Origin of the sequence: Catenulispora subtropica (assembly GCF_039531675.1) — a bacterium.
Taxonomy (GTDB): domain Bacteria; phylum Actinomycetota; class Actinomycetes; order Streptomycetales; family Catenulisporaceae; genus Catenulispora; species Catenulispora subtropica.
Genome location: NZ_BAAAQM010000010.1, coordinates 1 through 185,419, shown reverse-complemented (window position 1 = coordinate 185,419; position 185,419 = coordinate 1). Strand labels below are relative to the sequence as shown.

Sequence of the window (185,419 nt, the reverse complement as noted above, 5' to 3'; positions counted from 1 at the left end):
AAACCCCCAGGTCGCGAATCGATTTCCCTTCCCGCCCCAGGTCTGGCTAATATAGGCAACGCCCGCCGGGGAGATCAGGAAGATCGATCAGAAGATCTCACCGGGGGACCAGATGGGGCTTTAGCTCAGTTGGTAGAGCATTTGTCTGGCAGACAAAAGGTCAGGGGTTCAAGTCCCCTAAGCTCCACATAGTGGAAAGAGGCGCCCTCCAGTGGAGGGCGCCTCTTCGCTGCTCAGGGCTTTGCGCCGCAGGTCGCGATGGTTTTCCGCCTGCACGACAACGAAGACTTTTGTCTCACCGCAGATCTCTTTCGATCATGGATTATCGAAGATCGCTCCCCATACGCTCCCCGGTCCAGGCCGCCCTCGGGTCGCCCTGGCCGTCCGATCACCGCCGTCATCACCGGTTCGGGTGAAGCTTCAGATGTGCTGAGTGACACACGTGTACGCCGTAGCAGCGAGCCTCAGCCGTCCGCGGCGCCGGCCTCAGGCGTGGCCCGCCTGTTGGGTTCTGCGGTCAGCGCCTCATCAATCCGGCGCAGGTCGCGTTCCTCCTGACCGTCGATGCACTTGGCATAAACGGACAGCAGTACATCGACACTGTGGCCGGCCCACTCAGCTACCTGTGGAGCGCTGACGCCAGCGTTGAGCCAGGTGGACACTGCGGCGTGGCGTAGGTCATAGGGACGCTTGCCCAGCGGCGAATCGATCTGCTCTGGCGAGAGCACGGCCTCGCGCGCTTTGGACCAGAGGCTGGCGAAGGTGGCATAGCGAATGTCCCGGCCGTTGGCGCGTACGAACAACCGACCATCGGGTGCGGTGCCGAACGTCTCGATGTGGGCCCGCAGATAAGCCACGAGTTCGGGGTGCACGGGAACGCTTCGGCTTTCGTGTTTCGCACGATGCTTGAGGGCTTTGCGCGGGCTGTCGTCACCTGTAGTACTCCTGAAACTCGGCCACTGGTTGTGACCTGTGCGTTTATGCTGCGGTGTGGTACTCGTTGATCAGCCCGCCAAGTACCGATGTGCGGTGGATGCGGCTTGCCGGGGCCGGGAAGGGGATCACGTTCCTGTCGTCGCTGGGCGCCCGCAACTGCATCCCGTCGCCTTGATGGCTGCGGCCGTTGTTGTAGTGATCGATGTATCGCTGAAGGACAGACCAGAGGTGGTGTTCGCCGACGATGAGCATCCGGTCGGTGCACTCGGCGCGGATGGTCCGCACGAACCGCTCCGCGATGGCGTTCATCCGCGGTGCCTGAGGCGCGGTAAGTACTGTGTCGATGCCGATGGAGGCGAACGCGGCGTCGAAGGCATCGGTGAACTTCGCATCCCGATCACGGATCAGGTACTTGAACCGGCGGCCGGCCTGTTCGAGGTCCTGACCGGGGCAGCAAATGATGCGCTGCACCCTTGGCATCAGCATAGGGTGCACGTGCGGCCACGTAACGTAACCTGGCGTAGACGCTAGGGCTCGCCATGCTCGGCGACGACCGACGGTTAGGAGAACCCGAGAGAGCGAAGAACACTGCGATGGAACCCTCCAGCCCAAAATTCACACATGTCGTCTCCGGTGTCGACCACCTGCGCGATCAGCCCAGGCGCGACGAACAGGCTGCTCGGATCGGCCGGCCACCGCCATGGGCGCAACGGAACAGGCGTCAACGAGCTCGTCAGCTCCCGAGCCCGCGCGACTTCCATCTGCTGGCCGAACGCTGTGTGGGGCGCGTTCATCATGGTCTCGAACAGCGCGAACTGCAGCAGGAAAGCGCTCAGCGGCTCGCGCTCAGGCACCATGTCCCAGCTGTGACCGAAGTCGTCGATCCATACCGTCGGATCAGCCTCCGACGGATCCATCAACCACAGGTGGCAGCCCTGGTTCTCGTGGGCGAACCCCACCATCCCGACGTCCCGTCCGGCAGCCCACTTCACCACGGGAAGCAGTCGATTCTGCACGCCCATCAAAGCCGGCCGTGCTTGAGCCAACCGGTAGTACTCGACCAGCGCCGCTGGCACGTCATCGTGTTCGGATGCTTCGGCAGAACTGCCGTCCTCAGGAATCCAAGCGGTGACGAACGACTCCAATGCCTGCATCGGCGCATCCGAGACCAGGCCAAGCCACTCCAGCCCCGGCAACTCACCGGGCTCTGTCGGCGGCAGCGCCCGGTCCAACACCTCAAGGGTCAGCTCAGGCGTGATCCTCAAATCGGCAGTGTGGAGCGCATGCTCATCGAAGCCGCCATGAAACGGCTTGCCGACCCCCAGATAAAGGCAGCCCTCAAGCAGGCGCGTGAACAGGTGAAACGGGCGAACGTCACGGCGCTGCGCCCAGCTCCAGTGCGGCGAGGTCGGTGGATGTCCGAAGAACCGGACGCCCACGTCGTATGGGAACGGACCGTGAAGACGAAAGTCCCTTCGGCTCCGCATCCCACTTGCTTCCAGACCATCCTGCGGATCCGCCACGATCACCACGGCGTCGTCGCCGAGCACGACCACCACTCCCGGCCCGTGATGGGCGGCCGCATTAGCGCCGGCAAGGCGTATCGCCTCGTCTTCATCGACCAGATCGAGCGGCTTCACGAACACACCGCGGAGTCTATGGCGTGCCCCATGGCACCGGACGTCCTTCCCCTGTGTTCGATGGTGCGTGAGAATCTGACCGCATGACCGATGACGTGGGGCCGCCGCTCACTCCCGAAGAGGGCCGGATGCTCATAAAACTGTTGGCACGCTATTGCACGCACAATGTGGATCAATTCGACACCTGGCGCCTATCCCTGCCTGCTGGGAACTTCTTCATTGCCATCGAGGACAGTGGGACGCCCGGCGGCTTGCCCGTCGAGTTCTTCCGCGAGGTCTGGCCTCCACGGCCCACCCCATCCTCAGCCAGTTCAGCATCAGGCGATTCGACTACTGCTTGAGCGGCATCGCCCTCGTCCTCCTTACCGAGGCTCAACACACAGCGGCAAAACCCCCGTGAGTCCACACGGCGTGCTGACGTACCCTGCCGTGCATGTCCCCGACCGCTCATCCGCTCACAGTTCCGATGCAGGCCGACTCGGTGCTGCCCCCGCGGCTGGCCTTCGGTCATCTGCCGCTGTTCCCCGGCGACGAGGACTACCCGCCGAACGCCATCTACTTCCCTCTGCCCCCTGACGAAGGCGGCCTGGGACGGGTGACGTTCGAAGGGCTCGATGCCGTCAGCGGATCACGTGGGGAGCACCTGCCGTATCCGCGGTCCGTTCCGCTCACCGCGCCGACAAAGATCAGAGACTGGGTCTTCGAAGTCTCTGACTCGCCGTGGCTCGCCGAACGCCATAACTACGAGAACCACCACTACCAGACGCCGCTGATGGATACCCACCAGCACTACCTGTTCAGCTTCCACGACCAGTTCGTCGAAGCCATCGCCCAGGGAGTGTGGTTCGACAAACCGGACCCCGACGAGCCACTCGTCCCACCGCCGGCCCACCCACTGGCGTCGTTCAGCCAGGCCGACCCCGCCGAAGCGCACCGATCACCCTCGGGCATCCCGTGGGAGCTACGACGCTGCCGCAAGGACCAGGCGACTTTGATCCGGGACTCCCGCCTATGCTCCCAACGCCTGTACCAGTTCAACCTGGTACTCGACGGCGAAAGCCGTGAAGCAGCAAGCGTGTGGCTTCGCACGTCACGTGGACACACCTACTCGCGGATGACGCGAAACTGGGTCGGCGAGCTGGCTTGCAGCGACGGGCTGGCGGCGCCTGACGACTTCCTTGGCGAGTGGGAGCGCTATGTCCACGAGGTCGCCGATCGCCGACGGTCTATGGGGAAGCCGCTTGGGTAGCGGCTAAGGGCTCCTAACAGAATGAGGCTTCCCTGTGCGTGCCGATGGTCTCAGGCTTTGGGGGCTACGCCCGGACGGTTCAGCGAGTAAACCGTCACTGGTTTGCCGAGTAGCACGTCATCACGGAGTGGGGAGAAGCCCAGCCTTTCGGCGACTCGGATCGACGGGACGTTGGCCGGGTGGATCATCGATGTGAAATACTCCGCATCGAGGGTCGCGAAGCCCCACTCGAGACAGGCGCGTGCCGCCTCGGTGGCGTAGCCATGGCCCCAGGCTTCTGCTTTGAGGGTCCAACCGAGTTCGGTTTCTTCAAACGGCTCCCAGTAGTTCAGGCCGCAGCGGCCGATGAACTCGCCGCTGTCTTTGAGGTGGACAGCGCACAGGCCGTGGCCGCGCTCGGTCCACTGCTGCTCGATCGTGCGTAGGCGTTCCAGCGCTTGCTCGCGGGAGTAGAACCCCACGAAGCGGTTGATGCGTTCGTCCGCGTGTAGGGTGACGAAAGCCTCGACGTCTTCAACACCAAGGGGACGCAGCGAGAGCCGCACGGTCTCGATCATGGATCGAGGTTATCAGTGGGCTGCCTGCTCGCCCTCAGGTCTGCCAGCACTGCACCTTGCGAAGTCGCCGCCAGCAGATCACGACGCAGCCAAGGGTCACGAATGCGTTGTGGATGTCGTCGCGGATCTCCCAACGGATGCGCAGGCGGCGGAACCAGTGCAACAGTGCCAGCGCTCCTTCCACGACCCAGCGGTGCACGCCCAGGCCGGAACCGTGTTCGGTGCCGCGTCGGGCGATGTGCGGGGTGATCTGGAACCTGCGGACCTGGTCACGGTGGATCTCGTGGTCGTAGCCGCGGTCGGCGTACAGGTGCCGCGGGCGCTGCAGCGGCTGGCCTCGCTTGCCGCGAATCGGCGGGACGGCCTGGATCAAGGGGATCAGCTGGGTAACGTCGTTGCGGTTGCCACCGGTGGTGATCGTGGCCAGCGGGATGCCGTGGGCCTCGACGATGATGTGGTGCTTGCTGCCGCTCTTGCCCCGGTCCACCGGGGACGGGCCGGTGGCTGGCCCGCCCTTCATCGCCCGAATGTGGCTGGAGTCGACTGCGGCGCGGGAGAAGTCCAGCAGGCCCGCGCCGCGCAGCTCGGCCAACAGCAGCTCATGCAGCCGCTGCCACACTCCGGCGGCGTTCCAGTCACGCAACCTGCGCCAGCAGGTCATTCCCGAGCCGTAACCCAGCTCCTGCGGAAGGAACTCCCAGCGGATCCCGGTGTACAACACGAACAGGATGCCGTTGAGGGCCTTGCGGTCATCCAGTCGTGGACGGCCGGGATACCTCGGGTTGCGCTTGACCTGCGGCAATAGCGGCTCGATCCGCTCCCACAGGCCGTTGTCGACCTCCCAGGGCCGACGCGGGTTCTTCTTCGTCTCGGCTGTCTTCCACCTCCGGCAGCATCAACGAAGCCTGATACACGCACATTCCTGCAGCTCAAGCACACCAATTCTGTTACGAGTCCTAAGACGGTCTCGCCCTCAGCCGACGACCGGTCGGCGATCCGCAAGCAGTTCCTTGCCGCGTGTGGTCACGTTCAGTCCGATGGGGAACAAGTTCTCGGCAGCCCATGCGGCGACGATGACTTCGTCTTCCGCAGCGACGAAGTAAACCATTGGCCGCGCTGCATCCGCAGCGGCGTAGACCATGACCCGCGGCGAGCCCTGCCACCCGCCGTGCGCCCACGAGGGGGTTCCGAAGGATTCGATGACATCTGACTGACTGCGGACCTCGCTGACCCACAGCTCCAGGGCTTCGACCAGATCCGCATGCTCCGCAGACGTCAGCAATTTGTCAGGCCGGAACCAACCGCGCTGGTGAAGCCGTGGCAGGAACAGCGAGTGATAGATGTCGGAGCGGGGGTCTGGCAGCCGTTCGTCCACGAAACGCTCCGGCGTTCGTGCGTTGCTGTCGACGACGCTGATACGGCCTTCGTCCACGCCGTCGACGTACTCCAGCATGTCGATCACGGTGTGAGCAGCCAGCCAGCCGCCGTACATGCCCGGACGCTTAAACATGCTGTTCAACGTCACGATCAGATGTTCGCGTATGTCTTCAGCAGTCCGCATACGTCATTCTATCGATCTGCCGCTCACCAGCGCGGTCCTCATACAGCCGGGTCACTAGCGATCAAGAGGGAGATGTCTTCCCTGGTGGGGGCGATCTTCAAGAAGACCCCGTTGATCCAGCTCAACCCCACTCACGAACACCCCACATAGTGGAAAGAGGGGCCCTCCAGTGGAGGGCCCCCCTTCGCTGCTCAGAGCGTTGCGCCGCAGGTCGCGATGGTTTTCCTTCGTCGACTCGCTGAGAACCCTGTGGGTGCCGAATATTCCATCCACGCAGTTCAGGCCGCGTGCTCGTACTCGTGCAGGATGCCGCCGAGTCGGTCGCGTCTTCGCACGTGCAGGTCGACGATGTCGGCGCTACCGATGATCGGTTCGGGCACGGCATGCAGTGGAGCGCCCTGACCCAGCGACCGGTGAAGCCGATGAAGGTTGTAGTGGATCTCGTTTTCGCGTAGCGCATGCAGCAGGTGGGCCTGATTCCAGACCAGCATCCGGTCCAGCAGCTCACGCCGACAGGTGCCTGTCCAGCGCTCCATGACCGCGTTCATCCGCAGCATTCGAACCCCAGTGAGCACAACCTGAACACCCGCCTCGGCCAGCACTTCGTCGAAGGCGGCACAGAACTTTCCGTCACGATCACGGATCAGATACCTGATCGAACTGCCGGCGTCCTTCAGGTCCATGACCAGGTTCCGGGCGGCCTGTGCGACCCACGAAGCCGTAGGGTGCGCCGTAGCGCCCAGGACGCGAATCCTGCGCGTGGCATGTTCAATGACGGCCAGAACGTGCTGCCGCTGACCCGACAGCGTCACCGTCTCCAGGAAATCGCACGCCACAATCGCCTCGGCCTGGCCGCGCAGGAACGCCGCCCAACTGGTCGCGGTCCGATCCGGCGACGGATCGACGCCGGCGTCCTTGAGGATCTCCCACACGGTGGACGCCGCGACCGTGACGCCCAGCAACGCCAACTCGCCGTGGATACGCCGGTAACCCCATGTGCCGTTCTCGCGCGCCAGGCGCAGCACCAGCCGCCGAATCGAGGCCACAGTCCGCGGACGCCCAGGGCGCTTCGGTCTGCTGCGAGCGGCATGGCGCCGGTTGAGCAGATCACGGTGCCAGCGCAGGACGGTGTCCGGACTCATGACCAGCTGAAGCCGACGCAGCGTCCCGCGCGGCAGCGCACCCAGCAACGCCGCCAAGAGCGCCCGATCCGCAGGCTCGAAGCGGACCCGTTGACCGCCCAACTGCCGCTGCAAGGTCCGGACCTGATGACGCAGCGCCAAAATCTCCGCATCCTTCTCCCGCCCGCTCATCGGAAGCAGATGCAGAACAGCGAACGTATTCGACACGGCCAAATACGCGAAACGGACCAGCACAACCAGCCATCATCGCCGCCCCACGTCGACGACACGCCGAGAACCGCCCAACCGCGCCACCACGAGGTGACCGACCAAACCCTCCCCCACCTGGGCGGATGACATTCTCGGAACCCGCAGGGCGCCGCCCGCACAAGCATCGTGCGGACGGCGCCGGCGACTCCATCAACTAGCTGATCGATGGCCTACCTGCTCGGACAACAGAATCGACCGGACAGGTAGACCGACTACCTCAGTGCTTCCCAGCACGCCGCTGTCGGCTACCCCAAGCGATCGCACCGCCGGCGCTGACCAGCAGCATGCTGATCAGCGTCAGCTCCGGCAGCCAGTCGGACACGCCGGTGTGCGCCAGGCCGCCCGAGCTCGACGACGTCGTCGTCGAAGGCGGAGTGGTCGACGTGGTCGGCGGCTTGCTCGTCGGGGGTGTCGAGGTGGGCGGCGGGCTCGAGCTCGGCGGGGGTGTCGGTGCCGGGATGTAGACCCCTGCGTCGATCGTGTGGTCGACGCCGCCGGGTTCGGCCGGGGCGGTGACCGGTGCGTAGCCGTTGCAGAGCTCGCCGGTGATGGGCGGGACGACGTTGGAGTCGTGGACGCGGTCGGTGCCCGCCAGCGGGAGCGTGAAGCGCAGTGCGCTCGCCGGCGGTTGGCCCGGGACGTTGTCGGTCTTGGCGGTACACACGTTGAACTGCACCGTGTACTTCGCGCCGCGGGTCAGCTGGTACTTTGCGCCGACTCCGCCGAAGTAGTACTCGCCTGCGGCGTCGGTCGTGGTGGTGGCGACCTGCTTGCCGTTGGCGTCCAGGAGGTTCACGGTGGCGCCGGCGAGGGGGACCTCGTTGGTGCTGTGTGCGTCCTGGATGCCGTCGTGGTCGCCGTCGAACCAGACGTAGTTGCCGATCTGGATCGGGGCGTTGGCCGCGGTGTAGGCGATGTCGCCGAGGCCGCCTGCCTTGCCGAAGGAGTTTTCCGGGCCGATGATCTGATAGCCGTTTGCGGGGTCGTTCTGACCGGGGCCGATGCCAGTGGTCACGTCGTAGTAACCGAGGCCGTCCGAGCTGACGTGCGTGGCCGGGTCGAGTTCGGTGCTGACGACCCACTGCTGTTGCGGTACGTAGGCCACCGAGCCCTGGGACGCGTCCTGGTGCGCTCCCGTACCCGAGTGGTTCGGGTCGAAGAAGTCTCCGGGGAAGTACTGCACGACACCTGCGGGCTTGTTGCCGTCGGTGGCGGGGGTGGCGTGGTTGGGGCAGTCGCCGGTGCCCTCCCAGTCGTAGCCGTCCGGCGCCGAGCAAGCCATGTCGATGGCACCGCCGGACATGCCCTGTTCCGGAGTGTTGTTCAGCGGACGCGGGTCGAGCCCGCCGGCGCCGATGACGTCCATGAACCGGTCGCGGAACCCGAGGATCATCGAGCTGTCGCGGGTGAAGGACAGGCTGGCCAGTTCCGGCTGCGGATCGGCGTACGTGGCTCCGGAGAGGCTGCGCGAGTCCCAGTTCAGCAGACTGGTGTCCCACGGGTTCCAGTGGGAGGTCTTATCCGTGGGGATTCCTGTCAGGACATATCCACGCAGGTAGTCGAGCGTATGCGTCAGCACTGGCGTGAACTTGCTGCCGTCGTACACGGAGACGACCGTCTTGAGGTCGCTGCGCTGCTGAGTGCTCTCCGCGTCGCACACGCCGCCCACATACAGCTTGGCGTCATGCGCCGCGACGGCGAACGGCCGCCAGTCGGTCGGGGAGGCGCACCCCGGGTCCGGGATCGGCACGGTCGTCGACGGCTGCGGGGCCGTCTTACCGGTCGCATCGAAGCTCACGAGGGAACGCGTCAGTAGGTTCACCGCGTACAGCGTCTTGCCGTCCTCGGACAGCGCGATACCACCGACGCTCTCTTTGCCCGGCGCGTTCGTGAACCCCGGGTCTTTGAGCATGTCGGCAGAGTCGTGTGGGGTCACCGTGGCACCGGGCACTGTCGCGAACAGCCTCGGCACTGAGGATCCGTCGGTCGGCGTCGTGTAGATCGCGCCGCCGCCGTCAGGTCCGTAGTTGGTGTAGCGCTTTGCGAAAGCGCTTTGGAAGATGCGGTTCTGGTACTTGTCGTAGGCCAGGCCCCACGTGGTGCCGACCTCAGACTGCGTGTTGAGCACCGTGGGGCAGTTCGTCGGCGGTGTACAGGTGTCGCGCGCCGCCGGGTCGACCGCCACGAGTGCCTGGCCGTTGGGGTCGCCGGGAGTGTTGTCCGTCTTGACGGCGGGGCTTTGCACCGGGACGTAGTACTTGTGGTCCGGCAGTGTGTAGTCCGCCGGGTTCCACACGCCGGTGACCACCGAGGCCTTCTTGCCGCCGGTAAGGTCGACGTACGATGTGAAGCTGTCGAAGTGGTTCGCCTTCGTCGATGCCGGCGCGGCCCGCAGGTAGCCGTCGTACGGCGCCGGGATGGTCACGTCGACGCGGTATCGGCCGCCGGTGAGGATCGTCGACGAGGTCATGACGAACTTGCCGGTCGCGTCGGTCACCCCCTGGACTTCGTGGCCCGCGGCGTCCGTGACGTCGACGTCCATGCCTCGTTGGGGGGTGTCCATGGTGGCGTTGATGATGCCGGTGCCGAAGAAATCCCTGAGCACCTGGACGGTCAGCGTTCCGTCGCCGCCCGCCGCGGACGCCGCCGGCGCCCCGCCCACCATCGCCCCGGTGGCGCCACCGGCCGCCAGGAGAGTCGCCATTCCCACCCGGGCCAGCCGCCCGACTCCGCTGTCGGCCGGCCGTACCCGTCTTCTGCTGGCTTCGTTCATGCCCGAATGTCCTTTTGTCGGGGAACAGACACGACGGTTCAAGGGCGCCCGCAGCCATGACACAGGAGGGCCCTGGCGGAGGGCAGGGTGACACTGAACCGCCGAGTTAATCAGAGCATTGTATCCCTCGAGATACCGAAAAAGCGCTGTGAACAGGTGTTTCATGGCGAATCGGGCGTACGCCAGGGCTGCGGTGCCCGTAAGGTACGAGCCATGCCGAAAGCTCGCTGGATCGTCGCAGGGTCCTGTGTCGCCGCCCTCGCGGTGGCCGGCGTCGTGGTGGCCGCCGCGAGCGGATCCGGAGGCGGCGGCCAACGGGCTCTGAGCTCCGAGGAAGCGAACCGGTTGGCGATCACGCGGTTCCGCAACTACGAGGCCGGCGGCCGGGCGGTGACGATCAGCGTGCCCGGCCCCGCCGGCAACCTGATCGTCACCGGCTCGGTCGACTACCGCGCGAAGCTCGGCTACGGCGTCGTGCACGGCACAGGGCGGGACACGTCCAGTGACGGACTGATCGAGTGGACCGCTACATCAGTACGCGTCGATCCGGTGACGGACGCCCCCGCGACCGCGCCGGCGATCCCGCCGACGACGGGTTGGTACAGCCGTCCGCTCCAGCAGACGGGCAGTTCACTGGACAGCTCTTTGCTCATCGCGCTCAGCCTGGGCAGCGACCGGCCGGACAACGCGCAGCTGCTGCCGCAGAACGGCGCCGGCTGGGCTGGTCACGACCAGGTGGCCGGCCGGCAGGTCGACATCATGACCGGGCCGGCGGCCAACGGCTCGGCCGGAACCGCCGGAACGGTGCGCTACTGGATCGGTTCGGACGGGACCATGTATCGCGTCCAGGCTGCTCTAGCCTCCGAGACGCAGCCTGCCGTCATCGACTTCGACACGCAGAAATACACGCCAATGCCATCAGCACCCGCAACCGCTCCGAGCCGGTAGCCGCTACGGATATCGTCCCGAGCCTCAGGACGTCTGCACCAGCGCCGTAGCGGCGAGCAAGGACGCGGTCGGAACCTGAACCCTCGCGGTATCCGGCACCACCGGCGCGGCCGGCACGACGGTGGCCGGCGAACCGGCGGCATTCGGGAACTGCGGCTGCACCGGCGGCGCGGCGACATCCGTGAACGGGATCCCGTTCGGCGGCTTCGGAGCCGTCCACGTGCCGGACGGCGACGCGGTCTGCGGGCCGATCGGGCACGCCGCCGATGTGCCGAGCCCGGAGGGAACCGTGTGCAGGCCTTCGCCGCGCAGGCAGTTCCCTTGGCCCTTGGTCGCGTTCGGGAAGGTGAAGCCGACGTCGATCCCGTTGCCCGCGAACGTGTCGTCCAGGATCTGGTTGCCGTTCGGCGGGATGTCCTGCGTCGCGGTGATCACCACGCCGGCGTCGCTGTTGCCGGTGATCCGGTTGTGCAGGAACTGGTTGGCGCTTCCGCCGTCGATGCCGATGCCGATGCCCCAGCCGCCGTCGGCCTGCTCCGGTGTCGCCGGCTGCTGGTTGGCCGCGACCAGGTTGCCCGCGACGACGGTGTCCTGCTGCGGGAGCAGCTTCTCCTGGTGGTCGGAGTCCGTGGTCAGGCCGACGCGGTTGCCGACCAGGCGGTTGCCGACGACGTACATGTCACTGCTGGCGTTGGTGCCCTCGTAGCCGACCGCGTTGAGCTCGGCGATGTTGTTCTGCACGACGATGTGGCACGGCTTGCACTGCCCCACATAGATCCCGGAGTCCGCGCCGCCGGAGGCATATGAGTGCTCGATGACGCCGTTCTGCGCTGAGAACGCGTAGATGCCGTAGAGGCCGTTGCGGGTCGCGGTGACGTAGGAGATCAGGAAGGAGTCGAGGAAGGTGACTGGTTCGCTGCCCGTGTCGTAGTCACCGCCCGGCCCGGTCTGTCCGGCCGCGGCCTTCGCCGAACCGGTGACCAGCACACCGTTCTGCGTGTTGTTCTCCACCGTCAGGTTCTCCACGGCCGCGCCAGGCGCGGTGACCACGACCCCGTCCGGTTGTTGCAGCTGCCCGTCGATGACCACTTTGTCGCGGGACTCGCCGCGGAGCGTGATCCGCGGCGTCTGGATCTTCACCATCTCGTGGTAGGTGCCGGGCGCCACCAGAACCAGGTCACCTGACTTGGCCAAGGCCACCGCGTCCGAGATCGTCGGGGCGTCCGCCGGCACGTGGATCGTCACATGGCTTCCGGCAGGACGATGGCCCTGGCTGGGTGGATGGCTTGCGCCACTACCGCACGCGGCCGACGACACCATCAGGACGCTCAACATCGCGCAGCCGCGAGAACCCAAATGTGGCATTGAGCCAGTCTGGCACCGGCGGCTGATTCAGAACCCGGATTCACTCAAACGCCACACTTTGTGACACCCTCTACGATGTGCGCCGAGCCGACTCGCAACCGTCCCGCCGTGGATTCCTCGCAACGGCCGGCGCCGTGGTGGCCGTCGGTGGCGCCGCGGGGTGCGATTCGCACTCCCCATCCGCCTCTGCGCTCCAGCCGAGCAGCGCCGCCGCCGATACGCCGGTGCCGCCGACGGGGCGATACCAGGCGGGCGTCGTGATTCCCCAGCCGGCACAGCCCAACCTGCTGGCCGTCGTCGCAGACCTCGATGACAAGACCGCGCCCGGCTCGCTGCTCGCCGAACTCGGCCACACGGTGCTCGCGCTCACTGCGGGAACCGAGCCGCGGCTCCTGGGCCTGGTGCCGGGCGATCTCACCATCACGATCGGGATCGGGCCCCGGGTGCTGCGAAAGGCGCCTGGTGCCCAAGCGGCCGGTGCCGACCTGCCCGGAACGGCCGACCTCCCGCAGTTCTCCCGCGAACAGATCACCCCGCAGTCCCGCGGCGGCGATCTGCTGATCCAGCTGTGCGCCAGCGACGCCCTGGTCCTGCCGGTCGCCGCCGCCGCTCTGCTGGACCAGGCCGGAGCACGCGTCACCGAACGCTGGCGCCAGTCCGCGCGCCGCGGCCCGAACACCTCCGTGGCGCCAGGACGGACCGCACCGCGTAACCTGCTCGGCTTCCTCGACGGCATCGTCGGACCGGCCACGACCGCCGAGCAGCAAAGCGACCTCTGGCTCGCCGGCCCGGCCCCGGTCGCCGGTGGCACGATCGCGGTCGTCCGCCGCATGGAGCTGGATCTACCGCGTTTTGCCGCGATGTCCGTCCCCCAGCAGGAAGCGGTCTTCGGCCGGCGCCGGGAGACCGGCGCCCCGCTGTCCGGCGGCACCATCGCCACGAACCCGGACCTCGGTGCCAAGACTCCCGACGGCCGCTACCTCATCCCCGCCGACGCCCACGCCCGCCGCGCGCACGCCAACGTGGTCGGCGTCGGCCTGATGCAGCGGCGTTCCTACAGCATCGACGACCCCCGCCCCGGGCTGTTGTTCATCAGCTTCCAGAACGACCTGCGCACCTTCACCGCCACGCTCACGCACATGGACGACTCCGACGCGCTGCTCGCGTTCACCACGACCACGGCGAGCGCCACGTTTCTGATTCTGCCCGGCTTCGATCAGCAGCATCCGCTGGGATCGACGCTGTTCGGCTGAACCCCACATCTCAGGTCTCCCGCTCCCAGGCACCAGAACAGCCCGGCCGGCGATCCTGCGCCTGCCGATAATGTCGTCCAGGCAGGTCAGGCTGCGTGTTGGTACTCGTGGATGACGCCGCCGAGTCGGTCGTGTCGGCGGATGTCGAGGTCGGTGATGCGCTGTTGGTCGGTGATGCGCTGTTGGTCGGTGATGCGCTGTTGGTCGGTGATCGGTGTCGGCACTGCACGTAGCGGCGCGGTCTGCTGCATCGCTTGGTGAGCGCGATAGCGGTTGTAGTGCGTCTCGTACTCGTGGAGGGCGTGCAGCCGCCGCCGGATCGAGGCGACCGTACGCGGGCGTCCGGTTCGCCCGGGTCGGCAGGTGTTGGCATGGCGCCGACGCATCAGATCGCGGTGCCATCGCAGAACCGTGTCCGGGCTGACGATCAGATGCAACCGACGGAGTGAGTCACGGGGTAGCGGCTTGAGCAGCGCCGCGAGGAACGCCCGGTCCCCGGGGCCGAACCTGGCCCTGTTCGGACCCAGCTGTCGTTGTAGAACCGTGAGCTGATGACGCAGGGCCAAGATCTCCGCGTCCTTGTCACGGTCGCTCATCGGCAGCGACCGCAACACAGCGAAGGCGTTGGTCACGGCCAGATAGGTCAGACGCACAGCACAACCGGCCATCATGCCCGAGACTTAGCCGAGACCACAGCACGAGAATCGATGCCAGGTCGACAGCCTCCATACCGAGCCTGCATATGCGGGTGACCTGCACGGACGAGGTATTCGGCAGGCGCAGACCCGGCGGCCACCTCCGGGCGGCGCACTGCCAAGACCACCTCGGCGCCGGCCGAGGCCAGGGCCCGCGCGGTCTCGACGCCTATTCCGGAGCCGGCGCCGGTGACCAGGCGCGCTTGCCGTGGAGGTCCACGCCGCCGAGGACCTCCGCCGCGGTGGAGGCGAAGCCGAATGGCGTACGGATTAGGTCGGACATGACATGACCTTTCAGAGTGGATCTGGTTCAACGCGGACCCGGGCGGCAGCTGCATCAGAGGCGGCGCACGTCGGGAGGACGCTGCCGCCTCTGTGTGGGTCTATTCGGCCAGGAAGTCGAGCAGCGCCCTGTTGACCTCGGCGGCGTGGGTCCACAGCATGCCGTGCGGCGCTCCGTCGATCTCGACGTAGTCGGCGGTGGGGAGGGCTTTGTGGAAGGGGCGTGCTGTGGAGTCGATGGGCAGGATGCGGTCGGCTGTGCCGTGGACGATCAGGGCCGGGACATCGATTTTGGGGATGTCGGCGCGGAAGTCGGTGGGCCAGGCCAGCGGAGATGCTGCGGCGGCGTGCGAACCGCCCGCGGTGGCGACGTTCCAGCTGTTGCGTACGGCCTCCTCGCCGATACGGGTGCCGAGGTTGTCGTCGAGGTTGTAGAAGTCCTCGTAGAACGCCGTGTAGTAGGCGTAGCGGTCGGCCTTCACGGTGTCGGAGATGCCCTGGAAGAACTCCATGGGCGCCGCACCGGTGGGGTTGTCGTCGGTCTTCAGCAGGTACGGCTCCAGGGAGGCGAGGAAGGCGACTTTGGCGAGGCGGGAGGAGCCGTAGGTGCTGACGTAGCGGGCGACTTCGCCGGTTCCCATTGAGAAGCCGACCATGACGACGTCATGCAGGTCGAGGGTCTCCATGAGGGTGTTGAGGTCGGCGGCGAAAGTGTCGTAGTCGTAGCCGTAGGCGGCGTGGCTGGACTGACCGAAGCCGCGCCGGTCGTAGGTGATCACGCGGTAGCCGGCGTCGAGCAGGGCCGCGCTCTGCTTCTCCCAGGAATGGCCGTCCAGGGGGAAGCCGTGGATGAGGACTACGGGCTGGCCGCTTCCGTGGTCCTCGTAGTAGAGCTCGATGTTGGTGGAGTTCTCTTGACCGACGGTGATGTACGACATGTTCTTCCCTTTCACTGGCTGTGGTGCGGAAACGTGTTGGTGGTGCCAGCGCGGTTCAGTCACCGATGTTGACGACGACCTTGCCTTTGCCCTTGCCCGCTGCCACCAGGGCGTGGGCCTGGTCGACGTCGTCGAGCCCGAACACGCGGTCGTCCAGCAGCGGGGTCAGCGCTCCGGCGTCGACCAGGGCCGCGACCTCGCGCAGGATCTGTCCGTGATGCTCGCGCCCCTGGCCGGTGAGCATCGGCAGCAGGGTGAAGATCCCGGAATAGGAGGCGCCGCGGAAAGAAAGCGGTGCCAAGCTGTGCGTCCCCCAGCCCAGCGCGCTGACGACGTGGCCGGTGTAGGTGCGCACGGCGGCGAACGAGTCGTCGAGCGTCGTCCCGCCGATGGTGTCGAAGACGACGTCGAAGCCGTCCCCCGCGGTGTACCGATCCACGTAGTCCTCGACTGTCGTGCTCCGATAGTCGATAGGGGTGGCGCCCAGGCCGCGGATCGTCTCGAGGCTTTCGGTGCCACCGGTGGCGAAGACCTCAGCGCCACGGGCGCGCGAGATCTGGACGGCCACGTGGCCGATGCCTCCCGCTCCGCCGTGGATCAGGACCTTCTGGCCGGCGGCCACCGCCGCCCGGTCGACCAGGCCCTCCCACGCTGTGATGGCGACCAGCGGCAGGGCCGCCGCCTCGCGCATGCTCAGCGACTTCGGCTTGCGGGCCAGCAGGCGGGCGTCGACGGCCGCGTATTCGGCCAGCGAGCCCTGGAGCTCGCCCACCCCGCCGGTCAGACCGTAGACCTCGTCGCCGGTCTGGAAGCCGCCGACGCCCGGGCCGACCTGTTCGACCACCCCGGCCAGGTCCAGGCCCAGCACGGCCGGCAGGCGGTTGCGGGCGTGGGCCGCCTTCCCGGCGCGGATCTTGGTGTCCAGCGGGTTCACGCCGCTGGCCTCGACGCGTACCAGCACCTGCCCGGAGGCGGCCTGGGGCGTGTCGACGTGGTCCAGGACCAGTGATCCACCGAACTCTTCCAATACCACCGCACGCATCATGGCCTCGTGTCTGCTTTGTGACGTCTCGATCGTGAGCGTGTGGCTCTCGTGATCGAGTGGCCTGGTGGTCAGCCCCGCCGACGGCGGAAACACAAGCCATGCCGCGAGTCTCGCCTCCGGACCGTTCCCTGGCATCCGTCAGGTCCCCAGCGGTGCTCAAGACCGGTCAGGCGGCACGTGCTCTCGATGACGCCGCTGCCGAGCGCGGCAGCGCCGAGTCAGGCCGGCGCACTCGGGGATGCGAGGCGGGGTTCGGCTGGTCGGCCCGGGCGCTTGACCGCGTGCCCGATGATCACGGTCTCGGCGCCTTGGACACCCAGACCGCCGAGGTCCTGGGTGAGGAAGCGGTACAGATGGGCCAGGTCGCGCACCCAGACCGCGATATGCAGATTGTTCGCGCCCGTCGTGGCGAACAGCCCGTGCACCGCGGGATGGCCGGCCAGCGCTGTCCCGACGGCGTCGAGCCGGCCCGGCGCGACCCGCACCATCACGTTCGCGTCGATGGCCAGTCCGAGCCGTTTCGGATCGACCACCACGTGGGTCAGGAGCCGGCCGGTATCTGCCAGGAGGGCGATACGGCGGCGCACGGTGGACTCCGGATAGCCGGTGCGTGCGGCCACGGTAGCCGCCGCAATCCGCGCATCGTCCTGCAAGGCGGCGATGATCGCCCGGTCGGCATCATCCGATTCTTTGTGTTCGGGCGATCGGACCGGGGTCAGGGCGGCGCGCTCGCCGTCGGTCAACACGGCGTGGCGCCAGTCCGTGGCTTCGGCGAAGACGTGCAGGATCGTGTCCGCGGTGAAGGAGGTGACCGCGCGCGTCGCGGGTAGTTCCCTGAAGACCAGTTGGTCACGCGTACCCGGGCGGGTCCAGGAGACCGCCAGGATCTCGTCACCGGACGTCGACACGTCGATGAACGGGATGTCCGGGCGGGCGGCGAGCGCAGCCGTGAGCGCGTCGAGTTTGCCGCCGAGCACCCGGATCCGCAGCAGCAGCGCCCCGATCGCGTCGGAACGTTCGGGCAGCGTGATCACCCGGCACACGCCGTCGGCCATGAGCGCCTGCCAGCCCCGGTGCACGGTGCGCGCGCTCAGGCCGAGCACCTCGCCGGCCCGCTCGGCGGTGAGCCGCCCGTCGCACTGGAGCGCGGCGATCAACCGCTGATCACGCTCACCGAGTACCGGATCGGCAATTTTGGAGGCCATGTTTGGCAGTATCGCTCACCAATGGCGCGGGGAGCGCGAGGTGGCGCCTCGGCCCATCGAGGATCGTGACACCGAACGATCCACCATTGAGGGAGCTGACCGTGTCACACGAGGTCGATGGCGAACCTGCGGGAGTCCTTTCCGCCATGGCGACCGCTGCGCAGGAGGTCGGCCGGCTGCTGGTAGCCGGCCCGCGCCCTGGCCCGATCGTCGCGCTCGACGAGTTCGTCGAGGTCTACGCCGCCTTGGAGGCACAGATGGTCGCTGCCATACGGCCGCATCTGGAGGCGCTGCGGCCGGGCGTTCCATGGCTGGAGGAACTGGACAGCCACGCCGTCGTGCCGCAAGACGGGGAGTTGTGGGTCGTGGACGTCGTGGACGGTGCGGTGCAGTACTTGCAGGACCTGCCGCAGTTCTGCGTCAGCCTGGCCCTGGTCCGGGACGCCGAGCCGGTGGCCGCCGTGCTCCACGCGCCGCTGCTCGGCCAGACCTACATGGCCGCCCGCGGCCACGGTGCCACTCGCGACGGGCGCCCGATCGCCCCTTCGGCGAAAATCGATCCGGCCGCCGCCCTGGTGGCCACCAGCCAACCGCCCTTCATCGCCCGGCAACCCGACGCCGCGGCGCAGGCGGGGCGCTCACTGGCCGCACTCCTGCCGCACGTCGGTGCCGTCCGCAATCTCGGCCCCACCTCGTGGCAGATCGCCGACACCGCCGCCGGGCGGATCGATGCCTTCTGGGAGTTCGGCCGTGACGAGGCCAATCTGCTGCCCGGCATGCTCGTCGCCCGCGAAGCCGGCGTCGTGGTCACCGACGTGGACGGGCAGCCGTGGCGAGCCGGTGCGGACAGCTTCCTGGCAGCCTCGCCGGCGTTGCACGAGCGGTTGCTCGAAATCTTGGCGCGCTGCAGGTAAGAGCCGCAAAGTCGCCTTCTGGCGACGGTTGTCGACTACTCCGAACCGACAGGCACCGCCCTTTTGGCGGGCGTTAAAGTTGTTGCCACACGGGCTGCTGGACTGGAGGCACCATGGGAGCAGCTCCCCGTTCCGGCCTGCTGGGCCGGCACCGCGAGTGCGGGACCTTCGACCGGCTGGTCGAAGCGATCCGCGCGGGCGAGAGCCGGTCGCTGGTGGTCCTCGGAGAGGCTGGGGTGGGCAAGTCGGCGCTACTGGAGTACCTGGTTCAGCGGGCGGCGGACTGCCGTGTCGTGTCCGCCACGGGTGTCCAGTCGGAGATGGAGCTGCCGTTCGCGGCGCTGCATCAGCTGTGCGTGCCGCTGCTGGGATCCCTGGACCGGGTACCGGAACTGCAGCGTGATGCCTTGAGCACGGCGTTCGGGCTTCGCACGGGTCCCGCGCCGGACCGGTTCCTGGTCGGCCTGGCGGTGCTGGGCCTGCTCGCCGCCGGAGCCGAGGAACGCCCGCTGATCTGCCTGATCGACGACGCCCAGTGGCTCGATCAGGAGTCGACGCGGGTGCTCGCCTTCGTATCGCGGCGGCTGCTCGCCGAATCGGTGGCCTGTGTGTTCGCCGCCAGGACCAGTGAGGTCGCCGAACAGCTGACCGAGCTACCGAAGATGGAGATCGGCGGCTTGCGCGATGAGGACGCACGGGCGCTTCTGCGTTCCGCAGTGCAAGGCCGGCTGGATGAAAGGGTGTGCCAACAGATCGTGGCGGAGGCGCGGGGCAATCCGCTGGCCCTGGTGGAGCTGCCGAGAAGCTTGCCTCACGAGGAACTGGCCGGCGGCTTCGGATTCCCCGGAACACGGCCGCTGACCGGACGGATCGAGGACGGCTTCCAGCGTCGTCTGGAGGCGCTGCCGCCTGATGCACGACGGCTGGTGCTGGTGGCCGCCGCCGATCCGCTCGGCGATCCGGTGCTGGTGTGGCGCGCGGCGGACCGGCTCGGGATCGGCGGATCGGCCGCGGCCGCCGCCGAAGCGGCGGACTTGGTCGAGTTCGGAACGAGGATCCGATTCCGCCACCCGTTGGTACGGTCGGCGGTCTACCGCGCCGCATTGCCCGCGGAGCGGATGCGGGCGCACGCGGCGTTGGCTGAGGCGACCGACGCTGAGGCCGACCCGGACCGCCGCGCCTGGCATCGCGCGCAGTCGATCGTCGAACCCGACGAGGATGTCGCTGCGGAGCTGGAATTGTCGGCCGGCCGTGCGCAAGCCCGGGGCGGCCTGGCCGCAGCAGCCGCCTTCCTCCAGCGCGCCGTCGCGCTTACCCCGGACGCCGAACACAGGGCGAAGCGGGCATTGGCAGCCGCGTGGGCCCACCACGAGGCGGGCGCACCCGAGGCCGCCCAGCAGTTGCTGGCGACCGCCCTGAACGGCCCCCTGGATGAAGCAGAACGGGCCCGCTCCTTTCTCCTGCAAGCCGAGATCGCTTTTTCCACCGACCACGGCAGCCTCGCCCCGCTGATGCTTCTGGACGCCGCCAAACTGCTCGAACCGCTGGACGCAGCCTTGTCGCGGGAGACCTATCTGCAGGCGGTGTCTGCGGCGTTGTTCGCCGGAACGCTCGCCCCAGGCGCCGGGCCTGTGGACATCGCCGCGACCGCTCGGGAGGCGATGCCGTCCTCAGACCTGTCACGGGCCGCCGATCTCCTGCTAGACGCTGTCACCCGGCTGCTCACAGAAGACACTGGCGCCGCAACGCCCGCGCTGCGGCGGGCCGTGCGTGTGTTCACTGAGGACGGAGTCAGCGCTGAGGAGGAGCTGCGCTGGCTGTGGCTCGCGTTCATCACCGCCGTGGCCCGATGGGACGAGCAAGCCTGCGTCAAACTCGCTGACAGACACCTTCGTCTGGCCCGTAGCACCGGCGCCTTGGCGGTGCTGCCGCTGGCATTGCTGTCGCGGATCACGATGCATCTGTTCGAAGGCGAACTGGCCGAGGCCGAGTCACTGGCCGACGAGGTCTCCACGATCACCGCGGCCACCGGAGCACAGATCACCAACTACGGGGCTCTGCAACTGGCCGCATGGCGCGGGCAGGAAGCCGAGATCACCAGACTCACGCTGGCGAGCGCCGACGGGGCTGCGACGCGAGGAGAGGGAGTCCGGCAGACTGTCGTCGACTGGACCACGGCGTTGCTCTACAACGGTCTCGGCCGCTACGACGACGCCCTGGAAGCGGCGCAACGGGCAAGCTCATCCCCGCCCGCACCAGGCGCCGCGCCTCAGTGGGCACCGACAGAGCTGGTCGAGGCGGCAACTCACGCCGGGCGGATCCGGCTCGCCCGGCAGGCGCTCGAACAGCTCACGAAGTCAACCCAAGCGTGCGAGTCCGACTGGGCGGCCGGGATCCAGGCGCGCTCGCGCGCCCTGCTCAGCGACGGCGAGGAAGCCGAACGGCTCTTCGGCGAGGCGATCGACCGGCTCGGCCGCAGCCGGCTGCGGCCGGATCTCGCTCGCACCCATCTGCTCTACGGCGAATGGCTGCGCCGCGAGCGGCGGCGACTGGACGCCCGCGCTCATCTGCGGACCGCGTACGAGGAGTTCGTCGCGATGGGCATCGAGGGCTTCGCCGAGCGAGCCGCCCGTGAACTGCGTGCCACAGGAGAGACCGCCCGAAAGCGTACGGTCGAGACCGGCAGCGATCTCACTCCGCGCGAGGCGCAGATCGCTCACCTGGCCAGTGAGGGGCTCACCAACCCGGAGATCGGCAGCCGTCTGTTCATCAGCCCTCGAACGGTGGAGTACCACCTGCGCAAGGTATTCGCCAAGACGGGCGTCACCTCACGTGCCGCGCTCGGTACCGCGTTGTTCGGCCGTCGCCCCTGATCGCCGGCCGCGATGAAGCAGGTGCTACTCGACGTGCTGGAGCACCGTGGTGAACTGCCAGTCAACGGTGCTGTGGTCGATCGCTTCGTGGACCGGTGAATCGCCCATCTCGCCGGTGATTCCGGCTGCTCCGGAACGAGCGTGCTCGATGTTGTCGTAGGCGACGATGTCGAGGATCGTACCGTCGTCGCGAACGGCGATGCGGCGCCAGCGGAAGCCGGGCTGCCGCTTCAGGTACTCGTTGATGTCGGTGTTCGCCGCGACGAAGTCCTCCGGTGTGAGGCCGGGCGCGGGCCGCAGGGTGGTCACTTCCAGGATCTCGGTCATGACAAGCCTTTCCGATGGCGGGTGATCGCGACCAACCAGAGGCCCGGGTCGGCGCGATCCCCAGTCTGCGGTGTGGATCGGCGAGCTGGAAGGCAGCGACTTCCTGGGTGTGCGACACCCCCCCGGACGCAGCCGTGGACCGGGCGGAGCCGTCAGGCTGTGACTTGGATCAGAAAATGGCGCGGTCTACTCGGCGGTATCTGGCGTCATCGTTGGGACAGCTGATCTCCGGTGTCCGTAGCCGACCAGCGCGCCGGACAGTGGAACGGGGGCGAGGAGATCCACGGGGGCGGCAGCAATGTCCATGTCGTCCATCCTGTCTGAAAAACCCTGCGACGGGTTCCCGGACACGGAAGATTTCCGGACGGGTTTTCTGGACGACGGGCACCGCCGGAGCCCTCTGATTCGATCTTGTCCGGAAACCGGTCGATTCCCAGACAGGTAGCCGTCGCCCGTAGAGCCCGAGGTCAGTGGGCGGCGAGCAGTTCGACCAGACGGATCCCAGCGAGGTCGGACAGGTGCAGGTTGCTGACGCCGTTGACCTCCGAGCCTCCCGAAACGTGGACCCCGGCGTCCTTGAGACCCATCGACAGCGGCGACCGGACGTCCAGCCTCCGGCCGAGGTCGTCGGCCTGGTCTCGGCGCAAGGTCAGTTCGATGTCCCCGTGCCGCGACCTGACCACGGTGACGGTGTCGTAGCGCGGGCTCAGCAACTCCAGTAGCGCGGCGATCACATTACCGAACGCGCCGACGTGTGGAGGGCCCGGCGCCTAGGGCGAGTCCCGCGCCGGGCTCTTTCAGTCCTGCGAGGCCGGTTTAGAGCTTGCTCAGCGCCGCCTTGATGAGGTCCGCCGTGCGGCGCGGCTGGGCAATGAAGGCCACATGGGAGCCGTCGACCTCCTCGGTGCTCGCGCCCATCCGCTCAGCCATGAAGCGCTGCGCCTGAGGGGAGAGAGCGTTGTCGTGCCGGGCGATCTGGTACCAGGACGGGATGGACTTCCAACCGGCCCCCGTGGCCTGCTCACCGAATGCCGCTGCCGCCATCGGCCGTTGGGTGAGACTCATGGCCAGGGCCAGCTCGGCGGGAAGGTCGGCACACATCGACTCGTGGAAGCCGTCTGCGTCGATGTACATGTCCGGGCCGCCCGCGGCGCCGTGCGCCTCATAGGAGGTCATCCGTATGGTCTCGGCCAGCATCGAGGGCGGGAAGGGGGCAATGAGGTCGGCGCAGCTTTCGCTCTCGTCGAGGCCGAACGCGGCGAGGTAGACCAGACCCGCCACGTTGTCGAGGCCGGCGGAGGCCTGCGTGATCACGGCACCGCCGTAAGAGTGCCCCACCAGCAGGACGGGGCCGTGGATGTCACCGGCGACCGCGCGGACCACGGCCGCGTCACCGGCCAGACCCCGCAAGGGGTTCGGCGCCGCGACGACGCGGTGCCCGGCACCCGTCAGCTCGCGGATCACCCCCGTGAACCCGGAGGCGTCGGCAAAGGCTCCGTGAACCAGGACGACCACGGGCGCGCCCGACTCGGTCGACTGGACGGGTTCGGACATGATTGGACTCCTTAGTGTGAATAGCCGAATTAATTTCGCTACTGGTGTGAATGGGATGGTCGTCTGTCACATCGAGCGGAACGCCGAACGCGTCGGCGCCGGCTGCGCGCAGCTTGTCCACCGCGGTGTCGCGGCGCTGTTGATCCCGCGCGCCCACGCCGATTCGCCAGCCGAAGGCGCCCGGGCCCGCCGCGATCTCGTATCAGATTCCTTTGTTCGCACCGGCCACCAACGCGATCTTCTGTTTGCTCACGCCATCGATCTTGGTGCGGACTCGGGTGGGGCGTCCAAGACCGACTGGGTGGGCGGCGATACCGCACGGGTATCGGTCGTGGTCGGCGCCGGATACGATGACGCGGTGGAGACGCGGGAGCTGCGCTATTTCGTCGCCGTCGCGGAGGAGTTGCACTTCGGGCGGGCGGCGCAGCGGCTCGCCATGGCGCAACCACCGCTGTCACGGGCGATCCAGCAGCTCGAACGGCGGCTCGGAGTGGTTCTGCTGTACCGCACTGCTCGCGAAGTCGCCTTGACCGACGCCGGGTCGGTGCTTCTGCGGGAGGCCCGGACGGCACTGGACGCGGTCGAAGCCGCCGAGCGCCGCACCCGCCGCGCAGCTGCCGACCGGCCCGGTGTGGTGCTGGCCACGAAAGCCGGAGCGGCCGGCGAACTGTTGTCGAAGCTGCTGGACGCCTACGCCGCCGAGCCTGGCGCGGTCGCCGTCGAGGTGATGCTGTGCGGGCCCGGCGAGCAGGAAAGGCTGCTGCGTGACGGGCGCGCCGACGTTGCTCTGCTCCAGCGGCCCTTCGACACGACGGCCGGACTGGACACCGAGGACCTGCACACCGAACCGCAGGTGGTGGTCCTGCCCGCGGGGCACCCCTTGGCCAACCGACCCCATATGTCGATGGCTGAGGTCAGCGCCCTGACGGACCTGCCCCTGCCGCGCTGGCCCCGACCGGACGGTGGCTACCCGGACGAACCTGGCCCGCAGGTGCGCGACCACACCCAGCTGTTCCAGCTGATCGCGCTCGGACGGGCCTGCGCGGTCGTGCCCGAGTCCCTCCGAGCCCACCTGCGCGACGATCATGCGACGGTGCCGGTGCCGGACGCACCGGCTGTCACGACCGTCATCGCTTGGCCGCCACACAGCAGATCCAAAGCAGTCGCCGACCTCGTCCGCACCGCCACACGCCTCTAGTAGGAGGCGGCTCGGGTGCCGAAACAGGTAGAAATCCACTTCTAGGGCCTGGCGCGTTGCAAATGTCGAAGACACGATGAAGGCATGAGTTCCGCCCCCGCCCCGTTACCGGAATCCGGCGCCGCGGCTCTGCGGCCGCCCGAGGCGGTGTCGCAGGTGGTGCTGGAGCGCTATCGGACGCTGGCCCCGCACCTGTACGGCGGGGTGTCGCTAAGGGCGGCCGCGGCAGCAGCCGGGGCGCCGTATCGGACTGCGCAACGGTGGCTGGCCGCCTGGCGCGCCGGCGGACTGCCGGGTCTGGCCCGCGCGCAGCGCTCGGACAAGGGCAGCCGGAAGATCCCGCCGGAGCTGGTGGAGTTCATCGAGGGTCTGGCCCTGTCCAAGCCCCGGCCCGGGGTCACGGTGATCCACCGGCGGGCGGTCAGCGTCGCGGCGCAGCATGGCTGGCCCGAGCCGGGATACTGGACGGTCCATGAGATCGTTTCCGCTCTCGATCCGGCGCTGCTGCTCTTGGCGCACGAGGGAGTGAAGCGGTACCGGGAGGTGTACGAGTTGGTGTACCGGCGCGAGGCTGCGGCCCCGAACGAGTTCTGGCAGGCCGACCACACCCAGCTGGACCTGTGGGTCCTGGACGACAGGGGCCGGCCGGCACGTGCGTGGCTGACCGCGATCGAGGACGACCACTCCCGGGCCGTAGCCGGCTACGCGGTGAACCTGGACACCCCTTCGGCGATCACCACCGCGCTGGCGTTATCAAACCGCCGAGCTCAGTAACGCGCATGAAGCACGGCTGGTGGGCCGTTCCGCACAGGTACCGTCGCCACCGTGCCGTCAGGCCTGGCGCGTCGGCAGGACGATGATCTGCCGGAGGTTGACGTGCCGCGGGCGGCTGGCGGCATACGCGACGACGTCGGCGATCTCGTCCGCGCTCAGCGGTCCGATGGCCTTGAAGAACTCACCGAGTTGTCCGCCGTGGCCGAGGGTGGGGTTGTCGATGTGATCGCCGAGCTCTGTGTCGGTGAGTCCGGGCTCGATGTTGGTGACGCGGACGTCGCGCGGGCCGAACTCGGTGCGCAGCGACGCGGACAGGTGGGTCAACGCAGCTTTGGTGGCGCTGTAGACGGCATAGTTCGGGAAGGTCACGTGCGCGCCTATCGAGGAGATGTTCAGCAGGTCGGATGTGCCGCCGTCGGCCGCCGCCTCGATCAGGTCCGCGGTGAAGGCGGCGATGACCCGCAGCGCACCGCTGAGGTTGGTATCGATCATGCGCTGCCACTCGTCGGCCCGGCCTGCGTCGATCGGGTTGGGCAGCATGACGCCGGCCGCGTTGACAACCAGGTCGGCACGGCCGAACCCGGCGTGGACCCGGTTGGCGGCCGCGGTGATCGAGGCCTGATCGGTGACGTCGACCCGGACCGCCACAGCCTGTCCGCCGGTCGATGTGATGGCCTCGGCGAGGGATTCGATGCGGTCGGCGCGCCGGGCCAGCAGCGCGACACGCGCGCCGGAGGCCGCCAGCAGGCGGGCGGTCGCGGCGCCCATACCGCTCGCGGCACCCGTCACGACAGCGGTGCGTCCGGCTAGCTGAGAGTAGGGCATGTTCTTCGATCTCCTGTAATGCGCATGAAGCGGGCAGGGTTCATCACCGCGTGACCGCTGCTGACGATCGTGCTCCCAGCCTCATCGCCGAGAGGGCGGGTTCGAAGTGTCCTGTGAATGATTCATGCATGCAGATTGCATAGCTGAATTCGTTCCCAGGACACTGCTATCCGATCGTGATCGGTAGCAAGCTGGGCGAGCTCGCCGCCGTGAAACTCGAACGGACGAGCCCTGGCACCGTTCCACGAACCGAGGAGAATGTCCTGTGGCTACCGAACAGCTCCCAGCCACCGCAGTCATCCGCATATCGCAGGCTGTCTTCGACCATGCCCAGTTCCCGGACGTCCGGGAGATGAGCCTGACGACCAGCGACTTCCTGATCCCGGCCGTCAAGGAGTTGCCCGGCCTGATCAGCTTCTACGCAGGCGTGTCTCCCGAAGGCTCGGTGGTCAACGTCAGCATTTGGGACTCCGAAGAACACGCGAAGCAGTTGGACACGCTCACGGCGATGGTCGTCGACGCCCGGCAAGCAGCCGAGAAGGCCGGCGCCACCTTCGTGCGGCCCATCATCAACTACCCCATCGACTGGACCATCTGACTGGCCCGTTGGATTCAGGGTCTCTCCGGCTTGGGATGGCTTGGGATGGCTCGAGCCGGCCCGAGCCATCCCGTAGCTCGTCCTCGCCGGGGACCCCGAGCCGATCGACCGTGATCGCGCGAAGCGATACTGAAGCCACCGAAATACCCTTCTTGCCTACTGCGCACTTCCCCGCCGACTGGACCTATTAGAGACCATGGGCATTGAAACGACAGTCGGGCCCATCGCACCGACACGAAACAAGTTCCTGCCGAACAGGTACGCGTTCTGGGCACTGGCCGCGATGCTGTGCTTCCTGAACTTCGCCAACGCCGCGCCTTCGCCGCTGTACGGGCTGTATCAGCATTCATGGAAGTTCTCACCGATCGTCCTGACGGCTGTGTTCGCGTCCAGCGCGCTGTCGCTGCTGATCACTCTGCTGTTCGTCGGTTCGCTCTCTGACCACATCGGCCGTCGGCCGGTGCTGTTGGCCGCCGTGGCGGTCGAACTGGTCGCGATGGTCGCGTTCGACCGGGCCGACGGCGTCGCCTGGCTGTTCGCCGCGCGCGCTCTGCAGGGAATCGCCGTCGGCGCCGCCGCCGGGGCGATCAGCGCGATGATGCTGGATGTGCAGGAGCCCGGCTCCCAGCTCGCCCCGCTGATGACGAACAGCGCGTCGGCCGGCGGATCAGCGCTCGGCGCCCTGGTCACCGGCTTACTGGTGCAGTTCGCGCCGTCCCCGACCAAGCTCGTCTTCCAGATCCTGATCGTCGTCTTCCTCGCCGTCTTCCTCATCATCTGCGTGCTGCCGGAGACGGTGGTCAGGGACAGCGCGTGGCGCGCCTCTCTGCCGCCCAAGGTCTCGGTACCGCCTGCCGTCCGCGGCTCGTTCGCCGCTTTGGTCCCGTGCATCGTCGCCACCTGGGCGCTCGGCGGGCTCTACCTGTCTCTGGGCCCGTCGATCGTCGCAGCGCTCGACCCTCACGCGAACCACCTGGTCGGCGCGCTGGTGATCCTGACTGTCAACGGAGCCGCTGCCGCCACTGCGGTCCTCGTCCGCGGATGGACTCCCGAGCAGAGCTTCTTTCGGGGGTCCTACGCACTCCTCGCCGGCATGGGGCTGGCCATCCTCGCCGTGCACCAGCGAGAGATCGTGACATTCTTCGTCGCCTCGGCGGTGGCCGGTACGGGATTCGGCCCGTCGTTCGCCGGGGCGCTCAGGACCCTGACGGGTCTGACACCCACACGATCCCGCGCGGAGGTCGTAACGGCGATCTACATCGTCGCGTACCTCGGCTTGAGCCTGCCCGCGGTCATCGCCGGGATCGCCATCACCCACGTCGGTCTTTTCCCCACGGCGTACGGCTACGGGATCGGTGTCATGGTACTGACCGCTCTCGCCGTCGCCGCCACCCTGCGCAGCCGCCACCGCATCGCGGCCCAGCGAGCCCGGAACGCGCAGCTGTGCGGGCACCACGATCTGCCGCCCTGCCCGGGCACGGTCCCGCCGACGCTCAGACCCACCGCTGCGGCGGCACCCTGAGACACCTTCTGACCTGATCCGATGCGGCAACCGCGCCGTTACAGCGCCGACTCTGCCATGTATCTTGCTTGCGGACATCGACCGCAGCACAAGGGTGGATCATGGCTGAGCCGGTACGCGATGACACCGGGGATCTCCGGCTCGGGGCGGTGCGGGCCACGATGTGGCTCACGCTGGCGAGTGCGATGATGCACTGGATCTCGACCGCCTGGGTCAGGCACTTCACCTGGCCCGTCATGATCGCCGAGATGCTGCCGGTGCTGCCGCTCGTGCTCCTGCTGGCTGATCCGGCGCGCCGACCGCGGCCATTCGGACTGGCCGCTTTGCTGCTCGCCTGGATGTTTCCCTTCGCGCTGTTCGGGACGGACTGGGACTGGGCGCCGTGGCCGCTGGCAGTCGCGGCGCTGTGCGTGTTTCGAGGACGGACGGCGTGGTCGCTGTTCGGTCTGGTGATCGGCGGAACCGCCGCGGTCATCGTGACGTTCGACGTTCCGTTCACCCGATTCCCGGACCCCTTGTCGAACGCGATCTGGGCGGTCTTCATGCCGGCGTCCATCGGCATCGCGGTCTTCGGCACCCACTCCATGGCGACGATGGCGACCCGCCTGCACACGACCCGCGGCGAGCTGGCACTCCTCAAGGCACGAGAGGAGCGGCTCCGCGCTGACTCCGAACTCCGGAGATCTGTGGGCGACGGACTCCGCGGACTCGAAGTAGAGCTGGCTGCTGCGGTGCTCGGGGCCGATCCCCGGGAACAGGCGGGCCATCTTGAGGCGGCAGCTGCCACGGGCCGCCGCATCAGCGCTGAGATCCGCGGGACGGCGGGCGCCTACCGCGTTCGCCCGGCCGCACCGCCCGCCGTCGAGTCGCCGGCGGTGGCCCGGTACGCCTTAGCCGGCCTGTTCCTGAGCATGGTGCCGCCCACGCTCAACAACGTGCACGTCGAGCATCTCCACCCGTGGTTGCTCATTCCGACGGCCTTGGTGACCTGTGCCGTCGGATCGGTCCTGCTGCTGACCCCACCGTCGCGCCGACGCACCCTCCGGCTCGGACTTCTCGTCCTCCCGCCGTCCGCGATCGCCTTCCGATCGGCGGCGACGGCGCCGCTGCTCGTTCTCCTGCCGTTCTACATCGGAGTACTACTCGACCAGGTGCGCGCCCGGTATCGGATCCCGATAGTCACGACGGCGTACGGACTGTTCGTCGTCCTCTGGTACACCGCGCCGTGGCCCGCTCTTCTCCATCGCAGCATCCCATCGCTCATCGAAGACGTCACCCTCGGCTTCATGGTCATATGGGCCACCTACAGCCTTGCGCGGCTATCCGAATTGTTCCGACTTCTGCACCAGGCACGCGCGGATCTGGTGGCCGCGACTGTGCTGGCTGAGCGGACACGGATCGCCCGCGATCTGCATGACGTGCTGTCCTTCACCGTCTCGGCCATCGTCCTGAAGGCCGAATTGTGCGCCAGGCTCCTCTCCGTCGACCCCGCGGCCGCGAAACAACAGTTGGCGGAGCTCCCGCCGCTGGCCGCCACCGCCCTCGGCGAGCTGGAAGCGCTGGTGAAACACGAGGTCCCGCTCCGTTTCACCGAAGAGCTCGCGAACGCCAGAACAGTGCTGCGTAATGCCGGTGTGGACGTCAAGACGGTCATCGAAAGCCCCCACTGCGCAGCCGGGCTGGACAGCGCTCTTGCCGCCGTTCTCCGCGAGGCCGTCACCAACGTCATCAAGCACAGCCACGCCCGCACCTGCTCGATCACGCTCCTGGACACGCCCGGCACGGTGCACTTGCGCGTCGTCAACGACGGCGTCGCCGAGGACATGGCATCGGGGCCGACGGCCGCCTCGGATCCGTCGGCGGCCCCGGGATCCGGCCTGCTCGGCATGGCCGAGCGCGCCGACGGACGCCTGATCGCCCGACGGCTGGCCGGGGGCCGTTTCGAACTCGCGGCGGAATTCACGAAGACCTCAGGCGCGTGCACCGCGAAGGTCTGTGCTCGGACAGCCGCCTGACGGGCCGTCCCGGGAAGCGTCGGCAGCACCTTGTCGGCGAACGCCGACGACAGCCGCAGCGCCTCCTCCTGGCCCAACGCACCCTGGCGCTTCGAGATGGTCACCGTGTAGCACCCGGCCCCGCTGTCCTGGCTGTCCCACGAGACCTGGACGGACCAGATGTCCTCGCCGTCGACGGTGACCTTCAGCGACCGGGCGGGGTGTCCGCCCACCGGAGGCAGATCGCCGTTGGTCAGTTCGCCTACGTTTCGCTAAGAACTTCGAGCAATGCCGAAGTCACGAATAGCACCGTGCGTTCTGCATAGGCTGCGCTTGGTATGAGACATGATGAGGCTCCCTCGCGAGCCCATGCGAAATGCACGCTCAGATCCAAGATCCTCGCACTTCACCGCGTGCGGCCCCGACGGCATCCTCGTGATCACTCCCCGCCCTGACGATGTCAGCGGCTCGGGGCTCTACATCGGCCCGGACGAGGAACGACCTTGATGACTGATCTGACTGGAGAGACCGCCCTGGTGACCGGCGCGTCCCGGGGCATAGGCCGCGCCGTAGCCATCCGGCTGGCGGCCGCCGGAGCATTGGTCGCCGTGCACTACGGCGCCGACGAGGACGCCGCCGAGGCCACCGTCGACTCGATCAAGACGCTCGGCGGGCAGGCGTTCGGGATCCGGGCGCGGTTCGGGCGTGAGGCCGGCACCGCAGCGGTGGACGACCTGGTCGCGGCGCTCACCGCGGAACTAGCCGGGCGACCGCTGAACATCCTGGTCAACAACGCCGGAACCACGGGCCGCGGGCCGATCGAGGTGGTCACTCCGGAGGGATTCCTCGAAGTCTTCGAGGTCAACGCGGTGGCCCCCTTCTTCCTCACGCAGAAACTCCTGCCGCACATGGCCGACGGCGGACGCATCATCAACGTGTCCTCCTCGAATGTCCGGGTGGCCATGCCGATGGTCATCGACTACACCATGGCCAAAGCAGCCGTCGAGGCCATGACCCGGACGCTGGCGCAGCACCTGGGGCGGCGCCGGATCACCGTCAACGCCGTACGCCCCGGGCCCACCGAGACCGACATGATGGCGTTTCTCGCGAGCATGCCGGAGGTCAAGGCCAACCTGGCCGGACTGAGCGCCATGGATCGCATGGGCCGGCCTGAGGACATCGCCGCCGTCGTGGCGTTCCTCGCCTCCGATGACTCCGGATGGATCACCGGGCAGACCCTCGACGCCAGCGGCGGCATGCTGCTCGGCCCCCGCATGGGCTAAGGCACGGTCGTGACCATACACACTCCGGCTGGTACGCCCGACAACGGACTGGCAGAAGCGCACCGAGAATTCGAAGCCTTCTATAACGACTGCCAACCTCGCATCATGCGGTACGCCGCCTCGCTGACCGGCAACCACTGCAACGCCGAGGAACTCGTCCAGGAAGTCTTCGCCAAGGCCTGGCAGCACTGGTCCGGTATCCGTGGACACCGCAGCCCCGAGGCGTGGGTGCGGACGGTCCTGTTCCGGACCTGGGTGACGTGGTGGCGCAAGGACGCCGCCCAGACCCGGGCCCATCGCCGTCACGGCATGCCGGCCGATGTTCCCGAACCGGCGATCGACCACGTGCTCATCGTCTCGGCGATGCGCGCGATCCCGGCGTCCCAGCGCGAGGCGATCCTCCTGCACCACGGGCAGGGCATGTCGGTCAAGCAGGTGGCCACCGTGTCGTCGACACCGGTCAGCAGCGTGAAGGCCAGGCTGGTCCGAGGCCGCCGGTCGCTGGCCGAACTGCTCCGCGACGAGAACACGCGCTGACCGGCCGGTGGCGGCGCCCGGCCTCGGCCGCTGACCGCCACCGGACTTCAGGCTCTGTTACCGTTGATCGCGCCGTACGGCGGAAGGCGGGATGGGGCGGTGGAGGACGCGCGCGACGACACCGGAGACCTGCGGCTGGGCTTCGTCCGCGGCATGCTGTGGGGCAAGATCCTTCTGACCGTCGCCGTCCAGACGGTGTTGGTCTGGCAATTACGGCTGCCGGCTTCCGCGGCCTACGCCACGACGCTTCCCTTCATCCCCTTACTCCTCCTGCTTGCCGGGCCGCGCCATGGTGCACGGCGTGCGGTGCTGGTCAGTGCGGTGGCGCTCGGTTGTCTGGTGCCGTTTCCCATCCTCGGGTGGCGTTGGATTCTCCTGACGCCGCTGGCGGTCTGCGCGCTGATCGCTTTTCGCAGCGCGGCGGCTTGGTGTTCCTTCACAGTGGTGATCGCGGGCACCTTCGCCGCGGGGATCGGCGCCGGGCTGGACCTCGGCGCCGCGATGAACGTCGCGGCCGGGTCCGCGAGCCTGGCGCTTGTGATATTCGGAGTCGACGCTCTGGCTGTCGCGATCGCCCGTTTACACGCCACACGAAGTGAAGTGACTCGTGAGCACTTGGCCGCGGAGCGGCGGCGGCTCGACGAGGGTTTGCGGGCTGCTGTCGGCTCGAGACTGCAAGATCTCTGTGATCTGCTCAGCCCGGACGCCGGTGACCTCTTCGAACCGTCGGATGCCAGGTCCGCTCGGATCGCGGCGGCCGCCGAGCACGCCCGCCAGGTCTTGGCGACGATTCGGAGTACGGCCGGCGGTCACCGGCGCGCGGCCCCGCCGGAGACGACGATCTCGTCGCCCTTCTTGGCACGTATGACGCTGATCATCCTCTATGCACTCGAAGTCCAGTACTGCTTCGTCGCCGATCTGGACGACTTCCACCGCCCCTGGGCCGCGGCCGCAGTCGGCGTTTGGACAACGGGCGTCGGTGTCCTGCTTCTGGCGGAGCAGCTATCTTCTCGCCGCATGGCTTCGGCCGCGTCGATGCTCGTGATCCCGCTGTTCCTGTTCGGGCCCACGGTTGGGGAGGTCGGGAGGAGCATTGTTTTCCTGCCCTTCTTCGCCGGGGTCGCCCTGGTCCGGATGCAGCGCCCATACTCGTGGATCGTCGCGGTGCTGGCGACCGTGTCATTCACGGTGGCGACGCTGATCGCTTTTCTATGGACCGGCCAAGTCCACGGCATGCCGCAGCTGGTGGGGAACCTCGTCTTCTTCGCCGGGCACTCCTGGGCCACCTACAGCCTGCTCCGCTTGGCCGAGTTGGTGAAGCTCCAACACAGGACCCGAGCGGACCTCGTCCGTGACGCGATCGTCCGGGAACGGACACAGGTTGCTCGGGACCTGCACGACGTCTTGTCGTTCAGCCTGTCGGCGATCGCACTCAAGGCGGACCTATGCCTGCGGCTGCTCGCCGTCGGCAGCGATACCGCCGACCGGCACCTTGCCGAGCTCGCCGGACTCGCGCGACGCGCGCGGGCCGAACTGGGCGTGCTGGTCGACCACCGTCGGATCGCGCTGCGGCTCGACGAGGAATTGGCCACCGCGCAAGCCATGCTCACCTGGTCCGGAACCCATGTGACGATTTCGGTCGACGACCTCGGCACGGCCTCGGAGACCGGCAACGCCCTCGCCGGCGTGCTCCGCGAGGCCGTGACGAACGTTGTCAGGCACAGCAGAGCCCGTACGTGCTCCATCGCCGTGGTCCGCACTCCCGACGCGATCCGGCTACGAGTCGTCAACGATGGTGTTCACCTTCCGGCGAACGCTGCGGGTCGGCAGGCCGGCTCGGGTCTGCTCGGCATGGCCGAGCGCACCGGGGGGCGGCTGGCCGCGCGACCGCTGCCCCACGGCCGCTACGAGCTGATCGCCGAGTTCGGCCTCGACGCGGGCGTCGTGTCGAGTGCGGACCCGCTGGCCGCCGCCTGAGCCGGCGCGTCCCCGTCAGCCGTCCCCCGTCAGCCGTCAGCCGTCAGCCGTCAGCCGTCAGCCGTCAGCGAACAGCACTGGCCTGCGGCGATCCCGTTGGCGCGGATGTGTAAGGATCATCAATGTCGGCGCCGCTGGTGTCGCCGTCGCGGAACCGATCGGCGCGAACAGCGGGAGTACAAGGTGGAGACGGTGCCGGAGGAACCGATCCGGGTGCTGATCGCAGAAGACATGCAGCTGCTGCGGGAAGCGATCGTCGGGTTGCTGTCGCTGGAGCCGGGCATCGTAGTGGTGGCTGAAGCCGCCGACGGGCCCAGTGCGCTGGCCCGCGCCCAGCAGCACCGCCCGGACGTGGCGGTGGTCGACGTCGCGATGCCCGGATCTGATGGCATCGACGTCGCGGCGGTGCTGCGCGAACAGTTGCCACGATGCCGTGTGCTGATCCTGACCGCGCTGTCCGGACCGGGGATGGTCCGCAAGGCGCTGCGCGCCGGAGTCGCGGGTTTCCTCCCCAAGGATGTCGGCGCGACGCAGTTGGCCGACGCCGTCCGGACCGTCGCCGCCGGCGGCCGGGTGCTGCCGCCGGAACTGGCCGTGGCCGCGGTGGAGGCCACGCTCAGCCCGCTGACCCAGCGCGAGACCGAGGTCCTGCGCCTGGCGGCGACCGGTGCCGGACCCGCTGAGATCGCGACGAAGCTGTTCATCACGTACGGGACCGCACGCAACCACCTGACCGCGGCGGTCGCCAAGCTCAACGCCCGGAACCGGATCGACGCCGTCCGCATCGCTACTGAACAGGGCTGGCTCTGACCTGTGCGGCAAGACTGTGCCGAACGCATAGCCCTGCCGTCTCGGCTCCACCCGATGCCCGGCTCGGCACGCTGAGGATACTCAGGGGACAATGAGCTCCTCACCTCGCAGCTGTCCGACATCACCGCGCCGATGAATCTCCGCGAGCTCGGTACGGACACCGAAGTAGACGGTAGTGGTGCCGGACGCTTCATCGACCGGGACCGCGCCAGCTATGGAGACCACCTTGCCGCCCGGCCGGACCAGCGCGGCCGACTTCGCTGCCTGCTCTGGACTCTGGACGGGCACCAAGTTGAGCACCGCGTCCACGGGCTCGGACAGAGCTTGCTCAATCGGCGTCACGGTGTAGTCGACGATCTCATCCGTGCCCTGGCAGCGCACGACCTCGAATCCGTACATGCTCGGACACCGCCTGCCACATGGTGAGTCCCGCGACCGGAATAGCGGCCGCGTGCTCCAGCGGCACAGAGGAGGTGACCATGATCACCGTTATGAGCTGAGCGGCGCACGCAGGCGCGTCGACTGCGGCGAAGCCGTCCGGGCTCAGGGTCAGGTCCAGTGGATACAAGCACCGCAAAAGCCCCGGCCACGTCGAACACCGTGTCCCGGATCAGGTCAGATGGTCCAGTCGATCGGGTAGTTGACGATGGGAGTGAAGGTGACGCCCGCCTTGACATAGGCCTGCCGGGTATCGACGATCATCTCCTTGAGCCGGCCCATCTGCTCAGCGTGTTTGTCGGACTTCCAAAGACTCACGTGGACCACGGAACCGTCGGCCGAGGTGCCAGCGTGGTACGCGATCAGGCCGGGCAGTTCCTTGATGGCCGGGATCAGATACTCACTGGTTGCGGCCGTCACTTCACGTACTTCCGCGAACCGGGCGGGATCGAAAGTTCCGCGTGAGATGCGGACCACTGCTGCTGCGGGAAACGATTCAACCATGGCGAACTCTCCTCAATGAATGACGCGGGAACAGGATCCTTCCAGCAGCGTGGCTCGCCCTGGCGTGCCGAAGCGGGGCACTTCCTCACAGACGTCATCGGACCCACACTCGCTTGGCGAGGTACAGCTTGCCTTGCCTGAATCTCGCGTAAGCCTGAACGATCATTCCAGTGGTCTCATGGCACCTGAAGTGCGCCAACCATGGATTCCGGTGTGCATTTCGCACGCTGTGCCCACCCGAACACCACCCATGCGCCGTTATCGCCACTGCGGGAGGAGCAGCCATCGAAGATCGCAGCTATCGGAGGCCTAGCCGATTGCGGGAGCCGCCTCCGGCGCGACGTGGAACAGCCGGCTTGCACGGCTGGCCGCGGAGCGGCGAAGCCCTCCTCGGCGGCGCGGGTGCCGACGGCCTTCTCCGCCAGCCTTGCTCATCTATCCACCAGAGTCGTCGACCGATGCGCACACCCGGTTCCGGAACGCCCATGTTCCGATCCCAACCCGGTTCCTGGCCCCGACCTGCTGCTGGATGCTCTCCCACGTGCTTCTTCACCGTGCCCGGTGAGATGAACGACTCCGCGCCGATCTCCACGTTCGTTGCGTCCTCGGCGAGGAGACGCACGATCTCCGACTCACGCTCGGTGAGCGACACAGCGGCTTCCGGACGGGGGCTGTGCCCCGCGCTCGCGAACCGCCGCAGCCGTCGCACCGTGGCCTGTGGGCTGATCACCATGTCGCAGGCCATGGCCGCACGGACGGCCTCGATCAACAGCGTCGGACCCGAACGCTTGAGCAGGAGACGCCCCGTGCCGCGGGGCCGCGTGGACGTACTCGTCCAGGTCGAACGTCGTCACGGCGACCACCAATCCCACCCGGCGAGGAGTGACCCGGGTTGTCGCTGCGCCAGCCGGCTCAGGCCGCGGTCACTGCCACGGCAGCGGCGTCGGACTGCTGGCGTGGTACCGAACGAAGCCGACAAGGTGCATGCCGGGCTTGGAGATCCACTTGTCGCACTCCATCTGGCTGAAGTTCGCGCTGAAGCGGTCGACGTTCCCGGCCGCGTCGGCGTGGAGTTCGTAAATGGTCATCCTGCCGTCCTGCACTGTGCAATCTGTCCCATCGACGGAGATGTCGAGCCCGGCGCCGCCGCCGACGCCGGATGCCGAGCTGTGTCGGGTCGTATCGGTGTAAAGCCCGGTCCGCAGGGTGTTTCCGGGTATCGAAGTGATGGCGATCTGCAAGTCTGCGGCTGTGATGTGAACGGCGCTGAGCGTGCCGGTGAGCATGATGTCCTTCACTTCGAGGTCAACGGGCTTGTGCGGCGCGGGCGGCCACCCGTCGGGGGCCCGGACCGCGAGCTTGATGGGCTCGGTCGCAGACGGCGGCGTGGACGTCGTGGGCGGCGTCGGGATGGCCGGGATCGGAGTCGCCTCGCTCGCGTGATAGCGGACGTAGCCGACGAGTGAGGGGTCTTCGACCGGGTTTACCTGACACTTGATGTCGAACGTGAGGTTGAGGTCGAGTAGGTTGCCCGTGGCGTCCACGTCGTCCTCGATGATGGTGAACGACCCGGTCCGGACCGTACAGCTCTGCCCACCGCCGTAGATGTCAACCGTCGGGACAGCGGTGGCCGGCTCGGCCGCCGCGTTCGCGTAGGTGCCGGGAGTGAGTTGGCGGCCGAGCGCTGCGGACAACCGCAGCCGCCACCCGCCGTCGCGCGCGGTACTGTCCGCGAAGACCGTGATGGAGGTCGGCGGACTCGGCGGCGCGGGGGTCGGCGAGGTCGACGGCATCACCCGCTGCGGGCTCCGCGCCCCGGTGCCGTAGGCGACGACCGAGATGTTGTTGCTGTTTACCCGGGTTCCGGCCGGAACCTTGTTGCCGATGCCGCCGCCGGCGACCGAAAAGATGTCGGGACCGCTCGGCGTCCTGGGGTGCGCCTGCCGACCCGATGGCGCGCCGGTACGCGCGCTGCCTGCGCACCCCGTCGTGAACAGGGGCAAGGCCAAGATGATGAAGACTATGGCCGCAAGGGCTCGTGGCCGCATGCGCTGGATCTTAGCTTCCTGTCAAGAGGAGGGCATGACAAGTGGGGAACGTGACTCGTCTGTTCGGGCGGGCCCTTCTGCTACGACGACGGGAACGGCCCGGGGACGAACGTTCCGGCACAGGCTGAGAGCCCTGATGCATCCCGGCTTCTGATCCGACGGTCGCAGGTTCGAATCCTTCCGGGGGCACCCCTTCAAATGTGAATCAGCGGGCCGGCTCGCCGACATCGTGCCCCTGGGTCGGCGCGCGACCGGGCTCACCGCCGCCGGCTCCGGCGTCGGAGCGATCCCGGAACTGCGCGACGCCGACCCGTGGCGGCACAGCCCGGAGACCGTGGGCGTGACGGGCATGAGCCTGGTCTGGCTCGGCACGCGGGGAGAGACCGTCGTGCCGACGCGGGCCAACGGCCAGCCCGCGCTCGGGGCTCCATGTGAGATCCGAGAGCAGCGTCCGAAACGGGACCGGTGTGATCGTTCTCACCATCGGCGGAAGCCGGATCAGCGGCATGGTGCTTTTCGACGAAAGCGTGCTCCAATGGTTCGGCCTCCCGTAATCGCTGCCCCGCGAGCACTTAACGTGATTCTTACCTAAGCTTCGTCAATAATTGCGACGGCATGGCCGGTCGCGACGCCACCGGAGGCTGCCGGGCCTGACGGAACTGAACGGCTTTCGACGACTCGAGAAAAACTGCATGCACACCACTCAGGACACGGCCACCACCCTGCCCCTCGGGCGTATCCTGCCCGGCTCCCTCGAGCACGCGATCTGGCCGGTCGCAGCCGCCGCGCCCGTGCGGACCCTGGTCGACGTCCTCGACACGACGACGCGCCAGTACCCCGAAGCACCCGCCCTGGAGGCCGCCGGGACGGTGCTCACCTACCGCGAGCTGCGCGGGGCGGTCGAGGCGCTGGCCGGCACGCTGCGCGCCGGCGGCGTCGGCCCCGGCGACAAGGTCGGCGTCCGCGTGCCGTCAGGCACGACCGACCTGTACGTGGCGATCCTGGGTGTCCTGGTCGCCGGCGCCGCTTACGTGCCGGTGGACGTGGACGACCCCGACGAGCGCGCGGAGATGATCTGGCAGGACGCCGCGGTCTGCGCGGTGATCGGCGGGGGCCGCTCGATCCGGCCCGGCCCCGGGGCGCCGGGTGGCCGGGTGGGACCGCCGGCGGGAACCGACGACGCCTGGGTGATCTTCACCTCCGGCACCACCGGGCGGCCCAAGGGCGTCGCGGTGACACACCGCTCGGCCGCCGCCTTCGTCGACGCCGAGGCCCGGCTGTTCGTGCGCGACCGGCCGCTGGGCCCCGGGGACCGGGTCCTGGCCGGCCTGTCGGTCGCCTTCGACGCCTCCTGCGAGGAGATGTGGCTGGCCTGGCGGCACGGCGCCTGCCTGGTCCCGGCCCCGCGCTCGCTGGTGAAGGCGGGCACCGACCTGGGGCCGTGGCTGGTCGAGCGCGGCATCACCGTGGTCTCCACGGTGCCCACGCTGGTCGCGCTGTGGCCGGCCGCGGCGCTGGACCGGGTCCGGCTGCTGATCGTCGGCGGCGAATCCTGTCCGCCGGAGCTGGTCGAGCGGTTGGCGGTACCGGAGCGGGAGTTCTGGAACACCTACGGCCCCACCGAGGCCACGGTCGTCGCGTGCGCCTCGCTGATGCGCGCCGGATCCCCGGTACGGATCGGGACCCCGCTGGACGGCTGGGAGCTGGCCGTCGTGGACGCGCAGGGCCGGCCGGTGCCGTGGGGCGAGACCGGTGAGCTGCTGATCAGCGGCGTCGGCACCGCGCGCTACCTGGATCCCGCCAAGGACGCCGAGAAGTTCGCACCGCATCCGGCGCTGCAGAGCCCGCGCGTATACCGGACCGGTGACCTGGTGCGTGCCGAGCGTGAGGGTCTCATCTTCGTCGGCCGCGCCGACGAGCAGGTGAAGATCGGCGGCCGGCGGATCGAGCTCGGCGAGGTGGACGCCGCGTTGCGGGCGCTGCCCGGGGTGCGGGCCGCCGCCGCGGCCGTCAAGGACAGCCCGGCCGGCGGCCAGGTGCTGGTCGGCTATCTCGTCATCGACGGCACCGTGTCGCAGCACGGCGCGATCCCCCATCAGCGCGCGGCGGATGGCGGCGACCCGGCAGAGGGCGGACTGGCGCCCGGCGGCCCGGCGGCGGGTTTCGATAGGAACGCCGCGCGCGTGCTGCTGCTGCAGCGCCTCCCCCCGGCCCTGGTCCCGGTGCTGGCACTGGTCGGCGACCTGCCGACCCGCACCTCCGGAAAGGTCGATCGCGAAGCCCTGCCCTGGCCGCTGCCCGGCCTGGAGGCGGACGCCGCCGGATCGGCGGCGAACCTGGGCGGCACCGCCGGCTGGATCGCCGAGCAGTGGCAGCGGCTGCTGGGCGTCCCGGTCGAGGCCGACGGCGACTTCTTCGCCCTCGGCGGCAGCAGCCTGACGGCCGCGCGCCTGGTCGGCGAGATGCGAGGCCGGTACCCGGGGTTCACCGTCAAGGACCTCTACCAGCATCCGAAGCTGCCGGAGCTGGCGCGCTTCCTGGACGCCTCCGGACAGGCCGGCGCGCAAGGCGGCAAGCCGCGGGTCCGGCACCGCCGGGTCCATCTGACGCCGGGAACCGCCGGGCTGTATCAGGGGGTCGTGCTGGCGGTCCTGTTCGTCGTCAGGGCCCTGCCCTGGGTGCTCGGGATAGCGGCGCTGGACGACATCCTCGGTCCGGTGAAATGGGCCCCGCACGCTTCGTGGTGGGTCATCGTCGGCGGCTGGCTGGCGTTGTCGAGCGCGCCGGCCCGAGTGGTGATCAGCGGGGTCGGCGCGCGCCTGTTCACCTTCAATCTGCAGCCCGGGTCTTATCCGCGCGGCGGCTGGACCCACCTGCGCCTGTGGACGGCCGAGCGGCTGGTCGCGACGTTCAGCCTGGCCGCGACGGCCGGCACCCCGATGGCGTCGCACTACGGCCGGCTGCTGGGCTGCCGGGTCGGGCAGGACGTCCAGTTGCACTCGCTGCCACCGGTGACCGGTATGGCGGCGTTCGGCGACGGCGCGGTCCTGGAGCCCGAGGTGGACTGCGCGGGCTGGTGGATCGAGGGCGACCTGCTGCACGTCGGCGGGGTCCGGGTGGGGCCCGGCGCCTCGGTCGGCACCCGGTCCATGCTGATGCCCGGCGCGGACATCGGGGCCGGTGCGGAGGTCGCCGCGGGCAGCTGTGTGGCCGGCGCGGTTCCCGAGGGGGAACGCTGGCACGGCACGCCGGCGCGGCGGGACGAGAGCGCGCCGACGTTCAAGTGGCCGCCCCGGCAGTACCGCAAGTCGGGGTTCTGGACCCTGGCGTACATGATCACGGTTCCGGCGATGCAGCTGCTGCCGCTGCTGTCGGCGATGCCCGCGCTGGTGCTGCTCTATCTGTGGCGGGGCCGGAACCCCGAGCCCGGCAGCCTCGCGAGGCTGATATTGGTCTCCTCGGTGCCTTTCACGGTGATCAGCGTGCTCTGCTACATGCTGCTGGTCGCTTCAGTCGTGCGGGTGCTCTCCCGCGCGATCGTGCCCGGGGTGTACGCGGCGCGCGGCCGGGTCGCCTGGAACGTGTGGGTCGTACATCACCTGATGGCGACGACGCGCGTGACGCTGTTCCCGCTGTACGCGAGCCTGGCCACGCCGCTTTGGCTGCGGATGCTGGGAGCGCGGGTCGGGCGGCGCGTCGAGGCCTCGACCGTGCTGACACTGCCGAGCCTGATGACCGTCGACGACCACGCGTTCCTCGCCGACGACACGTTGATCGCGCCGTTCGAGATCCGCGGCGGCTGGCTGCGGCTCGGGCCGGCGCATGTCGGCAGGCGCGCCTTCGTCGGGAACTCCGGGATGGTCGGGCCGTTCCGGAAGGTCGCGGACGAGTCGCTGATCGGCGTGCACTCCGACACCCCGCCGCGGACTTCGCCGGGCGACTCGTGGCTGGGACGGCCGGCGTTCACCGTGCAGCGGCAGGTGGATGGCGGTGAGTCCACGGCGCGGACGTACGACCCGCCGGTCCGGCTGGTGGCGGGGCGGGCTCTGGTGGAGCTGTTCCGGTGGCTGCCGGTGTTCCTGACGGTGCTTCTCGGCGACGTCGCGCTGATAGGCGTGCAGACGGCGTATGACAAGTTCGGGCTCTACGGCGCGCTGCCGATGGCGATGGGGCTGCTGCTGGCGATCGGGGTGACGGCGTGCCTGCTCACGACGATGGCCAAGTGGCTGCTCGTGGGCCGGTTCAGGGTCGGGCAGCGGCCGTTGTGGAGCTCGTTCGTGTGGCGCAACGAGTTGTACGACACGTTCGTCGAGGAACTGGCGATGCCCTGGCTCGGGGCGTCGTTGATCGGGACGCCGTTCATGAACATGTGGATGCGCAGCCTGGGGGCGCGGATCGGCCGGGGCGTGTGGTGTGAGAGCCACTGGCTGCCGGAGACCGACCTGGTGACGCTCGGCGACGGCGCGACGGTGAACCGCGGCGTGGTGCTGCAGACGCACCTGTTCCAGGACCGGCTGATGCGGATGGACACAGTGACCCTGGGGCGTGGTGCGACGTTGGGGCCGCATGCGATCGCCTTGCCGGGCACGCGGTTGGACGCCGCCTCGGTCGCCGGGCCGTATTCGCTGGTGATGCGCGGCGACCGGTTGCTGGCAGGGACACGGTGGCAGGGCAATCCCGTCGCGCATTGGGATTCGGACGATCGGTGAGGCTTCGCCCGACGTAGGCACGGCATCGGATAGCCGGTACCGTGCCGACGTCGGCAGAACCCGGACTCTCAGTACTGATAAACCGGCTCGTCAGCTCAGCACTTGCCGCTGATCGGCGTGTTGCCCACCCAGATGACGCCCTGAGAGTTGATGTTGACGTACGAGCCGCCGCCGCCCATGGTGTTGCTGGCCCACAGGACGCCGCCGGAATCGCGGTAGACCACGAAGTTCCCGTCGCTCTGGTACGTGGCGTGGGCCGCCCCGGCCCACCAGGTGCCCGTGGACCAGCACACCACCTGGTTCGCGCCGACGATGTCCGTCTTGTACTCCACCAGGTTGCCGTCGGACTGCATGACCAGCCGGTAGTCGCTGTTGTCCGACATCCCCCACAGGTACTGGTTGCCCCAGCCCCACATCGTGTCGCCGCGGTAGAGGCGAGTGTCGGAGCTGGTGAACGCCGAGGCGCTGCCTGCCGTGCCGATCGTCAAGCCGGTGATCGCGGTGGCGGTGGCGAGCATCGCCACTACCGCGCGGCGCGGCCGTGTCTTCATGTTCGTGCCGGTCCTTCCGGTAGTACGGCCGGGCCTATGCCCGGGCAGCCAGCGGGTCCTCGATCGTCGTGCCTTTGATGAGCCAGGTAGGGCCGACGGCGAAGGGCGAGATGATCTCGAAGAAGCGGGCGAAGTGCTTGCCGTCGACGTGGGCCTGGAACGCCTCCGGGTCGTCGTAGGCCTCGTTCAGGTAGAACCGGTCGGGGTCTTCCTCGTCCCGGATCAGTTCGAAGCGCCGGGTCCCGGGCTCGTCGGCCGCGGAGTTGCGGCCGTCCTCCAACGCCGCGGCGATGAAGGCCTCGTGGTGCTCGGCGGGAACGTCGAAGCTGACTGCGATGTGGTACATGGGTTTTCTCCAAAGTGGTTGATGCGGTGAGTGCGGGTTGCCGAGGGTGGTTTCCCGGTGATCACCAATGTGCCCGCGTCGGGGAGTCAGAGGCAGTGCCGGGCTGTGCCTATGCACCGCGTGACCACCGTCAGGACCCGACCGGCCGGCCCGGCCGGACCGGGCCGGTGCCCGCGCCGGTCGCCGTGAGAGCGTCTTCGACCTCTGCGAGGTCGGCGTGCGTCAGCCGGAGCCGGGCGGCCAGGCGATCGCCCCCGGACTCGACGGCCGCGCGGATGGTGGCGATGGACTCGCCGTCGTCCTGGGCACCCCAGGTGTAGCGCCAGTCGGCGCCGCCGACCGCCCAAGCCTCGAAACCGATCCGGGTCAGCTGCATTCCGGTCGTGCCCAAAGGGCTTGTGGGAAAGGTCGTCATGTCTCTCTCTTCTCGCTGATTGTGCGGTCTTGCTGATGTGCCGGGCGGTCAGGCGCTGAGGAGCTCGAGTACGAGATCGAGGGCCTGTGGCAACGCGGGCAGCACGGCCGGGATCTCGGGCGACCAGATCGGGTAGTGCCCTCCGGTCGCTTCGATGCGAGCGATGGCCCCGAGCTGGCTGACGAGTGTGGCGGCGTGTTCGAAGGGGCTGGGGACCAGCACCGGGTCGTCGGCGGCGACTAGAGTGCGGAACCCGTGCGCGGCCGCACGGATCGCGGGCCAGTCGAAGCGGGGCTCGAAGAAGTGGTCGAGCGCTTCGTATCCCACCTCGTGAACCATCCCGGCGACCAGCAGGACTCCGCGGAACGGCGTGCCCTGATGCTGCTGGAGGAGGCGCAGGACGTCCACGGCGCCGAGGCTGTGGCCCACCAGGACGGTGGCCTCACCGTCCCCGGCCGCCGCCCGCAGCGCCTCCAGCCACGGTCCGGCCTCCGGCTTGAACGGGTCCGGCAGCGCCGGGATCTCGACGTGGTGGCCGCGGGCGGTCAGCTCGTCGCGCAGGTAGGGGTACCAGATGTCGTCCGGACGCATCTCGACGGCGTGGGCGATCACGATCTTGCTCATGGCAGTCTCCGTGGTGACTTGGTGAGAACGTCGGGTGGAAGAGGGCGGATCAGCGGACCAGCCAGGCCCCGAAGCGCCGTGTCAGGCGGGGCATGACCAACCAGACCATCGCGGCGACCGCGACGGGGATCAGGATGGCGAGCCGCAGCGGTACCGGCAGACTGCGCAGCAGCGGGCCGGTGGCCAGGGCCAGGACGGTGATCACCGGGTAGATGCCGCATACGGTCAACACCCACTGTTTCCAGGGCACGGGGTGTCCAGGCGGCGTCGATGCGCCGGGAGCGGAGCAGTCGGGTTTCAATGGTTTCGCCGTGGCCTAAGCATGAGCCGTGGCGCCGGGCCATGGGGGAAGCCACGGAGGCGTCTCGGATCGCTCGACCAGGCGGCTTTGGGTGAAGAACAGCGGGTCCCAGTGGCTGCCGAAACCGCTGTCCCGGTACGCCGAAACCGGTGCGGAGGGATCCTCGTCGACCGTGTGATGGTTGATGCGGACGGTGCCGTGGCGCAGCCGTCCGGCCACCGCCGCGGCCCGGACCGGATCGCCCGAGAAGACCGCGCCGGTGAGCCCGTAGTCGGTGTCGTTGGCCAGGGCCACCGCCGCGTCGTCGTCATCGACCACATACAGGCAGGCGACCGGACCGAAGACTTCCTCGTGGTGGATCCGCATCGCAGCGGTGATCCCGTCGATGACGGTCGGCCGGTAGACCCCGCGCGCGGCCTCACCGCCGCCGGTCAGGACGCGGGCACCGCGCTCGACGGCGTCATCCACCAGTGCGCGCACCCGTTCGACCGCGCGCTGGTTGATCAGCGGGCCGACCGCGGTGTCCGGGTCGGCGGGATCCCCATGCGCGAGGGCCACGGCGTGGTGGACGAAACGGGTGGTGAAGGCGTCGGCGACGGCCCGGTGCACGATGATCCGGTCCACGCTCAGGCAGATCTGCCCGGCGTTCATGAAGCGGGTGAACAGGATCTGCGCGACAGCCATCTCCACGTCCGCGTCGTCGAGCACGATGATCGGGTTCTTGCCGCCGAGTTCCAGAGCCACCGGGGTCAGCGCGTCGCCGGCCAGCCGGCCGACGATGCGGCCGACGGCTGTGGACCCGGTGAAGCCGACCCGCCGCACCCGCGGATTGGCGACCAGCGCCGCGACGACGTCGGCGGCGTCCCGGCGGTCGTTGGTGACGACGTTCACCACACCCGCGGGTATCCCGGCCTCGGCCAGCACGTCGGCCAGGAACAGCCCCGAGCTGATCGGCGCGTCCTCGCTGGGCCTGATCACCACGGTGTTCCCGACCGCGAGCGCGACGGTGACGGCGCGGGCGCACAGGACCAAGGGTGCGTTCCAGGGAACGATCGCAGCCACCACCCCGGCGGGCTCGTGAAGGAGATCCGAGCGGTTCTCGGCGGCGTCGGCGTCGAAGCCGGCCGCGACCGCAACGGCCTGACGCATCAGCCTCGCCGCCCCGGCCAGGTTGAAACGAGCCCAGGCAACCGTGCCGCCGGTCTCCGCACGCAGAATGTCTGTGAACTGCTCAGCGTGATCTGCCAAGAGCTCCGCAGCGCGCAGCAGCACGGCACGCCGCCGAGCCGGATCGGTCGCGGCCCATTCCGGTAACGCCGCCTGCGCCGCGGTCACCGCTCGACCGACGTCGGCGGCGTCGGCCGCCGCTACCACGGCTGTCACCTGTCCGGTGAAAGGATTCACATCCTCGGTGACGCGGCCTGATGTGGCAGGTGTCTCGGTCCCGCCGATCAGCAAGCCCCGCTGAATCGGCAGAGGTCTTATGCTCATCAAAGTGTTCCTAGGGAATGGCCGGTAAAGGAGCATTCAAGAGCATGACGGTGGCCGGTTGATTCGTTGAAGTGCCCCGCGCCCAGAAATGCCTGTGCATTTTGCATATGGATTCGCCCTGCGAGCCAATACCCTGGCTCCGCCAGGCAGGTATCTTCGTAGGTGTGCGAGACGATACGGGGGATCTCCAGCTACGACACGTGTGGGCGACGCTCTGGGCGGTGATCACACTCGTCGTACTGACCCGGGCCGTCGGCACGCTTCAGCTGGGGATGTCGTGGTCGGCTGTGCTCATCGCGGGGTTCTCGTTTCTGCCGGTGTTCCCGCTGCTCGCCGGGCTCCGTTCCGGGCGGCGCCGCGCACCGCTGCTCGCAGCTCTGGTGGCGGGCTATGCGATTCCGTTTCTGTTCTGCGGGATGCAATGGGGATGGATGCCGTGGACGTTGGCGGTCGGCGCGTTGTGCGCGTTCCGCGACCGCGCGGCATGGTTGGCATTCGGGCTTGTCTTCTGCGGGGCCGTTGCAGCCGGGCTGCTGACCGGTGGCGATGCGATGGTCTACGCCACGATGATCGGGGCAATGAGGTACGCCCTGGCCATCTTCGGGCTCTACGCTCTCGCCGTCATGGTGGAAGCCCTTCACACGACACGCGCAGACCTGACCCGAGGACCGGTGCGGCAGGAACAGCGCCGGCTGGACAGCGATCTGCGCGGCGTGGTCGGCAGTGGGCTCCGAAAGCTGCACGGGGAGCTCAACGCGGCGATCGACGGCCCTGCGGCAGACAGACCCGAGCGCCTGCAGGCGGCCATCGCGACAGCGCGCCGGACGCTGGCGGAGGTCCGCGGAACGTCCGGCAGCTATCGGCAGGCGAAGTCACCGGCCGTGCCGGTCGAGTCACCGAACGTCGCCCGCCGGATCCTGGCCGCCGTCTACGGCGCCGACACCATCGCTGAGGTGGTGCTCTACAGCTTGCGGGAGTACCGCCAGCCGTGGACGACGGTGCTCGTCATCCCCTGGTGTGTGGTGGTCGGGGTCATGTTGCTGGCGGGGACGCCGTCACACCGCCGACTGACTGCGGCCGGCCTGCTGCTGGTGCTGCCGACCGTCATCGGGATCGCGGTGTCGAATCTGGCGGTCGGAGCCGGCGTCACCGAGTTCGGGTTCCTCGCCGGGGTCGTGCTCGTGCGGGTCCGGAGGCCGTACAGCCAGACCATCGCCGGCCTAATCTTCGCGGTGTTCGTCGCTCTCCACGTGTATGTGGGTGTGCCGTTTCTGGTGACGGCTCTGGAAGTGAACGCCTTCGCCGTCCTCGCCTTCGCGACGTACGCCCTGCTCCGCTTGGCGGAACTGGTGAGGCTTCTCCACCAGGCCCGCGCCGACCTGATCCGCGAAGCGGTACTGAGCGAACGCACCAGGATCGCCCGGGACCTGCACGACGTGCTTTCCTCAAGCCTGGCGGCGATCGCGCTCAAAGGAGAACTCTGCCAGCGGCTGCTCGCCGTCGGCTCGGCCGCGGCCGGGCGGCAGTTGGCCGAGCTCTCGGACCTGGCGGACCGTGCCGTCGCGGAGCTGGCGTCGCTGGCCGACCGACCGGTCGATCTACGGCTCCATGAAGAGGTGACGATGTCGCGCGCCATCCTGACCGGCGCCGGGGTCCGCGTCGATACGACGATCGGCGACCTGGCGCAGGTCCGCGAGCTCGACGGCGCTTTGGCCGCCGTGCTCCGCGAGGCGGTGACCAACATCGTCAAGCATGCCGACGCGCGCACGTGCTCCATCACCGTGCTCTGCGCACCGGGCGACGTCCGGCTGCGAGTCGTGAACGACGGTGTGCGGCACCAGAGCCCGAAAGGCTTGGCACCGGCCGCACATTCCGGCTCGGGCCTGCTCGGCATGGCAGAACGAGTGGAGAGGTCCGGCGGCCGCCTGGCCGCCGGACCGGTGTCCGATGGGGTCTACGAAGTGGTGGCGGAATTCCGCCCGACTCCCCTCCCCCTCCACGAGGAGTCTTTAGCCGCATTCGCCACTTAACGCGGCCAAATCTCGGATGTCAGGGTCAGTTGCCGTACCATTCCTGGTTCGCACCGCCGTTATAGGTCCAGACGTCGATGCTCGTGCCCTGGTGAAGAGGAGTGGACCCGTTTGCGTCGAGATACATGAGCTGGCCGGTCACGCTTTGAGCCTGGCTGTAGATGTGGGGATCCGACGAGCCCCAGGTCGGCTGGTTGGCACCGAGCCAGACTTGATTCGCGCCGCCATTGCACGGATAGACCTGAACAGCGGCCCCGAGTGTCAGCTTCCCGTAGGGCATGCTCGCATCCAGGCAGAACGAGTCGTCCGCCACGGAGTGGATGGTCCCGTCGTCCTTGAACGTCCACTGCTGAAACGTGTCCGTACTATTGCATGCCCAGAGCTGGACCTTGTCTCCGGCGTACAGTCGACCGAGCGATCCGTCAGCGTCGAGGCACAGGTTTTGATCTGGACCGCTGTGCATCAAGCGCGGATAGTTGTTAGGGTCGACAGCATTGGCCGAGCTCATCAGAGTGCTCAGACATCCGGCTGTCACCGCCGCAGCGAGTGCAGATTTCGCCCATCGTTTCATCGTTTCGCACCTTTCTCGGTTCGCACTTCGTACACAGAGATTGTGTGGTCGACGGCGTCGTATCGAGCAGTGTGGGCGTCACGGATCGCGCTATGCATTCCGCATAGACGTCATAAGGCGTCAGATGCCTGTTACGGTTGCCTCCGCTGGCGCTGGCGAGGGACGGGGTCGGGGATATGACGGGGCAGCCGCGGGACGATACGGCAGACCTGAGACTGCGTCTCGTACGCGGCATGATGTGGGGCGCTCTTGCCCTGGCGATGATCAGAGTGGGCACCCAATCCGGATACGCGGGGTACAGCGCCGAATCGATGCTGGCCAGTTCGCTGGCGTTCCCGCCGTTGGCGTTGTTGGTTGCCCGGCGCCGTCCCCGGCCACACCAGGCGGTGCTGTTGGGAGCGGTCGCCACCGCATACATCGCGCCATTCTTCTGGTTGGGCCTGCGCTGGGATTGGAAACCCTGGGCGCCGCTCCTGGCCGTGCTCGTCGTCCTTCCCAGTCGGGTCTCATGGCCGCTGACCGGGCTCGGCTGCGCCGTCACGCTGGGCATAGACCTGGGGTCTGGCGCCGACGCCCAGGCCACGGTCTCGAATGTCGCGAGTCTGATGACCCTCGTGATCGCCGCCTTCGGACCCTACGCGCTGGGGTCCGTGGTGCAGGCACTGCACGCGACCCGGGCACAATCGATCCACCTCTCGGTGCTGACCGAGCGGCGCCGGCTCGACGCGGAACTGCAGATGATGGCGGCTGACGGCGCGCGGCAGCTGTACGACCAATTGGTCGAAGCCGCCCGGGCCGACACGGAGCACCGCCCCGAGGAACTGGATACCGCGACGGACACAGCCCGCCGGCTCCTGGCCCGCATCCGCGCCGCAGCCGGTGGCTTCCGTCACGAACCGCAGTCGCCGCTTGCGACCGCCCCCGTAGGCACCTCGTCGATGGCGCGGCAGCTACAGATCCTCTTTTTCCTCAACCAGAGCTTCTTCATCCTGATCCTGACCTATTTCCAGTACCACCGGCCCTGGACCATGATGTTCACCGTTCCCTGGCATGCGGTGCTATGCGTCCTGTTGTTCGCCGGCCAGCCCTCGCGACGCCGCTTGCTCGTCGCCACTGTCCTGCTTCTGGAGCCCGCAGTCGCGTTCGGCCCCTCGCTCCGGGAGATCGGGACCGGGATCATGCTGATACCGGCGCTCGCCGGATTCATGTTCACGAAGTTCGGACGACTGCACGGCTGGCTGTTCACAGCAGTGACCGGTTCGATGTTCGTCATGCTCTGCACCTGGGCGTCGATCGTCGACGGCCGGCCCGTCGACGCGGTCTACGTCCTCGGCTGGGCTGCGGACTTCCTGGCCATGGTCTGGTCGGTCCGGAGCCTGGTCTGCCTCGAGATCCTGGTGGGGGTTCTACGCCGGGCGCAGGCCGACCTGAGCCGCGAGGCCGTCCGGGCCGAACGCACACGGATGGCCCGCGACCTGCACGACACCTTGTCCTTCACGCTGAGCGCCATCGCGCTGAAGGGCGAGCTGTGCGCCCGAATGATCGCTGGGGGCGTACCCGGTGCGCAGGAACATCTCCTCGAACTGCCGATCCTGGCCGGGCGGCTCGAGGATGAGCTTCGGACGGTCATCGACCGGAATTCCCGCCTGTGCCTCGCCGAGGAACTTGTCTCGGTCCGCTCCGTGCTAGCGACGGCGGGTATCCAGGTCATGGCTCAGATCGACGACTTCCGGCCCGCGCCCGAGCTCGACCACGCCTTGGCGGCGGTGCTCCGTGAGGCTGCCACCAATGTCGTGAAACACAGCCACGCCCGCACCTGCACGATCGTCGTGGCAGCGCTCCCCGGACTGATCCGGTTGCGCGTGGTCAACGACGGTGTGCCCCCGATCTCGGCCGCCGCGCCGCGCACAGGGACGGGGCTACTCGGCATGGTCGAGCGCACCGACGGCCGGGTTTCGGCCCGTCCGCTGCCGCCGGGGCGCTTCGAGATCATGGCGGAGTTCGTCACCGACCAGCCAGCCGTCGCGGACGCTGCCGGACATCGGGCGGCTGTGGCCTGAGACGACGGGTGACGCGCTTCGCCCAGGCGGAATGCACGCCCCGATCCAGGTTCTTCGCGCTTCACCGCGGCCGGCGACAACCGGCGTCCTCGTGTCCGTCGAGCTCTGGCCTGGTCGGCGGCCCGGCGCTCGACATCGGCCGCGGACAAGGAACGACCCACAATGACGGACCTGAGCGGGAAAACGGCCCTGGTGACCGGTGCGTCCCGGGACATCGGACGTGCCGTGGCGACCCGGTGGGCTTCGCCGGCGCGGTGGTCGCCGTGCACTACGGCACCGACGAGGCATCAGCCGTCGCCACGATCGCCGAGATCAGAGCACTGGGCGGGGCGGCGTTTCCGCTCCCGTCGCGGTTCGGTGCCGGCACCGGCGCTGCGCCGGTATGACCTGGTCACGGCACTCACCGCGGAGCTGGTCGACCGGCCTCTGGACATCCTGGTCAACAACGCCGGGACGACCGGAGTCGGACCGATCGAAACGGTCACCTCGGCGGGGTTCCTGCCGACGTGGCGTTCGAAGGGAACGCTCGCTAGTCGGCCGGTTGTGGGCGCCGGCTATGTTCGGTGATCACAACGGACTTCGTGTCCTGTAGCTCGCGGGACAGGTGTTGGAACGCACTGCGATGCTGCCCGCCGCGGGCCCGTATGCGAGCGCGCGAGCACCCGCGAGGCTGCTCTGTGGTCTCGGGGGTGGCCTTGCCGGCCTTAGAAGCGCTCGCTGTAGTGCTCCGCGAGCCTCCCTTGCTGTCGTCAAGCACAGCGGAGCCCGTTCCTGCTCCATCACACTGACCCGCACTCCCGACGCGACCCGGCTCTAAGTGGTCAGCGACGGTGCCCGCAGCGCTTCAACGGACGGGTGGGAAGCCGCGTTCCGCATGTCGACATGCGGCAATAACCGGTGACGCCGATGTGTAAGGATCATTGGTGACCTGACCATTAGGATTGACGTCCCGGCGCTGAACGGTTCAGAAAGCAAGGTGATGGCGGTGCCGGAGGATCAGATCCGGGTGCTGCTCGCGGAAGACATGCAGCTGCTCCGTGAGGCGCTGGTCGGATTGCTGTCGCTGGAACCGGACATCATCGTCGTGGCCCAGGCAGCCGACGGCTCCGGTGCGTTGGCCGCGGCCGAAGAGCACCAACCGGACGTGGCGGTGGTCGACATCGCGATGCCCGGGTCGGACGGCATCGAGGTCGCGGCCGTGCTGCGCGAGCGGCTACCGCAATGCCGGGTACTGATCCTGACCGGGCTACCGGGACCGGGCATGGTCCGCAAGGCCCTGAGCGCCGGGGTGGTGGGCTTCCTCCCCAAGGAAGTCGGCGCGGCGGAGTTGGCCGACGCGGTCCGGACTGTCGCCTCCGGCGGCCGAGTGCTGCCGCCGGATCTTGCGATAGCCGCGATGGATGCCACCGTCAGCCCGCTGACCCAACGCGAGACCGAGGTCCTACGACTGGCCGCGACCGGCGCTGGCCCGACCGAGATCGCCGCCAAGCTGTTCATCACCTACGGGACCGCGCGCAACTACCTGACCACGGCCGTGACCAAACTCAACGCACGCAACCGGATCGACGCCGTCCGCATCGCCACCGAACAAGGCTGGCTTTGAATCACGCAGTCGGTTTAAGGAGGTCGTCGGCACACTCCGTGCGATGCGACGGATCGGTGCGCGGCTCCGAAAAGCAGTGATAGCTGGTCACAAGCCATTTATGAGCCCGTTCGCGCGCAAGGCCCTCAACCCCCCGGCATCAGTAGCACCAGCCGAGCGGGCGCAAAAAAGCACGCGAGCCATTCGCGAACCGATCCTGACAGCGGTGGGTCCGTCGAACATTAAGCAACGGTCGAATACGCTGCCCGCCATGCTGGGTGCCTTCACGCCTTTGTGTTGAGGGGAAAACGCCGGAATGCCGACCTCCCGAGGGTGTTAACCGGGGGTCGGCATTCCGGCGTTCTTGCCGTGCCGTGCAGTGCCCAGCACCGCTTTTGCTGCGGCGACCGGCGGCTCTGCTCGGTCCTACTCGGTCCTACTCGGTCCTACTCGGTCCGCAGCGCGGTGGCGGTCCGGGTCCGTGCTGCCCAGCTGGCCGGCAGCAGTGCCCCTAGCAGGGCGATCACGATCCCGCCGGCCAGCAGGGGGATGAGCAGCCCGGCGGTGTAGGTGTGGGTCACGCTCGGCGGCAGGTGCCGGCCGATCGCTTTCCCCATCGGGGTCTGTGTCGCCTTCTCCACCGCGACCCCGATGGGGACCCCGATCAGTCCGGCGACCAGGCCGGTGAGTGTCACCGAGGTCAGAACCATCGCGATGGTCTGCTTGGGTGTCATCCCGAGGGCCTTGAAGATCCCCAGATCGTGGACCCGCTCCCGGGTGTCCTGCACCACCATGCTCAGCACGCCGAGCGCGGCGACCGCGGTCAACATCAGCGTGAGTGTGGCCACCAGGGCGCCCATGATGATCACCACGAGGTTCTTGTCGGACGAGTTCGACTGGACCGAGGCGTTCAGCGGGGTCAGCGCGGCGGCGGCTGAGGTGGACCAGTCCGTTCCGTCGACGTTCGAGGCCAGCTCGACGTTGAACTGGTCGATGTGCGGGGTCAGTCCTGCGGCGGTGAAGGTGGCCGCGTCCGTCATGGCCGAATAGTCGGTTCCATGGGTGTCGAAATTGATGCCGACGACCTTCAGTGACAGTTGCTTGTTCTGCTGCACCACGGTGAAGTCGTCACCGACGTGGATCCCCACCGCCGAGGCCAGCTTGTCACCGACCACGACCTCGCCGGGCGCCGAGTACCAGCGGCCGGACAGCAGCTCCATGTTCGTCCAGGAGAAGTCGCCGCTGACCGTGTACAGGACCGGCGGTTCGCCGCCGATCGGCGCGCCGATCATGGTCGCGCCGCTTTCGCCCCAGCCGAACGCGGCCTTCGTGCCCGGGACCTTGGCGAGCGCGGCGGCCACCTTCTCGGCGTCGAGGTACGCGTGGCGCGGGTCGTTGGGGCCGTAGAGACCCCACGGCGTGTTCACGTCGGCTGTGGGGATCACGATGTTCGACGCGACGTTGAAGCCCGAGCTCATAGCAGTGTCCTGGTACTTGCTGAACGCGGTCCCCAACCCCACCGCGAAGGTGGCGCCGATCGTGCCGAGCAGCACCGTCGCGCCGACCAGTGCGGTCCGGGCCGGCTTCGCGAAGGGCTGGGCCAGCCCCAGCGACACGGCCCGGGGCAACGGCAGCCGCGAGGCCAGACGCTGCGCCGCCTGACCGCGCCCGGCCTTCGGGGCGCGGCCGACCACCAGAGCCCGCACCGCCGGCATCCGGCCGGCCCGCAGCGCCGGGATCGAAGCCGTGACGCCGACGAGGATCAGGGTGCCGATCGACACCACGGCGCTGATCCACGACGGAATCGCGGCATCGGCCGCGCCGAGCTGCTTGGAGGCCCCGTTCAGGATCGGCCCAGCCAGAAGATTGCCGAATATCGTGCCGAGGACCACGCCGAGTGTCGCCGGGATCATGGCCTGCGCGGTGTAGGCGCGGGCCACCAGCGAAGGGGTGAAGCCCAAGGACTTCAGAATCCCGATGCGCCGGATTCCCGAGGCCACCGCGCCGCTGACCACGATGGCGATGATCAGCACCGACAGGACCAGCCCGAGGATCCCGAAGGCGATCAGGAACGGCACGAAGGCCTTGGCGTTGCCGGTCGCCTCCTGCTCCGCGGTCAGATACGACTGTCCGGCCTCGACCGCGCCGGCCGGCACGGCGGCGGCCACCGCCTGCTTGTCGGTGGCGATGTCGGCGTCAGAACCGGCCTTGGCGAACCGGTAGAGCATCTGCTCGTCGGTTCTGGCCCCGGCGGCGGTGAGCCGCGCGAAACCGTCGGCGGTGGCGAAGCCGGTCGCGCTGTTGGTCACCGAGTCGGCGAAGCCGACGACCTTGAACGACGGCTTGCCCGGCAGGGAGGAGAACACCACCGAAGAGCCGAAGCAGGCGTCGGCATAGTTGTTCGCCGGGAGGGCGATCTCGTCCGGGCTGGTCGGCCAGCTCCCATGGGTCAGCACCAGTTGGTCCATCCCGGAGGTGCTCCCCAGGTCGGGCCGGGTGGTCACGGTGACCGGATGGTTGTCGCGACCCGCCCAAGCGGTCTTGGGGCAGTCGGTGCCGACGGTCGTTTCCAGCGCGGCGGCGATCGGGTACGGCCCGGACGCCTCGATGACGCCGGCGGCGTGCGCGGTGGCGACGGCCTGCGCGGCTGTGACCTTCGAACCGTCGAACTGGACCGCCAGGTGCGCTCCGTTCCGGGTGTTGAAAGCGTGCTCGAACGGGGCTTGCACGGCGGTCAGCAGGCCGAGGGAGAGTACTGATGACATCACCGCGGTCAACGTCGTCAGGACCATGACGAAGGTCTGGACCCGGCGCCGGCCCACGCCGGAGCGTACGACCTTGCCAAGCGCGCTCACCGGCTCACCGCCGGCAGCAGGCGGGCCATGGCGTGGAATCCGGCCTCGAAGAGGCGCCGGGGCATCGGCGGCCTGCGCAGCGTCATCCGACCGCTCCCGTCGGACGGGTCAGCGGCGCGTGGGCAGCCAGGCCGGCACCGCTGCCACTGTTGACGATGTCCCGCGAGACCGCACCGTCCACCAACTCGATGGTGCGGTGCGCGGTGGTGGTAGCCAGCTGCACATCGTGGGTCACCAGCAGAATGGTCTGGCCCTCGCTGTTCAGGTCCAGCAGCAGCCGGCGTACGTCCTGGGCCGAGCTCGAGTCGAGGGCACCGGTGGGCTCGTCGGCCAGCAGCAGCGCCGGCCGGTTCATCAGCGCGCGGGCCACCGCCACCCGCTGGCGCTGACCACCGGACAACCGCTGCGGGTAGGCCTTGGCATGCCGGTCGATGCCCAGCGAGCCCAGCAGATCGGCGGCGCGTCGCTTGGCCTCGCCCTTGCCCATCCCGGCCAGCTGCGCCGGAACCATGACGTTGTCGAGCACGGTCAGGTCGTCGAGCAGGTTGAAGAACTGGAAGATCATGCCGATCGAGGCTCGGCGGTACTTCGCCGACCCGGCCTCACCGAGCTGGTCGACGCGAATGCCGTTGACGGTCACGGTGCCGCTGGAGGGCTTGTCCAGACCGGCGATCAGGTTCAGCAGGGTGGACTTCCCACTGCCGGAATGGCCGAGGACGGCCACGCAGTCACCGTACGCCACGGACAAGGTCACACCGGCCAGCGCGGGCGGGCCGTCATCGTATTTCTTCGTCGCGTCGCGAAGATCGATCATCGGGGCGTTCGTCATGGCCACGAACCTACGAACGGACCGCTGTCCGTCGCGTCGGCCGGTGGATGTCACGTTCCCCCAGGCCGTCGGCCCGGGGGTGTACCCGCGTACACCCCCGGGGCGACGCGCGGAGCCGACGCCACTCAATACGATCTCCGTATGGAAGAGCTTCTCCAGCGCCTCTCGGCATCGGAGCACACGACCTGGCTGAGGGTCCAGGCCGTGGTGCTGGCCACCGCCTGCTTCTACGCGCTGATGCTCTGCGTCACGATGCCGGTCCCTGAGGCTAGGCACTTCGACGGCATGTTCCGGTTTTCCGGCCTCGAGCCCTTCCAGATGACGGGACTCTACGTCGTGCTCGCCCTTCCGGTTCTGCTGGTGCGCCGTCTGCCGGCGACGGTCTTCGCGGCGATCCTGGGCGAATCAGCCCTCGGCGACATCGTCGGCGCGCGGCCCTTGGTCGTGTTCGTCCTGCTCATCGCCTTGGACGGGTACCTCGCCGCCCGGCGGCCGAGGGCTGCCGCCGTCGGCTGCGTCGCGGCCGTCGCGACCGTGTTCGTCAACTTCACCCACGTCAACCCCGAAGGCTCCGTCGGCGAGGCGGCCGGGTGGGCCGGGCATTACGCGTCGTGGCTCGCGGTCGCGTGGGCCTTCGGGGTGGTGTATCGCAAACGCCGTGAGTACCTCGAAGCCCTGCACGAACAGAGGGCGGCCCGCGCCGTCGTCACCGAGCGGCTGCGGATCGCCCGCGAACTGCACGACAGCGTCGCGCACAGCATCGGGATCATCACGGTGCTGTCGGGAGCGGCGGCACGGGTCGTGGATACCAGACCCGAGCAGACCCGGCAGGCGCTGACCGGCATCGAGACCACCAGCCGGGAGACGCTGCTCGAACTGCAGCGCATGCTCGGGGCGCTGCGCCGCGCCGAGCCGGACGACGCCATGCCGCAGGCCGCTCCGCTGACACCGGCCGGCAGCCTGGCCGACGTCCCGCAGCTCGCCGAACGCACAGCCGACGCCGGGGTGCGGGTCCACGTGGCCTGGCGGGGCGAGCAGCGTCTGCTGCCGCCGGAGATCGAACTGTCGGCGTTCCGGATCATCCAGGAGTCGGTGACGAACGTGGTGCGGCATTCCGGGGCGCGGACGTGCCGGGTCGCGGTCGGATACGAGCCGGACGGAGTGACGATCGAGGTGGTGGACGACGGAGACGACGGTCTGGCCGGACCGGGCCGTCCCAGGCACTCGACGGCGCCCGGCGGGAGCGGCTTCGGCCTGCTCGGCATGCGCGAGCGGGTGACGTTGCTGTCCGGCCAGTTCAGCGCCGGCAGGCGTCCGGAGGGCGGATTCCGGGTGACGGCGAGGCTCCCGGCATGAGCGTGCGGGTGCTGCTGGCCGACGACCAGCCCCTGATGCTGGTCGGGCTCGGGATCCTGATCGGCGGCACCGCCGACCTGGAGGTGGTCGGCGAGGCCGGCGACGGCCGCGAGGCCGTGCGCCTGGTACGTGAGCTGCGGCCGGACATCGTGGTGATGGACATCCGGATGCCGGGCATGGACGGGATCGAGGCGACCCGGCAGGCGACCGCCGAGCCGGACCCGCCCAAGGTGCTGGTGCTGACGACCTTCGACGACGACGAGTACGTCTACGGCGCACTGCGCGCCGGGGCCAGCGGATTCCTGCTCAAGAGCATGGCCCTGGACGCGATCCTGGACGCGATCCGCGTGGTGGCGGCCGGCGACGCGTTGATCGCGCCGAGCGTGACCCGACGACTGATCGCCGGCTTCGCCGGAACGTCCGCCACCCCCGCGGCCCCCGCACAGGACGCCGAACCCGCCCAAGGCTCACGTCTCATCGCGGAGATCACCGACCGGGAGCGCGAGGTGCTGGCACTGGTCGGACAGGGATTGTCGAACGCTGAGATAGCCGAGCGGCTGGTGATCAGCGCGGCGACAGCGAAGACCCATGTCGCGCGCCTGTTCGCCAAGCTCGAGGCTCGGGACCGCGTCCACCTGGCGATCATCGCCTTCGAGACCGGACTCGTGCCGCGTAGACGCTAGGGCAGGACGCAGTTTGGGCCTACCTCTCGAAGGAGGAGTAAGAGGCTGATGCCGATGGCGGCAGGTCGGCCGCCCGCGGAAACGGCTGGCTGCCCGATCGTGTCAGCAATCCTCGTCCCGTCATCGTCGCGATCGCTGACCAGCCGATTCGGGCAAAGCAGCGCTGTCTTGCGGCGTCCGGCGCGCATCTGCGGCTCGGCCGATCAACGTCCGCAGACAACTCAAGAGCGGAAACCGGGCGACGCTCTCCTGTTGGAACCCTTGTCGGGGCCACTCGCCGGGAGGAGCATGCGAGCTGGGCCGCGACAAGGGGAATAGTGAACATCAGTGCCGAGTTCCGGATGTCGCGCGGCGAGGCCTGGCGCGGGGTGGTGACTCCCCGCCACTGGGTCTTGGCGCTGATCGTCGCTGCGGTGGGAATCGTCCTACCGGGCGTGCTGTTCCGCTCGGAGCAACCGGAGGATGTCTTCGGGCGAGCCATGACGCTGCTGATGACCCTGGTGTTCGTCAATCTCGACAGCTTCGGAAACTCCTGGCCGTTCGCCGTCCCGACCACCGTGACGCTCACCGACACGACGCTGACCGTGGTCCGGCCGAGCGGGACCAAGGTCGTCCCGTGGCCCGAGGTGACGAGCTTCAGAGCCAGGCGCCGGCACTGGCTCGTCCACGTCGAGAGGGAGCGCACGGTGGCGCTCATCCCGATGCGCGTCTTCGACGCGGATCAGCGCGCAGCCATCGAGCTCCTGGCGAAGCAGGTGAGAAGGGACCGCCGCGGGCGAACCCGCCGGTCCGAATCGGCGTCTCCCTGACACAGAAGGCGCACGTCGGTGTCAGTGATCTGCTGTTCCCGCACGCTAGGCGGAGCTGCGGATCACCCGGTGCGCATCTGGTGAACGTCCTCGTTGAAGGTGGAACACTCCGGCTGTCCTGGCCGGACTGCGCGACATCGTCCGCGGCGCACCATTTACATCAGTGTTGATCCATGGCTGCCGTACTAGCGGTGTGCAACTGGAAACTGGACGGCTCGGCGAAGATCGCGTCACAGTCTGCTCACCAAGTCCTACCACTCCCACGCAGGAAGAGGAGAAGACATGAGAAGCAAGCGGAAGCTCATCGCCATGGTGACCGCTCCGACGCTCATCGCCGGAGCGCTCGCGCTGTTCGGCCCGGCGAGCAGCGCCAGTGCGGCGACCTGCTTTGCGAGCTCTTGCACCGGGAAGAATCCGGAAACCTCCGGTTGCTCTGATTCCAAGACGCAGACGCTAGAGAGCATGTCGCTCAACAATGCGGGCGGCGACTACGCCCAGTTGCGCTATTCGCCCACCTGTCAGGCCGCATGGATAAAGATCTACTCAGGTTCCTACACCTCTTACACCGGCAGCATCTACGGCGAAAACTGGAGCAGCACCCTTCTGGACTACGTCGTGAGATGTACGGAGACGGTGCACGGCGCTGGGGGATCCTTCTATTCGACCATGTGCGGCGGCTACGACACCTACGACTATTCGGCGGCACAGTGGTGATTTCTCTTCGTCGAACTGCGGCAGTGTGGGTGGCAGGGCTTGGCATGGCCGTCGCCGGCGCCACGGTGGCACATGCCGACACACGTACCGACGCACCCGGATGTGCATCGGTCAGCCAGGATGGTCCTACAGTCAAGCTTGAGGTGAGCGGTTATACAGCCGCCACCGTGCGCAAGTACGTGGGCTGCGGCCAGAAGTACGTCTTCACCTACCTGGAACCGACGTTCGTCTCCAGGAACGGCACGTACTCGGTCCGCAACTACTTCTACGCGACGAACACGTGGACTGCTGGCGATACCACGGGCACCACCGGCCAGAAGTTCTACACCGCACCGGTGGTCAACGGCACCGACCCAAGCGGCTTCTCCTACCCTTTCGGCATCGGTCAGGTCGCCTTCGGCGGCTGCACGATGTGGGCACAGATCGTGTGGGATGAGGACGGAGCCGCCAACTCCGCGACCGGCGCCGCGAGCGGTTCTTGCGCCGGGTTCGAATACCACCTCGCATAGCGCGAAGTACCTCGGCCGCCGGACGGCTTCTGCGAGCTCCGGGCGGCCGGTCACGCTGCCGCCTTTCGATCGCGTTCCGATCATGCCGTTTCGGAACGCGATCGTCGCATGCGATTTCGCGGCCCTCGCCTGGAGGAGACAAGGATGAAACACACAAGACGCCGATGTGCCATGGTGGCCTTCGCCGCCCTGGTAGCGGCGACCACGACAGGAGCCGCCGCGGCTACGGGGCCTGCCTCCGGCGGCGCCCGGGCCAAGGCGCCCGGGCTCGATCACCGTTCCAAGGACGTCGCGATACAGACGTCGGCGGACGAGAACGGTTACCACATCTACGCCGGGCTCGGTTCTTCCGGCTTCGCGTGGCGACCGCTGGCGACGCTGAAGCCGGGTGACATCGACAGTCCGATGTGGACCGGCTACTCGTGTATGACGGGCTCCGGCAAGCACGTCGTGGCGGTCGTGGCGCCCGCCGATTTCGCGAACGACCCCGCGCTCAAGGCCAGGGGCGCCTTCGCGTACGTCGTCGACGTCCCTTCGGGTGCGGTCCATCCGGTGACCGCGGGCGTCGCGCTGACGTACTACTCGCCGGGATGCGGTGCCGGGGACACCGCGGTTCTGACCCGGGCCCTCGGCGATGACGAGCAGCGGACGCAGTTGCTGACCCTCGACGCCGACCGGGACGCGGTAACCCAGGACGTCATCGAACCCGAACAGTTGAGCAGCGCGGTCCCCGCCCAGGGCGGCCACCTGCTCGCGGCCCGCGGTGCCACCGTCGTCGACATCGACCCCAAGGGCACGGTCAAGGCGGTCGGCAAGGCGACGGGTCAGGTCTTCGACATCGTCGCCGATGCGGCCGGCAACGCGAGCTTCCTGTCCGTTCAGGGCTCCGACGCCGTGCTGAACCGGTTGTCGAAGGGGACCGTCACACCGGTCGCTCACGCCGGCCTGAGCGGTACCGCCTTGCACTCCGCCCGTGGGGGCCGGGCGATCCTGGTGACCCGGACTCTGAAGGGCAAGGTTCCGGCGGACGTGGCCACGAGTCTGACGACCGGCCTGCCCGATGTGGTGGACAGCGTGTCGCTCGACGGCGAGGCCGTTGTCGGCCACACCGGCAGAGCGGCCGGCGCCGTGGCGAAGACCCAGGTGTTCGCCACCGGCACGGGTTCGGCGTTGCCGAGCGGCCCCGACCTCGGCCCGGCAGCCGCAGCCGTCACCGCCACTCCGGCGACCGGTTACCGGCTCGACGCCACCGCGGCCACCGCGCTGACGGCGACGGCGGCTCAGACCCCGAAGTGCGCCGTGCCCCGCAACGACCCGACGGCACAGGTTCCCCAGCCAGGTAAGCAACAGGTGGAACGAGCTGTGGACCTGGCGACGACAGGCCAGCTGAACGATCAGCGTCCGGCGAACTACCTGAACATGGGGTTGCCCGCATACACCGCGAGCAGCAACTTCGCGCCGCACACCCTCCTCGTCCCCGGCGCCATGACCACCGGTCCGGTTCCGGCCCAGGTGTTCCTCGGCGTCCTGGCCCAGGAATCGAACTTCAACCAGGCGTCCTGGCATTCGCTGCCCGGGCTGTCGGGCAATCCCCTGATCGCCGACTACTACGGATCGGCGGGCGGAATCAGCACCATCAACTACGCGGCCGCCGACTGCGGCTACGGCATCGCCCAGGTGACGACCGGCATGGCGACCACCGACACGAACTACTCGGCCAACGGTAAGAAGAAGATCGCCGTCGACTACGAGGAGAACATCGCGGCCGGTCTGCAGATTCTGGAGGACAAGTGGAACACCCTCGAGCAGAACGGGCTCCTGGCCAACGACGGTGACCCCACCAAGATCGAGAACTGGTACCTGGCGTTGTGGGCCTACAACACCGGTTTCCACTCGAACGACGGATCGAACATCTGGGGCCTGGGCTGGGTCAACAACCCGGCCAACCCCAACTTCAAGCCCAACCGCGACGGGTACCTGCGCGACAGCTACGGCGACGCCTCGCACCCCGCGGACTGGCCCTATCAGGAGCGGGTCTTCGGCTGGATCGAGAACCCGATCCACGACCGCAAGGGTGATCCCTCCTACGCGAGACCGAGTTACCACACATCGAGCGGCCAACTGCAGATCCCGCCGCCGTCAGACTTCTGCGACGTCACCGACAACTGCAGTATGACCGACCCGTCCGGCAAGGTCTGCGTCTACGGCAACCTGCCCTCGACCGACCCGCTGTACTACCACTGCTGGTGGCACCAGCCGGTGAACTGGGTGCCGGACTGTGCCTCGAACTGCGCCACCCAGACTCTGGTGTTCACGGCGACCGACCCCGACCCGGGAGTGAAGAACCCGCACCCCGCGGACTGCGGCTCTCAGCCCGGCCCGGGCGCGGTGATCGTCGACGAACTCGCCAACCCGGGCCAGAACGTCGCAGGATGTACCGGGATGACCTGGAGCAACGGCGGCACCTTCACGCTCAGCTACGCCACCGACAGTTCCGGGAACCCGATCGCCGCGATCGACACCCATCAGATCGGCGCCGGCTTCGGCGGCCACGCCTACTTCACCCACAACCGGCTGGCGGACGACCCTCAGCACATCGTGACCGGCGTGTGGAAGGCCAACCTGCCCAACCACTTGTACAACGTGTTCGCCCACATGCCCAGCACGGGCGCCACCTCCGACTTCGCCGACTACCGCGTCACGCAGACCGACGGCTCGGTGAAGTCCTCGACAGTGAGCCAGCACACCAGCCAGGACCAGTGGGTCAGTCTCGGCTACTTCCCGCTGAGCGGCAACGCGCAGGTGCTGCTGGACAACGTCACGGTCGACGGCGCGGTGGGGGCGCACGACGTGGCCTTCGACGCGATCGGCTTCGTGCCGGTCGCCGGAACGCTCGTCCAGCACACTTTCGACTCGGTCGCGATCTTCAGTGAGAACCAGAACCTCGACACGGGCACGCCATCCCAGTTCAACACTCCGATGCGGACTATGACGACGCTCTACAACTGGGCCGACGCCGCGCTCAACGGCGGGCCCATGTGGAACGATCCGTCCCAGGCGGCTCCCACGGGGCTCCTCCAGTATCCGGTGTGCTCGCCGGATGCGATGTCCAACGGCTGCATCGGCGCTCACCTCTCGGCCGCCGCCCAGGCATGGAACTCCCAGGTGCAAGCCGCCGGATCTTCTCCCACGGACCATCCCCCGGGTCTCTCAGAGGCCACCTGGATGAACTTCGCCGTACCCAGCCCAGCGGGAACGACCATCGGCGGCCAGTTCCAGACGGACGGCACCTTCAAGATCAAGAATCATGTGGAGGTGCAGTATCTCACCGACACGAGCGGCAACCTCGTTCCCGGGTCGCAGTGGTCCAGCGTCCAAAGCCGGACCGGCGACACGGAGATCGCGAAGTTCGTGCGGGACTACGTCGCGGCCACCGTCGCCGACTACGGCAGCGCCGGTGTCACCATGCCGGACATCGGCTACCAGGAGATCGACGCCAACCAGTTCACCGGTGACGCCACCAATGTGACGAATCCTCTGGTGACCGGATACACGCCTGGCCGGGCCTACATGCCGCACACCAACGCGGCGACGTTGGACGGCGACTGCGTGCAGGTTCGCGCCATCAACGGGGGATCGATCGGCTACCGTCCCCTGGACGCGAAGGACAGCGTCGACGCCGCGATGAACACCTGGACCGACCAGCTGAACGCCGCCTACCTGGCGGGCCGGCTCCCCTACTCGGTGTACAAGACCGCCGTCGACATCTACGCGATGTTCTTCCAGGGCGGCCACGACGGATCGCTGTTCAACAACGCCCCGCCGATCTGGCAAGAACTCGGCATCGACTTCTGCGCCGGATCCACAGGCCCGAAACCCCTGATCACCAACAACAAGGACGTGGCCTCGCCGCAACTCGTGGCGCAAAGCTACATGCCCGATCTCTACCTCTACTACGACGGCAACATGATCGGACAGGACGGCAAACCGGCCACCGGCCCCGTCCAGCACGGTGACTTCAAGGACTTCTCCAACATCCCCGTCGTCAACTCGATCGACGGCAATCCCTACGACACCTGCGACCTGTCCGACCGTGGCAACGGCGGCAACCCCTGGTCGATCAACATCTGGCCCATCGACTTCCCCGACGTCCGTCCCGACGCCGTCGTCGACTGCGCCACCATGACCGAATACGACGACACCACTGACAACACCCACAGCTGAGCTCATGCCGCCGGGGCCACTTCAAGTGCGGCCCCGGCGGCGCCGCAGCGGACCCGGCTGCGCACGTCGCGGCTTCGATCGCGAGATCACTGACGGCGTAGACGGTCTGCGCGGACCGCTTCCGGGCTCCGAGTACGTAGCGGCGTCGGATGATCCGCAGCACCTGCCTGGCGTGCGGAACAGCAGTTCTTTGACCTGCCGTCAAACGGACCAGTGCCGCACGATGCCGGTGCGCCTGAGCGACACGACCGCACGATCGTTGACATCGTGAACCATTGTCACCGGCCCTCTCCCTCATTCTGAAGCACGGGCCGGGGCCGCCGCGTCGGCACTTGAACTGCGTCGGAACGGTGTGTTGTGTTGAAGAACTTTTCAATGGGGGACATGATGGAGGACGCTCCGCCAGGCTCGGCGGTCCTCGGCGTGTGACGTCTGGAGGGAACAGTGCGGCAGCTCGCGATCACGGTGCAGCAGACGCTGTGGGACGCCCGTCGGTGCCTGCGTGTCGCGCGAAGAGAGGGCGACGTCGCTCAGATCGCGTTGCAGGAAGCGCGACTTGCCTACCTGACCGAATTGGCGGTCGAGTATCGGATCCCGGCGACCCTGGCGGCTGCCAGGGGCACGGTGGGTCGGCGATGACCGGATGATGGCGCAGTCGGGATCGGTTCCCTTCGTGTCGGAGCTGGTGCGGGCGGCGCGCCGGATCCTCGCCGAGCTGCTGGACGGGCAGCGTGAGCTGTTGGCCGAGTTGCAGTCCGCCGACTCCTCCTAAGCACCTATGCCCTGCGCTACCGGCCCGGCGCGATATTGCCGGCGTCGGCGCGATCCCCGGTGGCCTTGTCGTTCGTGGTGAGGATTGTCATGAGGGCTTTGCTGAGCAAGATCCTTCGGGTGGGCCGGGTGGCCGAGCCGGCTCCGCCGCTTCCGGGCGGGGTGCCTTTGCGGCGCGAGTTGACCGGGTCGGTGCAGGTGCGCTGTGTGGATGCCGGATCGTGCAACGGCTGCGAGATCGAGATCGGGCAGGCGTTCGGGCCGGTGTACGACGCCGACCGGTACGGTGCCCGGCTGGTGGCTTCTCCGCGGCACGCCGACGTGCTGGCGGTGACCGGTCCGGTGACCCGGAACATGGCCACCGCGCTGCGCCGTACCCTCAACGCCACGCCGGAGCCGCGGCTGGTGGTGGCGGTCGGGGACTGCGCGATCGACTGTGGCGAGTTCGCCGGCGGCCCCGGGGTGCAGGGGCCGGTCGATTCGGTGGTGCCCGTGGACATCGCCGTGCCGGGCTGCCCGCCGGCCCCGGAGGCGATCGTCGCCGCGCTGCGGCGGGTGACCGGGCGGTGAACCTGATCGGGTCCGCGCTGGCCGGGGCGGCGGGGTGCGCGGGGGCCGCGATGACGGCTGCGGTCGCCGTGCCCGCGCGGACACGGGCGGCGGCTGTCGGCGTGCTCACCACCGCCGCCGGAGTGTGCGGTGCGGTGGGCGGCGCGGCGGCGCTGTCCGGACGGACGTTCAGCGCTCACCTGCCGGACCTGCTGCCGCTGGCCGGCATGTATCTGGGGGTTGATGCCCTGTCGGGACTGTTCATCGCGGTCGCCGGCGTGGTGATCGCGATCGTCGCCGGGTACGGGATCGGGTACGGCTCGCACGGGCATGGCCCGGGCCGGGCCGCATCGTGTGCGCTTCCGGTGTTCGGCGCGGCGATGCTGCTGGTGCCGGCGGCGGCCAGCGTGTCGACGTTCCTCTTCTTCTGGGAGCTGATGGCGGTCGCCTCGCTGTTGCTGGTGCTGTCCGAGCATGAGAAGCGTGATTCAGTGCGCGAGGCCGGGTTGTGGTACGCGGTCATGACCCAGTTGGGGTTCGTTCTGATCCTTCTCGCGCTCGCGTGGCTGGCAGCCGCCTCCGGCGGCGAGACGTTCGCGGAGATCCGCGCGGGTGCTCCCCGTCTGTCGCCGCTCCTGCGCGGAACGGTGTTCGTGCTGACGCTGGCCGGGTTCGGGTCGAAGTCGGGCATCGTGCCGCTGCACGCCTGGCTGCCTCGGGCGCACCCGGAGGCACCGAGTCCGGTGTCGGCGCTGATGAGCGCGGTGATGGTGAATCTCGGTGTCTACGGCATCGTGCGGGTCGGGATGGACCTGCTGGGCGGCGGGTCGCGGTGGTGGTGGCTGCTGGCGATGGCGGCCGGTGCCGTCTCCGCCGTGTTCGGGATCTTGCAGGCGTCGGTGGCCGGGGATCTGAAGCGCCTGCTGGCGTACTCGACCACGGAGAACATGGGTCTGGTGCTGCTCGGCCTGGGGGCGGCCGGGCTGTTCCGGACATCGCACCAGCCGGTGTTGGCCGGGATCACGCTGGCCGCGGCACTGTTGCACGTCGTGACGCACAGTGCGTTCAAGGCGCTGCTGTTCTGCTCGGCCGGCTCCGTACTGCGCGCTACCGGTGTACGGGACCTGGACGCCCTGGGCGGGCTGCGCTCGGCGCTGCCGGTCACGACGGCGGTGTTCGCGGTCGGGGCCCTCGGCGCGGCGGCGCTGCCGGGCGGGGCCGGGTTCGTCTCCGAGTGGCTGCTGTTGCAGTCGCTGATCCACGGCCTGGCGGTGCCGGGGATAGTCGTGTCGGTGGCGCTGCCGATCGCGGTGGCGGCGGTGGCGCTGTCGGCCGGGCTGGCGGTGGCCACCTTCGTCAAGGCCCTGGGAACCGGGTTCCTGGCACGGCCCCGCAGTGACAGCGCCGCCCGGGCTGTGGAGAGCCCGCCGGCGATGACCGTCGCGATGGTGCTGCTGGCCGCGGGCAGTACGGTGCTGGCCGTCGTTCCCGGCTTGCTCGGTTCCGCGCTGTCCCGCGCGGTCGGCGCGGTGTCCCCCGGTGGCGCCGCCGTGTCCGATGCGGTGGCACGGCGGCTGGCTGTGCTCGGCTCGACGATGTCGCCGCTGGTCGTGGTGGCCGGGACTGTGGCGGGCACGGCGCTGGTCGCGACCGTATTGCGGCTGGTCACCGCATCGCGGCGGCGCGCGGTGCCACTGTGGGACTGCGGGGCCGGGCCGCCGTCGGCGCGGATGCAGTACACCGCGACCTCGTTCGCCGAGCCGCTGCAGCGCGTCTTCGACGACGTGCTCGCGCCCGAATCCGACGTCGATGTCACCCCGGTCGTGGAATCGGAGTACCTGGTTCGCAGCGTGTCCTACCGCCGCATGGTTCCCGACCGGATCGAGCACCGGCTGTACACGCCGGTGATCGCGGCCGTCCGCTGGGTCGGCGGGGCGGCGCGGGGGCTGGCCAACGGCTCGGTGCACCGCTACCTCGGCTACGCCTTCAGTTCCCTGGTGGTGCTGCTGGTGGCCCTGGCGGCGATCAGATGAGCGGCAGTGTGTTCGGTGCCCCGGTCACGGCCTCCGGGATCACCACTTCGGTGCTGCAGGTCGGCCTCATCGTCGTCGGGGCGCCGCTGCTGACCGGGTTGATGCGGCAGGTCAGGGCACGGATGGAGGGACGGTCCGGGGCCGGGATCGGGCAGCCGTGGCGGGATCTGCGCAAGCTGATGCGCAAGAAGCCCCTGGCCCCGGACGGTACCGGCCCGGTGTTCCGGACCGGCCCGCTGGTGCAGGTCTCCACCACGCTGATGGCCGCCGCCGCGATCCCGTTCGTCAGCGTCCACACCGGCCTGGGCGGTGCGGCCGACCTGATCGCGGTGGTGGCGCTGCTGACCCTCGGGACGGCGACCTTGGCGCTGGCCGGGCTGGACACGGGCACCGCGTTCGGCGGGATGGGCGCCAGCCGGGAGATGACGATCACCGCGCTCGCGGAGCCGACGGTGCTGATGGCGACGTTCGCCCTGTCCACCCGGGTGGGCTCGACGAACCTGCCGGCGATCGTGGACGCCGGGTTGAAGGACGCCGGACGGGTGGTGTCCCCGGTCAGCGTGCTGGCCGCGTTCGCTCTCGCTGCGGTGGTGCTGGCCGAGGCCGGACGGCTGCCGGTGGACAACCCCTCGACGCACCTGGAGCTGACCATGGTGCACGAGGCGATGGTGCTCGAATATTCGGGTCCTGATCTGGCGCTGGTGGAGCTGGCGGCCTCGATGCGGCTGGCGGTGCTGCTGGGGTTGTGGTCGGCGTTGTTCCTGCCCTGGGGCACCGCCACCGCCACCGGAGCGCTGCCCGTGGCGGGGGCGACCGGGTTGTTCGTGCTCAAGGTCGGCGTGCTGGGTGCGGGGCTGGCCGCCGCCGAGGTGTTCATGGCCAAGCTGCGGCTGTTCCGGGTTCCGGAACTGCTGGCCGGGTCGTTCCTTCTGGCGGTGCTCGCGGTCTCGGCGTCGTTCTTCCTGTGATGTGCGGTGAGGAGATGAGGACGCGGTGAGGAGATGAGGACGGTGGGCGCACCATGAGCGGGTCGGCGAACACGCAGATCCTGGACTTCGCCTGCGGGCTGTTCCTGCTGGCCGCGGTCGGGGCGCTGTGGCGGCGCGAACTGTCCGCCGTGATCGGGCTGCTCGCGGTGCAAGGCGCCGCGCTGGCCGTGATCGCCGCCGCGCTGGGCGCCGACGAACATCACCCGGAGTTGTACGCGGTCGCCGCCGGAGTCGGGATCCTCCGCGCCGGAGTGCTGCCCGGGCTCGCGAGACGGGCGCTGGCCGCCTCCGGCGAGAATCGGGAGAGCGAGCCGCTGGTCAACGTCGCGTCCTCGCTGCTGGCCGCCGCCGCGCTGGTGCTTCTGGCCTACGCCGTCGCCCAGCCGCTGGCCCGCCTGGACGCCTCACCGGGCGCCCGGGCGCTGCCGGTCGGCCTGGCCTCGGTGCTGATCGGCCTGTTCATGCTGGTGGCCCGCCGCAAAGCCCTGTCCCAGGTGGCCGGATTCCTGTTACTGGACAACGGGATCACCGCGGTGGCGTTCCTGGCCGCCGCCGGGGTGCCGCTGCTGGTGGAGATCGGCGTGTCCTTCGACCTGCTGCTGGTGGTGCTCGTGCTTCGCGTGCTGACGGTCCGGATGCAGTCCGCGTTCGGCGCCACCGACCTGGACGACCTGCGGGAGCTGCACGACTGATGAACACCGCCCTCCTGCTCGCCCCGGTCGCGATCCCCGCCGCCGCCAGCTGCGCCTATCTGCTGCTGGGCTGGCGACGGCGCACCGCGCACCTCGGGACCTTCTCGGCCGCGCTCGTCCTGGCCGTCGGGATCGCGCTGGCCGTGCGCACCGTCGACGACGGCGGCGTCTTCGCGGCCTCCGGGTGGCTGCGGGCCGACCCGCTGGCCGCGTTCCTGCTGACCGTGATCGGCGCGGTCGCGTTCGTGGCCTGCGCCGCGAGCCCCGGTTACCTGGCCGCCGACCACGGCGACGACCACGCCGGCCCGGCCTCCGAACGCCGGTACGCGGTGCTGGTGCAGGCGTTTCTGGCCGCGATGGCGTTGGCGGTGGTGGCCGGGAACCTCGGCCTGGTGTGGGTGGCGATCGAGGCCACCACGACGGTGACCGCGTTCCTGGTCGGGCACAAACGCTCCCGCGCAGCGGTGGAAGCCGCCTGGAAGTACGTGGTGGTCTGCTCGGTCGGGATCGCCTTGGCCCTGCTGGGGATCGTCGTGCTGTACGCCGCCGCCCGGCACGCCGGCCTGTCCGAATCCGCCGCGCTGAACTTCGACGAACTCGCCGGCCATGCCCACTCCCTGGACCGTCAGGCCACCCGCATGGCCGTCGCGCTGATCGTCCTGGGCTTCGGCGCCAAGGCCGGGCTCGCCCCGCTGCACTCCTGGCTGCCCGACGCCCACAGCCAAGCTCCGGCACCGGTGTCCGCACTGATGTCGGGGGTGCTGCTGTCGGTGTCGTTCTCGGTGATCCTGCGCACCAAGCAGATCGCCGACGCGGCGCTGGGCGCCGGGTTCGTCCGCACCCTGCTGCTCATCGTCGCCCTCGCCACCTTGGCGGTCGCGGCGCTGCTGCTGATCGGGCAGCGCGACTACAAACGGATGCTGGCGTACTCCTCCATGGAGCACATGGGCCTGATCGCCCTGGGCGCCGCGGTCGGCACCCCGCTGGCGCTGACCGCGGTGCTGCTGCACATCGTCGGCCACGGCCTGGGCAAGGCCGCGGCGTTCTGCGCGTCCGGGCAGATCCTGCACGAGGCCGGTACCAGTCGTATCGACGACGTCCGGGGCCTGGCCGCCCGCACACCGGTGCTGGCCGGGACCTTCGGTGCCGCGGTGCTGGTGCTGCTCGGGTTCCCGCCGTTCTCCCTGTTCGCCTCCGAGCTCGGCATCGCCCGCGCCGGGTTCGCCGCCGGCCTGGGCTGGCTGACCGCTGCGGGATTCGTGCTCATCCTGCTCGCCTTCGCCGCGATCGCCGCCCACACCGGACGAATGCTGCTCGGCGCGGACCCCCTGCAATCCAGTCCCACCGGCTCCGGCCCGGCGGCGCTGCGCCGTCAGGCGCCGCTGATCGCGGCCCTGGCCGTCGTCGCGTTCATCGGCGTCGCCGCCTGGCCGTTGTCGACCCTGCTGAACGCCGCCGCACCCCTGGCCGGCCGGTAGAGACCACGAGGACCGCCCCATGATGACCACGGATGTCGACGCCGCCGACCTGCTGCCCGCCGCACGCCGACTGCTGGACGCCGGCCACCGCCTCGCCCTGGTCGCCGCGCACCACGACCCGGACGGCGCCTTCCGCGCGGTCTACCTGTTCCTCGGCCCCGGTGACTCCCGTTCCGAGCTGACCGTGCACCTCGACGGCCGGCGCCCTCAGGTGCCCAGCCTGGCGGAAGTGTCGTTCCCCGCCGGGCGGTTCGAGCGCGAGATGCACGACCTTTTCGGCATCCGCCCGGTCGGGCATCCGCTGCCGCGCCGCCTGGTCCGCCACTACCACTGGCCGCGCAGATGGCATCCCATGCGCCGCGACGCCGGGCCGGCACCGGAGTTCGGGGAGCCTGAAGGGCCGTACCCGTTCCTGGAGGTCGCCGGCCCCGGCGTCTACGAGATCCCGGTCGGGCCGGTGCACGCCGGACTCATCGAGCCCGGGCACTTCCGCTTCTCCGTCGTCGGCGAGACGATCCTCACGCTCAAAGCCCGCCTGTGGTTCGTCCACAAAGGCATCGAGAAGCTCTTCGAAGGCCACCGGCCCGAGGACAAGCTCGCTCTCGCCGAGCGGATCAGCGGCGACACAGCGGTCGGGCATGCCCTGGCCTACTGCCGGGCTGTCGAGGACGCGCTCGGCATCCAGGTGCCCGCGCAGGCCGAAGCGATCCGGTCGGTCCTGCTCGAGCTGGAGCGGCTGTACAACCACATCGGCGACATCGGCGCACTGTGCAACGACGTCGGCCACGGCATCCTCAACCAGCACGCCGGCCGCATTCGCGAGCAACTGCTCCGGCTGAACGCCGAGACCACCGGTCATCGACTGCTGCGCGGCGGCGTCGTCGTCGGCGGCGCTCGGATCCTCACCCTCCCCGACGCCGACCGGCTGACGTCATTGGCCGATGACGTCGCCGAGGTCGTCCGTCTCGCCCTGAGCCACACCGTGGTCCGCGACCGGTTCACCGACACCGGCGTCCTCACCCTCGACCAAGCCCGCGACCTCGGCACCCTCGGCTACGTCGCCCGCGCCGCCGGCCTTGCCACCGACGCCCGCCACGACCACCCGGGCCCTGTTCCGGCCCCGCCGACAGCGCTGCGGACGGAAGGCGACGTCATGGCCCGCTTCGGCATCCGTGCCGAGGAATACCAGACCTCGACCGCCTCCATCAAAGAGCTGACCGGCACGCTCGACGGCCCCGCCCGGCAGCCCGGTAGCGCTCCGGCCCCCCGCAGCGGGTCCGGGATCGGCATCACCGAGGGCTGGCGCGGCACCATCGTCCACCGCGTCGAGATCGACCGCGACGGACGCCTCACCCGCGTCAAGGTCGTCGACCCGTCCTTCTTCAACTGGCCGGCGCTGCCGGTCGCGCTGCGCGGCGCGATCGTCCCGGACTTCCCGCTGGTCAACAAGAGCTTCAACCAGTCCTATGCGGGCAACGACTTGTAGACCGGCCAGCCTCGCCGACGCCGGCGGCCCGGCGGCCCGGCAGCCCGTCGGCGAGCCTGAAGCAGGCCGACGATTCGGCCGGCCGGGATCGCCGCAGAACAGCAGCGTCAGGCTTTGCGGACCACGCTGGACTTGAGCTGCATCGCGCCGAAGCCGTCGATCTTGCAGTCGATGTCGTGCCCGTCCGGGCCGCCGGGGTTCAGCCGGATGCCGCGAACCTTCGTACCCGCCTTGATCCCGGTCGGGTGGCCCTTGACCTTGAGCGCTTTGACCACGGTGACGTCGTCGCCGTCAGCCAGCACGTTGCCGACCGAGTCCCGGATGGCACCGTCGGGCACCGCGCCCGCGTCCCCGACCTCACCGGCGCCGGCCGCCCACTCGTGGCCGCACTCGGGGCAAACCAGCAGGGCACCCATCTCATAGGCATGGACGCTGGAGCATTCGGGGCACTGCGGCAGGGTCTCGTTCACCTGCGTGATCCTACCCGAGCGCACATGGCGAATTGATGATTCCTTCAATTGGATGCATGATGGTCGTCGCAGGTTCCGGGTCCGCCTCCCGACGGCTGTTTGAGGGTGCCAGGTGCCGGTGCCTGGCGGCCGGTCGCGCCTGTCGGGGGCGCGGTCGGCGTTGCCGACGCCCCGAGCGAGCAGGGATGAGAGTTGGTCGTGACGGTGACACAGGAGAATGCCGAGGCACTGGCCGCCCGGATCGTGCGGGCGCGGGCACGCTTGGCTGAAGCCGCTGCGACCGCGGACCTGCGGGGCATCGCCGCGTCGCTGGATGATCTGGAGCACGCTTACGGCCAGGCCCGCGAACTCGGTGTCGAGATCGCGCGGCCGAGCACGGACAGAGAAGAGACGCGACCGTGAAACCGATGACCGTACCCCTGTATCAGGCCAAGGCGGAGTTCTTCCGCATGCTCGGGCATCCGGTGCGCATCCGGGTTCTGGAGTTGCTGTCCGACGGGCCGATGCCGGTGCGCGAGCTGCTGGCGCAGATCGAGGTCGAGCGGTCCAATCTGTCCCAGCAGTTGGCGGTGCTGCGCCGCTCCGGCATCGTCGCCTCCGTGCGCGACGGCGACACCGTCGTCTATTCTCTGGCCGGCCCCGACGTCGTGGAACTGCTGCGCGCCGCCCGCCGCATCCTCACCGAGCTGATCACCGGCCAGCAGGACCTGCTGGCCGAACTGCGCGAAGCCGACGCGATGCCGAGCACCACCGAGTGACCACGAACGCCCTCGCCCACGCCGCCGTGGGCCGCCTCAGATCCGTCTTGCCCACTGCCGAAACCCTCGGCACGATGCGCCGCTCCCCGCGCCGCGACCTGGTGTCCGGTCTGACTGTCGCGGTCGTCGCGCTGCCGCTGGCCCTCGGGTTCGGCATCACCTCCGGCGCCGGGGCCCGGGCCGGGCTGGTCACCGCGATAGTGGCCGGCGCCCTCGCCGCGATCTTCGGCGGCTCGAACGTCCAGGTCAGCGGCCCCACCGGGGCGATGACCGTGGTCCTGGTGCCGATCGTCCACTCGTACGGCGTCGACGGCGTCATGACCGTCGGCCTGATGGCCGGGATCATCCTGGTGCTGCTGGCCCTGCTGCGCGCCGGCCGTGCCATGTCCTACGTCCCGGTGCCGGTGATCGAGGGGTTCACCCTCGGCATCGCCGCCGTGATCGGTCTCCAGCAGATCCCCGGCGCACTCGGGATCAAGACACCCTCCGGCGACAACCCGGCCGTGGTCGCCGCCAAGGCGGTCGGGGACTTCGCGAAGCACCCGCACGGGACTTCGATCGCGGTCGCCCTGGCGGTCGCCGCGCTCATGCTGGCCGGCGCCCGGTTGCGACCCGCGATCCCGTTCTCGCTGCTGGCTGTGGCCGCCGCGACCGCCGCGGTGTGGGGGCTGGGCCTGGCCACGGCGACCATCGGACACCTGCCCTCGGGCCTGTCCGCGCCGTCGGCCTCGTTCTTCGAGGCGTCCCATGTCAGCTCACTGCTGCCCTCAGCCCTGGCGGTGGCCGCTCTGGCCGCGCTGGAGTCGCTGATGTCGGCCTCGGCCGCCGACGCGATGAGCGTCTCCGAGCGGCACGACTCGGACCGCGAACTGTTCGGCCAGGGCCTGGCCAACATCGCCGCACCGCTGTTCGGCGGCGTGGCGGCGACCGGGGCGATCGCCCGCACCGCGGTCAACGTGCGCACCGGTGCCGTATCCCGGCTGTCCTCGCTGATACACGCCGCGGTGATCGCTGGAATCGTGTTCGCGGCGGCGCCGCTGGTCTCGCACATCCCACGCGCCGCCCTGGCCGGCGTGCTCATCGCCACCGCGATCCGCATGGTGGAAGTCGGCTCCATCAAGGCTCTGGCCAAGGCCGGCCGCGGCGAGGCCGCGATACTTTTCCTGACCGCGGCGGTCACCCTGGCGTCGACTCTGGTCAACGCGGTGATCGTGGGGATGATCGTGGCCGCGGTGGTCGCAGTGACCAAAGTGTCGAAGGCCGCGCGGCTGGAACAGGTGCCGCTGCACGCCGACCTGCCCCCGGCCGACCACCACGCCGAAGAGCAGGCGCTGCTCGGCGAGCACATCATCGCCTACCGCATCGACGGCCCGCTGCTCTTCGCCGCCGCCCACCGCTTCCTGCTGGAACTCACCGAGACCGCCGACGTGCGCGTGGTGATCCTGCGGATGTCGCGGGTCAGCGTCATCGACTCCTCAGGTGCCCGGGTCCTGGCCGACGCCATCGACAAGCTCACCAGGCGCGGCGTGCTGGTGCTCGTCTCCGGTGTCCGTCCCGAACACCACCGTCCGCTGGACGCCCTGGGCACCCTGGACGCCCTGCGCGAGGCGGGGCACGTGTTCACCACCACCCCACAAGCCATCGAGTTCGCTCACACCCGCCTGTCCGGGGCCGGGATCATTCCCGGACAGCGCGCCGACAGGCACGCCCAGGTGTGCTGATGAGCATCGACTTCGCACAGGTCCGTCTCGCGCCGCTGCTCCGCGCCGAAGCTCTGTATCTGCTCGGCGACATCAGCATCGGCTTCGTGATCTGCGCGAGGGGAGGGATGACAGCTCGCCAGGCCGGCTTCCACGCGCTCGAGCGTGGCGAGCTTGTCATCCTGACCGTCATGACCGCCGAACTGGAAGCGCTGATGGACAACGGCCTGCCGATCACCTACCTCGCCGAATCCGTCGACGAGACGACCGGCAAAGGCTGGTACGCCACCTTCACCGGTCCGGCCGAAGTCATCATCGACCCGCTGCTGCGACGGCACTACCAGAAGATCGTGCCCGGCTTCGAAGCCGGGCCGGGCACCCGCGTACTGCGGCTGCGCCCACAGCTCATCGACGGCCACCGCTTCCAGCGGCTGGCTGCCGGCCCATGACAGCTCGACCAGCAAGGAGGACGTGATGGGACGAGGCAGAGCGAAGGCCAAAGCGACAAAGGTCGCCCGCGAGCTCAAGTACACGAGCCCCGGAGGCGACCTCGCGCGGTTGCAAGCCGAACTGAGGGCGGCACGTGGCACCGAGGACCCCGCCTACCCTCCGGGCGCGCAGCAGGACGAAGACCTCGACGACCAGTAACGGGACACCCTCATCGGTTGCCGCGGGGCATCCTCGACCGACCAGCAAGGAAACCGACACCGTGCAGCTGCAGTGGCATTACGAGTCCCGCCCCGACCTGGGCATCCTGGCCCTGGCCGGAAGCCTCGGCGCCAAAGGCGCGCCCCGGCTGCACGGTGCGACCGGCTGGGCCCTCTACCACGGCGCCGGCCCACTGATCATGGACTTGGCCGCCGTGACCGAATGGACCACTCTCGGACAGGGCGAGATCATCCGCACCGCCCTGCGGCTGAGCGAAGCCGGGCGGACCCTGGAGATCGCCGCCGCTCCCGGCCCGGTTCCGGCTTTCATCTCCACCAGCGGCCAGCCCGCCATCACCGTCCATGCCGATCTGGCCGCCGCCCTGGCCGCACACGGAGCGCCGGCCGAGCCGACCGGAGAGTTCCGGGAGTGGCGAAGCGGAGGCTGGCCGCATCCGAACACCCGGTTCTGACAGCATCCTGTGATGGGCCGAGCGGTCGGCGGGGAGGCCGTGATGGACAAGCTGCTCATCATGGCGGTGGCACAGCCCCGCTGCGTCCTGGGCGACATCGCCGCCGTCCGCGCTTAAGTCATGCTCGGACACGCCTCCCGCACATGCTGCTGATGCACCCGCAGTTCCACGGTCTGATCGATGAACGCGTACTCCGACCCGGCAAGGCCAAGGGTTCTCGCAACCAAGTCCGGCAGCCGCGACACGGCGTGGTCACGGTACCCGGAGGTCCCGATCTGGATCAGCTGATATCAGGGCCATTCGGCCCTACCGTCGCATGGCGCTCCGCCCGGACGATCATTGCGGGGCATCGTGGTCCCTGAAACACGAGAGGCGAGAGTGGCACATGGTGGAACAACGGGCCAGCGTCCCCGAGCTGGCACAGCGGGAGCCCGCCGTCCTGCGCATCACCCAGGCCGTCGCCGGATACGACGTCCCCACCGACGGGCTCCGCATCCGGCTGTCCGACACCGGCGGACGCATCGTGGCCCAGGCCAACGCGCGCGCGGCCCGGCGCCCGATCCGCGTGCAGGTCGCCGCGGCCACCCTCGACCAGGCGGCCGACGACCTCGCCGAACGGCTGGGCCGCCGGATCCTGGAAGCCGCCGCCTGCTGGTCGGCGCGCCCCTGGCCGGATAGCGACGACGCCTCCGTCCCCTCCCGCCTGCCACCCGGCGAGCGTGCGATCAACCTCGGGCTCCTGGCCCGAATCAAGATCGTTCCGCTGGTGGCGTGCCCGCCGGAGGTCGCAGCGGCCGTCATGGACCTGATGGACTACCCAGCCCACCTGTTCATCGACGCCGACACCGGCCTGGACGCGATGGTGCACCGCTCCGGGCCGACCGGCTACCGCCTGACCCGTCTGCGCCCGGCCCCGCCACCGCCCGCGAATGCCATCCCGCTGACCGTCGACCCGCGACCGGCTCCCGCCCTGGAGCCGGAACAGGCCATGGCCCGCCTGGACGACACCGGCCTGGGACACCTGTTCTTCACCGACCCGGACAGCGGCCGCGGACAACTGCTCTACCGCCGCTTCGACACTCGTTACACACTCGTCAAGGACGCGGGATGACTTCGACCACTTCACCCGAGCTACCCGAAGAATCGGCCCCCACGGCGCCTCGGTCGATGGCCGAACTGGACCGCGACGAAGCCCTCGCCCTGCTCGGCAGCGTGAACATGGGCCGGATCGTGTTCACCCGCAACGCCCTGCCCGCGATCCGCCCGGTCAACCACGCCCTCGTCGACGGCCACCTCGTCATCCGCACCCACGAAAGTGCCGCTCTGACCCACGCCGTCGACGGCTCCGGAACCGTCGTCGCCTATGAAGCCGACATGATCGACCAGGAGACCCATCTGGGCTGGTCGGTCGTGGTCACCGGGTTCGCCCGCCTGGTGACCGACCCAGACCAGCTTGCCCGCTACGAGAAGCTTGTCGCCCCCTGGGTCGGCCGCGCTATGGAACACGCCGTCTTGATACGCCTCGACATGGTCAACGGCTTCCGCATGACCGACGCCGACGAAGGCCGTTCGAAGCGCACGGCGAAGCCGGAAGAAGGTCGCGCACCTGGTCGCCGCGTGGGTGCCGATTAGTTCATCCATGCAGGTCGGGCTGCGTACTCGTGCTGCCGAGGCGGCGTCCCGGTCGCGGCCGGCGGCGACGGTCGTGACGAGCGCCGCGTGCGCCGGAGTGAACGCCCGGCCGCCGACGCCGACCACCATCCGATCATGGACCGGCTGACTCTGTGGCGGGCCCCTGAGCGCGGCGTCCACCTGCGACTGCATGTCTCGCCGGGGACCAACGAGCTGATTCCGCACGACCACAAGTACTCGTTCACCACCGGCTGGGCCAGCTGCTCGACATACCGGTCACCCACCTCGACACGGTCCGCCGGCGCGCCGGCCGGCGGAAGATCGAGAAGACCGAGTGGGAAACCCGGCACACCGCACTGACCGAGGCCCCGGACTCGATCATCGACGGCGACTCCTCCAGCACCCTGCACGAGCGGCACGCCGAGGTCGCCCGCGCAGCGGCTGAGTTCGTGCCGAGCTCTTGACGGCAGCCTCGGAGTGATGCAATATCACACATCACACGCCGCGCCCGTTCCACTCTCCGGCGAGAAGTGCCTGGTCACGAGCCGGCTCCCGGCTCGCCGTAGGCATGTCTCGGCTGATCTCCTCGCTTCACAGCAGACCCCGCAATGCAGTGCCTCGTTCGCAATGCCTCGCACAGGAGCTCCCCTCGTGAAGACACACCCCACCACCCCCGCCGCCTCACCCCTCGCCGTCCGAACCCCGTCTCATGCCGCAACGCTGGCCGCGATCCTCACGGCGGTCGCCGTGTCCACGACCGGTTGCGGCGGTCTGCTCGACAGCAGCAGCAAGGGAGGCAGCAGCAAGGGCCCGATCATCCTGGGCATGGACATCCCCCTTTCGGGCAGCAGCGCCGACATCGGCCCTTACATGCGCAACGGTGCGCAGCTCGCGGTGGACGAGATCAACGCCTCCGGCGGCGTTCTCGGCCGGAAGCTGCAGCTCCAGACGGAAGATGACGCCTGCGACCCGAAGACCGCAGTCGCCGCGGCCAACAAGCTTGTCGCGGCCGGCGCGAGCGTCTCCGTGGGCGGCTACTGCTCGGGGGCGACCCTGCCCACACTGCCGATCTTCGACAAGCAGAAGATCCCCATGGTCATTCCAGCCGCCAACTCCAACCAGCTCGTCGCCCAGCACCTGAAGCACGTCTTCCTGATCAACGGCACCGGCAAGCAACAGGCCGCCGCCGCCGTCGCCTGGTTGGCCAAGGACGGGGCGAAGAGTGTCGCCGTCATGGACGACAACACCAGCTACTCCAAGGACATCGCCGACCTCACCTATGCCCAGCTGGGTACGGCGGGCGCCCCGAGCAAGGCCACCGAAGAGGCCGTCAACCCGGGCGAGAGCGACTACAGCCCCAATGTCACCAGTGTCCTGAAGTCGAACCCTGACTACATCTACTGGACCGGCTACTACCAAGAAGGCGGTCTGCTCATCCGCCAGTTCCGTCAGGCCGGCTACAAGGGGAAGTTCCTTGTCGCCGACGGCTCGGTCGACCGGAAACTGGTCGAGATCGCGGGTGGCTCCGGCGGCGAGGGCGTCTACGCCACCATGACGCAGACGCCGCAGACCACTCCGGGCGCCGAGAACTGGATCGCCTCGTACAAGCAGAAGTTCGGCGCCGAACCCGGCCCCTACTCCACCCAGTCCTACGACGCCGTCCGAGTCGCCGCCGAGGCCATCAAGGCGGCGGGCAGCACCGACGGGGACAAGGTCACCGCCTCGCTCGAGGGCCTGAACGGCTTCCAGACCTTCGCCGGTCCGCTGAAGTTCACCTCTGACCACACGCTGAGCAACGGCGGCTTCGTGATACTCACCGTCAAGAACGGCGATTTCGCCCTGCAGGACTCCCTCAACTAGGCCGGGAGTCCGCATGGCACAGCTCATCTGGAACGGGTTGTTCGTCGGCTCGTTCTACGCCCTGGTCGCCCTCGGCTACAGCATGGTCTACGGGATCATCAAGCTGCTCAACTTCGCCCACGGCGATCTCTACATGCTCGGAGCGTTCGCCGGGTACGCGATGCTCAGCACACTGGGAGGAGCCGTCCCCGGCGGGTCGCTGATCGCACTGTTCCTCGTGCTCGCGCTGACGATGCTGGCGACCGGTTTGAGCGGCGTGGTGCTGGAGCGAGTGGCCTATCGGCCGCTGCGCGGAGCGCCGCGGCTGTCGCTGCTGATCACCGCGGTGGGCGCGTCGTTCGCGCTGGAATACGGCGTGAGACTGGCCGCGGGCCCCGACCCGCGGGTCTATCCGGTTCGTCTCGACGGGACCAGCATGTCGGTGCTCGGCGTGCGGGCCACTGTTCAGCAACTCGTCCTCATGGCTGTGGCCGCCGGGCTGATGCTGGCGCTGAACGCCATGGTGATGCACAGCCGCCAGGGCCGGGCGATGCGGGCCATCGCCCTCGATCCGAAGGCGTGCCTGCTCATGGGCATCGACGTCGATGCGGTCGTCTCCCGCACCTTCTTCATCGGGTCGGCCCTGGCGGGGGCCGCCGGGGTCATGTCCGGCGCCTACTACGGGAAGATCGACTTCCTGATGGGCTTCATCATCGGCCTCAAGGCGTTCACCGCGGCCGTCATCGGCGGGATCGGCAACATGAAGGGCACCATGCTCGGCGGCCTGGTCCTCGGTCTGCTGGAGTCCTTCAGCACCGACTGGTTCGGAGGCCAATGGCGGGACGTGTTCGCTTTCGGATTCCTCATCCTGTTCCTGACCGTGCGGCCGACGGGCCTGCTCGGCGAGCGTGTAACGGAGCGAGTGTGATGGCGGCCCTCCAGAAGCCACGAGTCGTTGCACGACTGCTGCAGAGTCGAAGGATCGGCTGGAGCGGCCTGGCCGTCGGCCTGCTCGCCCCGTTCGTGACCGCCACTCCGTACGCGCTGAACGTGATGACCAGCGCGGCCGTCTTCGTGATGCTCACAGTCGGCCTGAACATCGTCGTCGGCTACTGCGGACTGCTCGACCTCGGCTTCGCCGCCTTCCTCGCCGTCGGCGCGTACGTCGGCGGAGTACTCGCGACACGGCTGGAGATCCCGCTCGTGGCCACCGTGCCGGCCGTCATCTTGGCGACCGTGGTGGCCGGAGTGGTGATCGGAGGCCCGACGCTGCGGCTGCGCAGCGACTATCTGGCGATCGTGACCCTCGGCTTCGGCGAGATCATCCGGATCGTCGCGAACAACCTGGACATCACCGGCGGCCCCTCGGGCATCTACGGCATCCCCGGTCTGTTCGGCGACACCTTGTCCGACCCGGTCGTCTTCTACTACACCGTGCTGGCGATCGTCTCGCTCGCGGTGCTGTTCTCGGCCCGACTCGGCACCTCCCGGATCGGCCGTGCCTGGCGGTTCGTCCGCGAGGACGAGGACGCGGCCGAGGCCAGCGGGATCAACACGTACCGGGTCAAGCTGGCCGCCTACGTCGCGGGAGCCGTCTGGGGTGGACTGTCGGGCGTGTTGTTCGCCGCCCAGCTGTCGGCGATCTCCCCGGCCAGCTTCACCTTCCTCCAGTCCGCCCTCGTCCTGATGGCGGTCGTGCTCGGCGGTATGGGCTCCACCCGTGGCGTGGTGGTCGGCGCAGTCGTCATCAGCCTGCTGCCGGAGGTGCTGCGGGATCTGGCCGACTACCGCTTCTTCGTCTTCGGCGTGCTCCTCATCGTCATGATGCTGCTCCGTCCGCAGGGTCTGTGGCCGCATCGCTCGCGCGAACCCGACGACACGGTGGCACGGAGTTCGGGCGATGTCCGCGACCTGCCGGCGAAGGCGGAAGCATGATTCTCGAGGTCAAGGATCTGCAGCTGGACTTCGGCGGTGTCCGGGCCGTCGACGGCCTCGGCTTCTCGGTCGGCGAGAGCGAGATCGTGTCGGTGATCGGCCCCAACGGTGCGGGCAAGACCTCGGCTTTCAACTGCGCAAGCGGGTTCTACAAGCCGACCGCCGGCTCCATCCGGCTGGCGGGTGAGCAGGTGGCGGGTCTACGCCCGTCGGCGATCGCCGCCCGAGGGCTGGCTCGGACCTTCCAGAATCTGCGCTTGTTCGGCGATTTGTCAGTGCTGGACAACGTGCGGGCGGGTACTCATCTGTGGCTGAGGCAGAGTGCCCTGGACGCCTTGCTGCACACCCCCCGCTACCGGCGCAGCGAGCGGGAGAGCAGCGATGAGGCCCACAAATGGCTGGACTTCGTCGGGCTCCGCGGGGATCGCGCAGGGCTCGCGCGCCACCTGCCGTATGGCGAACAACGCCGGGTGGAGATAGCCCGTGCCCTGGCCCGGCGACCGAAGCTGCTGCTCCTGGACGAGCCGGCGGCCGGGCTCAACCGCGGCGAGAAGACCGAACTGCTCGCCCTGATCCGCCGGATCCGGGACCTGGGCGTGGCCATCGCGCTCATCGAACACGACATGAGCCTGGTCATGGAGGTGTCCGAACGGGTGATCGTGCTGAACTTCGGCAAGGAGATCGCGGACGGCACGCCGGAGGACGTCCGGCGCGACCCCGCCGTCATCGAGGCCTATCTCGGCAGGGACGCCGCCGACGCCGAAATACACGCGGCGCGTACCGAACTCGCCGGGGAGGGGGCCCAGCATGCTTGAGATCCGCGGACTGGACGTCAAGTACGGAGGGGTGCACGCGTTGCGCGGGCTCGATCTCACGGTGGGTGAGGGGGAGATCGTCGCCCTGCTCGGCAACAACGGAGCCGGCAAGACCACCACGCTGTCAGCGGTGTCCGGACTGGTGAGACCCACCGGGGGCCGGATCGTGTGCAGGAGCCAGGACATCACGAGGATGGCCCCGCCGAAGATCGTCGCCGCCGGAGTGGTGCACGTCCCCGAGGGACGGCGCGTCTTCAGCACCTTGACCGTGCACGAGAACCTGCTCATCGGCGGATATCTGGTCCGTGACGGTGCCGAACTCGCGCGTCGGATCGACGGGATCTACGAACTGCTGCCGCGGCTGGACGAACGGCGGGCGCAGCAGGGCGGGACGCTCTCCGGCGGCGAGCAGCAGATGCTCGCGATCGCTCGGGCCCTGGTCGCCCGCCCCGATCTGCTCATGCTGGACGAACCCTCGATGGGCCTGGCACCGATCATGGTCGCCGCGGTGATGGAGGTGATCAGGGACATCAACCGCGGCGGCACGGCGGTGCTGCTCGTCGAACAGAACGCCACGGCCGCGCTGAAGATCGCCCACCGGGGATATGTGATCGAGAACGGGGAGAAGACGCTGGAAGGCACGGCGGCCGAGCTGTCGATCGACACCCGCGTCGTCGAGGCCTACCTGGGCGGGGCCGCGTGAGCCGCGCCGGAGCGCGCGTCGCGCGGAGCCGCCCGGCTCCGGCGCGGCGCGGCTGTGACGCCCCGACTCGGGTGAACCGGAATCGACCGACGTGATCACCCCCGGCTGGTTCGCAACGGTGCCACGCGGGCGTCTCGGGCGAGTTCCTCGCGCAGCCGAGTGGCGGCCTGTTCTGGTGGGACCGGATTGACGGCGATGCCGGTACCGAGCTCGAACCCGGCGGGGGCCACCAGGCGGGGCACGAGTCGCAGGTGCCAGGCGAAGTAGGCGGTGCTCTCCTCTCCGTTGGGCGCGTTGATCAGGACGTAGTTGTAGGGCACGTCGCCGAGCAGGGAACGGAGGGCAGCCAGCAGTCGGCGCAGGATCGCGGCGGTCTCGTCGAGGACATCGTCGGTTATGTCGGCGAATGACGCCTGGTGCTGAAAGGGCAGGATCCAGGTTTCGAACGGGGCGGTGGCGGCGTAGGGGGCCAGGGCTGCGACGTGGTCGCCGACGGCCACGACCCGTCTGCCATCGGCGAGTTCGGCGTTGGTGAGGTCGGTGTACAGGCAGCTTCCGTGGTCGTCGTAGTGGGCGCGGGCGACGTCGAAGAGCCGCCGCTGGCGCAGCGGCACGACCGGGGTGGCGACGATCTGGGAGTGAGGATGAGGGAGGGAGGTTCCGGCTGCCGCGCCGTGGTTGCGGAAGGGCAGGACGAGCCCCGGCCGGCGTGCACGCAGGACGAGGGTGCGGGCGCGGTAGGCGCGCAGCACGTCCGCGACCGCTTCATCGTCGCCGTCGGCCAGGTCCCAGTCGTGGTCGGGGGATTCGACGACGACCTCGTGGCCGCCGACCCCGTCGACCGAGATGTACGCACCTGTGGTGCGGTGCTGCGCGGGCTGGTCGCTGGGAGCCAGGACGGGATAGCGGTTGGGGACGACGCGCACCTTCCAAGGACGTGTCGGGTCGGTGGGCCACCGCCATAGTTCACCCGGGGTCTGCTGCTCGCGGCCGGGGCAGAAGGGGCAGTCCGGGTCGGCGGCGAGCGCGGTGTGGCGGGGGCGGTCGGCACGGTCGGGGGCGATGACCACCCAGGAACGGGTGAAGGGGTCACGCCGCAGTTCAGGCATGGCGATCTCCCCGGCTCAGCCGGTTCGGGCGACCGCGCGCAGGAACAGCTCCGGTTCGGCGGCGAACTGCCGGACGCAGGATGGCGAGCAGAAATAGAACGTTCGATCACCGTGGTGGAACAGGTGGGCACCGGAGGCGTCGATGCGCATGCCGCATACGGGGTCGCGAACCTCGCCACCGGTACCCGATCCGGAGGTCAGCGCGATGGGGGCGGCGGGCTGCTGACCCAACAGGCTGGCGATCAGGCGCAATTCGTCACTGATCAGACGGGGCAGCAGGAAGCGCTCCCGGACCAGTTCGGTACCGGCGGCGGCGAGCCGATCGCCGGCCTCGGGGTCGGCCAGCAGGCCCAGCACGGCCTCGGCGCACTCGTCGATGGAGTCGACCAGATATCCACCGGTGCCGTCCGGCAGTTGCAGGGGGATCCCCCCGGCCCGCCCGGCGACCACGGGGGTGCCCTTCCACACGGCTTCCGAGACGACCAGGCCGAAGCCCTCCCGCAAGGATTTCTGGATGACGACGTCGGCATGGCGCTGGAAGGCGTTGACCTCGATGTTGCCCGCGCCCGTGAGGTTGGTGAACAAGGAGATGTCGGGGTCGTCAGCGGCCGCGGAGGTGATCTGACGGTGGACCTTCCAGCCCTGGGGGTCGTCCAGAGCCATCGAACCGACCAAAGCCAACTGCACAGCGGGAACGCGTTGTTTGACGGTCCGGTAGGCGGCGATGACGCCGAGCGGGTCCTTCCAGGGATCGAACCGGGAAACCTGGACGAGCAGCGGCCGGGCGGTGTCCACGCCGATCCACTCGAGCACGCTGGTGGCGAGGCCGTCGTCGATGGGCATGTTCTTCGGGCTGAGCGGGTCGATCGCAGGCGGGATGATCTCGATCCGGTTTATCGGGGCATCGGGCGGGGCGAAACTGCCGAGGGTGAAGACAGCGGCGTCGAAGTCGTCGAGCAGCGGCCGAAGCCGCTGCCACACCTGGGGGTTGGCCTGTGAGCTGTCGACATGGCAGCGCCACACCCAGACCGAATCTCCACGACCGCGGATATGCGGCAGGGCGAGTGGCTGCGGGTCGTGGACGACCACGACGTCGTAGGATTCCTCGAGTTGAGCGGCGACCGCGTTCGAGGTGGCCTCATAGGCTTGCCACTCCTCCTTGGTCACGCCACGAGGGTCGCCCTGGAGCGCGTTGTGGATGGTTTTGGTGATCGCGAAGAAGGCATCCCCTGCTGCGATCGTCTTCCAGTCGGCCACCACTCCCAGGTCGCGGAGGACGGGCACCTCGGAGCGGAGGATCTCCGCCACTCCGCCTCCGTAGCCGGTGGCGTTGACGTGCAGGACCCGCACGCCGCTCAACGGCGCGGCCGTCGCCCGCAATTCCTCGATAACCGCGCTTCCCATGAACTGGCTGTAGGAGTCCAGGCTGCGACTGCCGACGTCTACGCTCTGCAGCATCGTCCTTCACCTCACGAAGATCTCCCCCTCACCATCCTTACCCCTATCCCCGCTCCAGGTAGGGCTCATCGGCACCTGGCATAGGGCCGTTCGGCCCCCTATGCCAAGACCATCGAAAAGCACCGGTGGCGGGAGGAGCCCCTGATCCTCTACGAAGTGCTGATGGTCCACGTTTACAGTGATCGTTCGCGTACGATGCGCGCGATGTCGATACGCCGCAGAGTCCGAAGAACTGGGGTCTGGGCGACCAGTGCGGCGACGAGAATGCCGAGGGCCGCGAGGACAGGCGTCCGGGTCTGCATCTGTAGTGACCAGTGGTAGCCCTGCGTCTGGTAGGTAGCCATGAGCCAGCGTGCCAGTAGTGTCCCGGTCGCGAGGCCGACGGGGATGCCGATCGCCACCAGGACGAGGTTCTCGGCAGCGATGAGCCTGGCGAGCATTCCCGGGGCCATGCCGGCGGCACGCAGGGTTCCCAGCTCGACGGCTCGTTCGGCGACGTTCGCGGACATCGCGTTGAACAGCATGGCTGCCGCCATGGCCGCGGCGAACAACAGCATGATGCCGACCAGGGTGTCGTACAAGGAGAAGGCATCGCGCATCGCTGAAGCCAGCGCCTTGGTGTCCAGATATGCCTGGACTCCTGGTAGTACAGAGATTCTTTGCCGTGCTGCATCACGGTCGGCGCCCGGCCGCAGTTGCAGAAGCACCCCTGTCGCGCTGGGCTCGCCGAGCGATTGATCGAGGTGCTCGAGCGACATGTAGGCGACAGCGCTCATGGGTTCATCGACGTAGCCCGCGACCGGTTCCGTCAGACTGCGTCCGGTCTCGGCAAAGGTGATCGTCACGGGGTCTGCGGGGTTCAGGCGCAGCGTGTCCTTCAGGCCTCGGCTCAGCAGGACGCCACGTGCGGGTAGCTGTGCCGTGCCGTGAGAAGTCGGGAACTGGTGCATCGTGGTGTCGGTCGGCAGCGCCATGAGCAAAGTGTCGAAACGCCGATTCCCGTTCGTCAGGCTGACGTCCAAGCGAGCGTAGGGTTCGGCGGCTCGCACAGCGGGGTCAGTCCTGACCTCGGCTAGGACGCTCGCTGCTCGGCCGGGTGTGGTGCTCACCTCGGCGCTTTGCCGTTGGATCGTTCCGAACTGTCGGTCGACCACGGAGGAGACGGTGTCCCGCAGCCCGGCGAACACGAGCACCAAGGTCAATGACACGGCAACACCGCTCACTGTGAGGATGGAGCGTTTTCTGTTGCGCGTGGTGCTTCGCACCACCATGCGCCAGCGCGCGCGTATTCTCCGCAGTGGCGGAATCGCGCGCTCGACGAGCGAAAACCGACCGCTACCACTGGGTGGTGCCGTGCTCATCGCCTCGGCCGGACTGGTCCTGGCCGCCGCCCGCGCCGGGGCCCACGCGGCCAACGAGGCCGCTGTAAGCGCGGCGCCGGCCCCGATCACCAGCGTCCAGGGGTGGAGTTCGGTGACGTGCAACGGCAAGCCGAGCGCGGAGGTGTACTGCGTGGTGAACCAATCCCCGAAGAAATATCCGCCGACAAGGCCGGGCACCACTCCAGCCGCTCCCGCGACCAGCCCGTACCCGAGGTAGTGCCGGCGCAAAGTGTGCGGGGAAAGACCATTGGCCGTGAGCGTGCCGATGACGGCACGCTGGGCGGCGACCAGCCGGGAGAGCAGGACGTAGGTGCCGACGACTGCTGCGGCCAGGAACAGGCAGGGCAGGAGGGTGGCGAAGGTGCCGATCGACTTCACATCCTCATCGAGAGCATGGAAAGACGGCTGGTCGGCGCGGACGGCCGACGGCAGGCCGCGTGCCGCGGCCAGGTTCTGAGTCCCCGCGACGAGATTTGCTGCGGCACCGCGGTCTTCCGCATAGACAGCGAGCTGCTCGACAGGTGCTGTGCTCACAGAACTGACAGTGGTCTCCGGCGCGAACAACACGCCGAAGTAGTCCGGTGTCGTCATGACTTCCTGCGCGGACCGGGCCGGCCAGAAGTACTCGGTGGACAGCCCGGTCCCCGAGACGGTGAAGTCCTGCCAGCCGTACGGTCCGAGCAGCCCGACTTTCTGGCCCACCCGCAGGTGGAAGTGGTCGGCCAGGTGCTGTTCGACGAGCACTTCCCCGGGCCCGGGCAGCCGGCCCGATCGGAGCGCCAGGCGGGCGACGGCCGGCTGGGCACCGTCGGGGACGCCGACCACGCGCCCCAGCAGAGTGCGGTCGCCGATGCGCAGGCCCGTCTCCGCCTCGTGGCGGACCTGCGTGACGGGGTGCCCGGGCAGCGCTGCCACGTCGCCGGCCAGTGCTGACGCACCCGGTCCGGTGATGACGACGTCGGGCAGGCGCTGCTCGGCATAGGCCCGGTCGAACGAGCCGGCCAGGTTGCGATAGGCGTCGAAGGCCGCGACGAACACGCACACACCCAACGCGATGACGAGCGCGACCGCCGTGAACTGCCATCGCTGCCGCCACACGTCGCGGCGCAGTTTGGCGCGGAAGACGCGGCTCATCCGGTATCACCACCACAGATCGGCAGCTTCGACTGGAGAATCCACCTTCTGCTCCCTCGAGACCGCCCCGGAGTGGAGCCATACGACATGGTCGGCCATATCGGCGATCGCCGAGTTGTGGGTGACGACGATGACGGTGTGGTGTCCTTCCCGGGCCAGTGCGCGCAGCACGCCCAGCACCTGACGGCCGGTGTTCAGGTCCAGGCTCCCGGTCGGCTCGTCGCACAGCAGCAGCGGAGGTTCCTTGACGATCGCACGGGCGATCGCAACCCTCTGCTGCTGGCCTCCGGACAGCTGCCCCGGGAACCGGTCCGCGGCCTCGGCCATGCCGACGCCGGCCAGAGCCGCGCGACTCCTGGCTCGCGCGTTCGGACCGGTCAGCTCCGCGATGATCTCCACGTTTTCCAGCGCGGTGAGAGACGGCACCAGATTGAAGAACTGGAAGACGAATCCGACGCGGGTTCGACGGTAGTCGGTGCGCGCCGACTCGCTCAACGCCGCGATGTCGGCGCCGGCCACCTCGATCCGGCCCGAGCTGGGCCTCTCGATCCCGCCGACGAGGTTGAGCAGTGTGGTCTTGCCCGAGCCCGAAGGGCCCAGCAGCACGACGAACTCACCCGGCCACACCTCCAGCCGGACGTTCTTCAGAGCGTGGACAGTGGAGGCGCCGCTTCCATAGGTCTTACCGAGCGACTCCAGCCGCACCGCCGGCCGGCCCGACTTGGCCGCCTCCTCGGCGACCGCCGCCAAGTCGGGCTCGTCGTTGCGTGCTCTGGACCACATCTTCGACTCTTCCTCCCTCCTGAGCTTGAATCCAGTCCTGACCTCGCCTGGTGGCGAGGTCGCGTTGTCAGCCGTGCGGGACGACGGCGACCGGGCAGTGGGCGTGATGGAGAAGTGTCGTGGCGACCGGCCCGATGCGCAGTCCGGCATGCTCGCCATGGCGCCGGTGAGCCCCCACCACGACGAGGTCCGCGCGGCTGGACTCCTCGGTCAGGACTTTCCCGGTCGTTCCGGCGACGACCTGGTGCGAAGTCTTGATCTCAGGGTGCTGAGCGTGAGCGTGGAGGACGGCAACGGTCAGGCGCTCCTCGATGTCGGCGGCGACCTCCGCCGAACTCTTCATGAGACCGGCAGCCACCAGGTTCTGCTCCATGACCCACCGTTCCTCGTCCTCGGACACATACACCGCGACGAGGTCGACGTGCCGGTATGCGGCCTCATCGGAGGCGAAGGCGAGGACGTCAGCGCAGCCGGGTTCGTCGATGTCCAAGGCCGCCACGACACGGTCGTAAGCAGCCGCACCGTCACGTCCATCGCCGCCGGCGACGATCACGGGACACGAAGCACCGCCCAGCACCCGGATGGACACCGATCCCAACAGCAGGCCGGCGAACCCGCCGCGCCCGCGGTTGCCGACTACCAGGAGTGCGGCCTCTTTACCGGCGGTTAGCAGGACGTGGGCTGCCGGTCCCGCCTCGGCGACGGGACGCGCTTCCAGGTCGGGGTACCTGGCCCGGACGTAATCCACACCCTCTTCGGCGATCTTCTTGGCGGCCTTGTCGTAAACGTCTTGCAGCCTGGGCGGCGTGAAGAACATGGGAGTGGTCGGTCGCGCGTAGTGATAGGCGTGCACGACGGTCAAGACGGCGTGCCGCAAGCTGGCTTCCCGACCCGCCACCAGCAACGCCTGCTGGCTGGGCGCGGACCGGTCATAACCAACGACCACTGTGCTGTTCACGCTTCCCACCTGGCTGCTTCACGCTGCGACGGTTCGCCGATCTGGTTTCCTTGCCTCCTTTCAGGCTCCCGCTTGGACGAACCTGGAAGCAGGGCCGGACGGCCTGGTCGCTCACGGGTACTTCGGCCCCGGGAGCTTGACCGTTCAAGGACCTGCTCGGCCCATCAGCCCATCGGCCCATCGAGCGGTCGGTCCAGAGGAAGGGCCGAGTGGCCCGGGACTCCGGGGTTCGAAGACATGACACCCGAAAGCGCCCGCGGGTACAGGTTCGTCACCACCGACGCCTGTCGGGGTGAGAACACCCTCAATGGACCACCACGACGGGGCAAGCTGCGCGGTGAGCACACTCGCGGCTGACGGAACCCAGCACGAGCCCCGCGAATCCGCCCCGGCCATGGGAACCGACGACGAGCAGATCGGCGTCCTTCGCCGCGTCCAGCAGAACCCGGACCGGGGCTCCGTGCACTACATGCATGCTGACCGCCGGATCTTTCGGATCTCCGCCCGCATCGGTCACCGCCGTCGCCAGTTCGTTGAGCGCGGACTGCTCCAAGGAAGGCACATGCGGAAGCAGATCATCCTCAGCGCGACCGTCGGCTGTCGCGGCCGCGGCCGAGGCGAAAGGAAACTCCCACGCGGAAACCACGCGCAACGTGGTGCCGCGGAGGCGGGCTTCCTCGATCGCCCACCGCAGCGCGTGCAGGGATGAGGATGAATCATCTACGCCGACGACGATGCCAGCCACGGTGTGTCTCCTTCGGTCGGTTCACACATCAAAGCCTGTCTTCGAAGGCTCGGCGGGGAAAGGGCTTGTCGTACTCACACCCGACGGGTCGAACATCCCTGGAGGTGTGGGCCGTTGGGCCCTACCGCCTACATATTCGATGCATGACATCGACGGTAGAAGCGGCATCGGACGGCCCTCGGTTCGGCGCCTCCACGCCGAGGTATCGGCGAACCGGCCTTCAGAAGAGAGCATCGGTGACGAACGCCACGGAGACGGCGCCGTAGGAGGATCTGGCCTTGCTCTGGTGGTAGCTCAGGCGGTGCGCAAGACCGCGGTCGGCCGCGGCTGCCTGGCATGTGTGGGGGCGGCGGGTCGGCCGGTTGTGGTGTGGACGACGTCGGCGAGGCTGGCGGCGATGGTGGTCCAGCGCAGGCGGTCGCCGGTGCGGCGGGCGGCGGCGGTGGCCGCTGCCAGGCGTCCGGGCTCAGTCAGCATGGTGCGCAGCGCGCTGGTGAAGGCGTCGTCGTCGCCGGGCGGGACGGTGATGCCGGCTCCGTCGGCGAGCATGTCGCGCGCGTAGTGGTAGTCGGTGGACACCGCGGGGACGCCTGCGGCCAGGGCGAAGGTCAGGGCTCCGGAGCTGACCTGTTCGACCGAGCGGTAGGGGGTCAGGAACACGGTGCTGGCCTGAAGGACGGCGGCGATCTCGGTGTCGGTGAGGAAGTGGTCGAGCAGAACGATGCGGTCGGCCACGCCGAGGTCGTCGGCCAGGGCTGTCAGGGTGTGCCGGTAGTCCTGGCCGTGGTGGCGGGCGACCTCGGGGTGGGTGGCCCCGGCGATGAGGTAGCGCAGATCGGGCAGTTCGGCCGCCAGGCGGGCGACGGCGGTGATGGCGGTCTCCAGGCCCTTGTTCGGGGAGATCAGGCCGAAGGTGCTGGCCACGGTCGCCCCTTGCAGCCCGGCCAGGGCGGCGGCGACCTCGGGCCGCGGGTTCCGGCCGGTCCGCCGGGCGGCGGGGTAGAGGATGTCGGGGGCGCCGTGGCCGATGACGTGGATGCGGCCGGGGGCGGCGATGCCGGCTGTGACGGCCAGGCGGTGGGCGGTGGGGGTGAACACGGTCACGGCCGCGGCGCCGCCGCACAGCTGCCGCAGCACCCGCGCCTGCCCTGGGGTCGGCTGAGAGACGACCGTGTGCAGGGTGGTCAGGTACGGGATGCCGACGGCGGTCAAGGCGGCGGCGAAGTCCAGGATCCAGGCGCCGTCCGGGCCGCCGAAGATCCCGAACTCGTGCTGGATCAGGACCGCGGCCACGCCTTCGGCGGCCAGCCGGCGGGCGGCGGCCGGATAGTCCTCGGGGTCGTCCTGGTCGATGACCGCGTGCACCTCGGGGCCGTACGCCTGCCGGTCCCGGTCCACCGCGACCACCACCACTTCCAGGTCCGGTGCGGCGGCCGACAGGCCGTGGCGCAGGTCGGCGGTGAAGGTGGCGATGCCGCAGGCCCGCGGCGGATAGGTGGACACGATCGCGATCTTGCGGCGGGGCCGGGTCGGCGTTTGGGCCGGGGTCAGGATGGCCGGGCGGTGGGGAAAGCTGTGCGGCATGCGATTGGCTCCTTCATCCGGGCGCCCGGGGTGTGCGGGTCTCGGCCGGACACACCGGGCGCCGATGGGACGCGGGGTCAGTCGTGCAGGCGGATCGTGGGCCCGACGCGGATGTGCGGGCCCGACGGCGGTGGGGTCCGGGCGTGGACGACGGTCGGCCCGGCGATCAGCGGGGCCCCGCCGTGGTCGGGTCCGCCGTCAGGGTCGTGCGGGTCCGGGCCGGGCCCGGCGGCGGTGCCGGCGGTCCGGGCGCGGTCGTAGGCGGCGCGTTTGGCCGGGTCGTTCAGGACCCGCCAGGCGGTCACCACCTGCGTCAGGCGTTCGGGGCGGGACTCGTGCCCGGTGGCTGCGGCGTCGGGGTGCAGGGTGCGGGCCAGCTGCCGGAAGGCGGCTTTGATCTGCTCGGCGTCGGCATCGGCGGCAACGCCGAGGATCGCGTAGAAGTCGGGGTCCATCATCGCTCCGGCCGGTCTGCCGGTGGCCGCCGGAGGGGGCGGCCGCCGGAGACGGTGGGGGTGACGTGCATGCGGCACGCCGCACGGGTCAGGCGTTGATCGCCTTCTTGTCCCCGGATGCGGTGATCTCGACCTTGCGCGGCTTGGCCTTCTCGGCGACCGGGATGCGAAGGGTCAGCACGCCGGCGTCGTAGTCGGCCTTGATGTTGTCGGCGTCCAGGGTGTCGCCGAGGAACAGCTGGCGGGAGAACACGCCCAGGGGCCGCTCGGAGATCTCGACCTTGGTCTCGCCGGTCGCGGTGGGGCGGCGTTCGGCCTTCACCGTGAGGACGTTGCGCTCGATGTCGACGTCGATGGCGTCCAGGGACACGCCGGGCAGGTCGAAGCAGACCACGAACTCGTCACCCTCGCGCCAGGCGTCGAGCGGCATCGGGTTGGGGCGGGTCCAGGTGCCCGCGGCGGTGGTCCCGAGAAGCTGGGCGGCGATGCGGTCCAGGTCACGGAACGGGTCGGTGCGCATCAACATGGGGGTCACCTCCAGATGTGTGGTCGACCGTCGGGGGTCGACTCGCTGACACCCACCGGTATAGCATGTCATCGGAACGACGACAAGTGATGGCGTCGCCGAGGAGATGACGCGATGGAGAAGATGCCGATAACCCAGGTCGCACCCGGTGAAGCCGGGTTCGACACCGGCGCCGCTCTGGGACAGATCACCGCCGCGATGCACGCGATGCACGCCATGCACGCCCCCGCCGTCGAGCCGGGAGTCCCGGCGCCGGCGGCGTTGAACGCGAACCAGGTGCTGGCCGCCTTGACACTGCTGCGCGAGCTGCGCACCGAGATAGCCGGCTGGGAGCCGCAGCTGATCGAGGCCGCCCGCGCCCTGAACACCAGCTGGGCCGACCTGGCCCCGGCGCTGGGCGTGGCCAGCCGACAAGCCGCCGAGAAGCGCTACCTGCGGCTGCGACCGGCGGCTGACGGGACGGAAGGGACCCGTGAGGAGCGGGTGGCCGCCGAGCGGGACCGGCGGGCCGGGGACAAGGCGGTCGCCGGCTGGGCCCGGGACAACGCCGCCGGGCTGCGGCAGCTGGCCGGGCAGATCGGCGCCCTGACCGACCTGGGGACGGGTGCCGACGGCGACCTGGCCGTGCTGCACGCCGCGCTGGGCCGCGACGACGCCGCGGACCTGCTGGAGCCACTGGCCGGCACCCGCGGCCACCTGGCCGCCGGACATCCCGGCCTGGCCGATCAGGTCGGGGCCGTCAGCGCCAGCGTCGCCGAGGTCCGCGCCGCATCCGACCGAAGCCGCCGGCCCGGCGCATAGCAGAGACCGAACACGTTCCGTCAAGGACAGGAGGGTTGGTTATGGTGCGTTTCGAGACGTTCATGGAGCAGGTGGTCGACCGGGGCGAATACCGCAGCCTTGACGAGGCGGACCGGGCCTCCCGGGTGGTGCTGGCGCTGCTGGGCGCGCACCTGATCGGCCGCACCCGCGCACAGCTGGCCGCGCTGCTGCCGGAGGCGTTCGCGCTGATCCTGCTCAACCCGCTGCCGGCCGCGCAGCCGCTGAACGCCGAGCGCCTGGTGCGCGCCACCGCGGCCTGGATCGAAGGCGCCACCGAGGCCACGGCGCTGTGGGACATCGGCGCGGTGCTGTCGGTGGTCGCCGACATCGCAGGTCCCGACCTGATGGCCCAGGTGCTGATGCAACTGCCGGCCGACTGGCCGCCGCTGTTCGGGCTGCCCGAGCACGCCGACGCCGCCTGAACCCCACCAGCCGGGCGGGCACACCCGAGCGGGCGTGCCCGCCCGGTCCCACCGCCTTGGCCACGCGTAGCCCTGCGAGGAAGCCCACCGGCGGAAACCAGCGTCGAGACCCTGGAGTTCCCGGTCACCGACCGCCTCGCCGGCCCCCTGTAACCGCGAGCCGGGGTGCGGCCCGCCACCGTACCGGCCGCCGCACCCCATCCCGAACCGAACCCAGACCGACCGCGACCCCACCCCAACCGTCATGACCGTCATGATCGCCTCGGCGCTCGCCGCCCCCACCGGCGCGATCGACCACCACCGGCTGCTGCCCGCGCTGGACGCCGCCGCCCGCGCCTCGGCCGACGCCCACGACGTCACTCGTGCCCTTACCGACACCGTACTGGCCTGCCAACACCTGCCCGCCGAGGTCTACCAGTACGCCCCGCACCTGTCCCAGGCCACCGAAGCCCTCACCGCCGCCAGCCGGACGCTGACCACCGTCACCGGCTACGCCACCGCCAACCCCATGCCCGACAACGTGCATGCCCTGCACCGCGCCACCGCCGAACTCGCCGCAGCAACCGCCGCCCTGCGCTACCAGACCGCAGCCTTGGCGACCGCCGCGGCCTGGCATAACACACCCGCCGCGCTGTCTCCATCGCAACGAGCGACATCAACCTTCAGACGAAGCTCGCTGGTGTAGGACAGATGTAGGACTACCGACCGTCGAGCTGCCGGTGGTCCTGATGAGCGCTGCGGAACCGGTCATCGCGAAGCCTCACAGTCGGTGTCGTCGATCCGCGGCGCCTGTCGGCCCATGACGGCGTCGGCCGCCGACGGAAAGCAGGTCAGGCATCGTTCGTTGACGCGGTACAGGTTCGCGGTTCCGACTGGTTCCACCAGGACGAAGCGGGTCTCGGTGAGGGTCTTCAGGTGGTGCGAGACCGTGGACTGGCCGATCGGCAGGGCTGCCGTGATCTCGCCAACGGTCATGGGGCGGCCGGTGACGGCGAGCAAGTTGAGGACCTGGATGCGCGTGGGGTCGGACAGAGCGCGGAACCACGTCGCGTAGGTCTCCGCCGTGGTGCGGTCGATCGGGGCTACCGTATTCATCGATCATCGACGATAGTAGATGAATGCGCGACGCGATAGCCCCGCGGTCTGAGCCGCACCACGGCCGCCGGTCAGGCGGTCGCGGTCGAGGACTCGGTGATGAGCAGTGCGGCCAGGGCGGCCATCTTCTCGCGCACGGCCGAGTAGTAGACCCAGGTTCCGCGGCGTTCACCGGTGATCAGGCCGGCCTCGCGCAGGACCTTCAGGTGGTGGCTGATGGTGGGTCCGGAGACCTCGAACCCACACTCGAGGTCGCACACGCAGCTCTCGCCTTCGGGTGCGCTGGCGATCTGCGAGAGCAGTTGCAGGCGGATCGGGTCGCCGAGCGCCTTGAAGGCCGGGGCCAGGGCGATGGCGTCGGCGGTGGAGATGGAGTGCTCCGCGAGCGGTTCGCAGCACGGCTCGGCGGTCGGGGAGTCGATCACCGGGAGGTCCTTCAGTTTCGACATACTTCTAGATTGACAGACTTCAAAACAGACGGCAAGCTGAAGGTGCTTCGAAAAACTTCGAGACAAGGGGCTCGTCATGTTCCGCCGTTCCAGCACCTCCAGCAAGACCCGCCGCGACCTCGGCGTGAAGTTCTGCGACGGCTACGGCGTCAGCACTGCCGCCGAGCGCTCGGATGCCCGCCTCGACGCCACTCGCACCGCGGCGGCGATGCGCCTCCCGCGCATCTAGCACCGTCTGATCCGTCCAACCCATCGTCTGCACCACCGAGCATGTGAGGAGCACAGACATGAGCGAGGAGAACACGGGCGCCGTCGGCGGCTTTCAGGGCAGCCTGGCCGACGCCTTCAACCCGGCGGCCGGCACCGGCTGTTGCGGCTCCCCGGCCGCCAACACCGGCGCCGACGCACCGGCCAAGACCGCCGGGCCGTGTTGCGGCACCGTGGAAGAGGCCAAGGCTGAGAACGCCTGCTGCGGTTCGCAGGCCAAGACCGAGGCCGTCGCTTCGGGAACGAGCTGCTGCGGATGAACACCGCCACCCCGGCACCTGAGCCGTCGGCGCAGCGTATGAAGGCCACTGTCAGCGCACTGGCATCCCGTGAGCTGGCCGGACGACGCGTTGCCACGCCCGGCGGCGCAGCCACCCGCGAAATCCTGACCGCCGCACTGACCGAACTCGACGCGGTCAGTGTCACGGACCCGTTCGCCACCGCTGTCGGCCCGGCCGCCAACATCTACGCGACCATCACCGACGTCGTCCCCGGCAGGCCACAGATCTGGCTGACCGCGCACTACGACGGCGTCGGCGACATGGACGGCGTCCACCGGCCCGGCGCCGCGGACAACGCCTCCGGTGTCGCGGTCGCGCTGGAGGCCGCACGGTTGCTGAAGCACCGTCTCACGGCAGGGACCGGGCTGTCGCTCGCTCTGCTGGACGCCGAGGAGATCGGAGCCCTGGGCTCCGCTCACCATGCCGCACGTCTGGTGACCGAAGGTGCGGCGCCGATGATCATCAACATCGACGGCGCCGGAGAACTCAACGAGGCGGTCTCGGTGGAGGCCGGCGGCGACGCCATGCCGATCCTGACCGCACTCGACGCGGCCGGACGAGCCACCGGGGTCACACTGCGCGCAGGGCGGATCGCCTCCGACAACCGCCGATACGCCGCTGCCGGGCTGCCCGCGGTCGGACTCGGCGCTGGAATGCACGGCTACCACACCGCAGGCGACACCGCCGAGTACGTGCGACCCGAGACCCTGACAGCGATCACCCGCCTGGTCGTGGCCACGGTCGAGAACCTCGCAGCACAGAACACGAACACCGCCGCCGCCCCCCTGACGTCTGGAGCAGACGCCGTGAACCAGCCACTGAACGAACTGCCCGTGGTCGTCATCGGTGCCGGACCGGTCGGTCTGGCCGCCGCCGCGCACCTGGCCGAGCGTGGCATCGCCTTCCTGGTGCTCGAGGCCGGGGACGACGTCGGTGCCGCGATTCGCCAGTGGGGCCATGTGCGGCTGTTCAGCCCGTGGCGCTACGACATCGACCAGGCTGCCCGCGCTCTCCTGGAGAAGACCGGCTGGGCCGCGCCGGACGCCGACACTGCTCCGACCGGCGCGGAGTTGGTCGAGCAATACCTCGTGCCGCTGGCGGCCACCCCGCAGATCGCGCCGTCCCTCCGGCTCGGCCACAAGGTGACGGCGATCAGCCGGGTCGGAGTGGACCGGGTCCGTTCCCGCAGCCGCGAGTTCGCACCGTTCCTGCTGCGGGTCGACGCGGACGGCGCCAGCACCGATCTGCATGCCCGCGCGGTCATCGACGCCACCGGCACCTGGGACACCCCGAACGTGCTGGGCGCCTCCGGCCTGCCCGCCCATGGGGAGCGGGAAGCAGCCGCTCTCATCGACCACGCGCTGCCCGACGTCCTCGGCGCCGCTCGTGCCACCTACGCCGGAACGCACACTCTGGTGATCGGCGCGGGGCATTCAGCGGCGAACACCCTGCTGTCCCTGGCCGAACTCGCCGAGGCCGAACCCGGAACCCGCATCTCGTGGGCGATCCGCACCGGCTCGGCAGCCCGCAGCTACGGCGGCGGCGAAGCCGACGCCCTCCCTGCCCGCGGCGCCCTGGGCACCCGTCTGAAGCACCTCGTCGCCGAGGGCCGCATCGAGCTGGTCAACCAGTTCTCCGCCCATTCCATCAAGACTCTGCCCGACGGCACCGTCGAGGTGAGGAGCATCGATGCGCGCGGCGGCGAGAAGACTGTGACCGTCGACCGGATCGTCGGGGCGACCGGATTCCGCCCCGATCACTCGATCGCCTCCGAGCTGCGCCTGGACCTCGACCCGGTGTTGGGCTCCACCCGCGCCCTGGCGCCGCTGATCGACCCGAACGAGCACTCCTGCGGCACCGTGCCCCCGCACGGCGTGGACGAACTGTCCCACCCCGAGCCGAACTTCTACGCCATCGGGATGAAGTCCTACGGCCGCGCCCCCACGTTCCTGCTCGCCACCGGCTACGAGCAGGCCCGTTCCGTGGTCGCTGCCTTGGCCGGGGATTGGGATGCCGCCCGCGACGTCCGTCTGGAGTTGCCGGAGACCGGCGTCTGCAACACGACCCTGCCGGGCGACGAGGATGAGTCCGGCGGCTGCGGAAGCTCCTGCGGAACGTCGGCCCCGGTCAGCGTCGGATGGGCGACCGGGATCGCGGGCAGCCTGCTGTCCGAGCCGCTCCCGCTCGTCGACGACGCGGCCGGATCCGGCTGCTGCGCCGGCGAACCAGTCCCGGTCGAGGTGGGCGCGGCGCCAAGCGAGCAGAACAGCGGATCAAGGTGTTGCGGCGACTGATCTCATCAGCCGCGCCCGCGTCGGGAGCCGCTACGGAAGGCGGCTCCCGACGCGCCGCGCTGTCCGAGTACCGGTGGCGGCTGGTCGCAGGGCTGGCCGTCAGCCAGACGGTCGGCTACGGCGTGCTCTTCTACGCGTTCTCCGTCTTCCTCGTCCCGACCGCCCACGACCTGCACACCAGCACCCCCGTGGTGACCGGCGCCCTGACCTGCTCGCTGCTGGCCGGAGCCGTCGCCGCCGTCCCGGTGGGCCGGCACCTGGACCGCCATGGTGGCAGGGCCCTGATGAGCATCGGCTCGGTCGCGGCGAGCGTGCTGGTCCTCGCCTGGTCGCAGGTGCAGACGGTGTGGCAGCTGTACACCGTGTGGATCGGCGTCGGAGTCGCGTCGGCCGCGGTGCTGTACGAGGCGGCGTTCGCCGTCATCGTCTCCTGGTTCGGCGCCGAGGGCCGCGCGAAGGCGCTGCTGGCCGTGACCATCGTGGCCGGGTTCGCCTCCAGCATCTTCCTGCCCACGGCCGGGTTCCTGCTGGCCGACCTGGGCTGGCGCGATGCCGTCCTGGTCTTGGCGGCCGTCCACGCCGCCGTGACGATCCCGTGCCACCTGTTCATCCGCCGACCGTCGCAGTCTTCGACGAAACCGGCGCGGCACGCCGCCGGCCGCCGCGAGGAGGTGGTCGCCGCCGCGCTGCGCGATCCGGCGTTCTGGACGCTCGGCGGCTCACTGCTCGCCCAAGGCGCGGCGGTGTTCGTCATGGGAGTGTTGCTGGTCGCGGCGCTACGGGACCTCGGGCACTCGGCGACGTTCGCCGCCACGGCCGCGGGCCTGCTCGGTGTGCTCTCGGTCAGCGGACGCCTGGCCTTCACCGCCGCGGGTCGGCGTGCCTCGGCGACCAACGTCGCCGCTGTCGTGTTCGCGGTCCAGGCCGCCGGTGTGGGCCTGCTGCCCCTGATCGGCAGGAATGCCCTGGGCGCCCTGGCCTGCATCCTCATCTTCGGACTCGGCTTCGGCGTCTCCACCCTGATCCGCCCCGCCGTACTCACCAGCCGCTACGGCACCGAAGCCTTCGCCACCCTGTCCGGTGTCCTCACCACACCGCTCACCGTGACCAAAGCCCTCGCTCCTCTCGGGGCCGCGGCCTGGGCCGCCGCCGCGCACAGCTACACCCCACCACTGACCGCGTCGGCCGTATGCTGCCTGATCGGCGCGGCAGCCATGGCCGCTACCGAGGTCCAGCCGGAGCCGGTCCGGCCCGATCCGCTCCACGCCGGCGACCGGCTCGGCGAACAGCACGTCGAACTACGTACGCCACCCGCATCGGCTGCTCCGCCATAGCGATGTTGAGAGCGAAGGCTTGCGGAGGAGGGGCCGACGGCGGCGAAGACTCAGTGCTCGCCGGTGAAGATCTCTTTGACCTCGCGCAGCGCGTAGTAGACCAGGACGTAGCCGGCGAGCGGGTCGGCCCACCACCAGCCGACGGCGGCATTGAGGACCAGCCCGAGCAGGACCGCCGCGGCCAGCAGTCCGTCGATGAGGGTGACCCGGCCTTCGGTCTTCAGCACCGGATTGTCCAAGGCGGCGCCGGTGCGGGCCTTGCCGAAGGCGAGAGCGAACATGACGACCGCGGTGACAGCCGTCCAGACGATACCCAGGATCGAGTGATCGGGGTGAAACCGGGCGGCCAGCACCCAGGTGGACTGGATGAGCAGGTAGACGGCCAAGGCGGCGAATCCGGCGCCGATCAAACGCAGCGCCCGTCGCTGCCGGTCCTCGCCAGTTCCGGACAGTTCCCAGATCACTACGGTAGAGGCGCCGATCTCGATCAGGGAGTCCAGGCCGAACCCGGCCAGCGCTACCGATCTCGCGCCGAGTGCCGCCACGGCCAGGATCACGATCCCGACCACGTTCCAAGCCAGCGTGGCGTTCTCCAACGCGAACCCGCGGCGCAGCAGGACGGAGGAGTCGGTATCGGTGGTGGTCACCAGCCGATCATCGCAGTTCCAGGTCACGATGCCGTCACCCCCGCCAGCGAGGGCCCACTGGCCCGGCAGTCAGGATGGCTTCGCCGCGCTGGTCCGCCTCACCGGCCTGCATCGAGTTTCCGGGAAGGGTCCGAACCGCTGACCACCGCCGACGGGCCGGTGAACCCGACGGCGTCTCGCCCTCGGCTGGCGAGACGCCCTCGTTCCAGGAGTCAGCGACGCTCGATCACTGCGGGGCCGCGAAGTCCTCGGTCCACCAGGGACCGTTGGCGCTGAGATTCACGCCGACCCCGGTGTCCTTATAAGAGCAGTCCAGGATGTTGTCCCGGTGGGCAGGGCTTTCCATCCAGCCGGCCATCGCGGTCGCCGGGTCGTGGGGGCTTTCGTAGATGTTCTCGCCCCACGACTTCCAGGAATAGCCGGCCCGGGTCATCCGAGTACCGGGGTCGACGCCCTCGGGCGTGTCGTGTTCGTAGTAGTTGCGGGCTGCCATGTCGTCGGAGTGCGCTTGGGCAGCCGCCTGAAGTTTGGGATCTATGCGCAGCGGGCCGCAGCCGTTCTTGGCGCGTTCGCTGTTCACCATGTCGACGATCTGTCGGGCGAACTGCGCTGCTGTCCCGGTTGCGGTGGGAACCTGCGACGGCGGCGGAGTGCTCGGCTTGGTGCGCGTCGTCGATCCGGTCGGGTGAGAGGCCGATGACGACGAAGTCCTCGACGCGGTGGGGTGCGTTGAAGGGTTGCCCTTCGGCGTACTGGTGACTGGTCCACTCGCGGTTCGCGTCTGAGTCTGTGCGGTGGCTGGCGGAGCAGACTCCGACGGGTCCGAAGTCGACGGTGGCGTCAGTGGCGATATCGGTGAGAGCGTGCTCGACGGTGCGGCGACACTGGTCTCCAACGAGGCCGCCTTCGGATCTTGGCCTGGAGCGATCAGAGTACCGCCCGCAACGGCGACGACCGCCGCGACGGCGGCGCCGGCGCCGATCATCACCATTCGAGTCTGTTTCCCGCTTGTCCGCCGTGACTTGTGATTCATTCCGGTCCGTTCCTGTGTGTCTTGTCCGACACGCAGGAGAGCGGTGTGCAGAGCTCGGATAACGGAAATCCGGTGACTCACTCAGGCTTCGCGACGTCCTGGGTCCACAAGGTGCCCTTCGAGGACGGCACCACACCGACCCCTGTCACCGTGTATTCGCAGTTCATCAGTATGTCCCGGTGGACCTGGTCGCCCATCCAGTCTTTGACGGCTCCGGCGGCGCTGCCCGGACCCCGGTCGAGGGTCTCGCCCCAGGTGCTCCAGGCGTAGCCGGCGTTGGTCATGCGGGTGCCGGGGTCCACACCGCTGGGGGTGTCGTGCTCGTAGTAGTCGTGTGCGGCCATGTCGGCGGAATGTTGCTGCGCCGCGGTGTGGAGCTTGGGGTCGATGCGCAGCGGCCCGCAACCGCGACGCGCGCGCTCGATGTTGACGAGCTGCACGACCTGCTGCTCCAGGCTCAGCACGGGCATGGCCGTGGGCACGCTTCGAGTCGGGGTAGGCGCTGAAGACACTGACCTCGGCGGAGGAACCGTCATCGTCGGCGGTGTCAGCGACGGCTTCGTCGACTCAGCGGCGGCATCGCCGCCACCGCTGAGACCGGCCAGGACGCCGGCCGCGACGACGCCCGCAGCCGCTGTCCCCACGAGCGACTGGACAGCACGTGACCCGCGCAGCCTTCGACCGGCACCCGTGCGCAGACCACGGCGAGGCGAGGTCGCACGCGTTGCGTGCCTGCCGAGGCTGTGCGCGGGCATCGGCTGCGGCCGTGCGGCCATCAGGGACACGCCCACCGGAACCGGCACCGGAACCAGGGCCAGACGGGTCAAAAGCCGCTCAGGCTGGACCAGGCCGTCCCAAAACCGAGCGCAATAGTCGCACTCCCGCATGTGCCGAGCGATCCGCTTGCGCCACAACGGCGAGGGCACGCCATCCCACGTCGCGACAACGGAAGCCAGCTCCAGACAGCGCGGCGACGCCGACAACGCACGCACCACAGCCCTGCCGACGTCCAGCTGCTTCTTCATCCGCTGCACCCGCACAGCAACGTGCTGCGGCGACAGCTCAAGGGCGGCGACCACTTCATCGCGGTTCAGCTCCCCACCGACCTCCATCCACCACAGCGACAGCAGATCGCGATCCTCACGGTCCAGCCACCGGGTCGCCTCGGCGATCTCCCGCCGCTGCCCGGACAGCTGCAGCCGCAAGACCGTCAACTCAGCGAAGTCCGCCCCCGGATCAGCCACCTCACGCGCTTCGTCCAACCCGCTGAACGACATAGTGCGCCGCACCTGCCAGCGGCGCCGTATCTGGTTCATGGCTATGGCCACCAGCCAGGACCGGAACGCACTTGGATCCCGCAGGTCCCCCATCCCGTTCACGGCCCGCAGCATCGTCTCCTGGACGACGTCATCGACGTCCGCGTGCCCGTCCAGCGCCCGCCCGACGATGTTGTAGATCAACGGCAGGTACGCGGCGATCAACGTCTCACGCGCCCGCCCGTCACCCGCTTTCGCCGCGACGACAACCGCCGGACCAGGGTCTTCGTTCATGTGCTTCGGCTCCTACACCGTCGGTCAGCCAGGATTCCCTGCTTCGGAGACCGCGATCAAGCCGGCAGACAACAAAAATTTCGACCCTCAGTCGACGGCAGCGTGGGCAGCGCGGCGAATCACCTCGTGTGGCCTGGCAACCGCCATAGCCCCGAGGCCGACTCCCGACAAATCACTGGGACCGTGCCTCATTCGTTTCCACAAGTGCTCCAGGACGTGGATCAGGTCGCGGACGATCTGGACCTGCACGCCGAGCACCAGGGCCTCGGCCTGGATCTGCGCGATCTGCGGCTCGGCGCCGTCGACCAGCACGACCCCATCGTGCTCGTGGCCGGGATCGCGGTCCTCGGCCTGGTCGAACGCGGCCGACACGACGTCGGCGACGTGTCGGCCACCGACCCGGTGAGCCGCTTGTTGCCGCCTTAGGGCCGCCGACACGCTCCCCGCCGGGATCGGCCGGGGCGTCGGGGTCGGTGAGACCCCGGGTGGCCGGTGACACCGCCGCGTCGCCGACCGCCGCCGCCGCCCCCCTCACTGCTCGGCGACTCCCAGAAACCGCAGAACCGCCAGCACCCGGCGGTGGTCGGCGTCGGCCTTGGGCAGATCGAGCTTCGCGAAGATGTTGTTGATGTGCTTGGAGACGGCGCCGTCACTCACCACCAGCTCGGCGGCGATGCCGGCGTTGGATCGGCCGCCGGCCATCAGCTCCAGCACCACGCGTTCGCGTGGCGTGAGGCGGTCCAGCGGATCGCTGTGCCGCCGCACCAACAGCTGCGCGACGACCTGCGGGTCCAGAGCGGTGCCGCCGGCGGCCACCCGGCGCGCCGCCTCGGCGAACTCCTCGACGTCGGCAACCCGCTGTTTGAGCAGATAGCCGACGCCGGCGGTGTTGGCGGAGAGGAGGTCAGCCGCGTAGCGCTCCTCAACATACTGTGACAGCAGAAGCACCGCGGTCTCCGGATGCTGACTGCGGATCAGCAGGGCGGCGCGCACCCCTTCGTCGCTGAAGCCTGGCGGCATCCGCACGTCCGTGACGGCGATGTCCGGCCGGTGCTCGTCGACCGCCGCCAGCAGCCCGGCCGCGTCGCCGACCTCGGCGCAGACGTCGAAGCCGGCCGCTTCGAGCACTTTGACCACCCCGACCCGCAGCAGAACGGAATCCTCGGCGATCACGGCGCGCACGGCAGCTCCACGGTGATGACGGTCGGGCCCCCGACGGGGCTGTGGCAGGACAGCGTGCCGTCGACGGAGGCGACCCGCTTGGCCAGTCCGGCCAGGCCGGTGCCCTGGGTGGCGGCGCCGAGTTCGGCACCGCCCACTCCGTCGTCCGTGACGACCACCAACAGTGTCCCGCCGATCTGCTCGACAATCACCTCCGCCCTGGTCGCCCGGGCGTGTTTGACCACGTTCGTCAGGGCTTCGGAGACCACGAAGTAGGCGACCGCCTCGATGGTCGGCAGCGGGCGACGCGGCAGGTCCACCGCCACCCGCACCGGGATGGGCAGGCGGGCCGCGATGCCGGACAGCGCGGCGTCCAGGCCCCGGTCTTCCAGGACCGCCGGATGCAGGCCGCGGACCAGGTTGCCCAGCTCGGTGATCGCTTCCTTCGCCTCGCGGTGCGCGTCGTCGATCACCGCGCGGGCCTCGTCCGACAGGTCGCCGAGCGTGGCCTTGGCCAGCCCGAGGTTGACCGCGAGCGCCACCAGGCGCTGCTGCGCGCCGTCGTGCAGGTCGCGTTCGATCCGGCGGCGCTCGGCGTCCGCGGCGTCGATCACGCTCGCCCGGCTGTCCGCCAGATCGGTGACCCGGCGGGCCAGCTGCTCCTCACGGCTCGGTCCCAGCAGCGTCCGGGCGGCGGCGGTGTCGACCCGGGCCAGTGCCTTCGTGAACCAGCCGGTGCCGTAGAGCAGTGCCACGCCCGCGACGGTGACGTAAGCGGCTGTGGTGGTGTAGCCGGGGTTGTCGATCCGCCAGTGCGTCGGCGTCACCCAGATCCAGAGGTAGACGGTCGCCGCCGCGGCACCGGCCACCCAGCAGGCCAGCATCAACGCCCCGCCGAGCACGATCAGCGGACCGGCCAGGAAGTGATAGCGCAGCTGTCGACGACCCGCGGCCGACCGCAGCCACAGCACCATGCCACGGAGCCCCGGCCGTTCCGCCAGCCCCTCGGGCACCGCGATGCCGACACCGGACAGGAGGCGGAAACGCTGCCGCTGCGTCCAGGTCAGCAACGGAGCGGCGGCTACCGCGGCGACCACGGCCACGACCCAGGCCCCCGCCCAGCCCGACACGATCGACCACAGCGAGAACGCCGCGAGCAGGGCCCACAGCAACCCCACCGCCAGCAGACCGCCGAGAAGGACAGCCACGCCCGCGGCGAGGAGCGCCGTGGCCCGTCCCGCTCCCTGGAAAGGCCGCCGCACGTACCGTGCCCACCACGTCCTGATGCTCATAACGCGACGATAAAACCACAGGCCATTCGGGCTCCATCACGCTGCCTGGCGTGTTCGGGGTGAAGTTTTCTCTACCCCCGATTCGGATACGCGCGTGACTGACAGTGCAGTGGCTGCGCAGCAGGCTTGAGACCGTGACCAGGGAGAAGGCAGGGGGCGGACTCAAGGATGACGCAGATGATGGTTTTCACGCGGGACGCGCCGACCGGGAAGCCGCACGGGAGTGCCGAACCGCATGGGTCCGGGCCGCAGGGCACCGACGCGAAGCAGCCGGTCGACTCGGCGGCCACGTCCCGCGGCACACGCCGGATCGGGCGCCTACTCGTCGCCTCCGGCCTCGGACTGCTTCCCTGGATGTACGTCCTGGCCGCGGGTCTGCCGGCGGTCATGACCGCCCCGCGCTGGCCAGCCGCCTGGATCGGCCTGGACGTCCTGGAAGCGGCGGGCCTGATCGCCACCGGCCTGCTCGCCTCGCGCGGCGACCACCGGCACGCCCTCGCAGCGGCGGCCACCGCGGCACTGCTGGTCGTGGACGCCTGGTTCGACACGATGACCGCCACGTCCACCAGCGATCTCGGGGCGGCGATCGCCATGGCACTGTGCCCCGAACTGCCGCTCGCGGCCGTGTGCGGCTGGTTGGCGATTCGTGCTTCGCGGCAGCACATCTGACTAGAGGTCCTTCGACCGGGGTTCAACGGCCACCGCACAACGCCGACGCCCCACGAGAGCGAAGCACTGCCGAGCGTCGCGGGACGGCATGGTGGATCGCCGCCGGGGTGTTGGGTACCGCAGTCGGCCCGATGGCTGGTGGGCTGCTGGGTCCGGTCTAAGACGGAACGCGGCGCGATTACTGAGCTTCAAAGGGTAATGTCGTAGAGGGCTGACAGCGGTCGGTCTTGGCAGTACGTCTGAGGGGTGAGGTATCCACAAGGGGGCGGGCTGACCGCAGAGCGTCAGGTGTTCCGCGAGCAGATCCGGATGGAGGCGGCCGAGCGCTTTGCCGCTGGCGAGGACAGCGCCGCCGTGGCCAAGACGCTGCGAGTGCATGTGCGATCAGTACAGCGCTGGCGAGCGGCCTGGAACACCGGTGGTGAGGCAGCATTGGCGTCCAAGGGGCCGCCGACTCATCCGCAACTTTCCGACGAGCAGTTCGCGGTGTTGGAGGCCGAGCTGGAACGGGGTCCTGTCGCGCACGGCTGGCCGGACCAGAAGTGGACGCTGAACAGGATCAAGACGGTGATCGGGCGGCGGTTCCACAAGTCCTATACCGTCCAAGGCGTGCATTACCTGCTGCGCCGGCACGGCTGGTCGCACCAGGTGCCAGCCCGCCGTGCCATCGAGCGCGACGAGGTCGCGATCACCGGCTGGATCAGGGAGACCTGGCCGAGCGTGGAAACACCCGGGCGGCGCTCGGGGCCTGGCTGGTCTTCGAAGACGAGGCCGGGTTCTCGATGACGCCGCCGACCGCCCGCACCTGGTCCCGCCGCGGCCGCACCCCAGTCATCCGAGTGCGCGGACGCTCGCGTCGCCGCCTGTCGGTGGCCGCGCTGGTCTGCTACAAACCCGGCGAACGCTCCCGACTCATCTACCGCCCAGCACCGGACCGTCGCGCCGACGGCCGCAAAAGCTTCGCCTGGACCGACTACCGCGACCTGATCAGCGCCGCCCATGCCCAGCTCGGCGGTCCGATCGTGCTCGTTTGGGACAACCTGAACACTCACCTGACCGCTGGGATGAAGAAGTACATCGCCACTCACGACTGGCTGACCGTCTACCAGCTGCCCGCCTACGCCCCGCAGCTGAACCCGGTCGAGGGTATCTGGTCCTTGATCCGTCGGAACCTGGCAAACACCGCGTTCGCCGATCCGGAACACCTGATCACCGCTGTCCGCCAGGAACTGCGCGCGATCCAGTACCGTCCCTGGCTCGTCGACAGCGTCCTGGCCGGCACCGGACTGCTACTCAGCGCGGCATGAACACGGCCAGTTCCCGCGCCCGATCCCGCACCCCGGCCTCCCAACTATCGGGGTCGATGGCAGACACGGCGCTGGGGCCAGCTTGGATGTCACGCCGTTCTGTGGTGTCACCAGAGGGCCGGTAGGGTTGCTCCACTACGATCCCGGCCCGGTCGGCCAGGACCAGCACCGTCGCGAGGAAGCCGTCCGATAGCGCAGACATGACCGCATGTTGCGTTCGCCTCCGCCAGGCCAGCAGTGCATAGACGAACGTCTCGAACACCTCGGGACTGATCTGGGCCTCGTCCTCCCGCATGGGACCGATGCCCGAGGGCAGCCCCACTTCCTCCTCGAACAGCGCTGCCTGACGCAGGAACAGCCGCGACGCCCCGTTGGACGGGTTCCAAAGTGGAACCTCGCCCAGCCCGTAGTACTGGCTCACCCCAGCACCTCTCTGCTGGCCGATCGACAACGACGCCGCCATCGTAGGACGCCTGGAATCAATCGACCCGGGCCATCACGTCTCCGGCCCCCGACATCACCCCTTGAAACTCAGTAGGTTGCACGGGAGTCGGACGAGACAATGAATTTCGAGCCCTCACAGACCAGTTCGCCGCCCGACTACTGCGGTCAGCGCCAACTGGGTGAGAGATCCGAGTGAGCGAGATCCATCCCCGGGGGCGTCTGCCAGCCCTACGATCACGCCATCGATCTCGATGTGTCGCCTGTCTGAAGCCGGCATGTCACGCCCCCATGAACCGCTCTTCTGGGGCTCTGAGGCGGCACTGCCAGGCTCGTGCGCACCGTGGGTCCACGGCGATCCCGCGCACCTCCGATCTGATCGCAGGGCTGTCCGCCTCCTGGTCGCGCCTCCCGGTGTCAGCTGGACGACAACTTTTCCGGGCTCCGTCCTCGTATAGCGAGGCGATACCGAGGAGTCAGGGGAGGGAGATCCATGCGCAGACCTGATGACCGCGAGTTCACGCAGCTGGTGGCGGCGAGATCGCTGGCGCTGCGGCGGATGGCGTACCTGATGTGCGGGGACTGGAACCAGGCGGAGGACCTGGTGCAAGTCGCCTTCATCAAGCTGCACACCGCCTGGGGACGGGTCCGGACGGAGCAGGGCGTCGACGCGTACCTGCGCACCACGCTGCTGCGCGTGTGCATCGACGAGAAGCGGCGCGCGCACTGGCGGCGTGAGCAACCGTCGTCGGATGCGATGCCTGACATCGCCGCGGTTCACGACAGCACGGTGGCCGGGATGTCCGACCGCGATGTCGTGGTCGCGGCGTTGCGCCGGCTGCCGCCCGGGCAGCGTGCCGTGCTTGTCCTGCGCTTCTACGACGACCAGGACATCGAGTCCACGGCGCGGCTGCTCGGCATCTCCACGGGCACCGTCAAGAGCCAGACCGCGCGGGGTCTGGCGGCGATGCGCTCGATCCTTCCCGACCCCGCTCGCCCTGCCGGCGAGGAACTCGTCACGACGAAGAGGGAGCAGCCATGACTGAAGACGGCCAGTGGATGCGTGAAGTGTTCGACACCACGCGTGGCGAGGAGGAGCCGGTCTGGTTCCCTGACGCGCAGGCCATGATCGGGGTGGGTGACCGTCGACGCCGCCTGCGGACCGTGGGGGCCGGGAGCGGATCGCTCGCGGTGGTCGCGGCGACGACGATCGCGGTGGGTGTCGCGGCACCGGGCGGCGGTGGACGGTCGACGACCGCGCCTCCCACCGCCCAGCCGACGCGATCGCATGGGACGGTGCTTGATCGAGTCGACTTCATGCCTCTGCAGCGCAAGGACATGAATCTCGGTGGCGGCGCTCAGCCGGAGTCCATCGATGTGCCCGAGGCGGCGGTGTCGGACATGGCGGCGCTGCTGTCGGAGCTGGATCCGACGTCCTCGCATATCGTCCCGACGCCCAACGTGGGGACCCCCGTCAAGGCGGTGCCGTTCGGCGACCCGAACGGCGACAACCTCGCTGGGCTCCAGGTCAACTCCGCCTGGACGCCGACTGGCAAGCCGGCAGCGCAGGGTGATCTGAAGCTCGCGGTCACGCCGAACGGCAACCTGCTCACGCGGTTCCTGGACGGCGACGACGCGAAGTTCCAGCCGGCGATGCCCGGCTGCGGCGCCGCCGACAGCCTGGGAGAGGCCTGGTCGACGCTCAACCCGAGCCCTTCCGCGCCGGGCGGTCGGGATCAGGTGGCATGGAGTGCGTGTGACCACCGCCAGCTCGGGGACGGCTCGACGCTGGCGAGCTCGACGAAGTCGTTCGGCCCGTTCAGGGTCGCCTTCGTGGCACGGCAGTTCCCCGGCGGCGCCGGAACTGTGGAGACACTCTGGCTCAACTACTCGATCAAGCAGGTCACGAACGGTGTGGCACCGAACCCTGACACTGTGCTCACGCCGTCGCCGCTCTCCGTGGAGAAGCTGACTGCCGTGTTGTCCGGGAACGGGATCGTCCCCGGGTTGAAGGCGGCGGCAACCGTCACGGTGCCGTCGACGCTGCTTCAGGCATCGGACTTCGGTACGGGATGGAAGGTCGACTCGACGGGAGCACCCAGCCGGCCCGCCAATTTGGTCACCGACGCCTGTGCGAGCACCCAGTCGGATCTGGTCGGCTCGACCGTGCCGGACTACACGTTCTCCGGCCCGACGCCCAGCGGGTTGAACGTTCGGGCGGACGTCCTCCGGCTGACGGTGAAGCATGGGACCGGCGCCCAGAAACTCACCGGCCTCCGCAAGCAGGCGGAGACCGAATGCGGGACCACGACCGTGACATCACTGCCGAGCGGAATCGGCGACGGCGGGTTCGTGGAGAGCATCCCCGGCTTGCCTTCCCAGCCGTGGAACGTGTTCGTCCGCTTCGGCGACACCGTGATCCAGATAAACATCAACAGCCCAGAGAACTCATCCGCCTTCAAGGCGGCCGATAAGCAGTGGCTCACCGACCTCGCCACGAAGGCCGCGACGCGGTTCACCGCGAAGAGCTGAGTCGACAGCAGGCTCCGGTGGCTCCACCGTCGCCCGGCCAGCTCACCCGCTGGCCGGGCACACGCGATGTGGCGGCCCCTGTCGGCTTTCTTACCGTCACCTGCACGACGGGCGAACCAGTACGCTGCGGCGAATGATCACACGGCGCAGGATAGGCAACATAGACCAGCGGACCCGCAACATGCGGAAGGGCACTGCACCGGGTCGGGCGAAGGTGCCGCGTGAAGCGATAGTCGTGGCGCTGCTCCTGGCATCGGCCGGGTGCTCTTCCTCAGGGTCGACGGCACAGGGCACCGAGCCCACCAACACCACCCCCAGCGCCTCCACCGCCAGCGCGGTTGCTCCCACGACCAGTGCCACAGCAGCGAGCAGCGCCAGCCATCTGTCGCGTCCGGACGACGCCTGCACCATGCTCGCTTCCGATCAGGTTGCGGCCGCCGTGGGCACTCCCGGACCGTATACCGGCGCGCACGAGGATCCCGCGGACGACGGCAGCCCGGTCTGGGGATGCACCTGGGGCACCCACGTCTCCTTCGCCGACATCAGGGAGACCACCGCCGAGCGGTTCGCGAACATCCCCGACCCCGCTGACATCACCACAACACCTGTCAGCGGCATCGGGGACAAAGCCAGGATGGACACGATGACCCCCGACGGCCGGAACCCCGAGCTCTGGTTCACGACCGGCGGCCGCTACTACATCATGGAAGTGGCCGTCAGCCGCAAGGAGCTGGGAGCGGAAAACGCCGCCCGCGAGAAGGATGCCGAACAGACGTTGGCGAAAGCATTGGTCGCAAAGCTGTCGGGCTGAACGACAAGGCGTCTCTGGCCGAGCATCTCACGCTGCGCTGCAGGCCACGTGGTTGGGTGGGCGGTGGGGCATCGCCTGGAGACGACGAGGCCGGGATGCCGCGTCTGCAACGCTCCCGCGCGGCAGCGCATCCAGAAGTCGAAGGTGTCCAGCACTCCCGCCGAGAAGTCAGAGGGATGGATGCACGGTTCGGGCGGCACGCGCGGCCGCCCGAACCTCGACGTCGAGACGGCACAATGCGTTCCATGAGCAACGACGCCGCCGAATCCGGCCCGACCGCCGTTCCTCCCCTGCGACTGGCCGATATCGCATCGCGGGCTCGGGTGTCGGAGGCGACGGTGAGCCGGGTGATCAACGGCAAGGCCGGCGTGTCGGCTGCGACCCGGCATGCGGTGCTCAGCGCACTGGAGGTCATGGGCTACGAGCCGCCACAGCGGCGCAGGCAGCGTGCCGCGCCGCTGATCGGGCTGATCATTCCTGAGCTGGACAACCCGATCTTCCCGGCGATCGCACAGGCCGTGGAACGGGTGCTGAGCAAGCACGGCTATACGCCGCTGCTTTGTACGCAGTACCCCGGCGGCGCCACCGAGGACGATTTGGTCGAGCTGCTGGTCGAACACGGTGTCGCCGGAATCCTGTTCGTCTCCGGGCGGCACGCCGACACCACCGCTTCGCATGAGCGCTATCGGCGTCTGATCGAGCGCCGTATGCCGTTCGTGCTGGTCAACGGTTATGTTGAGGGAATATCAGCACCTTTCATCTCGCCGGACGACGCCCTCGCGGCGCGTCTGGCAGTACACCACCTCGCCGACCTCGGTCACGAGCGGATCGGCTTGGCGGTGGGCCAGGCCCGCTATGTTCCGGCGGTCCGGAAGGTCGAGGGGTTCACCGCGGCGTTGCGGGACCGGCTGGGTACCGCGGATCCTCAGGAATTCGTCGAGCACTCGATGTACGGTTTCGAGGGCGGTCGTGCGGTCGCCGCCAAGCTGCTGGACAAGGGCTGCACCGGGATCGTCTGCGCTTCGGACCTGATGGCGCTGGGTGTGATCGCCGAAGCCAGGGCTCGCGGGCTGTCGGTGCCCGCGGAGGTCTCGGTCGTGGGCTACGACGATTCCCCGCTGATGGCCTACACCGACCCGCCGCTGACGACGATCCGTCAGCCTGTCGCCGCCATGGGCGCGGCCGCGGTGCGAGCCCTGTTGGAGGAGATCGGCGGCGGAACGGCTCCGCACTCGGAGTTCGTCTTCGCCCCGGAGCTGGTGGTGCGCGCCTCGACCGGCGCCGGGCCCCGCCGCAGTCGCCCGGCATGAGGTGAACGGATTCGGACGTTCGTCGAGGTGGCGGCCATGACACAGAGAGCCGGGCGGATCTCTGCGGCGTCTGCCGCGCGGGTCGGCGATGCACTGCTGACCCGCGCGGCTCCGCTATCGCTGATCAGGACTGCACGAACACCGCCACGGTACGCGCCGGGACGGTGAGCGTGCCGGTGGCCGCGTCGAAGGCCGCCTGCTTCACCACCGGGTCGGTGCCTCCGGCTTGGATCGGATGCAGCGCTACTGATGCACCGCGCAGCGCGTCGACCGTCTGCTTCTGTGTCGCAGGTGTGGCGTTGAAGACCACGGTGATCGACTTCCAGTGCGGGTCGTCGCCGGTCAGCCGCATAGTGACGACGCCCGGGGTCTCGTCGGGCCCGGACAGCGGGAACGACAGGCTTCGCTGCACCGCGGCTCCGGTTCCCAGCGAGAACAGTGGCGAGGATGCCGCGATCCGCGTCAGATCCTGATACGCGGACGTGGTCGCCTCGATCGCCTGGCAGCCCGGGCGTAGATCAGCGTCCTGCAGCAGCGGCGTCATGTAGGGCCACTTCGCCTGGTTCGACGCGGCGGGGGGCAGGCCGTGGCCGAAGCCGTTGCCGTCGGCGCAGTTCCAGTGGATGTCGTTGAACCAGTCTCCAGAGTCGTAGGAGTTGCCGTCGAACGACTTCGACCGCAACAGGTCCGATCCGGCCTGGACGAAGCCGGGGCTCTGCGACAGTGCGGTGGTGGCCAAGGCGACGACCTGCATACGGGACCGGTCGGCGGCCGAGGTGGCCTGCGGCAGCTTGTAGGTCAGGGCGTCGTACAGGGTTTCGTTGTCGTGGGCGTCGACATACGAGATCGAGTCCGCCGGGTCGTCGGCGTATCCGGCCGGCGCGCCGTTGTAATCGATCTCTGATCCCTTGACCTGACGCCCGGCCGAATCCGTGAAGGAGAAGTCCTTCAGGTTCCCGGTCAGACCGACCTCGATCAGGTCCTGGTCGTGCAGCAGTGCGGCCTTCTGGTGCTCCGATGTCCCGTTGACGGGGTCGCCGTTCGGGTCGGTGAAGAGCCCCGAGCCGAAGCCCTGGATCCGCGGGTCCGCGTCGAACGGACCGCCGCCGCGCACCGCGTCCCGCAGGCGGTCGTTGAACGTCCCGATGCCGGTGCCCGCCATGTTCGCCTGGGTGGCCTGCACGAAGTAGGCGTCGTTCGCCACCTCGCCGAAGTTCCAGCCCTCTCCGTACAGGTAGATCTTCTTGCCGTCCACGCCGTCCTTCGCCGGGGTCAGCGCGTCCAGCGCCGCCCGGACGTCCAGCATGGTCGCCTTCGGCATGTGGCCCATCAGGTCGAACCGGAAGCCGTCCACCTTGTACTGCCGGGCCCAGGTCACGACCGAGTCCACGACGAGCTTGTTCATCATGGTGTGCTCCGGTGCGGTACCCGGGCAGCATGTCGACGTGGCGATCGAGCCGTCGGCGAGCAGGCGCTGGTAGTACCCGGGGACGATCTGGTCCAGCACCGAGTGCGGGTCCTCCCCCGCCGCCGAGGTGTGGTTGTAGACCACGTCCATGATGACGCCGAGGCCGTCACCGTTGATCGCCTGCACCATCCGCCGGAACTCGCCGATCCGGGCGCTGCCGTCGGGAGCCGTCGAATACGAGCCCTCGGGCGTGGTGTAGTGCCAGGGGTCGTATCCCCAGTTGTACGCGGTCTTTCCCGCGACCTGGGCCAGACACGCCTGCTGCTGGTCGGACGCCGGGCCGGCGGAGGACAGGTCGCACGGCGGGCTCTGCTGCTCCGAGGGCAGCTCGGGCACGGATGAGAAGTCGAACACGGGCAGCAGGTGCACATGCGTGACACCGGATCGGGCCAGATCCCTCAGGTGCTTCGAGCCGTCGGATCCGGTGTCCGTGAACGCCGAGTAGGTTCCCCGGTCCGCCGCCGGAACGGTCGGGTCGTCCGCTGAGAAGTCCCGGACGTGCAGTTCCTGGATCTGCTTGGGGACGGCGGGGGCCGGGTTGGTCACGGTCGACCAGCCCTGCGGCGTGAGCCGGCGGTCGGAGAGGTCGACGATCTGGCTCCGGGTCGAGTCGGCGGACAGCGACAACGAATAGGGATCGGTCACGTGGTTGACCACCACGCGCTGCGCCGAAGGCGCCCACACCGTGACCCGGTACAGGTAGTACTTCCCCTTCCAGTCGTTCGGGACCGGCACCGACCAGACGCCGCCGGCCGCGTCCCGGTGCATCGGCACGATCTGCGGCTTCGTCGTGCTCTTAGCATCGTCGAAGAGCTCCAGGGCAACGTCCTGGGCGGTAGGCGCCCACACCGACAGCCGCGGTCGGCCGTCGTCGAACACCGGGCCGAGCTTCGCCGTCGCCGCCGCGTGCGCGTAGCGGTCGTCGAGCACGCCGGCCAGCTGCACGCCGGTCGCCGCGAGTAGTGCGCCAGCTGCGTTGCGCTGTGTGGCGATCACCTGGCCGCGCAATGCCTCGTCGATGCGGTCCCGGTCACGCGGGTCGACGGAGAAAGCCGAGTAACCCGCCAGGTTCGGATGCGCGGCGAGCTGCGCGGCGGTGAGGCCGCCCGGAACCGGCTGGAGCCGGAGCCAGTGCCCCGGCTGGGACAGGTCGCCGTTCAGGATGCTGATACCGCCGTCGGGTGCATAGACCAGTTCCTGGTGCAGCGACGGGTCCACGGGCTGCTTCCACGCGACCGTGGATGCGTCGATCCACTGGGCCTTCGCCTTGCTCAGATCGGCGTCGAGCGCCGAGCCGGCCGGTTCGGGCAGCAGGTAGCCCCCCTGCCCGGACAGGATCCACGCCTCACGGCCGGAGGCCGCGAAGGTCAACGACTGGTCGTCGGGGAGGTCCTTGGTGTCGCCGTTGTGGAGGATGTAGGAGAGGCTGGTCGCACCCGGTGCCAGGGGCACGGTGAAGACCAGGCCGTAGGAGTCCTGGCTCGTCGGCTGCAGCGGAGAGGTCCACGAGGTCGGGTTCGCCGCCCCGGTCCACACGTGCAGTCCCCAGCCCGCGTAGTTCCCGTCAGCGCGGTGGTAGTGCAGGATCGCGGTGTTCGCCGGGACCGGCGGATAGGGACTCGGCGGCGTGGTCGACACGCTCGGGTCGCCTTGGGTGAGCCATACCTCTCCGGTCTTGGTGAGGTCGATGTGGCGATCGTCGGGGACGTCCTTGACGCCGTTGTTCTCGACGATGAATCCCACGTCCGTCGCACCGGGCTTGAGCTTGACCCAGGCGAAGGCGCCGTAGGCGTCGACACCGGTGAACGGCTGGCCGGCCGGCCAGGTCGTCTGCTGTGACGGGTCGATGTCGCCCCAGGTGTAGAGGTTCCAGCCCTGATAGTCGCCGTCGGGACGCTTGTAGTGGACGACGGCGTAGCTCCGGTTGACCGCCTGCGGCGGCTGCGGTGGCGGCACGGTTCCCACGGTCGTCGTTCCGTAGGCGTGTGCCGTGGCTCCCGCGGAGTCGACGACGACCGCTTTGTAGCGCACGGGAGTCCCGGCCGCGACTTTGGAAAGGTCCTGTGACACGCGGTAGGGGGCGTGGTCGGCGACGCCGATGGTCCGCCAGGGACCGGTGCCGATCTGGGCGGCGAACACGACCTTGTCCAGGCCGGAGCCGGGAACCGTCGCGCCGACGCTGACGAGGCCGGTCGCTCCGGCCGCCGGGGCGTCGACGGTCACCGAGGGCGCGGCGGCCGGGGCCGCGAGCCGCGCTTCGGCCTTGAACACGACGGACGACAACGCCGGCACGTCCACCGTGAGCTTGCCGTCCGGTCCGGTGGCCGGCTTCGGGCCCGCGTTCGGGTAGATCCGGTCGAAGGTCATGCCCGAGGAGTAGGTCGGGATGGACACGGTCTGGTCGGTCGTGGCGTTGTTGACCGCGACGAGGTATTCGATCTGCTGCTTGGCGTCGGTGCGGGAGAACGCGTAGACGCCGGGGCCGTCGGCGGCGTACCGCTCGACCTGTACGCCGTCGCGCAGCGCGGGGTTGTCCTTGGTCAGCCGGGACAGCTGCGCGATGGTCTGGTACAGCGGGTGCGTCGGGTCGAATTCGTCGGTCGCGTCCGTCCGGGTCGTGCCGATCTGCGGGTCCGCTGTGTAGGAGGGGGTCTGCGAGGCGAACATGTCCTGCCGCGCGGCCTTGTCCCCGCCGTTTCCGGTGAAGCCTTGCTCGTCGCCGTAATAGACCACCGGCTGGCCGCGGGTCAGGAACATCAGCTGGTTGGCCAGCACGTCCCGCTGCAACAGCTCGCCCTCGGAGGCTTTGGGGTTGTCCGAGGTGAGGAAGGATCCGATTCGGCCCATATCGTGGTTGCCGAGGAAGGTGGGCAGTTCATACGCGTTCGAGGATGCCGAGTTGTAGTCCGCGTCGGCGGCGAACAGCTGGGAGAGCGTCTGCGCCGAAGCACCCTGCGACACGTATTCGCGGGCCGCGTTCTGGAACGGGAAGTCCAGCGTCGCCTGCAGCTTGCCTTGTGTCACGTAGGACGACGTGGTGGCCGGGGAGGAGTCGTAGACCTCTCCGAAGGAGAAGAAGTCCGGCTTGCCGTGGTCCTTCGCGTACTGGGTGATCTGGGGTATGAACTGCTGCCAGAACGGCATCTCGACGTTCTTCACCGTGTCGATCCGGAAGCCGTCCACGCCGGTCTTGCGGATCCACGTGTCGTAGATGTCCTCCATGCCCTTGACGACCTCTGGGCGTTCGGTGAACAGGTCGTCGAGGCCGTAGAAGTCGCCGTAGGATCCCGATTCCCCGGCGAAGGTCGAGTTGCCCCGGTTGTGGTACATCGTGACGTCGTTGAGCCAGTTCGGCTGCTTGGCGTGCTGCTGCCCGGCGTCCAGCACCGGCGTGTAGGGGAACGACGCGGCGTTGAGCGCGGGGAACGGCTTGGACCCGTCGGCGTACTGGCTGTCGTCGAACGGCGCGCCGGAGGCGTCGAGGTAGGGGTAGGCGGACTTGGAGCGGTAGTCGTAGGTGTTCTCGGCGTCCTGGATCACGTCGGCGGTGTGGTTGGTGATGATGTCGAAGTAGACCTTCATCCCCATCCGGTGCGCGTCCTTGATCAGCGCGTCCAGTTGGGCGTTCGTGCCGAAGTGCGGGTCGACCTGGGTGAAGTCGGTGATCCAGTAGCCGTGGTAGCCGGCCGAGGCGTTGGAGCCGGTGCCCTGGACCGGCTGGTTCTTGAACACCGGCGCCAGCCAGATCGCCGTGGTCCCCAGGCCCTTGATATAGCCGAGGCGGTCGATGACGCCCTGGAGGTCGCCTCCGTGGTAGAAGCCCGGATCAGTGGGGTCGTAGCCGGTGGTCAGCCGTCCGCCGGTGAGCCCTCCGGTGTCGTTCGCCGGGTCACCGTCCGCGAACCGGTCCGGCATCACGAAGTAGAACTGCTCGTGGGTCTGGCCAGGGCGATCACTCACGGCGGCCAGCTGGGCGTCGCCCGGCTCCGGCGGCGGAGCCGAGGCCCGGGCGGGGAGCACGGTGAGCAGTGAGGCGGCCAGGGCCGCGGCCATCGCGGCCGCCGACGCCTTCATGCGTGGTCTCCGACGCAAGGCAGAACCCTCCTCGGTGTAGGGGTGGACGCATGCCGTCGTCAAGCGATGCAGGCGGACGATAGCAAGCACGGGCCACCCCTGGAAAGCCTTTCGCAAACTTGCAGAAACACTCGTCCCACGTCATCGCCTCGCGATGGGGTGCCGGCTTGCAGAAACGGCCCGAAACAAACCTCTGCCATCGCGCTGACCAGCGTTTCGCTCGATGTACTCTTGCAAGTTTCAGAAAGTTCACGAAAACCATTGACTCGCCGTCACGGCCGCGCCACTCTTCCGGTGCACGTCCAGGTCAGCGGCCGCGGCCTCGTCTCGATCGGATCGTCGCCACCGGAAGGCTCCTTTTCATGCGCTCACCTTTCAGCACGCGTATACGTGCCCGATCAGCCGGCGTCGCCGCGGCGGTAGCCGCGGGCTCGCTGGTCGCCGCGGCCCTGACCGTCGCCGGAACGTTCGGCTCGCCGGCCGCCCACGCCGCATCGGGCGGCACCCCGCGGGATGTCGTCGCGAACCTGTTCGAGTGGAACTGGCCCTCGGTCGCCGGGGAATGCACGACCGTGCTCGGGCCCAAGGGCTACGGAGCCGTCCAGGTCGCGCCGCCGCAGGACTCGATCCGCTTGTCCGGGTCGCATCCGTGGTGGGAGGTGTACCAGCCGGTCGGGTACGACCTGAACAGCCGCATGGGCACCGAGGCACAGTTCGGCGCCATGGTGTCGGCCTGCCACGCCGCCGGCGTCCAGGTCTACGCGGACGTCGTCATCAATCACACCGCCGGGGCGAACCAGACGTCGACCGACAGCTACGGCGGCGCCTCGTTCAACCCCGCGACGTACTCCTACCCGTCGATCGGCTACGACACGTCGAACTTCCACTTCGACCCGCCGTGCCCCAACACCGATCTGACCATCAAGGACTGGAACAACGTCACCCAGGTCCAGGAGTGCCAACTGGTCGCCCTCTCGGACCTGTACACCGAGCAGGACACGGTACGCACGAAGATCGCCGGCTATCTCAACAAGCTGGAGGGCTACGGCGTCGACGGCTTCCGAGTGGACGCCGCCAAGCACATCGCGCAGGCCGACATGGCGGCGATCCTCAGCAAGGTGAACAACACCAACGCCGGGGCGCGGCCGTACCTGATGCAGGAGGTCTTCCCGGGCAGCAGCGGCCAGCTCGCACCCGCGGCGTTCGAGGGCAACGGCAACGTCCTGGGCTTCGACTACGCCTACGGCCTGCGCAGCGCGTTCCTCGGCTCCATCACCGGTCTGCAGAGCTTCGGCCAGGGCTTCGAGCCGTCCGGCTCCGACGCCGTCATGGTCTCCAACCACGACCTGGAGCGCAACGGCTCGGCTCTGAGCTACAAGAACGGCGCCACCTACACCCTGGCGACGGAGTTCGAGCTCGCCTACGGCTGGGGCAGCACCCCGCAGGTCTATTCAGGGTTCGACTACAGCAACAACGACCAGTCCCCGCCGGCCGACGGCAACGGCTACGTGACCGACACCGTCTGCGGCACCGGCGTGTGGGAGTGCCTGGACCGGCAGCAGGGCGTGGCCAACATGGTCGGCTTCCACAACGCCACGGCCGGTCAGGCCGTCGCGCACTGGTGGTCGGACAACAACAACGCCATCGCGTTCAGTCGGGGCGGCGCGGGGTGGATCTCGCTCAACAACGAGGACTCGACGGTCAGCGCCACGTACCAGACCGGCCTCCCGGCCGGCACGTACTGCGACGTGATCCACGGCGACTTCGCCAACGGTGCCTGCACCGGCCCGACCGTGGTGGTCGATGCTTCGGGTACCGCGAAAGTGAACACGGCGGCCAAGGACGCGGTCGCCATCGATGTCAACGCGGTCGTGGGGTCCGGCGGAGGACCTTCGTCGTCCAGCTCTCCGCCGACGACGCCGTCCACCACCCCCTCCACCACCCCCTCCACCACGCCCTCCACGGCCCCGAGCGGCCAGGTCTCCGAAACCTTCTCGGTCACCGGAGCCCCCGCCAGCGCCCCGGTGTATCTGGTCGGCTCACTCCCCGCCCTCGGCAGCTGGAACACGGGATCGGCGATCCCGCTGGCCCAGAACCTCAGTACCTGGTCGTCAACGGTGACCCTGCCGGCCGGCACCGCCTTCGAGTACAAGTACATCGCCAAGGACAGCAACGGAAACGTCACCTGGGAACTCGACCCGAACCACAGCGCGACCACCGGATCAACCGGCGCCACCCTGAACGACACGTGGCACGGAGCGACGTCCACCGTCAGCGCCGCCTTCAACGCCACCGCGACCACCTGGTACGGCCAGAACGTCTACCTGGTCGGCTCGATACCGGCCCTGGGCAGCTGGAACGTGGCGAACGCCGTCGCGTTGTCCTCCGCGACCTACCCGGTGTGGCGCGCGACTGTGGCCCTGCCGCCGAACACGACCTTCGCCTACAAGTACATCAAGAAGGACCCCGACGGCTCCATCGAATGGGAGTCCGGCAGCAACCGCTCCTACTCCACCGGAGCCTCCGGATCCGTCACGCTCAACGACACCTGGAACGGCACCGCCTCACCCGCTCCAGTGAAGGTCACCTTCAACGAGAACAAGACCACCGTCATGGGCCAGAACGTCTATGTGGTCGGCGACATCACCGAACTCGGCGGCTGGGACCCGGCCAAGGCCGTGTCGCTGTCCTCGGCCGGCTACCCGGTCTGGTCCGGAACAGTGGCGATCCCCCAGGGCCAGTCGTTCGAGTACAAGTACATCGTCAAAGACTCCGCCGGCAACGTCACCTGGGAGTCCGGCAGCAACCGCACAGGCAACAGCGGCACCGGCGCCACGTTGACCCTGAACGACAGCTGGAAGTGAGGTAGGACGCCCTCGCCCTCACGCCACGCGCAGCAGCTCCGCGACATCATCCAACCGGGTCACGAGCAGGCCCAGCGTCGCACCGAACACGCCGGCGACCAAGGCCAGCGACAGGTGCAGCGGGCCGTTCGCCTGTGAGCCGAGCAGGCCGGCCAGGCAGGCGGCGATGAGGGTGATGTTCCTGGCGACGTGGCGGGGGGCGAGCGGGGTCGTCGAGGCGCCGAAGCAGCGGCAGGACGTGGCGGCGCCTCGGCGGCGCAGCACCGCGGCGATCGCGGCGGTGAACACCGTGAGCAGTCCGGTGGCCAGAACGTACGCGGCGACGGCGGCGATCCGGGACGGGATCAGGGCCAGGACGACGATCGCGGCTTCGGCGGCGACGGCCGAGCGGGCGGCGAGGTCCACGCGGTCGTCTCCGACGACCGCCATCCGCCGGAGGGAGTCCACGAACTCGTCCCAGGCCGTCCGGCCCCAGACCTTACCGGCCGTCGAGAAGACGAAGACCGTGCAGAGCAGGAGCCGTCCTGCGACGTCGACGTAGCGCACGGAGGGCACGCTAGCGACGGCCCGTCCGCGCCGGCAACGGCCGCGTAGCCGGTGCGTAGTCCGCGACTAGCGGCGCTGAGCAGTCTTGAGCCGTCCGATTTCCTACGCCTGAGAGGCGAATTCCATGGGACGCATTGCAGATTGGCTCCTCGCTCGGATCGTTCCGACCACGGAGGCCGCGGCCGGCTGCTCGACCACGCGGGTCTGCCAGGACTGCCCCTACCCGCGCGCCTACCTCGGGCAGCTGAAGACCACGACCTGCTGCCTGAACGAGGGCTGCTCGACCTCCTACTCGAGCTGCGGTTCCTGCTGATCCGTCGCTGAACCGGGCCGGGAGGCCTTCGGGCTTCCCGGCCCGCCGCACCGCCGTCCGTGAACCGGAAACCCTGGAGAAGCGACATGTCCTACCTCGCGGCCGCCGTGGGCCTGCTCACCCTGCTGACACTGTTCAACCTCATCCTGATGCTGGGCGTCATCCGCCGCCTGCGCGAGCACTCCGAGCGGCTCGGGAGCCTGAGCGGCGCCGGCGTGCCGGTCCCCGCGGGCCCGATGATGCCCGTCGGAGAGACCGTCGGCGCCTTCACCACCGCCACCACCGACGGCGAGACCGTCTCCAGCGAGCTGTTCGACGGCGAGACGCTGGTCGGGTTCTTCAGCCCCGGCTGCCAGCCCTGCAAGGTGCAGCTGCCCAGGTTCGCCGCTCACGCCCGGTCCTTCCCCGGCGGCCGCGACCGGGTGCTGGCCGTGGTCGTCGTCGGGGGGCCGGACGAGGACCCCGAGCCCTATGTCAAGGCTCTGGCGGGTGTGGCGCGGGTCGTCGTGGAGCCGCACGGCGGGCCGCTGTACGACGCCTTCGAAGTCACGGGCTTCCCGTCGGTGGCCCTGGTGGACTCGTCGGGAACGGTCCAGGCCACTTCGGCGCGGGTCGGTGACCTCTCCGCGGCGCGACCGCAGGCCGTCGGTGGCTGACCCCGCCGCGGCGCCCGCCCCCAGCCCGTCGGCGGGCGCCGTCGCCGCGACGCTCGCCCGGCTGATCTGGCGATCTGCGCGGGTCCTCGTCGCGGGCCTGTTCCTCATCACCGTCGCCGAGGCCGTGCTGCCGCTGGTCGCGGCCTGGCTGACCAAGCAGCTGATCGACCGGCTGGCCGGACAGGGGCCGGTGCTCGGCATCGCGGTCCCGCTCGCGGCGGCCGGCGTGGCGACGGCGTGTCTGCCGAGGATCGCCCTGTACCTGCACAACGAGGCGACCCGGCGGATCGGGGCGCAGGCGCTGGACGACCTGTTCGCCGCCAGCGGGCGGCAGGTCGGCCTGGCCAGGTTCGAGGACCCGGCGTTCCTGGACCGCCTGCGGCTGGCCCGGGACGGCGGCAACGACGTCGGACGGCTGCTGGACACGGTCTTCGGGCTCGGCCGGGGCGCTCTGACCCTGATCGGCTTCGTCGCCGTGCTGCTGACGATCAGTCCGGTCATGACCGGGCTGCTCCTGGCCGCCGCGGTGCCGATGCTGTGCGCCGAGCTGGCGCTGTCGCGGCGGCGGGCGACGACCCGGATGCGGATCGAGCCGCACCACCGCCGCGAGTTCTTCTTCAGCCAGCTGTTGTCCGGCGTCCAGGCCGCGAAGGAGCTGCGGGTGTTCGGCAGCGGCGACCATCTGCGCTCCCTGATGATGCGGGAGCGGGGCAAGGCCAACGCCGCCCAGCGGCGCGCCGAGCGCCGTGAGGTCTGGGTCCAGTCGGGACTGTCGACCGCGTCGGCGACGCTCGCGGGCGGGGCGCTGGTCTGGGCCGCGGTCTCCGCCCGGGACGGCCGGCTGACCCTGGGAGACGTGTCGATCCTGGTGGCGGCCGTGGCGAGCGTGCAGTCGGCGCTGCAGGGGCTGGTGTCCTCGCTGGCCGGACTGCGGGAGCAGGGGCTGATGGCGGGCGCCTTCGTGGCGGTCATGCGCACCGAGCCGGATCTGCCGGTGGCGGCCGATCCGCGGCCCACGACCACCTTGCGGCGCGGGATCGAGATCCGCGACGTCTGGTTCCGCTACAGCCCGGCCCATCCGTGGGTGTTGCGCGGTGTCGATCTCACGATCCCGGCCGGGACCACCGTCGCCCTGGTCGGTACCAACGGCTCGGGGAAGAGCACGCTGGTGAAACTGCTGTGCCGGTTGTACGACCCGACCGAGGGCGCGATCCTCTGGGACGGGGTGGACCTGCGCGACCTGGACCCGGCCGAGCTGCGGGCCCGGGTCGGCGCGGTCTTCCAGGACTTCATGGCCTACGACCTGAGCGCCTCGGAGAACATCGCCATGGGCGACGTCACCGCCCTCGGCGACGACGGCCGTCTGCACGACGCGGCACGCCGCGCCGGCGTCGACGGCGTGCTCAGGGCTCTGCCACACGGCTACGACACGATGCTGACGAGGATGTTCGTGGGTGAGGACGGCGAGGAGGGCACGGTCCTGTCCGGCGGCCAATGGCAGCGGCTGGCGCTGGCCCGCGGACTGCTGCGCACCGGACGGGACCTGATGATCCTGGACGAGCCCAGCTCGGGTCTGGACCCGGAGGCGGAGCAGGAGATGCACGCGGCCCTGCGGGCGGCCCGGCTCGGACGGGCGAACCTGCTGATCTCGCACCGCCTGTCGGCCGTGCGTGACGCCGACTCGATCGCCGTGCTGGAAGGTGGCCGGATCGTGGAGACCGGGGACCACGCCGGGCTGCTCGCGTCCGACGGGAAGTACGCGGGCCTGTTCCGGTCGCAGGCCGCGGGATACCAGCTCGACGCGGAGCCGGTGTGAGCGCGGGGACGGCGGCTGTGGCCGTGGGGGCCGTCGTGGCCCTGGCGGCGGGACTGGCAACAGCGCTCCTGGTGCGCCGGCGCTACCTGCTGGTGACCGTCACCGGTCGCAGCATGCTGCCCACCTACACGGCCGGCGATCGGCTGCTGGTGCGCCGGGCCGGCGTCGGGGCGCTGCGCGCCGGAGCCGTCGTGGTGTTCCGCAGCCCCGGCGTCCTCGACCCGGAGGCGTTCGAGGGTGTCGACGACGATCCCGCCACCGTGCGCTACGTCCTGCCGGACGACCGGCTGCTCGTCAAGCGGGTCGCCGCGGCGCCGGGCGACCGGCTGCCCGCCGAACTGGCCGCCCTCGGCGACCGGACGGTCCCGCCCGGACGTATCGCAGTTCTCGGTGACAACCCTCTGATCAGCTACGACTCGCGGACCTACGGCTACGTCCCGGATGAGCTGATCGTAGGGCTAGCCGTGCGGCGTTTCGTGTAATACCCTCCGGAGCCAATGGATCATGATCAGGATTCTGATAAGTACCCCCCTCCGGTCTACCGACTGCTGGGCCAGGTACGGATCGTGGACGGCCGGGGCCGAACGCCCGCGTTGCGGCCGCAATGGCGGGCCACTCTGGCCTGCCTGCTGTTGAACGCGAACTCCGTCGTCACCTTCGAACGGCTCGCCGGCGCGCTGTGGGGCCACGACGCCCCGCCCACCGCGCGGACCCAGATCCACGCCGCCGTCTCCGCGCTGCGCCGGGCCGATCCCGGCGCGGCCGTGGAGTCGGTCGCCGGCGGCTATCTGCAGCGTGTCGGCCCGGAGGACCTCGATCTGTTCGCGTTCCGCGCCCTGGTCGCCCGCGCCCGCGCGACGACCGACCACGACCGGGCGAGCGACCTGTTACGCCAGGCGCTTGACCTGTGGCAGGGCGAGGCGCTGGCCGACATCACCTCTGATTACGCCGCCGCCGTGCGCCGCCAGCTCGCCGAGGAACGGTTCCAGGCCTACGAGCGGCTCGCCGAGGCCGAACTCGCCTGCGGCCGCCACGACACGCTGGTCCCGTTGCTGCGCCGGCTGCTGGCGGAGGACCCGCTTCGAGAACGCTTCACCGCCATGCTGATGCTCGCGCTCTACCGCTCCGGGAAACAGGCGGAGGCGCTCGCCTGCTACGAACGCCTGCGCGGCCGGCTCGCCGACGAACTCGGCATCGATCCGGGGTCGGCGTTGCGCGACCTGCACCTGGCGATCCTGCGGCACGCCCCGTCCCTGGACGGCGACCGCCCGGCCGCGCGGCCGACGCCCGCGCACCTTCCCGCCGCCGTGCCGGGGCTGGTCGGCCGGAGCGGGGAGCTGGCCGAGCTCGACCGGTCGGTCACCGCCGGATCGACGTCGACTCTCGCCGTTGTCAGCGGAAGCCCGGGAGTCGGCAAGTCCGCCCTCGCCGTGCACTGGGCCCACCGCGTCGCGGACCGGTTTCCCGACGGCCAGCTGTACGCGGACATGCGCGGCTCCTCGCCGACCGGCAAGCCGGTGGACCCGGCCGAAGTGCTGCAGGGATTCCTGGAAGCCCTCGGCGTCCCGGCACGGCGGCTGCCCACGACGACCGACGCCCGGATCGGGCTGTACCGCAGCCTGCTGCGCGATCGCAAGGTGCTGATCCTCCTGGACGACGCCCGGGACGCCGAGCACGTCCGGTGGCTGCTGCCGGCCGCGCCACAGTGCTTCACCCTGGTGACCAGTCGCAGGGAACTGACCGGACTGGTCGCCGCCGAGGGCGCGCGACCACTGGTCCTGGACATGCTCACCGACCACGACGCCCGGACCCTGTTGCTGTCGCGGCTGGGCGACGACCGCGCGGCCACCGACGCCGCCGCCCTCCAGCGGATCGTCCACCGCTGCGCCGGCCTCCCCATCGCACTCGCGATCGTGGCCGCCCGCGCGGCCCTGCGCCCGGCCCTGTCGCTCGGCGAGCTCGACACGAAGCTGGGCCAGCCGGTGCGGCTGGACTGGTTCGACGGCGGAGATCCGGCCACCGACCTCCGGACCCTGTTCGCACGGTCCTACGCGGATCTCTCCGAAGGCGCCGCCCGGCTGTTCCGCCTGCTCGGCCTGCACCCGGGCCGGACCTTCACGCCGACCGCCGCCGCCGCTCTCCTGGGACGGGGACCGGAGGCGACCGGCCAGCTCCTGGAGGAGCTGGTCCGAGCACACCTGCTGACCGAGGAGAGCCGCGGCCGCTTCACATGCCACGACCTGCTGCGTGCGTACGCGCGGGAACTTTGCGACGACCCGGCGGCCGAACGCCGGCTGCTCGATTTCTACCTGCACTCCGCCTACGCCGCCAATCAGCGGTACCGGCCCAAAATGGGCACCCTCCACCTGGAACCGCCGGCCGAGCCGGTGCCCCTGGAGCGGTTCGGCGACCGCCAGTCGGCCCTGGACTGGCTCAGGGCCGAACACCAGGCCCTGCTCTCCGTCGCCGGCCGCGCCGTCGCCCTCGGCCTGGACCGGCACGCCCGGCAGTTGGGCTGGGCGGTGCGCGCCTACCAGCAGCATCCGGTCCACTGGCAGGCGGAGCAGCGTGTCCAAGCCATGACCGGCGAGCCGACCCGCTGCAGCGGCGGCGACATCGCAACCAAGGCTCTGACCCGCAGTGGCTGAGCCCCGCTTCGGCTGAAGGACCGGTCGAAGCACCCACTCCCATCTCAGGAGGCCGCGGTTCGAGCGAGTCCTCGGGCTACACGCTGCCTTCCGCGACGGTCACTCCGGCGTCCGCCTGCTGGAGCTCGCGCTCACGGTCCGGCCCGCTCCGCCGCACGACGGCGAACGGAACCGGACTCCGCGGGTCGGCGCGTCGCCCTCACCCGGCCGCGAGGTCCAGGCTGGCGGGGATCGCGGTGAACGCGTCGTGCAGGCGGGCGAGCAACGTCTCGCGTCCCCCGTCGGCGCCGGACCGGACCCACTCGCGCGCCGAGACGCTCCAGGCCGTCATCGTCAGTTCGGACAGGACGTGCAGCCGCAGGTCTTCGGGGTCCAAGCCGAGCTTCGCGGCCAGGGTGGCCCGCGCCCGACGCTTGACGTCGTTGCGCTGGAGTTCCACCTGGGACAACAGCGCGGCGGCGGTCATCACCAGGCGGCGCGTGGCCACGTAGCGCTCGTCCCAGTCCGGCGGCAGGGCTGTCGCGGCCTCAGCAAGGGTGTCGCACAACGCCGGGAAGACCGGACCGGACAGGCCGCGTGCTTCGAGGGCGGCCAGCCAGACGGTCCAGACCTCGGTCTCGGCCTCGATCGCCGCCGCCTCCTTGCTGGGGAAGGTGCGGAAGAACGTGCTCTTCGAGACCTCCACGGAGTCGGCCAGCTCGTCGACCGTCGTGGCGTCGAAGCCCTTGGCCGTGAACAGCGTCAGCGCGGCGTCGGCCAGAGCCCGGCGGGTGCGCAGCTTCTTACGCTCGCGCAGGGGCAGGGAGCGGTCGCCGGACGGGGAAGTCGGAACGCTCGGAGCGGTCGGCATGACGGTCATCATACCGCATGTGACGCCGAGAGCCGATAGACATCCAGCCTCTATCGATACTTGACACTTTTTGAGACTCAGTGTCATTCTCTACTCGGCGCCAGACGGCACGACGGCGCCGCCGCCGACCAACCAGCAACCAGCAACCAGCAACCAGCAACCAGCAGGCACCAACCACCAGGAACCGACCACCACGCAAGGAGCCCGACCATGTCAACCGCCAGCCCTGCCGCCGTGACCCTGAACCCCCAGATCCTCGGCCAGGCCGAGAACGCCCACCGCGCCCTGCTGGAGAAGGTCCTGGCCGGAACCGGCCTGGACTACCCCGCCTGGGTCGCGCTGAAGCTGGCCTCCGTCGGCCCGACCGGCACCGGCGACCAACTCGCCGCCCGAGTCGCCGCCGCCACGAAGCTCGACACCGCAAAGGTCACCGCCGCCCTCGACGCAGTCATCGCCGCCGGGCTGCTGGAGTCACGCGACGGCGAGCTCACTCCCACCGCCTCCGGCGACGACCTGCACCGCGATCTGTCCGCCACGATCGCCACCACGCTCGGCCGCGTCTACGGCCAGGTGTCCGCCGAGGATCTGGCGGTGGCCGGCCGGGTCCTGGCCACGGTGACCGCGGGCGTCAACGCCGAACTCGCAGCCTCCTGACACCCGAACCCGGCAGCCGGAGACACCGTCCAACGCCCAAGGCCGCTACGCTGGCAGCGATCGACATGCCGTGTACGCGGACGGGGGGATCGATGTCCAGGAAGGCCCGCGGCCTTTCCGCGCTTGTGGTCGGCGCTCCGGTGAGCATGGCCGCGTGGCAGTTCGTGCCCTTGGCACAACCGGCTATAGGCGCTACGGGGGTTGTGCTGTTCGGCAGATGGCTGACTCGAATCGTCATCGGCGAACTCCGTGACTGAACGCGCCCAGGGGCGCCAGCGTGAAACACGGGTCAGCAGCGGTGTCGCCTGAACAGCGCCATCCGATGCCCGGCGCGGCCGGACCACCCCGCACGATCGAGATATGTCCTTGCATGGCCTCAGAGTCACCCTCCAGCCGCCCGACGGCACCCCGTTCGTCGAGGACGCCATCCTCACGCTCGCGACGGGATCCAACGGTGGTCAGGTCTACAGCGGCAACGGCGGCTTCTGGATCGAAGTCATCGACGACGCTGACGGCACCCACCGCGTCGTGGACTTCGGCTGGCCGGACGGGAAACGCGAGCACACCATCGTCGGCCAGGAGTCGATCATGATGTAGTCGCCGCCGGCCGACGGCCCTCTCCTCGACGAGCTGCCCGGTCGCCCGCCCCGCACCTTCGAGCAATGGGCGCGAGCCGACGTGGAGCGATTCCGGTAAGAGTCAGCGCTGCCGTGCAGCACGCCGAGCCTTGATCGCAGCGCGGCGTTCCTCGAACTTGCGAGCCTGTGCGTCCAGGGCGTCGAGATAGTCACCGATCTCCGTCTGGGCACGCTGCCCATCGGGACCGAGCCCGCCGAGCGTCAGGACTTTGAGGTGACGCAGGACCGGACGCAACACGTCGTCGTGATGGATCCGCAGGTCGTAGACGCCGCCCAGGGCGATCGTGGCGGCGGCGCGCTCGAACCCGGGCATGCCGTGCCCCGGCATCCGGAAACCGGTCACGACATCGGCGACAGCTCGCATCCCCTGGTCCGGAGCCGCCTCGATCGCCGCGGCCAACAGGTTCCGGTAGAAGATCATGTGCAGGTTCTCGTCCGCCGCGATGCGGGCCAGCATCTGCTCCCCCGCCGCGTCGCCGCATTCCCGGCCGGTGTTGCGGTGCGAGATCCGGGTGGCCAGCTCCTGGAAGGCCACGTAAGCGATCGAGCGCAACGCGGAGTGCCGATGATCCGACTCGAAACCACCGCTCATGTGAGTCATGCGAGCCGTCTCCAGCGCCGCGGGATCGACGGCACGCGTGGTGAGCAGGTAGTCGCGCATCACCATGGAGTGCCGGGCCTCCTCGGCGGTCCAGCGGTGCACCCAGGTCCCCCAGGCACCGTCCCGGCCGAACAGGGTCGCGATCTCACGGTGATAGCTGGGCAGGTTGTCCTCAGTGAGCAGGTTCACCACCATCGCAGTGCGGCCGACCTCGGTCAGCGACGACTGCGCGGGGTCCCACGGCTGACCACCCAGCGGACCATCGAAGTCCAGGCCCTGGCTCCACGGCACGTACTCGTGCGGCATCCACTCCCGGAACACGCCCAGGTGCCGGTCGATCTCCCGCGCGACGACGGGTTCCAGATCGACGAGCAGGCGGGCATCGGTCCACGTCGTGCGGTTCGGGGGTACGGCAGGGCTGGTGGTGCTCATGGCGGTGGTCTCCAACGTCGGTGATCAGCTGGGTTACGCCACCGTAGGTTCGGGCGGATGGCCCCGACCAGGGCCGAAAGGCCCTAATGGGGTTCCGAAGGAGGCCGCCAAGCGGTGCTCAGCGTCATCGACGCGAATCGCAGGCAGATACCCCCGAGGGCTGATGGGAGCTCGCCCCTACGAGGGAGCCGGCGATCATCCCAGAGCTCGATGATCTCTACCGCCATTCCCGCGAAGCTGATCTCCGTGAAGACATGGAGAGCTCAGCCGACCGAACAGCCCGTCGCACGCTGGGCGGAACGTACCGCGCATGCCATACCGCTCCTGGTGCTGCCCTGGTGCCTGTGGCGATTGCCCTTTGGGTTCGGTTTCACCATGGGAATGGCCGAAGATCAGGGGAGCTTGGCTGGATGGGCACCCTTCTACGTCTTCGGCCTCAGCATCTTCAGCGAGGGCGCGGCGCACCTGGCTTACGGCCTGGTCCGGGGCTGGGGTGAGGTCGTGCCGCGGTGGGTTCCGCGGCTGGCTGGCAGGCGGATTCCACCGCTCGCGGCGGTCGTCCCGGCGACCGTCGGGGGGCTGGTGATGACCGGTGTACTGATCCAGACCGTTTTGATCTGGTTGCACACGCCAGGGATGAAGGGCCCCGAGTACAGCTCGGCCTGGTGGCGTCTGCTCTCGGATATCTGCATCGCTCCCGGCCTGCTATGGGGGCCGCTCGTCCTGCTCCTCACCCGCGCCTACTATGTCAGGCGGAGTCGAAGTGAGTCTCGCATACGCCGCTGACCGGCATGGACGGCAACGGTCCATATTCGGTCACCGGGCCGTCCGCCGATGCCGGGACGACGCCGAGCGCCGCGGCCGCGGCCCAGACACCGGCCGATGCCAGGGCTCTCCGCATGCGGTTCCATGAGCACACCGACAGACCCATGATGACCTCAGCAACTCGTAAGACCGGCGAAGGAGAGCCCCTCCGATCCCTGACTGCCCCAGGGGCCGAGGAGAATACGCAATGTCACCCGAACGTGGCGGTGGTAACCGGGCAAAGCGCGTCCGCCTCTCGCCTTCGGCCGACGGTCCATCAGCTCACGGCACCGAGTACGGCGCCCCCACGATCCACCCACCCGGGCTGGGTTCGGGCAACGGCTCGTCGAGATCCCCGACGCTGAGCAGTTCCACCGGATCACCGAGGCGGATCGTCCCGGGGCGGCCCACCCAGCAGTTCAGCGCCAGCTTGGTCCCGAACACGCGGTGGATGCGGCGCAGCACGTCAAGGTTCTGGGAACCGTCGTCGGGGTCGATCGTCGTCACGATGCAGCGGGCGCGCAGAGTCCGGACTCCGATCAGCGCCTCGCCGATCCGCAGCACCGCACCCGGCCACTCACGCTCGGCCAGTCCCGGTACGCCGCCGACGACGATGTTCGGGCGCAGGCGGCGTCCGTCGTAGCCGAACGCCTCGATCCCGCCGTCGGTGGCGACCAGCAGCGGGAGCACGTCGAAGCGCTCGGGACCGGTGTACCAGACCGGTTCGGCGCCCTCGCCGGCCGCGTGGCGGACCAGGTCCGCGGCCTCCGGGCCGTCCCACGGCAGACCATTGATACGCACCGCGCCGTCGGGGCCGGTGGTGCCGTCCAGTCCGAGCAGCCGATGCCGCGTCCGGGCGGTGGCTACGTCGCCTCGCTGCCGCACGTGGACCACACGGTCACCGGCCACACCGTCCGCGGTCAGCACCGCCGAGCCGAGCCGTTCACCGCGCAGTGACTTCACCGGGTACCGCCACAGCTCGGCAACATGCATCACACCGCCACCTTTCTAATGCATAAACAAGGCTGTATCCGTTAGTATGACGTCCTCGCCTTCTAACGGCAACTGGAGGACCGTTACGTTAGATGCGCGATCGCCCACCGGAGCCGAGCGGCACACCGCGGCCCGCGTTGCCCGGCGGCGGCACCGCCCGGTGCAGCGGCTGGTGGCAGCGATGCGGCGCTGATCGGCGCCAAGGGCGGATTCCGGCGGTGGGGTACAGACGGGGTGCGCCACTCAGCGGGCTTCAGCTGCCGCCGGTTCGGTGGTCACTTCCTCGAAAGACGGGCGTCCGGCTGGCAGGTGCCAGACTTACGGGCGCCCCGACATGTGGCGCGTTTACCCATGTCAGGCGGGGTACAAGCCAGATCGTGCCGTCGAACCTCGACAGAATGACCAAACGCGCCGTCAAGCGGGTGCCGTCACCCCTGCTCCGCTGGGGTCTGCGGCTGGGCGCGAAGATCCTGCTGCCTCTGGTCGGAGCCGCCGCGACCGCCGGGGTCCAGCGGCTTCGGGGGCGGTTCGGGCCTCGCGTCGGTGCGGAGGGGATGGTGATCGTCGAGATCAACCGGGAGCTGAACGAGCTTGCTCCGGCGTCCGGAGATCCCGCGGCGCCGCTTGTCGTTCTCGCCGAACGGGCGGACCTCACCCTGGCCAGGGTGCCCGAGCGCCCCGACGTCACCTGCCTGCGGGCCGTGCCCAAGCGGGTCGGTGACGACATCCGTCAGGAGGTCGCCCTGGCCAAGCAGCTGCTGGATCGTTGACGGGCGGCGCGGGCAGAGCCCGGGTCTCAGTCCAGGAAGCCGCGGAGAAGCATGGCGGTGCCGTCGAGGTGTTCGAGCATCGCGCGGCGAGCGCCGTCGGGGTCTCCGGCGAGCACGGCGTCGGTGATGCGCTCGTGCTGCTGGGCGGCGTGGCGGAGGTTGACCTGCATCATCGGGATGGATTCGAGGAGGTCGTTGACGCGGAGGCGGGCCTCGGCGACTGCGGCCTTCAGCTGGGGGGAGCCTGACAGTTCGGCGACTGTCAGGTGGAAGCGGGTGTCGGCGATCCGGTAGTTCTCCTGGGTCGCCTCTTTTGTGGCGGTCATGCGGGCGGTCAGGAGTGCGCGGACTTCGGCGTCGAGGGTTCGGGCCGCGGCGGCTTCGGCGGCGCCGGCTTCCACGACGCGGCGGAACACCAGCGTGTCCTCGAGGCCGTAGGGCAGGAGGTCCAGTGCGTCGCGGAGGTGTCCGGGGGGTGCCGGGGTGCGGAGGATGTAGGTGCCGCCCGAGCGGCCGCGGCGGCTTTCGACGATGCCCTCGGCTGCCAGCACCCTGATGGCTTCGCGGAGGGTGTCGCGGCTGACGCCGAGCAGGTTCGAGAGCTCGCGTTCGGGGGGCAGGCGGTCGCCGACCGGGACCTCGCCGAGTTTGATGGCCCGCAGGATCCGCTCGATCGTGTCCTCGAAGGCGTTGCCTGCGCGGACGGGCTGGAACAGGGAATAGGCATGGACGCTCCCGTCCGTCACGGCCATCCACGCTCCTTTCGAAGGCTGGTTCTCCGGCCCCTGGGGCCGACCTGCTCGAAGAGTCTTCCATGCCGGGGCCGGGCGTAATCTTCGCAGGTGGAAAAGCCCGGCGATCCGTCCAATGGCGGCGCTTGAGGCGCCGGACTTCCCGTTGTCCATTTTGCCAGCATCGGTGCCGTTTCTGGGGATGGCGCCGCACCCTCTTGACACTCCCGAGGGGTCCGGGGAAACTTGCGGGCACGGCAATGGCCTGCTTTCAAACCATTAAATCCCGTGACGCGCTCCATCCACCCTGCTTGTTGGAGGTGCTCCGTGACCGCTGAACCCACCGGGACGGTCCATCCGTCCGAAACCGTCGACGCCGTCCTGGAGGAGGACGAGCGCCGGTTGCACGAGATGGGCTACGCCCAGGAACTGGCCCGGTCGATGTCGGGCTTCTCGAACTTCGCCGTCTCGTTCTCGATCATCTCGATCCTGTCGGGGTGCCTGACCCTCTACGGTTACGGTCTGACGACCGGCGGCCCGGCGATGATCACCTGGGGGTGGCCGCTCGTCGGCGCGATGACGCTGCTGGTGGGGCTGGCCATGGCCGAGGTCTGCTCCAGCTACCCGACCGCCGGCGGACTCTACTTCTGGGCGGCGAAGCTGGCTCGGCGCAACGGGGCCGCCTGGTCCTGGTTCACCGGCTGGTTCAACTTCCTCGGCCAGGTCGCGGTGACCGCGGGCATCGACTACGGCGCCGCCCTGTTCACCAACGCCTTCCTCGACATGCAGTGGGGCTTCGCGGCCACGCCGGGCCACACCGTGATGGTCTTCGGCGTGATCCTGCTGCTGCACGCCCTGCTGAACACCCTCGGCGTGAAGCTGGTGGCGCTGTTCAACGACGTCAGCGTCTGGTGGCACGTCATCGGCGTCACGATCGTCGTCGGCGTGCTCGCCTTCTGGCCCTCGCACCACGCCTCGGTGAAGTTCGTGTTCACCAAGTTCGTCAACGAGACCGGCTTCCACAACCCGCTCTACGTGGGCCTGCTGAGCCTGCTGCTGGCGCAGTACACGTTCACCGGCTACGACGCCTCGGCCCACATGACCGAGGAGACCAAGAACGCGGCCGTGTCCGGGCCCAAGGGCATCGTCAACTCGATCCTGGTCTCGCTGGTCGCCGGCTGGGTGCTGCTCATCGGCATCACGTTCGCCATCAAGGACTACGACGGCGCGGTCAACAGCAGTACCGGGGTGCCGCCGGTCCAGATCTTCATCGACGCCATCGGCACGACCGGGGCCAAGCTGCTGCTGCTCATCGTCATCGGCGCGCAGTTCTTCTGCGGCATGGCCTCCGTGACCGCCAACTCCCGCATGATCTACGCGTTCTCCCGGGACGGCGCGCTGCCGGGCTCGAAGATCTGGCACCGGATCAGCGACCGGACCCGCACCCCCGTGAACGCGGTCTGGCTCGCGGCCGGCGGAGCGTTCGTGCTGGGCCTGCCGTCGCTGTGGAACAGCACCGCCTACGCCGCCGTGACGTCGATCTCGGTCATCGGCCTCTACATCGCCTACGTCATCCCGGTGTTCCTGCGGCTGCGCCAGGGCTCGTCGTTCGAGCGCGGTCCGTGGCACCTGGGCCGGTGGAGCCGTCCGGTGGGCGTGCTCGCCGTCACCTGGACCGGGGTGATCACGGTGTTGTTCATGCTGCCCACGGTCAGCCCGATCAACGCCAAGTCCTTCAACTACACGCCGGTCGCGGTCCTGGTGGTCCTGGGCTTCGCCGGGCTGTGGTGGCTGGTCTCGGCCCGCCGCTGGTTCACCGGACCGAAGGTGCAGGGTTCGCTCGCCGAGCTCGAAGCCGTCGAAGAAGCCATCGAACAGGAGCACAAGACCCGATGAGCCCGTTCCACCCCCGCCTGACCCTCGACGAGCTGGCCGAGCTCGTCGGGACCGGACGGATCGACACGATCGTCATGACCATCACCGACATGCAGGGACGCCTGCAGGGCAAGCGGGTGGCCGCCGACTTCTTCCTGGCCGACGTGGTCGCCCACGGCGCGGAGGGCTGCGGCTATCTGCTGGCGGTGGACGTCGACATGAACACCGTCGACGGCTACGCCATCTCGTCCTGGGACGAGGGCTACGGCGACCTCGTGATGGCCCCCGACATGTCCACCCTGCGCCTGGTGCCCTGGCATCCGGGCACGGCGATGGTCCAGTGCGACGTCACGCACCACGACGGCACCCCGGTGTCCGTCTCGCCGCGCCAGGTGCTGCGGCGCCAGCTCGACCGGCTCGCCGCGTACGGCTGGGACGCTTACGTCGGCACCGAGCTGGAGTTCATCCTCTTCAAGAACACCTACGAGCAGGCCTGGGAGCGCGACTACCACGGCCTGACCCCGGTGAACCAGTACAACGTCGACTACTCCGTGCTCGGCACCGGACGGATCGAGCCGCTGCTGCGCCGGATCCGCAACGAGATGGCCGGCGCCGGCATGGTCGTGGAGTCGGCCAAGGGCGAGTGCAACCCGGGCCAGCACGAGATCGCCTTCAAGTACGGCAAGGCCTTGGACACCTGCGACGACCACGCGGTCTACAAGACCGGCGCCAAGGAGATCGCGAGCCAGGAAGGCTCGAGCCTGACGTTCATGGCCAAGTACAACGAGCGCGAGGGGAACTCCTGCCACATCCACCTGAGCCTGCGCGACCAGAGCGGCGCCCCGGTGATGGCCGGGGAGGGACCGCACGGGTTCTCGCCGGTCATGGAGCACTTCCTGGCCGGGCAGCTGGCTTGTCTGCGCGACTTCTCGCTCCTGCTCGCGCCGAACGTCAACTCCTACAAGCGCTACATCGCCGGCAGCTTCGCCCCGACCGCGATCGCGTGGGGCCGGGACAACCGGACCTGTGCGCTGCGGGTCGTCGGCCACGGCTCCTCGCTCCGGTTCGAGAACCGGGTGCCGGGCGGTGACGTGAACCCCTACCTCGCGGTCGCGGCCCTGATCGCCGCGGGGCTGCACGGCATCGAGAACGGATTGGAGCTGGAGCCGGAGTTCGCCGGCAACGCCTACGCCTCCGACCGTCCCCGCGTGCCCTCCCGGCTGCACGACGCCGTCGAGGCCTTCGAGGGGAGCACGGTGGCCGCGTCCGCCTTCGGCAAGGACGTCGTCGAGCACTACGCGCACGCCGGCCGGGTCGAACTCGCCGCGTACGAGTCGGCGGTCACCGACTGGGAGCGCCGCCGGGGGTTCGAACGCCTGTGAACCACCGTCCGCTGATCGGCGTCAGCAGCTACCTCGACCAGGCCGCGTGGGGCGTGTGGAACCAGCGCGCCGCGCTCATCCCCCACTCCTACATCAGCGCCGTGACCCGCGCCGGAGGCGTCGCGGTGCTCCTGCCGCCGCAGGAGTCCGGCGCCCTGGAGGCCATCGCCTCCGTCGACGGTCTGGTCCTGGCCGGGGGCCCGGACCTGGACCCGGGCAACTACGGGCAGGATCCCCATCCCAGGACCGGCGCGCCCAACCTCGAACGTGACGACTGGGAGTTCGCCCTGCTGGGCGAAGCCCTGCGCCAGCGGATCCCGGTGCTCGGCGTGTGCCGCGGCATGCAGCTGATGAACGTCGCCATGGGCGGACAGCTGGTCCAACACCTGCCGGACGACCTCGGCGACCAGGGCCACCAGCCGGCGCCGGCGACGTTCGGGGAGCAGACGGTCCGGGTACGGCCGGCGAGCCGGCTGGCGACGATCGTCGGCACCGACCCCGTGCCGGTGCGCTGCTACCACCACCAGGCCGTGGCGAAGATCGGCCGGGACCTGCTGCCGGCCGCCTGGTGCGGCGACGAGACCGTCGAGGCGGTCGAGATGGCCGACCGGGACTTCGTCGTCGGCGTGCAGTGGCACCCGGAGGCCGACCCGGGCGACAACCGGCTGTTCGACGCCCTCGTCGAAGCGGCGGCCAAGAACGCGGACACCAGAGAGGCGGAGACACGATGACGGCCACGACCACCGCGAGCGGTGCGGAGCCGACCGTCCACGAGGTCGTCAACCCGGCCACCGAGGAGGTGATCGCCAAGGTCGAGCTCGCGGGCGTCGCCGAGACCGACGCCGCGATCGCGCGCGCCGCGCGCGCCTTCGAGAGCTGGCGGGCGGTGGCGCCCGCGGACCGGGCGCGGCTGCTGCGCGCCTTCGCCGCCGCCGTCGACGCCGACCGGGAGCATCTGGCCGCCCTGGAGGTCGCCAACGCCGGCCACACGATCGGCAACGCGCGCTGGGAGGCCGGCAACGTCCGCGACGTGCTGGAGTACTACAGCGCCGCGCCGGAGCGGAACTTCGGGCGGCAGATCCCGGTGGCCGGCGGCATCGACCTGACGTTCAAGGAGCCGCTCGGTGTCGTGGGCGTGATCGTGCCGTGGAACTTCCCGATGCCGATCGCGGGCTGGGCGCTGGCCCCGGCGCTGGCGGCCGGCAACCCCGTGGTGCTCAAGCCGGCCGAGCTCACGCCGCTCACCGCGATGCGGCTGGAGGACCTGGCTCTACGGGCCGGGATCCCGGAGGACGTGTTCCAGGTGCTGCCGGGCCGGGGCTCCGTGGTCGGGCAGCGGTTCGTCACCCATCCGGCGGTCCGCAAGGTCGTCTTCACCGGTTCCACGGCGGTCGGCAAGCAGATCATGGCCGGGTGCGCGGCGCAGGTGAAGCCGGTGACGCTGGAGCTCGGCGGGAAGAGCGCGAACATCGTGTTCGCCGACGCGGATCTGGCGGCGGCCGCGGCCAGCGCTCCGTCCGCGGCCTTCGACAACGCCGGGCAGGACTGCTGTGCGCGGTCGAGGGTGCTGGTCGAGGCTTCGGTGTTCGACGAGTTCATGGCGCTGCTGGAGCCGGCGGTGCGCGGCATCCGCGTCGGCGATCCGCGGGAGGAGTCCACCGAGATGGGGCCGCTGATCTCGGCCGCGCATCGGGCGAAGGTCGCCTCGTACGTGCCCGGCGACGCTCCGGTGGCGTTCCGCGGCTCGGCGCCGGACGGTGCCGGGTTCTGGTTCGCGCCGACGGTGCTGTCGCCGGTCGAGCGCGACGCGGCCGCCTTCACCGAGGAGATCTTCGGGCCGGTGCTGAGCGTCGTGCCGTTCCGGGACGAGGAGGAGGCGGTGCGGATCGCCAACGACACCGAGTACGGGCTGTCCGGGTCGATCTGGACCCGCGACCTCGGCCGGGCGCTGCGCGTGGCCCGCGGCGTGGAGTCCGGCAACCTGTCGGTCAACTCCCACTCCTCGGTGCGGTACTCGACGCCGTTCGGCGGTTTCAAGCAGTCCGGCCTCGGCCGGGAACTCGGCCCGGACGCGCTGGACGCGTTCACCGAGACCAAGAACGTTTTCATCGCTACGACAGGGAACTGAGATCATGAGCAACCGACTGGACGGCCGCGTCGCCGTCATCACCGGCGCCGGCAGCGGGATCGGCCTCGCGAGCGCGCGCCGCCTGGCCGCGGAGGGCGCGAAGGTGGTGTGCGCCGACCTGGACCCGGTCTCGGGCGAGCGGGCCGCCAAGGAGGTCGACGGCCTGTTCGTCCAGGTCGACGTCACCGACGAGGAGGCGGTGAAGGCGATGTACGCCGCGGCCGCCGCCGCCTACGGCAGCGTCGACATCGCGTTCAACAACGCCGGCATCTCCCCGCCGGATGACGACTCGATCCTGGAGACCGGCCTGGACGCGTGGCGGCGCGTGCAGGAGGTCAACCTGACCAGCGTCTACCTGTGCTGCAAGTACGTGATCCCGTACATGCGGGAGCAGGGCAAGGGCTCCATCATCAACACGGCGTCGTTCGTGGCGGTCATGGGCGCGGCGACGTCGCAGATCTCGTACAGCGCCTCCAAGGGCGGCGTGCTCGCGATGTCGCGTGAGCTCGGCGTGCAGTTCGCGCGCGAGGGGATCCGGGTGAACGCGTTGTGCCCGGGGCCGGTGAACACGCCGTTGCTGCAGGAACTGTTCGCGAAGGACCCCGAGCGGGCCGCGCGGCGTCTGGTGCACATTCCGCTGGGGCGGTTCGCGGAGCCGGAGGAGATCGCCGCGGCGGTGGCCTTCCTGGCCAGCGACGACTCGTCGTTCATGACGGCGAACACGTTCCTGGTCGATGGAGGGATCTCGGGGGCGTACGTCACGCCGATGTAGTAAGGCGATGTAGTACGGCGGCCGTCAGCCGCCGAGAGCCTCCTCGGTGATGCGGGGGAACTCGGCGGCCATGGCTTCGGCGAGGGCTTGGGCACCGGAGAGGGGGCGGACCATGACCATGAAGTCGTCGATGCGGCCGTCGGCGTCGAAGTGCAGGAAGTCGCAGCCGTCGACCTGCTTGCCGTTCACGGTGGCGGTGAAGACGAGGGCGTGGTCGCGACCGTCGGGTCCGGCGATTTCACGGACGTACTCGAAGTCTTCGAAGACCCGGAGCACGGCGCGCAGGATCGCCGAGGTGACCGCTTTGCCCGGGTAGGGCTTGAAGGCGACGGGGCTGGTGAACACGACGTTGTCGGCGAGCATGGCCTCGATCGCGGCGGTGTCTCGTGCCTCGACCGCTTCGCGGAACGGGTGCATCGGGCTCCTGGTCGGGAGAGCTGAGCTACTGCTCAGTATGGGTAGGTCGTCCCACAGGATAGCCGGGGAAGCGTCCCGGGGCTTTGGCCCCGGGACTCTTTCTGTGTCACGTGATGCGCTGGTGCGGTGCGGTGCGGTGCGGGTCGTTGTCGCGCGGTGTGGTGTCGCGCGGTGTGGTGTCGCGCGGTGTGGTGTCGCGCGGGTGGCTCAGTGGACCGCTACGTCGTCGAACTTGGTGTAGGTCGCGTCGCCGGTGTAGTTGTCGTCCTTGCTGGTCAAGGTCAGCGTGTAGCTGTGGCCGGCGGTGACCGTCGCGTTGACCTGCTTCCAGCCCGAGGAGGGGTTGACGCAAGTCTTCGGGAGCGGCGTCGTGGTGGTGCCGGTGGTGTTGTCCTTCAGGGTCGCTGTGGCCCAGTCGTAGGTCACGGTGTCCGGGCAGGTCACGTTGTACCAGAACGTCAGGGTGCTGGTGGCGGCCGGGGCGGTGAAGGTCTGGGCGATGGTCGAGGTGGTGCTCGGCGAGGTCGAGCCGACCATGGCGGCGTCAGCGCCGGTGTGCGGGCCGGAGGTGGTGATCGCGGTGATGCCCGTCGTGGTCCAGCCGGCCAGGCTGCCGGCCTCGAACCCGCCGTTGGTGATGCCGCCGCCGGCAGGGTTCACCGTCCAGGTGAAGGACGTGCTGCCGAAGGCGTTGGTCGGATCAGTGGCCTTCACCACCGTGGTGCCGGCGCCGGCCGTGGTCGGGGTTCCGGAGATCAGGCCGGTCGAGGCGTTGATCGACAGGCCGGCGGGCAGCCCGGTGGCGGTGTAGGTCAGAGTCTGGCCGGGGGCGCTGTCGGTCGCGGTGATCTGCAGGGATATCGCGGTGCCGACCGTGCCGGTCTGGTCGCCCGGGTTGGCGACGGTCACGGTGTGGCCGCTCGAGCCGGAGGCGGCGACCAGGGCCGGGACGAACTTGGCCGCGTCCACGGTGCCCCAGCCGGAGACGATGTCGAAGCCGGTGCCGGCGCAGTAGCCGACGACGGTGGAGGTCGAGTTGCAGCCGCTGGTGACATCGACGATGCCGGATGCGGTGCCGTTGGGGCCGATCGCGTAGAGCGCGGGGTTGATCAGGCCCAGGCCGCGGCCCGCGGACTGGTCGGCCAGCCCGACCAGCGCCGCCATCAGCGGCGAGGACTCCGAGGTGCCCGACGTGCCCTCCAGGGTGATGTCGGGCAGCGAGCGGCCGGTGGCACCGGTGGCGGTGGCGGTGTTCTGCTGCCAGGACGGGATGCCGAACTCGTGGGACACGCCGCCGCCGGAGCTGGACCACAGCACGTCGGGCTTGGTGCGGGTGCCGCTGCTGTTCAGCGACAGGACGGTGCCGCCGACGGCGGTGACGTAGGTCTCGTCGGCGGGGAAGGAGACCACGCGCTTGCCCCAGTTGGTGGAGTTGTCCGCCTGACGGCCGTCGGCTCCGTCGTCGCCGCTGGAGGCCAGGACGGTGACACCCGCGTCGGTGGCGGCCTTGAAGTGGCTGTCCAGGTCGTGCAGTTCGGTGGAGCTGGTGAAGTCGTCCTCGGGCGTGCCCAGGCTCATCGAGATCACGTTCGCCAGCTTGTTGGTGACCACGTAGTCCATCGCGGTCATCATCTCCGGGAATCCGGACAGACCCTGGACCTCGGCCACCGGCGTGGCGATGATCATGATCTTCGCCCCGGGCGCCAGCGTGTGGATCATGGTGATGTCGAGGTCTGTCTCCCCACCCCAGCTGTCGCAGGAGGGGTCCACACCCGGATCGGTGCAGGCGGGAACCGGACCGGCCGGCTCGATGGTCTGGACCGTCGTCGCGGGCAGGCCGTTCTGGGAGTCGTAACTGTCGATGTAGGCCTGCGCGTTCTTGTCCCCGAAGGAGACCAGCGTCGCGATGGTGAGCCCGGTGCCGTCGATGTGCTGCGCGAACAGCGGCCCGACGTCATAGGCCTTCTGCAGCCCGGACGCGGACGAGCTGAGCATGCGCATGGCCATGTCCGCCCGCTCGGCGGGCGTCGCCGCGGCGCCCACGCGGACCGCGGCGTCGCTGAAGTGGTGACCGCTGCGGCCGTGTTGCGGCTGCGGCCCGTGGGCGGATGCGGCCTGCACGGCGCCGCCGCTGAGGGTGAGCGCGCTCGCCGATGCCAGCACGACGAGTGCGGCGCCGAGCCGCATCGCGCCGCGCTTGCCGAACCCTGATACTGCCCGATGCATTGACTCCTCCAAGGAGTGGCAGGGGAGGTTGTGAGGGTGACGGTGACAGAAGAGAGCTCAAACGGTAACCCCTGGTAGCACCAAGGTTTGGTCAAGCCGTTGGAAGTGTGCGCGGCGGCGCGGGGACGCGGCATCGCGACGCCGAGGTACCTCGCCCCCGAGGTACCTCGATGCCGCAAGACGGGTCACAGACTACGAAGTCAGGTGCGAACCAAAGGCCGCGAGGTACCTCGCCTCCGAGGTACCTCGGCGCCACAAGAAGGCTCATGGGCTGCGAAGCAGGTGGGGCCCAAGGTCACGAGGCACCTCGGTGCCGTACGGGGCTCGCAGGCTACGAAATCAGGCTCGGACCATAGGCATCGAGGTACCTCGGCTCCGCAAGAAGGCTCGCAGGCTACGAAGCCCTGCGAGACCCTAGAACACGAGGTACCTCGGCGTCGAGGTACCTCGGCTCCGCAAGACGGCCCGTGGGTTGCAGTCAGGCGCGCCGACGGTCAGCCTGCTGAGTCCCGTACTTCCAGCCGGCCATGCACGCGTCCATCTCGTCGTCGTCGAGAGCGGGTTCGACAAGCGGCGCGCTGGCGCCGTCCGGGCGGGAGCGCAGGCCGTCCAGGACCACGGCCAGGTGGCGGCGCCACGCGGTGGACGACAGCGGAGCGGTGAACTCGACCACTCCGACCGATGCGATGAGAAGGACTCCGATGTCGGTGGGAGCCACGTCGGGGCGGAGGTCGCCCTCGCGCTGGGCGCGGTGCACGAGGTCGTACAGCATCGGCTGCACCATCTCGCGGACGGTCGAGCCCTTCTCCGGGCCGCAGGTGATCAGGTCCTGCTCGCGGGCGATCATCACATCGCGCAGGCCCTTGTCGTGGCCCTGGGTCTCGAGCATGGCCGTCATGAAGTAGACCAGGCCGTCCCAGGCGCGGGGCTCGGCGCTGGCGTGTTCGGCGATGAGCTTGATCGAGGCGACCATGTCGTCGAACAGGGCGTCGATCAGGGCGTCGCGGTTGGGGAAGCGGCGGTAGACGGTGCCCACTCCCAGACCGGCTTCCTTGGCGACCTCGTCGAGCGAGGCCTCGAGGCCGCGCCGGGCGAAGACCGACTTGGCCGCGCCCAGGATCAGCCGGCGGTTGCGCTCGGCGTCCCGGCGCAGCGGGCGGGACGGGCCGCCGATCTCCGCCACCTCCGGCTCGGGTGCGGTGACCTGGGGCTTCGTTTCCATGGCTCTAAGTGGAACACCTCTCTCCATGTGGAGGCAAGCTCTCCACTTCTGTGCTACCGTCGAAGTGTTAAGCGGAATGTTTTCCTCCAGATGCGAGAAGGCGGGACCATGACCGAGCTCCAGACGACGGGGGCGGGTGCGCCGACGGCCCAGGCCGCGGCCGCTCCACCGCCGGACGACCACCACTCGAAGCGCTGGCTCATCCTGGCCGTCATCGGCCTGGCCCAGCTGATGATCGTGCTGGACACGACGATCGTGAACATCGCCTTGCCGGACGCCCAGAAGGCCCTGGGCTTCTCCAATGGCGACCGACAGTGGATCGTGACCGGCTACTCCCTGGCCTTCGGCAGCCTGCTGCTGTTCTTCGGCCGCGTGTCCGACCTGATCGGGCGTCGCGCCATGTTCCTGATCGGCCTCGTCGCCTTCGCCGGGGCGTCGGCCCTCGGTGGCGCCGCCCCGAACTTCGAGATCCTGGTCGCGGCCCGCGCCCTGCAGGGCGTCGCCGGCGCCATGCTCGCCCCGGCCGCGCTGTCGCTGCTGTCCACGACCTTCACCGAGGCCAAGGAGCGCGCCACCGCGTACGCGGTGTTCGGTGGCATCGCCGGCTCCGGCGCCGCGATCGGCATGCTGCTCGGCGGCGTGCTCACCGAGTACGTGAACTGGCGCTGGACGCTGTTCGTCAACGTCGCCATCAGCGTCGTCGCGATCGCCGGCGCCGCCGCCCTGATCCCGCGCCACGCGCGCCAGGCCGACCGGCCCACTCTCGACATCCCGGGCACGCTGCTCGTCTCGGCGGGCCTGTTCGGCATCGTCTACGGCTTCGCCAACGCCGAGTCGCACGCCTGGAGCGCGCCGAGCACCTGGGGGTTCCTGGCCGGCGGTGTGATCCTGCTGGCGGTGTTCACCTGGTGGCAGACCCGTGCCACGCACCCGCTGCTGCCACTGCGCGTCGTCCTCGAGCGCAACCGCGGCGGCTCGTTCCTGGCGATGTTCATCACCGGCGCGGGCATGTTCGGGGTGTTCCTGTTCCTGAACTACTACCTGCAGCAGATCCTGCGGTACTCCCCCGTCATGACCGGTGTCGCGTTCCTGCCGATGGTCGCGGCCCTGATGGTGACCGCCTCGATCAGCACCACCAAGCTCTACCCCCGGTTCGGCGCCAAGCCGCTGGTGTTCATCGGCATGCTGATGGCCGGCGCCGGGATGGCGTGGCTGACCGGCATCTCCGCGACGTCGGGCTACGCGGCGAACGTGCTCGGCCCGGTGTTGGTCGTCGGAGTCGGCATGGGCATGATCTTCGCTCCCGGCATGAACGCCGCGACGTCCGGCATCGAGGCCCGGGACGCCGGCGTGGCGTCGGCCACCGTCAACACCGCGCAGCAGGTCGGCGGTTCGATCGGCACCGCGCTGCTGAACTCGCTGGCCACCTCGGCGCTGGCGAAGTACCTGGTCGGCAAGGACGCCGCCAACCCGATGGTGCAGGCTGACGCGGCGATCCACAGCTACGTCGTCGCTTTCTGGTGGGCCGCGGCGATCTTCGTGGTCGGGGCGGTGGTCTGCGGCTTGATTCTGAAGGCCGGGAAGCCTGACCCGGCTGATCCGGATGCCGCGCCTGCTGTTCACATGTAGGCACCTCGCTATCGAGGTACTTCGCATCGAAGATACCTCGGGATGGAGGTACCTCTGTGTCGATGTACATAGTCATGGAGGTACCTCGTCGGCAGGCTGTGTCTGCCCTGAGCGAGGGCCGCCGCTGGAGGTCTTCGACCTCGAACGGTCGCTTGTTCGCCATCGACCGGCGGCCGCCGAAGAGGCCCGAGGAGGGCGGGATCGTGGACGCGGAAGCTGCCAGCCGCCGACCAAAGAGCAGCCGACCAGCCCCGCACAATGAACACCGCGGCCGAAGGTCGTATCAAGCCTTGTGCCCGCCGCCCGACCCCGGCCCGCCCACGGTCGCCGCCCCACGAGCACACCAGGAGCGCCTCAAACGCCTTGCTCTGGCGGCGACCGGTGGGCTAAACAGTTAGGTAAACCTAACTAGAGAGGCGGCCCTCTTGGCTCGCACCCTGCACTCCTTCATCGTGCGCAACACCGAACGTCTCACCGACCATCTGATCCGGGTCCACCTCGGCGGACCGGGTTTCGAGACCTTTCAGCCCAACGAGTTCACGGACTCCTACGTCAAGCTGGTGTTTCCCGGCCCGGACGGCGAGACCGTCCGCACCTACACCGTGCGCGCCATCGACGCGGCGGCACAGACGATCGCGATCGACTTCGTCCACCACGGCGACGAGGGCGTAGCCGGGCCCTGGGCCGCGGCCGCGCAGCCGGGTGACGCCATCGGCCTGTTCGGTCCCGGTGGTGCGTACGCTCCGCGCGCCGACGCGGACTGGCATCTGCTGGCCGGTGACACGTCGGCGCTGCCGGCGATCTCCGCCGCGTGTGCCGCTCTGCCGGCCACGGCGGTCGGGCGGGTGTTCGTCGAGGTCGAAGGGCCCGATGACGAGTTCGACTTCGACCGGCCTGAGGGGGTGCGTCTCACCTGGGTGCACAGCGACGGGGCCGCTCCCGGCGAGAAGCTGGCCGAGGCCGTGCGCGCGGAGCCGTGGCTCGACGGGCAGGTGCACGTCTTCATCCACGGCGAGGCGCAAGCGGTCATGCACGACCTGCGGCCGTACGTCCGCAAGGAGCACGGGGTTCCGGCCGAATGGGCGTCGATCTCCGGCTACTGGCGGCGCGGACGGAACGAGGAGGGCTTCCGGCAGTGGAAGCGCGATCTCGCCGAGCGTGAGGAAGCGACCGTCGGCTAGTTCGCGACAGGTCAGCTCGCAGCAGAGGGAGCAGAGGGAGCCGAGGAAGTAGAGGGAGCAGGGGCTGCAGAGGGCAGGCGAGTGCGCAGGCCCTCGATCAGCTGATCGACCCCGAACGCGAAATGGTCGTCCATACTGTCGCGGACGATGAGCTCCCCCAGGGCGGCCACGTTCGGGTACTTGTCCGCCGGCGCTGAGCGGAACGCTTCGGCGACGGCGGCGACCGCCTCCTCGGGGCTGGCTCCGTGGGCTTCGAGGGACGACATGGGCAGCTGTTCCTGGAGCACGAAGCCCTGGACGTATGTGGCGAGCGTGCGGGTGGCGTAGGCGGCGTCGGCGTCGGAGAAGCCCGCCGAGCGCAGCCAGCCGAGGGCGACGTCGAGGACGTAGAGAAGGTTCGGGCCCGGGGCCAGGCGGCCGGCCATCACGCGGGCGGAGTCACGGTTCGCGTTCAGGTGGCAGCGGTATGCGCGGGCCATCTCACGGAGGTTCTCGGCCCAGTCGCCTCCGGTCTTGAGTTTGCGGGCGTCCCAGAGCAGGCTGTCCGCGAGCAGGTCCAGGAGCTCTTCCTTGTCCTGCACGTGCCAGTAGAGGGACGCGGCCTGCACGCCGAGTTCGGCGGCCACTTTGCGCATGGACAGGGCGTCGAGGCCTTCGCGGCGCAGGACGGTCAGGCCGGCCGCGATGAGGGCTTCCTGGGTGATCGCCGGAGTTCTCGCGGTCGCGCCCTTCCTCGCCGCTGCCACCTGGGATCTCCTCGTCACCTGTCGTCCATGGCCGTGCCCCCTGCGGGGCATCATCTCATCCGGCGTTTGTAGTCTAACGCCGTTAGGGTTAATCTAACGCCGTTAGTCTTGCCTCTAACGCCGTTAGACTGGAGCCGCGACGCCATGGCGCACCACGACCCCCGAGGACCAGAAGCCGGCTCCGGCCGGACCGCCACGGCGCCCGTCGCCGACCCGGGACCCCCGACCGCCGAGCACGGCGCGCGCACCACGCGCGCCAAAGCCCTGATCCTCGGCACCCTGTGCATCACGCTGTTCATGGCGATGCTCGACAACGTCGTCGTGAACACCGCCCTGCCGAAGATCGGCTCCGAGCTGCACGCGGGCTTCACCGGCCTGCAGTGGGTCGTCGAGGGCTACAGCCTCGTGTACGCGGCGCTGCTGCTCACCGGGGGGACGCTCGGCGACCGGCTCGGACGCAAGCGGGTCTTCCTGGCGGGCATCGTCGGCTTCACCCTCGGCTCGATGCTGTGCGGGCTCTCCGGCTCGATCGGCGAACTCGTCGCCGCCCGCATGCTGCAGGGTGTCGGTGCCGCGCTGCTGACGCCGGGCAGTCTGTCGATCATCCGCCACACGTTCCCCGAACCGGGCGAGCGGGCGCGCGCCATCGGGCTGTGGTCCGGCATCTCCGGGCTGGGGCTGGCGCTCGGCCCGGCCGTCGGCGGGCCGCTGGTGGACGCCTTCGGCTGGTCCAGCGTCTTCTGGATCAACGTGCCGATCGGCGTGCTGGCCCTGGCCGTCGGCCTGCGGGTGCTGCCGGAGTTCCACGACGGCCGCGAGCGGTTCGACGTCGCCGGCCAGGTGCTCGGCGCCATCGGCCTCGGCGCGCTGGTGTACGCGCTCATCGAGGGGCCGGACGCGGGATGGTCCAGTGCCCGGGTGCTGAGCGCCGGTGCCGCCTCGGTCGTCGCCCTGATCGCCTTCCTGGTCACCGAGGCCCGTCGCAGGGCACCGATGCTCGACCTCTCCTTCTTCACGGACCGAGTCGTCGCGGGCGCGCTGATGAGCGGTTTCATGGTCAGCTTCGGCATGTTCGGCGCGCTGTTCTTCCTGCCACTGCTCATGCAGGACGTGTACGGCTGGTCCGCGGCTCGGGCGGGTGTCGCCTCGCTGCCCGCGACGTGCGCGATCATGGTGGCCGCGCCCTTCGCCGGAGCGATCACCGGGAAGCTGGGGCCGCGCCCCGCCCTTGTCAGTGGTCTGACGTTGTGCGCCGCCGCCCTCGCCGGACTCTCGCTCTACGGCCCCGGCGCGCACTACTCGCACTACGTGTGGACGCTGCCGATCGTGGGACTGGGCATGGGTCTGTCCTTCGCACCGGTCTCGGTCGCGGTCCTGGAACGCGTCCCGGCCGCGAAGGCGGGCATGGCGTCCGCCGTCACCAACACCATGCGTGAGCTCGGCGGCGTGGTCGGCATCGCGGCCCTCGGCGCCATCCTCACCAGCCGGATGACGGGCCTGCTCGGCCCGCGCCTGGCCGATCTCGGTGTCGGCGCCGGGCAGCGTCACGAGATCACCGCCGCGGTGACGCGGGGAGGCGCGGGCGGAATCGCCGCGAGCCGGTCCCTCCCGCCCGCTTTGCGCGCCACGGTCGACACGTCGTTCACCGACGCCCTGCATCTGGCCCTGCGTTGCGGTGCCGGTCTGCTCGCCGTCGCGGCGCTGGCCGCTTGGGTGCTGCTGCGGGGCGGCGCGCGCAAGCGTCTCCTGTGACGTCGTGCGGCTACCGGCGCGCGAAGAGGTTCTTCATGGGTGGTCGTGGGCTGCCAGCCGGCGCAGCGAGACGATCCCGCCGATCGCCGGAAGCACCGAGAGCGCGATGGTCTGGCGGGTGACGCGTGGAACGCGGGCGACGGTGACGATGACGCTGAGATACAGGAAGCCGTGAATCGGTGCGACGGCTGCGGCCAGCGGGCGCGAATCGCCTGTTCCGAGGATCACGAGCAGTACCGCCAGCGATGTCACTTCCAGGGTTGCGAGGACTCGGAGCTACCGGCGGTCGTTCAGCTGAGGCGGCTTCTCCTCCGTGTCCGTGCCCTGGGACCACCAGGGTTTCACGGGCTGAAGGACTCCGTAGATGCCGCTCACGAAGAAGAGGGCGACGGAGATGAGGTAACACCAGCCGCCGAAGCCCAGGGAGACGATCATCTTGTGGTCCTCGTAGAAGTTCGATTGGGAGGTGTACAGGTACGAGTATTCGGGTGAGAAGTTCGCCCAGCTGATTCCCAGCACGATCAGCGAGACGGAGGCGATGGCGATCGACATCCACGCGCCGGTGCGGAAGGGATACCAGGTCTCCTCGTAGCCGCCTCCCCCGCCGCCGCCCTTCACTCGGCCGCCTGCCATGTATGAGCTGAAGGCGCGCCCTGCGCCGCGCCAGTCGCTGGGCGCGGGAGGCCAGCCCAGGCCCCGCTTCGAGCGGTACCACTGCCATCCTTCCAGGATCAGGAAGATGGGACAGATGATCCCGATCCTGGCGACAGTCCACGCGTAGTAGGAAGCGTGGTTGTCGCCGCCGAACGTGCCTTTGCCGGGCGGCGCCGCGCCCTCGAACCACGGAGTCACCAACGCCAGCAGCGTAAAGGGGATCGTTGCGACGAAGCCCCAGGCCCACCAGGGCGCCTTCTCGTACCGCGTGTCAGTGGTGGAACTCTCAGAGCCAGCCATCCCTACCCCCGATGGGATCGTTCCCGTCGCCAGGAGCCTAGCGTCAGCTGAGATGAATATCCAGGGGTTGCATCAGCTGGGATGAATCACCATCAAGATCGCTGTCGTGGCCCCACGGCAGCCCGCCGGCGCGCTGACTGCAATTTTTCACCGCCGCTCAGGTGTTGACCGCCCCCTGTGGATCCCCATTATCGGAGATATGCCGTCCGCAAAGACGGTGAGTCTCATTCAGGAGGATACAAGATGGCTCTGCACCACCGTATGAAGCGGGCGGCGGTCACGCTCGCGATCGCGGGCGCCGGCGCGACGATGGTCGCCACGGCCCCCAGTGTTTCCGCGGCGCCGCCCGGCGACTGCCACTTGTACGCGACGCTCACCTACGGCCAGGCCACGTGCTTCGCGGCGAACAGCTACCAGGCCTACGACGTGTGTGTTCACGCCGGGACGACCTACACCGTCTACGGTCCGTGGACGTCGACCGGCGGCACTTCCCGCGCCTCCTGCAACAACGGCGACCTGCTGGAGCGCCCGTACATTGTCTACGTGGACACCGACGGCCTGTAAGCACCGCGCTCCCGGAGAGGGCTGGAAACGCGATTTGCGTTTCCAGCCCCTTGCTTCTTTTTGCGAAATCCTATCCGAGCCGAATGGATATCCCGGACGTCCGATTTCCACGGATGACCGCCGCCAATGATGAGTTAAGCACTTGACCGAGCCAGCGCTCACACAGGCATCGACCAGCCCTCGGGCTGCCATAAGCTGAGATGAATAGGCGCGCGATCCGCAGAGCTCCGACAGAGCCTCTGCTAATGCCTCCGGACGGGCGCTCCGGCCCGGATGGCACGAGGAATCTCCGCGACGTCGTCGACGATGTCGAGCAGGCGCGCCTGCTCCGCGGGCGAGGCCGGGGAGTCGAGGTCGACGGTGTAGGTGATGCCGGTCGAGGCCCAGGTCGTGGTGTCGAAGGAACCTGAGGCCCGGACCCGGACGCCCTCGATGGGCAAGGACAGGGCGGCGGCTTCACGGTAGACGTCGTTGAGGACACAGCCCGCCGCGGCGAGGTGGAGGAGGTGGGCACCGGTGAAGTCGGTGTGGACGGTCACGCCTTCGGGGGTCCAGCGGTGGGGGAAGGCCGTGGCGGCCGGGTCGGTGTGGCGGAGTGAGCCGGCGCCGACGGTGACCTCGAACTGGTCCATCATTGCTCCTTCGGGTGTCGCGGGCGGGTCCGTCTTGGGCGACAGCTTATGGAGGCGGCGGGCCAGACGCCCTTGGAGTGGTAGAAAGCGATGAACAGGTCGGCGGGCCGCTGCGTGGGGTCGGAGCGGCGGGTGAGGTCGTCGATCAGGTCCAGAGGACCTGGCCCGGGGCCCGGGCAGTGCACACCCGCGGCCGCCGGCTACCGGTTCGTCGATCCCGAGTCGGCCACCGCGGCGTGGTACGGGCGTGACGGGCCTGGGCCGCGATGGGAAGGTCGGTCCGGGACGTGCACCGCGTCGTCTTCACCACCGCGCACGGCGACCACGCCGGGAACGCGGCGAACCTCCTCCCCGAGGCTGGTCTGGACCATGGCGGGCGCGCGCTGCCGCTAGGCCGAACGGCTGGTTGCCGGCTTCGGCGCGTTTGCCCGGTGGACCGCGTGGTTACGTCTCCACGCATTGATACCGGCAGCCTCGGAGGTCCGCGTCGATGGTCGGCACCCTGCGCTCCAGACTGACGACGGCGACCGTGGCCGCCGCCTGTGCGCTCACGTCCGCGCTGACCGCCGTGACGGCCTCCCCCGCCGCGGCGGCCGGTGACGGCCTGCAGCGGGAGCTGGACCGTCTCGTCGGGGCCGAGGGCGGTCCGCCCGGGGTCGTCGTCGTGCTCGACCGGCGGGGTCATCGGACGGTCTACCGGTCCGGCCTCGCGGTCGTCGACCCGCGTCGGCCGAGCCCTGACGACCACATGCGGATCGCGAGCGTCGCCAAGGCCTTCAGCGGAGCGGTGGCCCTGCAGCTGGTGGACCGAGGCCGTCTGCACCTGGACGACACCGTCGCGCGCCGCCTGCCCCAGCTACCCGCCGCGTGGGGCGCGGTCACGCTTCGCCAGTTGTTGCAGCACACCAGCGGCCTGCCGGACTACTCGGCCTCGGCCCCCTTCATCAAGCTGATCCAGGAGAATCCGCGGCGTCACTTCGACTCGCAGCGGCTGCTGTCGTTCGTGGCCGGCGAGCCGCTGCTGTTCGCGCCGGGGTCGCGGTTCCAGTACTCGAACTCGGACAACATCGCCGTCGCGCTGATGGCGGAGGCGGTGACCGGCCGCCGGTACGAGGACCTCCTGAAGCGTCTGGTCTACGACCGGCTCGGCCTGCGCCACACCAGCCTGCCCTCCGGCTACGAGCTGCCCGAGCCGTTCATGCACGGCTACGTCGTGCCGTCCACCGGGGCCCCGGAAGACGTCAGCACGGCGATCGGGGCGTCGGGGGCGTGGGCGTCCGGCGGCATCGTGTCGACGCCGAACGACTTGGTGACGTTCATCAAGGGGTATGCGGGCCCGGAGCTCATTTCGCGCTCGACCCGCGAGGAGCAGCAGAACGTCGTGCCGGGCAGCTCCGAGCCTCCGGGCCCGGGCACCAACGCGGCGGGCCTGGCGATCTTCCGGTACACGACTCGCTGCGGTGTGGTCTACGGCCACACCGGCAACACCCTGGGTTATACGCAGCTCGCTCTGAGCACCGCCGACGGCAGCCGCTCGATGACGTTCTCGGTCAACGAGACGCTGACCCAGAAGACCAACGCGCCGCTTTTCGCCACGATGCGCGGCATCCAGGAGGACTTCGTCTGCGCGCTTCTGCGCTGAGGTCACCGGCCGAGGATCGGCTTCCGACCCGCGATCGGCTGGTTCACGGGAAAACGTGAGCCGCTAAGTTGGCGGGGTCGATGCGTCGATCCGAGGAGATGAGCGTGGACAGCCTGACTGTGGGGGCCGGTCCGTGAATCATTGGTTTGATCAACTGCGAGCACAGGCCGACCGGCAGCCGTGGCTGGCGGTGGGCGTCGGAGTGGTGGCCGCCACGGTGGTCGGCGTCGTGCTGTGGCGAGGGGCGGGCGCGGCACGGCGGAGTGTGCAGGGGCGGGTTTCCAGCGTCCTGATCCTCGTCGCGGCGTTGATGGCGACCGCGGTGCAGAGCGCCGGCATGTGGAAGTTCTTCGCCGAGACCATGGCGTTGCCGCTGGGGTTGCGGATCTTCCTGTTCTCGTTTCTGGAAGTGGCGCTGCTGGCGTGCGGTACCCGGGCGAAGGAGAACGTGCGCGCGGGCGAGGACGCCGGGATCGACGGGGTGCTGGTCGTCGTGCTGGCGCTCGGGTCCGGTGTCCTGGCGGCCACCGACGCCTCCAGCTGGCAGGAGGTGCTGGTCCGGCTGATGGTCTCGATCGTGGCGGCGCTGCTGTGGGAGCGGGACCTGCTGGCGACGAAGTACGCGGCCCGGCAGGACGGGAAGCGGCACGAGACCGTCCGGTGGCGCTTCGGGTGGAAGACGCTCGCGGTGCGGTGGGGGTGGGCCGACGCCGGCGATGCCAGCCTGGCCGACCAGGGCGCGAACCGGGTGTTCGACCAGTTCGTCAAGGCGACGCACGCGGTGAACCGGTTGGAGCCGGGCTCCAAGCAGCGGCGACGCGCCGTCCGCCGCCAGGCGACGGCCCAGGCGAGGCTGATGTCCTACGCGCGGCTGAACACCGACCTCACGCAGTTGATGCGGACGCTCGGTGAGGTCGCGACCGCTGAGGGGCTGACGATGCTCGGGGTGGAAGCGGAATCGGATGCCGAGCCCGCGGCTCCCGCTCCCGCTCCGGCTCCGGCTCCGGCTCCGGCTCCGAAGGCTCAGGAGCCGGAGCGTGTGGACATGGTCAGGCAGGAGCACGTGAACGGCACGACGGTGGCGAAGCCGGGAGTGCCCGTAGCGGCAGTATCGGCAGCACCGGCAGTACCGGCACCGCGCGCTGCCGAGCCAGGGCCGACCCCACCGTCTGCTGCGGACCCCGCCTTCGGAGAGCAGGTTCCGGACCTGAGGACCGCGCGGCTGGCGCGGCAGATCGTGGGTCGGTTGTCGGACGGGTCGGACGGGACGAAGATCACCCAGCGGGCGTTCATCGCCGAGATCCGCAAGCATCGGCCGATATCCAACAAGGAAGGCGCGGCGCTGCATCGTTACGCGGTCGGCACGACCGACCTCGACGAGAGCGGCCGGTGACCGATCAGAGACGACGCAGGGAGCGGCTGGCCAGACCGGTCGCCGCCACCGCCGCGAAGCCGAGGCCGGTGAGGTGGAACATCGCGGCCGGCGACCAGTGGTGCAGCACCAGGCCGGCGAGGGACACCGACAGCGGGAACATCGCGAAGGTGACCAGGCTGATCAAGGCTTGGGCACGGGCCAGCAGGTGGGGCGGCGGCATGCGCTGGGTGGCGGTCATGACCAGGACGGCCAGCACCCCGTCGAGGGCGCCGATCGCCGCCATCGTCCCGGCCATCGGGATCAGGCCGCCCACGTGCGGGAGGGCGGCGAGGAGGGCGCCGTTGACGGCCAGGGACGCGACGACGATCGGGCCCGGGCGGCGGCCGTGGGTGAGGGCGCCCGCGGATCCGCCGCCGCCGAGCATGCCGACGCCGAGCGCGGCCATGAGCCAGCCGTAACCGGCGGGGCCGAGGTCCTGGCGGCCGCGGGTGAGAACGGGCAGGGCGACTTCGAGAGTGCCTCCGACCGAGGCGCCGAGAACCGCGGTCATCAGCAGGACCGTGCGATACAGCGGCGAGGAGCGGACGAAAGCGGGGAGGGTCCGGGTTCCGGCACCTTCTTGCGGGTGGGCGTCGGCCGACGGTGACGGCTCGTTCTTCGACGACGCGAGCCGGTGGCGATGGTCGATGGCCACCAACGCCAGTGCGGACACGGCGAACGAGGCCGCGTCGACGCCGACCGCGGGCCAGGGCTCGAGCAGCGCGACCAGTGCGCCTCCGATCGGGGGCCCGATCACGTTGGCGAACAGGTTCGCCGCGATGCTGAGGGAGTTGGCAGCCGGCAGCTCCGCGTCGGGAACGAGAGCCGGGGTGATGGAGCGGTAAGCGGGAAGGTGGGCGCCTTCGCACGCGCCGAGGATCACGCCGGTGGTGACCAACTGGCCGAGGGCGGGTGTGCCGCGCGCGGCCGTGACGGTGAGCGCGGTGAGCGCCGCGCACCGGACGACGTCGGCCCCCAGCATCACCGGCCGCGCGCCGAAGCGGTCGGCCAGCGCGCCGCCGGGCAGCGCGGTGACGATCCGCGCGAGCCCGAAGCCGGTGAGCGTCAGGCTCAGGCCGCCGGTGGCGTAGCCGGAGCCGAGGACGAGGAACGGGAGGGCGACGAGGTACACCATGTCGCCGAGCGTGGACAGGGACTGGCCGGTGACCAGGATGCGGAAGTCGCGCCGCCGCAGGGGGGCGAGCGGCGATCCGGCCGCTGGGGACGTGACCGGTGTCGCCGCCGCGGGTTCAGCACTCATCGACGTTCTCCCCTGACGTGGGAAAGGAACGGGGGCGACGCGCACCCTTCAGCGCGCCGCCCCCGCGGCTGCCGGACCGGGCCCGATCCGGTCCGGCAGCGTTCATGGGGCGCCGACGTGGTCGCCGCGGTGGGGCTGTGGCCGCGAGCTTCGGGCTGTCGGCCGGGCCCGCCGAGCGCCGGACCGCCGTGCACGCCTACTGCCTCTATGTCGGCGCATCGGCGCATCGGCGCGGTCGGAGCCGGAGTGGTCCGCGGGGCCTCAGCCCATGTCGCCCGGCACGGCGAACCCGAGCTGCTCGGCGCAGAACCGTTGCCACTCCTCGCTTTCGTCGCGGTACGCGGGCTCGTCGGCGAACGCGTCGGCGGTGAGGGTGAGGTCGTCCCAGAGGAACAGCGGGCCTTGCTGCGCGTGCTCGCCGGCCCACTGGGCCGCGGGGCCGAAGTCCCGCAGCGCTTCGGGCGGGTAGGCGCGGCTGTATCGCAGCATGCTCACTCCCCCGCTGTCGCGGCCATCGCCTGGCGCAGGCTCAGTGGCCGCATGTCGGTCCACACCTGGTCGATGTGGTCCAGGCATTCGCGCTTCGGGCCGCGGACGCCGACCTCGGTCCAGCCGCTGGGCAGGGGGCGGCCCGTCGGCCAGATCGAGTACTGCTCCTCGTGGTTGATCACGACCGTGTACTCGCGGGTGTCCTCGTCGTCAGGCATCGCCGACTGTCTCCTCTTGTTCGGTGTGGGCTGTGGAGGGCGCCGGGACCGGTCCGGTTCCGCGCCGTACTTCCTGGGTGGCGCCGATGACCTGGCGGACGGCCGCCGTCACCCAGGCGCCGGCCGCGCACAGCAGGACCGCGTACGCCAGCGTCAGCACGTAGCCGAGCCAGGCGGCGTCGTCGCTGATCCCGGCCAGGCCGATGGTGACGCGGGAGATCCGGGTGGTGTCCATCTCGGTCCAGCGCCGGAACAGGTCGCCGCCCCAGCTCACCAGCGGCACCGCGAGGACGAACGCCGCCACGGCGCGGCCGCGCAGCAGCAGGGCGGCCGCGATGCCGGTGAGGATGGTGACCCACCACCAGCCGAGCTGGTTGCCGACCCAGTCCAGGACGACGCCGCCGGCGCCGACGGCCAGACCGCGGACCAGGCTCCGGTCCAGGAGCGTCATGGTGTCCGTGTCAGTACCCTTCGTTCCGACCAGCCGGCCGGCGCGCCTGCCGGGCAGGCGCCGGGTCAGGGATTGAGTGTCCATGTCCGCCCCTTCGTCGCGGCCGAGGCCTGATCGCCCTCGAGCATCGGTGTGTTGCGGCCGGCGAACCAGTCGGCGAGCCGGTCCGAGTACCAGGGGGAGGCGGGGTTCTCGCTCTGCCCGCCGGGGTAGACGCCGACCCCCTGGCCGGTGCCCCAGTCGACGACCATGCGCCAGCTGGCGCCGCCGACGGCCACGCCGGTGAGCGTCTTGCCGTGCCGCACCGGGGCGGCGCTGACCACCGAGTTGATGGTGCGGCCGCTGCCGCCGGAGGCGAACGGCCCCTCGTCGAGCGTCGGCGACTTCAGCAGCGAGGCGATCATCACCTTGTGGCCGTTGCCGAGCTTCCAGGTGGTCACGTCCGGGCCGCGCTTGCTCTTCAGATCGTCGACCGCGGAGGCGAACGCCTGCCGGATGACTTCGGGCGCGGTGTGCGTGGTCGATCCCGCGGGCGCGAACAAGGGGTTCGCCGTGTCGTTGACGGTCATGTTGATCAGCAGGCCGTTGAGTCCGTCGACCGCGTAGGTGCTGTCGTTGGTCCGCGGTGTGAACACGTCGCGCGGCGGCGCCGGGACCTTGTACTGCTGCCACACCGGGTGCCAGACGGCGTAGCCGTAGAGCACCATGAACCGGCCCCAGATCGTCGCCGCCGTGGAGTCGGCGGTCAGCGAGTAGTCCCAGGTCTTCAGGTCGTTCAGGGCCGCGGTCTGCACCGGATCCCACTGCTGGCCCTGCAGGTCGTCCAGCACGGTGGGCAGCATGGCGCGGGCCACGTCGTCGGCCGACGACATCTGCAGGTCCTGCATCTGCTGCGAGGTGATCCCGGTGGCGCCGGTCAGCGCCTTGGTGATCTCGGTGGAACGCCAGCCCTGGTCGAAGAAGTCGTAGCCGCGGCCGTAGTAGTACGGGTAGTCGGTGCCGACCTCGCGCTGGTTGGCGGTCTGGGCGAACCCGGACGGCGGGTTGTAGGTGATCGGCAGCGCCTCGAACGGGATGCTGCCGGCTACGTCGCACTCCCCGGTGCCGGCCATCGGCAGCCACGGCAGGCAGCTGTCGGCGGTCTGCGGCTGCAGGCCGGCGTTGACGATGCCGATGTTGCCGGCGTCGTCGGCGTAGGCGAAGTTCTGCGGCGGGGTGTTCCAGCCCCGCAGCGCCTGGTGGAACTGGTCGAACGTGGTCGCCTTCTCGACGGTGAGCATGGTGTCGAGGTTGTCGCTGGGCAGGGTGCCGGTGAACCACACGGCGGCGGTGACCCCCTGAACGGTCATGATCGGGCCGTGAACGGTCATCCGGGTCGTGTAGTCGACCGTCGAGCCGTCGTGCTTCTTGATCTTGTTGACGATCTTCGTCATCGGCTGCCACTGGCCGTTCCAGAAGTACTGGTCCGGGTGCGCGGCGTCGGTCTTCTCCAGGTAGTAGAAGGTGCCGGGCCGCTGGGAGTTGGTCAGACCCCAGCTGATGTGCTGGTTCTTGCCGTCCAGCACCGCCGGGATACCCGGCACGGTCACGCCGGCCAGCTGGTACGACGGCGAGCGCAGCTCGACCTGGTACCAGATCGACGGCATGGTCAGGTTCAGGTGCGGGTCGGAGGCCAGGATCGCCTTGCCGGACGCGGTGAGCTTGCCGGAGACCACCCAGGCGTTGCTGTCGCCGATGGTGTGGTAAGCGTTCGCAGGAAGCTGTGACAACCGGTCCTGGAACTGCGCGGAGGCGTCGATCGCCTGTTGCGAGGAACCGATCTGGAACTCCTGCGACGTGCTCGACGCCTGGGGCACCGTACCGCCGGTCGGCGTCGGGGTGCCGTCGGCGCGCGCCGGGATCGGTGTCAGCGGCAGCTTCTGGTAGGGGCCGGGGTCGTACGGATACTGCGGGTTCTGCCCGACCGCCTGGTAGAGCTGCTCGAACTTCTGCTCGCCGAAGGCACCGGCGATGTAGCTGTAGGCGGTCGGCAGCGGGTCGAAGGCGAGCGTCTGGGTCTCCAGGCGCTGCACCGCGAGGCTGTCGATCGGGGTCCACTGCTCGACGGAGAAGTTCATGAGCTTGTAGTAGAGCGGCAGGGTGTTGTCCTTCTTCATCTGGGCGATGGCGGAGTTCACGCCCTGCGCGTACTCGGTGAGCACCGCGCGCGCCGGGGAATCGGCCGGCAGCGCGGCCCAGTCACGCTGGGAGGCGCGCAGCAGTCCGAGGTCGAGTTCGTACTCGTCGGACGGCAGCGCGGCCGGGTCGTTCGTGGTCTCGGCCAGCCGTCCCTCGGCCTGGCGACGGGCCAGGTCCATCTCGAACAGGCGGAAGCGGGCGTGGGTGTAGCCGAGGGCCCGGTACATGTCGGAGTCGGTGGCGGCCTTGATGTGCGCCGTGCCGTTCGCCTCGAAGGAGACGGTGGCGGTGCCGGACAGGCCGGGCAGGGTGAGGGTCTGGTCGTGCGGCGGGTCGCCCTGGTCGGCGGTGATCCACACTCCGGTGCCGGGGTTGACGGCCGCTCCCAGGGGCGGGATGGTGCCGGCGCCGGCGACCGAGACCTGCAGGACCGCCACGGCCAGGGCGAGCGCCCCGGCCAGCGACGCCGCGCGCAGGCCGAGCCGGCCCCGCGGCGTCAGGTCCCTTCTCCATGATCTCAAGGTGCTGCCTCCTTCAGGTGCGGCCGGCCGCGTGGGTGGCCCGGGCGGCCGCGATCAGGGTGGTCCGGACGGTGCGGAGCACGTTGTGCTCCTGGTCGAACAGGGCGAAGTGGCCGCCGGGGAGGGTGACGCGGCTGAACGGTCCGGCGGTGTGCCGCCCCCAGGCGATCAGGGCGCCCGGTGGTGCTGCGGGGTCGTGCAGTCCGCCGAGCGCGGTGACGGGTGCGGTCACCGCCGCGGCGGGGTCCCAGGTGTGGGCCTCGGCGGCCTCGTAGTCGGCGCGCAGCGCCGGGAGGACGAGGTCGACGAGGTCGGGATGGGCGAGGACGTCGGGGTCGAGGCCGCCGAGCGCGCGGACGCGGGCGAGGAAGGCGTCGTCGGTGAGGGTGGCGACCGGGGGTTCGGGGGCGCGCGGCGGTTCGGGGGCGGCGCCGGATATGAAGACGTGGAGCGGCCGGGCGCCGGCGGCTTCGAGGCGGCGGGCGAGTTCGTAGGAGAGGAGACCGCCGAAGCTGTGGCCGAACAGGGCGAAGGGCCGGTCGAGGTGCGGTGCCATGGCGTCGGCGAGGGCGTCGACGATGTCTGCGACACGGCGCAGGGGTGGTTCGGCGATGCGCCGTTCGTGGCCGGGCAGGCAGACGCCGATCAGGTCGACGCCGTCGAGGCGGTCGGCCCAGGCGAGGTAGCGGGCCGGGCCGGAGCCGGCGTGTGGGAGGCAGAAGAGGCGGGTGTCGGTAAGGCAGGTGGAGGGGGAGGCGGCGGCAGCGTCGGTGGCGGCGGCAGCCGGGTCGCCGGCGCGGCGGAACCAGGGGCCGGGGATGCCGGTCGTCATCGGGCCTCACCGTTTCCGCTCGCGGTGGGGCTGTTCAGTTCTGGGACCATGCCCTGGCGGACCAGGAAGGCGACGGTCTTGGCGACGTAGTCGACGTCGATGGCGGGGAAGCCGGCGTCGCCGTCCAGGCCGCTGAGGGTGTTGCCGATCTCGACGACGTCCGGGTCGCCGTTCATGGGGCCGTCGATGGACAGGAGGGCGGCGAGTCCGTCCAGGCGGCCGGCGGTGCGGCGGGCGAGCTGCACGCGCCACTGTGCGTAGGGCACGGTGTCGAAGCGGTAGCCGGTCTGGGTGAGGTACTCGTGGATCGACTTCATCGGGGCGATCTGCGGGTTGTAGAACTGGTGCACCGGGTTGGGGCGCGGGGCCAGGCGGGACAGGCGGACGATGGCGGCGGAGACCAGGTCCACCGGGAGGACGTGCAGGGGGATCGGGGTGTCCTCGGGCATCAGGCCGGCGATCAGGCTGCCGGCGAGGCACAGTGCGAGCTGGTCGCGGACGCCGACCGCGCCGGTGCCGGTGGCGCCGGTGATCAGCCAGGGGCGGTAGACGCCGACCGGCAGGCCGCGCCGCCCCGCTTCGAGGACCAGGTGCTCGCCGGTCTTCTTGCTGAGCACGTAGCCGTCTGACGTCCCGGCGTCGAGCGGGCCGGGGCGCTCGGGCAGCACGTCGCCGACGCGCATGTCGATGGTCGAGATGTAGTGGACCGGTGTCGGGCGGCCGGTGCAGGCCAGGCGCAGGATCTCGGTGGTGCCGACGACGTTGGGGGCGCGCAGCACGCGGTAGGGCAGGATGAAGTTCATGTGCGCGGCGCAGTGGTAGATGACGTCGAGGCGGTCGGCGAGTTCGGCGAAGCCGGCCTCGTCGAGGCCGAACCTCGGCAGGGTGAGGTCGCCGGGCAGGATCGTCAGTTTGCTGAAGTCGACGTCGTGCTGGTCGTAGTCGGCGAGGTTCGCCGCCAGCCGCTCGGCCGGGTCCGCACCGCGCACCAGGCACACGACTTCGGTGGCGCCGTTGCGCAGCAGCTCGGCGATCATGTGGCCGCCGAGGAAGCCGGTGCCGCCGGTGAGCAGGACGCGGCCGAGCCCGCCGTTCGCCGGCGCGGGGCGCGGCGTGGCGGCCGGGACGATGGCGGCCGGCAGCTGCTCGTCCCGGAGCGCGGACTCCACCGCGCTGTCGGGGGCGCCGGGGCCGTCGGGGCCTTCGAGGGCGGCGGCGAGCGAGGCGACGGTGGAGTGCGTGAACAGCGTCTTCAGCGGCACCGGCATGCCGACGGCCTCCGGCAGCGCGACGATCAGCCGCGCGGCGGTGAGGGATGTGCCGCCGGCTTCGAAGAAGTCGTCGTGGATGCCGATGTCGCGACGGTCGAGGGCGGTCCCGAAGCAGTCGAGGATCGCGCGTTCGAGGTGCGTGCGGGGGCGGACCGCGCCTTCGTAGCCGCTGGTGCGCTGGGCGGTGGCGGCGAGCAGGGCCTCCGGAGTGTCCGGCAGCTCGGGGAGACCGAGGTAGCGGTCGGGGAGGAGGCGCGCGGGGAGCTCGGCGGCGAGGTGGTCGGCGAGATCGGTGACGGTCTCGGGCGCGTGGACGGCGACGGTTTCACCGGCGGGGGTGAGGACAGCGGCCGAGGCGATGACTTCGGGATGGGCGCTCAGGGCTGATTCGAGCTCTGACAGGTCTGGCGGGTCGAGGAGCTCGATGGTGCCGTCGACGAGGCGAGCGGTGCGACCGGTGTGGAGACGGCGGGCGCCGTTCGGGGCGGGCGTGAGGATCTCGGCGGTGCGGGCGGGGCCGGCGAGGTGGTAGAGGGGTTCGGCGGCGCCGGAGAACCAGAGTTCGCCGCGGGCCCCGGGCAGCGCCGGCCGGCCGGTGAAGTCGGTGAGGCCGATGGTGGGGGCTCCGGTCAGGGACCGCAGTGGGAAGACCAGATCATGGCTGATCTGCGCCGGAGTAGCAGGATCGGCGGCCGGAGGGGCGAGCACCGGAATCGGCGGACCGGCCTGGTCTTGGCGGTCCGACGTGGAGGTGTCGGCCTCCGGCACGGCAAGCACCGGGATCGGCAGTGCGGCCAGGTCATGGCGGTCCGAAAGGACGGCTGTCGCCGAGCCGAGGTGGCGTGCCAGGTAGGCGACAGGTGCATCGGCATCGAGTTCCAGGAACGGCACGCCGCGCAGGCACGCGGCGCGGCGCGCGTCGGCCCGACTCGCCTCGTCGCGCACGCAGATCGCCACCGGTCCGGCGAGTTCCGGCAGGGCGGCGACAGGCTGGCCGAATCGGACTTCGGAGATCCCGAGCACCTCGGCGGCCACTCTCCGCGCCTCGTCCGCGCTCGCTTCGGCGACGGCCGGCCCCGAGCCGATCGGCAGCTCCGACAGCCGCGTCCCGAGGCTCTCCCCCATCGCGGTCAGCACCCTGACGACGTCGTCGAGGACCTCCTCGACCGTCGCCGCCTCGAACAGCGCCGTCGCGTAGACCAGATTCAGCCGGAAGCCCTCGGGCGCAAGCTGGGCGTCCAACGTCAGGTCGTAGCTCGCCACCCCGCTGGCGACCGGGGCGGGGGTCAGCGTCGCCCCGTCGATCTCGACGGTGCCCGACAGGCCGTCCTGGACCGCCAGCAGGACTTGGGCCAGGGGTGCGCGGCCGAGGTCGCGGGGCGGGTCGAGTTCGGTCACCAGGTGCTCGAAGGGCAGGTCCTGGTGGGCGTAGCCGTCGAGGCAGGTGTGGCGGACCCGGGTCAGGAGGTCGCGCATGGTCGGGTCGCCGGTGGCGTCGGCCGGGAGGGCCAGCATGTTGATGAAGCAGCCGAGGAGGTCGGCGGTCTCGGGGCGGGTGCGGCCGGAGACCGGGGTGCCGATCATGAAGGCGGGTTGGCCGGAGCGGCGGGCGAGGACGGCCTGGTATGCGGCCAGCAGCAGCATGAACGGGGTCGCGCCCTCGGCTCGGGCCGCGTCGATCAGCGTCGCGGCACGGTCCGGGCCGAGTTCGCGGGACACCATCGCGCCGCCGAAGTCCTGCTCCGGGGGACGCGGGCGGTCGGTCGGCAGGTCCAGGACGCGCGGGATGCCGGACAGCGCCTGCTTCCAGTACGCGAGCTGCTCGTCCAGACCGCTGTCGGCGAGCGTCTCACGCTGCCAGACCGCGAAGTCCGCGTACTGGATCGGCAGCTCGGGCAGATCCGGAGCGGTCCCCCGGACTTCCGCCCGATACAGCTCGACCAGGTCGCGGACCAGCAGGTCGGCAGACCAGCCGTCGCAGACCGTGTGGTGCAGCACGATCAGCAGCAGGCCCTCGTCCGCGGAGACCCGCACCAGCCCGGCGCGCATCATCGGGCCCTGACGCAGGTCGAACGACGACTGCGCCTGTCCCGCCGCGACGGCCTCGGCCGCGGCCCGGGCCGCGTCCAGGGGCAGACCGCTGACATCGACGATGCGCAGCACCGCCTCCGCTTCCGGCGCGATGAGCTGCACCGGCGCGGTCCCGTCGTGGTCGAACCGGGTCCGCAGCACCTCGTGCCGGCCGGCCAGGGCGGCCAGCGCCCGGTCCAGCGCGGCGGCGTCGAGGCGGCCGCGGACCCGCAGGGCGGCGGTGATCGTGAAGGCGGCGCTGCCTGGATCGAGTTGCTCCAGGAACCAGATCCGCTCCTGCGCGAAGGACAGCGGGAACACGTCCGGCGCGGCGGCGTCGAGCCCGGTGGGCACTTGAAGTGTGGTCATGACAGCCTTCTCCCAAACTGCGGCGAATGGGCGGACTGGGCGGACTGGGCAGCCGGAGCGGGGCGGGCGCGGCGCTCCTGCCGCTTGATGGCGGTGGTCTGGCCGGCGTCGCGCAGCAGCCGGGCGATCCCGGCGACCGTGGGTTCCACGAACACGTCGCGCAACCTCAGCTCGCACGCGAAGCGCTCCCGCAGCCGGGCGGCGATGCGTGCGGCCTGCAGCGAGTTGCCGCCCAGCACGAAGAAGTCGTCGTCGACGCCGACCGCCCCGGTGCCGAGGATCTCGGCCCAGACCTCGGCGACGGCGGCCTCGTACTCGTCGCGCGGGGCGACGGCGGGGCCGGTCCGACGCCGGGGCGCGGGCTCGGGCAGGGCGGCGCGGTCGACCTTGGCGTTGTCGCCGAGCGGCATCGCCGTCAGGACCATGATGTCGGCCGGGACCATGTAGTCCGGCAGGCGGCCGCGCAGCCGGCGGCGCAGATCCTCGGCGTCGAGGTCGCCGCCGGGAGCGGGCACGGCGTAGCCGATCAGGCGGGCGTCGGCCCCGCGTCCGCGCAGCACGGCGGCGGCCTGCCGCACGTCCGGTTCGGCGGCCAGCGCGGCCTCGATCTCGCCGAGCTCGACCCGGAAGCCGCGGATCTTGATCTGGTTGTCGGCCCGGCCGCGGAACTCCAGCAGTCCGTCCGGTCCGTGCCGGACGACGTCGCCGGTCCGGTACAGCCGGGCCCCGCGCCGTCCGGAGAACTCGTCGGGCACGAACGCCGCGGCCGTCTCGCCCGCGCGGCCGAGGTAGCCGCGGCCGAGCGACGCCCCTCCGACGTGGAGCTCGCCCCAGACACCAGGCGGAACCGGACGCCCGTGGCGGTCCAGCACGTAGAGCTCGACCAGCGGCATCGGGACGCCGAGCGGCACCCGGCCGCGCGACTGGGCCCGCTTGCAGGTCCAGCCGGTGACGGCGATCGCGGTCTCGGTGGGCCCGTACATGTGCAGCAGGTCCGCCGAACCGTGCGCGAAGAACGCTTCCTGCGTCGCGACCGGCAAGGTCTCCGCTCCGCACATGACGTACCGCAGCGAACGCGGGAACGTGGCGCCGCCGGCGTCGAGTGCCTCCAGCGCGAGTTCGAGCATCGACGGCACGAAGTGCGTGATGGTGATCCCGGCGTCCTCGATCAGCTCGACCAGGTAGTCGGGGTCGCGCTGACTGCCGGGCTTGGCCAGCACGAGTTCCGCGCCGGCCATCAGCGGCCAGAAGACTTCCTTGACCGCGACGTCGAACGTCGTCGTGGTCTTGTGCAGCATCCGGTCCGAGGCGTCGAGCGGCCAGTCCTGCTGCATCCACAGCAGGTTGTTGCAGATGGCGCGGTGCTCGATCTGCACGCCTTTGGGCTTGCCGGTGGACCCGGACGTGTAGACGACGTACGCCAGGTGTCCCGGCGTGACGGCCACCTCCGGCGGCGTGGCGTCCTCGCTCTGCCACTCGGGCCCGTCGATGTGGATCCGCCCCGGCTCCTGGGGCAGGACGCTGTCACCGTCGCTGTCGGTCACGACCAAACGGGCGTCGGCGTCGCCGAGGATGTCGGCCAGCCGGGCGGCCGGCTGCGCCGGGTCCAGCGGGAGGAATCCGGCGCCGGCCTTGAGGATCGCGTACTGCGCGACCACCATTTCCAGACTGCGCGGCAGGGCGACGCCGACCACGTCGTCGGGCCGCACGCCGTGGCGCACGAGATGCCGGGCGAGCCGGTTGGCGCGGCTCTCGAGCTCGGCGAAGGTGAGCCGGGGACGAGGAACCCCGGGCTCGGTCGCCATGGAGACCGCGACGGCGTCGGGTGTGGCGGCGGCCTGCGCCTCGACCAGGGTGTGCAGGCACACCAGCGGGTCGTAGTCGCCCGGGACGCGGTTGAAGTCGCGCAGCCAGGTCTGCTCCTCGGCCGGGCTCAGGGTGCTGATCGCGGACAACGGCTGGTCGGGATCGGCGGTGAACGCCTCCAGGATCCGGACGAAGTGCTCGGCGAACAGAGCCATCAACGGGGCCGCGTAGACATCGGTGTCGAACTCCAGGCCACCGGTGATGCCGTGCGGCGTGTCGACCAGGTTCAGGACGACGTCGAACTTGGCGGTCCGGTTCGGCACCGCCACCGGTTCCACCTCCAGGCCGGGCAGGTCCGGCAGCGCCCCCGCCGCGTTGTTCAGCGCGATCATCACCTGGAACAGCGGGCTGCGCGCCGGGTCGCGCTGCGGGGCCATCGCCTCGACCAGCGTCTCGAACGCGACGTCCGGCGCGGCGTACGCGTCGAGGCAGGCGCGGCGGGACCGGGCCAGCAGGTCGCGCACGGTGGGATCGCCCGAAGTGTCGGCCCGCAGGACGAGCGTCTCGGCGAACAGCCCGACGACGTCGGCCGCTCCCGGCGCGGTGCGGTTCGCCGCCGGCGTGCCGATCAGGAGGTCCTCCTGACCGCTGAACCGGGTCAGGGCGGCGGCGAAGGCGGCCAGCAGCACCATGAACTCGGTGGCGCCGGCGTCCCGCGCCAGGGCCCTGATCCGCTCCGTGAGTGCGTCGTCGACATCCAGAGGCAGGGTTCTGCCACGGTGCCGGCGTTCGGGAGGCCGGGGCCGGTCGGCGGGCAGCTCGAGCGTGTGCGGAGCCCCGGCGAGTTCCTCGCGGCGCCGGGTGAGCTGGCCGGCGGCGCGCGCTGACCGGCCGCGCTGCCAGGCGGCGTAGTCGCTGTGCCGCAGCTCGGGTTCGGTGAGTTCGGCTCCGGAGTAGGCGGCGGCCAAGTCGCGCGCCAGCACGGACACGGACCAGCCGTCGGCCACGATGTGGTGCAGCAGCAGGACCAGCACGTGATCGTGCTCCGCCGTCCGGATCAGCGTGGCGCGGAACGGTGGTTCGCCCTCGGCGAGCCGGAACGGCCGGGTGGCGGCGGCGTCGGCGAGGCCCGCGGCCTGGCCGGCGGCATCGGGGACTCCGCTGAGGTCGATGACCGCCAGCGCTGCTTCGGCGGGCGGGAGCTGACGCTGTGTGGCCCGGCCGTCGGCACCCTCGAACACGGTGCGCAGCGCCGGGTGCCTGGCGACGAGCGTGTTCAAGGCCCGGCGCAGACCGGCGACGTCCAGCGGCCCGGCGAGGCGAGCGGCGATCGGCACGTTGTACGCCGGAGACTCCGGGGCGTACTCGGCCAGGAACCACAGCCGCTCCTGCGCCGACGACAGCGCGAACGGACCGTCGCCCGGCAGAACCGGGATCGGATCGGCGGGCCCGGCGGTTCGGGTCCGGACCCAGTCCGCGACGGCGGTCGGACGAGGGTTTTCGAATACTGCCAGGACCGGGATCTCCAGCCCGAGCGCCGCCGACATCCGGGTCGCCGCGTGGGCGGCGTCCAACGAGTGCCCGCCGGCGGCGAAGAAGTCGTCGTCGCCGGTCACGGCGTGGCCCAGGATGTCGGACCAGATCTGGACGACGACGGCTTCCAGCCCGTCGCGGGGGCCGAGGTCGGCCGCGGCCGCGGCGCGCCGGATCGGGAGCGCGGCCAGCGCGTTGCGGTCGAGTTTGCCGTGGGGTGTCAAGGGGAGTTCGGGCAGCGGAAGCAACAGGTCGGGGATGAGGTAGGCGGGCAGCAGACTACTGAGATGCCTCTTCAGGACCGGGGCATCCGGCTGCCGGGCGGCTGTGGCGTCCGGGACGTAGTAACCGACGAGACGCCCTTCGCGCGCCACGACGGCAGCGGCGGACACACCCGGGTGCGTGGTGAGGGCCGATTCGGCTTCGCCGGGCTCGACACGGTGGCCACGGATCTTGAGCTGCGTGTCCGCGCGGCCGAGGTGGATCAGGCGGCCGGTGTGGTCGTACCGTGCCAGGTCACCGGTCCGGTACCACCGGGCTCCGTCGGCGGCCGGGACGAAGCGTTCGGCGGTGGCCGCGGGCCGGGCGGCGTAGCCGAGGGCGAGGCCGGCTCCGGAGATCCACAGCTCACCGACGGCGCCGACGGGTACCGGAGCGCCTGTGGCACGCGCCAGCCTGATCGCGGTGCCCGGGATGGGGCGGCCGATACCGATGTGATCGGGATCGTCCACGCGCGCCACCGTGGACCAGACGGTGGTTTCGGTCGGCCCGTAGAGGTTCCACACTTCCGCGCCGTGCTTCAGCAGCTCGGACGCCAGCGCGGGGGGCAACGCCTCGCCGCCGCACAGGGCTCGGAAGCCCGCGCCGGGGCGCCATCCGGCGTCGAGCAGAAGCCGCCAGGTCGCCGGGGTGCCCTGCAGCACGTCGCAGTCGGCGGCTTCCATCAGGCGGGCCAGGGCGACACCGTCGTGCGCGGTGGCGGTGTCGGCGAGGGTGACGCAGGCGCCGGACACGAGCGGACCGAAGAGTTCGAGGGCTGCGATGTCGAAGGTGAACGGCGTGACGGCGACCAGGCTGCTGCGCGCGGACAGGCCGGGTTCGTGACCGGTCATCGCGGCGAGGAAGGTGGTCAGGGCAGCGTGGGGGACGGCGACGCCCTTCGGCTCGCCGGTGCTGCCGGAGGTGAACAGGACGTAGGCCGGATCGGCGATCGGTGCGACAGAGGTCGCGGCGGCCGCCGGCTCGCCGCCGGCAGCACGGGACGGATCGGCGAGGTCGTCGATGAGGATCACCGAAGCGAACGTGACCCGGCCGACCGACTCGCGGTCGGACAGCACCGTCGTGAGGCCGGCGATCTCCGCCATCCGCCGCAGGCGGGCTTCGGGCGCCGACGGATCCAGCGGCACGTACGCCGCGCCCGCGAGCCAACACCCGAGCAGCGCCGCGACGGCGGCGGGTGTGCGGGCGGCGCAGATTCCGACCGTCGCGCCGGGCCTCGACCCCAGACGGGCCGCCACCTGTCCGGCGGCCCACCACACCTGCCCGTAGGTCCACACCGAACCGTCTTCGGCGGCGATCGCGGGCCGGGCCGGCTCCGCGGCCGCCCACCGTGCGACCGCGGTGAGCACCGGTTCGCCGGCCAGGGGCGCGGGTCCGTCACCCCAAGCGCTCAGGCGCCGGGTATCGGCTTGCGCGAGAACCGTTTCGAGCACGACGTCCGGGTCGGCGGTCATCGCCTCCAGGAGGGCGACGAGCTGCCCGAGCATGCGGCGCACGGTCTGCTCGTCGAACAACGCCGTGTCGAATTCACAGAAGCCGCTGATTCCCCCGCTCCCGCCGCGACCATCACCACCAGCGCGGCCTTCGCCGACACCGCCGAGACCACCATGGCCGCCTTCGCCGCCACGGCTGCCATCGCCGCCAGCGCCATCACCGACATCGCCGTCACCGCCTTCGTCATCGTCGTGGCCGTCGCTTCGGCCCTCGCTCGGGTCTGCGCCGTCGGTGAGCCACAGCGCCAGGTCGAACCGCGCGACCGGCAACGCGGCCGACAGGGGCCGGACTCGCAGTCCGGGCAGGTCCAGGCGCGGCGGCACGGTGTTGTTCAGCGCGAGCATCGTCTGCACTACGGGGTTCCGCGCCAGGTCCCGCTCAGGGGCCAGCGCTTCGACGAGCTTCTCGAACGGCAGCTCCTGGTGGGTGAACGCCGCCAGGCACGCGCGTCGTGTGCGAGCGAGCAGCTCTCGCGCGGTGGGCGTTCCGGACAGGTCGGCGCGCAGCACCACGGTGTTGGCGAAACTGCCGACCGTGCGTTCGACGTCCGGGTGCGGCCGGCCGGCGACCGGCGTCGCGAACAGCAGGTCATGCTGGCCGCTGTAGGCCGACAGCATCGCGCCGAAGGCGGTCGAGAGCACCATGAACTCGGTGCAGCCCTCGGATGCGGCCAGGGTCCTGATATGGGCCGCCAACGCCGCCGGGACTCCGAACGGCACCGAGGCCCCGTCGAACCGCTGGCGCGGCGGACGGGGGCGATCCGTCGGCAGCTCCAGAGCCAGCGGAGCACCGTCGAGTTCGGAGCGCCAGAAGGCGGTGAGTGCGTCCAGGGTCTCGCCGGTCATCCGGGTCCGCTGCCAGTGCGCGAAGTCGCCGTACTGGACGACGGGATCGGTGGTGGCCTCGGCCCGGCCCGCGTAGGCTGCGCCGATCTCCTCGGCGAGGATCGCCGCCGACCAGCCGTCCGCGGCGATGTGGTGGACCACGGCCGAGAACACGTGCTCCCGCTCGCCGACGCGAACGAGCAGCGCACGAACCGGGGCCTCGTGCATCAGGTCGAAGGGCCGGCGGGCGGCTTCGGACACCAGGCGATCGGCGAGGGCTGGATCGTCGGCGGCGTCGACGCACCGCAGAGCTCCCGGTTCGACGAGCACCTGAAAGAGCTCTTCGTCTCGTTCCTCGATGATCGAGCGCAGGGCGTCATGGCGGGTGACGACGGTATGCCAGGCGGCGGCCAGCCGCTCAGCGTCCAATGCCCCGTTGATCCGCACCGACAGCGGCAGGTGATACGCCGGTGAATCAGGCTCCAAGCGCGACAGGAACCACAACCGCTCTTGGGCGTACGACAGCGGCGCCGGACGCGGGCCCGGCTCGATGCCGCCGGCCGTGGGACCCGCCTCGGCGGCGGCGACCGCCTCTGCCAGAGCCGCGAGTGTCGTGCGGGTGAACACGTCGACCAGGTCGACGGCGACACCGAGCCGCGCGGCCAGGCGCGAGACCAGGCGCGAGGCGAGCAGCGAGTGCCCACCGAGGTCGAAGAAGTCGTCGTCGGGACCGATGGCGGCCGGATCCACGCCGAGCAGCTCGGCCCAGATCTGAGCCAGGGCGTCCTCGGTTTCGGTACGCCGCCGGCTCCGGCGGACGGCGTCGGCGTGTTCGGCCCATTGCGGCATCGGCAGGCGCGCGGGGTCGACCTTGCCGTTGCGGGTCAAGGGGATGGTCTCGACGGCCGTCAGCGAGGCCGGCACGAAGTAGTCCGGCAGAACCGAGGTCACCCACGCTCGCAGCTCGGCGATGTCGACGGTGTCGGCCGCGACCACGTAGGCGGCCAGCCGGTTGTCCGTGGCCGAAAGCCGGTGGGCGATCACGGTGGCCGCCGAGACGGCGGGATGCCGAGTGAGAGCGGCCTCGACCTCCTGCGGTTCGACGCGGTGGCCGCGGATCTTGACCTGTGTGTCGTCGCGTCCGCGGAACAGCAGGGTGCCGTCGCCGAGCCGGCGTGCCAGATCCCCGGTCCGATACCAGCGGCTGCCGTCCGGTCCGGGCACGAAGCGCTCGGCCGTCAGAGCGGCTCGGCCGGTGTAGCCGCGGGCCAGTCCGGGACCGCTGATCCACACCTCGCCGACCGCGCCGGGCGGAACCGGGCGGCCGTCGGCGTCGCGCAGTACCACGTGGCTGCCGTTGACGGGCCGGCCGATCGGAATGCTCGGCAGCCTGCTGAGATCAGGGCTATCCCCGGAGACCGGGTGCGCGGTGACGCAGGTGGTGGCCTCGGCCGGACCGTACCCGTTGACGACGGTCAGCCCGGGCGCAGCGGCCAGGGCGCGGCGCACGTGCGGTACCGACAGCGCCTCACCGCCGATCAACACGGTGCGCAGGCCGCGCAGCGCGGCCGGGTCCTCGTCGACGATCGCGTGGAACAGGGCTGTGGCCATGACCGCCGCGGTGACGCCGTGCTCCCGGATCGCCGCACCGATGGCCGGGGCCGTGAAGGCCAGCTCGGGGTGGACGACGCCGCGCGCGCCGTGGAGCAGCGTGCCCCAGATCTCCCACGTGGCGGCGTCGAACGACACCGACGACAGCCACAGCAGGCTCCGATCCGGGCCCAGGCCGCTGTAATCGCCCGGCCGGACCAGGTCGACGACACCTCGGTGGGTCAGCGCGACCGCTTTCGGGCGGCCGGTGGAGCCGGAGGTGAAGAGTTGGGCGGCAAGCGTGTCAGGGTGCGGGGCCGGATCCAGGGGATCGTCAGGCTGCTCGGCCCAGGTGTCACGCTGGTCGATGAACAGCGGGTCGGTCGGGGCGAGGAACTCAGGACCCGGCGCCGTCGTGATCGCATGGGCGATGCCCGCGTCGGCGAGCATGAGTTCCAGGCGCTGCCGTGGATATCCCGAGTCCAGGGGCACATAGTGTCCGCCGGCCTTCACCACTGCCAGGCACGCCACGGCGAAGTCCGCGGAGCGCGGCAGACACACGCCGACCGGGGTCTCCAGGACGACGCCTCGCTCGCGCAGTGCCCGCGCGATCTGGTTGGTGACGCGGTCCAGATCGCGGTAGCTGAGCGTGCGGTCGCCGTCGACGATCGCCGGCGCTTCCGGGTTCGCGGTCACGGCTGCCCGGAACAAGTCGATGATGGTGTCGGTGCTCCGGGTCGGCGTGCTGTCATACCGCTCGGCCGGATCTGAGACCAGTGACAGGTCGCTGATGAGCCGCCTCGGGTCGGTGGCGGCGTCGGTCAGGAGCGTGGTGAGGCTGTCGGCCAGTGATCGGGCCGTGGCGGCATCGAGCAGGTCGGCGCGGTACTCCCACTCGATCCGCAGGGTGTCGCCGTCTTCCTCGATCAGGCACCCGAGGTCGAACTTGGCGTCCGCGGCGTCGATCGGGACCGGCTCGGCGTGCAGTCCGGCGAACAGCTCGGAAAGGTCGAGCCGGGTCTGCGTGGTCAGTCCGACGTCGAACAACGGTGCGCGGCCCGGGACCCGTGCGACGCCGGATTCCGCGATGATCCGCTCGAGCGGCGCGGCCTGGTGCGTCAGGGCTTCCCGGCTGCGGTCGCGGACCTGGTCCAGCAGGGCCGCGAAGCTGGTGGCGGGGTCACAAACAGTCCGGAGGGGCAGGGTGTTGACGAAGCAGCCGACGAGGGCGGCGGTCTCCAGGCGCGTCCGCCCGGAGACCGGGACGCCGATGACCAGGTCGCGGGCGCCCGTGAACCGGTGGAGAACCGCGGCGAGTCCGGCGTGCAGGACGGTGAACAGGGTGGTGCGCGCATCGCCGGCCAGGGCTCGCAACCGCCGTGTGGTGTGCGGCGGGATCACGGTGCGGTGGGTCGCGGCGGGACCGGTCTCCTGGGCGGGGCGAGGCTGATCGGCCGGGAGGTCCAACGGCTCCGGCGGATCGGCGAGGGCGTGCCGCCAGTACTCGGCGGCGGCGTCGGCCTGGGCGCGGGCGTCGGCGCCGGCTTCCCAGACCGCGTAATCGCCGCCCTGGATGGGGAGCGGCGCGAGGGACAGGGCGGTGCCGTCGTGCTCGGCGCGGTAGGCGGCGGCCAGATCGGCGAGCAGGATCGGCAGGGACCAGGCGTCTGCGGCGATGTGATGGACGGCGATCAGCAGTAGGTGCTCGTGGGCTTCGATCGGCCACAGGATGGCGCGGGTCAGCGGACCGGTGTCGAGGTCGAAGGGCTCTGCGACGGCTGCGCGGAGGGCGTCCGACGGCTCGACACCGTTGCGCTCGCGGACCTCCAGGCGGATGCGGGCCTCGGCGTGGACCTGCTGGACCGGTATCCCGTCGATGGCGGGGAAGGTGGTGCGCAGAGCCTCGTGGCGGGTGGCGATCGTGCTGAGCGCGCGCTGGAGAGCGGCCAGGTCCAGGTCGCCGCGCAGGCGCAGGGCGGCCGGCATGGTGTAGCGCGAGCTGCGCGGAGCCAGGTGGTGCAGAAGCCAGATGCGGCGTTGCGCGGCGGTCGCCGGGAACGTCGTCACGCCGCGTTCGGCGTCGGCGTGCAGGCGCTCGGCCAGCTGGCGGCGCGGCGCTGACAGGTCGGTCATGCTCCACTCACTTCGTCGGTCAGCAGCTGGACGATCGCGTCGGGCAGCGCGGCGATGCGCGCGGCGAGGGCGGCGGGATCGTCGTGGGCGCGGGGCAGGGCGGTGATCGGTGCGGACGCCGGGACCGCCGCCGCCAGGGCTTCGGCCAGACCCGCGACGGTCGGGTGGCTGAACAGGGCGACGACAGGCACGTCGAGCTCGAGCGCGGCGCCGATCCGGAGAGCGGCCTGTGCGGCCACCAGGGAATGGCCGCCCAGGTCGAAGAAGTCGTCATGGCGCCCGACGCGGCGGCCGCCGAGCAGTTCGCCGATGATGGCGGCGACGGTGCGCTCGCGGTCGTCAGCCGGCGCTTCGAAGGCCAGGGCCCGGGCGGCCTCCGGCAGGGGCAGAGCGCGGCGGTCGAGCTTGCCGTTGACGGTCACCGGCCAGGCGTCGAGGACGACGACGGCGGAGGGGACCATCGGAGCCGGCAGCACGGCCCGCAGGCGGGCGCGGAGATCGGGCATGGTCCGCGGCGGAGACGTCGCGGCGTCCGGCACCACGTATCCGACCAGCACCGGCTGCCCGCCGATCGGTCGCAGGACGACGAGGGCCGACGCCACCTCCGGCTGCGCGGCCAGGGCGGCCTGGACCTCGCCGAGCTCGATCCGCACACCGCGTACCTTGACCTGCTGGTCGCGGCGTCCCAGGAACCTGAGACGGCCGTCCGGCCGGTAACGCACGACGTCGCCGGTGCGGTACATCCGGGCCCCGGGGAGGTCGGCGAACGGATCCGGCACGAAGGCTTCGGCGGTCGCCGCGGGGCGTCCGAGGTAGCCGCGGGCCAGCCCGGCACCGCCGACGGACAACTCCCCCGGCACGCCGACCGGGACGAGCCGGCCCGCGGCGTCGAGCACCCGGGCCGGGCAGTTCTGGACGGCGCGGCCGATCGGCACCATGCCGGTGCCGGAGCCGTCCGGATCGAGGTGGTGCAAGGTCGCGAAGATGGTGGCCTCGGTCGGGCCGTAGCCGTTGACCACCGCCAGGCCGGGGCGTCCGGCGACGATGCGGCGGAGCAGCGGCTCGGGGGTCGGTTCGACGCTCACGATGAGGCGCCGGAGGGAGAGCCGCGAGATCTGGGCTTCCAGGGCGCTCAGGGCGAACGGTGGGACGTAGGCGTGGGTGATCCGGCGCTCGGCGAGCCAGTCCACGTAGCGGTCGGCGTGGGGACGGACGGCGGCCGGTACGACGTCGACCGTCGCGCCGGATCGCAACGCGCCGAAGATCTCGAACACGGAGACGTCGAATCCGCCGCTGGTCCACCACGCGCACAGGTCGCCGGCCTGAGCCGCGAGCTCGTCGAGCAGATTCACGACGCCGACGTGCGTAACGCAGACGCCCTTCGGCTCGCCGGTCGAACCCGAGGTGTACATGACGTAGGCCGCGTTGTCCGGACGCGCGGTGGCGCCAGGTGCGGGCAACGCTTCGGCTGCTTCTACCGGTTCGGCTGGCTCGGCCGGGTCGACCAGCGCGATGGTGCGTCCCGTGGCACGTGCCAGCTCGGCGGCGTACGGCCCGCGTCCTATGAGAAGACTGATACCGGCGTCGTCGGCAAGGGCGACGAGGCGCGCGTCGGGGTGATCGGTGTCGAGGGGCACATAGGCCGCGCCGGCCTTCATCACGGCGATCGCCGCGGCGATGAACTCGGCGGAACGGTCGGCGAGCAGCCCGATCCGGTCCTCCGGTCCGGCTCCGAGCTGCCGGAGACGAGCCGCCAAGGTGTCGGTCCACCGCATGAGGCGGCCATAGGAGATGTCGCGGTCGCCGTCACGGACCGCGATGGCGTGCGGGGTCAGCTGCGCGTGGCGGTCGACGGCTTCATGCAGCAACTCACGGGCTACCGGTACGCGGCGTGCGTTCCAGTCGGCCGTCACGGCAGAGCGCTCGCGGGACGACAGCAGGTCGATCTGCTCGGCGGTGGTCGCCGGATCGGTGACAGCATGGGCGAGCAACGTGCCGAAATGGTCGGTGAAGCGAGCGGCGGTGTCGGCGTCCCAGAGCGCGGTGTCGTAGGTGAGGCCGCAGCGCAGGGTCTCCCCGGTGCGGACGAGCTCCAGCGACAGATCGAGCTGCGCACCGGTGGTCTCGACGCGGCGGGAGCTCACGTGCAGGGGGCCGGCGTCCAGAGAACCCGCGTCGAGCAGGAACGCGGCCACCGGATCGCCGGCCGGCGCCTGCTGGAGGGCGAACAACGTCTGGAACAGCGGGCTCCGGCCGGGGTCGCGGTCCGGATGCGCCATCTCGACCAGGTGTGGCAACGGGATCCGTTGTCCGGCGAGGGCTTCACGCAGGCGGGAGGCGACGTGCCGGACCGTTTCGACGAACGTGTCGGCGGCGTCGAGTCGGCACCGCACCGGCACCACGTTGACGGCGAGACCGAGCACGTCGGCGGTCCCCGCGGTCAGCCGGCCCGGCGCCGGTGCACCTATGACGAGATCGGAGGCGCCGGTGTAGGCGTGGAGGAGCCAGGCGTAGGCGGCGAGCAGGACGGCGTAGGGCGAGACGTGTTCGGACGCGGCGAGCGCGTCGACAGCCCGGACCGTCTCCGGTGCCAGGTCGTGCAGGTGGCGGGCGCCACGGAAGCCTTGAACCGCCGGGCGGGGCCGGTCGGTGGGCAGATCGAGCGGTTCCGGAGGATCGGCCAGACGGTGCCGCCAGCGGTCGAGGGCTTGCCGTGCTTCGGCGGAAGCGAGGTAGGAGTGCTCGGCCCGGACCGCGGCACCCATGGTCGCCGGATGGCCGTCCGACGTCTCCGGAGCGATGAGCAGCGCCCGGACCAGCGCGGTCAGAGACCACAGGTCCGCCGTGATGTGATGCACGGCGAGCGCCAGGACGTGCTGTTCGGCGCCCAGACGCCAGTGCCGGATCCGCCACAGCGGTCCCGTCTCCAGATCGAAGGGCTCGTCGATCAGCGCTTGGACGGCCTGGTCCAGGCGGGTCGGCGTCCAGGTGGAGGCGTCGACCGATGCCCAGTCGACGGAGGGCTGTCCGATGACCCGGTACGGTTCGCCGTCGCGAACGCCGAAGCGGGTGCGCAGTGCGGCGTGGCGGACGACGGCCGTGTCCAAGGCGGTTGCGAAAGCCGTCGGGTCGAAGGGGCCGACGATGTCCACCGCGTGCCCGAGGTGGTAGGCGGTGGAGCCGGGGGCCAACCGATGGAGGAACCACATGGCGCGTTCGCCGGCGGTCAGGGCGTCGGTGGTCGTGTCCGCGTCGGCTTCGGCGACGGCCGCCGAGTGAACCAGGGTCCGGACAGCCGCGCCCGACATCAGGTCCGGCAGGTGCAGGCGCCATCCCGCGGCTTCGGCGTGGACCGCCAGCTCGGCGGCTTTGACCGAGTCCAGTCCCGAGGCGGCCAGCGGCACATCGACGTCGAGGGAATCGGCTGCCACCCCCAGTGACTTCGCCGCCGCGGCCCGCAGGACGTCGGCCAGGACCAGCCGCTCCGGCTCCGGTGCCGTGGGCTCCGGATGCTCGGCCGCGGCATCGTCGAACAGCACGGGGAGCTCGCCGGCGGCCAGGGCTCTCCGGCACTCGGACCGCCGCACCTTCCCGCTGGAGGTCTTCGGCAGTCCGCCCTTGCTCAGCAACACGATCCGGCTCGCCGCCACGGAATGTGCTCCCAGCACCGCGGTGCGGATGGCGGCGGCGATCTCGGCGAGGGGCAGCGGCTTGGGGCCCTGCACCTCGTGCACGACCGCCAGCTGTTCCGCGCCGTCCGCCTCGACGGCGATCGCGGCGCCGCAGCCGGGACGCAGTGCCGGGTGGGCGCCGGCGGCGATCAGCTCGACGTCGTCGGGAGCGATGTTGCGCCCGCGGACGATGATCAGGTCCTTGCGACGTCCCGTGACGTAGAGCCCGCCGCGGTGCAGGAATCCCACGTCACCCGTGCGGACCCGATCGCCGGCGAAGACCTCAGCGTCTCGGCCGCCCCAGTATCCGGCGGCCACCGAGGGCCCCGAGACGGTGATCTCGCCGATCGTCCCCTCCTCGACCGGCGCACCGTCGTCCGGGTTGACGACGGCGACGGCGCCGTCCGCCGGAGGCGTGCCGCAGGACACCAGCCACCGAGCGGGCTCGTCGTCGGCCGCCGGTTCGGCACGGCCGACCGTCAGCGCGTCGGCGGCGAAGGCCGTGACCTCGGGATCGGCGTCGAAGCGCACCCCGGTCACCATCAGGGTGGCCTCGGCCAGGCCGTAGCACGGGAAGTAGGCACGCCTGCGGAACCCGGCCACGGCGAAGGCCTCGGCGAACGCGTCCAGCGTCGCCGGCCGTACCTGTTCCGCGCCGGTGAACGCGACCGTCCACGAGCTCAGGTCCAGCGCCTCCCGCTGCTCCGGCGTCGTCTTGCGCACCGCGAGGTCGTAGGCGAAGTTCGGCCCGCCGCTGGTGGTCGCGCCCCAGTCGGACACGGCACGCAGCCACCGCAGCGGCTCCCGCAGGAAGCTCAGCGGGGACATCAGCGTCACCGGGAAGCCGGCGTAGACCGGCTGCAGGATCCCGCCGATCAGGCCCATGTCGTGGTAGGGCGGCAGCCAGATGACGCCTCGGCTGGCGGCGGTGTGGCCGAAGCGGTCGCGGATGAAGGCCGAGTTGTGCAGCAGGTTGGCGTGGGTGACCACGACGCCCTTGGGCCGGCCCGTGGAGCCCGACGTGTACTGGAGGAACGCGATGCGCTCGGCGTTGTGCCGGATCCGCCGCTCGTCGTTCGCGGCGGCGGTGTCCGTGGCGATCCACGCGGCTTTCCCGCCGGTGTCGCGCATCACCGGGTCGAGCAGGTCGCGGGCGAGGTTGAGGAACGCTGCCTCGGTGAGCACGGCGGACGGTGTGGCGTCGGCGGCGATGCCGGTCAGCCGCGCGGCCTGCCGGGCGTCCAGGGGCGGATAGGCGGGCACCGCGATGACCCCGGCGTACAGGCATCCGAAGAACCCCGCGATGTACTCGGGACCCGGCGGGTACAGCAGCAACGCGCGATCACCGGCGCGGCACGTCTCGGAGAGCACGGCGGCGATGGCCCGGGCCCGGGCGTCCAGGTCCGCGTACGTGAGCGCGGTCGCGTTCCCGTCGTCGCCCAGGAACGTCAGGGCTTCGCGCGACGGCTGTTCGCCTCCTCGGCGGGCCAGCAGTTCGGCGAGGGTCTCGGTCTCGGCGGTGGTCATGTCGACCTCAGGGTGTTGAGGCGGGAGCGTTCGAGCTGTTCCAGGACCCCGACTGCCTTGGCGGCGCTGTCGGCACTCATGCGCAGGCTCACGACGTGCTCGCCGTCGAACTTCGCGCACACGCCCTTGTGGGCGTCGTACGTGGCCTCGACCGCCGTGATGAACGCCTCGCGCCGTACGGCCAGCCGGCCGTCCAGGGTCGGGAAGACCTCGCGCAGCTCGCGGAAGCGCCGGATGAGCAGGTCGTGGTCCTCGGACATGACGCCGGAGAGCCCGACCGGGAGATAGGGCGGCGCCATGGCGGGGCGGACGGCGCCGCTGTAGTCCGGAGGCCGGAAGTCGGAGGCGAAGCGCATGGCGTCGCCGGACGCGTACATGACCGTCGTGGCGAACGTCAGGGCCTCGTCCGCCGCGTCGGCGTCGCCCGCGTTCACGGCCGCCTGGAAACAGCTCAGTCCCAGCGTGATGGCCTGGATCAGCGGGAAGAACACGTGGTGGCCGCTGCGCCAGCGCCGGTGCGGGTCCAGCGGCGCGGTCCCGGCCGGCACCGGCGCCGGCCGCGGCTCGCCGACCGGCAGGCCGAGGATGTAGGCGATGCAGGCCTCGATCCCGTGCCGCAGCCGGCCCCACTGCTCGTCGTTCAGCGTCGCCCCGCAACGGTGGGCCTCGCGCAGGACGGTGCGGTAGCCGACCAGCGTGCAGTGGGCGAGCAACTCGGTCGCGGCGTCGGCGGAGCGGAAGACCCCGAAGAAGCCGTCGTGGACCGCGAAGTGCTGCTCCTTGCGGGGCAGGGTCCCGGTGAACGCCGACCGGTCGAGCTTGATACCGGCCGGGCGCACCGGCACGGCGTCCAGCCGCGCCAGCAGTTCGACGTCGCTCAGCGCTCGCGCCGCGACCAGCGGGCCGAGTTCGGCGACCGCCTCGGTGACCGGGCCTTGTCGCAGGGAGCCGACATCGGTGGGCAGATGCGCGGGCCGCAGCATCACGAGCTTCATCGCGCGGCCTCCGGCGCCGGGTCGGGCAGCGCGGCCCGGTCGAGCTTGCCGTTGGCGTGCCGGGGCAGCTCGGCCAGCCGGACGATCCGCGAGGGCAGGAACGAGACGGGCAGCCGCGGTGCGAGGTGGGCGCGCAGGGCGACGTCCGAGAGCTCCGCGCCGGGGGCCAGGCCGAGGTAGGCCACCAGAACCGGTTCGCCCGCGACGGTGCGCAGCGCGGCGGCGGCCTCGACGACGTCCGGATGGGCCCGCAACGCCGCCTCGACCTCGCCCAGCTCGACCCGGTGACCGCGCACCTTGACCTGCGAGTCGGCCCGGCCGTGGAACTCCAGCAGCCCGGCCTCGGTGCGGCGCACCAGATCGCCGGTGCGGTACATCCGGGCGCCCGGGGTCGACGGGTCCGGATCGGGCAGAAAGCGCTCGGCGGTCAGGCCGGGACGCAGCTGGTAGCCGCGGGCGACGTTGCCGCCGCCGAGGAAGAGCTCTGCGACGTCCCCGTCGGCGGCCGGGGCCAGGGTGTCGTCCAGGACATGAGCCCTGGTGCAGGCGATGGCCTCGCCGATCGGCACCCGGTCGCCGGGCGGGTCGTCGTCGCGACGCAGCAGGTGGGTGACGGCCCAGACCGCGACTTCGGTCGGCCCGTAGTTGTTCTCCAGCAGGCACTCCGGCAGCAGTTCGCGATGCCGGGCCGCCAGGGCCGGGGGCAGCACCTCGCCGCCGACGATGGCGCAGCGCAGGCTGGCCAACGGCGTCGGATCGTCGCCGAGGATCAGGTCGTAGAGCGCGGGCGTGCAGTCGGTGTGGGTGGCTCCGTAGAGCTGGATCAGCTCCCGGAGGCGTCCCGGGTCCCGGTGGTCGCCGTCGGCCGGGATGATCAGCGCGCCGCCGCTGGTCAGCGTCCACCACAGGCCCACGCCCGAAGCGTCGAACGAGAACGAGATCGGCAGCAGGAACGCCTCGGGCGCGGGCCGCTCGGGCACGCGCTGCGCCAGCGTGGCCAGGGCGAGTTGGCGATGGGTGACCATGACGCCCTTGGGGACGCCGGTGGAACCGGAGGTGTAGAGGACGTAGGCGAGGTTGTCCGGCACGGCCGCATCCGCCGGCGGCGTCTCGGCCGGCCGGCCGGCGCCGTCGGCGGCGACCAGCCGGCGCGGTCCGACCGGGACCTGCCCGAACAGCCGGCCGGCGGCCACGACCACGTCCACACCGGACTCGTCCAGCATCAGGACCCTGCGGTCCTCCGGCAGCGCGGGGTCGACGGGGACGTAGGCGGCTCCGGCCTTCAGCACGCCGAGCAGGGCGACGACCGTGTCGGCGCTCCGTTCGGCGATGACGCCCACCCGGTGCTCGGGGCGGACGCCCTCGGCGATCAGGGTGTGGGCCAGGCGGTTGGCGCGCCGGTCCAGAGTGCGGTAGTCGAGGACCTCGTCGCCGGCGATGACGGCCACCGCGGCCGGGGTCTTCGCCGCCTGCTGTTCGACCTGCCTGTGGACGAAGCCGTGGGCGTCGGCGACGGCCTCGGCGTCGGCGTCGGCGTCGGCGTCGGCCTCGGGGAACCCGTGATTGAGCGGACAGGCCTCGTACATCGCCTCGCCGTCGGCGTCGGTGATGTAGTACTGCTTCCATTCGAAGTTCGAAGGGTCGCCGTAGTCCCCCAGGAAGGGATGCGGCTCGACGGTGTCCCAGACGGCCAGCCGCTCACGGATCCTCCGGCGCGCGACGATCCCGGCCGGGGTGCCGCCCTCGATGCCGGCGAAGACGTTGCGCGGCTGGAACAGGATCACCAGGCCGGGCCCCAGGTTCCGGCTGCGGCGGGCGACGTGGGTCGGGGCCGCCGCGAACACGAACATCGGGACGCCGTGGAACGAGAACTCCCAGCGGTTGTGCTCCGGCGCGGTCGGGATCTCGTCGGGCCAGGCGCGGTCGTCGGCGTCCCGCAGCTGCCGCAGCACCGTCCAGAACCGGCGGCCGTGGGCGGCGTGGTCGGCGGGTCCGCTCTCGGGGGCGAAGAAGGCCGACAACGCCATGCGGCGGTTCGCGAACGGCCGGGTCGCGTCCAGGAAGGCGGCGAGGTCGTCGCGCAGCGCCGACAGGTCGCCGTCCTCCCCGACCCAGGTGCCGAACAGCTCGCCGAGGTTCAAGGCGTTGCGGCCGAAGTGGCACGGGTACTCGGCGTGGCCGACGTCCGCGCGGAACGCCTCGGTGGCCTGGGCCAGCCAGGCCGGCGCGTCCTGCGGCAGCTCGGGGCGGTCGGCGCGGAACAGCCGCTTGCCGGGGATGTCCGGCAGCAGCGGGGTGATCGGCTCAGCCATAGCGGCGGTCCAAGTCGGCGTCGATCACCGGCTGGTGGTAGACGCATTCGCCGGACAGCACGACCGAGCCGTGCAGGCGGTGCTTGGGGATGAAGATCTTGTCGCCCGGGCGGAACTTGTGCGTGCCGGAGAAGCAGTTCCAGAACTCCATCTCGCCGCTCTCGATGACCAGCAGCCGGTCGTCGTCGTGCACGTGCGTGGTCGAGCACTCCTCCCAGGACTCGACGAACGTGTCCAGGGCGACCGGGATCCGGTGCTCGTCGATGGCGGCCTGCAGCCGTTCGGCCTTGGCGCGGTACGCCTCGGAGCTGTCGATGAAGCGCAGCTGGACCGTCAGGTCGTCGTGGTGGACGTCCAGCAGCAGCGCGTACTCGCGGGCGCCGCGGTCGAAGGCGGCCAGCGCCGGCGCGCCGAAGCGGTGGGCCAGCGGCTCCAGGACGGTGCGGGTGATCTCCTCGATCGCCGCGGCGGTCTCGGCCTCCGGCGCGGCGGGGGCCAGCGCGGCCTCGGTCTGCGCGGTGTCGGCGGGGCCGGCGGAAGCCGCGGAGGCGGCCAGTTCGGCCAGGCGGGCGCCGTGGCCGCCGATCAGGGCGAGGGAGTCGAGGGTGCGGACGCACATCGCGCCGAGGAACTCGAAGACGCGGCCGTGGTCACGGGCGGTCGCGTTGAGGTAGTTCATCGCGGCCAGGGTCGAGGGCAGGTAGTACTGGTAGTAGCGGTGCGGCTGGGCGCCGAATCCGCAGGCGTCCAGGACGGCGCCCAGGACGGCGTCGACCCGGTGCGGTTCGCGGTGGGTGGCCGTCAGGGCCGCGTGAGCCCCGCCCGCGCCGTCGGTGGCGGCGGTGAGCATCAGTGGGCTGATGCGCAGCGGGGCGTTGATGGTGCCGGCCAGGAGCTGGACCGCGGTCATCTTGGCGGCCTCGGCGACGGCTCCGGCTCCGGCGACCAGGTCGAGGACCTCTTCGGCGGCATGGGACCGCCGGTCGGCGAGGTCGGCGAGCAGCCCGCGCAGGGACGCGGTTCCGGGCTCGGGCGCGTCGGCGGTCTGTTCCGCGACGGTGTCGTGGACGAAGCCGAACACGTGCCTCTCGAGCAGCGGCCGCACCAGTTCGCCCAGGACCCGGTTGCGCTCGCCGTAGAACAGCCGGTACTCCTCCCAGCGCTCCGGGGTCATCTTCTCGGCGAACATCGGCTTGGCGGTGTCGTGGATGTTCAGCAGCATCCGGTGCCCGATCAGGGCGGACAGCTGCGAGGCGTCGGGGCGGCCGAAGGGCCGGTCGTAGCGCAGGAAGCTGAGATCCTCGGGACGCACCGGGCGGCGGTAGGGATCGTCGTCGATCTCCAGTTCCTCGAACCGCGCGCTGCGGAAGAGCGGGTTGGCGCAGTAGACGCTGAGATAGTCGGCCAGCTCGGCGACGGAGAACTCCGCGGGTAGTTCCACGGAGTACTCGCCGGGCTTGGTTCTGGGAATCAGAGTCACGATGTCCCCCTTGCGATGTCTGCGGACGGTTTCCTCGATCGCTGCCCGGCGGTGATTCAACCGCGGCACGAGACGCATCCTCATCAGGGGTTATGACGTACAGCAAGCGTTTGCCCACTAGTGGCCAACACCGGTGGATCGGCCGCCGATGGCGACTTGTGGTCATCGCCCGAACCCCTTGAGGCCCGCCATCTGCGCCATCGTCATATACGTGCTCTTACACGACTCGCAATCGGGTATGTCAGTCTTGCCGCCGGTCCCCCGCCTGGTCATCATGCGAGGTAATGCACCGAGTCAGCCCGCCCGTGAGGCCCAGACCACCGGAGGGCGGCCGGAAGCCGGATCGGGCCCGGCACCGGCCCGTACGCAAGCACGGCGCGCTCGGCAGCGGGGGCACGCGGCCCGGGACGAATCTCGCGAGGCCAATGGATCTGCCCTTTGGGAGGGGTTGCATCGATGCTCGGAGGTGCGAATGTACCCATGGCTGAAACCGCGCTCGCCGCGGATCCGGCCGGCGGCTTCGACCTCGCCGCGCGGCTGCACGCCGCGGTGGACGACGTACTGGGCCGGTATGACTGCGAGCGCGTCCTCGCACGAGCGGACCGCGAGATCCTCAACTGCCTGAGCGAGGTGGAGGAGTCGTTCCTGAAGAACCCGCCCCAGACCGGACAGCTGCTCCAGATCGAACGGGCCTCGCGCCCGGCGCCGAAGGTGCTGGACGCCCCGGGCCCGAGCACGGACCCCATGGCGATGGGACCTCTCGCGCCGCCCGGGCTCCGGCCGAGACCCGGCGTCGAGGTACGGGTGCTGCCGGGGCTGACCACGTGGCTGGCCGTGGTCGATTCGACGGCGGTGGTGCTGCCCAAGCGGCACGACCGCCCGGACTGGGAGCGCACGGTGTCCCGGTCGCCCGCCGTTCTCGCGGTCGCGACCTGGGCCTTCCACCACGCGCGTCCGGCGTCCGCGCCGTCGGTCGGAGCGCTGTCGCAGCTTTCGCAGCTGGAAGTACGGATCCTACGATGTCTGTCGGCCGGGTTGAAGGACGAACAGGCGGCGCGGCGGCTGGAGATCTCGGTACGGACCTATCGCCGGCGGGTGACGGCGCTGTGCGATCGCCTGCACGCGTCGAGCCGCTTCGAAGCGGGGGTGGCCGCGGCGAAACGGGGACTCGTCTAACCGGAAAATGCAGGTGAGTACGGGCAGCCTGGAGTGTCCCGGCTGTCCGGG

155 protein-coding genes, 1 tRNA gene and 4 pseudogenes are annotated in these 185,419 nt (G+C 69.8%); 85 read left to right on the top strand and 75 right to left on the bottom strand.

The features are described from left to right. The first annotated feature begins 114 nt into the window (after positions 1-114). Positions 115-187: transfer RNA gene (locus ABD466_RS11815), tRNA-Ala, on the top strand. Between the two features lie 277 nt (positions 188-464). Here ABD466_RS11815 and ABD466_RS11810 read toward each other — a convergent pair. The 3 genes from ABD466_RS11810 to ABD466_RS11800 form a co-directional block, all read right to left on the bottom strand. After that, the gene (locus ABD466_RS11810) at positions 465-857 is read right to left on the bottom strand and encodes a hypothetical protein (protein WP_344657017.1); all 393 of its coding nucleotides are present in this window, start codon (positions 855-857) and stop codon (positions 465-467) included. A 121-nt stretch (positions 858-978) separates the two neighbouring features. Next, positions 979-1,407, bottom strand: coding sequence for an integrase core domain-containing protein (locus ABD466_RS11805; RefSeq protein WP_344657016.1), 429 nt, complete (start codon positions 1,405-1,407; stop codon positions 979-981). 89 nt (positions 1,408-1,496) lie between these two features. Beyond that, positions 1,497-2,582 carry a hypothetical protein gene (locus ABD466_RS11800; RefSeq protein WP_344657015.1) on the bottom strand — a complete coding sequence of 362 codons (1,086 nt, stop codon included), beginning with the start codon at positions 2,580-2,582 and terminating at the stop codon, positions 1,497-1,499. A 77-nt stretch (positions 2,583-2,659) separates the two neighbouring features. On the opposite strand from ABD466_RS11800, the gene ABD466_RS11795 reads away from it, so the two are divergent. Further along, positions 2,660-2,917: a hypothetical protein gene (locus tag ABD466_RS11795; RefSeq protein ID WP_344657014.1), complete on the top strand. Its 258-nt coding sequence runs from the start codon at positions 2,660-2,662 to the stop codon at positions 2,915-2,917. Positions 2,918-3,009: 92 nt separating this feature from the next. Next, positions 3,010-3,825 carry a hypothetical protein gene (locus ABD466_RS11790; protein ID WP_344657013.1) on the top strand — a complete coding sequence of 272 codons (816 nt, stop codon included), beginning with the start codon at positions 3,010-3,012 and terminating at the stop codon, positions 3,823-3,825. 50 nt (positions 3,826-3,875) lie between these two features. Here the strand turns inward: ABD466_RS11790 and ABD466_RS11785 are convergent, their stop codons facing one another. The 5 genes and pseudogenes from ABD466_RS11785 to ABD466_RS11765 form a co-directional block, all read right to left on the bottom strand. Continuing rightward, complete coding sequence (locus tag ABD466_RS11785) at positions 3,876-4,382, bottom strand: GNAT family N-acetyltransferase (protein WP_344657012.1); 507 nt, start codon at positions 4,380-4,382, stop codon at positions 3,876-3,878. 34 nt (positions 4,383-4,416) lie between these two features. Beyond that, positions 4,417-5,220: pseudogene (locus ABD466_RS11780) on the bottom strand (IS5 family transposase); the annotation flags it as partial. 135 nt (positions 5,221-5,355) lie between these two features. Beyond that, a complete protein-coding gene (locus ABD466_RS11775; protein ID WP_344657011.1) occupies positions 5,356-5,943 on the bottom strand; it encodes a hypothetical protein in 588 nt (195 codons plus the stop codon). 278 nt (positions 5,944-6,221) lie between these two features. Beyond that, complete coding sequence (locus ABD466_RS11770) at positions 6,222-7,319, bottom strand: integrase core domain-containing protein (protein ID WP_344657010.1); 1,098 nt, start codon at positions 7,317-7,319, stop codon at positions 6,222-6,224. Positions 7,320-7,551: 232 nt separating this feature from the next. Continuing rightward, positions 7,552-9,999: an SdrD B-like domain-containing protein gene (locus ABD466_RS11765; protein ID WP_425558630.1), complete on the bottom strand. Its 2,448-nt coding sequence runs from the start codon at positions 9,997-9,999 to the stop codon at positions 7,552-7,554. A 321-nt stretch (positions 10,000-10,320) separates the two neighbouring features. On the opposite strand from ABD466_RS11765, the gene ABD466_RS11760 reads away from it, so the two are divergent. After that, positions 10,321-11,055 (top strand): hypothetical protein, encoded by a 735-nt coding sequence (locus ABD466_RS11760; RefSeq protein WP_344657026.1) that lies wholly within the window; start codon positions 10,321-10,323, stop codon positions 11,053-11,055. Positions 11,056-11,079: 24 nt separating this feature from the next. Here the strand turns inward: ABD466_RS11760 and ABD466_RS11755 are convergent, their stop codons facing one another. Then, the gene (locus ABD466_RS11755; protein ID WP_425558627.1) at positions 11,080-12,420 is read right to left on the bottom strand and encodes a right-handed parallel beta-helix repeat-containing protein; all 1,341 of its coding nucleotides are present in this window, start codon (positions 12,418-12,420) and stop codon (positions 11,080-11,082) included. Between the two features lie 77 nt (positions 12,421-12,497). Between ABD466_RS11755 and ABD466_RS11750 the strand changes: the two genes are divergently transcribed. Further along, a complete protein-coding gene (locus ABD466_RS11750) occupies positions 12,498-13,673 on the top strand; it encodes a Dyp-type peroxidase (RefSeq protein WP_344657009.1) in 1,176 nt (391 codons plus the stop codon). 86 nt (positions 13,674-13,759) lie between these two features. Here ABD466_RS11750 and ABD466_RS11745 read toward each other — a convergent pair whose 3' ends face one another. From ABD466_RS11745 to ABD466_RS11725, 5 genes and pseudogenes are all read right to left on the bottom strand, one after another. Beyond that, positions 13,760-14,326, bottom strand: a complete 567-nt coding sequence (locus ABD466_RS11745; RefSeq protein WP_425558626.1) for a hypothetical protein — start codon at positions 14,324-14,326, stop codon at positions 13,760-13,762. Positions 14,327-14,451: 125 nt separating this feature from the next. Then, a pseudogene (locus ABD466_RS11740) lies at positions 14,452-14,651 on the bottom strand (SDR family NAD(P)-dependent oxidoreductase); the annotation flags it as partial. A gap of 100 nt (positions 14,652-14,751) precedes the next feature. Further along, the gene (locus ABD466_RS11735) at positions 14,752-15,588 is read right to left on the bottom strand and encodes an alpha/beta fold hydrolase (RefSeq protein ID WP_344657008.1); all 837 of its coding nucleotides are present in this window, start codon (positions 15,586-15,588) and stop codon (positions 14,752-14,754) included. 55 nt (positions 15,589-15,643) lie between these two features. Beyond that, a complete protein-coding gene (locus ABD466_RS11730) occupies positions 15,644-16,630 on the bottom strand; it encodes a zinc-dependent alcohol dehydrogenase family protein (protein ID WP_344657023.1) in 987 nt (328 codons plus the stop codon). Positions 16,631-16,851: 221 nt separating this feature from the next. Further along, a complete protein-coding gene (locus tag ABD466_RS11725; protein ID WP_344657007.1) occupies positions 16,852-17,838 on the bottom strand; it encodes an AsnC family transcriptional regulator in 987 nt (328 codons plus the stop codon). A 146-nt stretch (positions 17,839-17,984) separates the two neighbouring features. Here ABD466_RS11725 and ABD466_RS11720 point away from each other — a divergent pair, with 146 nt between their 5' ends. Both ABD466_RS11720 and ABD466_RS11715 read left to right on the top strand, forming a co-directional pair. Then, positions 17,985-18,752: an inositol monophosphatase family protein gene (locus ABD466_RS11720; protein ID WP_344657006.1), complete on the top strand. Its 768-nt coding sequence runs from the start codon at positions 17,985-17,987 to the stop codon at positions 18,750-18,752. 113 nt (positions 18,753-18,865) lie between these two features. After that, positions 18,866-21,625, top strand: a complete 2,760-nt coding sequence (locus tag ABD466_RS11715; protein WP_344657005.1) for a helix-turn-helix transcriptional regulator — start codon at positions 18,866-18,868, stop codon at positions 21,623-21,625. Positions 21,626-21,649: 24 nt separating this feature from the next. Here ABD466_RS11715 and ABD466_RS11710 read toward each other — a convergent pair whose 3' ends face one another. From ABD466_RS11710 to ABD466_RS11695, 4 genes and pseudogenes are all read right to left on the bottom strand, one after another. Beyond that, positions 21,650-21,952 (bottom strand): hypothetical protein, encoded by a 303-nt coding sequence (locus ABD466_RS11710; RefSeq protein WP_344657004.1) that lies wholly within the window; start codon positions 21,950-21,952, stop codon positions 21,650-21,652. A gap of 467 nt (positions 21,953-22,419) precedes the next feature. Beyond that, positions 22,420-22,686: a hypothetical protein gene (locus ABD466_RS11705; protein WP_344657003.1), complete on the bottom strand. Its 267-nt coding sequence runs from the start codon at positions 22,684-22,686 to the stop codon at positions 22,420-22,422. 82 nt (positions 22,687-22,768) lie between these two features. After that, positions 22,769-23,506 (bottom strand): alpha/beta fold hydrolase, encoded by a 738-nt coding sequence (locus ABD466_RS11700; protein ID WP_344657002.1) that lies wholly within the window; start codon positions 23,504-23,506, stop codon positions 22,769-22,771. A gap of 54 nt (positions 23,507-23,560) precedes the next feature. Next, a pseudogene (locus ABD466_RS11695) lies at positions 23,561-23,702 on the bottom strand (dehydrogenase); the annotation flags it as partial. Between the two features lie 162 nt (positions 23,703-23,864). Between ABD466_RS11695 and ABD466_RS11690 the strand changes: the two are divergent. Both ABD466_RS11690 and ABD466_RS11685 read left to right on the top strand, forming a co-directional pair. After that, complete coding sequence (locus tag ABD466_RS11690) at positions 23,865-24,704, top strand: LysR family transcriptional regulator (RefSeq protein ID WP_344657022.1); 840 nt, start codon at positions 23,865-23,867, stop codon at positions 24,702-24,704. 84 nt (positions 24,705-24,788) lie between these two features. Next, positions 24,789-25,478 carry a helix-turn-helix domain-containing protein gene (locus ABD466_RS11685; protein WP_344657001.1) on the top strand — a complete coding sequence of 230 codons (690 nt, stop codon included), beginning with the start codon at positions 24,789-24,791 and terminating at the stop codon, positions 25,476-25,478. Between the two features lie 57 nt (positions 25,479-25,535). Here ABD466_RS11685 and ABD466_RS11680 read toward each other — a convergent pair whose 3' ends face one another. Continuing rightward, the gene (locus ABD466_RS11680; RefSeq protein WP_344657000.1) at positions 25,536-26,303 is read right to left on the bottom strand and encodes an SDR family oxidoreductase; all 768 of its coding nucleotides are present in this window, start codon (positions 26,301-26,303) and stop codon (positions 25,536-25,538) included. A 265-nt stretch (positions 26,304-26,568) separates the two neighbouring features. Here ABD466_RS11680 and ABD466_RS11675 point away from each other — a divergent pair, with 265 nt between their 5' ends. The 7 genes from ABD466_RS11675 (at position 26,569) to ABD466_RS11645 (ending at position 35,024) form a co-directional block, all read left to right on the top strand. Continuing rightward, complete coding sequence (locus ABD466_RS11675; protein WP_344656999.1) at positions 26,569-26,901, top strand: hypothetical protein; 333 nt, start codon at positions 26,569-26,571, stop codon at positions 26,899-26,901. Positions 26,902-27,097: 196 nt separating this feature from the next. Continuing rightward, positions 27,098-28,423, top strand: a complete 1,326-nt coding sequence (locus tag ABD466_RS11670) for an MFS transporter (RefSeq protein WP_344656998.1) — start codon at positions 27,098-27,100, stop codon at positions 28,421-28,423. A 101-nt stretch (positions 28,424-28,524) separates the two neighbouring features. Then, positions 28,525-30,438: a sensor histidine kinase gene (locus tag ABD466_RS11665; protein WP_344656997.1), complete on the top strand. Its 1,914-nt coding sequence runs from the start codon at positions 28,525-28,527 to the stop codon at positions 30,436-30,438. A gap of 485 nt (positions 30,439-30,923) precedes the next feature. Beyond that, positions 30,924-31,700, top strand: coding sequence for an SDR family NAD(P)-dependent oxidoreductase (locus ABD466_RS11660; protein ID WP_344656996.1), 777 nt, complete (start codon positions 30,924-30,926; stop codon positions 31,698-31,700). A gap of 9 nt (positions 31,701-31,709) precedes the next feature. Continuing rightward, on the top strand, positions 31,710-32,237 hold the full coding sequence (locus ABD466_RS11655; RefSeq protein WP_344656995.1) for a SigE family RNA polymerase sigma factor: 528 nt from the start codon (positions 31,710-31,712) through the stop codon (positions 32,235-32,237). A 99-nt stretch (positions 32,238-32,336) separates the two neighbouring features. Next, complete coding sequence (locus tag ABD466_RS11650; RefSeq protein WP_344656994.1) at positions 32,337-34,214, top strand: sensor histidine kinase; 1,878 nt, start codon at positions 32,337-32,339, stop codon at positions 34,212-34,214. Positions 34,215-34,406: 192 nt separating this feature from the next. Then, positions 34,407-35,024: a response regulator transcription factor gene (locus tag ABD466_RS11645; RefSeq protein WP_344656993.1), complete on the top strand. Its 618-nt coding sequence runs from the start codon at positions 34,407-34,409 to the stop codon at positions 35,022-35,024. An 81-nt stretch (positions 35,025-35,105) separates the two neighbouring features. On the opposite strand, the gene ABD466_RS11640 is transcribed toward ABD466_RS11645, so the two are convergent. From ABD466_RS11640 to ABD466_RS11625, 4 genes are all read right to left on the bottom strand, one after another. Then, on the bottom strand, positions 35,106-35,423 hold the full coding sequence (locus tag ABD466_RS11640) for a zinc-binding dehydrogenase (RefSeq protein WP_344656992.1): 318 nt from the start codon (positions 35,421-35,423) through the stop codon (positions 35,106-35,108). 216 nt (positions 35,424-35,639) lie between these two features. After that, a complete protein-coding gene (locus ABD466_RS11635) occupies positions 35,640-35,966 on the bottom strand; it encodes a hypothetical protein (RefSeq protein WP_344656991.1) in 327 nt (108 codons plus the stop codon). 298 nt (positions 35,967-36,264) lie between these two features. After that, positions 36,265-36,699, bottom strand: a complete 435-nt coding sequence (locus ABD466_RS11630) for a LuxR C-terminal-related transcriptional regulator (protein WP_425558629.1) — start codon at positions 36,697-36,699, stop codon at positions 36,265-36,267. Positions 36,700-36,889: 190 nt separating this feature from the next. Further along, on the bottom strand, positions 36,890-37,660 hold the full coding sequence (locus tag ABD466_RS11625) for a hypothetical protein (protein ID WP_344656990.1): 771 nt from the start codon (positions 37,658-37,660) through the stop codon (positions 36,890-36,892). Between ABD466_RS11625 and ABD466_RS11620 the strand changes: the two genes are divergently transcribed. Beyond that, positions 37,632-37,793, top strand: a complete 162-nt coding sequence (locus ABD466_RS11620) for a hypothetical protein (RefSeq protein WP_344656989.1) — start codon at positions 37,632-37,634, stop codon at positions 37,791-37,793. The two genes, ABD466_RS11625 and ABD466_RS11620, sit on opposite strands and share 29 nt — an antisense overlap. A gap of 913 nt (positions 37,794-38,706) precedes the next feature. Continuing rightward, on the top strand, positions 38,707-42,723 hold the full coding sequence (locus tag ABD466_RS11615) for a Pls/PosA family non-ribosomal peptide synthetase (RefSeq protein WP_344656988.1): 4,017 nt from the start codon (positions 38,707-38,709) through the stop codon (positions 42,721-42,723). A 95-nt stretch (positions 42,724-42,818) separates the two neighbouring features. Here ABD466_RS11615 and ABD466_RS11610 read toward each other — a convergent pair whose 3' ends face one another. From ABD466_RS11610 to ABD466_RS11585, 6 genes are all read right to left on the bottom strand, one after another. Next, the gene (locus tag ABD466_RS11610) at positions 42,819-43,274 is read right to left on the bottom strand and encodes a hypothetical protein (RefSeq protein WP_344656987.1); all 456 of its coding nucleotides are present in this window, start codon (positions 43,272-43,274) and stop codon (positions 42,819-42,821) included. Positions 43,275-43,308: 34 nt separating this feature from the next. Then, positions 43,309-43,620 carry a putative quinol monooxygenase gene (locus tag ABD466_RS11605; protein WP_344656986.1) on the bottom strand — a complete coding sequence of 104 codons (312 nt, stop codon included), beginning with the start codon at positions 43,618-43,620 and terminating at the stop codon, positions 43,309-43,311. Positions 43,621-43,750: 130 nt separating this feature from the next. Beyond that, positions 43,751-44,035, bottom strand: a complete 285-nt coding sequence (locus ABD466_RS11600) for a hypothetical protein (RefSeq protein ID WP_344656985.1) — start codon at positions 44,033-44,035, stop codon at positions 43,751-43,753. Positions 44,036-44,083: 48 nt separating this feature from the next. Next, positions 44,084-44,659, bottom strand: a complete 576-nt coding sequence (locus ABD466_RS11595) for an RBBP9/YdeN family alpha/beta hydrolase (protein WP_344656984.1) — start codon at positions 44,657-44,659, stop codon at positions 44,084-44,086. A 49-nt stretch (positions 44,660-44,708) separates the two neighbouring features. After that, a complete protein-coding gene (locus ABD466_RS11590; protein WP_344656983.1) occupies positions 44,709-44,891 on the bottom strand; it encodes a putative antibiotic biosynthesis monooxygenase in 183 nt (60 codons plus the stop codon). A gap of 84 nt (positions 44,892-44,975) precedes the next feature. Next, entirely contained in the window at positions 44,976-46,451 is a 1,476-nt protein-coding gene (locus tag ABD466_RS11585; protein ID WP_344656982.1) for an aldehyde dehydrogenase family protein, read from the bottom strand. Between the two features lie 71 nt (positions 46,452-46,522). Here ABD466_RS11585 and ABD466_RS11580 point away from each other — a divergent pair, with 71 nt between their 5' ends. After that, complete coding sequence (locus ABD466_RS11580; protein ID WP_344656981.1) at positions 46,523-48,481, top strand: sensor histidine kinase; 1,959 nt, start codon at positions 46,523-46,525, stop codon at positions 48,479-48,481. Between the two features lie 25 nt (positions 48,482-48,506). Here the strand turns inward: ABD466_RS11580 and ABD466_RS11575 are convergent, their stop codons facing one another. Next, positions 48,507-49,052, bottom strand: coding sequence for an RICIN domain-containing protein (locus ABD466_RS11575; protein WP_344656980.1), 546 nt, complete (start codon positions 49,050-49,052; stop codon positions 48,507-48,509). Positions 49,053-49,321: 269 nt separating this feature from the next. Here ABD466_RS11575 and ABD466_RS11570 point away from each other — a divergent pair, with 269 nt between their 5' ends. The 3 genes from ABD466_RS11570 to ABD466_RS11560 all read left to right on the top strand — a co-directional run bounded on the left by ABD466_RS11570 (position 49,322) and on the right by ABD466_RS11560 (position 52,715). Further along, positions 49,322-51,112 carry a sensor histidine kinase gene (locus ABD466_RS11570; RefSeq protein WP_344656979.1) on the top strand — a complete coding sequence of 597 codons (1,791 nt, stop codon included), beginning with the start codon at positions 49,322-49,324 and terminating at the stop codon, positions 51,110-51,112. Positions 51,113-51,274: 162 nt separating this feature from the next. Beyond that, positions 51,275-51,679 (top strand): SDR family NAD(P)-dependent oxidoreductase, encoded by a 405-nt coding sequence (locus ABD466_RS44430; RefSeq protein ID WP_425558622.1) that lies wholly within the window; start codon positions 51,275-51,277, stop codon positions 51,677-51,679. 412 nt (positions 51,680-52,091) lie between these two features. Continuing rightward, positions 52,092-52,715 (top strand): response regulator transcription factor, encoded by a 624-nt coding sequence (locus tag ABD466_RS11560; protein ID WP_344656977.1) that lies wholly within the window; start codon positions 52,092-52,094, stop codon positions 52,713-52,715. 425 nt (positions 52,716-53,140) lie between these two features. On the opposite strand, the gene ABD466_RS11555 is transcribed toward ABD466_RS11560, so the two are convergent. Next, a complete protein-coding gene (locus ABD466_RS11555) occupies positions 53,141-55,549 on the bottom strand; it encodes an ABC transporter permease (protein ID WP_344656976.1) in 2,409 nt (802 codons plus the stop codon). 82 nt (positions 55,550-55,631) lie between these two features. Continuing rightward, complete coding sequence (locus ABD466_RS11550) at positions 55,632-56,378, bottom strand: ABC transporter ATP-binding protein (RefSeq protein WP_344656975.1); 747 nt, start codon at positions 56,376-56,378, stop codon at positions 55,632-55,634. 141 nt (positions 56,379-56,519) lie between these two features. On the opposite strand from ABD466_RS11550, the gene ABD466_RS11545 reads away from it, so the two are divergent. The 13 genes from ABD466_RS11545 to ABD466_RS11475 all read left to right on the top strand — a co-directional run bounded on the left by ABD466_RS11545 (position 56,520) and on the right by ABD466_RS11475 (position 72,671). Further along, positions 56,520-57,734 (top strand): sensor histidine kinase, encoded by a 1,215-nt coding sequence (locus ABD466_RS11545; RefSeq protein WP_344656974.1) that lies wholly within the window; start codon positions 56,520-56,522, stop codon positions 57,732-57,734. Further along, positions 57,731-58,417, top strand: a complete 687-nt coding sequence (locus ABD466_RS11540; protein WP_344656973.1) for a response regulator — start codon at positions 57,731-57,733, stop codon at positions 58,415-58,417. The genes ABD466_RS11545 and ABD466_RS11540 overlap by 4 nt, the downstream gene beginning before the upstream one ends. 341 nt (positions 58,418-58,758) lie before the next feature. Then, on the top strand, positions 58,759-59,226 hold the full coding sequence (locus tag ABD466_RS11535) for a PH domain-containing protein (protein ID WP_344656972.1): 468 nt from the start codon (positions 58,759-58,761) through the stop codon (positions 59,224-59,226). 282 nt (positions 59,227-59,508) lie between these two features. Beyond that, positions 59,509-59,940 (top strand): DUF2690 domain-containing protein, encoded by a 432-nt coding sequence (locus tag ABD466_RS11530; protein ID WP_344656971.1) that lies wholly within the window; start codon positions 59,509-59,511, stop codon positions 59,938-59,940. A 143-nt stretch (positions 59,941-60,083) separates the two neighbouring features. After that, positions 60,084-60,449: a hypothetical protein gene (locus ABD466_RS11525; protein WP_344656970.1), complete on the top strand. Its 366-nt coding sequence runs from the start codon at positions 60,084-60,086 to the stop codon at positions 60,447-60,449. A gap of 144 nt (positions 60,450-60,593) precedes the next feature. Beyond that, the gene (locus tag ABD466_RS11520) at positions 60,594-64,673 is read left to right on the top strand and encodes a golvesin C-terminal-like domain-containing protein (RefSeq protein ID WP_344656969.1); all 4,080 of its coding nucleotides are present in this window, start codon (positions 60,594-60,596) and stop codon (positions 64,671-64,673) included. A gap of 444 nt (positions 64,674-65,117) precedes the next feature. Continuing rightward, on the top strand, positions 65,118-65,312 hold the full coding sequence (locus ABD466_RS11510) for a hypothetical protein (RefSeq protein ID WP_344656968.1): 195 nt from the start codon (positions 65,118-65,120) through the stop codon (positions 65,310-65,312). A gap of 222 nt (positions 65,313-65,534) precedes the next feature. After that, positions 65,535-66,014, top strand: a complete 480-nt coding sequence (locus ABD466_RS11500) for an NADH-quinone oxidoreductase subunit B family protein (protein ID WP_344656967.1) — start codon at positions 65,535-65,537, stop codon at positions 66,012-66,014. Next, positions 66,011-68,026, top strand: a complete 2,016-nt coding sequence (locus ABD466_RS11495; RefSeq protein WP_344656966.1) for a proton-conducting transporter transmembrane domain-containing protein — start codon at positions 66,011-66,013, stop codon at positions 68,024-68,026. The genes ABD466_RS11500 and ABD466_RS11495 overlap by 4 nt, the downstream gene beginning before the upstream one ends. Further along, complete coding sequence (locus ABD466_RS11490; RefSeq protein WP_344656965.1) at positions 68,023-68,994, top strand: respiratory chain complex I subunit 1 family protein; 972 nt, start codon at positions 68,023-68,025, stop codon at positions 68,992-68,994. Before ABD466_RS11495 ends, ABD466_RS11490 begins: the two co-directional genes overlap by 4 nt. Before the next feature lie 53 nt (positions 68,995-69,047). Then, entirely contained in the window at positions 69,048-69,707 is a 660-nt protein-coding gene (locus tag ABD466_RS11485; RefSeq protein WP_344656964.1) for a hypothetical protein, read from the top strand. Then, on the top strand, positions 69,707-71,185 hold the full coding sequence (locus tag ABD466_RS11480; protein ID WP_344656963.1) for a proton-conducting transporter transmembrane domain-containing protein: 1,479 nt from the start codon (positions 69,707-69,709) through the stop codon (positions 71,183-71,185). The genes ABD466_RS11485 and ABD466_RS11480 overlap by 1 nt, the downstream gene beginning before the upstream one ends. Before the next feature lie 19 nt (positions 71,186-71,204). Further along, positions 71,205-72,671, top strand: a complete 1,467-nt coding sequence (locus ABD466_RS11475) for a hydrogenase large subunit (protein ID WP_344656962.1) — start codon at positions 71,205-71,207, stop codon at positions 72,669-72,671. Between the two features lie 107 nt (positions 72,672-72,778). Here the strand turns inward: ABD466_RS11475 and ABD466_RS11470 are convergent, their stop codons facing one another. Further along, positions 72,779-73,141, bottom strand: a complete 363-nt coding sequence (locus tag ABD466_RS11470) for a zinc ribbon domain-containing protein YjdM (protein WP_344656961.1) — start codon at positions 73,139-73,141, stop codon at positions 72,779-72,781. Between the two features lie 198 nt (positions 73,142-73,339). Between ABD466_RS11470 and ABD466_RS11465 the strand changes: the two genes are divergently transcribed. From ABD466_RS11465 to ABD466_RS11405, 13 genes are all read left to right on the top strand, one after another. Further along, on the top strand, positions 73,340-73,543 hold the full coding sequence (locus ABD466_RS11465; RefSeq protein WP_344656960.1) for a hypothetical protein: 204 nt from the start codon (positions 73,340-73,342) through the stop codon (positions 73,541-73,543). A 5-nt stretch (positions 73,544-73,548) separates the two neighbouring features. Next, the gene (locus ABD466_RS11460) at positions 73,549-73,899 is read left to right on the top strand and encodes an ArsR/SmtB family transcription factor (protein ID WP_344656959.1); all 351 of its coding nucleotides are present in this window, start codon (positions 73,549-73,551) and stop codon (positions 73,897-73,899) included. Between the two features lie 74 nt (positions 73,900-73,973). Further along, positions 73,974-75,620 carry a SulP family inorganic anion transporter gene (locus ABD466_RS11455; protein ID WP_344657021.1) on the top strand — a complete coding sequence of 549 codons (1,647 nt, stop codon included), beginning with the start codon at positions 73,974-73,976 and terminating at the stop codon, positions 75,618-75,620. Further along, the gene (locus ABD466_RS11450; protein WP_344656958.1) at positions 75,620-76,048 is read left to right on the top strand and encodes a hypothetical protein; all 429 of its coding nucleotides are present in this window, start codon (positions 75,620-75,622) and stop codon (positions 76,046-76,048) included. The genes ABD466_RS11455 and ABD466_RS11450 overlap by 1 nt, the downstream gene beginning before the upstream one ends. Positions 76,049-76,073: 25 nt before the next feature. Further along, positions 76,074-76,247 carry a DUF3073 domain-containing protein gene (locus tag ABD466_RS11445; RefSeq protein WP_344656957.1) on the top strand — a complete coding sequence of 58 codons (174 nt, stop codon included), beginning with the start codon at positions 76,074-76,076 and terminating at the stop codon, positions 76,245-76,247. A 61-nt stretch (positions 76,248-76,308) separates the two neighbouring features. Then, entirely contained in the window at positions 76,309-76,719 is a 411-nt protein-coding gene (locus ABD466_RS11440; RefSeq protein ID WP_344656956.1) for an STAS domain-containing protein, read from the top strand. A gap of 385 nt (positions 76,720-77,104) precedes the next feature. Next, positions 77,105-77,830 carry a sigma 54 modulation/S30EA ribosomal C-terminal domain-containing protein gene (locus tag ABD466_RS11435; RefSeq protein WP_344656955.1) on the top strand — a complete coding sequence of 242 codons (726 nt, stop codon included), beginning with the start codon at positions 77,105-77,107 and terminating at the stop codon, positions 77,828-77,830. Continuing rightward, positions 77,827-78,351 (top strand): pyridoxamine 5'-phosphate oxidase family protein, encoded by a 525-nt coding sequence (locus ABD466_RS11430; protein WP_425558621.1) that lies wholly within the window; start codon positions 77,827-77,829, stop codon positions 78,349-78,351. The genes ABD466_RS11435 and ABD466_RS11430 overlap by 4 nt, the downstream gene beginning before the upstream one ends. 651 nt (positions 78,352-79,002) lie before the next feature. Continuing rightward, entirely contained in the window at positions 79,003-80,211 is a 1,209-nt protein-coding gene (locus ABD466_RS11425) for a branched-chain amino acid ABC transporter substrate-binding protein (RefSeq protein ID WP_344656953.1), read from the top strand. Between the two features lie 13 nt (positions 80,212-80,224). Beyond that, positions 80,225-81,118, top strand: a complete 894-nt coding sequence (locus tag ABD466_RS11420; protein ID WP_344656952.1) for a branched-chain amino acid ABC transporter permease — start codon at positions 80,225-80,227, stop codon at positions 81,116-81,118. Continuing rightward, positions 81,118-82,125: a branched-chain amino acid ABC transporter permease gene (locus tag ABD466_RS11415; protein WP_344656951.1), complete on the top strand. Its 1,008-nt coding sequence runs from the start codon at positions 81,118-81,120 to the stop codon at positions 82,123-82,125. The genes ABD466_RS11420 and ABD466_RS11415 overlap by 1 nt, the downstream gene beginning before the upstream one ends. Continuing rightward, positions 82,122-82,940, top strand: coding sequence for an ABC transporter ATP-binding protein (locus tag ABD466_RS11410; protein WP_344656950.1), 819 nt, complete (start codon positions 82,122-82,124; stop codon positions 82,938-82,940). The genes ABD466_RS11415 and ABD466_RS11410 overlap by 4 nt, the downstream gene beginning before the upstream one ends. Beyond that, positions 82,933-83,643, top strand: a complete 711-nt coding sequence (locus ABD466_RS11405) for an ABC transporter ATP-binding protein (RefSeq protein WP_344656949.1) — start codon at positions 82,933-82,935, stop codon at positions 83,641-83,643. Before ABD466_RS11410 ends, ABD466_RS11405 begins: the two co-directional genes overlap by 8 nt. A 95-nt stretch (positions 83,644-83,738) precedes the next feature. Here ABD466_RS11405 and galT read toward each other — a convergent pair whose 3' ends face one another. The 9 genes from galT to ABD466_RS11360 all read right to left on the bottom strand — a co-directional run bounded on the left by galT (position 83,739) and on the right by ABD466_RS11360 (position 93,777). Continuing rightward, positions 83,739-84,752, bottom strand: a complete 1,014-nt coding sequence (gene galT / locus ABD466_RS11400) for a galactose-1-phosphate uridylyltransferase (protein ID WP_344656948.1) — start codon at positions 84,750-84,752, stop codon at positions 83,739-83,741. Positions 84,753-84,767: 15 nt separating this feature from the next. Continuing rightward, positions 84,768-86,210 carry a glycosyltransferase gene (locus ABD466_RS11395; RefSeq protein WP_344656947.1) on the bottom strand — a complete coding sequence of 481 codons (1,443 nt, stop codon included), beginning with the start codon at positions 86,208-86,210 and terminating at the stop codon, positions 84,768-84,770. A 173-nt stretch (positions 86,211-86,383) separates the two neighbouring features. Beyond that, positions 86,384-88,726: an ABC transporter permease gene (locus ABD466_RS11390; protein ID WP_344656946.1), complete on the bottom strand. Its 2,343-nt coding sequence runs from the start codon at positions 88,724-88,726 to the stop codon at positions 86,384-86,386. 6 nt (positions 88,727-88,732) lie between these two features. Next, positions 88,733-89,509 carry an ABC transporter ATP-binding protein gene (locus ABD466_RS11385; RefSeq protein WP_344656945.1) on the bottom strand — a complete coding sequence of 259 codons (777 nt, stop codon included), beginning with the start codon at positions 89,507-89,509 and terminating at the stop codon, positions 88,733-88,735. 67 nt (positions 89,510-89,576) lie between these two features. Next, entirely contained in the window at positions 89,577-90,455 is an 879-nt protein-coding gene (locus ABD466_RS11380; protein WP_344657020.1) for a universal stress protein, read from the bottom strand. 316 nt (positions 90,456-90,771) lie between these two features. Next, a complete protein-coding gene (locus tag ABD466_RS11375; RefSeq protein WP_344656944.1) occupies positions 90,772-91,212 on the bottom strand; it encodes a universal stress protein in 441 nt (146 codons plus the stop codon). A 294-nt stretch (positions 91,213-91,506) separates the two neighbouring features. Then, positions 91,507-92,796: a glycosyltransferase gene (locus ABD466_RS11370; protein ID WP_344656943.1), complete on the bottom strand. Its 1,290-nt coding sequence runs from the start codon at positions 92,794-92,796 to the stop codon at positions 91,507-91,509. A 77-nt stretch (positions 92,797-92,873) separates the two neighbouring features. Next, the gene (locus ABD466_RS11365) at positions 92,874-93,254 is read right to left on the bottom strand and encodes a J domain-containing protein (RefSeq protein ID WP_344656942.1); all 381 of its coding nucleotides are present in this window, start codon (positions 93,252-93,254) and stop codon (positions 92,874-92,876) included. Between the two features lie 85 nt (positions 93,255-93,339). Next, on the bottom strand, positions 93,340-93,777 hold the full coding sequence (locus ABD466_RS11360) for an Hsp20/alpha crystallin family protein (protein ID WP_344656941.1): 438 nt from the start codon (positions 93,775-93,777) through the stop codon (positions 93,340-93,342). Between the two features lie 114 nt (positions 93,778-93,891). Here ABD466_RS11360 and ABD466_RS11355 point away from each other — a divergent pair, with 114 nt between their 5' ends. The 3 genes from ABD466_RS11355 to ABD466_RS11345 all read left to right on the top strand — a co-directional run bounded on the left by ABD466_RS11355 (position 93,892) and on the right by ABD466_RS11345 (position 95,706). Continuing rightward, on the top strand, positions 93,892-94,578 hold the full coding sequence (locus ABD466_RS11355) for an HSP18 transcriptional regulator (RefSeq protein ID WP_344656940.1): 687 nt from the start codon (positions 93,892-93,894) through the stop codon (positions 94,576-94,578). Positions 94,579-94,619: 41 nt separating this feature from the next. Next, complete coding sequence (locus ABD466_RS11350) at positions 94,620-95,021, top strand: DUF2267 domain-containing protein (RefSeq protein WP_344656939.1); 402 nt, start codon at positions 94,620-94,622, stop codon at positions 95,019-95,021. A gap of 244 nt (positions 95,022-95,265) precedes the next feature. Beyond that, positions 95,266-95,706 (top strand): hypothetical protein, encoded by a 441-nt coding sequence (locus ABD466_RS11345; RefSeq protein WP_344656938.1) that lies wholly within the window; start codon positions 95,266-95,268, stop codon positions 95,704-95,706. A gap of 62 nt (positions 95,707-95,768) precedes the next feature. Here ABD466_RS11345 and ABD466_RS11340 read toward each other — a convergent pair whose 3' ends face one another. Next, a complete protein-coding gene (locus ABD466_RS11340; RefSeq protein WP_344656937.1) occupies positions 95,769-96,116 on the bottom strand; it encodes an ArsR/SmtB family transcription factor in 348 nt (115 codons plus the stop codon). Positions 96,117-96,187: 71 nt separating this feature from the next. Further along, on the bottom strand, positions 96,188-96,565 hold the full coding sequence (locus tag ABD466_RS11335) for an ArsR/SmtB family transcription factor (RefSeq protein ID WP_344656936.1): 378 nt from the start codon (positions 96,563-96,565) through the stop codon (positions 96,188-96,190). 76 nt (positions 96,566-96,641) lie between these two features. On the opposite strand from ABD466_RS11335, the gene ABD466_RS11330 reads away from it, so the two are divergent. From ABD466_RS11330 to ABD466_RS11310, 5 genes and pseudogenes are all read left to right on the top strand, one after another. Further along, on the top strand, positions 96,642-96,794 hold the full coding sequence (locus ABD466_RS11330; protein WP_344656935.1) for a hypothetical protein: 153 nt from the start codon (positions 96,642-96,644) through the stop codon (positions 96,792-96,794). Positions 96,795-96,852: 58 nt separating this feature from the next. Next, positions 96,853-97,092, top strand: coding sequence for a hypothetical protein (locus tag ABD466_RS11325; protein WP_344656934.1), 240 nt, complete (start codon positions 96,853-96,855; stop codon positions 97,090-97,092). After that, positions 97,089-97,847, top strand: a pseudogene (locus ABD466_RS11320) (M28 family metallopeptidase); the annotation flags it as partial. The gene ABD466_RS11325 and the pseudogene ABD466_RS11320, both read left to right, overlap by 4 nt. 72 nt (positions 97,848-97,919) lie before the next feature. After that, positions 97,920-99,407 (top strand): FAD-dependent oxidoreductase, encoded by a 1,488-nt coding sequence (locus tag ABD466_RS11315; RefSeq protein WP_344657019.1) that lies wholly within the window; start codon positions 97,920-97,922, stop codon positions 99,405-99,407. Continuing rightward, complete coding sequence (locus tag ABD466_RS11310; RefSeq protein ID WP_425558620.1) at positions 99,395-100,741, top strand: MFS transporter; 1,347 nt, start codon at positions 99,395-99,397, stop codon at positions 100,739-100,741. Before ABD466_RS11315 ends, ABD466_RS11310 begins: the two co-directional genes overlap by 13 nt. Positions 100,742-100,791: 50 nt before the next feature. On the opposite strand, the gene ABD466_RS11305 is transcribed toward ABD466_RS11310, so the two are convergent. The 3 genes from ABD466_RS11305 to ABD466_RS11295 all read right to left on the bottom strand — a co-directional run bounded on the left by ABD466_RS11305 (position 100,792) and on the right by ABD466_RS11295 (position 103,902). Further along, the gene (locus ABD466_RS11305; RefSeq protein WP_344656932.1) at positions 100,792-101,388 is read right to left on the bottom strand and encodes a cation diffusion facilitator family transporter; all 597 of its coding nucleotides are present in this window, start codon (positions 101,386-101,388) and stop codon (positions 100,792-100,794) included. A 226-nt stretch (positions 101,389-101,614) separates the two neighbouring features. Next, positions 101,615-101,971: a CAP domain-containing protein gene (locus tag ABD466_RS11300; protein WP_344656931.1), complete on the bottom strand. Its 357-nt coding sequence runs from the start codon at positions 101,969-101,971 to the stop codon at positions 101,615-101,617. 527 nt (positions 101,972-102,498) lie between these two features. After that, complete coding sequence (locus ABD466_RS11295; protein ID WP_344656930.1) at positions 102,499-103,902, bottom strand: sigma-70 family RNA polymerase sigma factor; 1,404 nt, start codon at positions 103,900-103,902, stop codon at positions 102,499-102,501. 273 nt (positions 103,903-104,175) lie between these two features. Between ABD466_RS11295 and ABD466_RS11290 the strand changes: the two genes are divergently transcribed. Beyond that, positions 104,176-104,397, top strand: coding sequence for a hypothetical protein (locus ABD466_RS11290; protein ID WP_344656929.1), 222 nt, complete (start codon positions 104,176-104,178; stop codon positions 104,395-104,397). 105 nt (positions 104,398-104,502) lie between these two features. On the opposite strand, the gene ABD466_RS11285 is transcribed toward ABD466_RS11290, so the two are convergent. Next, positions 104,503-105,153 carry a response regulator gene (locus ABD466_RS11285; RefSeq protein ID WP_344656928.1) on the bottom strand — a complete coding sequence of 217 codons (651 nt, stop codon included), beginning with the start codon at positions 105,151-105,153 and terminating at the stop codon, positions 104,503-104,505. Then, the gene (locus ABD466_RS11280) at positions 105,141-106,424 is read right to left on the bottom strand and encodes a sensor histidine kinase (RefSeq protein WP_344656927.1); all 1,284 of its coding nucleotides are present in this window, start codon (positions 106,422-106,424) and stop codon (positions 105,141-105,143) included. The genes ABD466_RS11285 and ABD466_RS11280 overlap by 13 nt, the downstream gene beginning before the upstream one ends. Before the next feature lie 177 nt (positions 106,425-106,601). Between ABD466_RS11280 and ABD466_RS11275 the strand changes: the two genes are divergently transcribed. Both ABD466_RS11275 and ABD466_RS44425 read left to right on the top strand, forming a co-directional pair. Continuing rightward, the gene (locus ABD466_RS11275) at positions 106,602-107,093 is read left to right on the top strand and encodes a hypothetical protein (RefSeq protein WP_344656926.1); all 492 of its coding nucleotides are present in this window, start codon (positions 106,602-106,604) and stop codon (positions 107,091-107,093) included. A gap of 246 nt (positions 107,094-107,339) precedes the next feature. Beyond that, positions 107,340-108,400 (top strand): IS630 family transposase gene (locus tag ABD466_RS44425; protein WP_425558619.1). Its coding sequence is split into 2 segments (ribosomal slippage): positions 107,340-107,792 and positions 107,795-108,400, totalling 1,059 coding nucleotides; the frame shifts between segments, so codons are not numbered across the junction. Here ABD466_RS44425 and ABD466_RS11260 read toward each other — a convergent pair. Further along, complete coding sequence (locus ABD466_RS11260) at positions 108,387-108,821, bottom strand: DUF6086 family protein (protein WP_344656923.1); 435 nt, start codon at positions 108,819-108,821, stop codon at positions 108,387-108,389. The two genes, ABD466_RS44425 and ABD466_RS11260, sit on opposite strands and share 14 nt — an antisense overlap. Before the next feature lie 513 nt (positions 108,822-109,334). Here ABD466_RS11260 and ABD466_RS11255 point away from each other — a divergent pair. The 4 genes from ABD466_RS11255 to ABD466_RS11240 all read left to right on the top strand — a co-directional run bounded on the left by ABD466_RS11255 (position 109,335) and on the right by ABD466_RS11240 (position 113,494). Continuing rightward, complete coding sequence (locus tag ABD466_RS11255; protein ID WP_344656922.1) at positions 109,335-109,883, top strand: SigE family RNA polymerase sigma factor; 549 nt, start codon at positions 109,335-109,337, stop codon at positions 109,881-109,883. After that, complete coding sequence (locus ABD466_RS11250) at positions 109,880-111,373, top strand: hypothetical protein (protein WP_344656921.1); 1,494 nt, start codon at positions 109,880-109,882, stop codon at positions 111,371-111,373. The genes ABD466_RS11255 and ABD466_RS11250 overlap by 4 nt, the downstream gene beginning before the upstream one ends. A 133-nt stretch (positions 111,374-111,506) precedes the next feature. Next, the gene (locus tag ABD466_RS11245; protein ID WP_344656920.1) at positions 111,507-112,184 is read left to right on the top strand and encodes a hypothetical protein; all 678 of its coding nucleotides are present in this window, start codon (positions 111,507-111,509) and stop codon (positions 112,182-112,184) included. A 245-nt stretch (positions 112,185-112,429) separates the two neighbouring features. Beyond that, a complete protein-coding gene (locus tag ABD466_RS11240; RefSeq protein ID WP_425558618.1) occupies positions 112,430-113,494 on the top strand; it encodes a LacI family DNA-binding transcriptional regulator in 1,065 nt (354 codons plus the stop codon). 124 nt (positions 113,495-113,618) lie between these two features. Here the strand turns inward: ABD466_RS11240 and pulA are convergent, their stop codons facing one another. Beyond that, complete coding sequence (gene pulA, locus ABD466_RS11235; RefSeq protein ID WP_344656918.1) at positions 113,619-119,036, bottom strand: pullulanase-type alpha-1,6-glucosidase; 5,418 nt, start codon at positions 119,034-119,036, stop codon at positions 113,619-113,621. Positions 119,037-119,398: 362 nt separating this feature from the next. Here pulA and ABD466_RS11230 point away from each other — a divergent pair, with 362 nt between their 5' ends. Then, entirely contained in the window at positions 119,399-121,900 is a 2,502-nt protein-coding gene (locus ABD466_RS11230) for a carbohydrate-binding module family 20 domain-containing protein (protein ID WP_344656917.1), read from the top strand. 18 nt (positions 121,901-121,918) lie between these two features. Here ABD466_RS11230 and ABD466_RS11225 read toward each other — a convergent pair whose 3' ends face one another. Further along, positions 121,919-122,446 (bottom strand): MauE/DoxX family redox-associated membrane protein, encoded by a 528-nt coding sequence (locus ABD466_RS11225; protein WP_344656916.1) that lies wholly within the window; start codon positions 122,444-122,446, stop codon positions 121,919-121,921. Positions 122,447-122,570: 124 nt separating this feature from the next. On the opposite strand from ABD466_RS11225, the gene ABD466_RS11220 reads away from it, so the two are divergent. The 5 genes from ABD466_RS11220 to ABD466_RS11200 all read left to right on the top strand — a co-directional run bounded on the left by ABD466_RS11220 (position 122,571) and on the right by ABD466_RS11200 (position 127,879). Next, the gene (locus ABD466_RS11220) at positions 122,571-122,759 is read left to right on the top strand and encodes a hypothetical protein (RefSeq protein ID WP_344656915.1); all 189 of its coding nucleotides are present in this window, start codon (positions 122,571-122,573) and stop codon (positions 122,757-122,759) included. A gap of 86 nt (positions 122,760-122,845) precedes the next feature. Beyond that, the gene (locus tag ABD466_RS11215) at positions 122,846-123,415 is read left to right on the top strand and encodes a TlpA family protein disulfide reductase (RefSeq protein ID WP_344656914.1); all 570 of its coding nucleotides are present in this window, start codon (positions 122,846-122,848) and stop codon (positions 123,413-123,415) included. Next, positions 123,408-125,231: an ABC transporter ATP-binding protein gene (locus ABD466_RS11210; RefSeq protein ID WP_344656913.1), complete on the top strand. Its 1,824-nt coding sequence runs from the start codon at positions 123,408-123,410 to the stop codon at positions 125,229-125,231. Before ABD466_RS11215 ends, ABD466_RS11210 begins: the two co-directional genes overlap by 8 nt. Next, positions 125,228-125,713: a S26 family signal peptidase gene (locus ABD466_RS11205; RefSeq protein ID WP_344656912.1), complete on the top strand. Its 486-nt coding sequence runs from the start codon at positions 125,228-125,230 to the stop codon at positions 125,711-125,713. Before ABD466_RS11210 ends, ABD466_RS11205 begins: the two co-directional genes overlap by 4 nt. A 15-nt stretch (positions 125,714-125,728) precedes the next feature. Continuing rightward, positions 125,729-127,879: an AfsR/SARP family transcriptional regulator gene (locus tag ABD466_RS11200; RefSeq protein ID WP_344656911.1), complete on the top strand. Its 2,151-nt coding sequence runs from the start codon at positions 125,729-125,731 to the stop codon at positions 127,877-127,879. A gap of 199 nt (positions 127,880-128,078) precedes the next feature. Here ABD466_RS11200 and ABD466_RS11195 read toward each other — a convergent pair whose 3' ends face one another. After that, positions 128,079-128,729, bottom strand: coding sequence for a TetR/AcrR family transcriptional regulator (locus tag ABD466_RS11195; protein WP_344656910.1), 651 nt, complete (start codon positions 128,727-128,729; stop codon positions 128,079-128,081). A gap of 210 nt (positions 128,730-128,939) precedes the next feature. Here ABD466_RS11195 and ABD466_RS11190 point away from each other — a divergent pair, with 210 nt between their 5' ends. Together ABD466_RS11190 and ABD466_RS11185 are read left to right on the top strand one after the other, a co-directional pair. Beyond that, the gene (locus tag ABD466_RS11190; protein WP_344656909.1) at positions 128,940-129,383 is read left to right on the top strand and encodes a MarR family transcriptional regulator; all 444 of its coding nucleotides are present in this window, start codon (positions 128,940-128,942) and stop codon (positions 129,381-129,383) included. A 360-nt stretch (positions 129,384-129,743) separates the two neighbouring features. After that, positions 129,744-129,980 carry a hypothetical protein gene (locus tag ABD466_RS11185; RefSeq protein ID WP_344656908.1) on the top strand — a complete coding sequence of 79 codons (237 nt, stop codon included), beginning with the start codon at positions 129,744-129,746 and terminating at the stop codon, positions 129,978-129,980. Positions 129,981-130,082: 102 nt separating this feature from the next. On the opposite strand, the gene ABD466_RS11180 is transcribed toward ABD466_RS11185, so the two are convergent. Then, the gene (locus tag ABD466_RS11180) at positions 130,083-131,054 is read right to left on the bottom strand and encodes an acyl-ACP desaturase (RefSeq protein ID WP_344656907.1); all 972 of its coding nucleotides are present in this window, start codon (positions 131,052-131,054) and stop codon (positions 130,083-130,085) included. Positions 131,055-131,264: 210 nt separating this feature from the next. Here ABD466_RS11180 and ABD466_RS11175 point away from each other — a divergent pair, with 210 nt between their 5' ends. Beyond that, positions 131,265-131,840: a hypothetical protein gene (locus tag ABD466_RS11175; RefSeq protein WP_344656906.1), complete on the top strand. Its 576-nt coding sequence runs from the start codon at positions 131,265-131,267 to the stop codon at positions 131,838-131,840. 300 nt (positions 131,841-132,140) lie between these two features. Here ABD466_RS11175 and ABD466_RS11170 read toward each other — a convergent pair whose 3' ends face one another. Continuing rightward, a complete protein-coding gene (locus ABD466_RS11170) occupies positions 132,141-132,851 on the bottom strand; it encodes an MOSC domain-containing protein (protein WP_344656905.1) in 711 nt (236 codons plus the stop codon). Positions 132,852-133,249: 398 nt separating this feature from the next. On the opposite strand from ABD466_RS11170, the gene ABD466_RS11165 reads away from it, so the two are divergent. Next, the gene (locus ABD466_RS11165) at positions 133,250-133,621 is read left to right on the top strand and encodes a hypothetical protein (protein WP_344656904.1); all 372 of its coding nucleotides are present in this window, start codon (positions 133,250-133,252) and stop codon (positions 133,619-133,621) included. Positions 133,622-133,647: 26 nt separating this feature from the next. Here the strand turns inward: ABD466_RS11165 and ABD466_RS11160 are convergent, their stop codons facing one another. Beyond that, positions 133,648-134,373 (bottom strand): FadR/GntR family transcriptional regulator, encoded by a 726-nt coding sequence (locus tag ABD466_RS11160; protein WP_344656903.1) that lies wholly within the window; start codon positions 134,371-134,373, stop codon positions 133,648-133,650. A gap of 420 nt (positions 134,374-134,793) precedes the next feature. Here ABD466_RS11160 and ABD466_RS11155 point away from each other — a divergent pair, with 420 nt between their 5' ends. The 5 genes from ABD466_RS11155 to ABD466_RS11135 are packed head-to-tail and all read left to right on the top strand — an operon-like array spanning position 134,794 to position 140,509. Continuing rightward, positions 134,794-136,248, top strand: a complete 1,455-nt coding sequence (locus ABD466_RS11155) for an amino acid permease (RefSeq protein WP_425558628.1) — start codon at positions 134,794-134,796, stop codon at positions 136,246-136,248. Next, complete coding sequence (locus ABD466_RS11150) at positions 136,245-137,609, top strand: glutamine synthetase family protein (RefSeq protein ID WP_344656902.1); 1,365 nt, start codon at positions 136,245-136,247, stop codon at positions 137,607-137,609. Before ABD466_RS11155 ends, ABD466_RS11150 begins: the two co-directional genes overlap by 4 nt. Continuing rightward, positions 137,606-138,340 (top strand): gamma-glutamyl-gamma-aminobutyrate hydrolase family protein, encoded by a 735-nt coding sequence (locus tag ABD466_RS11145; RefSeq protein ID WP_344656901.1) that lies wholly within the window; start codon positions 137,606-137,608, stop codon positions 138,338-138,340. Before ABD466_RS11150 ends, ABD466_RS11145 begins: the two co-directional genes overlap by 4 nt. After that, complete coding sequence (locus ABD466_RS11140; protein ID WP_344656900.1) at positions 138,337-139,737, top strand: aldehyde dehydrogenase family protein; 1,401 nt, start codon at positions 138,337-138,339, stop codon at positions 139,735-139,737. Before ABD466_RS11145 ends, ABD466_RS11140 begins: the two co-directional genes overlap by 4 nt. Before the next feature lie 4 nt (positions 139,738-139,741). Next, positions 139,742-140,509: a 3-oxoacyl-ACP reductase gene (locus tag ABD466_RS11135; protein WP_344656899.1), complete on the top strand. Its 768-nt coding sequence runs from the start codon at positions 139,742-139,744 to the stop codon at positions 140,507-140,509. 24 nt (positions 140,510-140,533) lie between these two features. Here ABD466_RS11135 and ABD466_RS11130 read toward each other — a convergent pair whose 3' ends face one another. From ABD466_RS11130 to ABD466_RS11120, 3 genes are all read right to left on the bottom strand, one after another. Next, on the bottom strand, positions 140,534-140,926 hold the full coding sequence (locus ABD466_RS11130) for a nuclear transport factor 2 family protein (protein WP_344656898.1): 393 nt from the start codon (positions 140,924-140,926) through the stop codon (positions 140,534-140,536). Between the two features lie 207 nt (positions 140,927-141,133). Further along, positions 141,134-143,152 (bottom strand): putative Ig domain-containing protein, encoded by a 2,019-nt coding sequence (locus ABD466_RS11125; protein ID WP_344656897.1) that lies wholly within the window; start codon positions 143,150-143,152, stop codon positions 141,134-141,136. A gap of 478 nt (positions 143,153-143,630) precedes the next feature. Beyond that, positions 143,631-144,374, bottom strand: a complete 744-nt coding sequence (locus tag ABD466_RS11120; protein WP_344656896.1) for a TetR/AcrR family transcriptional regulator — start codon at positions 144,372-144,374, stop codon at positions 143,631-143,633. 108 nt (positions 144,375-144,482) lie between these two features. Between ABD466_RS11120 and ABD466_RS11115 the strand changes: the two genes are divergently transcribed. Then, the gene (locus ABD466_RS11115) at positions 144,483-146,003 is read left to right on the top strand and encodes an MFS transporter (protein ID WP_344656895.1); all 1,521 of its coding nucleotides are present in this window, start codon (positions 144,483-144,485) and stop codon (positions 146,001-146,003) included. A 425-nt stretch (positions 146,004-146,428) separates the two neighbouring features. Then, the gene (locus ABD466_RS11110) at positions 146,429-147,184 is read left to right on the top strand and encodes a siderophore-interacting protein (RefSeq protein ID WP_344656894.1); all 756 of its coding nucleotides are present in this window, start codon (positions 146,429-146,431) and stop codon (positions 147,182-147,184) included. 11 nt (positions 147,185-147,195) lie between these two features. Here the strand turns inward: ABD466_RS11110 and ABD466_RS11105 are convergent, their stop codons facing one another. Continuing rightward, positions 147,196-147,930: a TetR/AcrR family transcriptional regulator gene (locus tag ABD466_RS11105; RefSeq protein WP_344656893.1), complete on the bottom strand. Its 735-nt coding sequence runs from the start codon at positions 147,928-147,930 to the stop codon at positions 147,196-147,198. 144 nt (positions 147,931-148,074) lie between these two features. On the opposite strand from ABD466_RS11105, the gene ABD466_RS11100 reads away from it, so the two are divergent. Continuing rightward, on the top strand, positions 148,075-149,682 hold the full coding sequence (locus ABD466_RS11100; RefSeq protein WP_344656892.1) for a DHA2 family efflux MFS transporter permease subunit: 1,608 nt from the start codon (positions 148,075-148,077) through the stop codon (positions 149,680-149,682). Between the two features lie 33 nt (positions 149,683-149,715). On the opposite strand, the gene ABD466_RS11095 is transcribed toward ABD466_RS11100, so the two are convergent. Beyond that, positions 149,716-149,934: a DUF3817 domain-containing protein gene (locus ABD466_RS11095; protein WP_344656891.1), complete on the bottom strand. Its 219-nt coding sequence runs from the start codon at positions 149,932-149,934 to the stop codon at positions 149,716-149,718. Between the two features lie 24 nt (positions 149,935-149,958). Continuing rightward, on the bottom strand, positions 149,959-150,636 hold the full coding sequence (locus ABD466_RS11090; protein ID WP_344656890.1) for a hypothetical protein: 678 nt from the start codon (positions 150,634-150,636) through the stop codon (positions 149,959-149,961). 243 nt (positions 150,637-150,879) lie between these two features. Here ABD466_RS11090 and ABD466_RS11085 point away from each other — a divergent pair, with 243 nt between their 5' ends. Further along, entirely contained in the window at positions 150,880-151,200 is a 321-nt protein-coding gene (locus tag ABD466_RS11085; protein WP_344656889.1) for a hypothetical protein, read from the top strand. A 242-nt stretch (positions 151,201-151,442) separates the two neighbouring features. Here ABD466_RS11085 and ABD466_RS11080 read toward each other — a convergent pair whose 3' ends face one another. Continuing rightward, a complete protein-coding gene (locus ABD466_RS11080; RefSeq protein WP_344656888.1) occupies positions 151,443-151,832 on the bottom strand; it encodes an OsmC family protein in 390 nt (129 codons plus the stop codon). Between the two features lie 490 nt (positions 151,833-152,322). On the opposite strand from ABD466_RS11080, the gene ABD466_RS11075 reads away from it, so the two are divergent. Beyond that, positions 152,323-153,474, top strand: coding sequence for a serine hydrolase domain-containing protein (locus ABD466_RS11075; protein WP_344656887.1), 1,152 nt, complete (start codon positions 152,323-152,325; stop codon positions 153,472-153,474). A 133-nt stretch (positions 153,475-153,607) separates the two neighbouring features. Next, on the top strand, positions 153,608-154,867 hold the full coding sequence (locus tag ABD466_RS11070; protein WP_344656886.1) for a hypothetical protein: 1,260 nt from the start codon (positions 153,608-153,610) through the stop codon (positions 154,865-154,867). A 4-nt stretch (positions 154,868-154,871) separates the two neighbouring features. On the opposite strand, the gene ABD466_RS11065 is transcribed toward ABD466_RS11070, so the two are convergent. The 12 genes from ABD466_RS11065 to ABD466_RS11010 all read right to left on the bottom strand — a co-directional run bounded on the left by ABD466_RS11065 (position 154,872) and on the right by ABD466_RS11010 (position 184,192). After that, positions 154,872-156,149: an MFS transporter gene (locus ABD466_RS11065; RefSeq protein ID WP_344656885.1), complete on the bottom strand. Its 1,278-nt coding sequence runs from the start codon at positions 156,147-156,149 to the stop codon at positions 154,872-154,874. A 261-nt stretch (positions 156,150-156,410) separates the two neighbouring features. Next, a complete protein-coding gene (locus tag ABD466_RS11060) occupies positions 156,411-156,638 on the bottom strand; it encodes a hypothetical protein (protein ID WP_344656884.1) in 228 nt (75 codons plus the stop codon). Between the two features lie 2 nt (positions 156,639-156,640). After that, entirely contained in the window at positions 156,641-156,856 is a 216-nt protein-coding gene (locus ABD466_RS11055) for an MbtH family protein (protein WP_344656883.1), read from the bottom strand. Continuing rightward, entirely contained in the window at positions 156,849-157,391 is a 543-nt protein-coding gene (locus ABD466_RS11050) for a hypothetical protein (protein WP_344656882.1), read from the bottom strand. The genes ABD466_RS11055 and ABD466_RS11050 overlap by 8 nt, the downstream gene beginning before the upstream one ends. Then, positions 157,373-160,006, bottom strand: a complete 2,634-nt coding sequence (locus ABD466_RS11045) for a penicillin acylase family protein (RefSeq protein WP_344656881.1) — start codon at positions 160,004-160,006, stop codon at positions 157,373-157,375. The genes ABD466_RS11050 and ABD466_RS11045 overlap by 19 nt, the downstream gene beginning before the upstream one ends. Before the next feature lie 13 nt (positions 160,007-160,019). Next, positions 160,020-160,838 carry a thioesterase II family protein gene (locus ABD466_RS11040; RefSeq protein ID WP_344656880.1) on the bottom strand — a complete coding sequence of 273 codons (819 nt, stop codon included), beginning with the start codon at positions 160,836-160,838 and terminating at the stop codon, positions 160,020-160,022. Continuing rightward, positions 160,835-164,548, bottom strand: coding sequence for a thioester reductase domain-containing protein (locus tag ABD466_RS11035; protein ID WP_344656879.1), 3,714 nt, complete (start codon positions 164,546-164,548; stop codon positions 160,835-160,837). Before ABD466_RS11035 ends, ABD466_RS11040 begins: the two co-directional genes overlap by 4 nt. Beyond that, positions 164,545-174,207 (bottom strand): non-ribosomal peptide synthetase, encoded by a 9,663-nt coding sequence (locus ABD466_RS11030; RefSeq protein WP_344656878.1) that lies wholly within the window; start codon positions 174,205-174,207, stop codon positions 164,545-164,547. Before ABD466_RS11030 ends, ABD466_RS11035 begins: the two co-directional genes overlap by 4 nt. Continuing rightward, entirely contained in the window at positions 174,204-179,405 is a 5,202-nt protein-coding gene (locus ABD466_RS11025; protein WP_344656877.1) for an amino acid adenylation domain-containing protein, read from the bottom strand. Before ABD466_RS11025 ends, ABD466_RS11030 begins: the two co-directional genes overlap by 4 nt. Continuing rightward, entirely contained in the window at positions 179,402-180,400 is a 999-nt protein-coding gene (locus tag ABD466_RS11020; RefSeq protein ID WP_344656876.1) for a hypothetical protein, read from the bottom strand. The genes ABD466_RS11025 and ABD466_RS11020 overlap by 4 nt, the downstream gene beginning before the upstream one ends. Beyond that, positions 180,397-182,712 carry an amino acid adenylation domain-containing protein gene (locus ABD466_RS11015; RefSeq protein WP_344656875.1) on the bottom strand — a complete coding sequence of 772 codons (2,316 nt, stop codon included), beginning with the start codon at positions 182,710-182,712 and terminating at the stop codon, positions 180,397-180,399. Before ABD466_RS11015 ends, ABD466_RS11020 begins: the two co-directional genes overlap by 4 nt. Then, positions 182,705-184,192, bottom strand: a complete 1,488-nt coding sequence (locus ABD466_RS11010; RefSeq protein ID WP_344656874.1) for a cupin domain-containing protein — start codon at positions 184,190-184,192, stop codon at positions 182,705-182,707. The genes ABD466_RS11015 and ABD466_RS11010 overlap by 8 nt, the downstream gene beginning before the upstream one ends. A gap of 480 nt (positions 184,193-184,672) precedes the next feature. On the opposite strand from ABD466_RS11010, the gene ABD466_RS11005 reads away from it, so the two are divergent. Next, positions 184,673-185,368: a helix-turn-helix transcriptional regulator gene (locus ABD466_RS11005; protein WP_344656873.1), complete on the top strand. Its 696-nt coding sequence runs from the start codon at positions 184,673-184,675 to the stop codon at positions 185,366-185,368. Positions 185,369-185,419 lie beyond the last annotated feature (51 nt).

Excerpts from the sequence above, each read along its gene's own strand:
- ABD466_RS11760 (WP_344657026.1), top strand. The coding sequence starts at position 10,321 with ATGCCGAAAGCTCGCTGGATCGTCGCAGGGTCCTGTGTCGCCGCCCTC.
- ABD466_RS11765 (WP_425558630.1), bottom strand. The coding sequence starts at position 9,999 with ATGGTGGGCGGGGCGCCGGCGGCGTCCGCGGCGGGCGGCGACGGAACG.
- ABD466_RS11170 (WP_344656905.1), bottom strand. The coding sequence starts at position 132,851 with ATGCATGTTGCCGAGCTGTGGCGGTACCCGGTGAAGTCACTGCGCGGT.
- ABD466_RS11600 (WP_344656985.1), bottom strand. The coding sequence starts at position 44,035 with ATGACGACCTTTCCCACAAGCCCTTTGGGCACGACCGGAATGCAGCTG.
- ABD466_RS11560 (WP_344656977.1), top strand. The coding sequence starts at position 52,092 with ATGGCGGTGCCGGAGGATCAGATCCGGGTGCTGCTCGCGGAAGACATG.
- ABD466_RS11135 (WP_344656899.1), top strand. The coding sequence starts at position 139,742 with ATGAGCAACCGACTGGACGGCCGCGTCGCCGTCATCACCGGCGCCGGC.
- ABD466_RS11050 (WP_344656882.1), bottom strand. The coding sequence starts at position 157,391 with ATGGACACTCAATCCCTGACCCGGCGCCTGCCCGGCAGGCGCGCCGGC.
- ABD466_RS11120 (WP_344656896.1), bottom strand. The coding sequence starts at position 144,374 with ATGGAAACGAAGCCCCAGGTCACCGCACCCGAGCCGGAGGTGGCGGAG.
- ABD466_RS11730 (WP_344657023.1), bottom strand. The coding sequence starts at position 16,630 with ATGCGTGCGGTGGTATTGGAAGAGTTCGGTGGATCACTGGTCCTGGAC.
- ABD466_RS11005 (WP_344656873.1), top strand. The coding sequence starts at position 184,673 with ATGGCTGAAACCGCGCTCGCCGCGGATCCGGCCGGCGGCTTCGACCTC.
- ABD466_RS11410 (WP_344656950.1), top strand. The coding sequence starts at position 82,122 with ATGATTCTCGAGGTCAAGGATCTGCAGCTGGACTTCGGCGGTGTCCGG.
- ABD466_RS11160 (WP_344656903.1), bottom strand. The coding sequence starts at position 134,373 with ATGGCCGTGACGGACGGGAGCGTCCATGCCTATTCCCTGTTCCAGCCC.
- ABD466_RS44430 (WP_425558622.1), top strand. The coding sequence starts at position 51,275 with ATGACGGACCTGAGCGGGAAAACGGCCCTGGTGACCGGTGCGTCCCGG.
- ABD466_RS11085 (WP_344656889.1), top strand. The coding sequence starts at position 150,880 with ATGGCTCTGCACCACCGTATGAAGCGGGCGGCGGTCACGCTCGCGATC.
- ABD466_RS11040 (WP_344656880.1), bottom strand. The coding sequence starts at position 160,838 with ATGACGACCGGCATCCCCGGCCCCTGGTTCCGCCGCGCCGGCGACCCG.
- ABD466_RS11680 (WP_344657000.1), bottom strand. The coding sequence starts at position 26,303 with ATGCCCTACTCTCAGCTAGCCGGACGCACCGCTGTCGTGACGGGTGCC.
- ABD466_RS11795 (WP_344657014.1), top strand. The coding sequence starts at position 2,660 with ATGACCGATGACGTGGGGCCGCCGCTCACTCCCGAAGAGGGCCGGATG.
- ABD466_RS11700 (WP_344657002.1), bottom strand. The coding sequence starts at position 23,506 with ATGTCCGAACCCGTCCAGTCGACCGAGTCGGGCGCGCCCGTGGTCGTC.
- ABD466_RS11475 (WP_344656962.1), top strand. The coding sequence starts at position 71,205 with ATGATGACCACGGATGTCGACGCCGCCGACCTGCTGCCCGCCGCACGC.
- ABD466_RS11610 (WP_344656987.1), bottom strand. The coding sequence starts at position 43,274 with ATGAAGACACGGCCGCGCCGCGCGGTAGTGGCGATGCTCGCCACCGCC.
- ABD466_RS11615 (WP_344656988.1), top strand. The coding sequence starts at position 38,707 with ATGCACACCACTCAGGACACGGCCACCACCCTGCCCCTCGGGCGTATC.
- ABD466_RS11230 (WP_344656917.1), top strand. The coding sequence starts at position 119,399 with ATGCGCTCACCTTTCAGCACGCGTATACGTGCCCGATCAGCCGGCGTC.
- ABD466_RS11395 (WP_344656947.1), bottom strand. The coding sequence starts at position 86,210 with ATGCTGCAGAGCGTAGACGTCGGCAGTCGCAGCCTGGACTCCTACAGC.
- pulA (WP_344656918.1), bottom strand. The coding sequence starts at position 119,036 with ATGAAGGCGTCGGCGGCCGCGATGGCCGCGGCCCTGGCCGCCTCACTG.
- ABD466_RS11635 (WP_344656991.1), bottom strand. The coding sequence starts at position 35,966 with ATGGTTGAATCGTTTCCCGCAGCAGCAGTGGTCCGCATCTCACGCGGA.
- ABD466_RS11130 (WP_344656898.1), bottom strand. The coding sequence starts at position 140,926 with ATGCACCCGTTCCGCGAAGCGGTCGAGGCACGAGACACCGCCGCGATC.
- ABD466_RS11325 (WP_344656934.1), top strand. The coding sequence starts at position 96,853 with ATGAGCGAGGAGAACACGGGCGCCGTCGGCGGCTTTCAGGGCAGCCTG.
- ABD466_RS11775 (WP_344657011.1), bottom strand. The coding sequence starts at position 5,943 with ATGCGGACTGCTGAAGACATACGCGAACATCTGATCGTGACGTTGAAC.
- ABD466_RS11790 (WP_344657013.1), top strand. The coding sequence starts at position 3,010 with ATGTCCCCGACCGCTCATCCGCTCACAGTTCCGATGCAGGCCGACTCG.
- ABD466_RS11035 (WP_344656879.1), bottom strand. The coding sequence starts at position 164,548 with ATGACCACACTTCAAGTGCCCACCGGGCTCGACGCCGCCGCGCCGGAC.
- ABD466_RS11660 (WP_344656996.1), top strand. The coding sequence starts at position 30,924 with ATGACTGATCTGACTGGAGAGACCGCCCTGGTGACCGGCGCGTCCCGG.
- ABD466_RS11195 (WP_344656910.1), bottom strand. The coding sequence starts at position 128,729 with ATGCCGACCGCTCCGAGCGTTCCGACTTCCCCGTCCGGCGACCGCTCC.
- ABD466_RS11025 (WP_344656877.1), bottom strand. The coding sequence starts at position 179,405 with ATGACCACCGCCGAGACCGAGACCCTCGCCGAACTGCTGGCCCGCCGA.
- ABD466_RS11175 (WP_344656906.1), top strand. The coding sequence starts at position 131,265 with ATGATCTCTACCGCCATTCCCGCGAAGCTGATCTCCGTGAAGACATGG.
- ABD466_RS11075 (WP_344656887.1), top strand. The coding sequence starts at position 152,323 with ATGGTCGGCACCCTGCGCTCCAGACTGACGACGGCGACCGTGGCCGCC.
- ABD466_RS11345 (WP_344656938.1), top strand. The coding sequence starts at position 95,266 with ATGACCGTCATGATCGCCTCGGCGCTCGCCGCCCCCACCGGCGCGATC.
- ABD466_RS11360 (WP_344656941.1), bottom strand. The coding sequence starts at position 93,777 with ATGTTGATGCGCACCGACCCGTTCCGTGACCTGGACCGCATCGCCGCC.
- ABD466_RS11055 (WP_344656883.1), bottom strand. The coding sequence starts at position 156,856 with ATGCCTGACGACGAGGACACCCGCGAGTACACGGTCGTGATCAACCAC.
- ABD466_RS11165 (WP_344656904.1), top strand. The coding sequence starts at position 133,250 with ATGACCAAACGCGCCGTCAAGCGGGTGCCGTCACCCCTGCTCCGCTGG.
- ABD466_RS11215 (WP_344656914.1), top strand. The coding sequence starts at position 122,846 with ATGTCCTACCTCGCGGCCGCCGTGGGCCTGCTCACCCTGCTGACACTG.
- ABD466_RS11550 (WP_344656975.1), bottom strand. The coding sequence starts at position 56,378 with ATGACGAACGCCCCGATGATCGATCTTCGCGACGCGACGAAGAAATAC.
- ABD466_RS11435 (WP_344656955.1), top strand. The coding sequence starts at position 77,105 with ATGGTGGAACAACGGGCCAGCGTCCCCGAGCTGGCACAGCGGGAGCCC.
- ABD466_RS11500 (WP_344656967.1), top strand. The coding sequence starts at position 65,535 with ATGAGGGCTTTGCTGAGCAAGATCCTTCGGGTGGGCCGGGTGGCCGAG.
- ABD466_RS11415 (WP_344656951.1), top strand. The coding sequence starts at position 81,118 with ATGGCGGCCCTCCAGAAGCCACGAGTCGTTGCACGACTGCTGCAGAGT.
- ABD466_RS11090 (WP_344656890.1), bottom strand. The coding sequence starts at position 150,636 with ATGGCTGGCTCTGAGAGTTCCACCACTGACACGCGGTACGAGAAGGCG.
- ABD466_RS11785 (WP_344657012.1), bottom strand. The coding sequence starts at position 4,382 with ATGATCGAGACCGTGCGGCTCTCGCTGCGTCCCCTTGGTGTTGAAGAC.
- ABD466_RS11385 (WP_344656945.1), bottom strand. The coding sequence starts at position 89,509 with ATGTGGTCCAGAGCACGCAACGACGAGCCCGACTTGGCGGCGGTCGCC.
- ABD466_RS11275 (WP_344656926.1), top strand. The coding sequence starts at position 106,602 with ATGATGGTTTTCACGCGGGACGCGCCGACCGGGAAGCCGCACGGGAGT.
- ABD466_RS11485 (WP_344656964.1), top strand. The coding sequence starts at position 69,048 with ATGAGCGGGTCGGCGAACACGCAGATCCTGGACTTCGCCTGCGGGCTG.
- ABD466_RS11605 (WP_344656986.1), bottom strand. The coding sequence starts at position 43,620 with ATGTACCACATCGCAGTCAGCTTCGACGTTCCCGCCGAGCACCACGAG.
- galT (WP_344656948.1), bottom strand. The coding sequence starts at position 84,752 with ATGCCTGAACTGCGGCGTGACCCCTTCACCCGTTCCTGGGTGGTCATC.
- ABD466_RS11665 (WP_344656997.1), top strand. The coding sequence starts at position 28,525 with ATGGCTGAGCCGGTACGCGATGACACCGGGGATCTCCGGCTCGGGGCG.
- ABD466_RS11280 (WP_344656927.1), bottom strand. The coding sequence starts at position 106,424 with ATGAGCATCAGGACGTGGTGGGCACGGTACGTGCGGCGGCCTTTCCAG.
- ABD466_RS11640 (WP_344656992.1), bottom strand. The coding sequence starts at position 35,423 with ATGTACGGATTCGAGGTCGTGCGCTGCCAGGGCACGGATGAGATCGTC.
- ABD466_RS11520 (WP_344656969.1), top strand. The coding sequence starts at position 60,594 with ATGAAACACACAAGACGCCGATGTGCCATGGTGGCCTTCGCCGCCCTG.
- ABD466_RS11180 (WP_344656907.1), bottom strand. The coding sequence starts at position 131,054 with ATGAGCACCACCAGCCCTGCCGTACCCCCGAACCGCACGACGTGGACC.
- ABD466_RS11200 (WP_344656911.1), top strand. The coding sequence starts at position 125,729 with ATGGATCATGATCAGGATTCTGATAAGTACCCCCCTCCGGTCTACCGA.
- ABD466_RS11735 (WP_344657008.1), bottom strand. The coding sequence starts at position 15,588 with ATGTCGTACATCACCGTCGGTCAAGAGAACTCCACCAACATCGAGCTC.
- ABD466_RS11455 (WP_344657021.1), top strand. The coding sequence starts at position 73,974 with ATGCGCCGCTCCCCGCGCCGCGACCTGGTGTCCGGTCTGACTGTCGCG.
- ABD466_RS11445 (WP_344656957.1), top strand. The coding sequence starts at position 76,074 with ATGGGACGAGGCAGAGCGAAGGCCAAAGCGACAAAGGTCGCCCGCGAG.
- ABD466_RS11245 (WP_344656920.1), top strand. The coding sequence starts at position 111,507 with ATGATCACACGGCGCAGGATAGGCAACATAGACCAGCGGACCCGCAAC.
- ABD466_RS11490 (WP_344656965.1), top strand. The coding sequence starts at position 68,023 with ATGAGCGGCAGTGTGTTCGGTGCCCCGGTCACGGCCTCCGGGATCACC.
- ABD466_RS11755 (WP_425558627.1), bottom strand. The coding sequence starts at position 12,420 with ATGCCACATTTGGGTTCTCGCGGCTGCGCGATGTTGAGCGTCCTGATG.
- ABD466_RS11575 (WP_344656980.1), bottom strand. The coding sequence starts at position 49,052 with ATGAAACGATGGGCGAAATCTGCACTCGCTGCGGCGGTGACAGCCGGA.
- ABD466_RS11725 (WP_344657007.1), bottom strand. The coding sequence starts at position 17,838 with ATGGCCTCCAAAATTGCCGATCCGGTACTCGGTGAGCGTGATCAGCGG.
- ABD466_RS11350 (WP_344656939.1), top strand. The coding sequence starts at position 94,620 with ATGGTGCGTTTCGAGACGTTCATGGAGCAGGTGGTCGACCGGGGCGAA.
- ABD466_RS11185 (WP_344656908.1), top strand. The coding sequence starts at position 129,744 with ATGTCCTTGCATGGCCTCAGAGTCACCCTCCAGCCGCCCGACGGCACC.
- ABD466_RS11535 (WP_344656972.1), top strand. The coding sequence starts at position 58,759 with ATGTCGCGCGGCGAGGCCTGGCGCGGGGTGGTGACTCCCCGCCACTGG.
- ABD466_RS11480 (WP_344656963.1), top strand. The coding sequence starts at position 69,707 with ATGAACACCGCCCTCCTGCTCGCCCCGGTCGCGATCCCCGCCGCCGCC.
- ABD466_RS11140 (WP_344656900.1), top strand. The coding sequence starts at position 138,337 with ATGACGGCCACGACCACCGCGAGCGGTGCGGAGCCGACCGTCCACGAG.
- ABD466_RS11710 (WP_344657004.1), bottom strand. The coding sequence starts at position 21,952 with ATGACCGAGATCCTGGAAGTGACCACCCTGCGGCCCGCGCCCGGCCTC.
- ABD466_RS11390 (WP_344656946.1), bottom strand. The coding sequence starts at position 88,726 with ATGAGCCGCGTCTTCCGCGCCAAACTGCGCCGCGACGTGTGGCGGCAG.
- ABD466_RS11115 (WP_344656895.1), top strand. The coding sequence starts at position 144,483 with ATGACCGAGCTCCAGACGACGGGGGCGGGTGCGCCGACGGCCCAGGCC.
- ABD466_RS11670 (WP_344656998.1), top strand. The coding sequence starts at position 27,098 with ATGGGCATTGAAACGACAGTCGGGCCCATCGCACCGACACGAAACAAG.
- ABD466_RS11030 (WP_344656878.1), bottom strand. The coding sequence starts at position 174,207 with ATGACCGACCTGTCAGCGCCGCGCCGCCAGCTGGCCGAGCGCCTGCAC.
- ABD466_RS11155 (WP_425558628.1), top strand. The coding sequence starts at position 134,794 with ATGTCGGGCTTCTCGAACTTCGCCGTCTCGTTCTCGATCATCTCGATC.
- ABD466_RS11300 (WP_344656931.1), bottom strand. The coding sequence starts at position 101,971 with ATGGTGAACAGCGAACGCGCCAAGAACGGCTGCGGCCCGCTGCGCATA.
- ABD466_RS11460 (WP_344656959.1), top strand. The coding sequence starts at position 73,549 with ATGACCGTACCCCTGTATCAGGCCAAGGCGGAGTTCTTCCGCATGCTC.
- ABD466_RS11240 (WP_425558618.1), top strand. The coding sequence starts at position 112,430 with ATGAGCAACGACGCCGCCGAATCCGGCCCGACCGCCGTTCCTCCCCTG.
- ABD466_RS11530 (WP_344656971.1), top strand. The coding sequence starts at position 59,509 with ATGAGAAGCAAGCGGAAGCTCATCGCCATGGTGACCGCTCCGACGCTC.
- ABD466_RS11100 (WP_344656892.1), top strand. The coding sequence starts at position 148,075 with ATGGCGCACCACGACCCCCGAGGACCAGAAGCCGGCTCCGGCCGGACC.
- ABD466_RS11060 (WP_344656884.1), bottom strand. The coding sequence starts at position 156,638 with ATGCTGCGATACAGCCGCGCCTACCCGCCCGAAGCGCTGCGGGACTTC.
- ABD466_RS11685 (WP_344657001.1), top strand. The coding sequence starts at position 24,789 with ATGAGTTCCGCCCCCGCCCCGTTACCGGAATCCGGCGCCGCGGCTCTG.
- ABD466_RS11420 (WP_344656952.1), top strand. The coding sequence starts at position 80,225 with ATGGCACAGCTCATCTGGAACGGGTTGTTCGTCGGCTCGTTCTACGCC.
- ABD466_RS11150 (WP_344656902.1), top strand. The coding sequence starts at position 136,245 with ATGAGCCCGTTCCACCCCCGCCTGACCCTCGACGAGCTGGCCGAGCTC.
- ABD466_RS11080 (WP_344656888.1), bottom strand. The coding sequence starts at position 151,832 with ATGGACCAGTTCGAGGTCACCGTCGGCGCCGGCTCACTCCGCCACACC.
- ABD466_RS11065 (WP_344656885.1), bottom strand. The coding sequence starts at position 156,149 with ATGAGTGCTGAACCCGCGGCGGCGACACCGGTCACGTCCCCAGCGGCC.
- ABD466_RS11450 (WP_344656958.1), top strand. The coding sequence starts at position 75,620 with ATGAGCATCGACTTCGCACAGGTCCGTCTCGCGCCGCTGCTCCGCGCC.
- ABD466_RS11630 (WP_425558629.1), bottom strand. The coding sequence starts at position 36,699 with ATGGTGATCAGCCCACAGGCCACGGTGCGACGGCTGCGGCGGTTCGCG.
- ABD466_RS11430 (WP_425558621.1), top strand. The coding sequence starts at position 77,827 with ATGACTTCGACCACTTCACCCGAGCTACCCGAAGAATCGGCCCCCACG.
- ABD466_RS11540 (WP_344656973.1), top strand. The coding sequence starts at position 57,731 with ATGAGCGTGCGGGTGCTGCTGGCCGACGACCAGCCCCTGATGCTGGTC.
- ABD466_RS11545 (WP_344656974.1), top strand. The coding sequence starts at position 56,520 with ATGGAAGAGCTTCTCCAGCGCCTCTCGGCATCGGAGCACACGACCTGG.
- ABD466_RS11190 (WP_344656909.1), top strand. The coding sequence starts at position 128,940 with ATGTCAACCGCCAGCCCTGCCGCCGTGACCCTGAACCCCCAGATCCTC.
- ABD466_RS11220 (WP_344656915.1), top strand. The coding sequence starts at position 122,571 with ATGGGACGCATTGCAGATTGGCTCCTCGCTCGGATCGTTCCGACCACG.
- ABD466_RS11125 (WP_344656897.1), bottom strand. The coding sequence starts at position 143,152 with ATGCATCGGGCAGTATCAGGGTTCGGCAAGCGCGGCGCGATGCGGCTC.
- ABD466_RS11355 (WP_344656940.1), top strand. The coding sequence starts at position 93,892 with ATGGAGAAGATGCCGATAACCCAGGTCGCACCCGGTGAAGCCGGGTTC.
- ABD466_RS11405 (WP_344656949.1), top strand. The coding sequence starts at position 82,933 with ATGCTTGAGATCCGCGGACTGGACGTCAAGTACGGAGGGGTGCACGCG.
- ABD466_RS11335 (WP_344656936.1), bottom strand. The coding sequence starts at position 96,565 with ATGTCGAAACTGAAGGACCTCCCGGTGATCGACTCCCCGACCGCCGAG.
- ABD466_RS11330 (WP_344656935.1), top strand. The coding sequence starts at position 96,642 with ATGTTCCGCCGTTCCAGCACCTCCAGCAAGACCCGCCGCGACCTCGGC.
- ABD466_RS11020 (WP_344656876.1), bottom strand. The coding sequence starts at position 180,400 with ATGAAGCTCGTGATGCTGCGGCCCGCGCATCTGCCCACCGATGTCGGC.
- ABD466_RS11595 (WP_344656984.1), bottom strand. The coding sequence starts at position 44,659 with ATGAGCAAGATCGTGATCGCCCACGCCGTCGAGATGCGTCCGGACGAC.
- ABD466_RS11720 (WP_344657006.1), top strand. The coding sequence starts at position 17,985 with ATGGCGACCGCTGCGCAGGAGGTCGGCCGGCTGCTGGTAGCCGGCCCG.
- ABD466_RS11365 (WP_344656942.1), bottom strand. The coding sequence starts at position 93,254 with ATGATGGACCCCGACTTCTACGCGATCCTCGGCGTTGCCGCCGATGCC.
- ABD466_RS11015 (WP_344656875.1), bottom strand. The coding sequence starts at position 182,712 with ATGGCTGAGCCGATCACCCCGCTGCTGCCGGACATCCCCGGCAAGCGG.
- ABD466_RS11715 (WP_344657005.1), top strand. The coding sequence starts at position 18,866 with ATGGGAGCAGCTCCCCGTTCCGGCCTGCTGGGCCGGCACCGCGAGTGC.
- ABD466_RS11255 (WP_344656922.1), top strand. The coding sequence starts at position 109,335 with ATGCGCAGACCTGATGACCGCGAGTTCACGCAGCTGGTGGCGGCGAGA.
- ABD466_RS11340 (WP_344656937.1), bottom strand. The coding sequence starts at position 96,116 with ATGAATACGGTAGCCCCGATCGACCGCACCACGGCGGAGACCTACGCG.
- ABD466_RS11250 (WP_344656921.1), top strand. The coding sequence starts at position 109,880 with ATGACTGAAGACGGCCAGTGGATGCGTGAAGTGTTCGACACCACGCGT.
- ABD466_RS11585 (WP_344656982.1), bottom strand. The coding sequence starts at position 46,451 with ATGAGCATAAGACCTCTGCCGATTCAGCGGGGCTTGCTGATCGGCGGG.
- ABD466_RS11370 (WP_344656943.1), bottom strand. The coding sequence starts at position 92,796 with ATGCCGCACAGCTTTCCCCACCGCCCGGCCATCCTGACCCCGGCCCAA.